The organism is Streptomyces sp. NPDC039423 (genome assembly GCF_055598725.1).
The window spans coordinates 1-225,517 of sequence record NZ_JBVKAH010000004.1 but is presented as its reverse complement, the minus strand read 5'-3'; the positions used below and the strand labels follow the sequence as shown (position 1 = coordinate 225,517).

The 225,517-nt window shown below is 74.2% G+C and carries 196 protein-coding genes, 2 pseudogenes and 1 riboswitch (1 of these 199 cut by a window edge); of the genes and pseudogenes, 84 read left to right on the top strand and 114 right to left on the bottom strand.

Annotation, left to right across the window (positions count from 1 at the left end):
- The 11 genes from ACZ7LK_RS15215 to ACZ7LK_RS15165 all read right to left on the bottom strand — a co-directional run.
- A protein-coding gene (locus ACZ7LK_RS15215) for a SpoIIE family protein phosphatase (protein WP_469464420.1) crosses the window boundary here: on the bottom strand, positions 1-369 show its 5' portion. It extends 2,397 nt beyond the left edge of the window; only the first 369 of its 2,766 coding nucleotides appear in the window; the start codon lies at positions 367-369; its stop codon lies off the left edge, out of view.
- A gap of 355 nt (positions 370-724) precedes the next feature.
- A complete protein-coding gene (gene helR / locus ACZ7LK_RS15210; protein ID WP_471141562.1) occupies positions 725-2,872 on the bottom strand; it encodes an RNA polymerase recycling motor ATPase HelR in 2,148 nt (715 codons plus the stop codon).
- A 220-nt stretch (positions 2,873-3,092) separates the two neighbouring features.
- Positions 3,093-3,476, bottom strand: coding sequence for a helix-turn-helix transcriptional regulator (locus ACZ7LK_RS15205; RefSeq protein WP_392273667.1), 384 nt, complete (start codon positions 3,474-3,476; stop codon positions 3,093-3,095).
- Positions 3,477-3,544: 68 nt separating this feature from the next.
- Positions 3,545-3,955: a VOC family protein gene (locus ACZ7LK_RS15200; RefSeq protein WP_392273668.1), complete on the bottom strand. Its 411-nt coding sequence runs from the start codon at positions 3,953-3,955 to the stop codon at positions 3,545-3,547.
- 407 nt (positions 3,956-4,362) lie between these two features.
- Complete coding sequence (locus ACZ7LK_RS15195; protein ID WP_392273669.1) at positions 4,363-5,187, bottom strand: MBL fold metallo-hydrolase; 825 nt, start codon at positions 5,185-5,187, stop codon at positions 4,363-4,365.
- Entirely contained in the window at positions 5,180-6,052 is an 873-nt protein-coding gene (locus ACZ7LK_RS15190) for an NAD-dependent epimerase/dehydratase family protein (RefSeq protein WP_392273670.1), read from the bottom strand. The genes ACZ7LK_RS15195 and ACZ7LK_RS15190 overlap by 8 nt, the downstream gene beginning before the upstream one ends.
- Before the next feature lie 151 nt (positions 6,053-6,203).
- Positions 6,204-9,035: an ATP-binding protein gene (locus ACZ7LK_RS15185; protein WP_471140949.1), complete on the bottom strand. Its 2,832-nt coding sequence runs from the start codon at positions 9,033-9,035 to the stop codon at positions 6,204-6,206.
- Between the two features lie 66 nt (positions 9,036-9,101).
- Entirely contained in the window at positions 9,102-9,761 is a 660-nt protein-coding gene (locus ACZ7LK_RS15180) for a hemerythrin domain-containing protein (RefSeq protein WP_471140947.1), read from the bottom strand.
- Positions 9,762-10,136: 375 nt separating this feature from the next.
- Positions 10,137-11,024 carry a LysR family transcriptional regulator gene (locus tag ACZ7LK_RS15175; RefSeq protein ID WP_469464407.1) on the bottom strand — a complete coding sequence of 296 codons (888 nt, stop codon included), beginning with the start codon at positions 11,022-11,024 and terminating at the stop codon, positions 10,137-10,139.
- A 130-nt stretch (positions 11,025-11,154) separates the two neighbouring features.
- On the bottom strand, positions 11,155-12,438 hold the full coding sequence (locus tag ACZ7LK_RS15170; RefSeq protein ID WP_471140945.1) for an MFS transporter: 1,284 nt from the start codon (positions 12,436-12,438) through the stop codon (positions 11,155-11,157).
- A gap of 186 nt (positions 12,439-12,624) precedes the next feature.
- The gene (locus ACZ7LK_RS15165; protein ID WP_471140943.1) at positions 12,625-13,524 is read right to left on the bottom strand and encodes an SDR family NAD(P)-dependent oxidoreductase; all 900 of its coding nucleotides are present in this window, start codon (positions 13,522-13,524) and stop codon (positions 12,625-12,627) included.
- Positions 13,525-14,039: 515 nt separating this feature from the next.
- Here ACZ7LK_RS15165 and ACZ7LK_RS15160 point away from each other — a divergent pair.
- The gene (locus ACZ7LK_RS15160) at positions 14,040-14,849 is read left to right on the top strand and encodes a MerR family transcriptional regulator (protein WP_471140940.1); all 810 of its coding nucleotides are present in this window, start codon (positions 14,040-14,042) and stop codon (positions 14,847-14,849) included.
- Complete coding sequence (locus ACZ7LK_RS15155) at positions 14,837-16,051, top strand: glycosyltransferase (protein WP_471140937.1); 1,215 nt, start codon at positions 14,837-14,839, stop codon at positions 16,049-16,051. Before ACZ7LK_RS15160 ends, ACZ7LK_RS15155 begins: the two co-directional genes overlap by 13 nt.
- A 26-nt stretch (positions 16,052-16,077) precedes the next feature.
- Here ACZ7LK_RS15155 and ACZ7LK_RS15150 read toward each other — a convergent pair whose 3' ends face one another.
- The gene (locus ACZ7LK_RS15150) at positions 16,078-16,908 is read right to left on the bottom strand and encodes an alpha/beta fold hydrolase (protein WP_471140935.1); all 831 of its coding nucleotides are present in this window, start codon (positions 16,906-16,908) and stop codon (positions 16,078-16,080) included.
- A gap of 89 nt (positions 16,909-16,997) precedes the next feature.
- Here ACZ7LK_RS15150 and ACZ7LK_RS15145 point away from each other — a divergent pair, with 89 nt between their 5' ends.
- Positions 16,998-17,432, top strand: coding sequence for a MarR family transcriptional regulator (locus ACZ7LK_RS15145; RefSeq protein WP_471141560.1), 435 nt, complete (start codon positions 16,998-17,000; stop codon positions 17,430-17,432).
- 191 nt (positions 17,433-17,623) lie between these two features.
- Here ACZ7LK_RS15145 and ACZ7LK_RS15140 read toward each other — a convergent pair whose 3' ends face one another.
- Positions 17,624-19,114, bottom strand: a complete 1,491-nt coding sequence (locus ACZ7LK_RS15140; protein WP_471140933.1) for a SulP family inorganic anion transporter — start codon at positions 19,112-19,114, stop codon at positions 17,624-17,626.
- 417 nt (positions 19,115-19,531) lie between these two features.
- On the opposite strand from ACZ7LK_RS15140, the gene ACZ7LK_RS15135 reads away from it, so the two are divergent.
- The gene (locus tag ACZ7LK_RS15135) at positions 19,532-19,975 is read left to right on the top strand and encodes a MerR family transcriptional regulator (RefSeq protein WP_392273677.1); all 444 of its coding nucleotides are present in this window, start codon (positions 19,532-19,534) and stop codon (positions 19,973-19,975) included.
- Positions 19,976-20,098: 123 nt separating this feature from the next.
- On the opposite strand, the gene ACZ7LK_RS15130 is transcribed toward ACZ7LK_RS15135, so the two are convergent.
- The 5 genes from ACZ7LK_RS15130 to ACZ7LK_RS15110 all read right to left on the bottom strand — a co-directional run bounded on the left by ACZ7LK_RS15130 (position 20,099) and on the right by ACZ7LK_RS15110 (position 25,000).
- Complete coding sequence (locus tag ACZ7LK_RS15130; RefSeq protein ID WP_471140931.1) at positions 20,099-20,869, bottom strand: hypothetical protein; 771 nt, start codon at positions 20,867-20,869, stop codon at positions 20,099-20,101.
- A complete protein-coding gene (locus ACZ7LK_RS15125) occupies positions 20,869-22,152 on the bottom strand; it encodes a VWA domain-containing protein (protein WP_471140929.1) in 1,284 nt (427 codons plus the stop codon). The genes ACZ7LK_RS15130 and ACZ7LK_RS15125 overlap by 1 nt, the downstream gene beginning before the upstream one ends.
- A 113-nt stretch (positions 22,153-22,265) precedes the next feature.
- Positions 22,266-23,318: a tyrosinase family protein gene (locus ACZ7LK_RS15120; protein ID WP_392273680.1), complete on the bottom strand. Its 1,053-nt coding sequence runs from the start codon at positions 23,316-23,318 to the stop codon at positions 22,266-22,268.
- A complete protein-coding gene (locus tag ACZ7LK_RS15115; protein WP_471140926.1) occupies positions 23,305-23,949 on the bottom strand; it encodes a hypothetical protein in 645 nt (214 codons plus the stop codon). The genes ACZ7LK_RS15120 and ACZ7LK_RS15115 overlap by 14 nt, the downstream gene beginning before the upstream one ends.
- Positions 23,950-24,208: 259 nt before the next feature.
- Positions 24,209-25,000: an N-formylglutamate amidohydrolase gene (locus ACZ7LK_RS15110; protein ID WP_392273682.1), complete on the bottom strand. Its 792-nt coding sequence runs from the start codon at positions 24,998-25,000 to the stop codon at positions 24,209-24,211.
- Positions 25,001-25,052: 52 nt separating this feature from the next.
- On the opposite strand from ACZ7LK_RS15110, the gene ACZ7LK_RS15105 reads away from it, so the two are divergent.
- The 7 genes from ACZ7LK_RS15105 to ACZ7LK_RS15075 all read left to right on the top strand — a co-directional run bounded on the left by ACZ7LK_RS15105 (position 25,053) and on the right by ACZ7LK_RS15075 (position 32,455).
- Positions 25,053-25,928 carry a DUF72 domain-containing protein gene (locus tag ACZ7LK_RS15105; RefSeq protein ID WP_469464414.1) on the top strand — a complete coding sequence of 292 codons (876 nt, stop codon included), beginning with the start codon at positions 25,053-25,055 and terminating at the stop codon, positions 25,926-25,928.
- Between the two features lie 30 nt (positions 25,929-25,958).
- Positions 25,959-26,105 carry a hypothetical protein gene (locus tag ACZ7LK_RS15100; protein WP_392273684.1) on the top strand — a complete coding sequence of 49 codons (147 nt, stop codon included), beginning with the start codon at positions 25,959-25,961 and terminating at the stop codon, positions 26,103-26,105.
- Positions 26,106-26,132: 27 nt separating this feature from the next.
- Entirely contained in the window at positions 26,133-26,540 is a 408-nt protein-coding gene (locus ACZ7LK_RS15095; RefSeq protein ID WP_471140921.1) for a DUF3662 domain-containing protein, read from the top strand.
- Positions 26,541-26,680: 140 nt separating this feature from the next.
- Entirely contained in the window at positions 26,681-29,176 is a 2,496-nt protein-coding gene (locus tag ACZ7LK_RS15090; protein WP_471140918.1) for a SpoIIE family protein phosphatase, read from the top strand.
- Positions 29,177-29,268: 92 nt separating this feature from the next.
- Complete coding sequence (locus ACZ7LK_RS15085; protein WP_392273865.1) at positions 29,269-30,357, top strand: sugar ABC transporter substrate-binding protein; 1,089 nt, start codon at positions 29,269-29,271, stop codon at positions 30,355-30,357.
- A 53-nt stretch (positions 30,358-30,410) separates the two neighbouring features.
- The gene (locus ACZ7LK_RS15080) at positions 30,411-31,187 is read left to right on the top strand and encodes an ATP-binding cassette domain-containing protein (RefSeq protein WP_392273687.1); all 777 of its coding nucleotides are present in this window, start codon (positions 30,411-30,413) and stop codon (positions 31,185-31,187) included.
- Positions 31,187-32,455, top strand: a complete 1,269-nt coding sequence (locus ACZ7LK_RS15075) for a sugar ABC transporter permease (RefSeq protein ID WP_471140914.1) — start codon at positions 31,187-31,189, stop codon at positions 32,453-32,455. Before ACZ7LK_RS15080 ends, ACZ7LK_RS15075 begins: the two co-directional genes overlap by 1 nt.
- A 112-nt stretch (positions 32,456-32,567) precedes the next feature.
- Here ACZ7LK_RS15075 and ACZ7LK_RS15070 read toward each other — a convergent pair whose 3' ends face one another.
- The 4 genes from ACZ7LK_RS15070 to ACZ7LK_RS15055 form a co-directional block, all read right to left on the bottom strand.
- Positions 32,568-33,023: a DUF4383 domain-containing protein gene (locus ACZ7LK_RS15070; protein WP_392273689.1), complete on the bottom strand. Its 456-nt coding sequence runs from the start codon at positions 33,021-33,023 to the stop codon at positions 32,568-32,570.
- Positions 33,024-33,091: 68 nt separating this feature from the next.
- Positions 33,092-33,430 (bottom strand): DUF3140 domain-containing protein, encoded by a 339-nt coding sequence (locus tag ACZ7LK_RS15065; RefSeq protein ID WP_392273690.1) that lies wholly within the window; start codon positions 33,428-33,430, stop codon positions 33,092-33,094.
- Positions 33,427-33,654, bottom strand: coding sequence for a hypervirulence associated TUDOR domain-containing protein (locus ACZ7LK_RS15060; RefSeq protein WP_392273691.1), 228 nt, complete (start codon positions 33,652-33,654; stop codon positions 33,427-33,429). Before ACZ7LK_RS15060 ends, ACZ7LK_RS15065 begins: the two co-directional genes overlap by 4 nt.
- Before the next feature lie 173 nt (positions 33,655-33,827).
- On the bottom strand, positions 33,828-34,787 hold the full coding sequence (locus ACZ7LK_RS15055) for a MerR family transcriptional regulator (protein WP_392273866.1): 960 nt from the start codon (positions 34,785-34,787) through the stop codon (positions 33,828-33,830).
- A gap of 270 nt (positions 34,788-35,057) precedes the next feature.
- Between ACZ7LK_RS15055 and ACZ7LK_RS15050 the strand changes: the two genes are divergently transcribed.
- Positions 35,058-35,693, top strand: a complete 636-nt coding sequence (locus ACZ7LK_RS15050; RefSeq protein WP_471140909.1) for an RNA polymerase sigma factor — start codon at positions 35,058-35,060, stop codon at positions 35,691-35,693.
- A gap of 247 nt (positions 35,694-35,940) precedes the next feature.
- Positions 35,941-37,611 carry an amidohydrolase gene (locus tag ACZ7LK_RS15045; protein ID WP_471140906.1) on the top strand — a complete coding sequence of 557 codons (1,671 nt, stop codon included), beginning with the start codon at positions 35,941-35,943 and terminating at the stop codon, positions 37,609-37,611.
- Between the two features lie 43 nt (positions 37,612-37,654).
- Here ACZ7LK_RS15045 and ACZ7LK_RS15040 read toward each other — a convergent pair whose 3' ends face one another.
- The gene (locus tag ACZ7LK_RS15040) at positions 37,655-38,350 is read right to left on the bottom strand and encodes a type 1 glutamine amidotransferase domain-containing protein (RefSeq protein WP_471140903.1); all 696 of its coding nucleotides are present in this window, start codon (positions 38,348-38,350) and stop codon (positions 37,655-37,657) included.
- A 95-nt stretch (positions 38,351-38,445) separates the two neighbouring features.
- Positions 38,446-38,805, bottom strand: a complete 360-nt coding sequence (locus tag ACZ7LK_RS15035; protein WP_392273695.1) for a hypothetical protein — start codon at positions 38,803-38,805, stop codon at positions 38,446-38,448.
- 168 nt (positions 38,806-38,973) lie between these two features.
- Between ACZ7LK_RS15035 and ACZ7LK_RS15030 the strand changes: the two genes are divergently transcribed.
- From ACZ7LK_RS15030 to ACZ7LK_RS15015, 4 genes are all read left to right on the top strand, one after another.
- Positions 38,974-39,249 carry a DUF1876 domain-containing protein gene (locus ACZ7LK_RS15030; protein WP_392273696.1) on the top strand — a complete coding sequence of 92 codons (276 nt, stop codon included), beginning with the start codon at positions 38,974-38,976 and terminating at the stop codon, positions 39,247-39,249.
- Between the two features lie 209 nt (positions 39,250-39,458).
- Complete coding sequence (locus ACZ7LK_RS15025; RefSeq protein WP_392273697.1) at positions 39,459-39,908, top strand: SRPBCC family protein; 450 nt, start codon at positions 39,459-39,461, stop codon at positions 39,906-39,908.
- A 288-nt stretch (positions 39,909-40,196) separates the two neighbouring features.
- Positions 40,197-40,607 (top strand): DUF6153 family protein, encoded by a 411-nt coding sequence (locus ACZ7LK_RS15020; RefSeq protein WP_471140898.1) that lies wholly within the window; start codon positions 40,197-40,199, stop codon positions 40,605-40,607.
- A 107-nt stretch (positions 40,608-40,714) separates the two neighbouring features.
- A complete protein-coding gene (locus ACZ7LK_RS15015) occupies positions 40,715-41,407 on the top strand; it encodes a DUF305 domain-containing protein (RefSeq protein ID WP_392273699.1) in 693 nt (230 codons plus the stop codon).
- 33 nt (positions 41,408-41,440) lie between these two features.
- Here ACZ7LK_RS15015 and ACZ7LK_RS15010 read toward each other — a convergent pair whose 3' ends face one another.
- A complete protein-coding gene (locus tag ACZ7LK_RS15010) occupies positions 41,441-42,529 on the bottom strand; it encodes an ABC-2 transporter permease (RefSeq protein WP_392273700.1) in 1,089 nt (362 codons plus the stop codon).
- Between the two features lie 137 nt (positions 42,530-42,666).
- On the opposite strand from ACZ7LK_RS15010, the gene ACZ7LK_RS15005 reads away from it, so the two are divergent.
- From ACZ7LK_RS15005 to ACZ7LK_RS14995, 3 genes are all read left to right on the top strand, one after another.
- Positions 42,667-43,017, top strand: a complete 351-nt coding sequence (locus ACZ7LK_RS15005) for an STAS domain-containing protein (RefSeq protein ID WP_471140895.1) — start codon at positions 42,667-42,669, stop codon at positions 43,015-43,017.
- On the top strand, positions 43,014-43,952 hold the full coding sequence (locus ACZ7LK_RS15000) for an anti-sigma factor RsbA family regulatory protein (RefSeq protein ID WP_469464338.1): 939 nt from the start codon (positions 43,014-43,016) through the stop codon (positions 43,950-43,952). The genes ACZ7LK_RS15005 and ACZ7LK_RS15000 overlap by 4 nt, the downstream gene beginning before the upstream one ends.
- Positions 43,953-44,203: 251 nt before the next feature.
- On the top strand, positions 44,204-45,382 hold the full coding sequence (locus ACZ7LK_RS14995) for an alpha/beta hydrolase family protein (RefSeq protein ID WP_471140891.1): 1,179 nt from the start codon (positions 44,204-44,206) through the stop codon (positions 45,380-45,382).
- Positions 45,383-45,400: 18 nt separating this feature from the next.
- On the opposite strand, the gene ACZ7LK_RS14990 is transcribed toward ACZ7LK_RS14995, so the two are convergent.
- Positions 45,401-46,369, bottom strand: a complete 969-nt coding sequence (locus ACZ7LK_RS14990) for a DUF6777 domain-containing protein (RefSeq protein ID WP_392273704.1) — start codon at positions 46,367-46,369, stop codon at positions 45,401-45,403.
- A gap of 368 nt (positions 46,370-46,737) precedes the next feature.
- Between ACZ7LK_RS14990 and ACZ7LK_RS14985 the strand changes: the two genes are divergently transcribed.
- The gene (locus tag ACZ7LK_RS14985; RefSeq protein WP_392273705.1) at positions 46,738-47,973 is read left to right on the top strand and encodes a streptophobe family protein; all 1,236 of its coding nucleotides are present in this window, start codon (positions 46,738-46,740) and stop codon (positions 47,971-47,973) included.
- 9 nt (positions 47,974-47,982) lie between these two features.
- Here ACZ7LK_RS14985 and ACZ7LK_RS14980 read toward each other — a convergent pair whose 3' ends face one another.
- The 5 genes from ACZ7LK_RS14980 to ACZ7LK_RS14960 all read right to left on the bottom strand — a co-directional run bounded on the left by ACZ7LK_RS14980 (position 47,983) and on the right by ACZ7LK_RS14960 (position 54,274).
- Positions 47,983-48,936 (bottom strand): serine/threonine-protein kinase, encoded by a 954-nt coding sequence (locus ACZ7LK_RS14980; RefSeq protein WP_392273706.1) that lies wholly within the window; start codon positions 48,934-48,936, stop codon positions 47,983-47,985.
- Complete coding sequence (locus tag ACZ7LK_RS14975; RefSeq protein ID WP_471140886.1) at positions 48,936-49,988, bottom strand: hypothetical protein; 1,053 nt, start codon at positions 49,986-49,988, stop codon at positions 48,936-48,938. The genes ACZ7LK_RS14980 and ACZ7LK_RS14975 overlap by 1 nt, the downstream gene beginning before the upstream one ends.
- Before the next feature lie 10 nt (positions 49,989-49,998).
- Entirely contained in the window at positions 49,999-52,482 is a 2,484-nt protein-coding gene (locus tag ACZ7LK_RS14970; RefSeq protein ID WP_471140883.1) for an FHA domain-containing protein, read from the bottom strand.
- Positions 52,483-52,609: 127 nt separating this feature from the next.
- Positions 52,610-53,542: a zinc-dependent metalloprotease family protein gene (locus ACZ7LK_RS14965; RefSeq protein WP_469464343.1), complete on the bottom strand. Its 933-nt coding sequence runs from the start codon at positions 53,540-53,542 to the stop codon at positions 52,610-52,612.
- Between the two features lie 165 nt (positions 53,543-53,707).
- Positions 53,708-54,274, bottom strand: coding sequence for a TetR/AcrR family transcriptional regulator (locus tag ACZ7LK_RS14960; protein ID WP_392273710.1), 567 nt, complete (start codon positions 54,272-54,274; stop codon positions 53,708-53,710).
- A gap of 101 nt (positions 54,275-54,375) precedes the next feature.
- Here ACZ7LK_RS14960 and ACZ7LK_RS14955 point away from each other — a divergent pair, with 101 nt between their 5' ends.
- The 3 genes from ACZ7LK_RS14955 (at position 54,376) to ACZ7LK_RS14945 (ending at position 56,989) form a co-directional block, all read left to right on the top strand.
- On the top strand, positions 54,376-54,789 hold the full coding sequence (locus ACZ7LK_RS14955; protein ID WP_392273711.1) for a nuclear transport factor 2 family protein: 414 nt from the start codon (positions 54,376-54,378) through the stop codon (positions 54,787-54,789).
- 98 nt (positions 54,790-54,887) lie between these two features.
- Positions 54,888-55,775, top strand: a complete 888-nt coding sequence (locus ACZ7LK_RS14950; RefSeq protein WP_392273712.1) for an SDR family oxidoreductase — start codon at positions 54,888-54,890, stop codon at positions 55,773-55,775.
- A complete protein-coding gene (locus ACZ7LK_RS14945; protein WP_471140878.1) occupies positions 55,772-56,989 on the top strand; it encodes an FUSC family protein in 1,218 nt (405 codons plus the stop codon). Before ACZ7LK_RS14950 ends, ACZ7LK_RS14945 begins: the two co-directional genes overlap by 4 nt.
- A gap of 79 nt (positions 56,990-57,068) precedes the next feature.
- On the opposite strand, the gene ACZ7LK_RS14940 is transcribed toward ACZ7LK_RS14945, so the two are convergent.
- Entirely contained in the window at positions 57,069-58,088 is a 1,020-nt protein-coding gene (locus ACZ7LK_RS14940; RefSeq protein WP_392273714.1) for a YihY/virulence factor BrkB family protein, read from the bottom strand.
- Positions 58,089-58,210: 122 nt separating this feature from the next.
- Between ACZ7LK_RS14940 and ACZ7LK_RS14935 the strand changes: the two genes are divergently transcribed.
- Positions 58,211-59,614, top strand: a complete 1,404-nt coding sequence (locus tag ACZ7LK_RS14935; RefSeq protein WP_471140875.1) for an NADP-dependent succinic semialdehyde dehydrogenase — start codon at positions 58,211-58,213, stop codon at positions 59,612-59,614.
- 55 nt (positions 59,615-59,669) lie between these two features.
- On the opposite strand, the gene ACZ7LK_RS14930 is transcribed toward ACZ7LK_RS14935, so the two are convergent.
- The gene (locus ACZ7LK_RS14930) at positions 59,670-60,653 is read right to left on the bottom strand and encodes a glutathione S-transferase family protein (RefSeq protein ID WP_392273716.1); all 984 of its coding nucleotides are present in this window, start codon (positions 60,651-60,653) and stop codon (positions 59,670-59,672) included.
- A gap of 64 nt (positions 60,654-60,717) precedes the next feature.
- On the bottom strand, positions 60,718-61,569 hold the full coding sequence (locus ACZ7LK_RS14925) for an MmyB family transcriptional regulator (RefSeq protein ID WP_392273717.1): 852 nt from the start codon (positions 61,567-61,569) through the stop codon (positions 60,718-60,720).
- A 192-nt stretch (positions 61,570-61,761) separates the two neighbouring features.
- Here ACZ7LK_RS14925 and ACZ7LK_RS14920 point away from each other — a divergent pair, with 192 nt between their 5' ends.
- Positions 61,762-62,892: a hypothetical protein gene (locus ACZ7LK_RS14920; protein WP_471140871.1), complete on the top strand. Its 1,131-nt coding sequence runs from the start codon at positions 61,762-61,764 to the stop codon at positions 62,890-62,892.
- Between the two features lie 341 nt (positions 62,893-63,233).
- On the opposite strand, the gene ACZ7LK_RS14915 is transcribed toward ACZ7LK_RS14920, so the two are convergent.
- From ACZ7LK_RS14915 to ACZ7LK_RS14905, 3 genes are all read right to left on the bottom strand, one after another.
- Positions 63,234-63,617 (bottom strand): VOC family protein, encoded by a 384-nt coding sequence (locus tag ACZ7LK_RS14915; RefSeq protein ID WP_469464350.1) that lies wholly within the window; start codon positions 63,615-63,617, stop codon positions 63,234-63,236.
- 94 nt (positions 63,618-63,711) lie between these two features.
- On the bottom strand, positions 63,712-64,734 hold the full coding sequence (locus ACZ7LK_RS14910; protein WP_471140868.1) for a PHP domain-containing protein: 1,023 nt from the start codon (positions 64,732-64,734) through the stop codon (positions 63,712-63,714).
- A gap of 4 nt (positions 64,735-64,738) precedes the next feature.
- Positions 64,739-66,823, bottom strand: coding sequence for a SpoIIE family protein phosphatase (locus tag ACZ7LK_RS14905; protein ID WP_392273721.1), 2,085 nt, complete (start codon positions 66,821-66,823; stop codon positions 64,739-64,741).
- A gap of 231 nt (positions 66,824-67,054) precedes the next feature.
- On the opposite strand from ACZ7LK_RS14905, the gene ACZ7LK_RS14900 reads away from it, so the two are divergent.
- Positions 67,055-69,586, top strand: coding sequence for an alpha-L-arabinofuranosidase C-terminal domain-containing protein (locus ACZ7LK_RS14900; protein ID WP_471140863.1), 2,532 nt, complete (start codon positions 67,055-67,057; stop codon positions 69,584-69,586).
- 230 nt (positions 69,587-69,816) lie between these two features.
- Here the strand turns inward: ACZ7LK_RS14900 and ACZ7LK_RS14895 are convergent, their stop codons facing one another.
- Positions 69,817-70,746, bottom strand: coding sequence for a hypothetical protein (locus tag ACZ7LK_RS14895; protein ID WP_471140860.1), 930 nt, complete (start codon positions 70,744-70,746; stop codon positions 69,817-69,819).
- Complete coding sequence (locus ACZ7LK_RS14890; protein WP_392273724.1) at positions 70,743-71,171, bottom strand: hypothetical protein; 429 nt, start codon at positions 71,169-71,171, stop codon at positions 70,743-70,745. Before ACZ7LK_RS14890 ends, ACZ7LK_RS14895 begins: the two co-directional genes overlap by 4 nt.
- 145 nt (positions 71,172-71,316) lie before the next feature.
- On the opposite strand from ACZ7LK_RS14890, the gene ACZ7LK_RS14885 reads away from it, so the two are divergent.
- The 3 genes from ACZ7LK_RS14885 (at position 71,317) to ACZ7LK_RS14875 (ending at position 78,280) form a co-directional block, all read left to right on the top strand.
- On the top strand, positions 71,317-74,766 hold the full coding sequence (locus tag ACZ7LK_RS14885) for a CHAT domain-containing protein (RefSeq protein WP_471140857.1): 3,450 nt from the start codon (positions 71,317-71,319) through the stop codon (positions 74,764-74,766).
- A gap of 211 nt (positions 74,767-74,977) precedes the next feature.
- Complete coding sequence (locus ACZ7LK_RS14880) at positions 74,978-76,018, top strand: tetratricopeptide repeat protein (protein ID WP_471140854.1); 1,041 nt, start codon at positions 74,978-74,980, stop codon at positions 76,016-76,018.
- Between the two features lie 189 nt (positions 76,019-76,207).
- The gene (locus ACZ7LK_RS14875; RefSeq protein WP_469464375.1) at positions 76,208-78,280 is read left to right on the top strand and encodes a SpoIIE family protein phosphatase; all 2,073 of its coding nucleotides are present in this window, start codon (positions 76,208-76,210) and stop codon (positions 78,278-78,280) included.
- Positions 78,281-78,289: 9 nt separating this feature from the next.
- Here the strand turns inward: ACZ7LK_RS14875 and ACZ7LK_RS14870 are convergent, their stop codons facing one another.
- From ACZ7LK_RS14870 to ACZ7LK_RS14840, 7 genes are all read right to left on the bottom strand, one after another.
- Positions 78,290-79,438, bottom strand: coding sequence for an aldose epimerase family protein (locus ACZ7LK_RS14870; RefSeq protein WP_471140851.1), 1,149 nt, complete (start codon positions 79,436-79,438; stop codon positions 78,290-78,292).
- A 30-nt stretch (positions 79,439-79,468) separates the two neighbouring features.
- Positions 79,469-80,698, bottom strand: coding sequence for a multiple monosaccharide ABC transporter permease (gene mmsB, locus ACZ7LK_RS14865; protein WP_392273727.1), 1,230 nt, complete (start codon positions 80,696-80,698; stop codon positions 79,469-79,471).
- Positions 80,699-80,707: 9 nt separating this feature from the next.
- Positions 80,708-82,243 carry a multiple monosaccharide ABC transporter ATP-binding protein gene (gene mmsA, locus ACZ7LK_RS14860; protein WP_469464376.1) on the bottom strand — a complete coding sequence of 512 codons (1,536 nt, stop codon included), beginning with the start codon at positions 82,241-82,243 and terminating at the stop codon, positions 80,708-80,710.
- 32 nt (positions 82,244-82,275) lie between these two features.
- Positions 82,276-83,388: a multiple monosaccharide ABC transporter substrate-binding protein gene (chvE, locus tag ACZ7LK_RS14855; RefSeq protein WP_392273728.1), complete on the bottom strand. Its 1,113-nt coding sequence runs from the start codon at positions 83,386-83,388 to the stop codon at positions 82,276-82,278.
- A 3-nt stretch (positions 83,389-83,391) separates the two neighbouring features.
- On the bottom strand, positions 83,392-84,420 hold the full coding sequence (locus ACZ7LK_RS14850) for a hypothetical protein (RefSeq protein ID WP_471140848.1): 1,029 nt from the start codon (positions 84,418-84,420) through the stop codon (positions 83,392-83,394).
- Between the two features lie 124 nt (positions 84,421-84,544).
- Positions 84,545-85,591 (bottom strand): zinc-dependent alcohol dehydrogenase, encoded by a 1,047-nt coding sequence (locus ACZ7LK_RS14845; RefSeq protein ID WP_469464359.1) that lies wholly within the window; start codon positions 85,589-85,591, stop codon positions 84,545-84,547.
- Positions 85,588-86,742, bottom strand: coding sequence for a mandelate racemase/muconate lactonizing enzyme family protein (locus ACZ7LK_RS14840; protein ID WP_392273731.1), 1,155 nt, complete (start codon positions 86,740-86,742; stop codon positions 85,588-85,590). Before ACZ7LK_RS14840 ends, ACZ7LK_RS14845 begins: the two co-directional genes overlap by 4 nt.
- Positions 86,743-86,957: 215 nt before the next feature.
- On the opposite strand from ACZ7LK_RS14840, the gene ACZ7LK_RS14835 reads away from it, so the two are divergent.
- The 6 genes from ACZ7LK_RS14835 to ACZ7LK_RS14810 all read left to right on the top strand — a co-directional run bounded on the left by ACZ7LK_RS14835 (position 86,958) and on the right by ACZ7LK_RS14810 (position 93,812).
- Positions 86,958-87,731 carry an IclR family transcriptional regulator gene (locus ACZ7LK_RS14835; RefSeq protein ID WP_392273732.1) on the top strand — a complete coding sequence of 258 codons (774 nt, stop codon included), beginning with the start codon at positions 86,958-86,960 and terminating at the stop codon, positions 87,729-87,731.
- Positions 87,728-88,591 carry an SMP-30/gluconolactonase/LRE family protein gene (locus ACZ7LK_RS14830; RefSeq protein WP_471140844.1) on the top strand — a complete coding sequence of 288 codons (864 nt, stop codon included), beginning with the start codon at positions 87,728-87,730 and terminating at the stop codon, positions 88,589-88,591. The genes ACZ7LK_RS14835 and ACZ7LK_RS14830 overlap by 4 nt, the downstream gene beginning before the upstream one ends.
- A 134-nt stretch (positions 88,592-88,725) precedes the next feature.
- A complete protein-coding gene (locus tag ACZ7LK_RS14825; RefSeq protein WP_392273734.1) occupies positions 88,726-89,262 on the top strand; it encodes a SigE family RNA polymerase sigma factor in 537 nt (178 codons plus the stop codon).
- A complete protein-coding gene (locus ACZ7LK_RS14820) occupies positions 89,250-89,897 on the top strand; it encodes a hypothetical protein (protein WP_471140839.1) in 648 nt (215 codons plus the stop codon). Before ACZ7LK_RS14825 ends, ACZ7LK_RS14820 begins: the two co-directional genes overlap by 13 nt.
- Positions 89,898-90,057: 160 nt before the next feature.
- Positions 90,058-93,450, top strand: coding sequence for an ATP-binding protein (locus tag ACZ7LK_RS14815; protein WP_471140837.1), 3,393 nt, complete (start codon positions 90,058-90,060; stop codon positions 93,448-93,450).
- A gap of 161 nt (positions 93,451-93,611) precedes the next feature.
- The gene (locus ACZ7LK_RS14810) at positions 93,612-93,812 is read left to right on the top strand and encodes a hypothetical protein (protein WP_392273737.1); all 201 of its coding nucleotides are present in this window, start codon (positions 93,612-93,614) and stop codon (positions 93,810-93,812) included.
- A gap of 233 nt (positions 93,813-94,045) precedes the next feature.
- On the opposite strand, the gene ACZ7LK_RS14805 is transcribed toward ACZ7LK_RS14810, so the two are convergent.
- Complete coding sequence (locus tag ACZ7LK_RS14805) at positions 94,046-95,095, bottom strand: iron-containing redox enzyme family protein (RefSeq protein ID WP_469464364.1); 1,050 nt, start codon at positions 95,093-95,095, stop codon at positions 94,046-94,048.
- Positions 95,092-96,648 carry an FAD-dependent oxidoreductase gene (locus ACZ7LK_RS14800; RefSeq protein ID WP_392273739.1) on the bottom strand — a complete coding sequence of 519 codons (1,557 nt, stop codon included), beginning with the start codon at positions 96,646-96,648 and terminating at the stop codon, positions 95,092-95,094. The genes ACZ7LK_RS14805 and ACZ7LK_RS14800 overlap by 4 nt, the downstream gene beginning before the upstream one ends.
- A 63-nt stretch (positions 96,649-96,711) precedes the next feature.
- Here ACZ7LK_RS14800 and ACZ7LK_RS14795 point away from each other — a divergent pair, with 63 nt between their 5' ends.
- The 6 genes from ACZ7LK_RS14795 (at position 96,712) to ACZ7LK_RS14770 (ending at position 102,764) form a co-directional block, all read left to right on the top strand.
- A complete protein-coding gene (locus tag ACZ7LK_RS14795) occupies positions 96,712-97,368 on the top strand; it encodes a HemK2/MTQ2 family protein methyltransferase (protein WP_392273740.1) in 657 nt (218 codons plus the stop codon).
- Positions 97,352-97,573 carry a CDGSH iron-sulfur domain-containing protein gene (locus ACZ7LK_RS14790; protein ID WP_392273741.1) on the top strand — a complete coding sequence of 74 codons (222 nt, stop codon included), beginning with the start codon at positions 97,352-97,354 and terminating at the stop codon, positions 97,571-97,573. The genes ACZ7LK_RS14795 and ACZ7LK_RS14790 overlap by 17 nt, the downstream gene beginning before the upstream one ends.
- Before the next feature lie 28 nt (positions 97,574-97,601).
- Complete coding sequence (locus ACZ7LK_RS14785) at positions 97,602-97,853, top strand: DUF6480 family protein (RefSeq protein ID WP_392273742.1); 252 nt, start codon at positions 97,602-97,604, stop codon at positions 97,851-97,853.
- Between the two features lie 23 nt (positions 97,854-97,876).
- Positions 97,877-98,293: a CBS domain-containing protein gene (locus tag ACZ7LK_RS14780; RefSeq protein WP_469464366.1), complete on the top strand. Its 417-nt coding sequence runs from the start codon at positions 97,877-97,879 to the stop codon at positions 98,291-98,293.
- 485 nt (positions 98,294-98,778) lie between these two features.
- The gene (locus tag ACZ7LK_RS14775) at positions 98,779-101,187 is read left to right on the top strand and encodes a serine/threonine-protein kinase (RefSeq protein ID WP_471140831.1); all 2,409 of its coding nucleotides are present in this window, start codon (positions 98,779-98,781) and stop codon (positions 101,185-101,187) included.
- Positions 101,184-102,764 (top strand): phytoene desaturase family protein, encoded by a 1,581-nt coding sequence (locus ACZ7LK_RS14770; RefSeq protein WP_471140824.1) that lies wholly within the window; start codon positions 101,184-101,186, stop codon positions 102,762-102,764. The genes ACZ7LK_RS14775 and ACZ7LK_RS14770 overlap by 4 nt, the downstream gene beginning before the upstream one ends.
- 69 nt (positions 102,765-102,833) lie before the next feature.
- Here the strand turns inward: ACZ7LK_RS14770 and ACZ7LK_RS14765 are convergent, their stop codons facing one another.
- The 3 genes from ACZ7LK_RS14765 to ACZ7LK_RS14755 all read right to left on the bottom strand — a co-directional run bounded on the left by ACZ7LK_RS14765 (position 102,834) and on the right by ACZ7LK_RS14755 (position 105,374).
- Positions 102,834-103,010 (bottom strand): hypothetical protein, encoded by a 177-nt coding sequence (locus tag ACZ7LK_RS14765; protein ID WP_392273746.1) that lies wholly within the window; start codon positions 103,008-103,010, stop codon positions 102,834-102,836.
- A 221-nt stretch (positions 103,011-103,231) separates the two neighbouring features.
- The gene (locus ACZ7LK_RS14760) at positions 103,232-103,426 is read right to left on the bottom strand and encodes an antitoxin (RefSeq protein ID WP_392273747.1); all 195 of its coding nucleotides are present in this window, start codon (positions 103,424-103,426) and stop codon (positions 103,232-103,234) included.
- Positions 103,427-103,583: 157 nt separating this feature from the next.
- Positions 103,584-105,374, bottom strand: a complete 1,791-nt coding sequence (locus tag ACZ7LK_RS14755) for a serine hydrolase domain-containing protein (RefSeq protein ID WP_469464369.1) — start codon at positions 105,372-105,374, stop codon at positions 103,584-103,586.
- A 516-nt stretch (positions 105,375-105,890) separates the two neighbouring features.
- On the opposite strand from ACZ7LK_RS14755, the gene ACZ7LK_RS14750 reads away from it, so the two are divergent.
- Positions 105,891-107,036 carry a calcium:cation antiporter gene (locus ACZ7LK_RS14750; RefSeq protein WP_471140819.1) on the top strand — a complete coding sequence of 382 codons (1,146 nt, stop codon included), beginning with the start codon at positions 105,891-105,893 and terminating at the stop codon, positions 107,034-107,036.
- 84 nt (positions 107,037-107,120) lie between these two features.
- Here the strand turns inward: ACZ7LK_RS14750 and ACZ7LK_RS14745 are convergent, their stop codons facing one another.
- Positions 107,121-108,212 (bottom strand): glutamate--cysteine ligase 2, encoded by a 1,092-nt coding sequence (locus ACZ7LK_RS14745; RefSeq protein WP_392273870.1) that lies wholly within the window; start codon positions 108,210-108,212, stop codon positions 107,121-107,123.
- Between the two features lie 183 nt (positions 108,213-108,395).
- Between ACZ7LK_RS14745 and ACZ7LK_RS14740 the strand changes: the two genes are divergently transcribed.
- On the top strand, positions 108,396-109,097 hold the full coding sequence (locus ACZ7LK_RS14740; RefSeq protein WP_471140816.1) for a restriction endonuclease: 702 nt from the start codon (positions 108,396-108,398) through the stop codon (positions 109,095-109,097).
- A 52-nt stretch (positions 109,098-109,149) separates the two neighbouring features.
- Here ACZ7LK_RS14740 and paaK read toward each other — a convergent pair whose 3' ends face one another.
- Together paaK and ACZ7LK_RS14730 are read right to left on the bottom strand one after the other, a co-directional pair.
- Positions 109,150-110,439: a phenylacetate--CoA ligase PaaK gene (gene paaK / locus ACZ7LK_RS14735; RefSeq protein WP_392273751.1), complete on the bottom strand. Its 1,290-nt coding sequence runs from the start codon at positions 110,437-110,439 to the stop codon at positions 109,150-109,152.
- 188 nt (positions 110,440-110,627) lie between these two features.
- Positions 110,628-111,125, bottom strand: coding sequence for a GNAT family N-acetyltransferase (locus ACZ7LK_RS14730; RefSeq protein ID WP_471140812.1), 498 nt, complete (start codon positions 111,123-111,125; stop codon positions 110,628-110,630).
- Between the two features lie 186 nt (positions 111,126-111,311).
- On the opposite strand from ACZ7LK_RS14730, the gene ACZ7LK_RS14725 reads away from it, so the two are divergent.
- Entirely contained in the window at positions 111,312-111,554 is a 243-nt protein-coding gene (locus ACZ7LK_RS14725) for a DUF397 domain-containing protein (RefSeq protein WP_392273753.1), read from the top strand.
- On the opposite strand, the gene ACZ7LK_RS14720 is transcribed toward ACZ7LK_RS14725, so the two are convergent.
- Both ACZ7LK_RS14720 and ACZ7LK_RS14715 read right to left on the bottom strand, forming a co-directional pair.
- Positions 111,547-112,119, bottom strand: a complete 573-nt coding sequence (locus ACZ7LK_RS14720) for a hypothetical protein (RefSeq protein ID WP_392273754.1) — start codon at positions 112,117-112,119, stop codon at positions 111,547-111,549. The genes ACZ7LK_RS14725 and ACZ7LK_RS14720 overlap by 8 nt on opposite strands.
- Positions 112,116-112,508 (bottom strand): PadR family transcriptional regulator, encoded by a 393-nt coding sequence (locus ACZ7LK_RS14715; RefSeq protein WP_392273755.1) that lies wholly within the window; start codon positions 112,506-112,508, stop codon positions 112,116-112,118. Before ACZ7LK_RS14715 ends, ACZ7LK_RS14720 begins: the two co-directional genes overlap by 4 nt.
- Before the next feature lie 208 nt (positions 112,509-112,716).
- Here ACZ7LK_RS14715 and ACZ7LK_RS14710 point away from each other — a divergent pair, with 208 nt between their 5' ends.
- From ACZ7LK_RS14710 to ACZ7LK_RS14700, 3 genes are all read left to right on the top strand, one after another.
- Complete coding sequence (locus tag ACZ7LK_RS14710; protein ID WP_392273756.1) at positions 112,717-113,118, top strand: ACT domain-containing protein; 402 nt, start codon at positions 112,717-112,719, stop codon at positions 113,116-113,118.
- Positions 113,119-113,312: 194 nt separating this feature from the next.
- Entirely contained in the window at positions 113,313-113,813 is a 501-nt protein-coding gene (locus tag ACZ7LK_RS14705; RefSeq protein ID WP_064070633.1) for a hypothetical protein, read from the top strand.
- Positions 113,814-113,883: 70 nt separating this feature from the next.
- Complete coding sequence (locus ACZ7LK_RS14700) at positions 113,884-114,273, top strand: RNA-binding S4 domain-containing protein (RefSeq protein ID WP_392273757.1); 390 nt, start codon at positions 113,884-113,886, stop codon at positions 114,271-114,273.
- A gap of 14 nt (positions 114,274-114,287) precedes the next feature.
- Here the strand turns inward: ACZ7LK_RS14700 and ACZ7LK_RS14695 are convergent, their stop codons facing one another.
- The 5 genes from ACZ7LK_RS14695 to ACZ7LK_RS14675 form a co-directional block, all read right to left on the bottom strand.
- The gene (locus ACZ7LK_RS14695; protein ID WP_471140806.1) at positions 114,288-116,627 is read right to left on the bottom strand and encodes a terpene synthase family protein; all 2,340 of its coding nucleotides are present in this window, start codon (positions 116,625-116,627) and stop codon (positions 114,288-114,290) included.
- Positions 116,628-116,819: 192 nt separating this feature from the next.
- Complete coding sequence (locus tag ACZ7LK_RS14690; RefSeq protein ID WP_392273759.1) at positions 116,820-118,751, bottom strand: N-acetylmuramoyl-L-alanine amidase; 1,932 nt, start codon at positions 118,749-118,751, stop codon at positions 116,820-116,822.
- A gap of 259 nt (positions 118,752-119,010) precedes the next feature.
- The gene (locus ACZ7LK_RS14685) at positions 119,011-120,762 is read right to left on the bottom strand and encodes a PP2C family protein-serine/threonine phosphatase (protein WP_471140803.1); all 1,752 of its coding nucleotides are present in this window, start codon (positions 120,760-120,762) and stop codon (positions 119,011-119,013) included.
- Between the two features lie 136 nt (positions 120,763-120,898).
- Positions 120,899-121,183 carry a GlsB/YeaQ/YmgE family stress response membrane protein gene (locus ACZ7LK_RS14680; RefSeq protein WP_392273761.1) on the bottom strand — a complete coding sequence of 95 codons (285 nt, stop codon included), beginning with the start codon at positions 121,181-121,183 and terminating at the stop codon, positions 120,899-120,901.
- 264 nt (positions 121,184-121,447) lie between these two features.
- Positions 121,448-122,566, bottom strand: coding sequence for an aminoglycoside phosphotransferase family protein (locus tag ACZ7LK_RS14675; protein WP_392273762.1), 1,119 nt, complete (start codon positions 122,564-122,566; stop codon positions 121,448-121,450).
- Between the two features lie 234 nt (positions 122,567-122,800).
- Here ACZ7LK_RS14675 and ACZ7LK_RS14670 point away from each other — a divergent pair, with 234 nt between their 5' ends.
- Positions 122,801-124,294 (top strand): DNA-binding protein NsdB, encoded by a 1,494-nt coding sequence (locus ACZ7LK_RS14670; RefSeq protein ID WP_392273763.1) that lies wholly within the window; start codon positions 122,801-122,803, stop codon positions 124,292-124,294.
- 253 nt (positions 124,295-124,547) lie between these two features.
- On the opposite strand, the gene ACZ7LK_RS14665 is transcribed toward ACZ7LK_RS14670, so the two are convergent.
- Complete coding sequence (locus ACZ7LK_RS14665; protein ID WP_392273764.1) at positions 124,548-125,993, bottom strand: PP2C family protein-serine/threonine phosphatase; 1,446 nt, start codon at positions 125,991-125,993, stop codon at positions 124,548-124,550.
- Between the two features lie 162 nt (positions 125,994-126,155).
- Positions 126,156-126,482 (bottom strand): annotated as a pseudogene (locus tag ACZ7LK_RS14660) (SDR family oxidoreductase); the annotation flags it as partial.
- A 175-nt stretch (positions 126,483-126,657) separates the two neighbouring features.
- Between ACZ7LK_RS14660 and ACZ7LK_RS14655 the strand changes: the two are divergent.
- Entirely contained in the window at positions 126,658-127,677 is a 1,020-nt protein-coding gene (locus tag ACZ7LK_RS14655; RefSeq protein ID WP_392273765.1) for an NAD-dependent epimerase/dehydratase family protein, read from the top strand.
- 121 nt (positions 127,678-127,798) lie between these two features.
- A complete protein-coding gene (locus ACZ7LK_RS14650; RefSeq protein WP_392273766.1) occupies positions 127,799-128,677 on the top strand; it encodes a hypothetical protein in 879 nt (292 codons plus the stop codon).
- Between the two features lie 67 nt (positions 128,678-128,744).
- On the opposite strand, the gene ACZ7LK_RS14645 is transcribed toward ACZ7LK_RS14650, so the two are convergent.
- The 4 genes from ACZ7LK_RS14645 to ACZ7LK_RS14630 all read right to left on the bottom strand — a co-directional run bounded on the left by ACZ7LK_RS14645 (position 128,745) and on the right by ACZ7LK_RS14630 (position 132,654).
- Entirely contained in the window at positions 128,745-130,016 is a 1,272-nt protein-coding gene (locus ACZ7LK_RS14645) for a cation:proton antiporter (protein WP_392273767.1), read from the bottom strand.
- Positions 130,013-130,819, bottom strand: coding sequence for a VOC family protein (locus ACZ7LK_RS14640; RefSeq protein ID WP_392273768.1), 807 nt, complete (start codon positions 130,817-130,819; stop codon positions 130,013-130,015). Before ACZ7LK_RS14640 ends, ACZ7LK_RS14645 begins: the two co-directional genes overlap by 4 nt.
- Positions 130,820-130,945: 126 nt before the next feature.
- Positions 130,946-131,827, bottom strand: coding sequence for a ribonuclease BN (locus ACZ7LK_RS14635; protein ID WP_392273769.1), 882 nt, complete (start codon positions 131,825-131,827; stop codon positions 130,946-130,948).
- A gap of 140 nt (positions 131,828-131,967) precedes the next feature.
- A complete protein-coding gene (locus ACZ7LK_RS14630) occupies positions 131,968-132,654 on the bottom strand; it encodes an HAD family acid phosphatase (RefSeq protein WP_392273770.1) in 687 nt (228 codons plus the stop codon).
- A 175-nt stretch (positions 132,655-132,829) separates the two neighbouring features.
- On the opposite strand from ACZ7LK_RS14630, the gene ACZ7LK_RS14625 reads away from it, so the two are divergent.
- The gene (locus tag ACZ7LK_RS14625; RefSeq protein ID WP_392273771.1) at positions 132,830-133,786 is read left to right on the top strand and encodes a GNAT family N-acetyltransferase; all 957 of its coding nucleotides are present in this window, start codon (positions 132,830-132,832) and stop codon (positions 133,784-133,786) included.
- 10 nt (positions 133,787-133,796) lie between these two features.
- Complete coding sequence (locus ACZ7LK_RS14620) at positions 133,797-134,303, top strand: GNAT family N-acetyltransferase (RefSeq protein ID WP_392273772.1); 507 nt, start codon at positions 133,797-133,799, stop codon at positions 134,301-134,303.
- A gap of 132 nt (positions 134,304-134,435) precedes the next feature.
- Here the strand turns inward: ACZ7LK_RS14620 and ACZ7LK_RS14615 are convergent, their stop codons facing one another.
- Entirely contained in the window at positions 134,436-135,842 is a 1,407-nt protein-coding gene (locus tag ACZ7LK_RS14615) for a 3-hydroxybutyrate oligomer hydrolase family protein (RefSeq protein ID WP_471141553.1), read from the bottom strand.
- Positions 135,843-136,304: 462 nt separating this feature from the next.
- A pseudogene (locus ACZ7LK_RS14610) lies at positions 136,305-137,057 on the bottom strand (extracellular catalytic domain type 1 short-chain-length polyhydroxyalkanoate depolymerase); the annotation flags it as partial.
- A gap of 499 nt (positions 137,058-137,556) precedes the next feature.
- On the opposite strand from ACZ7LK_RS14610, the gene ACZ7LK_RS14605 reads away from it, so the two are divergent.
- Positions 137,557-137,748, top strand: a complete 192-nt coding sequence (locus tag ACZ7LK_RS14605; RefSeq protein WP_392273773.1) for a hypothetical protein — start codon at positions 137,557-137,559, stop codon at positions 137,746-137,748.
- 21 nt (positions 137,749-137,769) lie between these two features.
- Here ACZ7LK_RS14605 and ACZ7LK_RS14600 read toward each other — a convergent pair whose 3' ends face one another.
- Positions 137,770-138,120, bottom strand: coding sequence for a hypothetical protein (locus tag ACZ7LK_RS14600; RefSeq protein WP_392273774.1), 351 nt, complete (start codon positions 138,118-138,120; stop codon positions 137,770-137,772).
- Positions 138,121-138,317: 197 nt separating this feature from the next.
- Positions 138,318-139,235 (bottom strand): S1 family peptidase, encoded by a 918-nt coding sequence (locus tag ACZ7LK_RS14595; RefSeq protein ID WP_469464954.1) that lies wholly within the window; start codon positions 139,233-139,235, stop codon positions 138,318-138,320.
- A gap of 768 nt (positions 139,236-140,003) precedes the next feature.
- Here ACZ7LK_RS14595 and ACZ7LK_RS14590 point away from each other — a divergent pair.
- The gene (locus tag ACZ7LK_RS14590) at positions 140,004-140,201 is read left to right on the top strand and encodes a hypothetical protein (protein ID WP_392273776.1); all 198 of its coding nucleotides are present in this window, start codon (positions 140,004-140,006) and stop codon (positions 140,199-140,201) included.
- 121 nt (positions 140,202-140,322) lie between these two features.
- On the opposite strand, the gene ACZ7LK_RS14585 is transcribed toward ACZ7LK_RS14590, so the two are convergent.
- A complete protein-coding gene (locus ACZ7LK_RS14585) occupies positions 140,323-141,762 on the bottom strand; it encodes a glutamate decarboxylase (RefSeq protein ID WP_469464953.1) in 1,440 nt (479 codons plus the stop codon).
- A 327-nt stretch (positions 141,763-142,089) separates the two neighbouring features.
- Here ACZ7LK_RS14585 and ACZ7LK_RS14580 point away from each other — a divergent pair, with 327 nt between their 5' ends.
- Positions 142,090-142,644 carry a hypothetical protein gene (locus ACZ7LK_RS14580; RefSeq protein ID WP_392273778.1) on the top strand — a complete coding sequence of 185 codons (555 nt, stop codon included), beginning with the start codon at positions 142,090-142,092 and terminating at the stop codon, positions 142,642-142,644.
- A 51-nt stretch (positions 142,645-142,695) separates the two neighbouring features.
- Here ACZ7LK_RS14580 and crcB read toward each other — a convergent pair whose 3' ends face one another.
- From crcB to ACZ7LK_RS14545, 7 genes are all read right to left on the bottom strand, one after another.
- The gene (crcB, locus tag ACZ7LK_RS14575; RefSeq protein WP_392273779.1) at positions 142,696-143,070 is read right to left on the bottom strand and encodes a fluoride efflux transporter CrcB; all 375 of its coding nucleotides are present in this window, start codon (positions 143,068-143,070) and stop codon (positions 142,696-142,698) included.
- Positions 143,067-143,420 carry a DUF190 domain-containing protein gene (locus ACZ7LK_RS14570; RefSeq protein WP_392273780.1) on the bottom strand — a complete coding sequence of 118 codons (354 nt, stop codon included), beginning with the start codon at positions 143,418-143,420 and terminating at the stop codon, positions 143,067-143,069. Before ACZ7LK_RS14570 ends, crcB begins: the two co-directional genes overlap by 4 nt.
- Positions 143,417-143,827 carry a fluoride efflux transporter FluC gene (locus ACZ7LK_RS14565; RefSeq protein ID WP_471140788.1) on the bottom strand — a complete coding sequence of 137 codons (411 nt, stop codon included), beginning with the start codon at positions 143,825-143,827 and terminating at the stop codon, positions 143,417-143,419. Before ACZ7LK_RS14565 ends, ACZ7LK_RS14570 begins: the two co-directional genes overlap by 4 nt.
- A 123-nt stretch (positions 143,828-143,950) precedes the next feature.
- A complete protein-coding gene (locus ACZ7LK_RS14560) occupies positions 143,951-144,166 on the bottom strand; it encodes a hypothetical protein (RefSeq protein ID WP_392273782.1) in 216 nt (71 codons plus the stop codon).
- Between the two features lie 126 nt (positions 144,167-144,292).
- Positions 144,293-145,588 carry a vanadium-dependent haloperoxidase gene (locus tag ACZ7LK_RS14555; RefSeq protein ID WP_392273783.1) on the bottom strand — a complete coding sequence of 432 codons (1,296 nt, stop codon included), beginning with the start codon at positions 145,586-145,588 and terminating at the stop codon, positions 144,293-144,295.
- Between the two features lie 123 nt (positions 145,589-145,711).
- A complete protein-coding gene (locus ACZ7LK_RS14550; protein ID WP_471140783.1) occupies positions 145,712-147,028 on the bottom strand; it encodes a phytase in 1,317 nt (438 codons plus the stop codon).
- Positions 147,029-147,152: 124 nt separating this feature from the next.
- Positions 147,153-148,025: an MBL fold metallo-hydrolase gene (locus ACZ7LK_RS14545; RefSeq protein ID WP_471140780.1), complete on the bottom strand. Its 873-nt coding sequence runs from the start codon at positions 148,023-148,025 to the stop codon at positions 147,153-147,155.
- Positions 148,026-148,258: 233 nt separating this feature from the next.
- Between ACZ7LK_RS14545 and ACZ7LK_RS14540 the strand changes: the two genes are divergently transcribed.
- The 3 genes from ACZ7LK_RS14540 to ACZ7LK_RS14530 all read left to right on the top strand — a co-directional run bounded on the left by ACZ7LK_RS14540 (position 148,259) and on the right by ACZ7LK_RS14530 (position 151,760).
- On the top strand, positions 148,259-150,355 hold the full coding sequence (locus tag ACZ7LK_RS14540; RefSeq protein WP_392273786.1) for a SpoIIE family protein phosphatase: 2,097 nt from the start codon (positions 148,259-148,261) through the stop codon (positions 150,353-150,355).
- 308 nt (positions 150,356-150,663) lie between these two features.
- Positions 150,664-151,443 (top strand): class I SAM-dependent methyltransferase, encoded by a 780-nt coding sequence (locus tag ACZ7LK_RS14535; protein WP_469464948.1) that lies wholly within the window; start codon positions 150,664-150,666, stop codon positions 151,441-151,443.
- A 26-nt stretch (positions 151,444-151,469) separates the two neighbouring features.
- Positions 151,470-151,760: a hypothetical protein gene (locus tag ACZ7LK_RS14530; protein ID WP_392273788.1), complete on the top strand. Its 291-nt coding sequence runs from the start codon at positions 151,470-151,472 to the stop codon at positions 151,758-151,760.
- A 36-nt stretch (positions 151,761-151,796) separates the two neighbouring features.
- Here the strand turns inward: ACZ7LK_RS14530 and ACZ7LK_RS14525 are convergent, their stop codons facing one another.
- From ACZ7LK_RS14525 to ACZ7LK_RS14510, 4 genes are all read right to left on the bottom strand, one after another.
- Positions 151,797-152,417: an L-threonylcarbamoyladenylate synthase gene (locus ACZ7LK_RS14525; protein ID WP_392273789.1), complete on the bottom strand. Its 621-nt coding sequence runs from the start codon at positions 152,415-152,417 to the stop codon at positions 151,797-151,799.
- Positions 152,418-152,520: 103 nt separating this feature from the next.
- The gene (locus ACZ7LK_RS14520) at positions 152,521-155,670 is read right to left on the bottom strand and encodes a patatin-like protein (RefSeq protein ID WP_471140774.1); all 3,150 of its coding nucleotides are present in this window, start codon (positions 155,668-155,670) and stop codon (positions 152,521-152,523) included.
- A gap of 215 nt (positions 155,671-155,885) precedes the next feature.
- On the bottom strand, positions 155,886-156,689 hold the full coding sequence (locus ACZ7LK_RS14515; RefSeq protein WP_392273792.1) for an SGNH/GDSL hydrolase family protein: 804 nt from the start codon (positions 156,687-156,689) through the stop codon (positions 155,886-155,888).
- The gene (locus tag ACZ7LK_RS14510; protein WP_392273793.1) at positions 156,676-157,248 is read right to left on the bottom strand and encodes a PadR family transcriptional regulator; all 573 of its coding nucleotides are present in this window, start codon (positions 157,246-157,248) and stop codon (positions 156,676-156,678) included. Before ACZ7LK_RS14510 ends, ACZ7LK_RS14515 begins: the two co-directional genes overlap by 14 nt.
- A gap of 91 nt (positions 157,249-157,339) precedes the next feature.
- On the opposite strand from ACZ7LK_RS14510, the gene ACZ7LK_RS14505 reads away from it, so the two are divergent.
- Positions 157,340-157,780, top strand: coding sequence for a nuclear transport factor 2 family protein (locus ACZ7LK_RS14505; protein WP_392273794.1), 441 nt, complete (start codon positions 157,340-157,342; stop codon positions 157,778-157,780).
- A 130-nt stretch (positions 157,781-157,910) separates the two neighbouring features.
- On the opposite strand, the gene ACZ7LK_RS14500 is transcribed toward ACZ7LK_RS14505, so the two are convergent.
- The 5 genes from ACZ7LK_RS14500 to ACZ7LK_RS14480 all read right to left on the bottom strand — a co-directional run bounded on the left by ACZ7LK_RS14500 (position 157,911) and on the right by ACZ7LK_RS14480 (position 163,362).
- Positions 157,911-158,993: a hypothetical protein gene (locus tag ACZ7LK_RS14500; RefSeq protein ID WP_471140770.1), complete on the bottom strand. Its 1,083-nt coding sequence runs from the start codon at positions 158,991-158,993 to the stop codon at positions 157,911-157,913.
- Positions 158,994-159,115: 122 nt separating this feature from the next.
- Positions 159,116-160,003 (bottom strand): ABC transporter ATP-binding protein, encoded by an 888-nt coding sequence (locus ACZ7LK_RS14495; protein WP_471140767.1) that lies wholly within the window; start codon positions 160,001-160,003, stop codon positions 159,116-159,118.
- Positions 160,000-161,073 carry a FecCD family ABC transporter permease gene (locus tag ACZ7LK_RS14490; protein WP_469465240.1) on the bottom strand — a complete coding sequence of 358 codons (1,074 nt, stop codon included), beginning with the start codon at positions 161,071-161,073 and terminating at the stop codon, positions 160,000-160,002. Before ACZ7LK_RS14490 ends, ACZ7LK_RS14495 begins: the two co-directional genes overlap by 4 nt.
- A 23-nt stretch (positions 161,074-161,096) precedes the next feature.
- Positions 161,097-162,194, bottom strand: a complete 1,098-nt coding sequence (locus ACZ7LK_RS14485) for an ABC transporter substrate-binding protein (RefSeq protein WP_471140765.1) — start codon at positions 162,192-162,194, stop codon at positions 161,097-161,099.
- Between the two features lie 42 nt (positions 162,195-162,236).
- A riboswitch (cobalamin riboswitch) is annotated at positions 162,237-162,397 on the bottom strand.
- Between the two features lie 2 nt (positions 162,398-162,399).
- On the bottom strand, positions 162,400-163,362 hold the full coding sequence (locus ACZ7LK_RS14480; RefSeq protein ID WP_471141550.1) for a GlxA family transcriptional regulator: 963 nt from the start codon (positions 163,360-163,362) through the stop codon (positions 162,400-162,402).
- Positions 163,363-163,532: 170 nt separating this feature from the next.
- Between ACZ7LK_RS14480 and ACZ7LK_RS14475 the strand changes: the two genes are divergently transcribed.
- Positions 163,533-164,078, top strand: coding sequence for a hypothetical protein (locus ACZ7LK_RS14475; RefSeq protein WP_392273799.1), 546 nt, complete (start codon positions 163,533-163,535; stop codon positions 164,076-164,078).
- A gap of 51 nt (positions 164,079-164,129) precedes the next feature.
- Here ACZ7LK_RS14475 and ACZ7LK_RS14470 read toward each other — a convergent pair whose 3' ends face one another.
- Entirely contained in the window at positions 164,130-165,332 is a 1,203-nt protein-coding gene (locus ACZ7LK_RS14470; protein ID WP_471140760.1) for an erythromycin esterase family protein, read from the bottom strand.
- Positions 165,333-165,401: 69 nt separating this feature from the next.
- On the opposite strand from ACZ7LK_RS14470, the gene ACZ7LK_RS14465 reads away from it, so the two are divergent.
- A complete protein-coding gene (locus tag ACZ7LK_RS14465) occupies positions 165,402-166,148 on the top strand; it encodes a TioE family transcriptional regulator (protein WP_471141547.1) in 747 nt (248 codons plus the stop codon).
- Between the two features lie 11 nt (positions 166,149-166,159).
- Here the strand turns inward: ACZ7LK_RS14465 and ACZ7LK_RS14460 are convergent, their stop codons facing one another.
- The 6 genes from ACZ7LK_RS14460 to ACZ7LK_RS14435 form a co-directional block, all read right to left on the bottom strand.
- Positions 166,160-166,849 carry a hypothetical protein gene (locus ACZ7LK_RS14460; protein WP_392273802.1) on the bottom strand — a complete coding sequence of 230 codons (690 nt, stop codon included), beginning with the start codon at positions 166,847-166,849 and terminating at the stop codon, positions 166,160-166,162.
- 443 nt (positions 166,850-167,292) lie between these two features.
- Positions 167,293-168,666: a diacylglycerol/lipid kinase family protein gene (locus ACZ7LK_RS14455; protein ID WP_392273803.1), complete on the bottom strand. Its 1,374-nt coding sequence runs from the start codon at positions 168,664-168,666 to the stop codon at positions 167,293-167,295.
- A 69-nt stretch (positions 168,667-168,735) separates the two neighbouring features.
- Positions 168,736-170,040 carry a polysaccharide deacetylase family protein gene (locus ACZ7LK_RS14450; protein WP_471140756.1) on the bottom strand — a complete coding sequence of 435 codons (1,305 nt, stop codon included), beginning with the start codon at positions 170,038-170,040 and terminating at the stop codon, positions 168,736-168,738.
- Positions 170,037-172,127 carry a transglycosylase domain-containing protein gene (locus tag ACZ7LK_RS14445; protein ID WP_471140753.1) on the bottom strand — a complete coding sequence of 697 codons (2,091 nt, stop codon included), beginning with the start codon at positions 172,125-172,127 and terminating at the stop codon, positions 170,037-170,039. Before ACZ7LK_RS14445 ends, ACZ7LK_RS14450 begins: the two co-directional genes overlap by 4 nt.
- A gap of 277 nt (positions 172,128-172,404) precedes the next feature.
- A complete protein-coding gene (locus ACZ7LK_RS14440; protein WP_471140750.1) occupies positions 172,405-173,715 on the bottom strand; it encodes an LmeA family phospholipid-binding protein in 1,311 nt (436 codons plus the stop codon).
- Between the two features lie 126 nt (positions 173,716-173,841).
- Entirely contained in the window at positions 173,842-174,828 is a 987-nt protein-coding gene (locus ACZ7LK_RS14435) for a Rossmann-fold NAD(P)-binding domain-containing protein (RefSeq protein WP_392273807.1), read from the bottom strand.
- A gap of 202 nt (positions 174,829-175,030) precedes the next feature.
- Between ACZ7LK_RS14435 and ACZ7LK_RS14430 the strand changes: the two genes are divergently transcribed.
- Positions 175,031-175,861: an SDR family NAD(P)-dependent oxidoreductase gene (locus ACZ7LK_RS14430; RefSeq protein WP_392273808.1), complete on the top strand. Its 831-nt coding sequence runs from the start codon at positions 175,031-175,033 to the stop codon at positions 175,859-175,861.
- 39 nt (positions 175,862-175,900) lie between these two features.
- On the opposite strand, the gene ACZ7LK_RS14425 is transcribed toward ACZ7LK_RS14430, so the two are convergent.
- Positions 175,901-176,254, bottom strand: a complete 354-nt coding sequence (locus ACZ7LK_RS14425) for a hypothetical protein (protein ID WP_392273809.1) — start codon at positions 176,252-176,254, stop codon at positions 175,901-175,903.
- Positions 176,255-176,363: 109 nt separating this feature from the next.
- Positions 176,364-176,927 (bottom strand): hypothetical protein, encoded by a 564-nt coding sequence (locus ACZ7LK_RS14420; protein WP_469464793.1) that lies wholly within the window; start codon positions 176,925-176,927, stop codon positions 176,364-176,366.
- Positions 176,928-177,224: 297 nt separating this feature from the next.
- Here ACZ7LK_RS14420 and tpg point away from each other — a divergent pair, with 297 nt between their 5' ends.
- Entirely contained in the window at positions 177,225-177,779 is a 555-nt protein-coding gene (gene tpg / locus ACZ7LK_RS14415; protein ID WP_392273811.1) for a telomere-protecting terminal protein Tpg, read from the top strand.
- A gap of 21 nt (positions 177,780-177,800) precedes the next feature.
- On the opposite strand, the gene ACZ7LK_RS14410 is transcribed toward tpg, so the two are convergent.
- Both ACZ7LK_RS14410 and bla read right to left on the bottom strand, forming a co-directional pair.
- The gene (locus ACZ7LK_RS14410) at positions 177,801-178,643 is read right to left on the bottom strand and encodes an ATP-grasp domain-containing protein (RefSeq protein WP_469464792.1); all 843 of its coding nucleotides are present in this window, start codon (positions 178,641-178,643) and stop codon (positions 177,801-177,803) included.
- Between the two features lie 154 nt (positions 178,644-178,797).
- Entirely contained in the window at positions 178,798-179,733 is a 936-nt protein-coding gene (gene bla, locus ACZ7LK_RS14405; protein WP_392273813.1) for a class A beta-lactamase, read from the bottom strand.
- A gap of 221 nt (positions 179,734-179,954) precedes the next feature.
- On the opposite strand from bla, the gene ACZ7LK_RS14400 reads away from it, so the two are divergent.
- On the top strand, positions 179,955-181,520 hold the full coding sequence (locus tag ACZ7LK_RS14400; RefSeq protein WP_471140742.1) for an FAD-dependent monooxygenase: 1,566 nt from the start codon (positions 179,955-179,957) through the stop codon (positions 181,518-181,520).
- Here the strand turns inward: ACZ7LK_RS14400 and ACZ7LK_RS14395 are convergent.
- The 3 genes from ACZ7LK_RS14395 to ACZ7LK_RS14385 form a co-directional block, all read right to left on the bottom strand.
- Complete coding sequence (locus tag ACZ7LK_RS14395) at positions 181,505-182,215, bottom strand: ScbR family autoregulator-binding transcription factor (protein ID WP_392273815.1); 711 nt, start codon at positions 182,213-182,215, stop codon at positions 181,505-181,507. The two genes, ACZ7LK_RS14400 and ACZ7LK_RS14395, sit on opposite strands and share 16 nt — an antisense overlap.
- A 341-nt stretch (positions 182,216-182,556) precedes the next feature.
- Positions 182,557-183,558, bottom strand: a complete 1,002-nt coding sequence (locus ACZ7LK_RS14390; RefSeq protein WP_392273816.1) for a ScbA/BarX family gamma-butyrolactone biosynthesis protein — start codon at positions 183,556-183,558, stop codon at positions 182,557-182,559.
- Positions 183,559-183,811: 253 nt separating this feature from the next.
- Positions 183,812-184,696: a LysR family transcriptional regulator gene (locus ACZ7LK_RS14385; protein WP_392273817.1), complete on the bottom strand. Its 885-nt coding sequence runs from the start codon at positions 184,694-184,696 to the stop codon at positions 183,812-183,814.
- Between the two features lie 126 nt (positions 184,697-184,822).
- Here ACZ7LK_RS14385 and ACZ7LK_RS14380 point away from each other — a divergent pair, with 126 nt between their 5' ends.
- Positions 184,823-185,884 carry a YncE family protein gene (locus ACZ7LK_RS14380; protein WP_471140737.1) on the top strand — a complete coding sequence of 354 codons (1,062 nt, stop codon included), beginning with the start codon at positions 184,823-184,825 and terminating at the stop codon, positions 185,882-185,884.
- 64 nt (positions 185,885-185,948) lie between these two features.
- On the opposite strand, the gene ACZ7LK_RS14375 is transcribed toward ACZ7LK_RS14380, so the two are convergent.
- Together ACZ7LK_RS14375 and ACZ7LK_RS14370 are read right to left on the bottom strand one after the other, a co-directional pair.
- Positions 185,949-187,064: a GNAT family N-acetyltransferase gene (locus tag ACZ7LK_RS14375; protein ID WP_392273819.1), complete on the bottom strand. Its 1,116-nt coding sequence runs from the start codon at positions 187,062-187,064 to the stop codon at positions 185,949-185,951.
- The gene (locus ACZ7LK_RS14370; protein WP_471140734.1) at positions 187,057-188,349 is read right to left on the bottom strand and encodes an ATP-grasp domain-containing protein; all 1,293 of its coding nucleotides are present in this window, start codon (positions 188,347-188,349) and stop codon (positions 187,057-187,059) included. Before ACZ7LK_RS14370 ends, ACZ7LK_RS14375 begins: the two co-directional genes overlap by 8 nt.
- A 260-nt stretch (positions 188,350-188,609) precedes the next feature.
- Here ACZ7LK_RS14370 and ACZ7LK_RS14365 point away from each other — a divergent pair, with 260 nt between their 5' ends.
- The 9 genes from ACZ7LK_RS14365 to ACZ7LK_RS14325 all read left to right on the top strand — a co-directional run bounded on the left by ACZ7LK_RS14365 (position 188,610) and on the right by ACZ7LK_RS14325 (position 199,920).
- Positions 188,610-189,893 carry an MFS transporter gene (locus ACZ7LK_RS14365; RefSeq protein WP_471140731.1) on the top strand — a complete coding sequence of 428 codons (1,284 nt, stop codon included), beginning with the start codon at positions 188,610-188,612 and terminating at the stop codon, positions 189,891-189,893.
- Positions 189,893-190,753 (top strand): alpha/beta fold hydrolase, encoded by an 861-nt coding sequence (locus tag ACZ7LK_RS14360; RefSeq protein ID WP_392273822.1) that lies wholly within the window; start codon positions 189,893-189,895, stop codon positions 190,751-190,753. Before ACZ7LK_RS14365 ends, ACZ7LK_RS14360 begins: the two co-directional genes overlap by 1 nt.
- A 318-nt stretch (positions 190,754-191,071) precedes the next feature.
- Positions 191,072-191,794, top strand: a complete 723-nt coding sequence (locus tag ACZ7LK_RS14355) for a class I SAM-dependent methyltransferase (protein ID WP_392273873.1) — start codon at positions 191,072-191,074, stop codon at positions 191,792-191,794.
- Positions 191,791-193,092 carry a preATP grasp domain-containing protein gene (locus tag ACZ7LK_RS14350; protein ID WP_471140727.1) on the top strand — a complete coding sequence of 434 codons (1,302 nt, stop codon included), beginning with the start codon at positions 191,791-191,793 and terminating at the stop codon, positions 193,090-193,092. The genes ACZ7LK_RS14355 and ACZ7LK_RS14350 overlap by 4 nt, the downstream gene beginning before the upstream one ends.
- A gap of 4 nt (positions 193,093-193,096) precedes the next feature.
- Positions 193,097-193,708 carry an SET domain-containing protein gene (locus ACZ7LK_RS14345; protein ID WP_392273824.1) on the top strand — a complete coding sequence of 204 codons (612 nt, stop codon included), beginning with the start codon at positions 193,097-193,099 and terminating at the stop codon, positions 193,706-193,708.
- A gap of 212 nt (positions 193,709-193,920) precedes the next feature.
- On the top strand, positions 193,921-195,354 hold the full coding sequence (locus tag ACZ7LK_RS14340; protein ID WP_392273825.1) for a KamA family radical SAM protein: 1,434 nt from the start codon (positions 193,921-193,923) through the stop codon (positions 195,352-195,354).
- Between the two features lie 89 nt (positions 195,355-195,443).
- Complete coding sequence (locus ACZ7LK_RS14335) at positions 195,444-196,766, top strand: lysine N(6)-hydroxylase/L-ornithine N(5)-oxygenase family protein (protein WP_471140724.1); 1,323 nt, start codon at positions 195,444-195,446, stop codon at positions 196,764-196,766.
- A 107-nt stretch (positions 196,767-196,873) separates the two neighbouring features.
- Complete coding sequence (locus ACZ7LK_RS14330) at positions 196,874-197,926, top strand: NAD(P)/FAD-dependent oxidoreductase (protein ID WP_471141543.1); 1,053 nt, start codon at positions 196,874-196,876, stop codon at positions 197,924-197,926.
- The gene (locus ACZ7LK_RS14325) at positions 197,923-199,920 is read left to right on the top strand and encodes a class I tRNA ligase family protein (RefSeq protein WP_471140721.1); all 1,998 of its coding nucleotides are present in this window, start codon (positions 197,923-197,925) and stop codon (positions 199,918-199,920) included. The genes ACZ7LK_RS14330 and ACZ7LK_RS14325 overlap by 4 nt, the downstream gene beginning before the upstream one ends.
- A 91-nt stretch (positions 199,921-200,011) precedes the next feature.
- Here the strand turns inward: ACZ7LK_RS14325 and ACZ7LK_RS14320 are convergent, their stop codons facing one another.
- Positions 200,012-200,749, bottom strand: a complete 738-nt coding sequence (locus ACZ7LK_RS14320) for a hypothetical protein (RefSeq protein WP_471140719.1) — start codon at positions 200,747-200,749, stop codon at positions 200,012-200,014.
- A gap of 144 nt (positions 200,750-200,893) precedes the next feature.
- On the opposite strand from ACZ7LK_RS14320, the gene ACZ7LK_RS14315 reads away from it, so the two are divergent.
- Positions 200,894-201,868: a hypothetical protein gene (locus ACZ7LK_RS14315; protein ID WP_471140716.1), complete on the top strand. Its 975-nt coding sequence runs from the start codon at positions 200,894-200,896 to the stop codon at positions 201,866-201,868.
- A gap of 106 nt (positions 201,869-201,974) precedes the next feature.
- Positions 201,975-203,183 carry a glycosyltransferase gene (locus tag ACZ7LK_RS14310; protein ID WP_471140713.1) on the top strand — a complete coding sequence of 403 codons (1,209 nt, stop codon included), beginning with the start codon at positions 201,975-201,977 and terminating at the stop codon, positions 203,181-203,183.
- Between the two features lie 94 nt (positions 203,184-203,277).
- Here the strand turns inward: ACZ7LK_RS14310 and ACZ7LK_RS14305 are convergent, their stop codons facing one another.
- Positions 203,278-203,949 (bottom strand): LysE family translocator, encoded by a 672-nt coding sequence (locus tag ACZ7LK_RS14305; RefSeq protein WP_392273831.1) that lies wholly within the window; start codon positions 203,947-203,949, stop codon positions 203,278-203,280.
- Between the two features lie 757 nt (positions 203,950-204,706).
- Between ACZ7LK_RS14305 and ACZ7LK_RS14300 the strand changes: the two genes are divergently transcribed.
- From ACZ7LK_RS14300 to ACZ7LK_RS14290, 3 genes are all read left to right on the top strand, one after another.
- Positions 204,707-205,039 carry an STAS domain-containing protein gene (locus tag ACZ7LK_RS14300; RefSeq protein WP_392273832.1) on the top strand — a complete coding sequence of 111 codons (333 nt, stop codon included), beginning with the start codon at positions 204,707-204,709 and terminating at the stop codon, positions 205,037-205,039.
- Between the two features lie 121 nt (positions 205,040-205,160).
- The gene (locus ACZ7LK_RS14295; protein ID WP_392273833.1) at positions 205,161-206,057 is read left to right on the top strand and encodes a YihY/virulence factor BrkB family protein; all 897 of its coding nucleotides are present in this window, start codon (positions 205,161-205,163) and stop codon (positions 206,055-206,057) included.
- A 207-nt stretch (positions 206,058-206,264) separates the two neighbouring features.
- Complete coding sequence (locus ACZ7LK_RS14290; RefSeq protein ID WP_392273875.1) at positions 206,265-207,125, top strand: D-alanyl-D-alanine carboxypeptidase family protein; 861 nt, start codon at positions 206,265-206,267, stop codon at positions 207,123-207,125.
- Positions 207,126-207,269: 144 nt separating this feature from the next.
- On the opposite strand, the gene ACZ7LK_RS14285 is transcribed toward ACZ7LK_RS14290, so the two are convergent.
- A complete protein-coding gene (locus ACZ7LK_RS14285; protein WP_392273834.1) occupies positions 207,270-207,854 on the bottom strand; it encodes a TetR/AcrR family transcriptional regulator in 585 nt (194 codons plus the stop codon).
- A 101-nt stretch (positions 207,855-207,955) separates the two neighbouring features.
- Here ACZ7LK_RS14285 and ACZ7LK_RS14280 point away from each other — a divergent pair, with 101 nt between their 5' ends.
- Together ACZ7LK_RS14280 and ACZ7LK_RS14275 are read left to right on the top strand one after the other, a co-directional pair.
- Positions 207,956-208,939, top strand: coding sequence for an aldo/keto reductase (locus ACZ7LK_RS14280; protein WP_469464784.1), 984 nt, complete (start codon positions 207,956-207,958; stop codon positions 208,937-208,939).
- A 200-nt stretch (positions 208,940-209,139) separates the two neighbouring features.
- Positions 209,140-209,802 carry a lysophospholipid acyltransferase family protein gene (locus ACZ7LK_RS14275; RefSeq protein WP_471140708.1) on the top strand — a complete coding sequence of 221 codons (663 nt, stop codon included), beginning with the start codon at positions 209,140-209,142 and terminating at the stop codon, positions 209,800-209,802.
- Between the two features lie 8 nt (positions 209,803-209,810).
- Here ACZ7LK_RS14275 and ACZ7LK_RS14270 read toward each other — a convergent pair whose 3' ends face one another.
- Both ACZ7LK_RS14270 and ACZ7LK_RS14265 read right to left on the bottom strand, forming a co-directional pair.
- Positions 209,811-211,097, bottom strand: a complete 1,287-nt coding sequence (locus ACZ7LK_RS14270) for a hypothetical protein (protein WP_471140705.1) — start codon at positions 211,095-211,097, stop codon at positions 209,811-209,813.
- A 65-nt stretch (positions 211,098-211,162) separates the two neighbouring features.
- Positions 211,163-216,109 carry an RICIN domain-containing protein gene (locus ACZ7LK_RS14265; protein WP_471140702.1) on the bottom strand — a complete coding sequence of 1,649 codons (4,947 nt, stop codon included), beginning with the start codon at positions 216,107-216,109 and terminating at the stop codon, positions 211,163-211,165.
- 522 nt (positions 216,110-216,631) lie between these two features.
- On the opposite strand from ACZ7LK_RS14265, the gene ACZ7LK_RS14260 reads away from it, so the two are divergent.
- Both ACZ7LK_RS14260 and ACZ7LK_RS14255 read left to right on the top strand, forming a co-directional pair.
- Positions 216,632-216,985: a tetratricopeptide repeat protein gene (locus tag ACZ7LK_RS14260; RefSeq protein ID WP_469464781.1), complete on the top strand. Its 354-nt coding sequence runs from the start codon at positions 216,632-216,634 to the stop codon at positions 216,983-216,985.
- A 293-nt stretch (positions 216,986-217,278) separates the two neighbouring features.
- Positions 217,279-217,872 carry a TIGR03086 family metal-binding protein gene (locus ACZ7LK_RS14255; protein WP_471140699.1) on the top strand — a complete coding sequence of 198 codons (594 nt, stop codon included), beginning with the start codon at positions 217,279-217,281 and terminating at the stop codon, positions 217,870-217,872.
- 82 nt (positions 217,873-217,954) lie between these two features.
- Here ACZ7LK_RS14255 and ACZ7LK_RS14250 read toward each other — a convergent pair whose 3' ends face one another.
- The 5 genes from ACZ7LK_RS14250 to ACZ7LK_RS14230 all read right to left on the bottom strand — a co-directional run bounded on the left by ACZ7LK_RS14250 (position 217,955) and on the right by ACZ7LK_RS14230 (position 225,374).
- The gene (locus tag ACZ7LK_RS14250; protein ID WP_471140696.1) at positions 217,955-218,245 is read right to left on the bottom strand and encodes a barstar family protein; all 291 of its coding nucleotides are present in this window, start codon (positions 218,243-218,245) and stop codon (positions 217,955-217,957) included.
- Positions 218,246-218,250: 5 nt separating this feature from the next.
- Entirely contained in the window at positions 218,251-222,582 is a 4,332-nt protein-coding gene (locus ACZ7LK_RS14245) for a polymorphic toxin-type HINT domain-containing protein (protein WP_471140693.1), read from the bottom strand.
- 154 nt (positions 222,583-222,736) lie between these two features.
- Positions 222,737-223,849, bottom strand: a complete 1,113-nt coding sequence (locus tag ACZ7LK_RS14240; protein WP_469465305.1) for a hypothetical protein — start codon at positions 223,847-223,849, stop codon at positions 222,737-222,739.
- A gap of 149 nt (positions 223,850-223,998) precedes the next feature.
- Positions 223,999-224,667 carry an RICIN domain-containing protein gene (locus tag ACZ7LK_RS14235; RefSeq protein ID WP_471140691.1) on the bottom strand — a complete coding sequence of 223 codons (669 nt, stop codon included), beginning with the start codon at positions 224,665-224,667 and terminating at the stop codon, positions 223,999-224,001.
- A gap of 35 nt (positions 224,668-224,702) precedes the next feature.
- On the bottom strand, positions 224,703-225,374 hold the full coding sequence (locus ACZ7LK_RS14230) for an RICIN domain-containing protein (protein ID WP_392273845.1): 672 nt from the start codon (positions 225,372-225,374) through the stop codon (positions 224,703-224,705).
- Between the last annotated feature and the right edge of the window lie 143 nt (positions 225,375-225,517).

Genomic DNA, 225,517 nt, shown 5'->3' with positions numbered 1-225,517 from the left:
GGGCAGCGGCGGCCCGCCGGCCTGCTCGACGACGGTGCGGCCCTCCAGGGCCGGCTGGATCGTGCCGACGAACTTCTTGCCGATCTGGTTCGGGTCCGGGTACGTGAGGCGGGTGCCGGCGGTGTTCAGGACGACGATGAAGTCCACGCCCGCCGCCACGCGGGCCGCCTCGGCCCGCGGCTGGAGCAGGAGCGTCGGGTTCCGCGAGACCAGCGCGGCGGCCGTGCCGGGGGCGTTCGCGAACGTCTGCGCCGCCGTCACCGACAGCCGCTCGGCCTCCCGCTCGCCCGCCCGGTTCGCCTGGACGACCACGGCCGTCATCGCCGCCGCGACCAGCAGCAGCACGATCACGACCTGCAAGAGGAACACCTGGCCGGCGGCGGTGCGCGGCACCGGCAGGGAGCGCCCCCGCGCACCCGGTCCCGGGCGCCCGCCGCCGGACCGGCGCCGGTCGTCGCGGTCCGGCGACCACCGGTCCGAGCGGGAACGCCCGCCGCCCTTTCTGGCCAAAGTCCACATCTCTTTCCGCGCCGGAGGAGACAAGCCCGCGGGCCGGAGCCACGGGCAGAAGCCCGCACTGCTCCATTGTCGGTGACCTCGGGGCCGGACGCGCGGGTACGGCACCCGGCGGTGGCCGGATCCGAGCGGCCCCGGCACCGGCCCGGTCCGTCCCCGGCCGGCCCGGTGCCCGGCACCGGGCCGGTGCCGGGCATCGGTGAGGATGTCAGGAGCCGGTGAGGACGACGAGCCGCTGGGTGGCCCGGGTCATCGCGACGTAGCGGTCGACCGCCCCCTCCACGCCCGTGCCGAACGCCTCCGGGTCGACGAGAACGACCAGATCGAACTCCAGGCCCTTGGACAGCTCGGGGGTCAGCGACCGGACCCGCGGCGTGTCCCGGAAGGTGGGGTCGCCGATCACGCAGGCGATCCCGTCGGGGTGCGCGGCGAGCCAGCCGTCGAGGACCGCGTCCCGCTCCTCCACGGACCCGTGGACCACGGGGACGCCACTGCTGCGGACCGAGACGGGCACGTTGGCGTCGGGCAGCACCGACCGGATGACCGGCTCCGCCTCCGTCATGACCTCCTCCGGCGTCCGGTAGTTCACGCCCAGCGAGGCCACGGTGATCCGGTCGAGCCCGACCCGCTCCAGCCGCTCCTCCCACGACTCGGTGAAACCGTGCCGGGCCTGCGCCCGGTCCCCGACGACGGTGAAGCTCCGGGACGGGCACCGCAGCAGCAGCATCTGCCACTCCGCGTCGGTCAGCTCCTGCGCCTCGTCCACCACGACGTGCGCGAAGGGTCCCGCGTACGGATCCTGATCCCCGGCGGGCGGCGCGCTCCCGTCGACCAGGGTGTCCCGCAGGTCCTGGCCGCGCAGCATCGTCACCGCGCCCTCGCCGTCGTCGTCGGCCGCCAGCACGTTGTCGATGACGCCGGCCATCCGCTCCCGCTCCGCGGCGACGGAGGCCTCGTGCCGGCGCTTGCGCACGGACGCCTCCGGGTCGCCGAGCCGCTGCCGGGCCGCGTCCAGCAGCGGCAGGTCGGACACCGTCCAGGCCTGGGGGTCCGCCCGCCGCAACGCGCGCACCTCGTCGGGCGTGAGCCAGGGAGCGCACATCCGCAGATAGGCGGGTACCGACCACAGGTCCCCGACGAGGTCGGCCGCCTCGATCAGCGGCCAGGCACGGTTGAGCGTCCCGACCAGCTCCCCGTCGTTCAGCAGCGCCCTCCGGAACAGGTCGTGCGGCACGTCGGCGTCGTGCTTGTCCAGCAGGATCGTCACCAGCTCGTCCCGGATCTGGTCGCGCGCCTCGTTGTGCGGGGTGCCGGGTGCCGGCGCGGCGAACGCCTCGGCCCAGTCGTCGGCGGTCAGCCGGACCTCGGACCAGGGCGTGGTCACGGTCATCGACTCGGTGGGCGGCGCCTCGTAGAACCGGACGGCCTTCTCGATCGCCCGCACCATGTCCGCGGACGACTTCAGCCGGGCCACCTCCGGGTCGGTCTCGGGCACCGCGGCCGCCCCCTCGGCGACCAGGTCCCGCAACGTGCAGGTCCGGACGCCCTCCTCGCCCAGACTCGGCAGGACGTCCGAGACGTAGGCCAGGTACGGGCGGTGCGGGCCGACGAACAGCACGCCGCCGCGCCGGTGGCCGAGGCGCGGGTCCGCGTACAGCAGGTAGGCGGAGCGGTGCAGGGCGACCACGGTCTTGCCCGTACCCGGACCGCCGTCGACGACGAGGGCGCCGCGCGACCCCGCCCGGATGACGGCGTCCTGGTCGGCCTGGATGGTGGCGAGGACGTCCCGCATCCGGGGCGAACGGTGGCCGGCCAGGCCGGCGATGAAGGCGGACTGGTCGTCGAGCGCGGCGTGCCCCTCCAGCCCGTCGGCGGTGAACACCTCGTCCCAGTAGTCACTGATCCGCCCGTCGGTCCAGCGGTAGCGGCGGCGGCCGGCCAGACCCATCGGGTTGGCGTGGGTCGCCCCGAAGAACGGCTCGGCGGCGGGGGAGCGCCAGTCGACCAGCAGCCGGCGCCCGTCCCCGTCGGTGAGGCCGAGCCGCCCGACGTACACGGGTTCCGGGTCGTCCGCGCCGGCCATGCGGCCGAGGCACAGGTCCAGGCCGTAGCGCCGCAGAGTACGCAGCCGAGCGGTGAGCCGGTGCACCTCCAGGTCCCGCTCCATGGCCTCACGGCCGACGCCCCCCGGCGCCCGCCGCGCGGCGGCGAGGCGGTCGGAGAGCTCGGCGATCGCCTGCTCCAGGCTCTCCGCGATCGCCGCGAAGTGCCGCTCGTCACCGGCGATCAGCGCCGGATCGGCCTTGGCGGCCAGGCGGTCGGGAAGGCCGAACGCACGGGTGGTCACGGGGTTCATGTCCTCAGCCCCGATCCGCGGCTCGACCGGGTCCCACCGGATCGACCTCATCGCACCACTCATGAACAACCAACAGCGCACGCACGTCGTGGATCTCCCGTTTCCGCAGTTTCTGGCCTCGGCGGGCGATTCTGCGGTACGACGGGGGCCTTGCCGCAAGCCCCCCGGTGCGCTATAAGTTGAGAGTGGCCGGAGGTGGGGCCCATTTTTTTTGCCCTGGCTACACCGTGGCGGTGGCCGTGGCGCGGAGGCAGGCACCGGGCGGCACGCCGACCCGCTCGGTGAAACGGGCGCCGAACGTGCCTGGGGACGCGCAGCCGACCGCCGGCCGGACCTCGGCGACCGTGAGGCCGCCACGCCGCGGCAGCGCCGCCGCCCGGTCCATACGACGGGCCGTCAGGTACGCGTACGGCGACATCCCGTAGGCCAGCCGGAACTGACGGCTCAACAGCCCGGCCGGCAGGTTCTCACCACGGGCGAGCGCCAACAGATCCAGCGGCCGCGCGTACTCCCGGTCGATCCGGTCCCGCACACGGCGCAGCCGGGCGAGGTCGCTGCGGCGCCGTGCCGCCGTGAGGGCGGGGCCCCACGAGGGGTGACACATGGAGGACTCCCTTCCGTCGGTGTCCGCGAGCATCCGGTGGCCCGCCCGGAGGCGGGTGACCGGATGGCTCAGCGGACCTCCTGGATGCGGACCAGGTTGCCCGCGGGATCGCGGAAGGCGCAGTCGCGGACGCCGTACGGCTGGTCGGTCGGCTCCTGGACCACCTCGGCGTCGCCCGCCTGGAGCTTCTCGAAGGTGCCGTCGAGGTCCGGGGTGGCCAGCAGGATCCAGCCGTAGGTGCCCTTGGCCATCATCTCGGTGATGGTGCGCCGCTCGTCCTCGGTGATCCCCGGGTCCGCGGCCGGCGGCGCCAGCAGGATGGACGTGCCGGGCTGGCCGACGGGGCCGACGGTGATCCAGCGCATCGTGCCCTGCCCGACGTCGCTGCGGACCTCGAAACCGAGGGTGTCGCGGTAGAAGGCGAGGGAGGCGTCCGGGTCGTCGTGCGGGAGGACGCTGGTGTGGATGGTGATGTTCATGACGATCATGCTAGGCACGACCCGGCGGCCCGCGCTTCTCGATTCGTGACCGATCCACGCCCCCTCCGGACCACCCCGTGGCCCCGTCCGCCCCGGCGCCCCTACCCGCCCGGCCCCGGCCCCGGCGTTGACCCGGCACCCGCACCCGTCCGCCCCGGCGCCCGCACCCGCCCGGCCCCGGCCCCGGCGCTGACCCGGCCCCCGGCACCCCGCACCCGTCCGGCCCCGGCTGCCGAGCCGGGCGCCCGGCCCTCCGCACCCGTCCGGACCCGGCGGCCGGCGGTCAGTGCCACCTACGCCGCGCCGTGGGCCGGCACCCGTGTCAGCCGCCCAGGGCCGTGCCCTGTTCGAAGCGGAGGTAGCGGCGGTCAGTGCCACCTACGCCGCGCCGTGGGCCGGCACCCGTGTCAGCCGCCCAGGGCCGTGCCCTGTTCGAAGCGGAGGTAGCGTTCGACGGATCGGGCCAGCACCTCGTTGCCGTGAGAGGTGACGACCCGGTGCCACCAGGCGCCGTAGATGCGCTCGAAGCGGTAGCCGGCGAGCAGGTCCGCGGCAGCGCGGACCGCGTGGGGGCGCTCCGGAATGTGGTTGGCGTAGCTGTACATGAGGGTGACCCAGCGGTTGTCCGGACAGACGTTGACCACGTCGCCGGTGAACAGGGCCCCGTCGCCCGCGCTCCAGTGCAGGACCGCGCTGCCGGGGAAGTGCACGCCCGGGTTGATCAGAGTGAGCTCGTCGGTGAGTTGGAGTGTGCGGCCCTTCCAGAAGCGCACCGCCGGGTCCGGGCGGCCTACCCACTGGCGGTCGGCTTCGTGGAGGTGGACCGGGGCGTCGAAGGCGTGGGCCCACTCCACCATCGAGGAGTAGAAATGGGGGTGGCTGATGGCGATGTGGTCGATGCCGCCGAGTTCCTCGACGGCCCGGACCATGGTGTCGTCGAGGTAGGGAGTGCAGTCCCAGAGGACGTTGCCGGCGGCGGTGCGAAGGAGCAGTGCTCGCTGGCCGATGGCGAACTGGGGGGTGACGCCGACGCCCAGCACGCCGGGGCCCTGCTCCTCGAAGAGGCCGGTGTGGCCCTCTTCGCGCAACTCGGCCAGGGTCGTCCACCGTTGGCCGGCCGTGTTCACGTACTGCCGCTCGTCCAGGCAGACCGGGCAGTCCGGGCGCGGGGCGGCGTACTGGGTGCCGCAGGTGCGGCAGATCGGAGGGGCCGGGATGGCGGTGTCAGCCACGGCCGCCTCCGGCGAGCTCGGTGAGGACGTACGGGCGGCTCGGCCGCCAGCCCAGCTCCTCGACGGCGCGCCGTCCCGACACCACCTGGTCGAGCGCGAGTGCCTCGGCGAACGGCGCCCCGAGCGTCTCGGTGGCCTCCGCGAGCGGCCACGACTCGGCCCGGCCGGCGCCGCCCGCGGCGATGTCGGCGGCCGCCGCGATCGCGGCCGCCGGGACGGACTCCCACGCCACGCCGTGCAGGAGGTCACCCGACTGGCCCTTGGTCAGTGCGAGGACGTACAGCTCGGCGAGGTCATCGACGTGCACCATCGGCCAGCGGGTCGCGACCGGACCCACGTAGCGACCCGTGCCGTGCTCCCGGGCCCAGCCGGTCATCAGGGCGGGGATGCCACCGTCCCTGCCGTACACGATGCCCGGCCGTATCACCAGGGCCCGGACGTCGTCCCCGGCGGCGGCCAGCACCCGCTGCTCGATCCGCGGCCGGTAGCCGACGATCGCGATCGGGTCGGTTTCGGCGTCCTCGGTCAGCGGGGCGTCCCCGGTGGAGCCGAGCACCCATACGCCGCTGGTGTAGACGAATGCCCGGCCCGTGCCGCGCAGCGGCGCGAGCAGCGCCTCCAGGGCGGCGGTGTCCACCGCCTCATCACCGGTCGGCGTGGCCAGGTTCACCACCGCGTCCAGGTCGTCCGTCACAGCCGCGCGCAGCGACGCCGGGTCGGCCAGATCGCCGACCCGCACCGGCATGTCCGGCTCCAGCGCGGCCGCGTCCTTGACCAGGGGCACTACGTCGTGGCCCTCCCGTGTCAGGCGCGACACCACGGCGGAGCCGATGTAACCGGTGGCACCGAGTACCAGAACCTTCATGAACCCTCCCATGGGGACGTTTCTCGAACAGGAGAACCGTAGGAACCGCGTCCGACGCCCGGATCCGTCGAACGACCGGGTGTCGTACCGGCGTTCGTTTGTGCGGGTGGACGGGGTGACCGGGTCGACGGGGGCGGCGGGCTGCGGGACCTCAGCCCAGGTCGAGCGCTCCCAGGGCGGACCGCGATGTCACACCGAGCTTCGGGTAGGCGTTGGACAGGTGGTAGCCGACCGTGCGGGGGCTGAGGAACAGGCGGGCGCCGATGTCCCGGTTGCTCAGGCCCGTCGCCGCGAGCCGGGCGACCCGCAGTTCCTGCTCGGTCAGCCGGCCCACGACATCCGCGCCCGCCGCCGGTGCGGCCGGAGCGGCACCGGCGGCCCGCAGCTCCGTGCGGGCCCGCTCCGCCCACGCGCCCGCCGGCATCCGCTCGAACGACTCCAGCGCCACGGTGAGCGCCTCCCGGGCGTCGGCCCGGCGTTTCGCCCGGCGCAGCCACTCCCCGTACAGCAGCCGAGTGCGCGCCTCCTCGAACGGGCGGCCGTCCCCCTCGTGGGCGGCGAGCGCCCGCTGGTAGAACTCCTCCGCCCCAGCGTCGTCGGCGGTGAGCAGGGCACGGCAGCGCAGCTCCACCGCCCCCGCCCACGCGGTTCCGGTGGCCCCGGCCCAGCGCGCGAAACGCTCGGCGGCCGGCACCGCGATGGCGGCCCGCTCGATCCGCACGGCGGCCTCCACCTGGTCGGGCAGGCTGTGCACGGAGACCATGAGGTTCCGGTGCGGGCCCACGGTCAGGGCGGCGAAGCGTTGCAGCGCCCGGTCGTAGCGGCCGAGCCCGAGGTCGAGCATGCCCTGCGCCCTGGTCAGCCAGGTCGGGATCGGCGCGACCCCGGGGCACAGGTCACGCCCCGCCCGCCGGGCGGAACCCTGCCGGTCCCCGCCGCCCGGACCGTCGGTCCCTCCTGCTCCCTCCGTGCCGCCCGGCTCCTCCCCGTCGAGCGCGGCCAACACCGCCAGGACGCCGCTGAGCATCGTGGCGAGATGACGCTGACCGGTGTCGCAAGCGATCTCCAGGCCCTCGACCGCCGTCGCGTACGCGTCCCGGTGCCGGCCCAGGAACAGCCGCAGCCGCGCCAGCCGCAGCAGCACCCGCGCCAGCACACCGACGGCACCCTCCGCACGGCACTCCCACTCCAGGGCCACGGCCTCGTCGTGCACCTTGGGGTAGTCGCCGAGGAGCATGTCCCAGCCGTGGAGTCGCACCTGGTCGGTCAGGCTGCGCTCCTGCCGGGTCCGCGTGACGTATGCGGCGAACTCCCGTATCGCCCCCGCTCCGCCCGCCGGATCACCCGCCATCGTGTCGAGCACCCCAGCCGCGCCCCGGTGCACGGGATGCTCGCCGAAGTCCAGACCGGCTACCCGAGCCCGGGTGTCCCGGGCCGCCGCCACCGGGTCCGGTGCGTCCCAGGCCATCGCGGCCGACTCGAACAGCAGCCACGCCCCCATCGCCGGATGGTGCGCCGTCACCTCGGCCGTCGCTTCGACGAGCAGCAGCCGCGCCGACTCCGCGCGGCCCTGCCCGTGTTCGAGCGCCGCCCGGACACTGGCCAGCCGGGCGACCGCCGGCAGACTGCTCACCGGCTCCGCCTCGTCGGCGAGCGCCCTGGCGAGCTCCACCTGTCCGGCCTCGGCAGCGGCGGCCGACGCGGCGGCCAGCCGCAGCGACCGGGACTCCTTGTCCTCGGTCAACCGAGCGGCGCGCCGATAGGCAGCGGCGACCGCTGCCCGGCCACCACGCGAGCGGAACAGCTCGGCGCTGCGCTCCAGTTCGGCGGCGACCACCTCGTCGTAGCCGACGGTTGCCGCGGCCAGGTGCCAGGCCCGGCGGCCCACGTCCCCGGCGGCCGGCGCCGCTTCGGCGAGCGCCCGGTGCGCGGCCGTCCGCTCGACCAGCACGGTCCCCTGGTACGCGGCGGCCCGCACCAGCGGATGCCGGAACACCAGCCGACGCCCGGACACCCTCACCAGGTCCGCCGCCTCCGCCGGCCCGAGGTCCCCGGCGGTCACGCCCACCAGTTCTCCCGCCGCCACCACCAACGCCACGTCACCGGTGTCGTCCGCCGCGGCGACCGTCAGCAGCAGACGGGTCGGCTCGGGCAGCGCCCGGATCCGCTCGTCGAAGATCCGCCGCACTCGCCACGACACGGGCAACACGGCGATTTCCCGCGCGTCCAGCGGCTCGCTCCCGTCCCGCTGGGCCGCCGTCAGAGCCCCCACGAGCTCGACCAGGGCGAGCGGATTACCCTGCCCGAGCCCGAGGATCCGGCTGCTCACGGCAGCATGCAGATCGGGCGCCCGGCCGGCCAGCAGCGCCGACCCCTCCTCGTCGGTCAGCGGCCCGAGGTGCAGCATCGGCAAGCCCGGCGCACCGTCGAAGGCCGCCGAATCATCACGCGCGGCGAACACCATGGCCACCCGCCCCATGCCGAGCCGGCGGGCCGCGAACAGCAGCGCGTCCATGGTCTCCAGGTCCAGCCAATGCGCGTCGTCGACCAGGACCACGATCGGCCGTTCCTCGGCCAGTTCGTCGAGCAGGCCCAGCGTCGCGGCTCCGATCAGGAAGCGGTCCCCGGCGGGCGCGTCGTCCAGCGCGATCGCCCCGCGCAGCGCCCGCGACTGACGCTCCGGCAGGCTCCTGACCCGGTCCAGGTCTCCCCGGAGGAGCACCTGCAGACCGGCGTACGGCAGCGCCGCCTCCGACTGGACACCGGTGCACCGCAGCAGGCGGGCTCCCCCTGCCGCCGCCGAGGCACACCAGTCGAGCAGCGCTGTCTTGCCCGACCCCGCCTCACCGAGGAGCACCACGGCCCCGCCCCGGCTCTCCCGGGCTCCCGTCACGAGCCTGTCGAGGACTTCTCGTTCGTGGTCCCGGCCGCTGAGACCGACGGGCCCCCGGTCGGAGGCACCTGCCAGGACCGCGTCGGTCATCGGTGACTCTCCCTCTCTTTCAGGCGCCGCACCCTCAAGGTGAGCGCGGCTGACGATGTACGGGCTTCAGGACCGGGTGATGTGCAGAGCGTCCCGGGTACCCCACCGGTCGAGCACGGCGTAGGCGGGCCGCCACCGGTGGGCGTACGTGTGGTGCGCGGACTCGGGCAGGAGCCGCATCAGGATGGCGGCCGCGGTCCGCTCGGCGACGCCGTCCAGGAGCCATGGCAGGAGCCGTGCCGCGTCGGATCCGATCCGCTGGGCGTGAACGCGCCCGAAGTGCTCCCACTGCTCCCTGCTCAGGGTGGTCTGCACCAGCGGGAGCATGGATTCCTCCTCGTGGCGGAGGTGTCCGCGCAGACCGGTGACCAGCGAGCCGGTGAGGTCGAGGAAGAGGCCGAGCCCCGTATCGGGGCCGGCCAGCGTCCGGTCGATCGCCTCGAGCAGCAGAGCGAGCGCGGCGCGCTCGGCCTCGATGACCTCCAGCCGCGCCAGGGAGAAGGGGTGGCCGTTCAGGGCCTGGCGCAGAGAGGGCCACAGCGCGTCGTTCTCGGCGCCGTGGTGGGCATGCAATGCCCGCCGGAACAGCTCCCAGCCCGCGGTGGTGAGCAGGACGTTCCGGGGATCGGGACGGGTGCGGATGGTGGCTCGGGCAAGGCAGTGCAACTCCCTGCGTAATGCGTTGTGCATCGCGTACGTCACGGTCATGTCGAACCTGTCTTGCACGTCTGTCTGACTCCTGGGACCGGTGGCCGGGTGAGCCCGTGTCAGGCAGTGGTGCCATGACTGGTTCCTCCAGGAACAAAGCAGCGAAAGCCACGCCTGACGGAGCGGGGCATCAGGGAAAGGGCGGTTCTGCGAGCGATGGCCGGGGGACCTGGGCCCTCGACGCGTGCCCGGATGTCACAAGCCTCCCGTGAGAGCCCTGTCCGGATCAACGCAGGTTTCGTGGGCCGATCGATAACTCGACGGTTATCGCCTTGGAGGAGCGCTCGTGGCACGACGCGACGGGCGGATGTCCTCGGTCCTGGCGGAGACGCGGTACCGCGGCCGCTTCGCCCTGCATGCGGCGATCAGTGGACTCCGCGACGGGGCGGCGCGTCAGCACTTCACGGCGCCGAGTTCGCGAACCGTGTCGGCGAGAGCGCTGATCAGCTCGTTCTCCGCCTCGGTCCGCCAGACCAGGGCGTAGGACAAGGCCGACAGGTCCGTGACGGGTATCCAGCGGACGTTCGGCATGCCCCAGTGCCGCGTGACATGACTGGGAAAGCAGTGGATGATCTCGCCCATGCCGACCTGGTTGATCAGCTCCTCCGCGTTGGTCACCGGGCGCCCACGCTCGATCGGCCGGCCCTGGAACGTGTGGAAGGGCAGGTAGCTGTCCTCCCAGTAGTCCGGCATGACGGGGGCGACGGCGTGCTGGAAGTCGGCGAACATCTCCAGCCGCACCGACGTTCGCTGTGCGAGCTCATGGTCGGCGGCCACGGCGAGGATCCGGGAGTTCTCACACAGGACCGGTCCGACGGTGAGGTCCGGCTCCTCCACGGGCAGCCAGGTGACGAGGACGTCCATGTCGTCGTCACGGAGCCGGCCGAACGGATCCACGTACGGCAGTTGGCGAATCTCCAGCTCCCATTGGGGATACCGCGAGCGGAAGGTCTTCCAGTAGGGGTGCATGTCGACGATGTTGAACGGCAGCATGCCGACGCGGATCCGGCCGGTGACACCGCGGGCCGCCAGCCGGGCGCGTTCCAGGGACTCGTGCAGGCCCGCATAGACCGGCTGCAGGTCGTCGCGCAGTTGGCGTCCGACGCTGGTCAGGCGCACGGTACGGCTGGTGCGCTCGAACAGCGCGGCGCCGATGCGCCGTTCCTGTTTTCTGATGGCCTGGCTGACCCGTGCCTGGGAGACCAGGAGCCGCTCGGCGCTCCGGCCGAAGTGCAACTCCTCGGCCAGCACCAGGAAAATCTCGATGTCCCGCAGCTCCATGACGCCCCCGTGTCCTTCTTCGCCGACAACCCGAGGCCGTCGAACCGCAGAAGTATACGATCACCGAACTTCCGCGCACAGGAGCAGTGATGGGGGCGCTACCGGACCCCGCACGGAGCGCAGGACGTGGTCATCGAGTTCTCGATCCGAGCCTCTCCGGCTCGGCGGCCTCACCGCGCGTGGGCGGCAGGGCTGCGACCGTCGTGGTGTACACCGCCTCGGCCGGCAGACGCCGCTCCAGGGCGATCAGCATGATGGCCCCCGCCGTCGAACTCGCCGCCAGCACGAGCCAGGGCAGCCTGCCGTCGACCGTCAGCAGCCCGGTGAACAGTGACGGCGCCAGGGTCTGGGACAACGCCCAGGACAGTTGGTAGGTGGCCAGGTAGCGGCCGCGTGCCTCAGCGGGAGCGGCGCTCACGGAGAGTGCGCCCGCGCTCGGGCTGTGTACCAGTTCGCCGATCGTGTACAGGACCAGAAGCCCGACCATGCCCGCCATCACGCCCTGGCGGGGCGCGCCGACCAGCAGGGCGTAGCCGAGGAACGCGGCGGCGAAGATCAGGGCGCCGACCGCGGCCACCCGGGTGCGTCGGGCGAAGCGCCGGCCGAGCGTGCCGACCGGCACGCCGGCGAAGGCGCAGAGCGCGGTGTTCACCGCGAACAACGGTCCCGCCACCGAGGCGGGCAGGTCGAACTGGCTCACGGCGTACACCGGCAGCAGCACGCTGAGCGCCGAATACCCCAAGGCGATGAGGAAGTTGGCCAGGGTGAGGCCGGCGTACGGGCGGTCGCGCAGCACTGCGCGGTAGCCGGACCGCTGCCGGCCGGTCGCGGCGCGGACCGGTCGGGGTGTTCTGATCCACAGCGCGAACAGTGCCGCGACGAAGAAGGTGGCCGCATTCAGCCAGGCGACCGCCAGGAAGCCACGGTCACCGCCCAGTTGGACCAGTCCGGCGGCGAGCAGGCCGCCGGCGCCGAGGCCGGCGTTGTTCACACTCCGTCCGAGCGCCATCAGCCGGTCCCGGTGTTCCCCCTGGGCGAGCTCGCCGATCAGGGCCTGCTGGGTCGCGGGGAACGCTTGGGCGCCGGCCGCGGCGAGGGTGGCGACCAGGGCGAAGACCGGCAGGGTGGTGCCGAGCGGGAAGGCCAGGAAGCCGAGGCCGCGGATCAGGTAGAGAGCCAGTCGCACCCGTCGGGCACCGAACCGGTCGACGGCCCAGCCGCCGACCGGCATGGCGCCCATCGCCAGCAGCCCCGCTACCGTCAGGACGGTGCCGATCGTCGGCAGTGGCAGCCCGGTGATGCGCTGGAAGAACACCAGGCTGAATGGCACGTACATGCCGGTACCCACCGCGTCCACCAGCATCCCGGCGATCAGGTTCCGCTCGCCGGGCACTCGGCGGTCGTTCGCCTTCATACCCTCTCCTCAAGTCGATGTGTTTCCGTGAATTCCGGCCACTCCAGGCGTCGGGGCGGCATCATGGCGGGCCCTTCGGGGCCGGCGCTTTCGCTTGCCTCACGCGGCCGTCGGCGATCAGGCCGGCGAGTGACGCCCTCGGTGGCCCGCTGGGCTTGGCCCGGCCGGGGCCTCAGGGCCGTCGGGTCACCGTGTTTCCTGTGGAGCGCCAGTCCCCTCTTCCTCGACCGCGGTGGCGGGAGCGGGGATCGCGTGTTCCGCCGCGCGACTGACGTGCTCCCACGCCGCCCAGGTGTCCATGCGGGTGCGGGTGATGTCGAACGCGAGGTCGTAGATCATGCCCCCCAGGAGGAGACGCAGTGGTGGCTCGTCACTGTCGACCAGCTTGAGCAGCGCGGTTGCGGCGAGCTTCGGGTCGCTGTCGACCGAGCCTTCGGCGAACTGCTTGGCCAACTCCTCCCGCAGCGCCGCGTATGCCTCCAAGGGGCTCGTGCTGCGCATGGCGGTGTAAAGGTCCGTCCAATAGCCGCCCGGCTGGACGATGCTCACCTTGACCCCGAAGCCGGCTGCCTCCGCGGCGAGGGCTTCGCTGAGCCCTTCCAGGGCGAACTTGCTGGCGCTGTAGAGGCCGGTGCTGGGAAAGCCGCCCAGGGCGGCGATGCTGGAGACCTGCACCAGGTGCCCGGAGCCCTGCTTGCGCAGGGCGGGCATCACGGCCTGGCTGACCCAGAGCGTGCCGAAGAAGTTGATGTCCATCTGGGCCCGGGCCTCGGCCTCGGTGAACTCCTCGACCATGCCCATCGACAGCATGCCGGCGTTGTTGACGACGATGTCGAGCCGGCCGAAGTGGCCGACCGCCTCGGCGACGGCCGCGAACACAGCGGCGCGGTCGGTCACGTCCACCCCGAGGGGCAGCACCCGCCCGGGATGGGCGGCCGCGAGCTCCTCCAGCGGGGCCATGGTGCGCGCGGCGACCGCGACGCGGTCGCCGGCCGTCAGTGCCGCTTCGGTGAAGGCACGGCCGAGGCCCCGGCTGGCGCCTGTGATGAACCAGACGCGGCTCGTGGTGTCGGTTGAGACGTGCATGGGCGGTACTCCTGTCCGAGAACGAGGCGCCCGGGGACGGTTGCGTGGGCATGCCGGGCCCGCCGGTCGACTCGGTCTTCTTCGTGGGTGTGTGGGCGTGCTGACGCTCCGGGAGAACGGCTTGTCTGCCGTCGGCACGCTCCGGCGGCCGCAGGCGGCCCGCCACGCGGAACGTTGTCAGCGATACGGGCACCGCACCGCTCACGGGTCACCGAGCAGCGGTCCCGGCGCGCTTTCGATCTTCCAGCTCCCGGCCGTGCCCATCAACATCGAAGATCAGCAGGATTCGATAACTCACGCTTATCGATCGCTTCAGGATCCCTTCCGGAGTCGGCGGAGGGAGTCCGGGCGCTCGCTCTCCTGCTGCGGGTACACCGCCGCTTCGGGAGTACGGGCCGGGTGCACGCCGGCGTTCAGCTCCGCTGACGCGGCCCGCGCCAGGTACTCCTTCGAGCGCGAGTTGACCCTCCCCCTACGTCAGGCTCGAGGCTCTGTGTCGACGAAAGGGCAGTTGGATGAGCTACTCCGTGGGTCAGGTCGCGGCCTTCGCCGGGGTGACGGTGCGGACACTGCACCACTACGACAAGGCGGGACTGCTCGCGCCCAGTGACCGCAGCCATGCCGGATACCGGCTCTACTGTGAGGCCGACCTGGTACGTCTCCAGCAGATCCTCTTCTACCGTGAGCTCGGCTTCCCGCTCGACGAGATCGCCGCGATCCTTGAGGACCCCCAGGCCAGTCCGGTGGAGCGGCTCCGAGCCCGACAGCGGCGGCTGAGCGAGGAGATCACCAGGCTGCAGCGGCTGGTCGAGGTGGCGGAACGGGCGATAGAAGTCCAGAGGACCGGGGTGCGCCTGACTCCTCAGGAACGCTTCGAAGTCTTCGGTGAGGTCATCTTCGACCTGAGTTACGCCACCGAGGCGGAGGTGAAGTGGGCGCACTCGGAGGGACGGCGCGAGGCGATGGCACGGGCTGCCGCCCACACCAAGGAGGACTGGCGCCGGCTCATGGGCGAAGCCACCTCCTGGCGCGCGGAACTGCTCGCGGCCTTCGACGAAGGCGAGCCGAGCGACGGCGAACGGGCCATGGACCTCGCCGAGGAACACCGCCTGCACATCGCACGCTGGTTCACCTCCTGCCCGCTCGACATGCACCAGCGCATCGCGGACGACTTCGTCGCCGACCCGCGCGCCTTCGCCCTGGTCGTACCGCCGTCGCAGCAGCGCCCGGGCCTGCCCGCCTACATGCGCAAGGCGGTCCACGCCAACGCGGCCCGCCACGCGGGCGGTCGCACCGAACCTGAGGAGAACCCATGCGGATCCTGATCGCCGCGGCCGGATCGCGCGGTGACATCGCGCCCTACACGGGCCTGGGCGCCGAACTGCGCCGGGCCGGGTACGACGTCGCCCTTGCCGCCCCGGGTGCCTTCGCTCCCCTCGTACGCGACGCAGGGCTGGAATTCCGCTGCCTGCCCGCCGACACACGGGTGCGTGGCGGTGGTACGGGCACCCGTGAATTGATGCGTACCGCCGCTGGTTTCCTCACCGAACTGGGGCAGGGCTTCGCCGGCGCGGTGGACGCCGGCACGGATCTGCTGCTGCTGTCGGCCACCACGGCCCCGCTCGGCTGGCACCTCACCGAGGCCACGGGCACACCGAGCCTCGGCGTGTACCTCCAGCCCACCGCACCGACCGGTGACTTCCCGCCCGTCGTGACAGGCTCCCGCTCACTGGGGCGTCTCGCCAACCGGGCATCCGGGCGCTTGGCACTGCGGATGGCCGACCGCGTCTACGCACAGGCGGTCGCGCCGCTGCGCCGCCGCCTCGATCTCCCCCCAGCCTCCCCTTCCGCGATACGACGACGACAGGAACGGGCGAACTGGCCCGTCCTGCACGGCTTCAGCACAGCCTTGGTGCCCCGGCCCTCCGACTGGCGCCCCGGGCTGGAGGTCGTAGGCAACTGGTGGCCCCATCACGACGCGGCCGAACGGCTGCCTGCCGAGCTTGAGGACTTCCTGGATGCCGGCCCCCGGCCCGTTCTCATCGGCTTCGGGAGCATGGCCTCCGGCGACGGGGAGCGGCTCAGCGAGATCGCTGTGCGAGCCCTGCGCCGTGCCGGGCTACGAGGGATCCTCCAAGCCGGCAGCGCCGGGCTTGCCGCCGGCGGGGACGACGTGCTCACCGTCGGGGACGTGCCGCATGCACTGCTGTTCCCACGGGTGGCCGCGGTGGTCCACCACGGAGGGGCCGGCACCTCGGCCGCCGCGTTGCGCGCCGGAGTGCCCGCGGTCACTGTGCCGGTGACCGCGGATCAGCCGTTCTGGGCGGGGCGACTCGCCGCCCTCGGCGCGGCCACCGCCCCGATCCCCTTCCGGCTCCTCACCGTCGAACGGCTTGCCGACTCACTCGACCAGGCGGTGAAGCAGCCGGCATACGGTCGAGCCGCCGCGGAAGCGGCGAATCATCTGGTGACCGAAGACGGAGCAGGCCGGACGCTCAAGGTCATCCAACGACTCATCGATGGATGACCCGAATCCGTTCCGGGGCTGCGGTATCAGCCGAGGAAGGCGGTCAGGTGGTCGTTCAGCCGCTGCGGCGCGGTGAGAGGCAGCGAGTGGTGGGTGGCTCCGGGCAGTACCACCACCTTGCCCTGCGGGAGCTTCCGGCAGGCTCGGTCGGCGACCTTCCCTGGGTGGTGGGCGCGGCTGTGTTCCGCGAGCAGGACCAGGACGGGCATACGGAGGTCGGCCACCCGGGGGCGGGGCCCTGCGATCAGCTTGCGGCCGGGGACGGTGGCGGCCAGGGCGTACAGGCGCTGCCAGGTGTCGTCCGGGTGGGTCCCCGCCGTCTCCCATGCCAGGAAAGCGGCGGCGCGGGCCTGACTGGGCCGGATGAGAAGGGGTAGCGCGCGCAGCAGGTACCCGGGCCGGAAGCCGGCGAAGACCTGGGTGGGGTCGAGGAGGGCGACGCGGTTGACCCGCTGGGGTGCGTGGAGTGCGTATCTGACGGCCAGCCAGGCGCCGTAGGAGTGGCCGCACAGATGTGTACGGGTGAGGCCGAGCCCTTCCAGCAGGGCGTCCAGCCAGGTGGTCAGATCGTCGGCGGTCTGCAGGGGTGTGCCGCCGCTTCGGTCGGTGCGGCCGGCATCTCCCAGGATGTCCACGGCATGGATCCGGTGACGCCGGCCCAGAGCCGGTGCGTTGGCGAACCAGACCAGACCGGTGGCGGAGCCGCCGTGCAGCAGTACCAGCGGGGTGCCGTCGGCCGGGCCGTACACATGGACCCGGGTGCGCCCGTAGGGGGTGTCGATGTCGCGTTCCTCGGTGGAGTCCGGCCAGCGGGCGCGGAGTTCGTCGTAGGCGAGGTCGAAAGCGGTCCGGGACACTGGGCTTTCCTCTCGTTCAGCGATAATCTCGTTGAGCGAGATACTAGGCATGAGTTCAGGGAGCGTGGGTGAACGACCAAAACCCGGTGATGAAGCTGGTCCACGTGCTGCGTGCGGTGACCGTGGAGTTCGACCTGCTCGGCGCCGAGTTCGCCGCACGTCACGGGCTGCACCCCACCGATGTACGCGCGTTGATCCACCTGCTGGACGCGGCGCGGGATGACACCCCCGCCACGCCGGGATGGCTCGGTCGTCAGATGGGTCTGAACTCGGCCGGTACGACCGCCCTGGTCGACCGGCTGGAGCGGCTGGAGCTGGTCCGGCGCACCAGGGACACCGTCGATCGGCGACGCGTGCTGCTGGAGGTGGAGGAGAAGGCCACGGCACTGGGATGGTCGTTCTTCGGGCCGCTGATCGCCGAGGTGGTGGCGGTCGCGGACGGCTTCGACACGGGCGAACTGGAGACGGTGCGTCGCTTCCTGGGCGCGGTGCTGCGGTCCGCTCAGCAGGCCCGATCGACCTGACCAGGGGCCGACACCCCTGGAGGCGGCCACCTCTCGCTTGTCTCGCACCGGCCCGGTCAGCCGTGCGGCCTGGAGCCGCGAGATGACCGTCGCAGCTCGTTCCGGGAGCAGCTACGGCGTACGGGCATGCAGTGCGAACGGCGAGAGGACCCCGGCCGGGTGCCGGGGTCCTCTCGCCGTTCGGAACTGTGTCAGTGGCTGCCGGCGAGTTCGCCGGAGAGCTTGCGGTGAAGGCCGGCGCTGGTGTCGTTGAGGCCGGTGATCTCGACGGTCTTGCCGCGCTGCTCGTACTTGGTCTCGATCGCGTCCAGGGCGGCGACGGAGGAGGCGTCCCAGATGTGGGCGGCGGAGAGGTCGACGATGACCTTGTCGGGGTCGGCGGCGTAGTGGAACCGGCCGACGAGGTCGTTGGAGGAGGCGAAGAACAGCTCGCCGGTCACCGTGTACAGGACGCTCGTGCCGCTCGGGGCGACGAGCCGGGTGACCTCCGCGAGGTGGGCGACGCGCTTGGCGAAGATGACCATGGCGGTGACGGAGCCGACGACGACGCCGATGGCGAGGTTGTGGGTGGCGACGACCGCGGCGACGGTGATCACCATGACGCCGATCTCGCCCGCGGGCATCCGCTGGAGCGTCCTGGGCGCGATGGAGTGCCAGTCGAAGGTCGCGAACGACACCATGACCATCACCGCGACCAGGGCGGCCATGGGGATGTCGGAGACGACCGGGCCGAAGGCGATGCACAGCACCATCAGGAACGCGCCGGCGAGGAAGGTGGACAGGCGGGTGCGGGCGCCGGAGACCTTCACGTTGATCATCGTCTGCCCGATCATGGCGCAGCCGCCCATGCCGCCGAAGAACCCGGTGACGATGTTGGCGACGCCCTGGCCGATGGACTCACGGGTCTTGTTCGAGGGGGTGTCGGTGATGTCGTCGACCAGCTTGGCGGTCATCAGCGACTCCATCAGGCCGACCAGCGCCATGGCGAAGGCGTACGGAGCGATCGTCGTCAGCGTGTCGAGGGTGAACGGCACATCCGGCAGGCCCGGCACCGGAAGGGAGGACGGCAGCGCGCCCTTGTCGCCCACGGTGGGCACGGCGATCCCGGCCGCCACGGTGATGGCGGTCAGGATGGCGATCGACACCAGCGGGGCGGGGATCATGGTGGTGATCTTCGGGAGGAACACCATCAGCGCCAGCCCGCCGATGATCAGCGGATACACGGCCCACGGGACATCGCGCATCTCGGGAACCTGGGCCATGAAGACGAGGATCGCGAGCGCGTTGACGAAGCCGACCATCACGCTGCGCGGGACGAACCGCAGCAACCTCGCCACGCCGACCGCGCCCAGGATCACCTGGAAGACGCCGGCCAGGATGACGGCGGCGATCAGGTGGCCCAGGCCGTGCTCGCGGTTCAGGGGTGCGGTGACGAGGGCGACGGCGCCGGTGGCGGCCGAGATCATCGCCCGCCGGCCGCCCACGACCGAGATGACCACGGCCATGGTGAAGCAGGTGAACAGGCCGACCGCGGGGTCGACACCGGCGATGATCGAGAACGAGATCGCCTCGGGGATCAGAGCCAGCGCGACGACCAGGCCCGCGAGGACCTCGGTGCGCCAGACCTTCGGGCTGTTCAGCCAGTCGGGCTTGAGGCCGCGCAGCCACGCGGCGGGAGTCACAGCGGCAGAAGACAAGGAGACGCGTACCTGTCGTGCTCGGGCACACCCCTACGGCAGGCGGGGCGCGCGGGAAGGGCGCGCGGGGAACCGGGACGGCACCCCGCGCACAGCCCGCAGAACGGGGCCGGACGTGCGGGAAGGCAGACGCGAGACGGCGGCGCGCGCGGGCGCCTCGCGGCTCACGTCGGAGGGCGAAGGGTCACGGCGGGCAGGCGGCGGCGATCGGCGTCATGGGCTCGCGCACGCTCTCTCCCGCAAGAATCGGATCTTCGCCGGGGGCGCCATCGGCCCCGGAAACGGCAGCAGCGGGGCGGCCGAGCCACCCCTCACCAGCAACTCTACCCTAACGTTAGAGTTAAGGTTGGTGGTGTCGTACGGGACGCGGCCCACCACGACGGGAAGGCCAGGGGTACGGGCGTGGACGGCAAGCACATGCAGATCGGCGAGGTCGCCGCGCGAACGGACCTGTCCCTGCGCACCATCCGGCACTACGAGGAGACCGGCCTGGTCATCCCCTCCGCCCGCTCCCAGGGCGGCTTCCGCCTCTACACCGAGGCCGACGTCGCCCGCCTCATGGTCATCCGCCGCATGAAGCCGCTCGGCTTCACCCTGGACCAGATGCGCGACCTCCTGGACGCCACCGACCGCCTTGATGACGGCGCGGATCTCGGCGCCGACGAGCGCGAGGCGCTGCTGGAGCGCGTGCGGACCTACCGGCAGGCCGCCGCCGAGCAGGTCGAGAAGCTCCGCGTTCAGCTCTCCCGCGCCGAGGACTTCGCCGGCACTCTGGGCGCCCGCCTGGAACAGACCGCTCCAGCCGGCCGCATGGCGAACCGGGCCGTTTCGCGCCCGGGGGAGTGATCCCCGGATCCCATGGGGCGAGGCGCTCGCGGCCCGGTGACGGCCCGGTCCCTGGCCCCCGCCCCGCGCGCCCGGGCCGGCTGCGGGGCCGGGGCCGGGGCGGCGGGGCGGGGGGCCGGGGCGTCAGCCGCGGGCGGCCGGGTGGCCGGCGCCGCGGGTGAGGCGGTAGCCCCCGATGCCGGCCATGGCCGCGAGCACCGCGCCCCCGGCGGTCCACAGCCAGCGGGTGGACCACAGGCCGGACGACCAGCCGTCCTCCGGCTCCACCGTGGCGGACGAGCCCTGCATCAGCGGGGCGGCCAGGCTGCCGTCGACGGCCGCCGCACCGCCCGCGTCGTCGAGGGTGACGTCCAGCGCCGCGTCGAGGGGCTGACCGATGTCGCCGGCGGCCAGCCGCACCGCCGTCAGACGCACGTAGTACGCGCCCGGCAGCGGGTCGTTCGCCCACGGTTCGGCGAAGGCGCGCACCGTGCGGAGGTGGCAGGCGAGCTCGACCGACGTCGTGCCCGCCGCCACGGCCTTCGTCTGGCTGCCGAAGCGGCAGGCCTGGCGGCGCCGGAGGCCGTCGTAGACGTCGATCTGCCAGGTCGATCCCGCCCGGAGCGCGGCGCTCTCCGACAGCTTCACGGTGGCGCGGACGGTGGCCCGCGCGCCCGCGTCGGCCGCGAACTGCCAGTACAGGTAGTCACCGGTCGACGCCGGGGCGGTCGCGCGCTGTCCGGGGCGCACGGCGGTGGCCGTCCGGAAGGACGTGCCCGCCTCCGTCGGAGCCGCGGCGCCGCCGTCCTCACCGGCCGGGCTCGGCGACGGGGCCGCCGCCGCCGCGCCCGGCAGGCCCAGCAGCGCGGAACCGGCCAGAACCGCGGCCGCCGTCAGGATCCGTACCGTACCCATCAGTTGGTCCTCCACACCGAGATGCGCCAGCGTGACAGCCAGCCCCACACCACACCGGCCACGAAGCCGGTGAGGACCAGCACGCCCAGCAGCCACCAGCCGTGACCGAGGCCCAGGAAGGCGGCGTCCGTGCCCTCGTCGGGGCCGTCCACGAGGGCGACGCTCAGCTCCACGGGAAGACCGGGCTCGGTCTTCACCCCGGCGCCGGCGGAGAAGGAGTTGCTGACCCGCAGGCACACCGTCTCGGCCGCCGGCTTGCCGGAGCCGTCATCGTCGTCGGCGTCGCTCTCCGGCCGGGGGTAGCGCAGACCGGTCGACACCACGTCCGTACGGCCGTCCCCGGCGGCCTCACCGCGCACGATCTCCCGGCCGCGCAGGGTCGACGCCCGCAGCAGTACGCCGTAGTCGCGGTTGACCGCCCGGTCGGCGGCGACGCTCACCGAGGCGCGCAGCTCCTGGCCCGGCAGCACCTCCACGCGGTACCAGCGGTGCTCACCGAACGCCTCCCGGTCGGTGTACAGCCCCGGCTTCAGCGCCGGCGCCTTCTCGCACGCGTCCGCGCCCCGGGCGGCGACCGGTGTGAGCGTGGGTTCGGCCGCCCGGTCCACCAGTTGGCTGACCCGGTCCGACAACTCCTCCGTGTGCCGGACCGACGTGTACGTCCCGCCGGTGGCCTCCGCGATGCAGACGAGCTGCGCGCGGGTCCTGGCGTCCGGCACCAGGCCGAGCGTGTCGATGGTGAGGTGGATGCCCTTGGCCGCGATCTCGCGTGCCACCTCGCACGGGTCGAGCGGGGCACAGGTGTCTTCGCCGTCGGTGATGAGGACGATCCGCCGGGTGGCGTCACCGCCCTCCAGGTCGTCGGCCGCACCGAGGAGCGCCGGTCCGATCGGGGTCCAGCCGGTCGGCGCCAGGGTGGCCACCGCCGTCTTGGCCTCGGTCCGGTCCAGCGGGCCGACCGGATAGAGCTGCCGGGTGTCCTTGCAGCCGGTCTTGCGGTCCTTGCCGGGGTAGTCGGCGCCGAGCGTGCGGATGCCGAGCTGCACCTCCGGCGGCACGGCGTCCAGCACCTCGTTGAACGCCTGCTTCGCCGCCGCCATGCGGGACTTGCCGTCGATGTCGGTCGCCCGCATGGAGCCGCTGACGTCCAGCACCAGTTCGACCTTGGGTGCCTGCTCGCCGGCAGGCGCGGTATCCGCGTGGGCGGCCGCCGGGAACAGTGCGCCCGTCCATGTGACCAGCAGGCCGCACACCCCGGCCGCCAGTCGCCTTCTTGTGATCATCGCCGGATCATATTGATCCGGGGCGGCGCTCCCCAACTCGGCCTGGTCCGCGCCCGTCGGCGGTGCTCACCGGGCGGCCCGGCCGGCCCGTTCCCGGCAAGGGCGCCGCCGGGTCAGGGTGTTCCGGCTGCGGCGTAGCGGTATCCCGTGGCGTCGAGCGTCGTGGTGTCCAGCACGTCCTTGACGGTCGTGGGCGGGGCGCCGGTGAAGTCCGGCAGCAGCGGCCTGATGTCCGGCTCGATGACCACGTCGTAGCCGGGAGCGGTCCCGACCCACGGCCACATCACGTCGTCCGGGCGGTGACCCGGGGGGATCTCCTCGCCGGTGAAGGGGGAGAGGGCGTCGGCCGGCGGGTAGTGGTCCTCCGGCTTGGACCCGGGGACGTCGTCCAGCCGCCGCCGTTGCCAGTCGGCCCACAGCCGGTCGACGTTGGCGTGGTGGAGCCAGAAGACGGGGTCGTTGGGGGAGTAGGCCTGGGACATGTGACCACCGATGAAGTTGTGGCCGCCGTTGTGGGTGGGGGTGGTGAGGGAACCCTGTTCCAGCACGAGCCAGAACGCCCAGAAGGGGTGGTCGTCGGGCAGTTCGTCCACCACGAGCTGAACGAGGTTCTGGATGCCGCTCAGGGTGGGCGGCCAGCCGAGCCCGGTGCTGCCGCGCGCCAGGCCGGTGCCGAACCCCTCCTCCAGGAGCGGGTGGACCGGGAAGCCGCCGGCACCGGGCGGCCACCAGGCGGGGCGGTCCGCCGGGGGGACGGGGTCGCGCAGCACGCTGTCGGCCAGCGGCACGGGTGCCCCGTCGTGCAGCGAGCCCAGGAAGTCGGGGGTGAACAGGCGGGCGAGGGCGGCCGGGTGGTCGGTCCAGTCCCAGTAGGGGATCGTCACACCGGGCACCTCCGCCTGGAGGGCCTTCTCGAACTCCCTGAGGTACTTGCGGTGCCAGGGGCAGAAGCCGATGTTCCAGTGGCCGAAGTTGACGGTCGTGTCCGGTGGCAGCCCGGGGCTGACGACGGCCATGACGGCCTTGTGCAGGGCCACGAACCGGTCGTAGACGCCGGCTCCGGCGGGCGCGCCGGGGGCGGGCCGGTGCTTGAGGCGGACCAGCGCCTCCAGGAACCGGTCGCGTTCCTGCGTCGTGAGGTCGACCGCGCTCTTACGGACGTCCATGGTTCCCGCCTCCCGGGTGGCCGCCGTGCCGGCCCGCGTGCGGGTCGTGGCCGTGGTCGTGCTGGTGGTCGTGGTCCTGGCGGCTGCCCGGGTCGCGGTCGTCGCCCCGGCCGTGGTCGTTGCCGTGACCGTGACCGGGGCCGTGCGGGTGGTCCGGGGGGTGGCCGCCGGACGCCGGGCCGTGCTCCATGTGGCCGGTCGCGGGCACCGCGTGCAGACCGGCGAAGAACGGGCGGTCCGGAGCACGGGTGAGCAGCCGCCGGGCCAGCGCGCGGAGCGTCTCGCCCGTCGTGGTGCGCAGCACCAGCTCGCTCTGGTACATGTTCGCGGGCCCGAGACCGATCCGGAGCGTCCCCCCGGCGCGGTCCGTCACGACCTCGACCGGCACCCGCTCGGTGCCGACCAGGCCGCAGAGGACGGTCCCCTCCAGATGACCGGCGAACTCCCGGAGCCCCTGGACGGTGCAGCCGTCGAACGGGGACAGCGTGGTGAGCAGGTCCAGGTGCTGGAACAGCATCCCCGGCCCGGTGACCGTGATCCGCAGGTCCGTGTCGTCGACGAGCAGGTCGATCAGGCTCGGTCCGCCCTTGAAGAGCATGGCCGCCGCCCTGCTCGGTACCTCGGTGGTCATGGGCCGCCTTCCCCGTGCCGTCCGTCGTGCCTTCCCGTGTCGGGCCGTGACGTCCGGCCCTCCTCCAGCGTCACGGTGGCGGACGCGCCCGGCGACCCCGGTCGCCCGTGCGGGTGGCCCGGCCGGCCCCGGACCGCGCGCCCCATCGGCCGCATCCGTCCCCTCGCCCCCATCGGCCGCATCCGCCCCCCTCGGCCCCGGCAGCCCCGACCGGCCCCGGGCCCCACACCCCCCAGCCCCGCCGGCCCGGTAGGCCCCGTCAGGCGACGTCGACGAGGGCGGCGAGGGCGCCCGCCAGCGCGTCCAGGCCCTCGGCGCGGGGCGCCCCCCGCCCGTCGAGGTACAGATCGCGCCGGATCTCCACCATCAGCGCCCCCACCCTGGCGTCCCGCCCGTAGTACCGCAGCGGTACGTACGTCCCGGCGAACGGGGTGTCCAGCGCCGTGCCGCCGAGGCCCGCGAACGCCCGCCGGGCCGCGTCCACCAGCGGCGCCGGCGTGTGGAACGGATCGGTGCCCAGGCAGACCGGCGGACGCGGCCCGTCACCGTGGAGCTCGTACGGCAACGCCTCGGCCGGGTACGAGTGGACGTCCAGGACCACGGCACGTCCGGCCGCCGCCAGCCGCCCGGCCACGGCCGCCGTCATCGCCTCGGCGTACGGGTGGAAATAGCGCTCGACCAGCGGCCGGGGGTCGGCGCCCTCGGGACGCAGCTCCTCCCGGTGCGTGGTGCGCGTGTAGACCGCGCCCATGCCCACCGCCGCCATCTCCTCGCGCTCGTCGGGAAACCGCTCCGGGTCGACGACCAGCCGGGACAGCCGGTTGACGAACCGCCAGGGCGTCAGGGCCGCGGCCCCGGCCGCGGCGGCGGCGATCTCCGCCGTGTACGCGTCCGTGATGTGGTCCAACTCCGCCTCCAGCGCCGCGTCGTCGAGGACGATCCCGGCGCGGACGTCGGCGGGGACCGCCCGGGCGGAGTGGGGGACGTGCAGGATCACGGGCGAATCCGGGTCGCCCGGGTGGAGTTCGAAGGAGGTGGGACTGTCGGTCATCGGGTTCCTCGCAGTGCGTCGTCACACCCGTCCCCGCGGGTAGGCGGGGGGCATGGGCGAGATCCTCATCGGTACATGTTCCTGGACGGACAAGGCACTTGTGGCGAGCGGGTGGTACCCGCCGGGCCGGCGCGACGCGGAGGGGCGGCTGCGGCACTACGCCGAACACTTCCCCGTGGTCGAGGTCGACGCCACCTACTACGCGCTCCCCAGCGCCCGGAACAGCCTGCTGTGGGCCCAACGCACCCCCGAGGGCTTCCGGTTCGACGTCAAGGCGTTCTCCCTGCTGACCGGTCATCCCACCCGGCAGGCCGCCCTCCCCGCCGACCTGCGCGGCCACCCCACCGGCGACCCCGGCCTCCTCGACGAGGTGTGGCACCGCTTCGGCGAAGCGCTGCGCCCGCTGCGGGAGGCGGACCGCCTCGGCACCCTCCTGTTCCAGTTCCCGCCCTGGTTCGGCCCCGGGGCCCGCTCGGAGACCGTGCTCCGCCGCACCCGCGCACGCGCCGACGGCTGGCCCGTGGCCGTCGAGTTCCGGCACCCCGGCTGGTGGCGGGAGGACCGACGGGCGGACACCACCGCCCTGTTGCGGGACCTGGACACCGCGGCCGTGGCCGTGGACATGGCCCAGGGCCTGCCCACCTCCCTGCCGCCGCTCGCCCCCGTCACCTCCGACGACCTCGCGGTGGTCCGCTTCCACGGCCGCAGCGCCGCCTGGGGCACCGGCACCAAGGAGGACCGCTTCCGGCACCGCTACACGGACGCCGAACTGGCGGAGTGGCTGCCCCGCCTCCGCGCCCTCGCCGACCGGGCCGCCCACGTCCACGTGCTGTTCAACAACTGCTGCGCCGACGCCGCCGTGCGGGCCGCCGAGGCCGCGCGCGACCTGATGGTCCCTGCCACACATCCTCGCCGGAGCACCGGGTAGACGCGCCGTACACCCACTGGAGGAGGTTCCATGTCCGGACTGATGACCCGTATCAAGCAGTTCACCCGCAGTCCCCAGGGGCAGCGGGCGATCGCGTCCGCCCGGCGCGCCGCCGCCGACCCGCGCAAGCGCGCCCAGGCCCGCCAACTGCTCGGCCGGCTGCGCGGCCGCCGGTGACCGGTACCGAGGAGGGCGAGCGGGCACATGGCCAAGGGAACACTGACGCGATGGGAACGAGCGCTGGAGCGCTGGCAGAGCGCCCTGGTCGCCAAGGCCCTCGGACACGATCCGGTCGAACTGCTCGACGCGCTGCGCCGTGAGTGCGACGCCCACGCCGTGGTGTGCAGCGAGAGCAGAGTGGTCGTCCCCAACGCGTACGAGGTGGAACTCGACGCACGGGTCTACCAGGAGCTGCTCCGCCGGGGCGGCGGCGAGGTCGGCCAGGAGCTGACGGACGCCCTCGCCCGCCACGGGGAGCGCCACGGCTACGAGTGGGCCGGACCCCTCACCGTACGCATCACCCCGGCCACCCGGCCGCCGGACGACCCCTACCGGGTGGTCGGCAGCCCCATGCCGCACGTCCGCGCCGACGCGTTCCCGGCGGCCGGCTGACCACGGCCGACCCGACGCGGACGGCCCCCCCGACCGCCGTTCCGACTGGCTGCCGGAGCCCGGAAGGGCGCAGCATGGGGTGGAGGCGACGGCCAGCGGCGCACGCCGGCGGCTTCCCGGGTACGGAGGCGGTGCACGCGTTGAGCGGGCAGATCTTTGCGACCTGCGGGGTGGAGCTGGCCGCTGTCTACGTGCCCTCCGAGAACATCGACGAGCTGCGTCTCGCCGAGGTGGCCGGGGACGCGGCCGGGCCGTACGAGATGCCGCCCTCGTACGCCCTGTCCGGCCGCTCGGCGGTGGCCGACGCCTGCCGCGCCGGACGGCCCCTGTGGCTGACGTCCCGCGCCCCGGACCCGGCCGGCGGCACCGGCGGCCTCGTACCACCGCCCGACGGCACCCGGCCGCCGGCCGACGGGCCGGTGCCGCCGCGGGACGGGCGGCTGCCGCCCGCCGACGGCCCGGTGTCGCTGGGCGCCCTGCCCCTGGGCGGGGACCCCCGGCTCCTGGGCTGCCTGCTGGTGCTCCGCAAGGACGGGCGCGGCTTCGACGCCGACCAGCGCGCCTTCCTGGAGCTGTACGCCGACCAGGCGGCGGCCGGGCTGGAGGCGGCCGCGGCCCGGGTCGTCCCGCCCGTCGAGACCGGCAAGCCCCCGGGCCCGGCGCTGCTGCCGCTGCGCGGCGGCACCTTCGTCCTGTCCCTCCGGACCGGCCGCATGGACGTGGACGCCCAGGTACTGCGCCTGCTCGGCGTGGCCCGGGCCGACTACGACGGGCACGTGTCCACGCTGCTGGAGTGCGCCGTCCCCGACGACGTCCCGGCCCTGATGTCGATCGTCGAACCGGACCGGGGGGCCGCCGCCCACCAGCAGCTCGCGTTCCGCGTGCGCCGCCCCGGCGGGGAACTGCGCTGGCTGGGGCTGCGCTGCCGCGTCCTGACCGCCCCGGACGGCAGACCCGAACGCATCCTCGGCGTCGTCGGCGACGCCTCCTACCTGCGGCCCACGCCCGACGAGGTGTCCCTGGTGCAGCGGCTGTCCGCCGCCCTGGCCGGCGCCACCACCATCCGGGACGTCAGCCGCGTGGTCGTCGAATCGCTGCGCACCCCGCTGGCCGCCGACCGTGTCGCCGTCGGCGAGCTGGAGGGCGACCGGCTGGTGGTCACCCTGCTCCACCCGCCGGAACCCGACGCCTGGCCGGAGGTGTGGCGCTCCGAGTGGCGCTCGGAATGGCCGGACGCCTCCTGCCAGTCCCTGCCCACCCTGGAGAGCGCCCTCCGGGAGGGCCATGTGGCGCTGTGGCCGCCGGGCGCCCCCCTGGAACCGGGCCTCGCGGGCATCGGTCCCGGCGGGCTCGCCGTGCTGCCCCTGCCGGCCGAGGGCCGGATGGTCGGGGTGTGCCTGGTCGGGTGGGAGGGCGAGCACCGCTTCGGACCGGAGGAACGGTCCCTGCTGACGGCGACGGCCGGTCTGGTCGGCCAGGCCCTCACCCGGGCCCACGCCCTCAACGCCGGGCACGAACTCGCCACGATGCTCCAGCGGAGCCTGCTGCCCCGCAAGCTCCCGGCCCTGCCGGGCGGGGAGGCCGTCGCCCGGTACCTGCCCGCGACGGTCGGCCTCGAAGTGGGCGGCGACTGGTACGACGTCATCCCGCTCGCCGACGGGCACGTGGCCCTGGTCATCGGCGACGTACAGGGCCACAGCGCCGGCGCGGCCACCATCATGGGGCAGATGCGGACCGCGATCAGGGCCTACGCGGTGGAGGGACACCCGCCCGACGTGGTGGTGGCCCACGCCAACCGGCTCCTCGTCGGCATGGAGACCGACCTGTTCGCCACCTGCGCCTACGTCGACCTCGACATGGAGGAGGGCCTCGCCTGGATCGTCCGGGCCGGGCACCTGCAGCCGCTGCTGCGCCTGCCCGACGGCACCTCCGAGGCGCTGGAGGTCGAGGGCGGCCCACCCCTGGGCGTCATGGTGGAGGCCGACTTCCCGCTGACCGAGGTCGGCCTCGCGCCCGGCACCCTGATCGCCCTGCTCACCGACGGCCTGGTGGAGTCGGCGACCCTCCGCCTGGAGGACGGACTGCGCGCGGTGTGCGAGGCGCTGCGGACCGCCGATCCGGCCGACCCCGGGCGGGTCGCCGACGAACTGGTCGCAGGCACCCGCCGGCGCGACGACGACGTGGCGCTCCTGCTGCTGCGCTACGACGGTATGCGGGTCCGTCCCATCCGCGCCCGGTGGGCGGTGTGGCGGCTGCCCGACGCCGTGATGCACGCCCGCCGTTTCGCGGCCCGCACTCTGCGCGGCTGGGGTGTCGCCGAGGAGGTCGACATGGCCCTGCTGGTGGTGTCCGAGCTGGTGACGAACGCCATCGCGCACACCCAGGGGGAGGTACGGCTCGATCTGACGCTGGCGGGGGACCGGCTGCGCATCGCGGTGAACGACGCCTCGCCCCGGACCCCCGTCAAGTCCCCCAGCGTGGACTGGGAGGCCACCGGCGGCCGGGGGCTCATGCTCGTCGAAGCGCTGTCCACCTCCTGGGGTTCGGTGCCGCTGAGCGGCGGCAAGCAGGTGTGGTGCGAGGTCGCCCTGTCCCCGCGCGAGCCGGTCGCCGGCGACGGGGACCGGCGGAGGTGACCGGGATGAGCGGGTGGTCGCGCGGGACGCGCGGGAACGGGACGGCCGGGACGCACGGGCCCCACGAGCCGGGGACGGCGCGCCGCCGCCGGCTGGTGCCCGCGGCCCTGCTGGCCGCCGCGCTGGCCCTCACCTCCGGCCTGACGGCCTGCGGCAAGGCCGCCGAGGTACGCGACCCGGGCGAGCGGGTCGACCGCGACGGCCGCACGATCGGGCTGCTGCTGCCCGACAACACCAACCGCTTCGACGCCTTCGACCGGCCCCTGATCATGGAGCGGATCGCCCGGACGTGCCCCGAGTGCGACGTCGAGTTCGCCAGCGCGCAGGCCGACGTGGCGACCCAGCAGCAGCAGGTCGACGCGATGATCACCAAGGGGGTCCGGGTGCTGGTCCTCGACGCCGTCGACTCCAAGTCGCTCCGCTCCTCGGTCGAGCGGGCGCGGGAGGCGGGCATCGACGTCGTCGCCTACGACCGGCTGGTGGAGGGCCCGGTCTCCGCGTACGTCTCCTTCGACGGCGAACGCGTGGGGCGGCTCCAGGGCGAGGCGCTCCTGAGGGCCCTCGGGGACGACGCGCGCGGCGGCCAGATCGTGATGATGAACGGCGCCGCCACCGACCCCAACTCGGCCTGGTTCAAGAGGGGCGCGCTCGCGGCCCTGGAGGGGAAGGTCACGATCGGGAAGGCGTACGACACCACCGAGTGGCGGCCGCTGTACGCCCACATCAACATGTCGGGGGCCATCGCCTCCCTGGGCGCCGACCGCATCGACGGCGTGTACTCGGCCAACGACGGCCTCGCCTCCGGGATCATCTCCGCCCTCAAGTCGGCCAAGATCCGGCCGCTGCCCCCGGTGACCGGGCAGGACGCGGAGCTCGCCGCGATCCAGCGGATCGTCGCGGGGGAGCAGTTCATGACCGTCTACAAGCCCTTCCGGCTGGAGGCGTACGCGGCCGCCGACATGGCCGTCGCACTGGCCCGCGGGCAGCGGCCGGACCGTGTGGCGACCGGGAAGGTCGACAGCCCCACCACGCGCGGCATTCCGTCCGTTCTGCTCATGCCGGTCTCCGTGACTGCCGACAACATCAGGGAGACCGTGATCAAGGACGGCATGTACACGGTCGACCAGATCTGCACCCCGAAGTACGCGGCCGGCTGCGAGCGGGCCGGACTGACCCCGTAGGGGCCCGGGAGGACGCCGGGAGGGGTGCCGCACGGCGAGGAAGTGGGTCACCGATGGCAGCACCGCCCCTGCTGGCGCTGAAGGGCGTCTCCAAACGGTTCGGCGCCGTGCGGGCGCTCGCGGACATCGACCTGGAAATCCGCGCGGGCGAGGTCGTCGCCCTGGTGGGTGACAACGGGGCCGGCAAGTCCACGCTGGTGAAGGTCATCGCCGGGGTGGACGCAGCCGACCGGGGGACCATCGAATGGGAGGGCCGGCCGGTCCACCTCACCCGGCCGCACGACGCGCAGGCGCTGGGCATCGCGACCGTGCACCAGGACCTGGCGCTCTGCGACAACCTCGACGTCGTCGGCAACCTGTTCCTGGGCCGGGAGATCCACCGGGTGGGCGTCCTGGACGAGGTGGAGATGGAGCGCCGCACCCTCGGTCTCCTCGACAGCTTCGCCATCCGGATGCCGAGCGTGCGGGTCCCCGTCGCCTCCCTGTCCGGCGGCCAGCGGCAGACCGTCGCCATCTCCCGGTCGCTGCTGGGCGAACCCCGGCTCGTGCTGCTGGACGAGCCGACCGCCGCGCTGGGCATCGAACAGACGGCCAGGGTCCTCGACCTCGTGGACCGGCTGCGCGAACGGGGGCTCGGTGTCCTCCTCATCAGCCACAACATGGGGGACGTCAAGGCCGTCGCGGACTGGATCGCCGTGCTCCGCCTCGGCCGGAACAACGGCTTCTTCGACGTGACCACGACCTCCCACGAACAGATCATCTCCTCCATCACCGGGGCCACGGACAACGCCGTCACCCGCCGCGCGTCGCGCGACTGGGAGGCCGGCTGATGAGCGGTACGGGCGGTGGGGGTGGCGTGAGCGGTACGGGCGGGGGCGCGGGCGGTACGGGCGGTGGCGCGGCAGGGGGCGCCACCCCGACGGCGTACTCCGTAGCCGGGCTCAGGCAGAGCCTCCGCAGCGGGGAACTCGGCTCCCTCCCCGTCCTGCTGAGCCTGGCGGCGATCTGGCTGATCTTCGTGATCCTCGACGAGAAGTTCCTCTCGCCGCGCAACCTGTCCAACCTGAGCGTGGACATCGTGGGCACCGGGATGATCGCCGTGGGTGTCGTCTTCGTCCTGCTGCTGGGGGAGATCGACCTGTCCGTCGCCTCCGTGAGCGGTCTCGCGGCGGCCGTGTTCGCCGTGCTGAACGTGCAGCACGGCATGGCGGAGGGGCCCGCCGTCGTGGTCGCGGTGGTCCTCGGGGCGGCGATCGGGGCGGCGCAGGGGTTCTTCTTCGCGCGGGTCGGGGTGCCCGCGTTCGTCGTCACCCTGGCCGGCCTGCTGGGCTGGAACGGGCTGATGCTCTACATCCTCGGGTCGAGCGGCACCGTCAACCTCGACGACGAGGGCCTGGTCGCCCAGCTCACCGGCCACTACTTCACTGACGTGGCCGTCGCGTACGGGGTGGCGGCGCTCGGCACGGCGGGCTACTTCCTGGTCTCCTTCCGGGACGCACGGCGCCGCGTGGCCGCCGGGGTGCCGTCCCGGCCCCTGCCCGCCATCGCCGTACGCACCGGGGCGCTGGCCCTGGTCGCCTTCGCCGCCGCGTTCGTGCTCAACCGCTTCCAGGGGCTGCCGCTGGCCCTGCTGGTCTTCCTCGTGGTCCTCGTCGGCCTGGACCACGTCCTGCGCCGCACCGTCTACGGGCGCATGGTCTTCGCGATCGGCGGGAACGTGGAGGCCGCCCGGCGGGCCGGGCTCGGAGTGGTGTGGGTCCGGATCTCGGTGTTCGCCGTCTCGGGCACCATGGCCGCGGTCGGCGGGCTCTTCCTGGCCTCCCGGGTCACCTCGGCCAGCCAGGCCTCGGGCGGCGGCAACCTGCTGATGAACGTGATCGCCGCGGCCGTCATCGGGGGCACCAGCCTCTTCGGCGGGCGCGGCAGGGTCTGGTCGGCGCTGCTGGGCGTGCTGGTCATCCAGTCGATCGCCTCGGGCGTGGCCCTGCTGGGCATCCAGGCGGCCGTCCAGTTCATGATCACGGGCGGGGTGCTGCTGGTGGCCGTGGTCATCGACTCCCTGTCGCGGCGGGCCCAGAAGGCCCACGGCCGGGTCTGACCGTACGGCCGCATCCGGCCGTACCAGCCGCGTCGGCCCCTGCGGGCACCGCGCTCCGGTCCCGGCGGCCGGTCACCGGACCGGCCGCCGGGGCGGCGGGATCAGCGGGTCATCACCGGGCCACGCGACGGCGGCCCAGGAGGACGCCCAGAGCGATCATGCCCACGCCCAGCGCGAAGTGCAGCCAGTCGTCGGCCCTGTTGACCGGGACGAAGTTGGCTCCGCTGTCGTGGTCGATGAGGAGCCCGTACAGCCACAGCGCCAGGTAGACCACGCCACCGCCGACGAGGAACGACCGGGCGGTCGAGGCCGCGCGCGACATGGAGAGCCCGGCGAGGCCGAAGAGCAGGTGGACGAGGTTGTGCAGGATCGACACCTGGAACACGCCCAGCAGCTTGGCCTCCGAGTCGTGCCCGGCGAAGGTGAGCGTGTCGTAGTCGGTGGTGATCCCGGGGATGAAGCCCAGGACGCCCACCAGCAGGAACACGGCGCCCACCAGCAGGGCCGCCTGCTGTACGCGGGTCCGGGGATACGCGGCGGCGTCACTGGCGTCACGGAAAGCGTTCATGGTCCGCTCCTTGTCGTGGTGACGGACGGGGAGTACCCCCGTCCGCGCTGTTCATCCCGTCCCCGGTCTCACTTGGTCGGATCATGACCCCAGTTCATCAAGGAGTGCCGCCACCGGGTGTCCGCGACGTCCCCGTCGGGGCGCTGGGACACGTGCCGGTGCACGTACCCCACGACCTTGCGCATGTGCGCGACGTCGTCCTCGGTCAGATCCGCCTTCCTGGTGCGCAGGAGGTCCACGATGCGCCGGCCCGAGGCGTGGCCGACGCTCTCCCCGGAGCCGTCGGACTGCCCGACGGCCCGGGACTCGTCGGTCTCCAGCCACTTCTCCATCTCGCCCGCGGTCATGTTCACCGCCTCGTCGAAGCGCCGCAGGGTCTCCTCCCGGTCCTGTGTCCCGCCGCTCACGAGCGTTCGCCCTTCTTGCGCAGCGACTCCGGCTTGTGGACCGCGCGACCGCCGGACTTCTCGCTCTCGACCTCGTACTGCGGCTCGTCCTTCGACGCGGCGACCGTCCGTCCGGCCGCCTCCGTGCGGCTGGTGATCTTCTTCTTCACCTTGCCGCGGACGGACTTCCCGTGGCTGCTCCAGGTGACCTCGTCACCCTTGCTCAGCTTCTTGTCCTTGCTCATGGGACGCCTTTCCCTCGGATCCCCGCGTGCACCGGGGGGTGCACGGGCTCGGGCCTCCGGTGTCTGTTCCCGTCACGGCACGCCGGTGGATGCGCCGGGGCGCCTTCGGGGGAGAAGTCCACTCCATCGCCGTAGTGCCGGCGCGCCCCCGGCCGCCGGGGATGGTGTACGGGTCAGGGCCGCAGCGCCGCTTCCAGGGTGTCCAGCGCCTCGGCGAGCCCCGGCGGCCGGAGCAGCCCCGGCGCGGTCCGCCCGGCCCAGCCCGGGCCCAGGGCCAGGACGACGGGCCGCCGGCGGGCGCCCCGGACACCCCACTCCATGCCCGCCACGTGCTGCGCGAGCGGCCGGCTGGCGGTCGTCCGGGACTGGGCCCACAGGCCCACCGCGGCCGGTCCGGTCCGGCGCACCGCCTCGACGAGCGCCTCCACCGGCAGGGCCGCGCCGAACATGCGCACCAGGAACCCCCGCTCGGCGAGGGCGGTGGTCAGTGCCTCCAGCGCCAGCGTGTGGTTCTCGCCGGGCACGCAGGCCAGCACCACGGTGGCGCCCCGCGGGCCGGCCGGAGCCGGGGGCGCGGCCCGCCGCAGGGCGCCGGACACGTGCCAGGACAGGAAGTGCTCGACCTCGACGTACCGCTCGCCGGACGTCTCCCACTTGCGGCCGACGGCCTGGAGCGTTGGCATGATCACCTCGTTCCAGGCCGTGACCGGCCCGTACGCGGTGATCACCTCCGACAGCAGCCCCTCCAGGGCCGGGGCGTCCAGGCGCAGCGCGGCCCGGGCGAGCCCCTTGCACTCCTGGCGTACGTCCCCGAGTTGCAGTCCGGTGCGGGCCCGGCCGGGGACGCTGCCGCGCGGGACGGGCCGCGTCCCGCCGGGGCGGCCGCCGGGTCCCGCAGCCCCGGGGGCGCCCGTCCCCGCGACCCCGTCGCGGACCATGCGGGCCGCCTCGGCGGGCGGCACTCCCGTGGACGTCAGGGCGCACATGCGCTCCAGCCGGGCGATGTCCCCGGGGGTCCAGCGCCGGTGCTTGCCGCCCGAGTGGGCGGCGGGCCCCATGCCGTAGCGACGGTCCCAGGAACGCAGGGTCGTCGCGGCGACGCCCAGACGCCTCGCGACCTCACCGGTCGTCAGCCCGCCGTGCTCGGGCGGGGCGCCGGGCTCGGGGGGCCGTCCGTGGTCGGGGAGTCGGCCGGGGGAACGCTCTCCGTCAGTAGCCACCCGGCCAGCCTACGACGCACAAACGATGCATGTTGCTTGCGTCGTTCGTGCGTCCAAGACTGGAGCCACACGGTGCCCGAAGGCGCCCGGACCGCCACGGTTCCGCCCCCCTTCCGCCTCTTCCCCGCCATCGGCGCACCGCGCGGCAGGCCCCGGCAGAAGGCCCGGCAGGAGGACGTAACCATGAGCCCGACCACCCACCGCGCGCCTTCCCGGCCCGCCGCCCCGGGCGCGGCGTTCGAACAGGCGCTCCAGACGGGCTTGCTGGCCTCCGACGAGAGCGCGTTCGCCGCGATCTACCGGCGGTGGAGCCCCCTCGTCCACACCATGGCCGCCCGCTCGCTCGGCGACGCCCGGGAGGCCGAGGACGTCACCCAGCAGGTCTTCCTCGCGGCCTGGCGCGGACGGGCCGGCTTCCACCCCGAGCGCGGGCCGCTCGGCGCGTGGCTCGTCGGCATCGCCCGCCGCAAGACCGTGGACGCGCTGGCCGCCCGGACGCGCCGCCTCACCCTCGTCGACGCGGCGGTCCGCGCGGCGGAGGCCGCCGGCGTACCGCACCCCGCCGCCCCGGCGGCCGACCGGGTGCTGGACCGGGTGCTCCTGACCGAGGAACTGGCGCGGCTTCCCCGGCAGCAGCGTGAGGTGCTGTGCCTGGCCTTCTACGAGGACCTGACCCAGACCCAGATCGCCGAGCGCACCGGCATCCCGCTCGGCACCGTCAAGAGCCACACCCGGCGGGGACTGCACCGGCTGCGGCACCGCATCTCGACCGGCCCCGCCCGGACCGCCCCGCCGTCCGGACGGGCACCCTCCGCCTGACGCACCGACAGCCATGCCGGCCCCGGCGGCCGCACGAGGCCGACCCACCGTACGCGGCCCGGCGGCCGCACGAGGCCGATCCACCGTGCCCGGCCCGGCGGCCGTACGGGGCCTGGTGGCCACGGTCCGGCCGGCCCGGTGGCACCGGAAGCCCGGTGGCACCGGAACGGCGGCGCCCTGGACGGGGCGGCCCCGCCTTGTGCCAACGCCATTGACCCGCCGGCGGCCGCCCCGCTTCGATACCCCCATGCAGACCCCTCGCCACGCCGACCTCGTCTTCACCGGTGGCCCCGTCCTCACCCCCGACAACGCGCCCGGCCCCGACGGGGCACTCGCGACCGCGACCGCGGTCGCCGTCACCGGCGGCCGGATCAGCGCCGTCGGCGACCCGGACCACGTGCATGAGCTGATCGGCCCCAGGACGGAGGTCGTCGACCTCGCGGGACGGCTGCTGCTCCCCGGGTTCCAGGACGCGCACGTCCACCCGGTCCCCGCCGGGCTGGAGTCCGCCCGGTGCGACCTGACGGCGGCGGACACCGCCGCCGACACCCTCGCGGCCGTACGCGCCTACGCGGCCGCCCATCCCGACCGGGAGTGGATCACCGGCGGAGGCTGGGCCATGGAGGCGTTCGACGGCGGCACGCCCACCAAGGACCTCCTCGACCCGGTGGTCCCCGACCGCCCGGTCTACCTGCCCAACCGGGACCACCACGGGGCCTGGGTCAACAGCCGCGCCCTGGCCCTCGCCGGCATCACCCGTGACACCCCCGACCCGTCCGACGGACGCATCGAGCGCGACGCTGCCGGCGAACCCACCGGCATGCTCCAGGAAGGGGCCATGGAACTCGTGGGGCGGCTCACCCCGCCCTCCACCGCCGCCGAACGGCTGGCCGCCCTGCTGCACGCCCAGCGCACCCTGCACGCCCTGGGCGTGACCGCCTGGCAGGACGCCCTCCTCGGTGGCTTCCTCGGCATGGACGACCCGTCGGACGCCTATCAGACCGCCGCCCGCGACGGCACGCTGACCGCCCGCGTCGTGGGCGCCCTGTGGTGGGACCGCGAACGCGGCGCCGAACAGATCCCCGAACTGGTCGCACGGCGGGCCGCCCTCGGCCACGGCCGGTTCCGCGCCGGCACCGTCAAGATCATGCTGGACGGCGTCGCCGAGAACGGCACCGCCGCCCTGCTCGCCCCCTACCTGGACCGCTGCGGCTGCGCCACCGCCAACAGCGGCACCAGCTTCATCGACCGCGACCGCCTCCCCGGCTACGTCACCGCGCTGGACGCCCTCGGGTTCCAGACGCACTTCCACGCCCTCGGCGACCGCGCCGTGCGCGACGCCCTGGACGCCGTCGAGGCGGCCCGCGCGGCCAACGGCCCCCGCGACACCCGCCCGCACCTCGCGCACCTCCAGGTCGTCCACCCCGACGACGTCCCGCGCTTCGCACGGCTCGGCGCCACCGCCACCGTCCAGCCCCTGTGGGCCGCGCACGAACCGCAGATGGACGACCTGACGATCCCCTTCCTCGGCCCCGAACGGACCGCCCGGCAGTACCCGTTCGCCGCGCTGCTCCACGCGGGCGCGACCCTCGCCGCGGGCAGCGACTGGCCGGTCAGCAGCCCCGACCCCCTTCAGGGGGTGCACGTCGCCGTCAACCGCGTCCTGCCCGGCGGGAGCGGGCCCGTCTTCCTGCCCGGCCAGCGCATCGGCCTGACCGCCGCGCTCACGGCGTACACCGCCGGCTCCGCGTACGTGAACCACCTCGACGACACCGGCAGCGTACGGACCGGGGCCCTGGCCGACCTGGTCGTCCTGGACCGCGACCCGTACGCCGGACCGCCGGAGGCCATCGGTGCGACCCGGGTCGCGCTCACCTACGTGGAGGGCGAGCGCGTCCACGCGGCCGACGACGCGTGACGGCGCGCGACGGCGTGCCGGCGGGCGGGCCCATCGGGCCGGGTCAGCCCAGCTTCTTGAGCAGTTCGGCGGCGAGCGGGGCCGAGGAGGCCGGGTTCTGGCCGGTCACCAGATTGCGGTCGACGACCACGTGCGGCGCCCACGGCTCACCCTCCCGGAAGTCGGCGCCGATGCCCTCCAGCCGGTCCTGGAGCAGCCACGGCGCCTTCGCCGCGAGACCGGCCTGGGTCTCCTCGGCGTTGGTGAACCCGGTCAGCCGGTAGCCCGCGAAGGCGTTGGAGCCGTCCTCCCGGCGGGCGGCGAGCAGCGCGGCCGGGCCGTGGCAGACCACGCCGAGCGGCGTCCCCGACTCCAGCACGCCGGTCAGCAGGCGGCCCGACTCCGCGTCCACCGCCAGGTCCTCCATGGGGCCGTGCCCGCCCGGGACGAACACCGCGGCGTACTCGGCGGGGTCCACGTCCGCGAGGGCCACCGGACGGTGCAGTTCGGTGAGGGACGCGAGGGTGCGCTCGACCCGGTCGGCGCCGTCCTGGCCGCCGTTGACCTCGGCGGCCAGGCTCGCCCGGTCGACGGTGGGCACGACGCCGCCCGGGGTCGCGACCACGACCTCGTGGCCGACCGCCGTGAACGCCTCGTACGGGGCCACGACCTCCTCGGCCCAGAAGCCGCTGGGGTGCTTGGTGCCGTCCGCCAGCGTCCAGTGGTCGGCGCCGGTCATCACGAAAAGGATCTTCGACATGGTGTGTCTCCCAGGTGTGCGGTCGATGTCCTCGACCGTACGGCCGGGCACCTGGAGCGAACCAATGGGTGAGCCTATCGGCGGTATCGGTTTTCCTATGCCGGGCGGGCCGGGTGCGCCGTGATGGAGGCCACCGGGGCCGTCTCGCTCAGGTGTCCCACCTGGTGCCGGCCCCGGTCACCGCCGGCCGGCGTGCCGGATATCGCCGCCGTGGCCGGAGCGGCGGCCGGGGCCGCCTTGCTGCGCTCCTCGGGCGCGTGTGCCACCGAGGACCAGGTACGCAGCCGGTGGCTGACCGCGTCGTCCAGGCTCACCGGCGCGCCCCGCTGCTCGGCCAGCCGGCCGGCCTCCCGGCCGAGCGCCGCGATGTCGTCCCACCGCAGTCGCAGGACCACCGACACCTCCGCGCTGCCGTCCGGAAGCCCTCGCATCGTCGCCTCGTCACGCTCGCTCATCGCCGCTCCTGTCTGTCGCAGAGACGTTTCACCGCACCAGTACGGACCACCCCCGCGTTCCGTTCAGCACCCGCCGCCGACCGGTCCCCGCCCCATGGGCCGAACGGGCGAGCGGGCATCCACGGGTGCACGCTGGAGGGGTGACGGAGTGACCTGGAGGTGTGAGTGATGAAGACGATCGTCGGATGGCACGTGGAACTCGAGTTCACCGAGGACGAGGACACCGGCAGGACCCGCGCGGCCTGCATGGTCAGGCTCCCGGACGGCACCGAACTGCGCGCTCACGGCCATGCCAAGCGGCACCCGGACGACAGCGAGCAGCAGCGCGTCGGCGAGGAGATCGCCGCGGCCCGCTGCCTCAACGAGCTCTCCCGGAACCTGATGAAGAAGGCCGGGGGCGAGATCGAGGAGGTGACGCACATACCGGCCCACCTGGCCATGTGACGCGCCCGCCGCACCGCCCGCCGAGCCTCCGCCCGGCCCCGCCCGCCGGGTCCCGCCGTGGCGCCCCCGCCCGGTCCCGGACACGCCTGTGCCGAAAACGGGGTCATGATCGCGGAGGGAGGGGGCACACGAGGGCCCGAGGGAACCGATGCGGTCGACACCCGGCGTACGGCCGGGGCTGTCGGGTCCCGGGAAGGACGCAACAGCACATGTCGCAGGTCGAGGAATCCATCGAGGTCCGCGTGCCGGTGCGCACCGCCTACAACCAGTGGACCCAGTTCGAGAGCTTCCCGGAGTTCATGGAGGGCGTGGAGCGGATCGAGCAGCGCACCGACACCCTCACCCACTGGGTGACCCAGGTGAACGGCGCCGCGCGCGAGTTCGACGCCACCATCACCGAGCAGATCCCGGACGAGCGGGTCGCCTGGACCACCGTCGGCGGCGAGGCGCGGCAGGCCGGTGTGGTGACGTTCCACCGCATCGACGAGACCACCACGAAGGTCATGCTCCAGATGGACTTCGAGCCCGACGGCTTCACCGAGACCGTCGGCGACAAGCTGGGCTTCGTCAAGCGGCAGGTCACCGGAGACCTCAAGCGGTTCAAGTCCTTCATCGAGTCGCGCGGCGCGGAGACCGGTGGGTGGCGGGGCCAGGTCTGACGCCCCCGCGCCCGTGGCGCCGGGCCGGACGGGTGACACGGCACCGTGTCCCGGTCGTGTCCGCCCGGGCGGACCGGACCGCGCTGGCAGGGTGGGCACCGTTAACTCCAAGCGCTCCGCCACAGGGGTTGCTGGGCCAGGCCCCCGGACGGGTGACCGTCCGGGGGCCTCGGCTTGTCCACCGGCGCCTTTCCGCCGTCGAGTCTTCCCGCTGCTTGCCTTCGCGGCTCGTCCACCGGTGGCTCCTCCGTCACGGCGGGATCCGGTCCGCCCCCTACGATGGGGCTCATGAGCTCCCGTCAGCCGCGCGTCCCGGCCCGCCCCCGGGCGTACCGCACGGCGCTGCTGGTCCTGGCGGTGCTCGCCGGGGTGCTCGCCATGCACGGACTGGCCCCCGGCACCGCAGCCCCCGCCCATGCCCGGGCTCACGCCCATGGCCAGGCCCATGCCCACGGCGCCGCCCATGTGAGGGGCGACGCCTGCGCGCACCTGGACGAGGGCGGCGGCTCCGGACACGCCGCGCACGCGGACTCCACGTGCGCGGCCGGTGGTGTCCCCACCGCGCCCGGCCAGGCGCCCCTGCTCACGGGCGGCGCCGAGCGGGACGCCGACGACCGCCTCCGCGCCCGGCCCGGTGCCGCGACGGCGACCGACCGCGCTCCGCCGGACCTGGCCCGGCTGCAACTCCTCCGCATATAGGGACGCCCCGCGCGGCGCACCGCCCGCCCACCGAGGGCGGCCGGCGCCGTGCCGCGCACACGTCCCACCAGAGCGCATGCCTGTGCACACGAGGAGTGGCACCACCCATGACCGCACGAAAGACCGCACGACGTCTCTTCCCCGGCCCTTTCCCCCGGCGCGCGCGCGGCGCCGCCGTCACCACCACCGCCGTCGCGGCCTGCGCCCTGCTGCTGGCCGGCTGCGGCGGCACCGGCGCCGGAACCTCCCCGGGCCACACCGGGCACGGCGACGGGCCCGCCGCCGCCTCGGCCTCGGCCTCCGCCTCCGCCGAGCGGGGCGGTCACAACGCGGCGGACGTCGCCTTCGCGCGGGGCATGGTCCCGCACCACCGGCAGGCCGTCGACATGGCCGGCATGGCCGCGAGCCGGGCCTCCGCCCAGGAGGTACGGGACCTCGCGGCGGCGATCAGGAAGGCCCAGGACCCCGAGATCCGGACGCTGTCCGGGTGGCTCGCCTCCTGGGGCGAGCCGGTGCCCGCCGCCGACGCCTCCGGCCACGCGGGCCACTCCGGTCACGGTGACGGAGCGGCCGGGATGATGACCCCGCAGCAGATGGACCGGCTGGCCAGGTCCTCCGGCAAGGCCTTCGACACCGCCTTCCTGGAACTGATGGTCGAGCACCACCGGGGCGCCGTGGCGATGGCGCGGACCGAGCGGGCCCAGGGCTCCCACCCGCCCGCCAAGGCCCTGGCCGGCGAGATCATCGCCTCGCAGTCCGCCGAGATCACCGAGATGAATCGGCTGCGCGGCCGGGGCTGATCGGCGCACCGGCCCCGGCGCCCGCGCCGCCGCTCAGGCGGCCGCGTGCGCCGGGGTCCGGTCGCGGCCGCCCGGGTGGCGGTGCCGCCAGAACCAGAAGACGCCACTGGACACCAGCGCCCACGCACCCAGTACCGCGAACGGGAACAGGTGCTGGTGGCCGCTGAAGTACACGGCCGTGTGCTGGGCGTTCACGGACGCCCCGGGCGGCAGCCACCGCCCGATGTGACCGAGGACGGACGGCAGCAGCGGCCACGACACGGCGCCGCCCGACGACGGGTTGCCCAGCAGCACCATGAGCCCCCAGGTCGGCAGCATCGCCCACCGCCCGATCAGGGTGTTGAACATGGTGAACACCATTCCGGACGCGAACATGGTCAAAGCGAGGATCAGCCACGACTCCCCGAACGGCAGGTCGAGGGCGCCCAGCAGCCAGTCGACCGTCGCGGCGATGGCGAAACCGCCGAGCAGCGCGTACACCACCGTGAAGGCGATCCGCTCGGCCGGGTCGAGCGCCCGGGCGTGCACGCTGAGCTGGATCGCCCCCACGAAGCCGATGATCACCGCGGCGAGCGAGATGTAGAACAGCGCCAGCCCGCGCGGGTCGCCCTTCTGGAGCGGCTTGACGTCCCGCACGGCCACCGGCACGCCCGTCGCCCTGCCCACCGCCACGCCCGCCTCCGCCAGTAGCTGCGCCACCGACGCCCCCGATGCCCCCACCACGTCCAGCCGGACGCCGGAGCGGCCGGGGAGGACGGTGAGGACGGCGAAGACCTCCTGCTCGTCGACCGCGCGCCGCGCCTCCGCCTCGCCCGCGTACCGGCGCAGCTCCAGCGACGCGTCGAGCGCCCGCTCCATGCCGTCGACGAAGCGCTGCCCCTGCGCCGTGCCCATGGCCCCGACGACCGCCGTCGGGATGTGACGCGGTGTCGGGTTCGCCATGGTGTACGTGTACGAGCCGGCGAACAGCGCCGCCGCCGCGGCCAGGATCAGCACCAGCACGGAGGCCGGCAGGAAGGGCGACCTCTTGAACGCCGCCCAGGTGTCGGCCCGGGTCGGGGGACGGCCGTGGACCCCGTGCGAAGGGCCCCCGGCCGTCTTGGCATCATGTGAATCGGACATGGCGTCAGGCTAGAGCGAACATAACGGACGAAACGTGGGAACGCGCTCGGGTCCAAGGGGCTCCACCCGGAACCGGCTTCGCGTACGGCCGCGGCGGAGGTACGGTCGGGGGGCCGGACGGAGATCACGGAGGGACCATGGCGGTGCTGCACACCGAGGACGGTTCCGCGTCCGGTCGCCCATGGCGCCCCCTGGTGTGGGACGAGTGCGGACAGGGAGGCTGCGTCCACGTGTCCGGACAGGTCTTCCTCGACACGCTCACGGACTGGGAGCGGATCCTCGGCGGCCTGCTCCAGCGCGAGGGTGACATCCGCATGGACCTGTCGGGTCTCACGTTCGTCGACGTAGCGGGTGCGACATCGCTCGCACGCGCCGCGCAGGGCCTGCCCGGGGGACGGCGGATCGTGGTCCGCAAGCCGCCGGCCTCGCTGCGGCGTGTGCTGGACCTTTTCTGGCCGGAACACCCGGCGATCGAGGTGGTGGAATGAACGACGTGGCGCTGACGGCCGAGCCGTTCACCCATCCGGCCCTGTTCTACGCGGACGAGGCCGGCTACCTGGCGGGCACCGTGCCGTTCGTCCTGGCGGGACTCGCCGCCGGGGACCCGGTCGCGGTGGCCGTACCCGGTGAGAACCTCGCCCTGCTGCGCAAGGTGCTCGGCGGCGACGCCGACCGCGTGCGCATGCTCGACATGGAGCAGGCGGGACGCAACCCCGGGCGGATCATCCCGCGCGTGCTGCGCGGATTCGCCGACGCCCATCCCGGCCGTCGCGCCCGCATCATCGGAGAACCGATCTGGCGGGGCCGCAGCGCCGACGAGTACCCGGCCTGCGCCCAGCACGAGGCGCTGATCAACCACGCCTTCACCGGGCGCGAGGTCACCATCCTGTGCCCGTACGACACCTCCGCGCTCGACCCGGTGGTCCTCGCCGACGCCCGGGCCACCCACCCGGTGCTGGTCGAGGACGGCATCGAGCGGGCCAGCGACGCGTACGCGCCCGACCGCGTCGTGGCCGGCTACAACCTGCCCCTGGCCCGGCCGGCCGGCGTCGACGACCTGGTCTACGACGCCGATCTGCTGCCCGACGCGCGGGGCTTCGCCCTGGACCGCGCGGACCGGCTCGGCCTGCCCGGCGACCGGCACGACGACGTGGCCCTGGCCGTGTCCGAGCTGACCACCAACAGCGTCATCCACGGCGGCGGCACCGGAACGCTGCGGGTGTGGGCCGAGGGCGGCCACGTGGTGTTCGAGGTCCAGGACCGGGGCACGCTCGCCGACCCCCTCGCCGGCCGCCGCCCGGCCGCGCCGGGTCAGATCGGCGGCCGGGGGCTGCTGTTGGTCAACTACCTCGCGGACCTGGTGCGCGTCCACACGACGGACGGCGGGACCACCATCCGCTGCTACTTCCGCCTCCACGCCTGACGCCCCCCGGCGGGCGTCGCCTTGTCGCCCCGGTGCGCCCGTTGTGGGCATGCGTTCCGCCGGGGCGGAACGGGTGGGCACAACGGAACCGGGGCGGCGCCCTCTCCCGTGCCCCCCGGGCGGTGCGCCTGGGGCGGCCCAGGTCGTACGCCGAGCGGATCGTGGGGCGCGGGACCGTACCTCTCAGGTCGTACCCGGTCGCGACCCCGGGCGGACGTAGGCCGCACCACCGCCCCCATAGCGTTCCGTCCATGAAGACGTTACGCATACCGCGCCTCGCGGCACTCGCCGCCCTCGCCGTCGCTCTCCTCGCCCCCGCCGCACACGCACGGACCGGGACCGCGGCCGCCGTGCAGGAGGAGGTGCCGGGCATCGTGCTGCCGGCGCCGGGCGGACCGGCGCCGGTGGGCCGGTCCGCGCTTCACCTGGTCGACCCGTCCCGGCAGGACCTGTGGATGCCCGAGCGGCCGCGCGAGCTCATGGCCGACCTGTTCTACCCGGCGCGGACCGGCGCCGGCGCCCCGGCCCCGTACGCCGACCCGCGTGAGGCCCGGCTGCTGGTCGAGGCGGCGGGAGGGAAGGACGGCACCGCCGCGGCGCGGCTGGGCGCCACCCGCACCCATGCCGTCGCGGGCGCCCGGCCCGGGCGTGGCCGCCATCCGCTGGTGCTGCTGTCGCCCGGGTTCGGCGCCCCGCGCTTCACCCTGACCACCCTCGCCGAGGACCTCGCCGGCAAGGGGTACGTCGTCGCCCTGGTGGACCACGCCTACGAGTCGTCGGGGACGGTGTTCCCGGGCGGGCGGGTCCTCACGTGTGTGGCCTGCGAGAAGGCGCAGACGGCGGAGGACATGCGGAAGGCCACCGTCAACCGCGCCCAGGACCTGTCGTTCCTTCTCGACCGGCTGACCGGGCCGCGCCCGGCCTGGCGGTACGCGTCGCTGATCGACCGGCACCGGATCGGTGCCGCCGGCCATTCGCTGGGCGGTGCCGCGGCGGCCTCGGTGATGGCGCGGGACGACCGCGTGATCGCCGGCGTCAACATGGACGGGGCGTTCGGCGACCCCGTCCCCGCGTCCGGACTCGGGAAGCGGCCGTTCCTGATGCTCGGCACCGACGACGCGGTGCACCGGCCGGGCGGCGAGGACGCCACCTGGGGGGACGCGTGGCGCAACCTGGACGGCTGGAAGCGCTGGCTGGCGGTGGCGGGCACCCACCACTTCACCTTCTCGGACATGCCCGTGGTGTTCGACCAGCTCGACCTGCCGTACCCGGGGACGCGGCCGACGATCCCCGCCGGACGGGCCGTCGACATCACGCGCGCCTACACGGGGGCCTTCTTCGACCTCCACCTCGGTCACCGGCACCAGCCGCTCCTGGACGGGCCGACAGCGCGCTTCCCGGAGGTGCGCTTCCACGCGCCCGGGCAGTGAGCCCGGGCGCGCGGTGGGTCAGCCCGCCGGGGAGACCGGGGGCGAGCCGGAGTCGGGCGACTGCTGCTCGGCGGTCGTCTCGCCCGAGGGCGGCTCGGTCGTCGTTCCGGTGTCCGGCGGCGGCGGCGGAGTCACGGGGCTCACCGGCGACTCGGGGCTCTGCGGCGCGGGGGAGGAGGGCGGCTCGGGCTTGGGCGAGGACGGGGGCGGGGAGGTCGCCGTCCTGGTGGGGCTGGCCGTCGGCGCCTTGGTCTCCTTGTCGCGGTCGGCGTTGGAGTCGCCCCCGCGCCGGGCGATGTACTCGCCGGTGTCGATGTCGACGATCACGAAGACCTTGATCACCTGCGGGGCCGGCTTGACGACCACCGTGTTCGACAGGCTGTAGCCCGGCCAGGGGGTGCCGACGGGGCGCGGGGCCTGCCGGGGGACGACCGGGTCGCCGAGCGGGTTGCCGCACGCGCACCGCACGCGCGGCGCCCCGTGGTCGTCCACCATCACGGCCGTTCCCGCCTGCAGGACGGCCTGGTACGCCCTCGCGGCCCCGTCCCGGTAGCCGTGGTTGGTGACCCAGGTGTCCGCGCGCAGCCGCAGCGGGGTCAGCGACCGCAGGTAGTCGGGCACGGTGGAGGGCTGGATGCGCAGCGCCGAGGCGAAGGCCCGGTTCTTGGCCGGCTCCTTCGACAGGTACTCGATCTGGCGCTCGACGTCGCAGCTCGCGACGTTCTTGGTGCCGCCGTACAGCCCGCGCTGCGAACCCTGGTACTGCCGGACGGCGTTGTCGCCGGCCGGCGGCGCGGTGGTGGGCACCTGGACGCTGGGGGAGGCCGCATCGGCCGGCTCGCGGGCCGTGGAGTCGGTGAACGGGTCCGGGCCGCTGGCCGCGGCGTTCTGGAGGGAGATCGTGCCGCCCCCGCCGGCGGTCGTCCCGCCCTCTTTCTTCTTGTCACCGCCGCCGTCGGGGCGGGTCAGGACGACGGCCACCACCACGGCCGCGACGATCGCGGCCGTGGCGATCGCGATCCGGGGGGCCGACCGCCACCACGGCCGGTCACCGCCGCCCCCCGGGGCGCCCGCGGAGCTGCTGCCCCCGGGGCCGCCGGTACCACCGCCACCGCCCCCGGGGGAGGAGGGGGGCGGCGGGCCCTGGGGATGCGAGGAGGGTCCCGAGACGGGTCCCCGGGGAGGGCCGGTCGGACGCTCGGAGGGCGGTTGGGAAGTCACGTTTTTCCCTTTCTTCCGTTCCGCGCCCATTGTGAGTCCGACAGGGGTGCCGACCGCAAGCGGACCGCGTCCGCCCGGTGGCACACGGTCGCCGTCCGCAGGCGCGCCCGCCCTTGCCCGCCTACCGTGGCAGCGTGAACCCCACCTTGCGTCCCTGGGGCGACGCCCTGGTCACCGTCCTCGCCGCGCTGGTCGCCATGGCCGTGGTGGCCGCCCTGGGCCTGTGGGCGGCGGGCGCCACCGACCTGCCGGGCGGCGCCTTCCCGCACGTCGTCGCTGCCGTCGTCCTCATCGCCGCCGGCGGCGACGTGGGCGTCTCCGGCCAGGCGGGTGAGCTCGCCGGAACCCAGGCCGAACTCACCCTCATGCCGCTGTCCGTCGCCCTCACCGGAGCACTGGTGGCCGGCTACTGCTTCCTGCGGCCGCTGCGGCACCGCGCCGTCACCGGCACCGGCGAGCTCCTCGCCCGGGTCGCCCGGACGGCCGTCCTGTGGCTGGCCGCACTCGCCGCGCTGACCGCACTGGCCCGGCACACCTTCACCCTCGCGCAGCCCGGCTCGCCCGTCGACGTCATCGGCGGGCTGCTGGACGCGACGCCCACCGTCGGCTTCAGCGCCGATGTGGGGCTGACGCTCCTGTTCGGCCTGGTCTGGTTGCTCGGCGTCCTCCTGATCGCCCTGCTCGTCTCCCGCCGGGCCCCGCTCCCCGCCCGGCTGCTGCGGTACCAGGCACCAGTACGGCCGGCCGCCTCCGCCATGCTGCTCCTGCTGCTGGCCTACGTCGTCATCGGCCTGGTCACCGGCCTGATCGTGGCGGCCACGCGGGGGCACGCCGCCCAGACGTTCGCCGTGATCCTGCTGGGCCTGCCCAACGTGGTCTGGCTCGCCCTGGGGCTGGGCATCGGAGCCTCCTGGGAAGGCCGGGTGGAGGGACCCTTCGGGCTGCCCATGCCCCACGTCCTGGACCAGGCGCTGCGCGGCTCCGAGGACACCACCCTGAACGTCGCCGCCCTCGCCCAGCACGACGGACGGGCCTGGCTGCTCATCCCGCTCGCCGCCGTGCTGCTGCTGGCCGCCGCCTTCGTGGCGGCGGTGCGCTCACCGGCCGGCACCAGGCTGTGGCAGCACGCCCTCCACCTGGGCATCGCCTTCGCGTTGACCATGCTCGTGATCACTCCGCTCACCCGGGTGGTCGCCCGGCTGGGCCTGTCGGTGCTGGGCATCGTGGAGGTCGACGACCTGGGCGGCCGGGTGGCGCTGCACCCGCACGTGTGGCTGGCCGCCGGCCTCGCCCTTCTGTGGGGCCTGGTCGCCGGACTGCTCGGCGGTCTGCTGGCCTCGCGTGTACGCCGCCGGGGCGAGACGGCCTGACCCGCACGCTCACAGCTCGCGGAACACCGGCAGGGCCCAGGCGGGCAGGGCGGGCGGCGGCCGCACGGTGCCGTCGTCGCCCGCCAGCGCCGCCCGCAGCTCGGCCACGAACTGGAGACAGGTCTCGTACCGCTCGTCCGGCGTCTTGGCCAGCGCCTTCCCCAGCACGGCGTCCACCGCGGCCGGCAGCCCCCGCCGCTCACCGGTCAGGGGCGGCGCGGGATCGTACTGGTGGGCCCAGAGCAGTGCCATGTCGTCGTCGCGCCGGAACGGCGGCACCCCCGCCAGCGTCTCGAACACCACGCAGCCCAGGCTGTACACATCGCACCGGCCGTCCACCGGACGCCCCGAGATCTGCTCGGGCGCCACGTAGTCGAGGGTGCCGACGAACTGACCCACGCTGGTGAACCCGGTCAGGGACAGGGACTTCTTCGTCAGACCGAAGTCCGTGAGGTACGCGTGCTCGGGGTGCTCGCTGTCGGTGCCCGGCGCCACCAGGATGTTGCCGGGCTTGACGTCCCGGTGCACCAGGTCGTGCGCGTGCGCCGCGTCCAGCGCCGACGCCACCTGCGCGGCGATCCGGCCCGCCTTGTCGGGCGGCAGCGGTCCCTCCCGGTCCAGCAGCGCCCGGAGGTCCTGCCCCGCCACGTACCGCATGGCGATGTAGAGCACGCCCTCGGCCTCCCCGGCCTCGAACACCGGCACGATGTGCGGGTGGTCGATTGCGGCGGCCACCCGGGACTCGTGCGCGAACCGCTTGCGGAACGTGTCGTTGCGGGCCAGCTCCGGGGCGAGGAGCTTCAGCGCCACCGAGCGGTCCAGCCGCAGGTCCCGGGCCCGGTACACCACGGCCATCCCGCCGCGCCCGATCTCGTCCTCCACCCGATAGTCCGCGATCTGCTTGCCGACCAGCCCCGACGGCCGGCCGCCGGGCAGGTCCTCGCGGGTGACGCGGTCCGCCATCAGCCGTCACCCGTCCGGTCCGGCGGACCGTCCGGGTCCTCGTCCTCGCCCCCCGCGTCCCCGAGATCCACCAGCCGGGTCGGCTCGTGACCCGCGTCGGGCACCGGCGCGTGCTCCACCACCCGGGTCGGCTCGGCGCCCGTGTCGGGCGGCGGCGGGTGCTCCACCATCCGGGTCGGCTCGTGGCCCGTGTCGGGCGGCGGCGGGTGCTCGACCACCCGGGTGGGTTCGGGGCCCGGGTTGGGCGGCGGCGGGTGCTCGGCCACCCGGGTGGGTTCGGGGCCCGTGTCGGGCGGCGGCGGGTGCTCGACGACCCGGGTCGGCTCGTACCCCGGCGGTCCGGGGGGCTCCCCGGCCGTCGCGGGGGCCGGTTGCGGGGTCGGGACGACGGCCGTCTCCGCGGCGGGCAGGACGGCCGTCTCGGCGGCCGGCGGGGCGGATGGGGCGGCGGGCCCCGCGCCGGCGGGGGGCGGTGGCCCCGCGCCGGCCGGGGGTGGCGGCTCCGCACCGGCGTCCGCACCGGTGCCCGCGGTCGACGGGCCCGACGAGGCGGCGTACGTGACGAGCCGCGCCCCGTCGCAGTACAGCCACCGCTCCCGCCGCGCGTCGTACATCCACAGCGCCTCGCCGTCCACGACCAGGCCGATCCGCAGCCCCTGGGTCCTGCGCCGGAACACCTCGCCGTCCACGCGCCCCGCCGCCAGGTCCTCGGCGGCCAGCCGGTAGCGGCTCACCGCCTCCTCGGCGCGGGCGAGCAGCGGCCGCGGATCGGCGGCCCGGCCCATCGGCTGCCCCGCGGCCGGGGGCTCCGGCGGTACGGACACGAGCAGCCGTCCGTCGACCCACGCCGACCACCCGTTGGAACACAGCACCCGTCCCCAGTCGCCGATCCGCTCCAGCAGTTGCACGGGCAGGAACGGGTCCAGCGGTACCGTGGGGCGGCCCGGGTCCGGCGCGTCCCAGGCGGGCAGCCCCTCGGCGGGCACGACATGGCTCGGCCGGAAATCGTCGTCCGGGGAACGGGAGGCTCCCGGGGAGCCGGGGAAGACCATCAGCCGCTGCCTACTTTCGCATGATCACCGGTTCGTGCCGGCGCAGCATTCTCGCCACCAGGAACCCCAGCAGCAGGGACAGCACCACCAGCATCCCCATGTCGAGCAGCCATGTCGCCGCCGTGTGGTCGAACAGCGGGTCCGCGGTCTTGTCGGTCGGTGACAGCCTCTGGATGTCGACCGTGGCGCCCATGGCCCCGAAGGCCCAGCGGGACGGGATGAGCCACGCGAGCTGCTCCAGGACCAGAGCCCCGTGGATCTTCAGCAGGCCGCCGCAGAACACCACCTGGACGATCGCGAGGAGCACCAGGAGCGGCATGGTGACCTCCTCCTTGCGCACCACGGCGGACACGAACAGGCCGAGCATCATCGCCGTGAACGACAGCAGCGCCACGGCCAGGGTGATCTCCACCAGCGGCGGCATCAGCACGCCCTTGCCACCCGGCGCGTTCAGTGGGACGCCGACCAGCGCGACCAGCGTGAGGACGACGGCCTGCACGACCGTGATCACACCGAGCACCACGACCTTGGACATCAGGTACGCCGATCTGGACAGGCCGACGGCTCTCTCCCGGCGGTAGATGGTCCGCTCCTTCACCAGCTCCCGCACCGCGTTGGCGGCGCCGGTCAGCACTCCGCCGACGCACAGGATGAGCAGCACGTTCATCGTCGACTCACGGCCGAACTTGCCCTCCGAGAGGGCCCGGGCCATCGCGCCCATCACGAACGGCAGCGCGATCATGATGGCGATGAAGGTGCGGTCGGCGCTGAGCGCGGCCGTGTACCGCCGCACGAGCGTCCGGAGCTGGGCGGCCCAGCTCTGTGCCTTCGGCGGTGGCACGGGCGGCAGGGCGGCCACCTCGCCGTCGGGCGGCGCGGGCCGCTCCATGACGCCCGCGATGTACTGGTGGTGCAGCCGGGACGCGCGGTAGTCCCCCGCCCAGTCACGGCTCCGGTCGTTCTCGAAGGCCTCGAACGCCTCGGGCCACTCGGTGAAGCCGAAGAAGCCCAGCGACTCCTCGGGCGGCCCGTAGTAGGCGATCCGTCCGCCCGGTGCGAGGACCAGCAGCCGGTCGCAGACGTCCAGGCTGAGCACGCTGTGGGTGACCACGATGACCGTACGGCCGTCGTCGGCGAGCCCGCGCAGCATGTTCATCACCGACCGGTCCATGCCCGGGTCGAGACCGGAGGTCGGCTCGTCCAGGAACAGCAGGGACGGCTTCGTGAGCAGCTCCAGGGCCACGCTGACCCGCTTGCGCTGCCCGCCGGACAGACTGTGGATCGGCTGGTCGACGCGCTGCTGGAGGCCCAGCTCCTCGATCACCTCGTCCACCCGGGCCTGCCGCTCGGAGCGGGCGGTGTCCTCGGGGAAGCGCAGCTCCGCCGCGTACGACAGGGCGCGGCGCACGGTGAGCTGGAGGTGCAGGATGTCGTCCTGCGGTACGAGGCCGATGCGGCGGCGCAGCTCCGCGTAGTCCCGGTAGAGGTCACGGCCGTCGTAGAGCACCGTGCCCCGGTCGGCGGGGCGCAGCCCGGTCAGCGCGTTGAGCAGGGTCGACTTGCCGGAACCACTGGGGCCGACGACGCCGAGCAGGCACTTCTCGCCCACCGGGAAGGACACGTCGTCGATGAGGGTCTTGCGGCCCTTGTCCACCATGACCGCCAGGTCCTGGACGTCCAGCGACACCTCACCGGTGTCGGTGAACTCCACCAGTTGGGTGCCGACGAGGCAGAACGCCGAGTGTCCGATGCCCACGATGTCGTCGGGCGTCACCCGGGCGCGTCCGACCGGCTGGCCGTTGAGGAACGTGCCGTTGTGACTGTCCAGGTCCTGGATCCAGTACGTGCCGTCCGGCTGGGCCAGCAGCTCGGCGTGCCGCCGGGAGACGGTCAGGTCGTCGACGACCAGGTCGTTGTCGGGGGCACGTCCGATGCGCACGGTCCGGGTGGGCAGCGGCCGTACGGAGGTCGGCTGCCGGAACGTCCCGGTGGCGCCGGGCAGCGACACCGAGGACGGCCGGGGCACGTGCGGCGTGTGGGCCGCGGGTGGCACGTGCGACCCGGATGGTGCGTGCGACGCCGGCGGTGCGTGCGACCCGGGTGGGGCGTGGGACGCCGGCGGTGCGTGCGACCAGGACGGTGCCGGGGCGGGCCGCTCGGGCGGCCCCGGTGGTTCGGGCGCCGACAGCAGGGCGCACGGCCCGTCGGCGGGATGCCCGAAGTGCAGGACGCTCCCCGGCCCGATGGTCCAGGCCTGGACGCGCGTGCCTTCGGCGAAGGTTCCGTTCGTACTGCCCTCGTCCTGAACGGTCCACCGTCCCCCCTCGGGACGCAACACCGCGTGGTGCCAGGAGATCCGGGCGTCGGCGAGCACGATGTCGCTCGCCGGATCACGCCCGATGCGGTACTCCCGGCTCGGACTCATCACGGTGGAGTCCCCGTCGATGTCGAGGACCAGCTCGGGCGCTGTGGGCACATATGGCCGCTCTCCCATAGGGCAATTTTATCTTTCCGGGCCGATATGTGCCTGGGGAGTCCGGAATTACGGACTTCCAGGGCCCCCCGGACGCCCCGGGGGAGCCCTCTCCGGCGCGTCATCGGTGGTGACGGGCGGGCCCCGGTCACCGGCCGGGGCGGCGGCGGTAGTCGGCCACGATGCGGACGACAGCGTTGAAGGCGCGGACGCTGTCGGCGGGCCGTGGCCGGCCCAGCGGACTGCCCAGCGCTTCGCCGCGGTGGGTCTGGCGGGGGTTGGAGAAGCGGTTGATGCGCCGGCAGGGGCCGCCCGTCGCCCGGCGGCAACTCGACTCGTACGCCTCCAGCGTCGACCATCTGCCCGAGGGCGGGAAGTAGCCGCGGGCGCTGTTCGCCCCGCGGGGCGCGGTCACGTAATCGTGCATGGCGCCCAGGTTGTGGGCGATCTCGTGGGCGAGCGAGTGGTGGGCGAGGGCCCGCTGGGCGACGAGGCTGTACCCGTGGGCGCTGGTCCGGGACGTCACCCGGCGCGGCCGGTTGGCGAGCCCGGCGGCGCCCTCGCTGCCCGTCACCACCGTGACCAGATCGGCCCCCACCCGGTCGCGGAGGCGGGGCAGGTCGTCGGCGACCCCGTCACCACGCCGGGCGACGGCCTTCAACAGGGCGTCACCGGAGCGGTCCAGCCGGCCGGGTACCCGGGCGCGGACGATGCCGGTGAGCCGGAGGCGGGCGTGGACGGCGCTCGCGGCGAACGCCTGGGAGGTGGAGGTGACCGCCTGCCGGATCCTCGCCCGGAGGGTTCGCTCCCCGCCCGCCTCGCCGGCCGCGCGGGGAGTGAACCCGGCCAGGATGTCGATGGTGACGACCCGCCGGCCGAGATGGGGGCGGGGCACTCGCGTGCAGTGACGTTTCTTCTCCGTGGCCGGACGGCAGCCGCCCGCCTCTGTGCGCGGGTGCGCCGGGGCGGCGGCGGCCAGGAGGGAGAGCGCGGACGACCGTTCCGGCGCGGGTGTGCAGCCGGTCGTGCTCAGCACGAGGGCCAGTGCGGCGGCACCCAGTGAGGAAGGGGCAAGGCGCATCTCCATCCTTTCGCAGATCGGATTCCCCAGGGGGTTCCTTGCGAGAAGGTCGGCGCCCCATGCGTGGGGTGACGCCGATTCACCGGTTCGGCGGTGCGGGTCGGGCGGGTGCGGGCGGGAGGGGCGCGCCGGGCGGGGGCGGGCCCGCCCGGCGGTCGGGGCCCGTCAGGCGCGGGCCGCCGTCGCGTCCAGCAGCAGGGCCGCCGCATCGCGGGCCTCGGCCGCGGGGGCGGACGTGCCGCCGAGGGCGGCGGCGGTCATGGCGCCCTCCGCCAGCAGCGTCACCTGGGCGCCGGTCGCGGCCGGGGAGCCCGCCCGGGTCACCAGGCCGGTGACGTACCGCCGGAACTCCTCCTTGTGCCGGCGCGCCGCCCCGGCCACCTCCGGCGACGTGGCGCCCAGCTCCCCGAAGGAGTTGACGAACGCGCAGCCGCGGAAGCCGGGTTCGGTGAACCAGTCGCGCAACCAGTCGAAGACCGCCAGCACCCGTTCGCGCGGCGGGCCGTCCACGGCGTCCACGTGGGCGGCCAGCCGGGCGCGCCAGCGGGCGTCGCGCCGCAGCAGGTAGGCCTCGACCAGCGCGCCCTTGGAGGGGTAGAGCTGGTACAGGCGCCGCAGAGTGACCCCGGATGCGGCGCGCACGGCGTCCATGCCGACGGCCTGCACGCCCCGCCCGTAGAACAGCTCCTCGGCCGCGTCGAGGACCCGGGCCCTGGCCTCCTCGGTGCCCATGTCGCCACTCCCTTGCGCCCCTTGCGTGAGAACCGTCGTTCTCGTACCGTACACGACCGGGTGAGAACGATCGTTCTCGCCCGGTCCGAGAGGAGAGCGCCATGCGTCCACCCCTGCCCCCGTTCACCGAGGAGACGGCCCGACTGAAGGTGCGTCTGGCCGAGGAGGCGTGGAACACCCGCGATCCGGAGAAGGTCGCCCTCGCCTACACCGAGGACTCCGAGTGGCGCAATCGCGACGTGTTCCTCCGCGGCCGGGACGAGATCGTCGCCTTCCTCACCGCCAAGTGGCGGCGCGAGCACGGCTACCGGCTCCGCAAGGACCTGTGGGCCTTCACCGGCCATCGCATCGCCGTGCGGTTCGCGTACGAGTACCACGACGACGCCGGGCAGTGGTTCCGCGCGTACGGCAACGAGAACTGGGAGTTCGACGAGCACGGGCTGATGCGCGAGCGCTGGGCGAGCATCAACGACGTGCCCATCACCGCCGCCGAACGGCGCATCGCCGTGCCCTGACGCCCGGTGCCGCCTGATTCGCGGCGAATGGTTCGGTCCATGAGTCTGGGGAACGCGAGTAGTCCATCCCCCCTGACAGAGGACCAGAAAGGCGGACCATGACAGACCCCCGCGAACCCCAGGACCCGGTCACGCGCCACCCGCGGCCGGACTTCCCGGACCAGGACCAGCCCCACCCGGGACTGACCGCCCCGATGGACCCGCCGCCGGACCACGGCGAGGAGTCCTACCGGGGCACCGGCCTGCTGCGGGACCGCGTCGCGATCGTCACCGGCGGCGACTCCGGCATCGGGCGCGCGGTGAGCCTGGCGTACGCGCGCGAAGGCGCCGACGTCGTCCTCACCCACCTCCCGGAGGAGGAGGACGAGGCGCGGGAGACGGCCCGGCTCGTCGAGGAGGCCGGCCGCAAGGCCATCGCGCTGGCCGCCGACAACCGGGACGAGGAACAGTGCGGTGCCCTGGTCCGGCGCGTCGCCGACGAGTTCGGCCGGATCGACGTCCTGGTGAACAACGCCGCTTACCAGATGGCACAGCCGGACGGCATCGAGGCGATCACGACCGAGCAGTTCGACCGGGTGATGAAGACCAACCTGTACGGCATGTTCTGGCTCACCCGGGCGGCGCTCCCGCACATCCCCAAGGGCGGCTCGGTCATCAACACGACCTCCGTGCAGGCGTACAAACCCAGCCCGCCGCTGCTCGACTACGCCATGACCAAGGGCGCCATCGTCACCTTCACCCAGGGGCTGGCGCAGATGCTCGCCCCGCGCGGCATCCGGGTGAACGCGGTCGCCCCCGGGCCGGTGTGGACGCCGCTCATCCCGGCCACCATGCCCGACACGTCCGAGTTCGGCAAGCAGTCGCCGCTGGGGCGCCCCGCACAGCCCGCCGAGATGGCACCCGCGTACGTCTTCCTCGCCTCGTCCGGGGCGAGTTACATCACCGGGGAGATCGTCAACGCCACCGGCGGCACCCCGCTCCCGTGAGCCCGGCCGCACGCGCGCGTGACCTGTGGTACCGGGCCGGCTGGGAGGCCGCGGCGGTCGGCCGGTCCGTCCGCCGGGCCCTCACCGGCCCCGGTCCGGAGCGGGACCTGGCCGTGCAGGCCGTCAAGGCCGCCGGGGCCGCCATCCTCGCCTGGGCGGTCGCCGGCTGGTGGTGGCAGGCCCCGCTGGCGCTGATGGCCCCCTGGACGGCGGTCGCCCTCGTCCAGAGCACCGTCTACCGCTCCGTACGGACGGGCGTCCAGCAGGTCGTGCTCATCGCCGCCGGCACCGTCCTCGCCGCGGCCGCCGCAGGACTGACCGGCGACACCATGGCGGCGATGGCCCTCGTACTGCCCGTCACCGCGCTGCTCGGCAACTACTCCCGCTTCGAGGACCAGGGCGTGTACGCCTCCACCACGGCGCTGTTCGTCCTGGTCTACGGCTCGTACAGCGGGTTCGACATCCTGCACCGGCTGCTGGAGACGCTCCTCGGCGCGGTCATCGGCATCGCCGTCAACGCGCTCGTCCTGCCACCCGTCCACCTGCGGCACGCCCACGAGTCCCTGTGCCGGGTGCCGCGCGACGGCGCGGAACTGCTGCGGACGATGGCCGGTGAGATGGAGCGTGGTCACGCCCGCCACCAGGCGCAGGAGTGGCACAACCGGGCGCGGACGCTGCCGCAGCGGCTCGCGGACCTCCGCAACGCGCGGATGTGGACCCGGGAGAGCCTCCGGCTCAACCCGGCGGGGCGCATCCGCCGTCCGGGACCCGCACTGCCGTCCACGCAGTGGGACGCCGCCTGGGAGCGGATCGCCGACCATCTCACCGCGCTCACCCGGACCCTCGTGGAGGCGGCGGGCGAGAGCCCCCGGCTGCGGCCCCCGCCGGACACGGTCCTGGCGGAGGTCCCGCCGCTGCTGTACGCCCTCGCGGACGTGTGCGAGGCCGACAGTGCCGCCCTCCGCGCACCGGGAGGCGTCCGCGGCCCGGACGGCGCCCCCGGCCGGTGCGGAGACGCCGGAGACGCCGGCGACGGCCGCGAGGAGGCCCTGGGGCGGGCCTGGGAGGCCCACCGGCGCCTGAAGGCGCGGCTGGTCGACCAGGACGGCGAGACCGCCACCTCGGTGGGCGGTCTGGTGGCGGAGCTCCAGCAGCTCCTGCACGACCTGGACGACGCCCGGGCCACCATGGCCCCGGCCGGAAACACCCGCTGAAACACCCGGGGCGGTCCGGGGGCACGCTCCGTGCGCCCGGACCGCCCCCGCCCGCCCCCGGGGGAGCGGGCCGGCGCCCTCAGTGGGGACGGGAGTCGCCGCCGGTCCCCTCGGTCCCCTCGGTCTCCTCGCGGAGCTCCGCCGGCCACTTGCGGGTGTCACGCGGCTCCACGTACGGCTCCTCCGACTCCGGCATCCCGCTGCTGATCGCCCGCTGCCGGGCCAGCTCCGCGTCCAGCTCCAGCCCCAGCAGGATGGACAGGTTCGACAGCCACAGCCAGATCAGGAAGGTGATGACACCGGCCAAGGTCCCGTAGGTCTTGTTGTACGAGCCGAAGTTCGCCACGTACAGCGCGAAACCGCCCGAGGCGATCAGCCACAGCAGCACCGCCAGGACGCTGCCCGGGCTCAGCCAGCGGAAGCCCTGCCCGTGCACGTTCGGCGCCCGCCAGAACAGCAGCGCGATCATCACGATCACCAGGACGATCAGCACCGGCCACTTGGCGATGTTCCACACGGTGACCGCCTCGTCGCCCAGCCCGATCGCCTCTCCCGCGCGGGCCGCCAGCGGGCCGGTGAACACCACGATCATCGCGCTCACCGCGAGCAGCACCATCAGCACCAGCGTCAGCCCGACCCGCAGCGGGGTCAGCTTCCACACCGGGCGGCCCTCCGGGAGGTCGTACACGGCGTTGGCGGTGCGGATGAAGCCGCCCACGTACCCCGAGGCCGACCAGATCGCACCGAGCAGGCTGATGACCGCCACCACGCCGCTGGCCCCCGGGCTGTCCTGAAGCTGTTTGACGGCGTCGCCGAGGATGTCCCGCACCGGCCCCGGCGCCAGCTTCTGGAGGTTGTCCAGCACCGCGCGGGTCGCCGATTCGCCGATCACACCCAGGACCGACACCAGGACCAGCAGGGCGGGGAAGATCGACAGGACGCTGTAGTACGTCAGGGCCGCGGCCCGGTCGGGGAGCTCGTCGTCCATGAACTCCTTGCCGGTGCGCTTGAGGACCGCCCGCCAGGAGCCGGCCGACAGGTCGGTGGGTTCCTCCGGCGCCCCGGCGCCTCTTTCCTTGTCATCACCTGTGTGTGCCATACCGCCACGGGTTACCCGAGAGACCCGTCATAACCCGCCGCCCGGGCGCCGCGGACGTTCGCGTTGCGGCGCCGCGACCTGGGCGGCAGGGTCGAGGCAGCCACTGCGAGGAGGACCCGCCCATGCCCATCGCGACCGTGAACCCCGCCACCGGCGAGACGCTCAAGACCTTCGACGAGCTCACGCCCGACGGGATCGAACGGTGCCTGGCCGCCGCCGACGCGGCCTTCCGCGCGTACCGCACGACCACGTTCGCCGAGCGGGCCCGCCTGCTGGAACGCGCCGCCGACCTGCTGGAGGCCGACCGGGACGACATCGCCCGCACGATGACCACCGAGATGGGCAAGCCCCTCGGCGCCGCCCGGGCGGAGGCGGCCAAATGCGTGAAGGCGATGCGCTGGTACGCGGCCAACGCCGAGCGGCTCCTCGCCGACGAGCACCCGCCCGAGGCCGACGTCCGGGACTCCGGCGCGGTCCACGCGCGCGTGCACTACCGCCCGCTCGGCCCCGTCCTGGCCGTCATGCCGTGGAACTTCCCGCTCTGGCAGGTGGTGCGGTTCGCCGCCCCCGCTCTCATGGCGGGCAACGTGGGGCTGCTCAAGCACGCCTCCAACGTCCCGCAGACCGCGCTCTACCTGGAGGACCTCTTCCGCCGGGCGGGCTACCCCGACGGCTGCTTCCGCACGCTGCTGGTCGGCTCACGTGCCGTCGAGGGCATCCTGCGCGACGACCGGGTGGCCGCCGCCACCCTCACCGGCAGCGAACCCGCCGGCCGCTCCGTGGCCGCCGTCGCCGGTGACGAGATCAAGAAGACCGTCCTGGAACTCGGCGGCAGCGACCCGTACGTGGTGATGCCCTCGGCGGACATCGAGGAGGCCGCCCGGGTGGCCGTCACCGCCCGCGCCCAGAACAACGGCCAGTCCTGCATCGCCGCCAAGCGCTTCATCGTCCACACGGACGTCTTCGAGGCGTTCCGCGAGCGCTTCACGGCGGGCATGGCCGCGCTGACCGTCGGCGACCCGATGGACGAGTCCACCGACGTCGGGCCGCTGGCCAGCGAGTCCGGCCGGGACGGGCTCCAGGAGCTCGTCGAGGACGCGGTCAGCCGGGGTGCGACGGTCCTGTGCGGCGGCGGCCGGCCGCGCCACCTGCCGGAGGGCCTGGAACGCGGCTGGTTCTACGAGCCGACCGTGCTGACCGGCATCACGCCCGCCATGCGGATCCACCAGGAGGAGACCTTCGGCCCGGTCGCCACGCTCTACCGGGTCGCGGACGCCGAGGAGGCGGTGGCGGTCGCCAACGACACGTACTTCGGCCTCAGCTCCAACGTCTGGACGCGGGACGAGGAGGACGTCCGGAGGTTCGTCCGGGACCTGGAGGCGGGCGGAGTGTTCGTCAACGGCATGACGGCCTCCCACCCCGCGCTGCCGTTCGGCGGCGTCAAGCGGTCGGGGTACGGGCGGGAACTGTCCGGGCACGGCATCAAGGAGTTCTGCAACGCCACCACCGTCTGGCAGGCGTCCTAGCCGCACTCCCCGTACTGCCCCGGGCTCCCGGGCGCCCGGGCAGTACGGGGAGGGGTCACAGCGGAGGGACGACCTCGCCGGGCGGGGGAGGGGGCGGCGGCGTGCCGTCGCCGAACGGGCGCCCGCCCAGCTCCTCCCGGTGGTGCGGCGCCCGCCAGCCCCGCAGGTCCGGGCCGCGCGGCACGATCCGCGTCGGGTTGATGTCCTCGTGGACCACGTAGTAGTGCCGCTTGATGTGGTCGAAGTCCACCGTGTCACCGAAGCCGGGCGTCTGGAACAGGTCCCGCGCGTACGCCCACAGGACCCGGTCCTCGGTGAGCTTGTTGCGGTTGCACTTGAAGTGGCCGTGGTAGACGGCGTCGAACCGCACCAGCGTGGTGAACAGCCGTACATCCGCCTCGGTGATCGTGTCCCCGACCAGGTAGCGCTGCCCGGCCAGGTGCTCCGACAACTGGTCCAGCCGGGCGAACAGCCGCGCGTAGGCCGCGTCGTACGCCTCCTGGCCCTTGGCGAACCCGGCGCGGTACACGCCGTTGTTCACGTCCTGGTAGATGCCTTCCATCCGCTCGTCGATCTCGTCGCGCAGTGCCTCCGGGTAGAGGTCGGGCGCGCCCTCGCGGTGCAGGGCCCGCCACTCGGTGGACAGGTCCAGGGTGATCCGCTGGTAGTCGTTGGACACCAGTCGCCCGCTCGGCACGTCGACGAGCGCCGGCACGCTCACCGGGCCGTCGTACCCCTTCTCCCTGGCCTCGTACGCCTCGCCGAGGAAGCGGATGCCCAGGACCGGGTCCCGTTCGTCGGGGTCGAGGGTGAAGCGCCAGCTCCGCTCGTCCTGCACCGGGTCGGCGACGGCGAGGGACAGGGCCTCCTCCAGTCCCAGCAGCCGCCGCACCACCAGGGAGCGGCTCGCCCAGGGGCAGGCCCGGCTGACGACCAGCCGGTACCGCCCGGCCTCCACCGGCCGGCCGTCACGGCCGTCGGCGGTGATCCGGTCCGTGAAACGGCTCGCGGACCGCGTGAACTCGGCGGAATCGCGCACGATGCTGCCCTTCCCGGTGGACGGTGACGGACGTCCGCCCCGGGTACCCCTTCCGGGCGGTGCCTCACCCGCCCGTCCCGGCCCGGTCCACCGGGTCGTCCGGCCGGGCGCGCAGCGACGGGGTGCGGAGGCGGCGCGGGCCGGGGTGGAAGACCAGGACGATCAGCCGTGACCCCGGGGCCGCCATGGGCTGGGCCGCGCACATGGTCACCCAGCCGCGCCCCAGGACCGGGTGGCACAGCGGCCGCTGGTCGCCGTCGAGGTGGCTGTAGGAGCTCGCCTCCTCGTAGAGCGGGGCCGCCACCGGGTCGGCCAGGACGTCCTGCTCGATCGCGCACAGCGTCTTGTCGGACGGGTCGGCGGCCAGCGCCACCCGAAGCTGGGGGAGGACCAGCGGGGCCCAGGCGGTCTCCCAGTCCGCGAGGACGTCCCGGGCTCCCGGTTCGACGGTCATCCACCGCATGGCGTTGGCGGGCACCCGGCGGTGCGGGAACAGCGCCGCGAAGGGGGCGTTGTGCGCCAGGACGTTCCATGAGCGGTCGTTGATGTACGCGGGGTGGGAGACGCCGCGGAGGATCTCCTGCCAGACGCCGGGGAGCTCCTCCCCGGAGCGGAAGTCGAGCGGGCGGGGCGGGTCCTGGCCCAGCGCGTACCGCCACAGCGCGATCCACTCCTGCTCGTTCATGCGGAACAGCCGCGCCACGTCCTGGAGGAGGTCCACCGGCGGATTGGGGTAACGGCCCGACTCCAGACGGCCGTAGGTGTCCGGGGCGCGGTGCAGGATCTGGTCGATCTGCGCCTGGGACAGCCCGCGCGCACGCCTGCCCTGCCGTGTGGGGCGTGTCAGTCCCTGGCTCTCCGGCGTGATCGACGCCCGGCGCTCGCTGAGCAGGAGACGCAGTGCAAGCTTGTCCATGACGCTTTCTTCCCCAAGGGGGCGGCCGCCGGTGGTGCCGTGGCCGCCGTGGTGTGCCGCGGCTCCTCGCGGGAACAGAGCGCGGAAGGGCCACACGGGTACGCTGGCCCGTCGCACGTCAGCGATCAAGCGTTCGCGTGGTGCGTACATGCGCACGGCGCACACACGCAGGCGTAAACGGGGGCAAGAGCGATGGAAGAGGACAGTTCCGTGCGCGGCGGTTCCGCCGCCCACGCCCGGGAAGGGGACCGGGGACGGGCGCCCGCGCCCGGGTGGGCCGAGGAGCGGGCCGGTGCGCCGGCCGGCGGCCCCGACGCCCTGTCCCCGGCCGCCAGGGCCCTGTACGCGTCGATCACCCGGGGCGAGCCCGCCGGCCCGGCGGACGGCGCGGCGCTCCGGGAGCTGCTGGCCTGGCACCTGGTCACCGTCGACCCCGACCGGCCCGGGGCGCCGATCGCGCTGGACCCCCAGGAGGCGGGCCGGCGGCGGCTCGACGAGGGGCTGCGGGAGCTGGCCGCCCGGGCCGCCGGCATGGCGGCCGTCCCCGCCGTCGCCGACGAACTGGCCCTGCACTTCGAGCGCGCCAAGTGGCGTTCCGGGGCGGGCAGCGAGTTCCTCGCCGAGCCCGAGCAGGTCGGCGCCCGGATCGGCGAGGCCGTGGGCCAGGCCGAGACCGAGCTGCTGACCGCGCAGCCGCTCGGCCCCGCCGGCGCCGACGCCCTGGAGGCCGCGTTCGCCCGGGACATCCGCGCCCTGGCCCGCGGGGTGCGGATGCGCACCCTGTACCGCGACGGCGAGCGGGACGACGCGGCGACCCGCGACCGGGTGACCCGGCTCACCGCGCGGGGCGCCCAGTTCCGCACGCTGGCCGCCCCGTACCAGAGCTGTGTCGTCGTCGACCGGCGCCAGGCCTTCATCCCCGACCACGTGGTCAACTCCACGCCCACGCACGCCGCCTGGCACGTGATGGACCGGGCGCTGGTCGCGTTCATCGCCGAGGGGTTCGAGGACGCCTGGCGGCGCGCCGACATCTGGCACGGCGACCCCCGGCGGGCCGCCCCCGACGACGGCGGCGGACTGACCCACCGTCAGCGGGAGATCCTCATCGACACGGCGGCCGGCGTCGACCAGCGCATCACCGCCCGGCGGCTGAGCATCGGGCTGCGCACCCTGACCAAGGAACTCGGCGTGCTGCGCGCCCGCTGGGGCGCCCCCACCCTCGCGGCGCTCTCCTACCGCTGGGCCCTGTCCGCCGAGCGCCGGCGGATGGCGGAGGAGGTGGCCGGAGCGGAGGAACAGCGGGGTGGGGGGCCCGGAGCGTGACGATCCGGCCTCCGGGGCCCGTCCGTTGGCCGAAGGTTTTTCACGGAAGAAGCATCAGAAGAAATCCCGTGGGGATTGCTGCATCCTGGACGGGTTGATCGGCTCGTCCACCGGGCGCCGCCGGTCCGCGAAACCGCTATTACGGGGGGCGTTGTCCGCGCCTCATGCCAGAAACGGGCAACGCAGGGCACGGGCAGCGTGCCCTGCCGGGCATCGCGTGGATACCGCAAGGTCGAGCCAGGGCCTTACGGGCCGCCACACCGAATCATCGGTACGTCCCCCGTGATAGGCGGCGGACCCCGACCCGCCCGCATGCGGCGCGAGTCCACCCCGGCCCGTGGTCAGACGGGCTCGATCCGGCCGCGCAGGAGGCAGAACTCGTTGCCTTCCGGGTCGGCCAGCACGTGCCAGTCCTCCGTGCCGGTCTGGCCGACGTCGACGCGCCGGGCGCCGAGCCCCAGCAGCCGCTCCAGCTCCGCGTCCTGGTCGCGGTCGGTGGCGCTGACGTCGATGTGCAGCCGGAGCTTCCCGGTCCGCGGATCGTCGCTGGGGCTGAGCACGAGGACGGGCTGCGGCCCGCCGAAGCCGGTGCCGGCCGGCCCGATCGCGATGCTCCCGTCGTCCTCCCGCTCCAGCTCGACGTACCCGAGGACCCCGGCCCAGAACGCGGCGAGCCGCTCGGGATCGGCGCAGTCGACGACCAGCTCACTGATACGGCATGCCATGCGCGCCAGTGTACGAAGGGCACGCGGGCGACGGCATTCTTCCGCAGCCCCCATGGGCCCGCGCCTCGGCCGCCCCCCCGGCGGGCGCCTCGCCTCAACCGGCCCCGGGGGCCCGGCGCGTACGGGTCCAGGTGAGCAGGTCCTCGGCGGACCAGGTGTTGACGACGCGGTCGGCCGGGACGCCGCACTCCTCGGCGCGGGCGCAGCCGAGGACCTGCCAGTCGAGCTGCCCCGGGGCGTGGGCGTCGGTGTCCACCGCGAAGAACACCCCGGCGTCCACGGCCTGCCGCAGCAGCCGCCGGGGCGGGTCCAGGCGCTCCGGCCGGCTGTTGATCTCCACCGCGGTGCCCGCCTCGGCGCACGCCGCGAACACCCGCTCCGCGTCGAACTCCGACTCCGGCCGCTTCCCGCCGACCAGCCGGCCCGTGCAGTGGCCCAGGACGTCCACCAGGGGGTTGCTCACGGCCCTCACCATCCGCCGGGTCATCGGCGCGGCGTCCATCCGCAGCTTGGAGTGGACCGAGGCGACCACCACGTCCAGTTGGTCCAGGAGTTCGTCCTCCTGGTCGAGAGAACCGTCCAGCAGGATGTCGCACTCGATGCCCGTCAGCAGCCGGAAGGGCGCCCAGCCCTCGTTCAGTTCCGCCACCACGTCGAGCTGCTCCCGCAGCCGGTCCGCCGTCAGGCCGCGGGCCACCGTCAGCCGGGGCGAGTGGTCGGTGAGCACCGCCCACTCGTGGCCGAGCGCCGCCGCGGCCCGACCCATGGCCTCGATGGGGCTCCCGCCGTCCGACCAGTCGGAGTGCAGGTGGCAGTCGCCGCGCAGCGCCGCCCGCAGCTCCGCCCCCGGCCCCGGCGCGGCCTCCGCCTCGCCCTCCAGCTTCCGCAGGTACGCCGGCACCTCCCCGGCCAGCGCCTCCCGCACCACCTGCGCGGTCTTCGGGCCGATGCCCTTCAGCCGCTCCAGGGTCCCGGCCGCCGCCCGCTCGGCCGCCTCGCCCTCGCCGAGCGCCGAGAGCGCCGCCGACGCGGTGCGGAAGGCCCGCACCCGGTACGTCGGCGCCAGTGACCGCTCCAGCAGATAGGCGATCCGGTCCAGTGCCTCGACGGGGTCCATGGCCTCAGGCCTCCTCCGGTCGTCCGCCCGTTCGTCCGCCCCGTGACGACGGGCCGATCTCGCACCACACCGCCTTGCCCTCGCCGCGCGGTTCCACGCCCCACCGCAGGGCCAGCGCGTCCAGCAGCAGCAGTCCCCGCCCCGAGGTGGCCGCCTCGCCCGGTGTACGGCGCCGGGGCCAGGCGCTGGAACGGTCCTGCACCGTCAGCCGCACCCGCCGCACCGGTTCCGGCAGCACCTCCAGGGTGAGCACCGCGCCGCCCTCGGTGTGCAGCAGCACGTTCCCGAGCAGTTCCCCGGTCACCAGCTCGGCGTCGTCCGCGAACGCCCGCATGTCCCAGTCCCGCAGCGCCCGCCGGACCACCGCCCGCGCCTCCGAGAGCCCCTGCGGGTCGGCCTGGTGGATGTACTGGTGGATGCGCGGCGCCCGCGGGGTGCCCGGGTCCGGGCTGCGCCGCAGCACCAGCAGAGCCACGTCGTCACCGGCGCCCCACCGCTCCCAGAACCGCTGCGACAGGTGGTCGGCCAGCGCCTCCGCGCCGGGCGGCCCGCTGCTCACCGCCGCCTCCAGGGCGTCCATGCCCTCCCCGATGTCCGCCCCCGGCTGTTCGACCAGCCCGTCGGTGCACATCACCAGCGTCTCGCCGGGCACCAGGTCCAGCCGCGTCTCGGGGAACTCCTCGTCCCCGAACACCGACGCCACCCCCAGTGGGAGGCCCCCCGGCAGCTTGGGCCGCCCGACGCGCCCGTCCGTGTGCCGGATCAGCGGCCCCAGGTGGCCCGCCCGCACCGCCCGTACCGTGCCCGAATCCAGGTCCACCTGGGCGTACGTACATGTGGCGAACCGCTCCGTGTCCAGCTCCGCGAGGAACCGGGACGCCCGGGCGAGCACCGTGGAGGGGGCGTGGCCCTCGCCCGCGTACGCCCGCAGCGCGATCCGGAGCTGGCCCATGATGGCGGCGGCGTGCGTGTCGTGACCCTGGACGTCACCGACCACGATGCCGACCCGCCCCCGGGGCAGCGGGACCACGTCGTACCAGTCGCCGCCGACCTGCCGGCCGCTCCACGCCGAGTGGTACCGCACGGCGATCTCCCCGCCCTCGACCGCCGGGATGCGGCGGGGGAGCATGGTGGCCTGGAGGCCCGTGGCGAGTTCGCGCTCCTCGTCGAACAGGATCGCCCGCTGGAGCGACTGGGCGACGATGGCGGCCAGCCCCAGCGAGAGGTTCCGCTCGTCGGCGCTGAAGGCGGTGCGCCCCCGGTAGAACAGCGCCATCCCGCCCAGCGTGCGCGCCTGGGCGACCAGCGGCAGGTAGGCGGCCGCCCGGAACCGCATCCTCCCGGCGAAGGGGGCCAGCACCGGGTAGTCCTTGATCAGCTCCTGGAACGAGCTGCTGAACAGCGGGCGCCCGCTCAGCACGGTCTCCGCCAGCGGCATCCCGGGCTCCAGCCGCCGCATCCGCAAGTGCTCCAGGACGTCCAGGGACTCACCGCTGAGGGCGATGATGTTCAGCGAGCCGTTCTCGACCAGGCCCAGCGCGAAGCCGTCGGCCCCCAGCCGGGCCAGGCCCCCGGGGCCGGTGAGCGCGGCGGTGACGTCGTCCACCGTCACCGCGCGCGACAGCGCCTGGGTGGTGCGCTCCACCATGTTGGTCTGCCGTTTCCGGCGCTTCTCCAGCTCCAGCACGAAGGCGGAGTGGGTGATCTCGGAGGTGGCGTCCCGGACGATCCCGACGATCCGGTGGGCCCGGCCGTCCCGGTCGCGCAGGATGCGGGCCTGGACGTGCGTCCACTGCACGGAACCGTCGTCCAGGGGGATCTGGAAGCGCGCGGCGTACGAGGACCGGCCGCTGGACAGCGCCTCCCTGATCACGGCGTCCAGCCGGGCGCGCTCCTCGGTCTCCAGCCGGTGCACCAGGGAGGCGGGCCGGGCGTCGAACGTACCGGGCGCCAGGCCGAACACGAGGAGCCCCGCCTCGTCGATGTCGATCGTGCCCGCGTCGAGGTCCCAGTCGAAGCTGCCCGTACGGTTCATGGCGAGCCGCTCGGTGGGCCCGATCTCGCCGCTGTGTGCCCGGTTGTCCGTCATCCCCCTCATTGTCGAGCCGGTCGGGCGGGAACGCCAAGGCATCGGCGCCGCCCGGCGGGCCGGACGGGCACCGGCGGCGGTCGACGTTCGGTGAGACGGCCCTACCGCTGGGTAATCGGAAGCGGGCGGCCGGGAGGGTTGACGCCCCAACTGCCCCTCCCTATCTTCCTGTTCGAAGTTCTGGTCAACGTCCGGTATTTCGAACAACTGAAGACATCCAGGAGCACACACATGGCACCCATACGGCCGAGGCTCGTCCTCGCGCTGGCGGCCCTCATGGTGGGCACGGCCATGGCCGCCCCCACCCGGGCCGACGCCCCACCCCCGGCCGACCACACGATCACGGTCACCCCCGACCGGGCCGGCCCGGCGATCGGTCCGACCATGTACGGCGTCTTCTTCGAGGACATCAACAACGCCGCCGACGGCGGCCTGTACGCCGAGCTCGTCCGGAACCGCTCCTTCGAGTTCGGCCCCGCCGACAACCGGTCCTTCACCCCCCTCACCGCCTGGCAGCAGACCGCGACCGGCGGCGCCACCGGCACCCTCCAGGTCGTCGACGACGCCGAGCGCCTGAACGAGCGCAACCGCCACCACCTCCGCCTCGCCCTCACCGGCGCCGGCGGCGAGGGCGCCCGCTTCGGCATCGTCAACAGCGGCCACGGGGCCGGCATGGCGCTCAGGGAAGGCGCCCGCCACGACTTCTCCGTCTGGGCGCGCACCGACAGCGCCGCGGGCACCCGCCTCACCGCCGAGCTGCGCACCGCCGACGGCACCCCCGTGTCCACACCGCTGGGCATCACCGTGCGCGGCGACCGCTGGACCAAGTACACCGGCACGCTCACCCCCGAGGTGACGACCACCGGAGGGCGCCTCGCCGTCACCGCGGCGGGCGGCGGCACCCTGCGTCTCGACATGGTCTCGCTCTTCCCGCGCGACACCTACAAGGGCCGGGCCAACGGGCTCCGCAAGGACCTCGCCGAGAAGATCGCCGCCCTGGAGCCCGGATTCCTCCGCTTCCCCGGCGGCTGCCTGGTCAACACCGGCAGCCACCGGGCGTACGAGGCGCCGGACTGGGAACGCCGCCGCTCCTACCAGTGGAAGGACACCATCGGCCCGGTCGAGCAGCGGGCCGTCAACGCCAACTTCTGGGGTTACCACCAGAGTTACGGCCTCGGCTACTACGAGTACTTCCAGTTCGCCGAGGACATCGGCGCGATGCCGCTCCCCGTGGTGCCCGCCCTGGTCACCGGCTGCGGCGAGAACCGGGCCACCGACGACCCGGCGCTGCTGGAGCGGCACATCCGGGACACGCTCGACCTGATCGAGTTCGCCAACGGCCCCGCCACCTCCGCATGGGGCCGCAAGCGTGCCGCCATGGGCCACCCGAAGCCCTTCGGCCTGACCCACCTCGCCGTCGGCAACGAGGAGACCCTGCCCGACCAGTTCCTCAGCCGCTTCACCGCGTTCCGCGAGGCCATCGCGGCCAGGTACCCGGACATCACGGTGATCAGCAACTCCGGGCCCGACGACGCCGGGAGCGTCTTCGACCGCGCCTGGCAGCTCAACCGGGAAGCCCGCGTCGACATGGTCGACGAGCACTACTACAACAGCCCGCAGTGGTTCCTGCGGCACAACGACCGCTACGACGCCTACGACCGGAAGGGCCCCAAGGTCTTCCTCGGCGAGTACGCCTCGCGCGACGACCGGTTCCGCAACGCGCTGGCGGAAGCCGCCTTCATGACCGGCCTGGAGCGCAACGCCGACGTCGTCAGGCTCGCCTCCTACGCCCCGCTGCTCGCCAACACGGACACCACGCAGTGGCGCCCCGACATGATCTGGTTCGACAACCACCGCTCCTGGGGCTCGACCAGCTACGAGGTGCAGAGGCTGTTCATGACCAACACCGGCGACCGGGTCGTACCCAGCCGGGCCACCACCACCCCCGCCGTCTCCGGCCCGATCACCGGGGCCGTCGGCCTGTCCACGTGGGCCACCAGCGCCGCGTACGACGACGTGGAGGTCATCGCCGCGGACGGGACCACGCTCCTGGAGGACGACTTCTCGGCCGGCGACACCCGCTGGACACGGGGCACCGGGCGGGGCGACTGGACGGTCCGGGACGGCGCGTTCCTCCAGACCGACGCGACCGCCGAGGACACCCTGGTGACGGCGGGCGACAAGGGCTGGCACGACTACGACCTGCGGCTGAAGGCCACCAAGAAGTCCGGCAGGGAGGGCTTCCTGATCGCCTTCGGCGTCCGGGACACCGGCAACCACTACTGGTGGAACCTGGGCGGCTGGAACAACACCCGCTCCGCCGTCGAGGCGGCCGTGGACGGCGGCAAGGAGACGCTGACCGAGAACGCCACCACCATCGAGACCGGACGCACCTACGACATCCACGTCAAGGTCCGCGGGCGCCAGGTCACCCTCTACCTCGACGGACGGGAATGGGGGAGCTTCACCGACGACAAGCCCGCCGAACCCTTCCGGCAGGTCGTCACCCGGGACAAGGGTGACCTCGTGGTCAAGGTCGTCAACGCCGGGGCCGCACCCGCCCGCACCCGCGTCGACCTCGGTACGGCGAAGGTCGCCCCCACGGCCCGGCTCATCACCCTCACCGGGGCACCGGACGCGGTGAACACCGCCGACGCCCGGCCGGTCCGGCCCCGGACGTCCACCCTGCGCGGGATCGGCGAGGAGTTCACGTACACCTTCCCGGCCCACTCCGTCACCTTCATGCGGATCAAGGCGGGATAGAAGCGCGGAAAGGCCCGGCCGGACACCCGGCCGACCCCGCCCCCCGGGCCCCCGGCCGACCCGGGCCCCCGGGCCCCCGGCCGACCCGGGCCCCCGGGCCCCCGGCCGACCCGGGCACCCGGCCGGACACCCGGCCGAGCCGGCCGGGAAGGACCCCCTTCCCGGCCGCACCGCTCCCCGCGCCCCGGCACCCGGCGGGCCGTGCGGCGCTCGCCCGGGCGCACCCGGGATCAGCCGCCCTGCCCGGGCTCCGGCTCCTTGCGCAGCGCCCGGGAGAGGCGCTCACCGACGACCCGGTCGACGCTCCCGTCGCACTCGACGCCCAGCGCCGCCGCCACGTCCCGCAGGTGCAGGTCGGCGAGCGCCTCGGTGAGCTCGCCGAACGCCTCCGCCGCGGCCCGCCCGCGCCGTACCCCCGCGACGACCGCGACCCCACCCGCCAGCCCCGCCGGCCACCACCAGAACGCCAGCACCAGGTACCCCGCGCCCCAGGCGTACAGCCGTGCCGACGCACTCAGCCGCACGCGGGCGGCGTGCAGTTCGGCCCGTGTGCCGTCGGAGGCCAGGAGCCACAGGTGCGGCCAGGCGGCTGCCAGGTCCACCCGGTGGGCGCGCCAGAGCCGCTGCCCCGGCGCGGCGAGCCGGTCACCCGTCCCGAAGGGATGACGGGGCGGCGCCGCGGCGATGCGGCCACGGTCGGCGTAGCGGCGCTCCGCGACGGCGGCGAGCCGGTCGGCCTCCGGCGCCCCCTCGATGCGTGCCCGGCCGGCCGTGACCAGCGCGGTGCGGAAGGCCGCGTCGGCGGCGCGCCAGCGGCGCAGCCGGCGGTCGGCGAGCCGCCGCAGCAGCGGCCCGCGCGGCTCCGCGCACCACAGCAGCTCCACCCCCGCGCCCAGGCTCTGGGCCGCCGCACCCGTCACCGCGGCACCGGCCAGCACCCCCAGAGCCACCAGGACGACCGTTCCGGTGCTCCCGGAGGCGGGGGAGGAGGCGAGGGCGTCGAGCCAGGACCGCAGCCGCCCGACATCGGCCCATCGCTCGTGCCCCAGCACCATGGCCGTGGTCAGCGTGGCGAGGAAGAGCAGCCCCGGCAGGGCCAGCAGCGTCAGCCACCGCTCGGCGATCCGGCCGCCCAGCGCGCTGAGGAAGGCACTGGTCACCGCAGGGGCACCGCGCGCAGCGGCCGGTCGAACACCCGGCAGCCCGGGTGCGGGGCCTCCTCGGCGGGTGCCTCCACCCGCCCGCAGTGACCGAGCGGGCAGGCCAGCACGTGCAACGCCGGGTGCCCCGGCCCCGCGACGGGGAGACTTTGGTAACCGGGCGGGGGCGGCGGAGTCGTGCGGTAGGAGCCCAGGCCGGCACTGTGCCCGGCCACGAGCAGCTCCTCCTCCAACTCGTCGAAGACGTCCTCCAGTTCCTCGGGGGCCCGGCCGGCCCGCAGGCCGGAGACGATGGACTCGACGAGCCCCAGGCCCCGTTCACCGAGCTCCAGCGGTCCGGAGTCGTCCGTCAGCCGCCGGCACAGCTCTCCCAGCCTGGCGTGTCCGGCTCGCGGCCCCCTTCGCCCCCCGGTCTCGATCTCCACCGTTCCCCCTCGGACGCCGGATGTCGGTCGCCGTGATTGTACGTCCACCGAACGACCGCGGTCCGGCGGTCCGTTCGCTATCGTGAGCACGGGCCGACGGTACCGAGGGGCCGCGGTCACGGCCGCGTGACACCGGGGGGTGGGCGTGTTCCGCACGAACCGAGCGCGAGCGGCGGAGGACCCCGACGCGGGACGGGAGGCCGATCGGCTGCTGGCCCACCACCTCCGGACGGGCGACCGGCAGGCCCTCGACACGGCGATCGACCTCTACCGGCGGTACCTCGCGTCCCCGGCGGTGGACGCCGCGCACGCCGCCACCCGGGCGGGCAACCTCATGGTCGCCCTCCACAGCCGGTACCAGTTGGTGCGGCACCCGGACGACCTGGACGCCCTGGTGGAGCTGGGGCGCCGGCAGGCGGCCCGTGAGCCGGCGAACCCCCAGGACGTACGGCTCCTGGGCATCGCCCACCAGCAGAGGTTCGCCGTCCGGGAGCGACCCGAGGACCTCGACCGGGCGGCGGAGGCGTTCGAGCGGGCGGCCCTCCTGCCCCAGGAGGCCGAGACCGCGGCGCAGTCCCTGGGCGGACTCGTCGAGGTGCTCCGTCTGCGGCACGGGCTGGCCGCACGGACGCCCGGCCGGCCGGGCGCCCGGGACCCCGCGGCGGACCTCCTCCGCGCCACGGACGCCGGACGGCGCGCGCTCCGGGTGTTGCCGGCCGGATCGCCCGCCCGGCGCGTTCACCTGAGCAACCTCGCCGGGCTGCGCCACGACGCGTACCTCGTCGACGGGGACCTCGATGCCCTGCGTGAGGCCCTCGACCTGTGGCGCGCCGCCGTGGAGGCCGTCCCGCCCGGCGACCCCGACCGCCCGCTCGTCCTCGGGAACCTCGGGCACGGCCTGCGCCAGTGGCACGAGCACGCCTCCGACGACACCCACCTCCCGGAGATGCTGCGGACCCACCGCATGGCCCTGGCAGAGTGCCCGCACGGTTCCCCGGCCCGTGCCGAGCGGCTCGCCGGGCTCGGCATCGCGCTGCGCCTGGCCGCCGAGGCCACCGACGAGCCGGCCCTGCTGGAGGAGTCGGCGGCCCTGCTGCGCGAGGCCCTGACCCTGTTCCGCCCCGGCACCCCGGAGCACGCCAACAGGCTGAAAAGCCTCGGGAACACCTTGCACAGGCTGGCGCAGCGGACCGGTGACGCGGCGCTGCTCGACGAGGCCGTCGCCACCTTGCGCGCCGCCCTCGCCGAGCAGGAACCGGGCACGGAGGAGTACGCCGGGACCCTGGCCAACCTCGCCGTCACCCTGCGGCAGCGCGCCCTCCAGACCGACGACCTGACCTCCCTGTGGGAAGCCGCCCGACTGGCCAGGGAAGCGCTCCACGCGTCCCAGGCACCGCCCGCCGCCCAGGTCGTGCGTCTCGGCAACCTGGGGGTGGTGCTGCAGAGCTGGCACGGAGCTACCGGGGACACCGCGGCCGCCGGCGAGGCGATCGACGCGGCCCGTCGGGCGCTCGCCCTGGCACCCGCGGCCGGATTACCGCGCGCCGACCGGCTGAACCACCTGGCCAACGCGCTGCGGGCCCGGTTCGACGACACCGGCGACGTGGCGGACCTCGACGAAGCCGTCGCACTGCTGGAGGAAGCAGCCCGGCAGGCCCCCTACGGCGACCCGGCGCTCGCCATGGTCCTCTCCAACCTCGGCTCCGCCCGGCTCACCAAGCACCATGTCACCGGCGCGCCGGGCGAGTTGGAGCAGGCCGTCAGCGAACTGGGCCGCGCCGTATGGGCCGTCACCGAGCACACCTCGACCCACGGCGGCCATCTGAAGGCGTACGGGGACGCGCTGCGTGCCCTGTACGAGCGGGACGGCGACCGGGGAGTGCTCCGTGCCGCCGAGGACGCCTACCGGCAGGCCGCCGAAACCACCGCCCTGCCCGCCCACGAGCGGGTTCTCGCGGCCTGGGAGTGGGGCGCCGCCGCCGCCGACGACGGCCAGCGCTGGGCCGAGGCCCTGCCGGGCTACCGGCTGGCACTGGACCTGCTGCCGTTCGCCGCGTCCGGCCGGCTGGTCCGCAGTGACCAGGAGCGCGGCCTGTCCCGGGTGCGGGGCCTGGCCGCCGAGGCCGCCGCGTGCGCGGTCAACGCCGGCCGGCCGGAGCAGGCGGTGCTCCTGCTGGAGCAGGGCCGGGGTGTCCTGCTGGGCCGGGCCATGGCCACCCGCGACGGGCTCGGACGCCTGCGCGGCGCCCACCCCGCACTCGCCGAACGCTTCGCACGGCTGAGGGAACGGCTCGACGCCCTGGAGGCCGCCGGCGTCGCGGACACCGCGCAGGGCCCGCCGCCGGCCGACACCACCGACCGGCGGCACGCCCTCGCCGCCGAACTGGAGAACCTGGTCGCCGAGATCCGCTCCCGGCCCGGCTTCTCCGACTTCCTTGCCGCGCCCTCCCCCCGGGCCCTGGCGGCGTGCGCCGACCGGGGCCCGGTGGTGCTCGCCTACTGCAGCGCGTACCGCAGTGACGCACTGGTGCTGCGGGACGGCGAGGTCGTTCTCGTGCCGCTGCCCGACGCCACCCCGGAGGCCGTCGGCGAGCAGGCCGACCGCCTCGCACGCGCACTCGCCGACGCGGCCGATCCCGCCCGCGACCGGGCGGCCCAGCAGGCGGTCGACGAGGTGCTCCGCTGGACCTGGGACCACGTCACCGGCCCCGTGCTCGACCGGCTCGGCCTGCACGGGCCCCCGCCGGGTCACGAGTGGCCGCGCCTCTGGTGGTCGCCGGGGGGCGCCCTCGCCTCCCTGCCGCTGCACGCGGCCGGTCACCACGGCGAGGGCCCCGGCACGGTGCCCGGCGACGGAGCCGCCCCCGCGCCGTACCCGGCGGGGCCAGGGCCCCGGACCGTGCTGGACCGGGTGGTCTCCTCGTACACCCCGACGGTCGGAGCCCTCCGGTACGCCAGGGCCCGGGCCGCCGCGCCGCGACCGCACGGCCGGCTGCTCGCCGTGGCCCTCCCGCAGACCCCGGGCGCCCGGCCGCTCGGCGGCGCGCGGCGGGAGGTGGAGGTGCTGCGGGGCCTCGTCCCCACCGACGTACTGCACGGGCAGGACGCCACCTTCGAGCAGGTGATGGAAGCCCTGCCCCACCACCCCTACGTGCACTTCGCCTGCCACGGGGTCAGCGAACCGGACGACCCCTCGAACGGCCGGCTCCTGGTGCACGACCACCCGACCCGTCCGCTGACCGTCCGCGCGATCTCCCGGCTGGACCTGCCCGCCGCGCGGCTCGCGGTGCTCTCCGCCTGCGAGACCGCGCGGGGCGGCGGCGAACTGGCCGACGAGGCGATCCACATCACCTCGGCGTTCCAGCTCGCGGGATACCCGAGTGCCGTCGGAACGCTCTGGCCGGTGCACGACGTGGTGGCCGTCCGCGTCACGCGCCTCCTCTACCAGGGCCTGTGTGCCGGCGCGGCAGGCGACGGCCCGGAACTCGACGACACGAGGGCGGCCACCGCCCTGCACCAGGCGGTCCTGCGCTGCCGCGCCGCCTTCGCGGCCAGTCCCAGCCTGTGGGCGGCACACGTGCACGCGGGCGCCTGACGACACCCGGAGCGACGAGGAGGCTGTCACGATGAGCCGATGGTGGCGGCGGCGAGCCGCGGAGGACGGCCGGGAGGCAGGCGCCCAGCCGCTGCCTCACCGGACGCACGAGAACCCACCAGGAACAGGCGAGCCGCCCACGGCGGAGTCCGGAGGCACGAGGCGTCCCGGCGGGGGACACATCACCCTCTCAGAGGTGATGGAGGGAGGGGTGGAGCAGGAGGTCTTCCGCATCGACATCTCCCCCGAGCAGGCCGCCGCCATGCGGGCGCAGTCCGCCATCGACCGGCTGGGCCCCGAGCACCCGGAAGCCCTCACCGCCATGCGCGCCCTCGCCCGCGTCCTCGCGTCCGCTCCCGGGCGGGGCGGGGAGGCCGTCGAGCTCTACCAGCACGTCGTACGCACCCAGTGGACCGTCCTCGGCGACCGCGACGAGGAGACCCTGCGCACCTCCGCCGAACTCGCCGGCCTCCTCCACGAGACCGGTGACCTGCGCCTCGCCGAGGAGGCGTGGCGCGACACCTTCCGCCGCCGCGCCGAGACGCTCGGCCGTGACCACCCCGGCGCACTGGCCTGCGCGACCGGCCTCGCGGCGGTCCTTCAGGACCTGGACCGCGCCCCTGAGGCCGAGCCGCTGCTGCGGGACGTCCTGGAACGCCGTGTCCGGCTGCTCGGCCCCGACCACCCCGACGTCCTGACCTCCGCGAACACCCACGCCGCCGCGCTGATCAGGTGCGGCCGCCACGAGGAGGCCGAGCGCGCCCTGCGCGGCCTCGTGCCCCGGCTGGAGGACCGGTACGGGAGCGCGCACGAGCGCACGATCGCCGCCCGGACCAACCTGGGCGCCGTCCTGTGCCGGCTGGACCGCTACGCCGAGGCGGAACAGCACCTCCGTACCGTCGTGCAGGTGTCCGACGCGACCTTGGGCCCGCACCACGAGTCCACGCTGTCGGCGCGCAACAATCTCGCCGCCGTCCTGCACGGCATGGAACGCTACGAGGACGCCGTCCCCATCCTGCGCGCGATCCTCGACAGCAGCGAGACCCTGCACGGCGACGACCACCCCGCCACCGTCGCCGTCCGGGACAACCTCGCCAACGTACTGATCGACGTGGGCCGGCACGCCGAGGCCGCCGAACTGCTCGACCGCTGCGTACGCGACTACCGGCGGATCCACGGCCCCGGACACCCCCGGCTGCGGGCGGCCGAGGAGAGGCTGGCCTGGCTGCGGGAAGGACCGGCCGCTCACTGACCCCGTGCGCCGGGCACCCGGCGAACCGGCCGGCCCGTCCACCGCCGAACCGCTCCCGGCCACTGCCGAACCGCTCCCCGCCATCGCCGAACTGCGCCCGGCGGTCCGCCGGGGCACGCTTGAAGCGTGAAGAACCCCGAGGAGGCCGGCTCGGGCCTGCGGTCGCTGGGCACCGCCCTGTCCGACGCCATGCGGCGGACGGGCGCGGCCATCGGCATGGTCTACCTGCGCCCGCCCGGGGAGAGCGCCCTCCGCCTGGCGGTGCTGAGCGGCGTCTCGCTGGAGTTCGCCGCCCCGTGGATGCGGGTCATGCCGCGCGACCCCGTGCCCCTGGCGGACGCCGTGGCCGAAGGACGGCTGGTGTGGATCGGGGACCGGGAGGAGATGGCCCGCCGCTACCCCCGGCCGGGGCTCGTCCTGCCGTACGCGTTCTCCCTGGCCGCCGCCCCGATCTCCGGTGCGGGCACCACAGGGGGCGGCCTGGTGCTGCTGTGGCCCGGGGGGCACGCACCGCGGCTCGCCGCGCCGGAGGAGGACGCCGTCCACAGCGGCTGCGACCGCATGGCGCAGATCCTGGCCCGCGCGGACGACGAGGGCCGGCCCGTGGTCCCGGGGCGGACCCCCCGGATCGTCCGTCCCACCCGGCGCACCCCCGGGCCCATCGAGGCCACGGCGGCGGTGGAGTTCGTCCACCGCCTGCCCGGCGGGAGCTGCGCACTGGACCTGAACGGCCGTGTCACCTTCTTCACCGAGGAGGCGGCCGACCTCCTCGGGGTCGCCGCCGAGGAACTGACCGGCGCCCTGCCGTGGGAAGTGCTCCCCTGGATGGACAACCCGGCGGTCGAGGACCGGTACCGCGCGGCGGTCATCAGCCGCCGGACCACGTCGTTCACCACGCTGCGCCCACCCGACCACTGGCTCCGCTTCGAGCTGCACCCGGACGCCACCGGCATCAGCGTCCGCATCACCCCGGCCGACCCGGAAGGAGGCGCCGCCGGTACGGGCAGCACCCGCCAGGAAGAGGAGGAGCACACGCCGCAGTCCGCCCTGCCGAGCCGGGCGACCAGCCTCTACCACCTGATGCACCTGGCCGCCACGCTGACCGAGGCCGCCGGGGTGCAGGAGGTGATCGACCAGGCCGCCGACCAGATCACCCCTGCCCTCGGCGTCCACGCCCTCGCCCTGCTGACCGCCGAGGACGGCCGCCTGCGGGTCGTCGGCCACCGCGGTTACGCCGAGGCCGTGGCCCGGTTCGACTCCGCCCCGCTGGCCTCCGACACCCCGGCGGCCCGCGTCCTGGTCACCCGGGCCCCGCTGTTCTTCGGCAGCCGGGCGGAACTGGAGCGTGACTTCCCCGACGCGGTCGTCCTGGGCAGCGCCGGCGCCGCCTGGGCCTTCCTGCCGCTGATCGCCTCGGGCCGCCCGGTCGGCTCGCTGGTCCTCGGCTACGACCGGCCGCGGAACTTCCACCCGGGCGAGCGGGCCATCCTCACCTCGCTGGCCGGTCTCCTCGCCCAGGCCCTGGACCGGGCGAGGCTCTACGACAGCAAGCACGAACTCGCCCGGCGCCTCCAGGCGGGCCTGCTGCCGCACACCCTTCCGCACGTCCCCGGACTGGAGGTCGCCGCCCGCTACCTGCCCGCCGGCCACGGCACGGGCGTCGGCGGTGACTTCTACGACCTGATCAGGCTCAGCGGCACGACCGCCGCCGCGACCATCGGCGACGTCCAGGGCCACAACGTCGAGGCCGCGGCCCTCATGGGGCAGGTGAGGGCCGCCGTCCACGCGAGCGCCGGCGCGCCGCCCGGCGAGGTCCTCGCCCGTACCAACCGCCTGCTGACCGACCTCGACCCGGGCCTGTTCACGAGCTGCCTGTACGCGCACATCGACCTGAAGCACCACCGGGCCCTGCTCGCCACCGCGGGCCACCCGCCGCCCCTGGTGCGCCACCCGGACGGGCACACCGAGGCGCTCGACATGCCGCCCGGCCTGCTCCTGGGCATCGACCCGGCCGCCGACTACCCCACGGCCGGGCTCGCCCTGCCCCTGGGCACCGTGCTGGCCTTCTTCACCGACGGCCTCGTCGAGTCACCCGGTGTCGACATCGACGACGCGACCGCCGAGCTGGCCGGGCAGCTCGCCTGGAGCGGGGACGAGAGCATGGACGACCTGGCCGACGCGCTCATCGGCCACGCCCGTGAGTCGGCTCCCCGCCACGACGACATCGCCCTGCTCCTCCTCCGCACGGTCGCGCCCGTCTGAGGCGCCGGCTCAGCGCGCCGAGAAGCCGTGCACCGTGGTCGACCGGTACGTCCGGCCCGGCCGCAGCACCGTCGACGGGAACGCCGGCCGGTTCGGCGAGTCGGGGAAGTGCTGCGTCTCCAGGCACAGCCCGTCGCCCTGCCGGTACGTGCGCCCGGACGGCCCGGCCAGCGTGCCGTCCAGGAAGTTGCCCGAGTAGAACTGCACGCCCGGCTCGGTCGTCGCGATCGTCATCGTGCGCCCCGAGCCGGGGTCGCGCAGCGTCGCGAAGGGCAGGGGGCGGGCCGTGACGCCTTTGTCCAGCACCCAGTTGTGGTCGTACCCCTGGGCGAGGACCAGTTGCGGATGCGCCGTGCGGATGTCCTCGCCGATCGTCTTCGCGTGCCGGAAGTCGAACGGTGTGCCCGCCACCGGCGCCAGTTCGCCGGTCGGGATGAGGGCCGCGTCGGTCGGGGTGTAGCGGGAGGCCGCCAGCCGCAGCTCGTGGCCCAGGACGTCACCGCTGCCCTCGCCCGCCAGGTTGTAGTAAGTGTGGTTCGTCAGGTTCACCACCGTGGCCCGGTCGGTGGTCGCCGCGTAGTCGACGCGCCAGTCCCCGCGCGGGGTGAGGGTGTACGTCACCGTCACCCTCAGCGTGCCCGGGTAGCCCATCTCGCCGTCCGCGCTCACGTACCGCAGCACCAGGCCGACGCCCGTGCGGTCGGAGAACGGCTCCACGTCCCACACCCGTTTGTCGAACCCCTGGGCGCCGCCGTGCAGGCTGTTCGGCCCGTCGTTGACGGACAGCCGGTACTCCGTGCCGTCCAGGGTGAAGCGGCCGCCCCCGATCCGGTTGCCGTACCGGCCGATCAGCGCCCCGAAGAACGGCGACGACGACACGTACGCGTCGAGGTCGTCGAAGCCCAGCGACACGTTGGCGTACCGGCCGCGGCGGTCCGGTGTCTCCAGGGACTGCACGATGCCGCCGTACGACAGCACCTTCAGCCGCGTGCCGCCGTTCTCCAGCGTCCAGCGGTGCACCTTCGTGCCGTCGGCGAGCCTGCCGAAGAGTTCCCTCACCGGTCTCCCGCCTCCCGACGCGTACGCGGTGGCCGGGGCCGCCGCCGTGAGTCCCGCGGCGGCCGCGGCCGCCAGCACCGTCCGTCTGCTCGTCTCCATCAGAACTCCCGAAGTTCTCGAAGGGGTGGACTACTTGCCGGCCCTGCGCTTGTTCCAGACGTCGAACCCGACCGCGGCGAGCAGCACGAGCCCCTTGATGACCTGCTGGTAGTCGGTGCCGACACCGACCAGCGACATGCCGTTGTTCAGCACGCCCAGCACCAGGCCGCCGATCACGGCGCCCATCACCGTGCCGACGCCGCCGCTCATCGAGGCACCGCCGATGAACGACGCGGCGATCGCCTCCAGTTCGAAGTTCAGGCCCGCCTGCGGGGTGCCCGCGTTGAGCCGGGCCGCGTACACGCAGCCCGCCAGGGCCGCCAGCACGCCCATGGTGACGAAGACCAGGAAGGTGACCCGCTTGTCCTTGACGCCCGACAGCTTCGCCGCCGCCTTGTTGCCGCCCAGCGCGTACACATGGCGTCCGATCACCGCGTTGCGCATCACGTAGCCGAGAGTGATCAGCAGCGCGCACATGATGAGCATGACCACCGGCACGCCGTGGAAGCTGGCCAGCGTCAGTGTGAACGCGACAACGGCGGCCGTGACGGCGGTGCACTTCAGCGCCCACAGGGCGAACGGCGGCACGTCCAGCTCGTGGGCGAGCTGCCGCCGCCGGTCCCGCCACTCGCGCAGCAGCAGGAACACCACCGCGACCAGCCCCAGCAGGAGGGTGGGGTTGTGGTACTGCGTGTAGGGACCCATCTCGGGGATGAACCCCTTGGCGATGTTCTGGAAGCCGTCGGGGAACGGGGCGATCGACTGCCCCTCCAGCACGATCTGCGTGAGCCCGCGGAAGAGCAGCATGCCGGCCAGCGTCACGATGAACGACGGGATGCCCACGTACGCGATGAAGAAGCCCTGCCAGGCGCCCGAGACCGCGCCGATCAGCAGGGACAGCACCAGCGCGAGCACCCACGGCATGTCGTGCTTGACCATCATCACCGCCGACATGGCCCCGACGAAGGCGACGACCGAGCCGACGGACAGGTCGATGTGGCCGGCGATGATGACGATCATCATGCCCATGGCCAGGATGAGGATGTAGCCGTTCTGCTGGATCAGGTTGGAGACGTTGTTCGGCAGGAGCAGCGTGCCGTCGGTCCAGATCTGGAACAGCACGACGATGAACGCGAGCGCGATCAGCATGCCGTACTGGCGCATGTTGCCGCGCACGCCGTCGAGCAGCAGCGCGAGCGCCGACGGCCGCGGCGGGGCGTCCTGCGGCCGGGGGCGTGGGGGAGTGGTCGTGGTGGTCATGGCGGGGCCTCAGCTTCTGTTCGTGGTCATCCGGCGCATCAGGACTTCCTGGGTGGCGTCGGCGCGGGCGACCTCACCGGTCAGCCGGCCCTCGGCCATCGTGTAGATCCGGTCGCACATCCCGAGCAGCTCCGGCAGTTCGGAGGAGATGAACAGCACGGCCTTGCCCTGCGCCGCGAGCCGGTCGATGACGGTGTAGATCTCGTACTTGGCGCCCACGTCGATCCCGCGCGTCGGCTCGTCGAGGATCAGCACCTCGGGGTCGGCGTGGATCCACTTGCTGAGGACGACCTTCTGCTGGTTGCCGCCCGACAACCGTCCCACCTGCTCGAAGACGGTCGGCGCCTTGATGTTCATCGTGGTGCGGTACCGCTCGGCGACGCGGCGCTCGTGGTGCCCGTCGACGAAGCCCCGGCGCCGCATCCCCGGCAGCGAGGCCAGGGAGATGTTGCGGTTGATGTCGTCGATCAGGTTCAGGCCGTACGTCTTGCGGTCCTCGGTGACGTACGCGAGGCCTGCCTCGATCGCCGCCGGCACGGTCCTCGTCGCCACCTCCCGCCCGCCCACCTCGACCGTTCCGGCCGCGTGGATGCCGTACGAGCGGCCGAAGACGGACATGGCCAGCTCGGTACGGCCCGCGCCCATGAGCCCCGCGATGCCGACGATCTCGCCGCGCCGCACGGTCAGGGACACGTCGTCGACGACCGTGCGCTGGTGGTCGACCGGGTGCCGGACGGTCCAGCCGCGTACGGCCAGCGCGACCTGGCCGGCGTCGTCGCCCTCGTACGGCGTGCGGTCCGGGAACCGCTGGTCGAGGTCGCGGCCGACCATGCCCCGGATGATCCGGTCCTCCGACAGTCGCGGTTCGGCGTCCGGGGTCTCCCGGACCGTCAGGGTCTCGATGGTCCGCCCGTCGCGGAGGATCGTCACGGAGTCGGTGATCCGCCGGATCTCGTTCAGCTTGTGCGAGATGATGATGCTGGCGATGCCCTGGTCGCGCAGCCCTAGGATCAGGTCGAGGAGCTTGGCGCTGTCCTCGTCGTTGAGCGCGGCCGTCGGCTCGTCGAGGATGAGCAGCTTCACCTCCTTGGCCAGCGCCTTGGCGATCTCCACCAGTTGCTGCTTGCCCACGCCGAGGTCGGCGACCGGCGTCTGCGGCTTCTCCCGCAGCCCCACGCGCTTGAGCAGCGCGCCCGCCCGCCGGAGCGTCTCGTTCCAGTCGATCAGCCCGCGCGTCGCCCGCTCGTTGCCCAGGAAGATGTTCTCGGCGATCGACAGGTACGGGACGAGCGCCAGCTCCTGGTGGATGATCACGATGCCGTGCCGCTCGCTGGCCCGGATGTCCTTGAAGGCCACCGGCTCGCCCTCGAAGCGGATCTCGCCCTCGTACGAGCCGTGCGGGTGGACCCCGCTGAGCACCTTCACCAGGGTCGACTTGCCCGCGCCGTTCTCGCCGCAGACAGCGTGGACCTCCCCGGGCCGAACCGTGAGGTTCACCTCGGAGAGCGCCGTGACGCCGGGGAACGTCTTGGTGATCCCGCGCATCTCCAGTACGGGCCTGTCCGCCACGGGCCGCGTCACTTGAGCTGCCCGGCGGTGAAGTAGCCCTCGTCGACGAGGAGCGTGGTGTTGGTCTTGTCGATGCTGACCGGGTCCAGCAGGAACGACGGCACGGTCTTCTTGCCGTTGTGGTAGTCCTTCGTGTTGTTGACCTCGGGCTTCTTCCCGTTGAGCACGGCGTCGCCCATCTCCACCGCCCGCGCGGCCAGCTTGCGCGTGTCCTTGAAGACGGTCTGCGTCTGCTCGCCACGGATGATCGACTTCACCGACGCCAGCTCGGCGTCCTGCCCGGTGACCACCGGCAGCGGCCGGCTCTTCGTGCCGTAACCGGCGCTCTTCAGGGCGGAGATGATGCCGATGGAGATCCCGTCGTAGGGGGAGAGGACCGCGTCGACGCGCTCCTCGCCGTAGTTCTTGCTGAGGAGGTCGTCCATCCGCTTCTGCGCGGTGCCGCCGTCCCAGCGCAGTGTGGTCGCCTGGCTCATCCGCGTCTGCTTGCTGCGCACCACGAGCCGGCCGCTCGTGAGGTACGGCTGGAGGACCTTCAGGGCGCCGTTCCAGAAGTACTTCGTGTTGTTGTCGTCGGGCGAGCCCGCGAACAGCTCGATGTTGTAGGACGCGCCCCGGGCGGTCGCCGGTCCCAGCCTCAGCGCGTCGACGATGTACTGCGCCTGGAGCCGGCCGACCCGTTCGTTGTCGAACGACGCGTAGTAGTCGACGTGTTCGGTGCCCATGATGAGACGGTCGTAGGAGATCACCGGGATGCCCGCGTCCTCCGCCCGCTGGAGCACCTCGGTGAGGGCGGAGCCGTCGATCGCGGCGACCACCAGCAGCGTGCGCCCCTTGGTGATCATGTTCTCGATCTGGGCGATCTGGTTCTCGACCTTGTCGTCGCCGTACTGGAGGTCGGTGTCGTACCCCGCCTTCCGGAACTGCTCCGCCATGTTCTCGCCGTCGGCTATCCAGCGCTCCGAGGCCTTGGTCGGCATGGCGAGGCCGATGGTGCCTCCCTTGCCGCCCGCGGGCTTGTAGCGGCTGCCGCCCCTGGCCTCCTGGCCGCAGGCGGTGAGTGAGACGGTGAGCAGCGCGGCGAGCGACGCCGCCACCGCGGTTCTGCGGGAGATGCGCATGGATCAGTCGCCTTCCGGGACGGTTGCCGGGACGTTGGTCGGGACGTTGGCCGGGACGTTTGTCGGGACGGGGAAGCGCGGGAGCTCGCCCGGCAGTCGCGAGCCGAGCGGGGACATCCCGCCGTCCGCGCCGTGCCGGGCCAGCAGGTCCAGCACGAGCCGTCCCCGGCGGACCCGCTCCCGGGCGGTGGCGAGCGCGGTGTCGCGCAGATGCGCGCCGAACGGGTAGATGCCGGGCGCGCGGCTGAGGCCGAACTTCAGGTACAGCGGGGCGCCGCGCCGGATCAGCTCGGCCACCTCGTACATCCGGACGTAACCGCCGAGGTCGTCGGGCGCCTCGACGTACATGTCCATCGGTGCCCGGGCGGCCAGCCGGATCTCGGTGAGGTGGTCCAGTGTCAGGTCGGAGGGCACGTTGACGGAGTCGGCGCCGAGCCGCTCGTACACCGCGTACGAGGCCGGGTTGACCGGGCCGGTGAGCGCGGACAGCTTGAACGTGGTGTCGGCGGGGAGGTGGCCGGCCGCGCGCAGCCGGTGCAGCGTCCACAGCACGCCCTCGTCGGCGACGAGCAGGCAGCGCACGCCGAGCGCCGCGGCGCGGCAGGCGTCCTCCACGCAGCCGGCCAGCGCGTCGTGGCCGCGGGCGCGCAGCCCCGCGCCGCCCGAGTCGGTGCGGGTTCCCGCGCCGATGTCCCAGGTGCCGCGCGGGCCGGTGAACAGGCAGAGCTCGATGTCGCGTTCCGCGCAGGCCTTCACCATCCCGGTGATCTCGGCGTCGGTGAGCATCCAGACGCCGCTGCCCTGGCTGACCCGGTGGACCGGTACGTCGAGCCGGGCGCTCTCCTCGAGGACGACGGCCAGCGCCTCCGGGCCCTCCACGGACGGGATCTCGGTGCGCCAGGTCCCGCCGTCGGGGAAGGCGTGCGGTGAGGCGTCGGCGGGGTCGGCGACGGGCGCCGGATGGCCGATGACGGCCAGGGCCTCGGCGCCGGGACGGCGAGGCGCCGGTGCTGGTGCGGACGGGACGGTCACAGGGCTCCTTGGTGTTCGGTTCGGTATTCCGGACGTCGTTCGCGCTGTTGGGCGTACGGCGGTACGGGGGCGAGCAGGGCGCCCCGTACCGCCGTACGGCTCGGGGAGGCGCGGCGGGCGGGCCTCAGGGCCGCAGCAGCACCTTGCCGGTCTTCGGGTCGCCGCCGCCCACCAGGGCGACCGCGTCCGTGAACCGCTCCAGCGGGAACTCGTGCGTGATCAGCGGCGCCGGGTCGAGCAGCCCGAGCCCGAAGGCCCGTACCGCGTCCGACCAGGCCGACGAGGGGGCACCGAAGACGCTGCGGATCTCGAGCTGGCTCAGCGACAGGTGGACGGGGTCGATGCCGGCCGCGCCGGGCGTGAACATCCCGGTCAGCACCACCCGGCCGCCCCGGCGCGCCAGCCGGCACGAGGACGCGGCCGTGGTCGGTGCCCCCGCCGTCTCGACCACCAGGTCGAACCGGCCCTCCAGCCGGACCGCCTCGGCCGGGTCGAGCGACTCGCTCGCGCCGAACCGCAGTGCCTGGTCGCCCCGCGCCGTCCTCGGGTCGATCACCGTAAGCTCGGCCGGGGACGAGGCGCCCAGCAACTGCACGGCCAGCAGTCCCAGGGTCCCCGCGCCCACCACCGCGACCCGCTCACCGGGGCGCGGCCGCCCCGCCCGTACCGCCGCGGCGATCACGGCGGCGGGCTCCAGCAGGGCCGCGGCCCGCAGGTCGGCGTCGTCCCGCAGGAGGTGCAGCAGCCGCGCCGGCACGGTGACGTGGTCGGCGAAGGCACCGGGCTCGGTGAACCCCGTCTCCGCGTACCCGCCCGCGCACAGGCTGGTCTCGCCGCACCGGCAGCGCTCGCACGCCCCGCACGCGCGGAACCCCTCCGCGACCGTCTTCCGGCCGGCCAGCGCCGGGTCGACGCCCTCGCCCACGGCCTCGACCGTCCCGGACCACTCGTGGCCCGGGACCACCGGGTACCTGACGTACCCAGGGTCCCGGTGTCCGTCGTACACCTCGCGGTCGCTCATGCAGATCCCGGCCGCGGCCACCCGCACCAGGACCTCGCCGGGGCCGGGGGCGGGCACGTCCCGCTCGACGAGCCGGTGCGCGCCGGGGCGCTCGACGAGCAGCGCGCGGCTGGGCCGGGTCCCGGGCGCGCCGCTCGGGGGGCGGCTCACTTCGGCGCCCTCATCTCCCAGCCCTCGGCCCACAGGTCGAACCGTGCCCGCTGCTGGGGGAACTCCGCCGCCGCGTCCACGTCGAGTTCGACGCCGAGACCCGGCGCGTGCGACACCTCGAAGCAGCCGGTGGCCGGGTCCACCAGCGGAGCGCCCTTGACGACCTTCTTGATGTCCGCGTCCGCGAAGTCGTTGAAGTGTTCGAGGATCTTGAAGTTGGGCGTGCACGCGGCCAGTTGGAGGGACGCCGCGGTGAGTACCGAGCCGCCCACGTTGTGCGGGGCGACCAGCGTGTAGTGCGTCTCGGCGGTCGCCGCCAGCTTTCGGGTCTCCAGGATGCCGCCGATGTGCCCCAGGTCCGGCTGGATGATGTCGGCCGCCTGGGACTCGAACAGCTCCCGGAACTCGATCCGGTCGTGGATGCGCTCACCGGTGGCCACCGGGATGTCCACCTTCCCGGCGACCTTGGCCAGTGCCTTGAGGTTCTCCGGCGGCACCGGTTCCTCCAGCCAGGCCGGGGCGAACGGCGCCATCTCCTTCGCCAGCCGTACCGCCGTCGCGGGGCTGAACCGCCCGTGCATCTCCAGCATCAGCTCGGCGTCCGGCCCGATCGCGTCCCGTACCGCCTCGATCAGCGACACCGCGTACCGGGTCCGCTCCGCGTCCAGCTCGAAATGGCCGGTGCCGAACGGATCGATCTTCAGCGCCCGGTAGCCGCGCGCCATGACGCCCTTGGCCGCCCGGTGGTAGGCCTCGGGGGTCCGCTCGGTGGTGTACCAGCCGTTGGCGTACGCCTTGACCCTGTCGGTCACCTTGCCGCCGAGGAGCTGCCAGACGGGCACCCCCAGCGCCTTGCCCTTGATGTCCCAGCACGCCATCTCGACGACCGCGATGCCCGACATGACGATCTCGCCCGCCCGGCCGTAGTCGCCGTACTTCATCCGGCGCACGAGGTCCTCCACCGCGAACGGGTCGGAGCCGGCGATGTGGTTGGTCTCGGCCTCCTTGAGGTAGCCGACCAGGGCGTCGGTGTGCCCCAGCATGCGGGTCTCTCCGACGCCGGTGAGCCCTTCGTCGGTGTGGACGCGTACGTAGGTCAGATTGCGCCAGGGGGTCCCGACGACATGAGTGCTGATTCCCGTGATGCGCACGGCGGTTGCCCTCTCGTGCTTGTTCGATATTTCGTCACTCGTTCGAAATCTTGGCGTGACCGTAATCAGCGGTCCGGAAGGTGTCAATGGTTCGCGCGTCTCCGCCCGAACGGGATCCGTCCCCGGCCATTGCCCGGTGAAGTCGCCTGTGGTTAGCCTGTGTTCGTCATACCGATCAAAGGTCGAAGTTTCGAACGAAGGGGTGGGTGGACGGCATGGGGCGTCTCGTTCCCGCGGTGACCAGGGCGCTCGACATCCTGGAGCTGTTCCTCCAGGGCGACGGGACCCTCTCGGCGCCGGAGGTCACCCGCCGGCTCCGACTGCCCCGCACCACCGTCCACGAGCTGCTCACCACGCTCGCCGCCCGCTCCTACCTGGTGCCCGTCCCCGAGCAGCCCGGCCGCTACCGCCTGGGTGTCCGCACCTACCAGCTCGGCAGCCGGTACGCCGAACAGCTCGACCTGGCCGCCGAAGGCCGGCAGGTCGCCCAGGAGGTGGCCGAGACGTGCGACGAGACCGTCCACCTCGCCATCCTGGAGGACACCGACGTCATCTACATCGCCAAGGTCGACTCCACGCACGCGGTGCGGATGGTCTCCGCGACCGGCCGCCGGCTCCCCGCGCACTGCACCTCCGTCGGCAAGATGCTCCTCGCCTCCCTGCCGCACGCCGAGCTGGAGGCCCGCCTCGACGGGCGCGACCTGGTGGCGATGACCCCCGCCAGTGTGACCGACCCCGACGCCCTGCGCGCCGAACTCGCCGCCGTCCGCGAGCGCGGCATGGCCACCGAGCACCGCGAGTCCAACCCGGACGTGAGCTGTGTGGCCGCCCCGGTCCGCGACGGCAGCGGCCGGGTCGTCGCCGCCCTGTCCATCTCGGTGCCCGTGATCCGGTGGACCGAGCAGCGCGAGGCGGAGCTCGCCGCCCTCGCCGCCAAGGGCGCCGAGGACCTCTCCCTGCGTCTCGGCCACCGCGGTGGCGCCCGGTGACGGCGCACCCGGCCGTGCGGGTCGCCGTCCGGGAGCACGCCGAGCTGGGCGAGGGCCCCACCTGGGACCCCGCCGCGCGGCGGCTGATATGGGTCGACATCCTCGGCGCCCGCGTCCACACGTACGACCCGGCGACCGGCCGCCGGACGGTCATGGCCACCGGCCAGCACGTCGGCGCCGCCAAACCCCGCTCGACGGGCGGACTGGTCGTCAGCCTGCGGGACGGCATCGGGCTGTACGGCGAGGGCGGTGCCCCCTTCCGCTGGCTGGTGCACGACCCCGTCCCCGGGCGGCGCGGCAACGACGCCGTGGTCGCACCCGACGGGTCCCTGTGGGCCGGCACCATGCGGTACGACGAGGCCGACGGCGGCGGTGCCCTCACCCGGATCGCCGCCGACGGGACCGCCACCGCCCTCCTGCCCCGCGTCACCGTCAGCAACGGCACCGGCTTCAGCCCCGACGGCACGCTGGTGTACTACGTCGACAGCCCCACCCGGCGCGTGGACGTGTGCCGGCTCTCCGACGACGGCCGCCGCCTCACCGACCGCCGCCCCCTGGTGACGATCGAACCGGGCGCCGGCTTCCCCGACGGCCTCACCGTCGACGCCGACGGCTGCGTCTGGGTGGCCCTCTGGGACGGCGCCGCGATCCGCCGCTACACCCCCGGCGGCACCCTCGACAAGGTCGTCCCACTGCCCGCGCACCGGCCCACCGCGTGCGCCTTCGGCGGGCCCGGGCTGCGGGACCTCTACGTCACCACCGCCCGCACGGGCCTGTCCCGCCCCCGCCACCCGGACGGCTCGCTGCTGGTGCTCCCGGACGCCGGACAGGGCCTGCCGGGCGTCCCCTTCGGCGGCTGACACACCCTGGGCGAACGCTTGTTAGGATCACGGCCTCGCATCGTGGCGGAGGGGGCCCTGCGAGCACACATCAGCACACACCGGCGACGGCCGGGTTACGCAGTGCGCGACGCGACGCGCGGGGAGGGGCCACCGTGGGGACACCGGCCGATGACGCCGCCACGGAGTTCCACGACTTCTTCGAGCGCCACTACGCCGAACTGGCCCGCCTCGCCCACCTGCTGACGGGCGAGCCGGACGCGGCCGACGACATCGCCGCCGACGCCCTGCTCGCGCTCTGGCACCGCTGGGACCGGGTCCGCGCCGCCGACCACCCCGCCGCGTACGCCCGCGGCGTCGTCGCCAACCTCGCCCGCAGCCGCATCCGCGGCGCCGTGCGCGAGCGCCGCCGCATCGCCCTGTTCTGGTCCCAGCACTCCCCGTACACCGACGGCCCCGACGTACCGGCCGTCGTCGACGTCCAGGGCGCGCTGCGCACCCTGCCGTTCCGCAAACGCGCCTGCGTCGTCCTGCGCCACGCCTTCGACCTCTCCGAACGGGACACCGCCCTCGCCCTCGGAATCTCGGTCGGTACGGTGAAGAGCCAGACGTCCAAGGCGATGGCGCAGCTCCAACGGCTGCTCGGCGACCGGGCGGCGACGCACCTGGTGGGGAAGACATGGACCAGCTGAAGCAGCGGCTGCGGGAAGCGGCCCGCGCCCACGAGCCCGACCGCGCCCGCATCCTCGCCCGGGTCGAACGCGGCATGGCGGCACCGGCCGCCGCCGCGCGCCACCACCGCCCCCCGTCGCGCACCTCCTGGGCCCGGGTCGCCGCCGCCACCGCCGCCGTCGCCGCGGTGCTGGTCGCGGGCGGCTACACCGCGACCAGCGTCCTCGACACCGACCGGCCGGACCGCGGCACCAGCGCCGCGCCCGCCGCACCCCTGCGCGCCGAGGGGGTCGTGGACCCGCACAGCAACCGCTTCTGGGCACAGAGCGACATCACCCTCACCGCACCCCGACCGCTCACCGCCCTCACCGTCGAGCTGCGGGTCGCCCAGACCGGCGGCGTGGCCAGCACCGGCCACTGGCGCACGCTGCCCGAGGAGGACTTCACCGTCTCCGTCCGCGAGGACCGCGACGGCGCCCTCCGCTACACCTGGACGCTCAAGCCCGGCCGCGGCGCCCCGGCCGGCCGGCACGTCTTCGCGGCCCAGTACAACCACGCCGAGGGCACCCGCGCCGCCACCGGCGACCGCTACACCATCACCGCCACCGGACAGGACGGCGAACGGACCACCGTGAGCGGCGACTTCGCCAAGTGACCCCGCCGCGCCCCGGCCGCCGGCCCGCCGACCGCCGTGAGGGCCGCCCCGGTCGGGCGACCGGCCGCCCCTCCGCCCCGTACGGCGGCGTGGACGCGCACCGGCCGAGGTACCGGAAATCCGTGGCGACGCGGGCGCCCGCCAGGGTCACAATGAGCCGGTGACACACGGTTCGGCATCGGCAGACGGCTCGGCAGACGGTTCGGCACACGGCCCCGCGGGCGGCCCGCCCGCGCACGCCCCGGCGGCGGACGGCCGCCCCCTCGGGGAAGGGGACGGCCCGTGCCGCTACCGGGTGCTCGGCGCCACCCGCGCGGTGCGCCCCGACGGGACGGAGGCGCCGGTCGCCGGGGCGCGGCTGCGGGCGCTGCTCACCGCGCTGGCGGCGGCCGGCGGGCGGGCCGTCCCGGTCGGCCGGCTGGCCGGCCAGGTGTGGACCGGTACCCCTCCGGCGGACGAACCGGCCGCGCTACAGGCGCTGGTGGGGCGGCTGCGCCGGGCCCTGGGGCGGGACGCCGTCGTGTCCGTCCCGGGCGGGTACCGGCTCGACGCCCGCCCCGACGACGTCGACCTGTTCCGCTTCGAGCGGCTCGCGGTCGCCGGCACCGCCGCGCTCGGCACCGGCGACCCGGCCGCCGCCGCCCGGCTGCTCGACCGGGCACTGGCCCTCTGGCAGGGTCCCGCCCTGGCCGACCTGCCCGACCGGGACGACGACCCCCTCGCCGTACGGGCCGCACGCCGCCGCACCGCGGCGCGCCGTGACCGGCTCGCCGCCGAGGTCGCGCTCGGCCGCCCGGAGGCCGCCCTGGCGGGGCTCGCCGAGCTCACCGCCGAGCACCCCCTGGACGAGCCCCTGGCCGCGCTGCACATCCGGGCGCTGCGCTCCGCCGGCCGCCCCGCCGAAGCACTGGCCGCCTACGAGGACGTCCGCACCCGGCTCGCCGACCGGCTCGGCACCGATCCCGGCCCCGACCTCACCTCGCTGTACGCCGAGTTGCTGGCGGGCGACGCGCGGACCGGACGCCCGCCTGCCGCACCCCCCGCGCCCGGCGCCCCGCGCGCCCGGCTCACCTCCTTCGTCGGGCGGGCCGGCGAACTGGCCGCCCTGACCGAGGAGGTGCGCGCCCGGCGGCTGGTCACCCTGCTCGGGCCCGGCGGGGTCGGCAAGACCCGGCTGGCCCTGGAGGCGGCCGACGCCGTCACGCGGGCCGAGAACGCCTGGCCCGACGGCACCTGCGTCGCCGAACTCGCCCCCGTACGCCACGGGGTCGACGTCCCGGAGGCCGTGCTGCACGCCCTCGGCGTGCGCGAGCCCCCGCGCTGGGGTGCCGCCGACGGCCCCCCGCGCGAACCGCTCGCCCAGCTCGTGGACCACTGCGCCGGGCGCAGGCTCCTGATCGTCCTCGACAACTGCGAGCACCTCGTCGACGCGGCCGCCACCCTCGCCGACACCCTCCTCACCCGCTGCCCCGGCGTCACCGTCCTCGCCACCAGCCGCGAACCGCTCGGTGTCCCGGGCGAAGCCGTACGCCCCGTCGAACCACTGCGCCAGGACGCGGCGCTCCGGCTGCTCGCCGACCGCGGTGCCTCCGCCCGCCCCGGCTTCCGCACGGACGACGACCCGGAGGCGTGCGCCGAGCTCTGCCGCCGCCTCGACGGGCTGCCGCTCGGCATCGAACTGGCCGCGGCACGGCTGCGCGCCCTGACGCCGCGCCAGATCGCCGACCGGCTCGACGACCGCTTCCGCCTCCTCGACCGGGGGAGCCGCACCGCCCTGCCGCGCCAGCAGACCCTCCGCGCGGTCGTCGACTGGTCCTGGGACCTGCTCGACACGACCGAGCGGGTCGTCCTGCGGCGGCTGGCCGTCTTCTCCGGCGGCTGCTCCCTCGCCCTGGCCGAGGAGGTCTGCGCCGAACCCGGCACCCTGGAGGCCCTCACCTCCCTGGTCGACAAGTCCCTCGTCGTCGCCGTGCCCCGGCCGGGCGGGGACGGGATGCGCTACCGGCTCCTGGAGACCGTCGCCGACTACGCCGCCGAACGGCTCGCCGAGGCGGGGGAGCGGGAGAGCACCGCCCGCCGGCACCTCACGGCGGTGCGCGAGTTCGTCCGTACCGCCGGCCGGCAGCTCCACGGCCCGCGGCAGACCGCGTGGCTGGAGACGCTCGACACCGAGCACGACAACGTCCGCGCGGCCCTGCGGACCGCCGTCGATCTGCGCGAGGAGCAGGAGGGGCTGTGCATGGTCCTGTCCCTGGGCTGGTTCTGGCAGCTACGCGGCCACCTGGGCGACGTCCGCGCCTGGTCGGCGGAGGTGGCCGCCCTCGGTCCCGACCCGTTCCTTCCGGACGGGGACCACGGCGTGCGCCGCGCCGTGCCGCTGGCCCGGCCGTGCACCGACCTGCCGCCGCCGTGGCAGGAGGAACAGCTCTGGGAGGCCCGGCGCGGGGTACGGCTGATGGCGCTGGCCTCGGACGGCAGCGAGGGCGCCGCCACGATGGAGAAGCCCGGCAACCGGGCCCACCTGACGGCGGTCGCCGACGCCTACCGGCCCGGAATGCCGCAGAACAGCCGCCAGCCCGGCACGATGTGGTTCTTCGTCCGGCTGCTGCTGGGCGAGTTCCCCGACCTGGCCCGGACGATGGACGCCTTCGTGGCCTGCTGCCGGGCGTACGGCGACGACACGGACCTCGGGTTCGCCCTGCTGATGCGGGCCAAGGTGATGCCCGGCGCCGGCGACGACGCGGAGGAGGCCCTGGCCCGCTTCGAGGCCGCCGGTGACCCGTGGGGCATCGCCGAGGCCCACAGCGCCCGGGGCGAGCACCACGAGCGGGAGGGCGACCACGCCGGGGCCGCCCGGGATTTCGAGCGGGCCGCCGAGGCGGCCGAGCGCTCCGGCGCGCGCGGCCTCGGACCGCTCTTCCGGGCCCGGCTGGCGCACCTCCGCCTCCAGGGCGACGCCGGACCGGAGCAGCGCGAGACCGCCGAGCGGATGCTGCGGGAGGCGGCCGAGGACCCGGCGGAACCCGCCGTCGAGCAGGTCGGCACCGCCCGGCTGCTGCTCGCCCAGCACTACGGCCGCACCGGTCGCGTCGCCCTCGCCCGGCAGCAGCTGGACGTCATCGAGGCCGGGTTGCCGGCCGGCACGGCGGACCTGTTCACCGGCATGCTGCTGGGGCTGCGGGGCTGGCTCGACTGCCTCGACGGCGACCACGCGGGCGCCCGGGAACGCCTCGCCGCGGCCGTGCGCCGGATGGAGACGCTGGCGTACATGGTGGCTCCACGTCTGATCATCGGCCAGTTCCCCACCGCCGCCTGGGCCTTCGCCGAGCAGGGCGACCCCCGGGACGGGGCCCGGCTCCTCGGCGCGTACGACCGGCACGCCGACGGCCCCGGCGGTACGGGCTTCCGCCAGTTCTCCGCCGAGGCGGCACAGGAGATCCGGCTCCGCGCCGAACGGGAGCTGCGTGCCGTCCTGGACGGCGACACGTACGCCCGCGCACACGCGGAGGGCGGCGGGCTCACGGTGCGGGAGGCCGCCGCCCTGGTCCGCTGACGGCGGCCGGCGCCGGCCGCCGGCACCGCACGTGACCTCCAGGGGGCACGCGGTGACGCGCCGGGCGGCGGCATCCGATCGTTCGCGGTCGCGCCTGGTGCAGGGGATGCGATCGGGGTACCCGGCGACGACAATGTCTTCAGGACGAGCAAGGAGGCGGCATGAACGCTGAGCCCGATTCGACCTCCCGGCGAGAGGGCGTCACGCCCGACAGGCTTCTGCACAGCGGCGCCGAAGGCGATTTCAACGCGGAAGACCTGGTCCTCGCGTCAGGACGTGACGTCAATCCCAAGAACCTGGCCTGGGCCGAGCGCAGGCTGGCCGAGAAGGGCAAGGCCGCCCTGGACGAGCTCCTCCCCTGACCGGACGGCCCCGGGCCACGCGACCACCCGGCCGCGTGGCCCGAAGGCCTGCCCGCCCCCCGCCGCCCCTCGGCCTCCGGCCCCCTCGGTCGTCGGCCGCCGGCGGCCCGGCGTCTCCGCCGCACCGGCCGCCCGTTCCCGCCGCCCGCCCCTCCGCGGCGGTCGGCCCCGGGTCCACGCCGTGCGTTCCGGCGCGCCCCGGGGCCCTCGCGCTCCCGCCGCTCCCGCGCCCGCTAAGCCGTTCGTACCGGCTCCGACGGGTCCGCCGCCGTCCCCGGTGCCGACGGTGACGCCGCCACCGGCCCCCGGAGGGACGACCGGCCCCGGTCCCAGGCGGCGAGCACCCGCTCCTCCCAGCGCTCGTCCAGCCAGACCGTCGCCCGGACGCCGAACGCCACGTCGGCGGCGAGGCCCGGCTCGCGTGCCAGCAGGTCGCCCAGGACGTCACGGCGCATGACCTGCTCGTGGACCGCGTCCGCCTCGATGTGCTCGGTGAAGAACCGGACGCACCGCTCCTCGGCGTCCAGCCGCTCCAGGGCCTTCGCCATCCGGCGGGCCCCCGGCGGCGAGGTGATCTCCAGGACCGCGAAGTTGCCCGCCGCGGCGCCCCGCAGCGAGCGGCGCAGGCCGAACAGCGACATCACGTTCACCGTCGCCAGCGTCGTCGCCGGGGCGAGGTCCAGATAGCGGCCGTACGAGGAGTCCAGCCCGGCGCCCTCCATCAGCTCGGCGAACAGCCGCGCGTGCACCCGCTCGCCGCGCCCCCCGCCGAACTCGTCGAACGCCACCGCCACCAGGGAGGCCTTCGCCTGTCCCTCCAGGCGCGGGATCAGCCAGGCCTGCGGATCGGACTCCTTGAGCTGGTAGAGCGAGCGGTGCACCAGGTACTCCCGCATCCGCTCCCAGGTGCCGTCCGCCATCAGCCGGTGGGAGACACCGTGCCCGTCGACCGGCTCCACCAGCAGCGGCTCCAGTGCCGCGGTCACGTCGCCGTCCCCGGGCACCGCCTCGCGCAGGGCTCCGAGGAACGCCTCCTCCATGGGCCGCCGCAGGGCCAGCAGTGCCGGGTCCCACTCGCGGTCGTCCGCGACGCCCTCCAGGGCCCGGTAGTGCGGCTCGTACGACAGGTACAGCGCGAGCTGGAGGTCCTCGCCGAGCGGGTCGGCACCGGCCACGGTCGCCTCCGGCGCCGCCCCGCCGGCGTCCGCGTCCCGCAGCACGCGCAGCACGGCCGCCGACAGGGGGCCCCGTTCCTCGGGCAGGGGAGCGCCGGGCTCCGTCATGCGCCCTCCTCGGTGTCCTCGACGTCCATCTGCTCCAGCGGCTGTACCGCCGGCCCCTGCACCACCTTGCCGTCCACGTCGAACCGCGAGCCGTGGCACGGGCACTCCCACGCGCACTCCTCGTCGTTGAAGTGGACGACGCACCCCAGGTGGGTGCAGCGCGCCGACAGCGCGTGCAGCGTCCCGGCCGCGTCCCGGTGCACCGCCATCCGCCGTCCGCCGATCCGGACGACCGCTCCGCCGCCCCGGGGGATGTCGGCCGTCGAGTCGGCGTGCGCCCCCGGGACCCGGTCACCGATGAAGTGCTTCGCCACCTGGGCCTGGAGCCGCAGCATCGCGGGCGCCTCCTTCACCGGGTGCAGCCGCACCGGGTCGTACAGGCTCGTCCAGGCGGGCTCACGGCCGCGGATGCGGGACGCCAGCAGATCGCCCGCCATCACCCCGTTGCTCATGCCCCAGCCGGCGAACCCGGTGGCAACGTAGGCGTGCCGCGCCCCGGCGTGCAGCCGCCCGACGTACGGCACCCGGTCCGTCGTGACGTTGTCCTGGGTGGCCCAGCGATGGGTGAACCGCACCCCCGGGAAACGTTCCCGCGCCCATGCGGCGAGCTTCTCGAACCGTTCCCCGACCTCGCCCTCGGCCACCGTGCCGGGCAGGAACTTCTCGCCCGTGACGATCAGCATCCGCCGCCCGTCCTCGTCCATCGGGGCGGTCCGCACCGACCGGGTGTTGTCCTCCCACGTCAGGAACATGCCGCCCGGGTCCTCCGCGGCCGGGAGCGGTCCCGCCACCACCAGCTCCCGCTTGGGTTCCAGCCGCGTGAACAGCAGCGACCGGTCGAACACCGGGTAGTGCGTGGCGATCACGACGTCCCGCGCCCGGATGGTGTGCCCGGTGCTCGTGGTGAGCTCGCACGGCGAGCCCTCCTGGAGGCGCGTGACCCGCGTCCGCTCGAAGATCCGCCCGCCCAGCACCTCCAGGTCGGCGGCGAGCGCCAGCAGGTACTTGCGGGGGTGGAACTGCGCCTGGTCCTCGACCTTGACCGCGCCCGCCACCGGGAACGGCAGCGGTACGTCCGTCTCGTACGTGGCGGGCAGCCCGGCCACCCGGGCCGCCTCCGCCTCCGCGCGCAACGTGTCCGTCTGCGCCGGGTCCTGGGTATAGGTGTAGGCGGGCAGCCGCTCCAGGTCGCAGTCGACGCCCAGCTCCTCGCTGACCTCCCGCACCCGTTCGATGGCGATCTGCTGCGAATGGGCGTACAGCCGCGCCGCCCGGGCGCCGTGGATCCTGGCGATGTCGGCGTACACCATGCCGTGCAGGGCCGACAGCTTCGCCGTGGTGTGGCCGGTCACCCCGGACGCGATGCGGTCGGCCTCCAGCAGCACCACCGGATGCCCCGCCCGGGCGAGTTCCCAGGCCGTGCAGAGCCCGGCGATCCCGCCGCCCACCACGGCGACCTCCGTCTCGACGGGGCCGTCCACGGCCGGACGGGCGGGGCCGGGGGCGTACTCCATCCACAGGGACCCCGAACCGGAACCGGACTCAAAGCTCATCGCTCACTCCTCACACACCGCTCACCAGCGTTTCGCCGGGGATCTCCGAGGTACCCGCTGTGCATGCGTCTACTCAGACCGCGCGGCGTGTACGCGCCCCAGGAGGACACGGAACTGCTCGCCCAGGCGGCGCGCGCCGAACTGCGCGCGCTGTGCGAGCAACCGGGCGTCGAGGTGCTCGACGTGGGGACCGGAACCGGTGCCCTGGCCCTGATGGCCGCCGAGTGCCCGGGCGCCCGGGTGACCGCCGTGGACATCTCCTGGCGCGCCGTGCTCGTCGCGCGCTACAACGCCTGGCGCCTCGGCCTGCCGGTCGACGTCCACCGCGGCGACCTGACGGAACCCGTCGAGGGCCGGCGTTTCGACCTGATCCTGTCGAACCCGCCGTACGTCCTGTCCCCGCGCCCCTCGCGCGGGTCGGACCGCACCTGGAACGCGGGCGAGAACGGGCGGCAGGTCATCGACCGGCTCTGCGCCCGGGCGCCGGGCCTGCTGCGGGACACAGGGGTGCTGCTCCTGGTGCAGTCGGCGCTGTCCGGCGTCGACGAGACGCTGGACCGGCTCCAGGCGGGGGGCCTGGAGGCACGTGTCGAACTGCGCACCACGATCCCCTTCGGTCCGGTCATGGCCGAGCACGCCGGATGGCTGGAGGAGCGCGGGCTGATCGCGCCCGAGGAGCGCAAGGAGGACCTGGTGGTGATCCGTGCGCAACGAACCTGAACGATCCGCCGAACGGGTGGTGATCGACCCGGAGGGGCCGCTCCTGATGGAGGGGCCCGTGGAGATCCGGCTGCCGGACGGGACGACGGCGGCCTCGGACCGCTTCATGGTCGCGGTCTGCACCTGCCGCCGCAGCCGCCGCTACCCGTGGTGCGACACCAGCCACCGGCGCCGGACCCGGGCGGAGCCGCGCGGGGAGGATTGAAAGACCCCGGCCTGCGCACTCGTACCGCATGACCCACCCCAACCCGAACCCGAACCCCAACCCGGATCCCGATCCGGACAGCACCCCGGGTCTCGACGCCGGTGGCGGCGTCCCGCCCGGCGAGACGCCGCCCGCGGAGTCGAGCATGCCCGGGGCGGGGCCGAGGGAGACGCACAACCCCACGACCGGCTGGGCGAAGGCACCGATGGTGCTGATCCTGCTCGTCGTCGTCCTGGTGGCGGCGCTCTTCGGCGTCATGGCCCTGGTGATCGCACTCTGAAGCGGCAGGAAGGAGCGTCCGGCATGGCCACCGCACGCCAGCTCATGACCAGGGGTGTCGACTGCGTCGGTGAGGGGGACACCCTCCTCCAGGCCGCCGAGATGATGAGGCAGCTCGGCGTCGGCGCGATGCCGATCTGCGGTGCCGACGACAGGCTCAAGGGCATGCTCACCGACCGCGACATCGTGGTGAAGGCGCTGGGCGCGGGCAAGGACCCGGCGCGCACGACCGCCGGCGACCTCGCCCAGGGCGACGTGGTGTACGTGGACGCGGACGACGACGCGCAACTGGTGCTGCGGAAGATGTCCGAGCACAAGGTGCGCCGGCTGCCGGTGATCGAGGACCACCGTCTGGTGGGAATGATCGCCCAGGCCGATGTCGCCCGGGGGCTCCCCGACCCCCAGGTCGGCGACCTCCTCCAGGCGCTCTCCAGCGACTGACACGCTCCGCCGGCCGGCGCCCGCCCCCACCTCCGCGCCCCTACCCGTATCCGACACCCGCCCCGCGCGCCCGCGTGCGGGGCGGTTCCGTCGCCACCCGGGCCCGTCGGCACCCGGTTCCGTCGCCACCTGGGCCCGTCGGCACCCGGGCCCGTCGGCACCCGGGCCCGTCGCCACCCGGGCCCGTCGGCACCCGGGCCCGTCGCCCCCCGGGCCCCGGCCGGCCGGTGCGCGTCCGGCGGATCCACCGGCTGCCTCGGCGCCGACGACCCCGAGCTGGCAACCTGCTGCGCTGCGTCCCCTCCCGTATCCGCCGGCAACTCCCGCCGCAGCACATCCTGAAAGCCGTGACCGGACTGGGTCCCGACACCCGCCCGGCCCCGTGCGAACTCGGCGGACGGGCCGCCATACTGGACGGGCCGGGGAGGGCCTAGCGACGCGGATCGACGGGCAGTACGGGGACTCGACGGGGGCGATGGCACGCGATGGGGGAGACCAGGCTGCTCCAGGGCCGCTACCGGCTCGAGGAGATGATCGGGCGCGGCGGCATGGGCGAGGTGTGGCGCGCCACCGACGAGGCGCTCGGCCGCCGGGTGGCGGTCAAGTGCCTCAAACCGCTGGGACCCGGGCAGGACCGGAACGTCGTCACCGTGCTCCGCGAGCGCTTCCGCCGCGAGGCGCGCGTCGCGGCCGCGCTCCAGCACCGCGGCGTCACCGTCGTCCATGACTTCGGGGAGTCCGACGGTCTGCTCTACCTGGTCATGGAACTCCTGGAAGGGCGCAACCTCAGCCAGCTCCTGGAGGACAACCAGCAGCACCCGCTGCCCGTCGGCGACGTCGTCGACATCGCCGAACAGGTCGCCGACGCCCTCGCCTACACCCACCGGCAGGGCATCGTGCACCGGGACCTCAAGCCCGCCAACATCATGCGGCTCGGCGACGGCACGGTGAAGATCTGCGACTTCGGCATCGCCCGCCCGGGCGCCGACGTCGGGTTCAGCGCCCGGCTCACCGGCACCGGCATCGCCATGGGCACCCCGCACTACATGTCGCCCGAGCAGATCAGCGGCGGCCAGGTGGACCACCGCAGCGACCTGTACTCACTGGGCTGCGTCCTGTACGAGATCGCCACCGGCGTACCGCCCTTCGACCTGGACGACGCCTGGGCCGTACTCGTGGGCCACCGCGACACCCAGCCCGAGCCGCCCCGCAACCTCCGGGCGGAGCTCCCCGAGCTCTTCGAGCGGGCCGTCCTGGACCTGCTCGCCAAGACCCCGGAGGGACGTCCTCCCGACGCGGCCGACCTCCGCCGCCGTATCGCGGCCGCCCGTCCCGCCCCGGCGGGCCTCGCGCCCGCGTTCCCCGACCAGGCCCTCCGCCCCCCGCCGGCGCCGCCGCGCGCCCCGCACCACCCGCCGTCCTGGACCCGGGGCATGACCACCGGCCCCAAGGCGGTCGGCGCCACCCTGCCGCACTCCATCGCACCGCACGACCCGCCGGCCGGCCTCACCGGCGCGTGGACCACCCCCGCCGGCCCCACCCCGGTCGGCCCCACCACCCCCGCCGGCCCCACCACCCCCGCCGGCGCGGGCGCCCGCGCCGTTCCCGTGCCCCCGCCGTACCGCCCCCGGCACCCGACCCCCTCCGTCCCGCCCGCGCCCACCGCGCCCACCCGGCCGGTGACGGACCCGCACGGCGGGGCGCCGGGAGCGCCGCCGCCCGGGGTGCTCGCCCGGATGGCCGGCCGGCACGGCGCGGGCCTCCGCCTGGGGCGGCTCGGCCGCTGGGAGGAGGCGGGCGAGGAGCACCGGGCCGTCGCCGCCGAGCGGGAGCGGGTCCTGGGCCCGGACCACCCCGACACCCTCACCAGCCGGTACGAGGCCGGGTACGCGCTCGCCAGGACCGGCCGCGACGCCGAGGCGCTGCGCGAGTTCGGCCGCGTCGCCGAGGCCCGGGCCCGGGTGCTCGGCCCCGACCACCCCGACACCCTCACGGCCCGTCAGGAGATGGCGTACGTCCTGGGCCGGCTGGGGCGCCACGACGAGGCCCACCAGGTGTACGCCTCCGTGCTCGACGCACGCACCCGCACCATGGGCGCCGACCACCCCGACACCCTGCGCTGCCGCCACAACCTGGCCTCCAACCTCGGCCGGCTCGGGCGGCTGGAGGAGGCGCACCGGACGGCCCGCGAGGTCGCCGACGCCCGCGCCCGCCTGCTGGGCCCCGAGCACCCCGACACCCTGGTCACCCGGTACGAGGTGGCGTACGCGCTGGGGCAGCTCGGCCGCTGGGCCGAGGCGCTGGGCACCTACCGGGACGTCGCGGCGGCCCGCGCCCACGTCCTCGGCCCCGACCACCCCGACACGCTCGCCGCCCGCTACGAGGCGGGCATAAGCCTCGGCCGGCTCGGGCGCAGCCACGAGGCGCTGGAGCTGTACCGCGACCTCGTCGGCGCCCGCGCCCGGGCGCACGGCCCCGGACATCCCGAGACCCTGCGCGCCCGCCACGCCCTGGGCGTCAACCTCGGCCGGCTCGGGCGCTGGCGGGAGGCGCTCGCCGAGGCGCGGGAGGTGTGCGCCGGCCGTGAGCGGGTGCTGGGGCCCGATCACCCCGACACCCTGGTCAGCGGCCGGGAGATCGCCGTGGGACTCGGCTGGCTGGGCCGCTGGGCGGAGGCGCTGGCCGTGTACGCGCGGGTCGCCGAGGCCCGCGACCGGGTGCTGGGCCCCGCCCACCCGGACGCCCTGACCAGCCGCCACGACCAGGCGTACTGCCTCCGGCAGCTCGGCCGGGAGGCCGAGGCCGCGGAGCTGTACCGGCGGGTCGCCGCGCTGCGCGGGGCGGGCGGCGCCCACTGGAGCGCCGGCCCGGGCGCGTGCTACGAAGGGCCATGACCGTACAGCGCTCGTACGACGCCGTCATCGTCGGCGGCGGCCACAACGCACTGGTCGCCGCCGCCTACCTCGCCCGCGCCGGACGTTCCGTCCTCGTCCTGGAGCGGCTGCCCGGCACGGGTGGGGCCGCCGTCTCCACCCGTCCCTTCGCCGGGGTGGACGCCCGCCTGTCGCGCTACTCCTACCTGGTGTCCCTGCTGCCGCCGAAGATCGTGCGCGACCTGGGCCTGCGGTTCGCCGTCGCCCGGCGCACCATCTCCTCGTACACCCCGGCCGAGCGCCGGGGGAGGCCCACGGGGCTGCTGGTGGGCGGGGAGCGCACCCGCGAATCGTTCGCCGCGCTCACCGGGTCGGACGCCGAGTACGAGGCGTGGCAGCGGTTCTACGCCATGACGGGCCGGGTCGCCGAGCGGGTGTTCCCCACCCTCACCGAGCCGCTGCCCGCCCGGGAGGAGCTGCGCGCCCGGGTCGCGGACGACACCGCCTGGCGGACCCTCTTCGAGGAACCGATCGGCGTCGCCGTCGAGGAGCACTTCGCCGACGACCTGGTGCGCGGGGTGGTCCTCACCGATGCGCTGATCGGCACGTTCGCCGACGCCCACGACCCGTCCCTGATCCAGAACCGGTGCTTCCTGTACCACGTGATCGGCGGCGGGACGGGGGAGTGGAACGTGCCCGTGGGCGGCATGGGCGCCCTCACCGGCGCCCTCGCGGACGCCGCGCGCGCGGCCGGGGCCGAGATCCGCACGGGCCACGAGGTGCTCCGGATCCACACGGACGGCCGCGACGCCGAGGTCGTCCACCGCGGTCCGGACGGCGAGGGCGTGGTCGCCGCCCGGCACGTCCTGGTCGGTGCCTCGCCGCACGTCCTGGCCGCGCTGCTGGGCGAGGAGCCCCCGCCGCCCGCCGAGGGTGCCCAGCTCAAGGTGAACATGCTCCTGGAGAGGCTGCCCCGGCTGCGCGACCGGTCGGTCGATCCGCGCGAGGCGTTCGCCGGCACCTTCCACATCGCGGAGGGGTACGGGCAGTTGGCGGCCGCGTACCGGGAGGCGGCGGCCGGCCGGCTGCCGGGCGCCCCGCCCTCGGAGATCTACTGCCACTCGCTGAGCGACCCGTCGATCCTCGGCCCCGAGCTCGCCGCCCGGGGCTACCAGACGCTGACGCTCTTCGGTCTGCACGCCCCGGCGCGGCTGTTCGCCGCCGGCCACGACGCCACGCGCGCCGCCCTGCTCAAGGCCACCCTCGCCGAACTCGACGCGCACCTGGACGAACCGCTCGCCGACTGCCTCGCCACCGACGCCGAGGGCCGCCCGTGCATCGAGGTGAAGACGCCGCTCGACCTGGAGCGGGACCTGCTGCTGCCGGGCGGCCACATCTTCCACGGCGACCTGGCCTTCCCGTACGCCGGCGGGGCCACCGGCGCCACCGCGGCCACCGACCCGGGCGGGGCCGCCGGCCGGTGGGGCGTGGCGACCGCCCACCCCAATGTGCTGCTCTGCGGGGCGGGGGCCGTGCGGGGCGGCGGCGTCAGCGGCATCCCGGGTCACAACGCGGCCATGGCGGTGCTGGGCGTCTGACGGCCGGTTCCCGCCCCCGGACACACGGATGGGCGCCACCACGGGCGCCCATCCGTGTATCGCTCGTGATCAGCCGACGTCCCAGCAGGTGGCGTCGAAGTGCTTGACCTTGACGTCGCCGGCCTTGACGTGACCGCCCGAACCCCAGCAGCCTTCCACGTCCGAGCCGTGGGCGGCGGCGGGAGCCGCGGCCAGGAAGCCGATCGCCATCAGACCGGCCAGAACGAGCGAGATGCGCCGAAGCATGAGTTTCTCCTTCGAGTTGGGGGACTCGACACGACTGTTCACCAGCCGCCGCCGGACCGCACGCCGAGTCGCGCGGGCGGGTGGTGGACCCGCCGTCACCCCACCCCGGTGGGCCGGCCCCCGGCGGACCCCGCGGTGCCCGGCGCGGGACGCCCCGGCAGCACCGCGTCCCCGGTGGCCGTGGGACGGCGGCCACCGGGGACGGGAAGGTTCGTGACGCGTCAGGTGCGGGTCGGCGGGTCCTGGTTCGGGTCGCGGCCGAACTCGTCCTTCAGCCGGTCCTGTGCGGTGTCGACCTGGCCGCTGTACTTGCCCCGGGTCTTCCTGTCGACGTGGTCACCGCCCTTGTCGACGCCTCTGCCGGCCTGCTGTTCGTGCCCCTTGAGCATCTGCTTGAGCTTGTCCATCACGGACATAGGGTCATCCTCCTCGCCGAGTGACCCCCCGCCCCTCAGTTTCGCCCGCCTGTGCGAAACCCGCATCCGGGCCCGCGTCCGGCCCCGGACGCGGGCCCGCACGGGCTTCCCGCACGGCCCTCCCGGGCCGGCCCCCGGCCCGCCCTCCGGCTCCGGATCAGTCCGCCGAGGCCGACCAGCCGTGCGCCTCGACCCGGGCCGCGTCCGTGGGCCGCGCCTCGTCGAACAGGGTCCGGGCGCCGTCCTGGACCCTGATGTCGTCCACGTACACCCCGCGGCCCACGTACAGCCGGTCCGTCGTGTACCGCCAGCGCAGCCGTACGGGCGTGCCCCGCCAGGCCGCCAGGTCGGCCTCCAGCCGGTGCCAGGTCCGCCCGGACCAGCCGCTGAGCGACCCCGCCGGGTGCGGCCGGGGCTCCTGTCCGTGGCCCGCGGTCGTCACGAAGGGCAGCGGCCGCCAGGTGGCGCCCGCGTCGCCGGACGCCTCCAGGTACGCGCCGTCCGTGCCCGGCTCGGTGTCCCACCAGACCCGGCAGCGCAGCCGGGGGCGCGGCGAGGCGGGCGTCAGGTCCGGCAGGGTGAGGGTGGCCGCGGTGCCCGGGGCCATGCCGGAGTACCAGGCGGTACGGCCCCGTGCCGGGCGTACGGGGACGGCGCGCGCCATGCTGTTCGCGGTGGCCACGCGGGGCGCGGACCCCGACCGCCAACCGCGCACCGGGTGCACCGAGTTGCCGAGCAGCACCAGGAACGAGTCGGTGGTGGGGTCGAGGACGAGGCTGGTGCCGGTGAAGCCGGTGTGGCCCGCGGTGCGCGGGGTGGCCATGGCGCCCATGTACCAGTGCTGGTAGAGCTCGAAGCCGAGACCGTGCTCGTCCCCGGGGAAGGCGGTGTTGAAGTCGGTGAACATCAGCTCCACCGACTTCGGCTCCAGGATCCGGGCGTGCCCGTAGGCGCCGCCGTTCAGCAGCGTCCGGGCGAGGACCGCCAAATCCCAGGCGCAGGAGAAGACCCCGGCGTGGCCGGCGACGCCCCCGAGGCCGTAGGCGTTCTCGTCGTGCACCTCGCCCCACACCATGCCGCGGTCGAGCCCCGACCAGGGGGCGCGGGCGTCCTCGGTGGCGGCGATCTTCGGTCTCCAGGACGCGGGCGGGTTGAAGCGGGTGCGGTGCATCCCCAGGGGAGCGGTGATCTCGTTGCGGAGCAGGGCGTCCAGCGAGTGGCCGGTGAGCTCCTCCAGAACGAGCTGGAGCGAGATCAGGTTGAGGTCGGAGTAGAGGTAGCGCGTCCCGGGCGGCGAGGCCGGCACCTCCTGCCACAGCAGTCGCAGCTTCCCCTCCCGTGTGGGCTCCTTGTAGAGCGGGATCCAGGCCCGGAAGCCGGAGGTGTGCGTGAGTAGCTGACGGACCGTGACGTCCTGCTTGCCGCCGCCGCCGAACTCCGGCAGATAGGCCGTGACCCTCTCCTCCAGCTCCAGCGCCCCGCGCTCGATCTGCTGCACGGCCAGGACGGAGGTGAACAGCTTCGAGACCGACGCCAGATCGAACACCGTGTCGTCGGCCATCGGGATCCGCCGCTCCGGAGGCAGCTCGACGCCCGTGTCCGTCTTCTCGTCGTACGCCGCGTACCGCACCGCGTGCCCGATCGCCTTGTGCAGCGCCACCGTCGCCCCGCGCCCCGCGAGGAGCACCGCCCCCGCGTACCACGGGTGCTTGGGGGAGGGGTCCAGGAAGCGCTCGGCCTCGGCGACCAGCCGGTCGAGGTGCTCGGGCAGCAGCCCGGCCCGCTCGGCCGAGCCCAGCCGCAGGGTCGCCCGGCCGCCGCCCGAGCCCGCACCGGAACCGGCGTCCGCCGCCGCGGCCCCCGGAATCGAACCGATCATCAGCCCACCTCCCAGGGCCAGCATCCCGCCACCGAACCGGCGGCGGCTCATCCCCTCCGTCGTGCCCATCACGCCTCCCCCTCCCCGTCGCCCTTCCCACCCGGAACCGTCGTCGAACCGTTCCGGAGCCGCCCCGCCGCCGCCCCGGCGCCCGGGGGCGTCCGCCGGGCTCGGCGGTGTGCCGCGGGCTCGCGCGGACATCCGGGCGCGGGTGGTCATCGCCGGGTCGCTGAAAGAATCCTTCGTCACCATCCGCACCACGTGAAACTTTCTTACCGGGCCCCGGCCCCGTCAAGAACCGGCCGCACAGAAAGAATCTGACGATAAATCAGAAGCGGCTTCCCTCGCCCGTCCCCCTGCGGCATCCATGCCGCCCATGGAGACGGAACCGGCCGGGAGACCGGGTGTCGAGCACGTCGTCTTCGGCTTCGCGCCCTTCCCCGCCGTGGCGGCCGCCATCACCGGAGCGGGCGGCGGGGAGCCCCGGCAGCATGATCGACATGATCATCTCGGACGGCGTGAACACTTCCCTCGTTCCGGCGCCCTCACCGCGCGGGGGCGCGCCCGCTCTGGCAGCGTGGCGGCATGAGTACCGGCACGGGCGCGGGCACCGACACCGACGACGGCACGGGCGGCCGGAGCAGCCGGCAGGGCGGGGGGCGGCTCACCCGTCAGTGGACGACGTGGGTGCCCGTGCTCGGCGTGCTCGTCCTGGCCCTGGGCTGGGGGCGCGACCTGTCCGGGCCGGTCGTCGCCGTGGCCGGGCTCTGCCTGCTCGGTTCCGTCCTGTCCGCCGTGCACCACGCCGAGGTCGTCGCCCATCGCGTCGGCGAACCGTTCGGGTCACTGGTCCTCGCCGTCGCCGTGACGGTCATCGAGGTCGGGCTCATCGTCATGCTGATGGCCGGCGGCGGCGACAACGCGTCCACCTACGCCCGGGACACCGTCTTCGCCGCCGTCATGATCACCTGCAACGGCATCGTCGGCCTCTCGCTCCTGGTGGCCGCCCTCCGCAGGCGGGTCGCGGTCTTCAACGCCGAGGGGTCCGGCGGAGCGCTCGCCACCGTCATCACGCTCGCCGCCATGACGCTGGTGCTGCCCAGCTTCACCACCAGTCATCCCGGCCCCGAGTTCACCGGCGCCCAACTGGTCTTCGCCGCCACGGCGTCCCTCTGCCTGTACGGCATCTTCGTGGCCGTGCAGACCGTGCGTCACCGCGAGTACTTCCTGCCCGTCGCCCGGGAGAGCGACGGGCAGGAAGCCGCGCCGCCCGGCCCGCGGGAGACCTGGTGGAGCCTGGGACTCCTGCTGCTCGCCCTCGTCGCCGTCGTCGGGAACGCCAAACTCGTCTCACCGACCATCGAGGACGGCGTCGCGTCCGCGGGTCTGCCCAAGGCGGTCGTCGGTGTCGTCATCGCCCTGATGGTGCTGCTGCCCGAAACCCTGGCGGCCGTCCGGGCCGCCCGCCGCGACCGCGTGCAGACCAGCCTCAACCTCGCCTACGGCTCCGCCATCGCCAGCATCGGCCTCACCATCCCGGCGATCGCGCTCGCCTCGGTCTGGCTGTCCGGGCCCCTGGTCCTGGGACTGGGGCCGCTCCACCTGGCCCTCCTGGCGCTCACCGCGGCGGTGAGCGCCCTGACCGTGGTGCCCGGGCGGGCCACCCTGCTCCAGGGCGGCGTGCACCTGGTGCTGTTCGCCGCCTTCGTCTTCCTGTCGTTCAGTCCCTGACGCGCACGACCCGCGGCCGCGGACCGGACGGGGCGGCCGCCCGCCCCGCACCCCCCGCGCGGCGCCCGCCCCGGCCGTGCGGTCTCAGCCCCGGGTGAGGCGCACGCACTCCGCGACCACCTCGCGCAGGCTCCCGGTCCGCCGCAGCAGATCCCGCTGGATCCGGGCGCCGTTGCCCGTCTTCAGCAGACCGGCCAGGGCGTCCTGGGCGGGCAGCAGGTCACCGCTGTCCTCCAGCGCGTCCCGGACGTGGTCGAACAGCGCCCGTACCACCGCCTCCGCGGGGGCGGGCCGCATCGTCACCGGGTGGATCAGCTCGCCCTCCAGCCCCGAGCGGGCGGCCCGCCAGGCGGCCAGCCGCAGCAGCGCCACGCCCTGCCGGGCCGGCGGCTCACCGTCCCGCCACTGCCGCGCCGCCGTCTCCACCAGGCCGCGCACCAGCGTGGCCACCAGGACGGTGGTGGACGCGTCGAGGCAGACGTCCGCCACCCGGATCTCCACGGTCGGGTAGGAGTGGGACAGCCGGGCGTCGAAGTAGACCATGCCCTCGTCCCGCAGCACCCCGCTCGCCACCATGTCGGCCACCTGCTCGTGGTACCGGTCGGCGGAACCGAAGATCTCCACCGGGCCGGCCGACGGCCAGCGCCCCCACACCCGGTTGCGGTAACTGGCGTACCCGCTCTCCTCGCCCTGCCAGAACGGCGAGTTGGTACTCATCGCCAGCAGCACCGGCAGCCACGGCCGGATGCGGTCCAGGACGGCCACGCCCTCCTCGTCCGACTCCACCGACACGTGCACATGGCAGCCGGACGTGAGCTGCTCCTGGGCGGTGAGGCCGAAGTGCTCCTTCAGCCACTGGTGGCGCTCGCCCGTCCCGATGGTGGGGCTCACCGGGAGCGGCGAGGTCGCCAGCGCGGCGACCGAGGCGTCCAGCCCCTCGGCGAGCCGCGCCGCCTCCGCCCGGCAGCGCCGGATCTCGTCCCCCAGTTCGCCCATCACCGTCTGCGGGCTCGTGGCGAACTCGAGCTGCTGCCGCTGGAGTTCGCTCTCGAACACCTCTTCGTCGCTCCGGGGGTCCCGCGCCGCGGCCGCCAGTACGGCCGTCGACAAGGCCCTCGGTTCTCCCGTCCGGCTGTCCACCAGGAGAAGTTCCTCTTCGACACCCACACTGCGCACCATCGTCCTGCCTCTCTTGCGGAATGTCGGTCGCTTGCCCCCGATCCGGTCCCGCACGCCTCGCCCGCCGCCACCCCGGCCCGCCGCCGCGCCGGGGACCGGACGGGTGTGCGAAAGCGTGGCGACGGGGCATACGGGCAGCACAAGATCGTCCGCGTCCGATCACCCGAGGGGAGCCCGCAGATGGCGATACCCGTCCGCAGGCCAGGCACGGCCCGCCCCACCCGCCGGGGCGTACGCCGCCCGGGCTTCAGCCTGCGCGACACCGTCCTCGGGTTCGGGCTGGTGGCCATCCTGCTCTTCGGCGGCGGGGCCATGGCGCGGGCGGCCGTCGGTGACGCCGCCGACGTGCCCGCCGCCGCCCTGGCCGTGGTGGGTACGTTCGCCGTGGCCTGGTCCCTGGTGCGGGCCGCCCGCCGGCGCGGTGCCCCGGTCGTCGCGCTCGTGGAGCCCGACGACCCCGTCGAGCCGGCCGTGTACGTGGACTACTCCGCCCTGGACGCGGACGCCTTCGAACAGGCCGTCGCCGACCTCTGCGTACGGGACGGCTGCCTGGACGTCGAGGTCGTCGGCGGGGCGGGCGACCTGGGCGCGGACGTGGTGGCCACCGCGCCCGACGGCCGCCGCGTGGTCGTGCAGTGCAAGGCCTACGGACCGGACCACAAGGTCGGCTCCCAGGACGTCCAGCGGTTCGGCGGAACCTGCTTCGCCGTCCACGACGCCCATGTCGCCGTCGTCGTCACCACCAGCGAGTTCACCGAGCCGGCCGCGGAGTACGCCGCCCAGTGCGGCATCCTCTGCGTGGACCGGCAGGGGCTCGACGCCTGGACGGACGGCACCGGCCCGGCGCCCTGGCTCCAGGTCCCGCTCCAGGAAGCGCGCTGAGCACCCCGGCGCGCACGGCCGGGCGGCCGAGCCCCGCACCGGGGGCGGCCGCTCACGCCGTCCGCAGGTCCACGATCCGCTTGATCTTGCCCACCGACCGCTCCAGCGTCCCCGGATCGACCACCTCCACACCGACCGACACCCCGATGCCGTCCTTCACCGCCGCCACCAGCGCGCGGCCCGCCTCGTCGCGCACCGCACCGGTGGCGTCCGCCCGCGCCTCCACCCGTACGGTGAGTGCGTCCAGGCGCCCTTCCCGGGTGAGCCGGAGCTGGAAGTGCGGGGCGAGTCCCGGCGTACGGAGCACGATCTCCTCCACCTGGGTGGGGAACAGGTTCACGCCCCGGAGGATCACCATGTCGTCACTGCGCCCGGTGACCTTCTCCATCCGCCGGAACGCCGGCCGGGCCGTGCCCGGCAGCAGCCGCGTCAGGTCGCGGGTGCGGTAGCGGACGACCGGCATGGCCTCCTTGGTGAGCGAGGTGAACACCAGCTCGCCCCGTTCCCCGTCCGGCAGCACCTCACCCGTGAAGGGGTCCACGACCTCGGGATAGAAGTGGTCCTCCCAGATGTGCAGCCCGTCCTTGGTCTCCACGCACTCCTGTGCCACCCCCGGGCCGATCACCTCCGACAGGCCGTAGATGTCCACGGCGTCGATCGCGAACCGCTCCTCGATCTCCCGCCGCATCTCCTCCGTCCACGGCTCGGCACCGAAGATGCCCACCCGGAGGGACGTGGCGCGCGGATCGACGCCCTGCCGTTCGAACTCGTCGAGCAGCGTGAGCATGTACGACGGGGTCACCATGATGATCTCGGGCCGGAAGTCCTGGATGAGCCGCACCTGGCGCGCCGTCATCCCGCCGGAGGCCGGGACCACCGTGCAGCCGAGCCGTTCGGCGCCGTAGTGCGCCCCGAGCCCGCCGGTGAACAGTCCGTACCCGTACGCCACGTGGACCGTGTGGCCCGGCCGGCCCCCGGCGGCCCGGATCGACCGCGCCACCACGTCCGCCCAGGTGTCCAGGTCGCGGTCGGTGTACCCGACGACGGTGGGCCGGCCGGTCGTGCCGCTGGAGGCGTGGACCCGCCGTACCCGCGACCGGTCGACCGCGAACATCCCGAAGGGGTAGTGGTCGCGCAGATCGGCCTTGACGGTGAACGGGAAGCGGGCCAGGTCGGCGAGCGTACGGCAGTCCTCCGGGCGCAGCCCCGCCTTGTCGAAGGACTGCCGGTAGAAGTCCACGTTCTCGTACGCGTGCCGCAGGGTGGCCCGCAGCCGCTCCAACTGGAGCGTCTCGAGTTCCGCGCGGCCCAGTCGCTCCCCGTCGTCCAGCCAGTCCGTCATCCGCCGCACTCCCGTTCTCCGGCCGTCCTCATCCGTCCGGTGGTCGACCGACCATTCGGTCGACCACCGGGTGGGATCAGTAATCCAAGCGCGCGCGCCGAAGGCAAGGGGTGGACCCGCACTTTTTCCCGGCGCCCGGCGCCCGGCGCCGATTCCGTCGGCGGAGCCGGGGCTACCGGGCCACGGACCTACGGAGCGACCGGGATGACCAGATCGGGGCGGTCCCACATCACGGCGGGCGGGTTGGCGGCCACGGTGCCGACCCGCCGGGCGCCCACGCCGAGGTAGAAGTCCTCGGCGGGCGGGTGGGACACGACCCGGACCGCCGTCGCCCCCGCCGCCCGGGCCCGCTCGGTCATGTGGGCGACGAGCGCGCGGCCCATCCCGAGGCCCTGGGCGGAGTCGGCGACGAACAGCAGATCCAGCTCCGGAGGGGACAGCACGAGGGCGTAGAAACCGAGCACCCGGTCGTCCGGGCCGGTGGCGACGTGGACCTCGTGGGCGTCGATGTAGTCCGGTCCCACCCGGTAGCCCGCCACCATCGGCGCGTAGGGACCCTCGTAGGCGCGTGACTTCCGTACCAGCGAGGTCAGCCGCTTCGCGTCCCGGGCCGTCGCCCGTCTGATCGGCACCGGCCGGACGCCCGCCCGTGCGGCGCGGCCGGTCCCTGTCATACGCGAAGTCATGCTGTGAGTATTACCCCTCCCTGCTCCCGCGGGGAAACGGCACCCTCGGGAGGACCGGCGCCCGCCCGCGGCCCGGCGCCGCGGACCGGGCCCGGCGCCACGCGACCGGCCGCGCGCCGCGCCCTGTCCGTGACCGACCCCGATGGCTAGTCTGAGCGCGGACGACGAACCGGGAGGAGCGGGCACGTGACGGAGACCATCACCACCCAGCAGCAGCGCGCGGGCTGGGAGAAGCCGGACCTCGACCTCAGCAACGCGGACTGGCGGTCCGGAAGTCAGGGAGCGGGCGACGTCCAGATCGCCTTCGTCGAGGGATTCATCGCGATGCGCAACGGCGGCCGTCCGGAGAGCCCGTCGCTGATCTTCACCCCCGCCGAGTGGCGCGCCTTCGTGCTCAACGCCAGGGACGGGGAGTTCGACCTCACCTGACGGCGGGGCCCCGCTCCGCGCGCTTGCGGGACCGGGCGTCGGCGACGGCGCACACCGCACCCGGCAGGATGAGCAGGAGCGTGACCCACAGGGGCAGGGAGAACAGCGGTCCGTCGCCGGCCAGCCGGTCGGCCACCCACGCGACCGGCAGGCCGACGACGGCCCCCACCAGCCAGCTCTTCGCCGGCCCCAGCCGCCCCTTGCGCAGTTCCACCGCCACCGTGACCGCGGCGATGGCGGCGATCAGCGCGAGACGGCCGGCGGTGACGGGCAGCGTGGTGGTCCGCCACAGCGCGTGGGAGAACAGCATCAGCATCCCCACCGCGGACGGCACCACGGCCGCGAGCCGCGCCGCCCTCCGGTGCAGTGGCTGCCGCGCCCGGGCCCAGGTGGCGGCGAACCCCCGGACGTCGTCGCCGACCACGTCCTCCGGCCCGCGCCCCGCCGCGGCGGCGTCCTCCAGGTGTGCGGCGAGCTCGGCGAGCATCTCCCGCACGGTGGTGTCGTCGATGCCGCGGTACTCCCAGTTGGCGCGGCACACCGCCAGTACGCGCTCATTGGTCATGGTGCTGTGTCCCCCGTCGTGTCCCTGCCGGTCTTCTCCGGCTCGTCGAGAACCCGGCCGGCCTGGGCGGTGAAGTCCCGCCAGACGGCCCGGCCGCGGGTCAGTTCGGCGCGGCCGGCCGCGGTCAGCCGGTAGTACTTACGCGGTGCCCCGCCGCTGGACGACGGTGCGCGGTACGACTCGACCAGCTCCGCCCGCTCCATCCGCGCGAGCAGCGGATAGATGCTGCCCTCGCTCACCAGCTCCAGCCCGCTCTCCTCGAGTGCTTCCACGAACTCGTAGCCATAGCGGGGCCGTTCGGCGATCAATGACAGCAGGCAGAGGTCGAGCACCCCCCGCAGGAGCTGACTGCGCCGCTGGTCACCGGTCGCCGGCAGCTCTTTTGTCATGCGGTACATGATAGTCGCGCGGTGTCATGCGACGCAAGAGTCATGTCCCGCATGACACTGCTCCGCCGCCCGCCGCCCGCCGCCCGCCGCCCGCCGCCCGCCGCCCGCCGCCCGCCGCCCGCCGCCCGCCGTATGGCCGGCGCACGTCCCGGGGCACGTCGCGGCGTTGGGGGAGAGGGGCCGGCCGCCACGGGCCTACGCTGGACGCATGAGTGGAGAGCGTGACCTCGGCCGGCTGGTCACCGGCATGCGGCCCGAGCTCAACCCCGGGCACTTCGTCTTCGTGACCGTCGACGGCCCCGCCGTCCCGCCCGGACTGCACCCCGTCGCCACCGTCACCGAATCGGAGGGCCTCACCCTCGTCGTGTCCCAGGACGAGGCCGACGCCGCCTCGCTGCCCTACCACTACGTGGCCGGCTGGATCACCCTCCGCGTCCATTCCGCGCTCGACGCCGTCGGCCTGACCGCCGCCGTGTCCCGGGAGCTCGCCGACGCCGGTCTGAGCTGCAACGTCATCGCCGGTTTCCACCACGACCACCTGTTCGTCGAACACGCACGGGCCGGCGAGGCCCTCACCGTGCTGCGCCGTCTGGCGGAACGGTCCGCCTGACCGGCCCGCCGCCCCGCCCGTCCGTCCGGAGCCCACCCGGACCGCCCCCGCGCGCCCCGTCCGCCGAGGCCCCGCCCATCGCCCGAACCGGTGAATCCCGGACGTCTCCCCGCCCCCGCGACACGGCCGTCCCGAGGCCCGGGGCGCGCGGGCCCGGGCGCCGGTCGCGGAGCCCGGGCACGTACCATGGCCGCATGTCCTTCCTCCGCCGCCGCAGCGCCGCCACACCCGCGGGCCCGGACTTCGACGTCCTGGCCATGGACCCGGGGGACTGGCCCGGCAATCTCGGCGCCGGTCTCCTCCCCGCCCCCGACGGCACCTGCCAGGGCGTCTTCCTCCGTTACGACCTGTTCGGCGGCCGCGGCCCCGCGATGATCATCGGCAACCTCCCCGAGGGATCCCCGGCCCGGGAACTCGCCGAGGGCCAGATCCCCTTCGAGGTGGCGCAGCTCCTCGCGGCGCTGGAGAACGACGAGCCGGTCGAGGTCGTCGAGACCGAGGACGTGCCGGTCATGCAGGGCGACAACCTGCTGATCGTCCGCCGCCTCAAGCTCTCCGAGAGCCGCATCTCCTGCGTGCAGTTCGACCGCAGTGACAACGTGCTCGTCACCATCGCCAGCTGGGACCGCCCCATCACCGACGACCTGTACGCGCTGCTCAAGCCGCTGCCCGCGGAGCTCTTCCAGCAGGGCTGAACCCGGCCCCGCCCGCCGGCTCCGGCCGGTCACCGGCGGGCCCCCGCCGGTGCGGACTACAGTCGGGTGCATGGCAGCACACGAAGGGAACCCCACCGCGCGCGTCGACAGCTGGATCTGGGCGGTGCGGCTCACGAAGACCCGCTCGCAGGCCGCCACCGCCTGCCGGGCCGGGCACGTACGGGTCAACGGCGAGCGCGCCAAGCCGGCGCAGCCCGTCAAGGCGGGCGACGAGGTACGGCTGTTCCACGCCGGCCGCGAGCGGATCGTCGAGGTGAAGCAGGTGCTCACCAAGCGCGTCGGCCCGCCCGTGGCGGCGGAGGCGTACGTGGACAACAGCCCGCCCCCGCCGCCCCGCGAGCACGTCGCCCTGGCGGGGGTCCGGGACCGGGGAGCCGGCCGCCCCACCAAGCGGGAACGCCGCGAACTGGACCAGCTCCGCGGCGTCCGCCCGTCCTGACCCGCGCCCGGCGGCTACGCGGAGGGCCGCCCCACCGGCCGGGCCGCCGAGGTCCCCAGCCCCGTCGGCCCGCCGGGGAAGCCCGCTGCCGAGAAGCCCGCCGCCGGGAAGCCCCCGGCCCGCGGCCCCGCCGCGCGGAACCCCCCGGCCGCCGGCCCCCCGACGGGCGGCCCTCCCGCCGGGAACCCGCCGGCCGGCGTTGCCGCACCGTCCCGGCCCCTCCGCAGCAGGGGCGTTCCGGCGCCGGAGCGGATGTCCTCGTCCCGGTACCGGCGCACGTTCCGGTGCCAGTGGAGGATCCCGGCAAGCCAGTCCTCCAGCTCGCGCACGTACGCGGCGAGTGCCGCCCTCCCCGTGCCGTCCAGCCCCAACCGCTCGCCCAGCAGCGGCAGTTCGATCGACTTGATGTGCTCGAACTGGCGCAGCCGGCCACGCATCAGGTCGTCGACGATCCGTACGCCCGCCGGGTAGTCGCAGTCGAAGAAGGACTGCACCACCAGCACCCCGTTGTGCACCTCGCCCTCGACCTCGATCTCCTTCCGGTACGAGAAGAGGTCGTTGAGCAGGGCGGCGTAGTCCGCCACGGCGTTCTCCATGGCACGCACGGTCCCGCTCCGCAACAGCTCCCGCGGCAGGTCGTGCTCGTGGCGCAGCCGCGCCAGGCTCATCGTCAGGTCCGAGCCGAAGGTCAGCCGCCGCATCTCCACGTAGTCCACCGGGTCGGGCACCCGGTGCTGGGCCTGGTTGTGCAGCTCCCACAGCCAGCTCTCCAGCATGCCGCCCACCGCCGCGCGCAAGGACGCCCGCGCCCCGGGGTCCATCGGCCCGGCGGTCCGGCCCCACAGATCGGCCAGCGCCCGCTCCATCGGGCTGACCGCCCCCGCCGTGCCCGCTTCGGGGGCGTCGACGGTCAGGCACGCCATCAGGCGCTCGTTGTACAGCTTCGCCCCGGCGAGGTCCCGCGGCCGCCCGAAGGCGCTCGGGTAGTAGTCGTCGCCGTACGTGCCCCAGGTGAGCCACTCGGCGCTGAGCTCCAGCTCCTCCACCGTGGCGTCCGGGTCCAGCCCGGCCGAGCACAGGGCCAGGTCGAACCCGGCCATCAGCTCCTCGTCCCAGATGTCGTCGAGCAGACCCATCCGGCCGGCCCACTCCAGGGACTTGGCGCGCGCGTCGTCCAGGTGGGGGCTGAGCGTCAGGGGATACGGCAGGTCGAAGTCCGGCAGCAGCGAGGACCCGGTGTGCTGGTGCGGCACATGGGTGAGAGACCGCGCCCGCGCGGCGGCGGGCCGGCCGAACAGCGTGGTGACGTCCAGCGCCGAGGTGCCCAGCATCCCGTCGAAGAGGGACGGCGACCCGCTCCCGGCTCCTTCGTTCATGTACCGGCCGGAGCGCATGTGCCATTCGTGGCCGCCTGCCTGCCAGTCCTGGAGGCCCTTGGTGTACGCGGCGATCGCGGCGCACTCCTCGGGGCCCAGCCCCTCGTCCAGGCAAAGCTGCGGGACCTCGGTCAGCGCGGTGTTCTCGAACTGCTGGAGCCGTGAGGTCAGCAGGTCGTTGACGGTCTCGGCGGCCTCCTGGGTGGTGCACTCCAGGAAGGTCTCCAGCACCAGGACGCCGTTGCTGTTCTCGCCCTCGTCCTCCACCTCGCGCTGGTACGAGAACAGGTCGTTGCGCAGGTGCACGGAGTCGGAGAACGCGTCCCGCAGCACCCGCAGCGGCCGGGACCCGGCCACCGACTCCGGCACCTCGGCCCCCGCCACGAACTCCACCAGTCCCGCCGACCACGGAGCGCCGCCCACCTTGCGGCGCATCTCGATGTACTCGACGGGGTTGGCGATCCGCCCCTCGTTGATGTTCGCCAGCTCCCACAGCGACTCGTTGAGCAGGTGCTCGGTCGCCTCGGCGAACCGGGACCGCCACGCGGGCGACATGCCCGGCACGGTCCGCGTCCACAGGTCGGCCAGCCCCGCCTCCACCTGGTTCATGGGCTCGGGCATCCCCGTCGAGAGGTCGCTCGGCATGAAGGCGGGCATCCGCTCCAGGTACGCCGTACCACCGACGAGGTCCTGGGTGCGCTTGAAGACCTCCAGGAAGTGGTCGTCGAAGAAGAACACCCAGACGTACCAGTCGGTCACCAGGGAGAGGGCGTCGGCGTCACAGTCGGGGTGGGTGTAGGCGCACAGCAGCGCGTAGTCGTGGGAGTCCAGGTCGCGTTCGTCCCAGATCCCCGACCCCTCCAGCATCCCCATCCGGCGCGCCCACTCCTTGGTGTGGGAACGCGCCGCCTCCACGTGGGGATTGAGGCGTGCCGGATACGGCAGGTAGAAATCCGGCAGGACGAAGGGCTGAGCCATGCGCGCGGCGCCTTTCCTCGGGGGTGGACGTACCGCGCCACCCCCTACCCTTCGCGCCACCGCCCCACGCCGCGGGCCGGATTAGTCGTACCGACGACACCGCGCCCCCGCCGCGTCCCCCCGCCCGCGCCCCCGCGCCACCGCCTTCCCGCCCGCGCCGCCGCCCGCCGTACGCCCCCGCCGCCCCACGCGTCAGGCGCGCGAGACGGTCACGTCCGACGCCTTCACGAAGGCCACCCGGTGCCCGAACTGGATCTGGTAGTACTCCTCCGCGCCCCGCACCACCCGGTGCCCCGAGGTGTCGAAGGCCGGCGCATAGTAGTACTCGCCCGGCACCCGGTCGCCCACCACGTACCGCTGGCCCGCCGGGAGCGTGTACGGCAGGGGCGTGACCGCCTGCACCGGCACCCCGGCCGGGTAGGCGGACGCCTCCGGGTAGGCCCGCCCGTAGACGGGCACCTCCGCCAGGCCGGCCCGGGGCGTCAGCACCCAGCCGTGCGCGCCCACCGAGGCCGGCCGGGTCCGGGGGTCGTGGAACCAGGCCTTCTGGCCCAGGTACCAGATCGCCGTCCACTCCCCGCGCCGCTCCGCCACCGCGTACCGCTGGCCCGTCGAGGCCCGCGCCCCGGTGTCGTTGACGCCCGTGGTCGAGTCCTCGCCGCCCGGCCGCAGCCCGGCGTCCCTGACCAGCGGGGCGTCCTCGGCGGGTCCGGTGTGCAGCCGGACCGCACCGCTGCCGTGCGGGGGGCAGGCCGCGCCGGGCCCGGCGCAGTCCGTGTAGAGCGGCCGGTGCGCCTCGTACCGGGGCCGGATCGTCACCAGCGCGGCGTGCGGGCCCGCCGTCGGGGTGAACGGCCGGCCCAGCAGCTCGAAGTAGTGCGCCCAGTCCCAGTAGGGGCCCGGGTCCGTGTGCATGCCGCGCACCGCCGCCGTCGTCGGGCCGGGCACGTTGTCGTGGCCCAGGATGTGCTGCCGGTCCAGCGGGATGTCGTACCTCTTCGCCAGGTACCGCACCAGCCGCGCGGACGAGCGGTACATCGCCTCCGTGTACCAGGCGTCCGGCGCCACCAGGAAGCCCTCGTGCTCCAGGCCCACCGACTTGGCGTTCACGTACCAGTTGCCCGCGTGCCAGGCGACGTCCTGGAGCGGCACGTGCTGCGCGACGTGCCCGTCCGACGAGCGCAGCGAGTACTGCCACGACACGTACGCCGGGTCCTGCACCAGCTTGAGCGTCACGTCCCAGGTCGCCTCGGTGTCGTGCACGACGATGTGGTCGATCGACTGGGAGACCGGACGCCGGGCCTTGTCGTGGTTGCCGTAGTCGCCGGCACCGAACTCCTCGTACGGGGCCGGCACCCACTCGCACGCCACCGTCCTCGGACACTCGGTGCGGTCCGTCCGGGGGGCCCGCAGACCCAGCCGCGCGAGTTGAGAGGTCTCCGGGGCGACGTCCGGGTCGGCGGGCAGGGCCACCTCCTGCCCGCTGTCCGTCGTCCGCCGCTCACCCGAACGGATGACGTCGTACACGTCGTCGGCGTACGTTCTCGCGGTCGCCGCGTCGTCGGCGCCCGAGTAGCGCGCCACCGCGCCGTACCAGTCGCCGGGATCGGCGCTCGCCGGATGCCCCAGCTCCCGCTGGGCGGCCGCCAGGAGCGCCGCGCCGCCCCGGATGTTCGCGGCCGGGCTGGTGCGCAGTCGCTCGGGGGCGATCCCGGACGCCTCGGCGGCCCGTTCCAGGGTCCGCAGCCGGGGCGGCAGCGCGGCCGGACCGGGCACCGCCGCCTCCACCACGTCCTTGGCGGTGCGGGAGGTGTCGCCGCGCGCGTCCTCCGTGCCGTGCGAGTGGTGCGGCGCCGAGGCGAGCGCGGTGCGCGCGTCGGTGAGGTGCATGGGCCCGTAGCCGCCGGTGACGCTGGGCGCGCCGCCATGCCCGTCCCAGCGGGACTGGAGGTACGAGACGGCCAGCAGCACGCTGCGCGGCACCCCGTACTCGGCGGCGGCCGCCGCGAAGTCGCCCTGGAGCGATCCGGGGCCGGGCGGAGCCCCGGCCGTCGCGGACGGGGCGGCGGAGGCCAGGGGCAGCAGCAGCGCGACGGACGCCACCGCCGCGCCCGCCGTCCTCATGTGCCGTACGTGCCGTGGGTGTCGTCGAGCCGGAGCGGGCAAGGCGGCCTCCTGGGACGGGTGGTGAGCGGCCAACCCGTACAGGGGTATCGGCTGCCGGACCGCCCGTCAATCGGGCCTGCCGACAGGGTTGTTCACGCGTGGGGAGATGTTCCGGGGGGCTTCCGGCCCGGCGCCGCGGCGGCCTGCGGGACGTCACCGGACTGCACCAATGGCGCCGCCCCGCCCGCCCGGTTCCGCGGAACGGCCCCCGGCCGGTTCAGTCGACGCGGACGGCGAGCAGACAGGCGTCGTCGTCGTGGACGCCGCGCTCGTACTCCTCGGTGAGCCGGTCGACGATCCGCCGGGGCGACAGCCCGGCGCTCGCGGCGAGGAGCCCGGTCAGCGCGTTGATGCCCTCGGAGATGTCCTGGCCGCGCCGCTCGACGACCCCGTCCGTGTACAGCAGCAGGACGTCGCCCTGCTGGAGCGGGAAGTCCGCCGTCTCGTACGTGTGGCCCGGCAGCACGCCCAGCAGCGGCCCCCGGTGCCGCGTCGGCAGCGCGTAGGCGTGCCCCTCGCGCAGCAGCAGCGGGGCGGGATGCCCCGCGCACGTCCACCGCAGCATCCGCCCCGGGCCGATGTCCCCGACCACCATCGTGGCCGTGGCCGACGAGGGATCGCTGCACACCAGCTCGTTCAGCCAGGTGGTGATGTCCCCGCCGCACGCCCCCGTCTGGGCGAGCCCCGCCACCGCGTGGCGCTGCTGCGCCATCCGGGCGACCGCCTCCAGGCCGTGCCCGCTGGCGTCCCCGATGGCGATCAGCGCCCGGCCGTCCGCCAGCGGCCGGCACTTGTACCAGTCGCCACCCACCGCGGCGTCCGGCTCGGCCGGCAGGTAGGCGGCCGCCACCGACAGCCCCAGCTCCGCCAGCCCCTCCGAGTACGTCGGCAGCAGCGCCTCCCGCAGCGCCGACGCCACGTGCCGCTCGGCCGCGGCCTGTTGCCGGAGCTGCTCCGTCTCGACCTGCTTCTCCACCAGCCTGCGGCGGCTGCGCATCTGCGGGGTGAGGTCCCGCGCCACGATCTGGAGCGCCCAGGGCCTGCCGTCCGTGCCCGCCACCGGGCGGCCCAGCAGGTCGACCGTGCGGACCTCGCCCAGCACCAGGAACCGGATACGGGTCCAGGCGGGCTCCTCGCCGGCCAGCACGGACGCGATGAACTCCCCGAACGGCCCCACGTCGGCCGGTACCAGCGCGTCGCACAGCTCCAGCAGCGACCAGGGCAGCGCCGGGTCCGTGCGGAAGATCCGCTGCAACCCCTCCGACCACGTCACCGATCCGGACAGCAGGTCCCAACGGCCCCACCCCATGGACGCCAGGTGCTGCGCGTCGATGGTGAGCAGCTCCGCCTGGCTGCGCACCGGTCGCCAGGTCGTCAGCACCTGGTCGCCGCACGCCGACGCGTAATGCACGAGCCGGACGCGCCGGAGCCGGCCGTAGCGCTCCTCGGTGTAGTCCACGACCAGGCCGTTCAGAGCGTGGCCCGTCGCCACGACGTCCTTGAGGGCGGCCGGCAGCCCGCCGGCCGCGGCACCCGGGCGGGCCTCGGAGAAAAAAAGCTGCCCCGCCTGCTGGTCCGGCGAGACCAGCCATTCGGCGGAGCGGATGTGGTTCCCGGCGCGGATCACGAAGTCCGTGATCCCACCGGAGTCGTCGCGCACCGGGGCCAGCAGCGCGGCCGACACGGGGATCGCCGGGAGGGCGGCGCACGGACAAGTGCGGGGGTCGTGCCCCTCGTGCGCGTCCACGCACAGGTGCGGAGCGCCGTGGCCCTGGCCGCAGGGGCACTGGGCCGATCGGGTACCGGCGGTGCCCGGTGCGGCCGCGGTCCGCCCGGGAGCCCGGCCGGCCGTGGGCTCCGCGACCCCGGCCGTCTCCGCCTTGCGGCGGACCTCCGACCGCAGGGTCGTGATCTCCCGCTCGATGTAGGTCTTCAGCGACGCCGTGTCGGTGGTGTGTCCCCGGATCATGAGGCCGCCGGCGCCCCGGCCGGGGCAACGCTCCCGGCAGCCGTGCCCACGGTCGGTGCGACGGGCGGCACGGGTCTTCTGCCGGGAGCGTTCATGATGCGGCCTTCCTCTTGTACTCCTCGTAATCCGCGCGGGGTCAGGCGTGCACCCCGTGACCCCGGTGGCCCCGGCCGGCGATGAGCCGGTAGAGGGCCAGAACGATCACCGAGCCGACGATCGCGGCTATCCACGTCGACAGGTCGAAGAACCCGTCGATCGAGTCCACACCGAAGATGACCTTGCCCAGCCAGCCACCCAGCAGACCGCCCACGATGCCGATCAGCATGGTCACCAGAATGCCGCCCGGGTCACGACCCGGCATCAGCGCCTTGGCGATCGCACCGGCCAGCAGCCCGATGAGGATCCACGCGATGATTCCCATTCTCGACCTCCCGTAGCTTTCCGCACGTCCCGCCACGCGGCGGGACACAACACCGCGTTGCCGCCCCTGAGGCCGATAAACGCCGGTGGCCCCCGCGGCCCTGACACGGGGACCGAAGACCCGACGTGGCGTGCGGCCCGCCGCCGCCGATCCGCCACCCCGCCCCGTCGCGGGCGCCCTCGCGTACGCCCGGGCACGCGACAGCGCGCCGCGCGACCGGTGTGTCGGCACCGGGCGCGCGGCGCGCTCCCCCCTCGTCGCCGGTCAGCGCGTGCCGACCGCGGCGCGCACGGCCCGCCGTGCCAGCGCGCAGTCGTCGTGCAGCCGCCGCAGCAGCAGCCGCTGTTCCTCGCCGGTCGACACCGCGCCCGGCGCGGCCGGGACCGAACCGACGGGTGGCGCCTCGCGTATCGTGCGCTGCACGGCCGTCTCGTACGTCCGGATCTCCCGCGTCAGCACCAGCATCAGGTTCACCAGGAACGCGTCCCGTTCCGCCGGGCCCCCGCGCTGCGCGAGCTGGCTGATGTGACGGCGGGCGGCGGGCGCGTCACCCACCACCGCCCACAGGGTCGCCAGGTCGTACCCCGGCAGGTACCAGCCGGCGTGCTCCCAGTCGACCAGCACGGGACCGGCCGGCGACAGCAGGATGTTGGAGAGCAGCGCGTCACCGTGGCAGAACTGGCCCATGCCCTGGCGTCCGCCCGCGTGCGCCAGGCCGTGCAGCAGCTTCTGGAGGTCGTCCCGGTCCCGGTCGGTGAACAGCCCCAGCTCGTGATAGCGCGAGATCCGCGAACCGTAGTCGAGCGGGGCGTCGAACGTCCCCGCGGGCGGCCGCCACGCGTTGAGCCGGGTGATCGCGCCGAGCGCGGCGCGCAGGTCCGCCCGGGGCGGCGCCTCCACCGGGTGCCGCGTCAGCGCCGCGGCCCGTCCCGGCATGCGTTCGATCACCAGAGTGCAGTCGTCGGGGTCGGCGGCGATCAGCCGGGGCGCCCGCACCGGGGGGCGGTGGCGCACGAAGGCCCGGTAGGCGGCGATCTCGTGGCGGAACCGCTCGACCCACGCGGGGGAGTGGTCCAGTAAACACTTGGCGACCGCGGTGGCGCGTCCGGTGGTCCCGACGAGCAGGACCGAGCGGCCGCTGCGCCGCATCACCTGCACCGGGTTGAACTCCGGGCAGATCCGGTGCACCGACGCGATCACCTTCCGCAACTGGGCGCCCTGGGTGCCGGACAAGTCGATTCTCCCGCTGAGCGGTCCGGCCACCGTCCCCGCCCAGCGCCGGGTCCGGCCCGCCTGGGTGGGATCCAGGTACGGGCCGCTGCCGGCCGGGACGGTGCGCTGCGGCCGGGGCGGGGCGGACACGGAGGACGATGCTGTGTACATGGGAGAGACAGATCCCTTCGTGTGCCGACGATGTGCGTACGCTGCCCCGTCCCGGCAACCGGCCGACACCCTGGGGAATGAGGGCCGATTGCCGGAGCGGGGTGGCGCTTTCCTACCTGACACCCGGGCGCGGGTGGCACACCATCTGGCGCACCCTGGCGAACCCTGGCGAATCATCGCCACCCCTATGCCGGCGGGTTAGTGTCAACTCAGCCGAGAACCTGGGGGCTTGACGTGACCGGAGAACCCAACACCCGCCTTGCAGACCTGTTCGGCCTGGCCGGCTGGTCGAAAGGGGAACTCGCGAGACTCGTGAACCGGCAGGCGGCGGCCATGGGCCACCCCCAGCTGGCGACCGACACCTCGCGGGTCCGGCGCTGGATCGACATGGGGGAGACCCCGCGCGATCCCGTCCCCCGGGTGCTGGCGTCCCTGTTCACCGAGCGACTCGGCCGTGTCGTGACCATCGAGGACCTCGGGTTCGTACGACACGGGCGCGCCGGGAAACGGCGGGACGTCAGGAACACCGACAACCCTGACGGGCTGCCCTGGGCGCCCGAACGTACGGCTGCGGTCCTCACCGAATTCACGGGAATGGACCTCATGCTCAACCGACGCGGCTTGGTGGGCGCGGGCGCCGCGCTCGCCGCAGGCTCCGCACTCACCAGCGCCATGCACGACTGGCTCCACACCGATCCCGCTCTCGCCGCCGACGCCCCGCGGCTCGACAATCCCCTGCACGCCGACCCCGCCGGGTTCGACCGCTACGAGGCCGCTCCCATCGGGTCGCAGGAGATCGAGGCGCTGGAGCGCTCGGTCGAGGTGTTCCGCGCCTGGGACGCCGCCCGCGGCGGCGGGCTCCAGCGCAAGGCCGTCGTCGGCCAGTTGAACGAGGTCGGCGGCATGCTGGCCTACCGCCACCCCGACCACCTCCAGCGCCGCCTCTGGGGGGTCGCCGCCAACCTGGCGGTGCTGGCCGGGTGGATGTCCCACGACGTGGGCCTGGAACCCACCGCCCAGAAGTACTTCGTCATCGCCGCCCACGCGGCGCGCGAGGGCGGCGACCGGCCCCGGGCCGGCGAGGCGCTGTCCCGCGCCGCCCGCCAGATGGTCCACCTGGGCCGTCCCGACGAGGCCCTGGACCTGATGAAGCTGGCCAGGTCCGGCTCCGGCGACGAGATCCTGCCCCGTACCCAGGCCATGCTGCACACCATCGAGGCCTGGGCGCAGGCGTCGATGGGCCGGGGGCAGGCGATGCGCCGCACCCTGGGTGAGGCCGAGGAACTGTTCGTCTCGGACAAGTCCGACGTGCCCCTGCCGAGCTGGATGCAGACCTTCCGCAGCGAGGACCTGTACGGGATGCAGGCCCTCGCCTACCGGACGCTGGCCGAGCACGAGCCCGCCGCTGCCAAGCAGGCGCAGTACTTCGCGCAGAAGGCGCTGGCGCTGCGCAACGACGGCCGGCAGCGGTCGAAGATCTTCGACTACCTGTCCATGGCGTCGGCGTGCTTCATCGCGGACGACCCCGAGCAGGCCGACCGGTACGCCCGGCTCGCGCTGATGTCCATGGGTGAGACCTCGTCCCAGCGGACCTGGGACCGGCTGCGGGAGATGTACCGGCTCACCGGGCAGTACGCGGGCTACTCGAAGATCGAGGACCTCCGCGAGGAGATCCAGCTCGCCATGCCGAAGGGTTCGGTGAAGCGGCCGAGGCGGGACCGGGCCTGACAGGGGCCTGCCGGCGGCACCACCGGAACGGCGCACGACGGGACGCGCGGCCCCGGCCGGTGTGCACGGGAAGGCGCCGTCATCACGCCCGGCGCGTGAGCGCTGCCGGAACTCCCGGCCACGACCCGAACCCGCACGCGACACGACCCCCACCACTGCCCTTGCCCGGCCAGCGCGCCACGACCGTCACGACCGTAGGGCCCACGACCGCGGAAACACCACGTCCGTGGGCCGGATGACGCACGGACCGGACTCACGCCCGGTCGCCGACCCTGGCGATCAGCACACAGGCGTCGCCCTCACGCGGTGAGCGGCCGAACTCCTCCACCACCGACCGCACGCACTCCTGCGCATCGCGCGCCACGGCGAACCGCGGTGCCATCTCCAGCAGCCTGTCCCTGCCCGGACCGCGCGTCAGCCCGTCCGTGTGCAGCACCAGCAGGTCCCCGGGCAGCAGCCGGACTTCGGCCTGCTCGTACGTCGCCCCGGCGGTCGCCCCGAGCAGGGCGCCCTCCGGGCGGGTGAGCGCGCGCCCCGTCCCGCCGCGGAACAGCAGCGGGGCGGGGTGGCCCGCCTGCGCCCAGGTGAGCGTCCGCGTCCGCGGCTCGTAGCGGCAGCACACGGCACTGCCCAGGGCGGGCTGCGACGAGGAGTCCAGCACCTGGTTGAGGTGGCCCATCAGCGGGCCGGGCCGGATGCCGGCGACGGCCATGCCCCGCAGGGCGCCCAGCAGCATCGCCATGGTGGACGTGGCGGACACGCCGTGCCCGGTCAGGTCGCCCGCAGTCAACAGGGCTTCACCGTCCGGCAGTTCGAGCGCGTCGTACCAGTCGCCGCCGATCGTGGCGCTGGTCCCGGACGGCAGGTACTGCCCCGCCAGGTCCAGCCCGGCCGGCCCGCCGTGCGGGAAGCCGGCGGAGCCGCGCCACGGCGGGAGGACGGCCTCCTGCAATTCCACGGCCATCCGGTGCTCGGTCTGCTCGATGTGCTGGCGGCGCTGCAACGAGTCCCGTGATTCGCGCACGGCCCGCTCGCTCCGGCGCAGCTCGCTGACGTCCCGTAACACCGCCCACATCGACGCGGTGCACCCGTCGACGTCCAGGACGGGCTCGCCCATCATGTGAAGCGTGCGCACCCGGCCGTCCGCGCGGACGATCCGGAACTCGCCGTCGATGGGCTTGCCGTCGATCAGACAGCCCGTCACCATCGCGGTCAGCAGCGCCTGGTCCTCGGCGAACACCATGGAGGGCAGCTCGTCCAGGGTCAGGGGGCCGGCCTCGGGGGAGCGGCCGAAGATGTCGTACAGCTCGTCGGACCAGCTCACCTCGTCGGTGAGGAGGTTCCACTCCGCGCTGCCGACCCGGCTGAGCAGTGAGCCGGTGGGCGGCGGGTCGGACGGCGCCGGGTCCGCCGGGCCGGTGTCCTCGGTCCCCGGCCGGTCGTCCGGGCCGGCGAGGCCGTCCGGGACCCCTTCCTTCAGCTGGCCCAACTGGGCGCCCAGATCGTCGAGCTGGTGGACGGCGAGGTCGCACAGCGCGCGCTGCCAGCGCCCCTGCGGGTCGTCCTCGTCCGCCACGGAGTCCCGGCGCACGGCATCGACGTCTCCGCGCAGCCTGCGGGTCTGCGAGATCAGGGCGTCCAGCGTGCCGCGCTCGGGCGGCTGGGGGGCGGGACGGTCCGCGAACAGATGGGACGGCATGTCGTACTCCGATACGGGCGCGGCGGCCAGGGTCTCTGAAACGAAGGACCGTTACGACTGTTGCACAGGCGGAGAGGGCCTGTAAGGGGTTTGGCAACACTCGATACGGTGGTGCTTCTGGCATATGCCAACGGCCCGGTGGAACCGGGCCGGGCGCGGTCGCGGCAGGAACGAGTCCACGTGACCGCCGTCGACCCGCACCGCCGCGCCCGTCGTCGCCGAAGCCTGTGGGGAGCTCAGGTATACCACCATGTGGGCGATCTCCTCCGGCTCGATCAGCCGCTGGAGCAGGGACGGGGGCCGGTGTTCACGCATGAGCACGCGTTGTGCGTCCTTCCGTGCCAGGTCCCGGTCGACGGGCTCGTAGCCGACGTCCTCCACGTCGCCCGTTCGGGTGGGTCCCGCGATTATCGGGTTGACGGTGACGCCGGTTCCGGCGGCCCCCTCGGCGAAACCCCGGCCCACCGCCAGGAGGGCCGTCTTCGTCATGTCGTTCTCGTGTGCCGTCCCCCGCGTCCCAGGCTTCCCCTGCCGGTCGCCCGCCACGCCCGCGCCCCGGATGACGTGGAGAGTGCCGGACAGGGGGTACCCGGAGGATCCCGCGCGCCCGTCCGGGGCGCCGGCGGGGCAGTGCCGTCGCCGTAGGAGGACAGGAGCCGTGAACATGAACGCCGGTAAGCGGGTCGTCGTCACCGGAGCCACGGGGAACGTCGGTACCAGTGTGGTGGCGGCCCTCTCCGAGGACCCCCGGATCTCGTCCGTACTGGGCCTGGCCCGCCGGCTGCCCGGCTGGTCACCGCCCAGGACCGACTGGGCGGCCGTGGACCTCCGCGAGGAGACCGACCTGGTCAGGTACTTCGAGGGCGCCGACGCGGTGATCCACCTGGCCTGGGCGTTCCAGCCCACGCACGACCCGGTGGCCACCTGGCGCACGAACGTCCTCGGCAGCCTCCAGGTGTTCCGGGACGTCTCCTCGGCGGGTGTGCCCGTCCTCGTCCACGCCTCGTCGGTCGGCGCGTACTCGCCCGGACCGAAGGACCGGACGGTCGACGAGTCCTGGCCCACGCACGGCTGGCCCGGAGCCGCCTACACCCGGGAGAAGGCCTACCTGGAACGTGTCCTGGACTCCTTCGAGGCCCGCAACCCCGGAGTCCGGGTGGTACGGATGCGGCCGGCGTTCCTGTTCAAGGAGGAGTCGGGGAGCGAACAGCGGCGGATCTTCGCCGGCCGGTTCGCGCCGGGACCGCTCGCCGGGCCCCGGACCATCCCGGTCGTGCCGGACGTCCCCGGCCTGCGCTTCCAGGCCCTGCACACCGACGACGCGGCCCAGGCCTACCGGCTCGCCGTCGTCAAGGAGGTGAGCGGCGCCTTCAACCTGGCGGCCGAGCCGGTCCTCGACGCCCGCCGGCTGGCCGACCTCCTCGACGCCCGGGTCGTACGCCTGCCCCGCCCTGCCATCCGGGCCGCGTTGGCGGCCGGGTGGAGCATGCGCCTGATCCCCGCCTCCCCGCACCTCTTCGACGCCGTGCTGCGCGTGCCGCTCCTGGACTGCACGCGCGCCCACGAGGAACTGGGCTGGCGGCCCCGGCGTACCGCCCTGGAGGCCGTCGAGGAGATGCTGGACGGCATGCGGAACGGCGCGGGCATGGACACCGCCCCCCTCGCGGGACGCAAGGCGAGCTGACCCGCACCCGCCCCCGCCCGGAGGTGACTCGGGCGCCCGTAGTGGGCAGACCGAGAACAGGGAACGGGACGCCCGGGCGTCCCGGCCCGCCATACGCACCCGGCCGGGGAAGGGGGCAACGGTGCCCGACAGGCGTCCTCGGGGCTACCAGCCCGACTGGCAGCCCCGCCCCGCCACCCAGGAACTGCTGGCCGCCGTCGAACTCATCCTCGGAAGGTACGCCGCGCAGTTACCCCTGACCATCCGCCAGATCTGGTACGCGGCCGTGTCCGACGGCGTCCTCGTCCGCCAGGAACGCACCTACAAGCGCCTCGTCGACCTCCTCGGCATGGCCCGCCGCTCCGGCCGCATCTCCTGGCTCGCCATCGGCGACGGCACCGACGCGGTGGTGGAACCCGTCGCGTACGACGGCCCGGAGGGCTTCCGCCGGGCGCAACTGGAGGCGGTCCGGGGCTTCCGGCTCGACCGCCAGGCCGGCCAGGAGGCCCGGCTGGAGGTCTGGTGCGACACGGCCGGCCTGGTGCCGCAGCTCGCCTCGGTCACCGACCCGTGGGGCGTGCCCGTGTACGCGTCCGCCGCCGGGCTCTCCGGCAAGCGCGCCGCCGCCCGGCGGGCCGCCCTGGGCGGCCACGCTGCGGTACGGATCATGGTCGTCGGGGACTGGGACCCCAACGGGGTGCACCTGTTCACCGCGCTCGCCGAGGACGTCACGGCCTTCGCCGCGCTGGACGCCCCCGACGTGCGGATGCACTTCGACCGGCTGGCCGTCACCGAGCACCAGATCGCCGAGTTCCGCCTGCCCACCGCACCGGTGAAGGCCAGCGAACGGCGCTCCTTCCCCGGCACCTCCACCACCCAGGCCGAGGCGCTGCCCCCCGACGCCCTGGCCGCCCTGGTACGGGATGCGATCAGCGGCAACCGGGACACCGACGTCCTGGCGGAGGTCCTGGAGCGCGAGGACGCCCAGCGGAGCGCCCTCCTGGAGCGCTTCCCGGCCTAGGCGCGGGTGCCGACGTTCGTCCGGCCGCGTCCGGCCGGGCGGGGTCCTCCGGCACCCGCTCGCGGGGTCACGGCGGGGGAGCGCCCGGCGCGGCCCGCTCGCGTATCCGGTCGAGACGGGTGATCACCGGGCCGGCCGTCACCCCGTGCAGGACCACCGAGGCGAGGACGGTGAAGACCACGGCCGCCCAGAGCTGCCGGTCCAGGCCGCCGAAATCGTCCTCCCCGAGGGCGTACGCCAGGTAGTACAGCGACCCGATGCCCCGCAGCCCGAACACCGCCGTGACGATTCGCTCCCGCGGCCCGGCGGCCGAGCCCAGCTGCGCCACCCAGCCGGTGACCGGCCGGACGACCAGCACCAGGAGCAGTGAGACGGCCGCCGCCTGCCAGGTCAGAGCCGCGAGGCCGCCGCCCGCGACGAAGCCGCCGAGCAGGAACAGCAGGAGCGCGGTGAGCAGCCGCTCCGTCTGCTCGGTGAACTCGTGCAGCACCTTGTGGTAGCCGTGGCTGCGCTCGGCGGCGCGCAGGGTGCAGGCGGCGACGAACACCGCCAGGAAGCCGTAGCCGTGCAGCAGCTCCGTGACCCCGTACGACAGGAAGGTGGCGCCCAGGCCGACGAAGCCCTCCATGTGCTCCGACAGCCGCAGCGCGGACGTCCTGGCGCGGAAGAACATCCACCCCAGCAGCCGGCCCACCGCCAGCCCCGCGAGGACCCCGATCGCGACCCGGCCGAGCGCGTCGGTCCCCACCCAGCCGCCGACCCAGTCGGCCGACCAGCCGGTCCCGGCCGACGCGGCCAGCGCGACGGCGGCCATCACGAAGGGGAAGGCGAGCCCGTCGTTGAGTCCGGCCTCCCCGGTGAGCGTGAAGCGGACCTCGTCCTCGTCCTCCTCCGCGTCGGTCGGCTCCCCCACCCGTACCTCCGCCGCCAGCACCGGGTCGGTGGGCGCGAGCACGGCGCCCAGCAGCAGGGCGACGGCGGGCGGCCAGTCCAGCAGCGCCCACGCGAGCACGGCGGTCACCAGGATCGTCAGAGGCATGGTGATGCCCAGCAGCCGCCAGCTCCCCGCCCAGGAGCGGAGGCCGGGTGGCCGGTTGATGGCCAGCCCGGCGCCCATCAGCGACACGATGACGCAGACCTCGGTGAGGTGCTCCACCCACAGCCGGTTGCCCACCGGGTCGGCCACGGGCACGGGCAGGGGCAGTAGCTGGACGGCGGCGCCCACCGCGAGGAACACCATCGGCATCGAGAAGGGGCGGCTGAACGCCACCCGGGGCAGGACGGCCGCCGCCAGCGCGCCGACGCCCAGACCGGCGTACACGAGATCGGAAAAGGTCATTCAGCAGTTGTGCGCGTGGTGACCGTGAACAAACCCCCGTCCGGGTCCCGCAGTGTCGCCTGGACGCCCGGCGTGTGGTCGAGCATGGTGCCGCCGTGCCGCAGCGCGGACGCCACGCAGCCGTCGACGTCGCGCACCGGGAAGTGCACCTCCCACCGGGGGCGGATCGCGGGGTCGGGCGCGGCCTCCAGCGCGCCGGAGCTGAGCCGGGCCACCACGTGGCCGGCGCTGCGCAGCACGACCTCTTCCGCCTCGTACTCCACGTCGCAGCAGCCCGGCCGGCCGCACGCCCAGTCGAAGACCTCCCCGTAGAAGATCGCGGCCTCGAAGGCGTCCCGGGTCCGCAGCCGCAGCCAGGCGGGCGCGGCGGCGCGCCAGGTCTCCCAGCCGGACAGGAGCTGGCCCTCCCAGATGCCGAAGACCGCCCCGTCCCGGTCGGCGGCGAGGGCGCCCCGCCCGACGACGAACCCGACCGGCCCGACGGCGACCGTGCCGCTGCGCTCGCGGATGCGGCCGGCCGTCTGGTCGGCGTCCTGGACGGCGAAGTACGGGGTCCAGGCGACGGCCACCTGGAAGGCGGAGGCCAGTGCTCCTATGCCGGCGACCGGCTTCCCGTCCTCCAGGGCGACGCTGAACTCCTCGCCGAGCCGTGCCGGGCGGAATTCCCACCCCATGACCGCGCCGTAGAAGTCCTGCGCGGCACGCAGATCGCGGGTCATCAGACTGACCCAGCACGGGGCACCGAACACGGAGCTGCTGGACGTCACCCCCGACGTCGTGGTGGCTGTCGGCTTCCTGTTCATGTGCAGACCGTCCCGGTGTCACCAGTGGTGCGGATGTGCCGCAGGTGTCCCTGCTTCCTCTTCTGCCTCTGCCGGTGTCCATCCTTGCACTCTTCGCGGGGGATGGCCTTCCCCGTGCGTCCGGCCTCAGCGGCGCCGTCGCGGCCGGCGCAGCAGGCGGCGCCCGCGTTCCAGGCCGCGGGCGAGGTGCCAGCGCTCCTCGTAGAGCAGCCGGCCGACCAGGGCACCGCCGAAGACCACGAAGCCCACGCCGACGAGCCACGACTGGACGACCAGCATGGTGCCGACCGGCCCGTAGGTCACCGCGTTGGAGGCGATCAGCGGGGAGAAGACCAGCCGGGAGAAGACCCGCAGTCCGGCGAGGCCGACCACGGTGCACACCGCCCCCGGCAGCAGGGCCCGCCACGGCAGCCGGCCGCCCAGCAGGAACCGCTGGGACCACCAGAAGAACAGCACCCCGCTGCCGAAGGCGAGCACCACGCGCCAGGCGAGGTCCACGCCGGACGCCGGCCGGGAGGACACGTCCGCCGACAGCAGCAGGTAGCCGATGAGCACGGCCAGCCAGACCGCGTGCCGCCACATGGTGTGCCAGCGGGCGGCGCTGAGCTCCCACACCTTCTCGTAACCGGTCTGCACCACGCCGCCGAACGTCAGACCGAACACGGCCAGTGCCGCGATGCCGAACCCGGTGGTCGACTCCAGGGCGGCGCCCGGGGGCGCGAACAGCCGCTCGACCTCGTCGGTGGAGGCCACGGCGACCCCGAGGCCGTCCGAGAGCCACTGCGCGAATCCCGTGCCGCCCGCCGGGTCCGCGGCCGCCACGACGATCAGCAGCGGGACGAGCGTGAGCAGCCCGAGGGCGGCGAAGCCCATCGAGCGGTGCATCAGCTCCAGGTCGGTACCCGTCCGCCAGCCACGCCCGGCGGCCGAGCGGTGGAAGGCGTCGTGCAGCCGCCCGAACCACCGGGTGTGGGCGCCGCCCCCGGCCTCGGGAGACTTCTCGGACATGCACCTCGCATACCCGGTGGCGGCCCGGCGGGTACGGGTGGGGACGGGGGAGGCCCCGAATGGACGCCTCCGCCGCCCCTCCCGGCACCGGCGGACGCGCGCTAGGGGGTGTCTCGCCGATCGTGCCGGGCTCGCGATCCCTAGGACAGCTTGCCGTCGTAGTCCGGCAGCTTGAAGGTGCGCTCGGCGTGGCCGCCGGCCAGGTCGGTGGGCCGGTTGCCGATGTTGGCGATGATCGTGTACCCCTTGGCCTCGATCTCGGCGCGCTTGGCCGTCTTGTACGCGCTCACCTCCTCGAACAGGTCGGGCAGGTCGCGCACGTACAGGCCGTCGACGGGGTAGCCGACCGCCCTGAGGTTGCAGGCGGTGGGGGCGTGCAGGATGCCGGGCCGGGCGGTGACGAAGAAGACGTCCACGCCCCGCGAATCCGCGTACCGGACCAGGTCCAGCACGGGCCGCACCGCGGGCGTCGGATACTCCCAGAAGTAGTGGAAGTCCGTCTCCAGCGAGGTGTTGTCGATGTCGAGGACCACGGCGAGCCGCCGGTCGGAGGGGGGCGCGGTGCGCTGCTCGATGTAGGAGTGGGCCTGGCCCAGGGCGGCGGAGACATCGCGCTGCCAGGTCGCGTAGTCGACCCCGGCGAGCCGGGCGCCGGTGGCGGTGGTGGTCGCGGTGGTGGTGGCGGTGACGCGGGTGACCGGCGAGGGGGCGGTGGCGGCGGCGCCGGCCGGAGCGGCGGTGGCCGTGGTGGCGGTAGCGGTGGCCGTGGTGACGGTGAAGGCGGCCAGGGTGAGCGCCACCCGTGTTCTCCATCGGGCTGCATGCATGGGGCTTCAACTCCTGTGGGGGTAGGGGCGGGTGAAGGCATTGGCATGCTCGCGCTCAATGATGGACGGAATGAGGCCTTCCTTCTACTGGTCGGTAGCGATTTCGTGCGGCGAACCCGACGGCGGGCCGGAAATCCGTTTGCCCCCGGGTCCGCCGGGCGCCGACAGTGGCCCGATGCAGACGGGACCCACCTTGACCGTCCGGGCCGCCCGGACCGAGGACGCGCCGCAGATATGCGAGCTGCTCAACACCATCGACACGATCGAGATCGGCGCCCCCGAGACCGATCTGCACACGGTCGAGGCCGACCTCACCCACCCGGAAGTGGACCTCGCCCACGACTCCTGGCTCGCCCTCGACGACGCGGGGCGGCTCCTCGCGTACGCGCTGACGTGGGACGACTCGGGCGGCGAACGCATCGACATGGACCATTACGTGCTCCCCGACCAGCAGGCCGCCGGGGAGACGCTGCTGGCGGCGGCCGAGGAGAGGGCCCGCGCCAAGGCACGGGCCAACGGCGCCGCGCGGGCGGTGGTCCACCTCCACCTCAACCAGCGCCCCACCACCGACACCGGCATCCTCACCCGGCGCGGCTGGCACACCGTACGGCGCTATCAGGTGATGGTCCGCGACCTGACCCCCCACCAGGACCCGCTGCCCGAGCCGCCGGCCGGGGTCACCCTGCGCCCCTGCACCGACGAGGCCGACCGGCGGCGCGCCCACGCCCTCGTCGAGGAGACCTTCGCCGAGCACTTCGACCACCAGCCGCGCCCCTACGAGCGGTGGCTGGACGACATCGACGCCGAGCACCTGGACTGGTCCCTGGTCTGGATCGCCGCCGTCGAGGGCCTCGGTGACGCCGCCGTGCTGCTGTCCCGCAACGACCGTGCCGGCATGGGCTGGGTGCGCAACCTCGGCGTCCGCGAGGCCGCCCGCGGCCGCGGCCTCGGCGGCCACCTGCTGCGCCACGCGTTCGGCGTCTACGCCGCACTCGGCCGTGACACCCTCGGGCTCGGCGTCGACACCCTCAACAAGAGCGGAGCCCTCCGGCTCTACGAGGCCCACGGCATGCGGCTGCACTACGCCGTGGACACCTGGGAAGTCACGCTCCCCGTCGCGGGCGACCGCTGAGGCGGCCCGGATGCGCATCCGGGCGGCACGCCCGGAGGACCTTCCCGTCCTCCGGGACGTCGAGCGGGCGGCGGGACGCTGCTTCCGTGACGTGGGCATGGCCGCCGTCGCGGACGACGAGCCGCTGCCGTACGCCGAACTCGCCCGCTACCAGGAAGCCGGCCTGGCCTGGGTCGCACAGGACGGGGGACGGACACCGGTCGCCTACCTGCTGGCCGCGCCCCTGGACGGCGACCTGCACGTCGAGCAGGTGTCGGTGGACCCGGGCAGCGCCCGCCGCGGGATCGGGCGGGCGCTGCTGGAACACCTGGCGGAGCGGGCCGTCGCCGACGGGATCCCCGCCCTGACGCTCACCACGTTCGCCGAGGTCCCGTGGAACGCCCCGTACTACGCCCGCTGCGGCTTCCGCGTCATGGCGGACCGGGAGATCGGGCCCGGTCTGCGCCGCGTCCGGCGACGCGAGGCGGCGCACGGTCTGGACCGCTGGCCCCGGGTCTGCATGCGCCGGCTCCTCTGACGCCCCGGCGCGCGGGCCGTGTGCCGGCACCGCACGCCGTGGGCCGGTGCGCCGGCCCCGTGCGCGTGCGCCGTCCCCGGTCCCGTGCGCGTCCGCCCTCCGCCGTCAGAGCCGGCAGAGCCGTGAGAGCCGTCAGAGCCGGCAACCGGCCAGCAGGGCGGCCGGATCGGCGCCGGGCGGCAGAGGCACCGTCCGGCCGGGCGGCGGGCGGTGGCCCCGGCCGACCCAGTCCTCCAGGGCGGTGAACGCCGAGCGGTGGCACGGCACCAGCGGCCGCAGGCGGCCGGGGAAGGCGTCGACCAGGGAATCGGTGTGCGTGCCGCCCTCGATCCGGTAGTAGCGGTGCAGACCGCCCCGCCCCGCTTCCCGCACCATGCGGGCGTACACGTCCGAGTCCTGACCGATCGGCAGCAGCACGTCGAGCGTGCCGTGCACGGTGATCAGCGGCTTGCCGATACGGCCCGTCAGGGCGATGCGGCCGACCGCCTCGCGCACGCCGGCGGGCCGGGCGGCGTAATCGTAGTCCGCGTCCGCCCCGGCGTACGCCGGGTCCAGCTCCTCGCGGTAGAGGCGCTGGGTCAGGCCCCAGTAGTACGCGTGGTGGTAGGGCCACAGGAACTCCGACCCGGCCGGGTAGCCGGCGGCGTGCATCGCGTCGCGCGCCGCCCCGGCGTCCGGGCCGCCTGCCGCGTACACCGGGTAGTGACGCAGCGCGGGGGGCAGGAACGTGAACAGGTTCGGCCCGTCGGCGCGCCACAGGGTGCCCTCCCAGTCCACCCCGCCGTCGTACAGCTCCGGTCGGTTCTCCAGCTGCCAGCGCACGAGGTAACCGCCGTTGGACATGCCGGTCGCGAGGGTGCGGGCCGGCGGCCGGTGGTAGCGCTGTGCCACGACCGCCCGGGCCGCGCGCGTGAGCTGGGTCAGACGGGTGTTCCACTCGGCGACGGCGTCGCCCGGAACGCGCCCGTCCTGCTGGAAGGACGTGCCCGTGTTGCCCTTGTCGGTGGCGGCGAACGCGTACCCCCGGGAGAGCACCCAGTCGCCGATGGCCCGGTCGTTGGCGTACTGCTCGCGGTTGCCGGGGGTGCCGGAGACGACGAGTCCGCCGTTCCAGCGGTCGGGCAGCCGGATCACGAACTGGGCGTCATGGTTCCAGCCGTGGTTGGTGTTGGTGGTGGAGGTGTCGGGGAAGTACCCGTCGATCTGGAGGCCGGGCACACCCCTGGGCGTGGGCAGGTCCTTGGGCGTGAGCCCGGCCCAGTCGGCCGGGTCGGTGTGCCCGGAGGCCACGGTCCCCGCGGTGGTGAGCTCGCCCAGGCAGGCCACCCGCTGGTGCTCGGCCCCGGGCACCCGGAGCGGGACGGAACAAGAGGCCCTCCGCGTCCCGGTCCCCACTCCCGTCCCAGTCTGCGCTCCCGTCCGGGTCGCCGCTGCCGTCCGGGCAGCCGCCGTCGGGGAGCAGCCGTCGTCGGCGAGCGTGTAGTGGCCCGCCGGGGACTCCCTCAGCGTGTGGGTGACGAACGTGTTGTACAGCCCCATGGCCTGGTCCGAGCCCTTGGCGTAGGTGAGGCCGCCACGGGTCGTCGCCCGCCCCGCCCCCACGTGCGCGTAATTGCTTGACGTCCAGCAGCCGGCCGGGGCGCCGCCTTCGGTCCGCGCGGTGACGGGTGCGGACAGGGCACCCGCCCGGCCGTCCCGGTCCCGGGCGGCCACCGCGTACGTGTGCGCGGAGCCGGCCGCCAGGCCCGTGTCGGTGAACGGCGGTGCGGCGGGCTCCGCGACCGGCGTGCCGTCCCGGTGGACCGTGTAGCCCGCGGCCCCGGCGACCGGCGACCAGTCGAGGATGACCGCGCTCTCCGTGGCCCCGGTGACGGACAGGCCACCCGGCGCGGGCAGCCCGCCGGGCGGTTCGCCGGCGCGGTCGAGGCCGAAGAACCCGGTGATCCAGTGGCTGGAACAGATCGTGTCCAGGAAGTACGCGGCCGCGGCCCCGCACTGCTCGGGGCCCGTCCCCGGATCCACCGGGGTGCCGTGGCCCATGCCCGGCACCCGGTCCACCTCCACGGCGACCGTCCCGTCCGCGGCCGCGTACTGCTCCCGCCGGGTGGAGTTGGGGCCGATGGCGGCCGTACGGGTGGGCGTGGGCGACAGGCCGTGCAGCGCGGTCCACTGGTCGCGCAGTTCGTCGGCGTTGCGCGGAACGACGGTGGTGTCCCGGTCGCCGTGCCAGATCGCCACCCTCGGCCAGGGTCCGGTCCAGGACGGGTGGGCGTCCCGCACCCGCTGCGCCCACTGGGCGGGCGTCAGGTCCACGCCCGGGCTCATGCAGGAGTACGCGGAGGCGGTGTCGCGCGCGCAGCCGTAGGGGAGTCCCGCGACGACCGCGCCGGAGGCGAAGACGTCGGGATACGCGGCCAGCAGCACCGACGTCATGGCGCCCCCGGCGGACAGGCCGGTCACGTGCACCCGCCGCGCGTCCGCTCCGTGGGCGGACAGGGCGTACGCCACCATCTGGCGGATCGACGCGGCCTCGCCCTGCCCCCGGCGGTTGTCGGAGGGCTGGAACCAGTTGAAGCACCTGTTGGGGTTGTTCGCCGCCGTCTGCTCGGCCAGGACCAGCAGGAAGCCGTGGCGGTCGGCGTACTGCGCGAGCCCGGAGGCGTCGGCGTAGGTCTGCGCGTTCTGCGTGCACCCGTGCAGGGCGACCACCACCGGCGCGGCGGCGGGCAGGGACGCGGGGCGGTAGACGTACATGCCGAGCGCCCCGGGATTGCTCCCGAACGCGGTGACCCGGGTCAGGCCCACGGCCGCCCGGGCGCCGGGGACGGGACCGGTGAGCACCGCCATGGCCGCCAGGGCCAGGACGGTCAGCGTGGCGAGCAGGCGCCGCAGCCGGGCAGCGGGACGCCCGGCCGCCCCGCGGCGGGGGAGCGGGGGCGGAAGCGGGCGTGGGAGGGGGCGGGAGGACGAGGGGGGCATGGCGGCTCCTCGGGACGTGCCGGGGCGGGTCCCCGCACCGTAGGACCCGGGGATACCGCCCGGTATGGCAGGCCGCACCACACTCGGGGCGCCTCCGCGCGGAGCCGGGGGGATTGCGCCGTGCGCCCGGGCGTGCTAAGGGGCCGGGCGTGCCCCGTGCGGGTGTACGGGACGGGTTGCGCGCACCGGGCCCCCTCGCGCCCCGTACACTCGTCCACCGCTGCCCGCAGCGGCGGTGAGGGATCAACAGACTTCTTCGGAAAGGTATTTCGACATGGACTCCGCCGTGCGAGGCGACGCGCCGATCTACGACCGCCTCATAGAGGAGCGCGGCGACGTTCCCGCCGATGTGCGCCGGGTGGCAGAGGACACGATCCGGCAGCTCACCCGGGCGCTGGACTTCAGCGCCGTGGGCCGTTCATCGGGGTATCCAGGCATGGGCTTCCCGCCGCCGGCATCCCTATGACCGGGGCGGGGAGCGGTCCGCTCACGGCTGCTCGTCGACCAGCCCGCAGACCCATGCCAGCAGGTCGTGCACCCCGCGGACGTAGGCCGCGCGCTCGGCGCTCTCCGTCGGGTCCGCGAGCTGCACCACGGCCGCGTCCAGCTCGGCCGTGAGCAGGTGGCTGGACGGGGTGCGGCCGGCACCGGCCGCCCCGGTCACCGGAGCCGCGTCGGCCCGCCCGAGCGCCCACTCGCAGGCCGCCAGGGCGCCCAGCGAGAAGGGCGTCCGCAGACCGGGCGCCGCCGCCTTGTGCTCCAGCCGCCGGCGGGCCGCCTCGACCTCGGCACGTGCCTTGGTGCCGATGAGCACGTCCTGGTTACGTTCGGAATCCACTGCCATAGGTATACGTCTGACCCCAGCGGCCGATGCGATGCCCCGAAATGCGAAATTTCCGGGGCGGCGTATCCTCCGGGTGCGGTGGTGCCGCGGCCGGGCGACGGCCGGCGGCCCGCCGGGAGGGCGGGCCGCCGGGTGGGACGGGGCTGTGCGGTCCAGGACCGGGTGGTGCGGCCCGGACGGGGCCGTGCGGTCTAGAAGACGCTCACGCCGTACGCGCTGAGCGCCTCCGTGACGGGCTGGAAGAACGTGGTGCCCCCGCTGGAGCAGTTGCCGCTGCCGCCGGAGGTCAGGCCGAGCGCGGTGCCGCCCGAGAACATCGCGCCGCCGCTGTCGCCGGGCTCGGCGCAGACGTTGGTCTGGATGAGGCCGTAGACGACGTCGCCGTTGCCGTAGTTGACGGTCGCGTTGAGGCCCGTGACCGTGCCGCCCCGGAGCCCCGTGGTGCTGCCGCTGCGCTGGACGGACTGGCCCACGTAGGCGTTGCCGGCCGCGGTGATGTCGCGGTAGCTGCCGTTGTAGAGGTACACGCGGCCGTCCGCCGCCGAGGCGTTGGAGTGCCGGATGATGCCGTAGTCGTTGCCGGGGAAGCTGGACCCGGTGCGGGTGCCGAGCAGGGTGGTGTTGCCCGAGTTGGTGTACCAGGTGCTGCCGATGTTGGTGCAGTGGCCGGCCGTCAGCGCGTAGTAGGTGCTTCCGCTGCGGACGTTGAAGCCGAGGGAGCAGCGGCCGCCGCCGGCGTAGATCGCCTGGCCGCCCGCGATGAGCTTGTTGAAGGTACCCGGGGTGCGCTTGATCTCCAGGGTGTTCGCGCGGCTGCCGGCGGCTTCCTTGATGCGGGCCAGCTCGGCCGCCGAGACGGTGGAGTCCGCCGTGACGACGAGCTTGCCGGACTTGGCGTCCGTGTACCAGGCGGTCCCGGGTACGTCGGCGCCCAGTACGGCGTCGCTCGCCTGGGCGAGCTGTGCGGCGGTGGCCCGCGCGCCGTCGAGCGGCGCGGCGCCCGCGCTGGGGGCGGCAAGCGCGGAGGCGGCCAGGAGCGCGGCCGCGACGGCGGTCAGCCGCGCGCCTCTCGCGATGCCGCCGAGGGGGGTGAAGCGCTTGAGGTTCACTGCATCCTCCGGTGGGGGATCCGTGGCCCGCTGGGTGGGCGGGCCCTACAGGGCGCCGGTGTGCCGGGCCACGACGGAGGGTTGCCGTCATGTGCCTGTCAAGCGGCGCGATAGGAATCCTGGGCTCCGGCCGGGGGTGCGGGCAAGATCGCCTTTTGGCCGCTCTACGCGCGTCCGTCGGTATGACGGGCCGGACGGGCCCGCCGGGTGCGGGTGGCTCGCCGCCGGGCCGATGGGCGCGCATGGGCGGAGGGGCATGGAGCAAAGGCCGGTGAGCGTTTGCTGACCATCCATCAGCTCGTCCGGTGGGCCGGATGCCGTCCGGGGGGCCGGCGGGAAAAGGGGCGGGCGCCCGTGACCGCCGTGGGGCCCGTCGGTGCTGTTCAGCGTTCAACGGACGGGGGTGGCGGTGCGCCCGCAGGCGGACCGGTGGCGTCCGTTTCGGTGGGCGCCACCGCCGGCCGGCCGGGGGCCGCCGTTGCAGTGGCGCCCGCAACCGGAAGGGTCGGCGGGTGGCCGGGAGCGCGGGGGCCCGACGGTACGCGGCGCCGCCGCGCCGGCGGAACCGGAACCGCCGCGCGCGCACCCCGTCGGCGCCTCCGTCACTCCCTTATGCGTCGATCACGCCCGTTCGCCCGGCGCCCGGCCGTGTCCGGATCCCGCCCCCGGGCGGACAGCGGCTCGTCGACGCCCGGAGTACCGGGGGGTGTAAAGACCCGGGACGCGAGGAAGTCGGGAGTCACGAGCGAAGCCGGGTGAAGGAGAGACATGAAGCACCACGACCACAAGCCCGAAACCGCGGCTGAAGAGGTCCTCGACGAGTTCGAGGAAGCGGAGCTGCGGCTCGACGACGGCGGTCCGGACGAGCACGACGGCGAGGCGGCGGACTCCCTCACGCCCAGCGAGACCGGCCAGGAATCGGTACGCGACGACAAGCCCCGCCCCGGCGGATCCCCCACCCCCTGAACCACCGCCCCGCGCCGGGACCGCCCGCCCTGCCGGCCGCCGCCCGCCCCGGGTCGCGGCCCCGCGCCACGGACGGCCCCGCCGGGGCCCGACCGGGGCCGGCGCGGGCGTGGGGGCGTGCCTAGGGCGTCACGGGCCGCCGGAGGGTCTTGGTCTCGGTGCCGTGGGCGAAGCCACCCGCGTCGTCGGCGCCGCGCTGCGGAGCCGGCTGGCGCTCCAGCCGTGACAGGACCCGGCGAAGGTCCTCGACGAGCAGGTCCGCGAGATCGTGCCCGAAGCCGTTGCGCACGACGACGCGCAGCACCGCGAGATCGGAGCGGTTCGCCGGGAAGGTGTACGCGGGCACCAGCCAGCCACGCTCCCGCAGCGCCGCCGACACGTCGTAGACGGTGTACGCGTGGACGTCCTCCCGGAGGGTGAAGGCGAAGACGGGGGTCTCGCCGCCGTCGGTGACGAGGACGAACGGCCCCAGCCCGGCGATCTGCTCCGCCAGCCGCATCGCGACGTCCCGGCTGGTCTGCTGCACCCGGCGGTAGCCGTCGAAGCCCAGCCGCAGGAAGGTGTAGTACTGGGCGACCACCTGCGCCCCGGGCCGGGAGAAGTTCAGCGCGAACGTCGGCATGTCCCCGCCCAGGTAGTTGACGTGGAAGACCAGGTCGTCGGGCAGGGCGTCGGCGTCCCGCCACAGCGCCCAGCCGACCCCGGGCATGACGAGCCCGTATTTGTGCCCGGAGGTGTTGATGGACGCCACCCGCGGCACCCGGAAGTCCCACTCCAGGCCGGGATCGAGGAACGGCGCGATCATGGCACCGGACGCGCCGTCCACATGGACCGGCACGTCGATCCCCGTGCGGGCCTCCAGGTCGTCCAGCGCGGCCGCGATGGCGGCGACGGGCTCGTAACTCCCGTCGAACGTGGACCCCAGGACGGCCACCACACCGATGGTGTTCTCGTCGCACAGCTCGACGGCGGTCTCGGGCGTCAGATGGAACCGGTCGCCGTCCATCGGCACGTACCGCGGCTCGACCTCGAAGTAGTCGGCGAACTTCTCCCAGCAGATCTGCACGTTGACGCCCATCACCAGATTGGGCCGTTCCGCCGGCCGGCCCGCCGCGCGGCGCCGGTGCTGCCACCGCCGCTTGAGGGCCAGCCCGGCCAGCATCGCCGCCTCGCTCGAACCGGTGGTCGAGCAGCCGGTCACCTTCCGGGGGTCCTCGGCGTGCCACAGGCCCGCCAGCATGTGCACGCACCGCGTCTCCAGCTCGGCGGTCTGCGGGTACTCGTCCTTGTCGATCATGTTCTTGTCGGCGCACTCGGCCATCAGGCGCTGTGCCTGGGGCTCCGCCCACGTACTGACGAACGTCGCCAGGTTCAGCCGGGCGTTGCCGTCCAGCATCAGCTCGTCGTGCACGAGCTGGTACGCGGTGTCGGGGTCCATCGGCCCCTCGGGCAGGGCGTAGCGCGGAACCGTGACGGGCTCCCGGCTGAACAGCGGGTTGACCTGGAGGTCGCGGCTGCGGCGCACGCCGTGCCGGGACCGGCTCGCATGGTTCAGGGGTATCGCTCGACGTCCTTCCGCACGGATCGGGGCCCGTGTCACCCTGCGCCCTTCCCGTCCTTCGGCGCCGGGTCCGCGGGCGGCGCCCATTCCCCCCGGAATGGCCCAACCCGGCCCCGCCCTTCCGGCGGTACGGCGCCGGGACGGGTCGTCATGCACACGGCGTGAGCGCGGGTTTCACCGAAACCCGCCGGACCCTGGGCCAAAACGTTCTGTTCCGTACCCGGATGGACACCCAAAGCGACGGAGGGGGCGGTGAACAGCCACCGTATGTAACGGGTTTCGCCAGGACCGGTGCGCCGCCCCCGGCCCTGCCGATACGGTCCGCCCATGGACGACTGCGAGTTGACCTCGGGCATCGACGCGTGCACGCCGCCCGACCACTTCGTGCGACTCCGGCTCGCCGCCTACGACGCGGCCGCCGACGCCGGCATCTCCTGGGTCCTGCGGGCACCCCGACCGCGCACGGCCGAGATACGCATCGCACGGGAACTGCACCAGGACATCCAGGCGGCACGGGCCGCCTGGAGCGCACCCGAATCCCCGGACGACCACTGGCCGCAGCTCGTGCGCCGGCTGCACAGCCTGCTCCACATCAGCCACCTCATCCCCGCGCTGCTGGAGACCAGCGAGAGCCAGGACCTGGACGCGGACCTGGTCGAGGCACTCCGCACGGCCGCCGTGATGTGCGGCGGCTTCGACCGGCCGCTCACCGCGCTGGAAGAGGCCCTGCGCGACACCCCGAACCACGAGCACGACCGGGACGGCGGACGCGCGCCCGACTCCGGTCTCCTGGCCGCCGCCTCCCGGCACGCCCTCACCGCGCTGCTCCTGCTGGACAAACAGTTGCTCACCAGGATCACCGCCGGGGGGAGTACGACCTAGCGTCTCGCCGATCGTGCCGGCCTCGCGTCGCCCGGCACCGCACCTCGCCGTTCACGCCCACAGTGCCCCGGCCACCGACACGCCCGCGAAGACCGCCCCCAGGCCGACGCCCGTGCTCAGGGCCACGTTCAGGACCGCGTAGAGGACCGCCCCGCCCTCCGCCAGCCGCAGCGTCTCGTAGGAGAACGTCGAGTAGGTGGTGAGCGCGCCGCACAGCCCCGTGCCGAGCAGCAGCCGCAGCGACGACCCGGCTGCCCCGGCCGTGACCGCCCCGGTCACCACGCCCAGGACCAGGCAGCCCACCACGTTGACCGCGAACGTCCCCCACGGGAACACCGAGTCGTGCCGCGCCTGCACCGCCCGGTCGGTCAGGTACCGCAACGGCGCCCCGACCGCCGCGCCCGCGGCCACCAGCAGCCAGTTCACCGCACGGCCTCCCCGCCGGCGTACCGGACAACCTCGCACGGGTCGAGGACCACCAGCCCGTCGCCGATCAGGCCGTCCAGCCGCGGCAGGAACGCCCGTACGCGCTCCTCGGTGTCCACGACCACGACCGCCACCGGCAGGTCCTCGCCCAGGGAGAGCAGCCGCGCCGTGTGGATCAGGGACGACCTGCCGAAACCCTCCACGCCCCGGAACACCGAGGCCCCGGCCAGCCCGGCGTCATGGGCCCGGTGCACGATCTCGCTGTACACGGGCCGGTGGCGCCAGACGTCGTTCTCCCCGACGAGAACCGTCATCCGCAGCGCCGGTGCGCCGCCCGCCGGTCCGGTCATGCCCGCCTCCTCACCAGGGCGCGGCGCGTCAGCCACGCCGTCGTCGCCACCGCCGCCAGGGCCACCACGGGCGTCAGGCCCAGATACACGAGACCGGCCCCCGCCCGGCCGCCTTCGACCAGGTCGTGGACGTCCACCGCGTACGTCGAGAACGTGGTGAAGCCGCCCAGCACGCCCGTGCCGAGGAAGGGCCGGACCAGCCGGTGCGCCGCCCGGGCCTCGCCGACCACGGCCATCAGCACGCCGATCAGCGCGCAGCCGACGACGTTGATACCGAAGGTCGTCCACGGGAACCCGCCCACCGGGACCGGCCACAACAGCATCGCGCCGTAGCGGGCCGAGGCGCCCAGCACCCCGCCCAGCGACACGACCGCCACCACCGGCGCCTGTGCCCGCCACGCTGTCATGAACGTCCTTCTCCTACCCGCGGGCCGAGGGCGCGGTCCAAGCGTCGGGCGGACGGGCGCGCACCAGCACGGGCGGGGACCGCCGGCGGGCGCCACCGCCGCGGCCCTCAGCGTAACGGGCGGCTATCGCCGCAGGCCGTCCAGGGGGCGGAGGTCGCTGTCGGTCAGGGCGCGCCCGGCTCCCTGCGGCTCCGGGGCCCCGGTGTTGCCGTACGACTGCGTCGAGAAGTTGCCGTTCTGCGTGTGCAGTTCGCGGTCCCCGACCGCACCGGCCGCGGTGGCGGAGGCGCCGAGGACGGCTGCGGCGACACCGGCGGTGGCCAGCACCTTCTTGATCATGGGTTCGTTCCTTCTCGTCGATGCGGTCGTGGATGCGGTCCGAACGGTCGCCGGAGCGACCGGAACCCGGACTGCACAACGGCCCCGCGCCGACGGACGTATGCCGCATTCACCCGTTTGCCGGGGTCAGCGGCGGACCGGCCGGAAGTACCTCTCCAGAGCCCAGGCCGCCAGCCGCCGCCCGACGGCGTTGCCCGCGGTGTCGGCCGTCCGGGTGTGGATACCGGCCCAGACGCGGGCGTCGACCACATCCCGGTCGTAGTCGCGGGCGTGCCGGTAGTGCCGGGTCGTGCCGGTGCCCCGCGACCTGATCCGGAGGTCGACGTCGGGGGTGCCGAACAGGCCGGTCAGGGTGCGCATCAGGGCGCCGCCGGACGCGGCGTGACCGCTCAGGTAGTCGGGGTGCGGGGGCGTCGTCAGCAGCGGCTCCCAGTCCGGGTCGGCCCGGGTCGCCGGGTTGCCGTCCCGGTCGGCCTCGCGGACGGCGGTGATGGGCCGCCAGGTGCCGTAGTGCAGCTTGGCGTCCCAGGCGGCGACGACCGCGTCCAGCATGGCGGTGTTGGCGGCCGCGTACGTACGGGCCGTCTCGACGATGTCGAAACCGTGCCGGTCCGCGTGGTCGCCCAGCGCCTTCTGCACCTCCAGGTCGGTGAAGAACAGGGCGTTCTCCGTCTGCCGGGGGGTGCGCACCGAACCCTTCCCGGCGCCGAACGCCCGCACCTCGGCCAGGTCCCTGGCGTACCGGACGGAGCCGAGCCGCGGCGGGGGGCCGGGACGGAACCGGTCGGGGGAGCCGGTCAGCATCGGGCGCAGCCGCGCCAGCCAGGCGCTGTCGAACGGCCGGCCGCCCGGGGGCGTGGGTCGCCACACACCCGGCGCGGGGCGCGCGGGGAACGGCACGGCCGCCCCGCGGCCGTCCCCGGCGCGCAGGGCCAGCAGGTGGTCGGCGGCCCGCTCGCCGAACGCGACGCCCTCGTCCTCGGCCCGGCCGTCCGGGACACGGGCCAGGCTCGCCGCGTAGAGCGCGCCCAGCCGGGGTGCGGCCGCCGGGAACGAGAGCCGCAGCAGCCGGTGGGCCGCCGCCGCGGCGGCCGCCTCCGAGGACGCCGTACGGGGTCCGCGCGCGGCCCAGCGGTAGGGCTCGTACCGCCCCTCGATGCCGACCACCGCGTTGTACATGGCCGTGGCGGTGAACGCGTGCCACACCAGCTCCTCCGGAGTGGTCAGCCCGCCCTCCGGATCGACCGTCCCGGTGACGGCGCCCATCCACTCGGCGACCACCGCCCCGGACGCCGGGGCGCCGGCCCGTGCCGGCCCCGCGGCGGCGTGCGGGACGGCCTGTGCCAGGGCCGCCAGCCCGGTGGCGGCGGCGACCGCCACGGCCGTACGGGGCGCCGACCATCCCGCTCTCCTGCGTCGCACAACGAACTCCTCGCGCCGGTTGCCTTTCCCAGAGCTGTAGACCCCGGGGCGGGCGGCCAACCGCTCCGCCCCGAGGCCTGCGCCGTACGGTGCAGGCACACCACCCGCACGGAGTCGGCCGCGTCAGTCGTCGACGCGCTCCAGAACGTCCCCGAGGTCGACGAACGCGAAGTTCGTGGCCTCCCGGTCGCCGTCCACCGGCGTGTCGTGACCGTCCTGGACGACCAGCAGGCCGTGCGGGTACTTCGCCCCGAGCGGGGCGTTCAGGACGGCGGCACCGTCGCACTCCTCGGACCCGTCGACGGAGCCGTCGGCCGTGGCGGTGACGCGGAACCCGCCCTCGTACTCGTTGGCGTCCGCCACCTCGCGGTCGTACAGGGCGAAGGTGTCGTCACCCTGGCTGGAGGCCAGCAGGTAGCCGTCCCCGCCGGCCTCGGTGAGCAGTGCCAGGCCCTCCACGTCGGCCGCCAGACGGGTGCCGCCGAAGCCCGGGTCGGCACCGGCGGAGCACTCCTCGGTCTCCTCGTCGTACACGCCCGGCACGCCGTACTCGCGGACGCGGTCGACCAGCTTCGGGGCGGCGCCCGTCAGATCCGCGCGCACGCGCCAGATGCCGACGTCCTCCTGGCCCGCGTACAGCGTCCCGTCGGCCGGGTCGACGACCATGCCCTCGACCTGCGGCAGCTCGCCCGGCTCGCCGCACGGCGTCCAGGACGTGCCGTCGGGCAGCCGGAAGGACGACGGCAGGTCCAGACTGCGGACCTTCCGGTAGGTGACCGTGCCGGTGGCGGTGGGCGTGAGCTCCAGCAGGGCGATCGTGGTGCGGTTGCGCCGGCTGACCAGGGCGTAGGAGCGGCCGGTCGTGCGGTCCGTCCAGGTGGCGAGCCCGTAGGCGGTCTGCTGGTCGTTGACCTCGTCCTGACCGGCGGAGAAGACCGGCGGCGCGGCCGGGTCCGTGACGTCGACGAGCGGCCCGCCGGCGCGGCCGGGCGCGATGCGGTGGACGCGGAGGCGGTCGTGGCCGCGGTCGGTCGTCACGGTGACGTCCGCCCGGCCGGTGGAGAGGCGGAGGCCGTGCACCAGGTCCACGTTGTTGAAGCGGCCGGGGGCGTCACCGGGCCGGGCGGCCGGGGGAGCGGGGACCGCCTGCACCTGGCGGGCGTCCAGGTCGTAGACGCGCAGCCCGCCCTCCTTGGCGGTGGCGATCACCAGGCTCCGGTCCGGACTGGCGGCGTTGCGCCAGATCGCCGGGTCGTCGGCGTTGGCGTTGCCGCCCGCCTCGTCGTCGTACAGCGTGGCGGTTTCCGTGCGGGGCGCGACGCCGGGCAGGGCCGGGGCGGACCGGGCCGGCTGCGCGCCGGCGGGGCCGGAGGCGGCGAGCGCCGCCAGGGCCGTACCCAGGACGAGAGCGGCCGACCGGACGGGACGGTGCCTGAACACGAGAGGGAACCCCTTGCTGTCGGGAGCATGGCAAACCGGTGCCGATCATGGAGGGGATCGGTGACCGGCTCCCCTACGCGGGGTGTGCCTCTCGTGAACTCGACGGGTCGACGGCGCCCGCCGCTCAGGTGGGCACGCCAGGGGCGGGCGTCTCAGCGGGCATGTCCTCGGGCACCCGCACCGGCCCGGGCTCCGGACCGCCCGGCTCGAACCCCGCCAGCATGCGTTCCAGTTGCTGCTGGTCCGGGCCGACGAACGGGTCGGACCCCGGCGCGGAGCTGATCGAGTCGACCATCCGGGGCGTGAGGCCGGACGCCGGCGGCAGATGGGTGCACAGGACGGTCTCCGGGTCCATCTCCCGCAGCGGCCGTACCGTGGCGAGGAACTTGTCGGCGTCCACCGTGTGCACCCACGGGCTGTCGACGGTCGCCCACAGCAGTTGCGCCGCCCGCAACTGCTCCGGCACCAGCGCGCCCGCGTCGTCGCACTCGGCCAGGTCCGCGCTCGGCATGGGCGCCCCGAAGCAGTCCGAGCTGAAGCAGGCACCGGCCCGGTCGTCGTAGAAGCCCACCGTCGCCGGATTGTCGAAGAGCGGCGGCCGGAACGCCGTCAGCGTCCGGTCGCCCACGTCCAGGGACTGCCCCGGGTTCAGCAGGAACACCCGGTCCAGGGGCAGCGGCCGCTCGGTGGACATGATCCCCGCCCCGAGGAAGGTGGTGATCACCCGCGCCCGCGGCGCCTCCTCCAGCAGCGAAAACAGTCCGCCCGTGTGGTCCCGGTCGGGATGCGTGAGCCATATCCACCGCACGTCGGCGGGGTCGACCGCCGAGCCGAGCGTCTCCAGGAAGTTCCGGTCCGGAAGGCTGACGCCGGTGTCCACGACCACCGGCTCGGCGGCGTGCAGCACGAAGGCGTTGATGGGGAGGAAGCCGATGCCCGGCACCTCCAGCGAGTCCGCGAGGACGGTGATGTCGCGACCGAGTCTGTGCATGGTCATGTGGTGCTCCGATGCCCCCCGGGCGGTGGAGAAGGCTCGCGGCCGCGGCGGGAGCCGGACCTGGCCCACCCGTCCGGGCTCCCCACGTCCCATGGTGGTCCCCTCCGCACCCGTCCGCACTCCGGCGGCGTTCGAGCGCGGGAGCCGGTGGTACCCGCGTAGCAGCCGTTCCGCCCACCGGCGTGCGTGCGCGCCGGTATGGAGGCACGGTGGCAGGACGGAGAGGAGCGGTCATGGGCGGCGCAGAGGGGTCCCCGGCCGGCCGTGGCACGGCGGGCGGACCCGGGGCGGGACCCGGGGCGGCGCAGCCGTCGTCGGCGGAGGGGCTGCTCGACGTCCTGGGAGTGGCGGCCGTGGTGCTCGACGCGGAGGGGCGCATCGTGCTGTGGAGCCCGCAGGCCGAGTCGCTGCTCGGGTACTCGGCCGAGGAGGCCCTGGGCCGGTACGCCGCGCAGCTCCTGGTGCCGCAGGAGCACTTCGACCGGGTCCTCCACCTCTTCGAACGGGTGATGAGCAGCGGGGACACCTGGTCGGGGGACTTCATCGTCCGGTGCAAGGACGGGACCACCCGGGTGCTGGAATTCCGCAACATGCGGCTCCTGGACGACCGGGGCGACTACTACGCCCTGGGCCTGGCCACCGACCGGGCCGTGCTGCGGAAGGTGGAGCGCGACCTGGCGCTGTCGGTGCGGCTGGTGGACCAGTCGCCCATCGGCCTGGCCGTCGTCGGCACCGACCTGCGCTACGTGGGCGTCAACGCCGCCCTGGAGCGGATCGACGGCCTGAGCGCCGGCAGCCACATCGGGCGCCGGGTCGCCGAGGTGCTCCCGTTCGTCGACGCCGCCGCGGTCGAGGAGGCGATGCGGACCGTACTGGCGAGCGGGCAGCCGCTGCTCGACCGTCAGATGGTGGGCCGCACCCCGGCGGACCCGGACACCGACCGCGCCTGGTCGGTCTCGCTGTACCGGCTGGACGACGTGGCGGGCCGGGTCCTGGGCCTGGCCATCTCGGTGATCGACGTGACCGACCGGTACCGGGCGGCCACGGAGGCCGAGCGGGCACGCCACCGCCTGGCCATGGTCGCCGACGCCTCGGTACGCGTCGGCACCACGCTCGACCTCGAACAGACCGCCCGCGAGCTGGCCGCCATCGCCGTCCCCGAACTCGCGGACGTCGCCGCCGTCGACCTCCTGGACACCGTGCTGGAAGGGCGCCCCGCCCGCATCGCCGACGACGGGCCGGCCGTCATCCGCGCCCTGGCCGTCGCCGCCGCCTACCCCACCGTCGCCGTCGAGGCCGCCGACCGCCCGGGCGAACCGGCCCACTACGGCGCCGACCGGCTCGTCACCCGCTGCGTACGCACCGCCCGGCCGGTCATGGTGTCCGAGGTCCACGCCGACGACCTGTCCTGCATCGCCCGGGACCACCAGGCGGCGGACCTCCTGTCCCGCGCGGGCGTCCATTCCTACCTGGCCGTGCCGCTGATCGCCCGCGGCGAGGTGCTGGGCGCACTCGACCTCAAACGCGCCCGCAACCCGCTCCCGTTCACCGAGGACGACGCCCTCCTCGCGAGCGAGCTGGCCGCCCGGGCGGCGGTGTGCATCGACAACGCCCGCCTCTTCCGCCGCCAGCGGGAGACCGCGCTGACCCTCCAGCGCAGCCTGCTGCCGACACCGCCGCGCCACCTCGTCGGACTGGAGGTGGCCTCCCGCTACCAGCCGGCCGGCGCGGGCAGCGAGGTCGGCGGCGACTGGTTCGACATCATCCCGATGGACGGGGAGCGGACCGCCCTCGTGGTGGGCGACGTCATGGGAAGCGGCATCAACGCCGCCACCACCATGGGCCGTTTGCGCACCGCCACCCAGACCCTGTCCCGCCTCGCCCTCGGACCCGCCGAGGTCCTCCGGCACCTCGACGAGATCACCGCCGGCCTGCAACCCTCCCTCGCCACGTGCGTGTACGCCGTCTACGACCCCCACCGGTCCCAGTGCCGCGTGTGCACCGCCGGCCACCCCCCGCCCGTCCTGGTCCGCGCCGACGGCGGCCCCCGGCTGCTCGACCTCCCCACCGGCGCGCCCCTGGGCGTCGGCGGCGTCCCCTTCCACGACGTCACGGCCGAACTCGCCCCGGGCGACCGCCTGGTGCTCTACACCGACGGCCTGGTCGAAACCCGCGGCCAGGACATCGACACCCGCCTGGACCGGCTGCTCGACCTGCTCCGCACGCCCGACCCCACCCTGGAGGCCACCTGCGACCGCCTCCTCCGCGAGCTGCTCCGCGGCGGCAACCAGGACGACGTCGCCCTCCTGGTCGCCCGCGTCCGCGAGTGACCGGCGTCCGCGCCCCACCCGCCCCCGCGCCCACCCGCCTCCCCGACCGGCCCGCCTCCGCGCCCGCCGTCTCTCCGACCGGCCCGCCACCGACCCGCCGGAAAACCCCTCCCGGCGCCGCCCGGAAAGGGCCCCGTACGCCCTTCGGGGCGGGCGCGCAACAACGTGCCGCCGCCCGCCGGGGCCGCGGCCCCGGCCGTGCCGCGCCGGGGGCTCCCGGAGCCGTGCGCGGCGTCGGCGCACCTCCGCCGAGCTGGGCTTCCGCCCCGCCGCGCCCTACCGTGCGGGGAGCGAGAGAGGGGACGCGGATGGACCGCACGATACGAACCGTCGACGACGTGCTGGGGCTGCTGGACGGGCTGTTCGCACGGGAGGCCGACCGCTGGACCGCCGACGGCGCCGCCTGGTGGGACGGCTTCTACACCGACCGGACCAAGCCGGTCCCGTTCTTCGCCGACAAACCCGACGAGAACCTGGTCGCCTACCTGGAGCGGGGCCTGCTCACCCCCGGCCGGGCCCTCGACCTCGGCTGCGGTCCGGGCCGCAACGCCCTCCACCTGTCCTCGCTGGGGTTCGAGGTGGACGCCGTGGACCTGTCCCCGGTGGCGATCGAATGGGCCGAGGAGCGCACCCGGGCAGCGGGCGCCGGCGTACGGTTCCACCGCGGGGACGCCTTCGCCCTCGTGGGCACCGAGCTCACCGGCACCTACGACCTCGTCTACGACTCGGGCTGCTTCCACCACCTGCCGCCCCACCGGCGCGTCAGCTACCTTGCGCTCCTCGACCGGGCCCTGGCCCCCGGCGGCCACTTCGCCCTCACCTGCTTCGCCTCCGGCGCGATGGGGTCGGAGGAGCCGGACGCCGCCTTCTACACACAGTCGGCCCTCCACGGCGGCCTGGCCTACACGCCCGAGGCGCTGCGCCACATCTTCTCGGACCTGACGGAAGTGGAACTGCGCCGGATGCGTGACGAGCCACCGGAGTCGGCCCTGTTCGGCGAGGCCTTCCTCTGGACCGCCCTGTTCAGGGCGCCGGAGGGCGCACCCACCGGGGAACGCCGGGCTCCCGGCGGTACGGGGCGTGACTGATGGGGAAGTGAGGCGTTGGTCTGGCTATGACCAAGTCTCAGCGTATTCTCGCCGCCCTCGCCGTGGCCGCCGGCGCCTCCGTGCTGTCGGCCCCCACGGCGGGGGCGGTCATCGTGCCCGCCCCGGGCCCCCAGGGCCCGTCGCTCCTCAACCGGGTCGACGGCCTGGCCTCGATCGCCGTCGCCCCCGAGCACCGTCACGAGGTGCCCACCATCACCGAGCAGTTCGGCGGGCTCGACGGGCTCCAGCGCCTCGGCGAGGCGCGGCAGCTCATCGCACCGGTGGCCCCGGTGCTGGGGCTGCTGCCCGCGGGCTGACACCCGCGGGCGCGCCTCCGGGGGCGTAGGGCGGGGCTACTCGAAGCGCGACGGGTCGCCCGCCCCGCGGCGTACGATCTCCGCCTCGCCGCCGGAGAAGTCGACGACCGTGGTCGGCTCGGTGCCGCAGTCGCCCGAGTCGACCACGGCGTCCACGACGTGGTCGAGGCGCTCCTTGATCTCCCAGCCCTGGGTCAGCGGCTCCTCCTCGTCCGGCAGGAGCAGGGTGCTGGAGAGCAGCGGCTCACCGAGCTCGGCCAGCAGGGCCTGGGTGACCCCGTGGTCGGGGATCCGCACCCCGACCGTCTTCTTCTTCGGATGCATCAACTGGCGCGGCACCTCCTTCGTCGCGGGGAGGATGAAGGTGTAACTGCCGGGCGTCGCCGCCTTGATGGCCCGGAACACATCGTTGTCGACGTGCACGAACTGCCCCAGCTGCGCGAAGTTCTCGCACACCAGGGTGAAGTGGTGCCGGTCGTCGAGGTTCCGGATCGACCGGATCCGGCCGATGCCGTCACGGTTGCCGAGCTGGCACCCCAGGGCGAAACACGAGTCCGTCGGGTACGCGACGAGCGCGCCGGCACGGACGAGGTCGACCACACTGCTGATCGTGCGCCGCTGGGGATTCTCGGGGTGCACGTCGAAATACTTCGCCATCCGCCGAGCCTACGCGATCAGACCCCGGGCGGCCGTCCCCCGCCGCCGTCCGGGCCGCTCACGCCCCGCCGTTCCCGCACCCCGCCGTTCCCGCACCCGCCGTTCACGCACCCCGGGAGCGACCGCGCCGCCGGCCCGCCCGCCGGGCACCGGCGACCCACCAGCCCAGCAGCACGACCAGCAGCCCGACGAGCACCTTGGCCGCGAGGCCCCACAACACCTTCCCGGGGTCCTCGTGCCGGGACAGCTCCCACCAGGCGTACCCGGCGACCGCCAGGGCGGCGAGCACCGCCGCGCCGGCGAGCCTCCGGCCGACGCCCCGGGCCTCCCCGGTGCGCAACGCGGCGGCGGACGCACCCGCGAGCAGGACCAGCACACCCACGAGGGTGAACACCACCGGCATGCCCGGGACGAACAGCGACACGGCGAGCAGCACCCCACCGGTGGCCAGGGCGAGCTGCACCATCCGGTGGCCGAAGACACCGGGACGGGTGAGGAAGTGCACCATGGCCCACACCGTCAGCGTGTAGCCGCGCAGCGCGCCGGCCACCGTGGCCAGCGCCTTCACCCGTGACAGCCGCCCGAGGGAACCCACCGTGACGGCCGCGGTGTGGGCCGCCGTGTCGGCGAGCAGGTCGCCGCCCACCTCGTCGGCGATCCGCTGACCGCCGATCACCCGGGCGCCCTCCCACAGCTCCCACAGGGTCTCCGGCGGCAGATTCCCGCGCGCCGCCCTGATGGCCCGGGCGTCGTACTCGGCCAGCCACCGCGTACTGCCCACGGGCCGGCCCTCGCCCTCCGACCGCACCGCGTCCGCGAGCCGGTGCAGATCCTGCCGGAGCACCTGCGTCTGCGCCGCCCGAGTGACGGCCTCGACGCACAGCCGGAACCCCGGGTCGTCCTCCGGCCGGCCGGCCCCGGGCGACGGGGCGACGATCCGCTCCCTCACGAAGGCCGCGCACGGGGCGGCGTACCGCTCCTCCCAGATGCCCTCCAGCCACGCCCGGTCCGCCGCGTCGCGGGCGTCCACGGCGCAGGCACGGACCATCCCGGTGACCGCCTCCGCGGCGCTCTCCACGGTGGAGGCCCCCACCGCCCGACCGGTCGCCGCCCACACCTGCCGCAGCCGCTCGCCCGACAGCAGCGTCCGTACCAGATGGGCGGCGCCGTCCAGGCGCCCGTGGATCCAGTCGTTGACCCGCCACGACGCACGGTAGAAGGCACCGAAGTGGTGGAGCTGCTTGCCCGTCAACAGGTCGGGGCTGTGCGAGGAGAACTGGACCAGTTCGACCTCCTGCTCCACCTCGCGGTGCGCCCCCGCGTACGCGAGCTGGACGACGTCCAGGCGGAGCATCCGGGACAGGACCGCGTCCGGGTCGTCCCCCGCGAGCAGGTAGCCGGTCATGGCGCCGAGCCGTTCCCGTTCCGTGCCGTCGGGGTCGACCACCGGATTGTCCGTCGCGGCGATCCACCGGAGCGCCTCGGCGCAGCGGTGCAGACAGTCCGCCAGGCCCCGCGCCTGCGCGTAGCGCCGGGCGGGCCGGGAGACGGCGGCCGGCGACGGGGCGGCCGGACCGGGCGGTGCGTTCCAGGCGACGAGCGCGTCCCGCACGGCGGCCTCCAGACGCTGGACGGCGGCGGCGGTCGCCATGCCGTGACCGTCGTCCTCCCGGAGCGGGAGGGTCGTGGCGGACCAGTGGGCCCCGAGGTCGTCCCACTCCTCCTGGATCGTCTCGAACAGCCGGCCCGCCCGCTCCCGGCTCCGGACCACCGCCAGCCGCTCCGGCGAGCCCAGCGGTGCCAGCCACACGGCCCGCTTGAGGACGTCGACGGTCAGGTCACGCAGTCTGCGCACGGTCGACTGGCCCCAGTCCCAGGCGTCACCGGTGCGGGCCGCGGCCTCGCCGGGCGAGTCCCCGCGCGGGATGAACGAGTCCGGCCGTCCGCGCAGCTCCCACAGCACGGCGCGCAGGCATCCGACGACCTCCGTCTCGCTCCACCCGGACCGGGCGTCCGACCGCTGCCCCGCGGCCATCCAGCGGCCGATGGTCTCCGCCGCGTGCTGCACCCGCACTTCGAGATAGCCCTGCCAGGCCGCCTGGGAGAGCGGTTCGGCCGTCGTCGCCAGCGCGGCCGCGAACCTGTCCCGGGCCCGGCGCCGGAGGCGCACGTCCTCGTTGCGGGTCCGGATCTCCCGCAGCTCGCGCGAGACCGAGTCGGTGGACCTCAGCCGGCTGAGGACGCCCAGCAGGACCTCCGGGGCCGGTGGCAGCGGCTCCGGGGCGCCGTCCGGGCGCGCGGCGGCGGGGGCCTCCGGCTCCGCCTCGCCCGGGTCGGGGACCACGTAGGTGAGCAGCCGCCGTACCTGGAGCCGGGCGGGTTGGCGGTAGACCGCGTCCAGGGCCGGGCGGATCGGCTTGTTGAGGAGGACCCCGCCGTCCACGACGTACTGCGGCGTCCGGAAGTTGGCCCGTCCGGCCGAGGAGGGCCACGGGCCGTCCCCTGGACCGGGGTCCGCGGGCACGTCCACCCACTGCGGTTCGAATGCCGCCGGGAACGAGGACGAGCAGCGCGCCGCCACCGCGAGCCGGTCGACCACCGCGTCGTCGTCGAGGTCGCCCGTCCCGCCGGGCCGGCCGCCGTCCCCCGAGCCGAACAGGAACCGGGCGTCGTGGTCGACCTCCGTCAGCCGGACGCCCATGTCGTCACTGAAGGACGTCTCCCGCCCGCGCCACAGGGTGCCGGTGAGGACGAGTTCCACCGGCCGGTCCCGGCCCGGGCCCCCGGCGACGGCCGCACCACCGGTGCCGGCCGTCGCCGGCCGGGCGGTCTCCAGCACGTGCCGCAATGCCTTGCGGAGCTCGTCCAGGAAGTAGTCGCCCTTCAGCAGCGACGGCGGATCGCGGTGGAGCGGGTGCCGGAGCAGCGCCCCCAGCGCGCCCTTGTCCCGCCAAAGGTCGCCGATGGACGCGATGTCCCGCTCACGGGCGAGTCCGAGCGCCAGGAACGCCCCGTTGAGGCCGCCCGCCGACGTGCCGGCGATGACATCCACGCGGGCGTCGGCGTGCAGCAGGTCCAGCAACGGCCGGTAGACGGGCTCCGCCCAGCGGCGGGCCATGGCCAGGTGGTGCAGTTCGACGGCGACCCCGCCGATCCACACCGCCAGGCTCACCCCGCCGTTCATGACCACGGCGAGCCGGATGTCCTGGCGGTCGATGTCCTCGTCGCCGTCCGTCATGCCCTCATCCGTCATCCCCGTCATCCCGTCATCCCCGTTGTCCCGTTCTCCGGGTACGCGTGCGTCCGGTGGCCCTCCCAGCTCACCACGCGGGAGCGGGGGGACCACCGACCGCCGTCGGGGCAGCCGGGTGAACCTTCCCCGGTCGCAGCGGCGGGCCGGGAGGGTCGTGGCCGGCCGGGTGCCGGGTACGGGGCCGTGCCGGTTGGGCCGGTGGGCCGGGGGCCGTCTCAGGGCCGGGGCGTGTGCGGGTGCCCGGCGGGTTCCAGCGGCAGCAGCTCCGGCCGTTTGGCGGCGCGGCCGTCGCCGGACGAGCGCCCGCGCAGCCGCCGTCCGAGCCAGGGCCCCAGGAACTCGGCCGCCCAGCGCAGTTCGGCGCCCACGGCGTGCCAGGGTCCGGGCAGCGCGCGTGGGGGCAGCGGCCGCGCCCAGCCGTCGTCGCTCCCGGGCAGGCGCAGGGCGTGGGCGACGGCCGCCGCGATGCGTTCGTGGCCGAGCGGGCTCGCGTGGAGACGGTCCCCGGTCCAGAACCGTGGGTCGGTGCACACCGGCTGCCCACCGGTGTCGGCGACCGTGACGCCGTGCCGGGCGGCCGCGACGCGGACACGGGCGTTGAGGTCGAGGATCCGGGACCGCAACGGCCGGGCGATCGGCGCGATGCGGCCCAGGTCGGGGAAGGTCAGGGTCGCCACGCGGGCCCCGGTGGCGGACAGCGCGGCGAACACGTCCTCCAGGGTGCCGGCCACCTCCTGCGCGTCGAACCGCGGGCGCAGCAGGTCGTTGGCCCCGGCCACGACGGTGACCAGGTCGGGGCGGAGGGCCAGGGCGGGCGCCAGTTGCTCGTCGCGGACCTGGCCGGCGAGGCGTCCCCGTACCGCCAGGTTGGCGTACCGGAGCGCGGGGTCGACGGCCGTGAGCCGTTCGGCGAGCCGGTCGGCCCAGCCGCGCAGGCCCACCGTGTCGTCCCCGTCGCCCACCCCCTCCGTCATGCTGTCGCCCAGGGCGACGTACCGCAGGTACTCACCGTTCGGCATGAGCCGTGCTCCGCCTCTCCCGCAGGACGGCCGCGATCCGCAGGCACCAGTCCCGGTGCTCCCGCTCGAAGGCGAGACCGCGCAGACAGGTGAGGTACGGCCCGATCCGTTCGCCCCGGAGCAGGAACTCGTCCTCGTCGGCGTCGCCGCGCATCCGGCGCAGCAGCCCGTCCAGGAGATCGATCTTGGCCTCGGCCGCGGCGGCCCTCTCCTCGAGCTGCCCGATCACCGGCGCGGTGCCGATGCGGTCGGCGGCCTGGACCTTGACGAGCAGATCGTCGCGGATGAACGAGGGCTTCGACGCGGCGGCGGCGAACCGTTCCAGCTCGGCGCGGCCCGCGTCGGTCACCCGGAAGACGCGCTTGTTGGGCCGGGATTCCTGGACCACCTGCCGGCCGGCGACGAAGCCCTCCTTCTCCAGCCGGGCCAGTTCGGCGTAGAGCTGCTGGGGCAGGGCGTGCCAGAAGTTGGCCACACCGATGTCGAACGCCTTCGCGAGCTGGTAGCCGCTGAACTCGCCGTCCAGCAGCGCCGCCAGTACGGCGTGTCGCAAGGCCATGGCGGGCGTACCCCCTTCCCCTTCGTCGTCCGTCCCGGCATCATACTCAAAAAAGTGACTAGTCACATTGTTGAGTACGAAGGAGAGGTCCATGGACAAGACCGCCGACGACTTCCGCACCGCGGTGGAGGAGCGCGACCTCGACGCGCTGGGAGAGCTGTTCACCGACGACATCCGCCTCAACAGCCCGGTCAAGTTCACCCCCTTCGAGGGCAAGCCCATGGTCCTGGGACTCTTCGGCGTCCTGGTGCGCACCTTCGAGGACTTCCGTTACGTCGGGCACTTCGAGGGGGCGGCATCCGGCACCGACGGTGACGAGGATCCCGCGGTGGTGATGCCGTTCCGCGCCACGGTGCGGGGCAGGGAGATCCACGGCATCGACCTGCTGCACCTCGACGGTGCGGGCCGGATCAAGGAGTTCACGGTGATGGTCCGCCCGCAGTCCGCCGTGCAGGCGCTGGGGGAGGCGGTGCTGGACGGGCTGGTCGCCGACGGCCTCGTACCGCCGGCGGGCCGGCCCGGAGGCGCATGACCGTGTGGTCGTGTGACCGTTGAGTCCAGGGGCGGGATGACGGGACCCGGGGGGCGAGAGTGGGGGAGCGGGCGTCCCGGCGGCAGGTGGGGGCCGCCGGGACGGGGCCACATGGTGCGGGTACCGACGGTCAGTTGGCCGGTGCCTGGTACAGGCCGCGACCGGCGCGACGGGCGCGGGAGGTCGCGACGAGCCGGTCGAGGGTGCTGCGCACGGTGTTGATGGCACCGGTGCTGACGTCGCGGCCGAGCTCCTTCGCGACGTCACGGGCACGGAGGGGCTTGTCGCTGTTGCGGGCGAGGACGGCGGCGACCTGTTCGGTCAGACCGCTCCCGTCGGTGGCGGGGGACTCCTTGGCCGCCGCGGGCTTCGCGGCCGCGGCCGGCTTGGTGGCCGTCGCCGGCTTCGTGGCCTTCGTGGTCTTCGGCGCCTTGGCGGTCCTGGCGGCCTTGGCGGTCTTCGCCGGGGCGGCGGTCTTGGCCGTGGTGGCCTTCTCCGCGGTCGACTTGGCCGTGGTGGTCTTGGCGGTGGTGGTCTTCTCGGCGGTCGGCTTGGCGGTGGAGGCCTTCTCCGTGGCGGCCTTCTTCGCCGGAGCGGAACGCTTGGCCGTGGCGGCCTTCCTGGCCGGGCGGGACGCGGCGGAGGGCTTGGCCGGCTTCTTGGCCGGGCTCTTGCGTCCGGCGGCGGAGGTGCGCGGCGTGCGCTGTGCCGGAACGGTCTCCGCCGCGACCGCCACCGGCTCGGGAGCGGGCTCCCGCGCCGGCGCCTCCTCCGCGGTCTCCGGTGCCTCATTCTCCTGCGCCTCGGGCGCCGGTGCGCCGGTTTCGGGTGCGCCGGCCTCCTCCGCCTCCGCCTGCTGCGGCTCCTGAACCCGCTCCGGCTCCGGAGCCTGCTCCGGCTCCTGAACCCGCTCCTCGTCGGACTCCTGCTCCGTTGCGGTGGCCGCCGGGGTCTCCTCGGCCGCCGGGGTGGCCTCGGTGGTGGCTGCCTCCTCCTCCGTACCGGCCGGTGCTTCGGTGCGCGGTGCCGGGACCGCCGCGGTGGACAGTGCCTCCAGCGCGGTCAGCGCGCTGCGCACGGACTCCAGCCGCTCGGTGACGGCGGCGAGGTCCTTCTCCAGTGCCTGCTGGTGCTGCTCCAACTGGGGGAGTTCATCCCTCAGCAGGGCGGTGGTCGCTTCGATGCTGTCCGATGCGGTGGCCGGAATGGGCACGTGTCCTCCTGCTGGTTCATGGCGTTTGCGAAGAGTGGGGACTGTGCCGAAGGGTACGGCCGTCGCGTTGTGTCAAGCAAACAAGCGCGGTTTCCCGGGCCGGCCCTCCAACCGCCATGCCGTCACCCCTCTTTCGGGCTTGCCGGAGCAACTGTTGTGTCCGGCGGTTCCGTTGGGATGAGGACACCGCTCGCGGCCGGCTCGCCCGCCGGTGGTTCGCCCGCCGCCGGTGGTACGTCCCCGGGCAGGAAGGTGACGTGCGGGGCCCCCGTCCGGGGATGCACGACCACCTCACCCGTCACTCCGTACACCTCGGCGAGCAGGCGCGGTGTGAGCACCTCGCCCGGCGGACCCCAGGCCACCACCTCGCCGTCCCGCAGCACATGGAGGCGGTCGCAGTAGTAGGCGGCCAGGTTGAGGTCGTGCAGGGCGACCAGGACCGTGGCCGGCAGCCGGCGCAGCACCCCCAGTACGTCGAGCTGGTGACGCACGTCGAGGTGGTTGGTCGGCTCGTCCAGGACGATCAGGGACGGCTGTTGTGCCAGCGCCCGGGCGATCAGCACGCGCTGCCGCTCGCCGCCGGAGAGCCGGTCGAAGGGGCGGTCCGCGAGCTCCGCCGCGTCGACCGACGCCAGCGACGACGCGACCAGCAGTGCGTCCTCCGCCGTGTCTCCGTCGAACAGCCGCTTGTGGGGGGTGCGGCCCATGGCCACCACCTCGCGCACCGTCAGGTCGAAGTCGGCGCCCGGTTCCTGCATCACCACGGCCATGGTGCGGGCCAGCCGCCGCGCGGACAGGGACCGGACGTCGGTCCCGTCCACACGCACGCTGCCGGTGCCGGGCCGCAGCACCCGGTACACCGCGCGCAACAGGCTGGACTTCCCACTGCCGTTGGGACCCACGAGCCCGATCACCTCACCGGGCCCGGCGCTCAGCGTGACGTCCCGCACCAGCCGGCGGGCGCCGGCGGTCAGCGTGAGGCCCTCCACGGAAAGACGGTCGGTGCTCATGCCACTCCTCGATCGGTGGTCCGCCGGGCGTCCCGGCGCATCAGCCACAGGAAGAACGGTCCACCGCACAGTGCGGTCAGGACGCCGACGGGGATCTCCATGGGCGCGGCGACCGTCCGGGCCGCGACGTCGGCCCAGACGAGGAACACCGCTCCCGCCAGCGCCGCGGTCGGCAGCACCCGCCGGTGGTCGCCCCCGACGAACAGACGCACCACGTGCGGCAGCATCAGCCCCACGAAACCGATCGGTCCGGTCGCCGCGACCAGGACACCGGTGACGAGGGACAACAGGACGAACATCCGGACCCGGAAACGCGGCACGTCCAGCCCCATGGTGGTGGCGGCCTCCTCGCCCGCCAGCAGCAGGTTCAGCGAACGCGCCTGCACCAGCAGCACCCCGATACCCAGCAGCAACGCCGCCGCCGGCAACCACAACGTCGCCCAGCGGACCCCACCGAGCCCCCCGAGCGTCCAGGCGAGGACCTCCCGCGCCTGGTTGCCCCGGTCGGCGGTCAGCAGCAGCAGATCCGTCACCGCGGTGAGGACCGAGGCGACCGCCACGCCCGCCAGCACCAGCCGGACCGATGTGATCCGCCCCCCGGCGCGGGCCGTGGTGTACACGAGCAGCAGGGTCACCAGGGCCCCGGCGAACGCCGACACCGACAGCGACACCGCCCCGAAGAGACCGGCGCCCGACACGATCACGGCCACCGCGCCGAGGGACGCCCCGGAGGACACGCCCAGCAGGTACGGCTCCGCCAGCGGATTGCGCACCAGGGCCTGCATGGCCGTGCCCACCACCGCCAGCCCGGAGCCGGTCACCGCCCCGAGGAGGACGCGGGGTGCCCGTACGTCCAGCACGATCGTCTCGCGCGCACGGGACCACGCCGGCTCCTCGGGTCCGGCCCCCAGGGCGTGCGCCACGATGCCCCACACCTCCCCGGGCGGTACGCGCACCGAACCGATGGCCAGCCCCGCCGTCACCGACAGCAGCAGGAGCACACCGAGCACCACCAGCGAACTCGCGAACGCCCTCCGCCCCCTCGGCGCGCGGGCCGGCGCGCCCGTCACGGCACGGGCCGGCGCGGCGGCCGTCACCGGAAGCGCTCGGGGTGCAGGGCGCGGGCCAGGTCCTCGACGGCGTACGGAGGACGCACACCGACGAGGGTCGCGGTGAGCGGCAGGACCACGAACCGCCGGTTCTTGACGGCGGGCACATCGGCCAGCGCCGGCTGCGAGAGCAGGTACCGCTTCTTCTGCTCCACGCTCCCCGAGCCGCGGTAGTCGTAGATCGCGATCACCTCGGGCCGGCGGGCGACCACCTGCTCCCAGGACACGTCACCGAACACGGCGTCCAGATCCGCGAACACGTTGCGTCCGCCGGCCAGGCGGATGATCTCGCTGCCCAGGCCCTTGCCGCCCGCGGTGAACGCGGACTTGTCCCCGCTGTCGTAGACGAACACCGGCACCGCCGGCGCGCCCTCGACCGCCTCGCCGGTGGCACGGATGCGCCGCTTCAGCCCCGCGATCAGGGCGTCGGCCCGTTCCGGCACTCCGAAGATGGTGCCGATGGTGCGGATCTCGTCGTAGGTGTCGTCCATCGACACCCGGTCCTTGCCGCAGTACTCGCGGTTGAGGTACGTGTCGATGCCGGCGTCGGCGAACGCCTTGCGGGACCGCCCCTCGTTCTCGGCGAACGCGCTGCCGTAGCCGCCGTACACGAAGTCGGGCTCGGCCTCCAGGACGGTCTCGAAGGACGGCTCCTTGTCGGCCAGTCGCGGGACGGCCTCGAAGTCCTTCCGGTACGCGGGCAGGACGGCCGAGTCGGGGAAGGCGGTGCCGGCCATCCGGTCCTTCAGCCCGAGGGCGAGCATCAGTTCGGCGGGGTGCTGGTGGATGGTGACCACCCGGGAGGGTGGTTCGTCGTACGTGGTGCTGACGCCGCAGTTGTCGACCGTGACGGGGAAGCCCCGCACGGAGGTGGCCGTGGTGCGCCGGCCGCCGTCGCCGCCCTGTGCGCCGGCGCCGCACCCGCTCAGCAGGGCGGCGGTCAGGACGGTGGAGAGGGCCACGGCCGCCGCCCGCCACCGCGGGGCGCGGCGGGGCTCCGGGACGCGGGGCCGCGGCACGGGCCGACGGGTGGGCGGCAGGGACGGGAAGGGACAAAAGGGACGGTGCGTGCCGTCGTCCACGTGAAGCCTCCTGAGGAGTCCGCGCTCCTTTGGATCGGGCCCGCGACAGGCCAGTGTCCTGACTCCCGGATCGACGTTCCCCCGGCCTTCCCGCGCGGTGTGCGCAGTGGCCTCCTCGAGGGGTCCACTCCCCGGTCACAGTGGCGGGACCGTGCCGGATTCGCACCGGCTTCCTGTCTCCCGTCGCGGTGATGACCGGACGATCCTACGGGGCGGACGAGCGCGGGTTCCGGGTGGCCCGGTAGCGCGAGGGCGAGATCCCGTACCGGCCGGTGAACGCCTGGCGGAGCGCTTCGGCGGTGCCGAAGCCGCACCGGGCCGCCACGCCCGCCATCGGCAGGGTGGTCGACGCCAGCAGATGGGCGGCGGCCTCGACGCGGGCCAGCCGGACGTACCGCCCTGGTGCCTGCCCGAGGTGGTCCGTGAACAGCCGCGTGAGGTGACGTGGCGTCACCCCGGCGCGGCGGGCCAGTGTCACCGTGCGCAGGTCGCCGTCCGGGTGGGCGGTGACGTACTCGACGAGGGTGCGCACCAGCGCGTTGCGGGGCGGGGGAGCGGCGGTGAACAGGCTCATCTGCGCCTGGTTGCCGGGCCGTTGCAGATACACCACCAGATCGCGGGCGACCTGGCGGGCCAGTTCGGGGCCGTGGTCCTCCTCGATGAAGGCCAGCGTCAGGTCCAGCGCGCTGGTGACGCCCGCCGCGGTGTACACGTTCCCGTCGCGTACGTAGATGGGCGTGGGGTCCACCGTGACCTCGGGGTGCCGGGCGGCGATCCGGGACGCGAACCGCCAGTGGGTGGTGGCGCGCCGGCCGTCCAGCAGCCCGGCCGCGGCCAGGACGCCCGCTCCGGTGCACACCGACGCCACCCGCCGGCTCACCTCCGCCAGCCGGCGGACGTGCCCCACGAGCCGGGGATCGGCGGCCGCCCGCTCGAAACCCGAACCGCCCGACACGATCAGGGTGTCCAGCGGTCCCACGAGCCGTTCGAGCGACTCCTGGCAACTGAGGCTCAGCCCCGAGTCGCAGACGACCGGCCCGCCGCCCGGGCCGGCCACCCGCACCCGGTACGGCGGGTCCGGCGCACCGACCCGGTTGGCCATGGCCAGCCCGGTGGTCACGCACGCGATGTCCAGCAGCTCGGTCGCCTCGTAGCCGACGACCACCATCAGCCGTTCCGTCGCGGGGCGGCGCCCCGTGAGCCGTTCCCCCATGGGCCGACCCTATGCCGGAAGGACCGGTACCCCAAGGCCACGGACATCGGTGCCGCCGCGCGGTGCGATCCGGCCGGAGCGTGCCGGACAGTGGACGGACCGCCCCTTCGCTCCCGGGAGACGCCATGACGATCCGCTCCACGCGGCCCGGCCGTGACCACGGCACGGGCCCCACGCCGGCCGGGCGCGCCGGCCCGGCGCCGATCTCCCGGCGCGCCACGGACACGCCGGGCACGACGGGCGTCCGGCGTGGGGGCGGTGCGTCCGGTGCGCTGCGGGCCCTCGGCCACCGGTGGCCCACCCTCCTGGCGGTCGCCGTGGTGGTGGCCACCTTCGGCGACGGTGTACCGCCCCGGGAAGTGCTGGCGGGCCTCCTCGCCGTCATGGTCCCGTGCTACCTGGTCTTCGGCGTGGTGCGTGGGGAGTTGCGCCGGCCGTCGGGCGTCCTGGCCCTCCAGCTCACCGGCCTGGCCGGCTTCACGGCCGTGAGCGCGGCCGCGCTCGCCGTCGACGGCACCCTCGGTCTGTACGTCGTCGCCGCCGGCTGGCTGGCCCACGGCGTCTGGGACTTCGCGCACCACCGGACCGGCCGGGTCGTCCCCCGCGCCTGGTCGGAATGGTGCTGTGTGGTCGACGTGCTGGGCGCGGTGGCGATCGTCCTGCTGGCCTAGGTCGTGTCCGGCCGATCATGCCGGGCTCACGACGCGTGCGCGGTGCACGTCCTACCTCCGTGCCATGTCCTTCACGAACACGAGCGCGTCCGGGTCGGACACGTGTGCCGGGTCGAGGGGGGCGTAACCGAACCACGGTGACACCCGGGGCGCGGGAGGCGTGTCCCCGAGGGCGGTGGTTAGTTGTGCGGTGTCGACGACGCAACGGTCACCCGGCAGCCCGTACAGCAGTCCCTCGACGGTGTCCGGCGGCGGAGCGTCCACACCCTGGTGCCGGATCGTGCCGAGGGCCGTTGCCACGAAGGCGTACTCCGCGCCGAGCCGCGCGTCGGCCAGGGCGCCGGCGCCCCACCACTCCAGGGGCGCGCCGCCCATCCGCATCGAGCTCTTCCGGCGCTGGAGGTGGGAGTTGTGGGCGTGCACCAGGGTGGGCCCGCGTTCCGCGAGGGCGAGGAGATTGTGGGCCATCATCCGGTCCCGCTGGGCGACCAGCCGGGTCAGACGGCTCGGCGAGGGGTCGGCCATCCAGTGGTGGTAGCCCAGCAGCCCGGTGGCGGTGCGACCGTGCAGACGTGCCCGGTCCCAGTCGTCCCGCGAGGTCGCCGCGATCAGGTGCGGCGTCTGCGCGTCGAGCAGCGCCACCAGGTCGTCGGCGAGGAGGCGCAGTTCCCCGGCCTCGGCCGACCGTCCCACCGACCGGGCCGGGTCCCTCATCGCGGCCGGCTCGGTCCACCGGTCGTCGGGGCCGAGCAGCCGGTCCAGCGTCGGCATGGTGCAGGGCAGCAGGTCCGGCTCCACCCATGCCGCCAGATAGTGGTGCAGCGCGGTGAGCGCGCGGCGGGGGCCGGCGGCGGCGGCGATCTCCAGGGGGCCGTCGAAGCCGGCGAAGCGGACCCGCTCGGACGGGGGCCGGCCCTCGTTGTGGGCCCGCAGGCGGCGTACCAGCTCGCGGTTGCCCGCGTAGGCGCCCCAGCCGTGGCTGAATCCGTGCTCCATGACGTCGTCGAGGGTGCCCGTGCCCCGGGTGAGGTGGTCGTCCACGACCAGCCCCCGCAGACAGTCGGTCTCGATCGCGACGGTCCGGTAGCCCTCCTCCTCGACCAGTTGCAGGAAGAGTTCGTTGCGCACCTCCAGCAGGGTCTCCTCTCCGTGGGTGGGTTCTCCCAAGGCCAGCAGCCGTGGCCGGGCGGGGAGCAGCTTCATGACGGACGCGGCGTCGACGGCATGGACGGCGTTCGTGAGGTCGGTAGCCATGCCTTCAACGGTATCGTTGAACCTTCGGTGGAAACTTTGGCCGTACGAGGGCGGAAAAGCGGGGCGGGCATGGGGGAAAAGTCTCAAACAGAGGGTCGGCTCAGGCCGGTAGACCTGGCACGCCGGCACGGTCTGTCCACCCAGGCGGTGCGCAACTACGAGGAGGCCGGCATCCTTCCGCCCGCCGACCGGACCCCGAACGGCTACCGCACCTACACCGCGCTGCACGCGCGGGCCCTGCGCGCGTTCCTCACCCTGGTGCCCGGCCACGGCCACCGGACGGCGGCGGCCGTCATGCGGGCGGTCAACGAGGGCGCCGACGAGGAGGCGTTGCGCCTGATCGACGAGAGCCACGCGCTGCTGCTGGAGGACCGGCGCACCCTCCAGGCCGTGGAGCAGGCCCTCCGTGACCTGGCGTCCCCCGGGACGCCCGCGCCCCGCCCGGTGGCGCGGGTGCCGGGTGGCACCTTCATCGGCCCGCTGGCCGCCGAGCTCGGCATCCGCCCGGCGACGCTGCGGAAATGGGAGCGGGCGGGGCTGGTGCGCCCGCGCCGCGACCCCGTGACCGGCTACCGCGTCTACGACGAGGCGGACGTACGGGACGCCCGGCTGGCCCACCAGCTCCGGCGGGGCGGTCACCCGCTGGAGCGGATCGCCCCCTTGATCGCCCAGGTGCGGACGGCCGGCGGACTGGAGCCGCTGGAGGCCGCGCTGGGCGAATGGCGCGCCCGGCTGTCCGCCCGTGGGCGCGCCATGCTGGCGGGGGCCGCCGCACTGCACGCGTACCTCGGCGAACACGACATGGGGGAAAGGTGACGCGCGGGGCGTCAGTTGGCGGTGTTCAGATGCAGCCAGGCGCTGAGCGCCGCGTGCAGTTCCACCACGTCCTGGCGGGGAAGGCTCTCGCCGGCCCGGCCCACGTGCAGTCGGACGTGGTCGGCGGTGACGGTGTAGCCGACGGCCAGGCGGGGCGAGGAGCTGACGGCCGAGCCGCCGGCCAGGACGCGCCGCAGGGCCGCCACCCGCAGCGGCAGCCGCGCCGCGGGGCGGGCGATGGCCGGGCGGTCGGGGCGCCGGGGCAGGAACGGCGCGCCGATGGTGGTGTAGAAGTCGTCGATGGCCCGCTCCAGGCCGTCGCGCGACGCGGCGGGCGCGGCGCCGTCGAACGCCCGGAACAGCGCCGGCCAGGGAGGTTCCCGGTCGTGGCGCTTGCCGGGGGCGGGCTGCGACGCCGGTTCCTCCAGATCGAGCCGTACGCACGCGCCGGGGACCAGCTCGTGTACGTACCCCCTGGCCATGTAGCGGGTGCGCAGGCTCCGTAGCTGGCCCATCTGCCGGTGGACGGCGTTCTGGCCGACCGGCCGGTCCGGGCGGGAGGCCCGGCCGACGGCGCCGTACGGGCCGTGGGCCCGGTGCAGCCGCCCCGACTCCGTCACCACCACCGTCGCGTGCCGGGTGCCGTTCCCCAGCCGAAAACCCACCACCGTGAGCATCTCCGCCCCTTCCCGCGTCCGCACGCCACCGACGCTACCGGCAGCGCCCGCTCCGCGTGGCCCGATACGGGGGACCCCGCCCGCGCGGGACCAGAGGAACCGATTCACCACCGGCACCACCCCGCCCGGCGCCTCCCTCGCCAGAAACCCGTGCCCGGACCGGGGCCCGTGCCCGGACCGGGGCCCGCGCCCGGACCGGGGCCCGTGCCCGGACCGGGGCCCGTGCCCGGACCGGGACCCGCGCCCCGGACCGGGACCCGCGCCCCGGACCCACGCCCGGGACCCGCGCCCGGGACCCACGCCTGGGACCCCCGCCCCGGACCCACGCCTGGGACCCACGCCCGGGACCCACGCCTGGGACCCACGCCCGGGACCCGCGCCCCGGACCCACGCCTGGGACCCGCGCCCCGGACCGTCGCCCGGGGCCCGCTGCCAGAGCCCCGCGGTGGGAGGGCTAGGCGGGGCGGCTAGGCGGGGCGGCCGGGTCCGGCGGTGGGGCGGCGGGTGACCGCGGTGCGGCCCACCGCGGCGGCCAGCTTGCGCAGCCTGCGCCAGTCGAGCGGGGGCGGGGCCTGCGGCACACCGGGCCGCACCCGCGGTACCCGGACCCGCAGTGCCCTGGGCGCGACGCGGCAGTGGACCGGGGCGGGCAGGACGAAGGCCTCCCCGTCGATGCCCGCGTCGACGGCCGGGTGGTCGGCGTCGACGACCACCTCACGGGCTGTCAGCACCGTCAGCCCGCTCGCCTCCGGGTCGAGCAGCAGACCGGCGGCCTCCGCCGCGCTGTCCACCCGGAGGCCCAGGACGCCGAGGACACCGGAGTCCAGCCGCTCACGGCGGCCCAGCCCGGTCGCATCGCCCCGCCGGTAGGGGTTGTTGCTCACCAGCACCGCCTGCGGGTCGGTGAGCGTGGTGTCCCCGGCGCGGGCGGTGAGCCTCGGACCGCTCTGCCGGGTCAGCAGATCGGGCAGCAGCTCCAGCGCCGTGCCGACCTTGTCGTCCCGGTAGGCGGGGCTCTGCACGACCGTCCCGTAGACACCGAAGGACACGTTGTTCACGAAGGGGTGGCCGCCGGCGAAGCCCAGGTCCACACGCACCTCGACGCCGTCGGTGAGCGCGTCCAGACAGGCGGCCGGGTCGTCCCGGTCGAGCCCCAGGTCCATCGCGAAGTGGTTGCGGGTGCCGGCGGACACGACCAGGAACGGCAGGCCGTGCTCGGCGGCGACCGCGGCCACCAGTGCCTGCGTGCCGTCGCCGCCGGCCACACCCAGCAGGTCGGCACCGTCGGCGACCGCCCGCCGGGCCAGCTCCGAGACGTCCTGGGGCCGCTCCGGGTCGAGCAGCACCACCCGCGCCCCCAGCCGTTCGGCCTTCTCCACCAGGCCGAACCGTGCCACCTTGGCACCGCCGGAGCGCGGGTTCATCACGAGGAACGGCCGCCGCGGCGGCGGGGTGCGGTACTCCTTGATCCGTACCGGCCGCAGCCCCGTGCTGCGCAGCGCGTACCGTCCGGTCCAGACGGCCAGCCCCCACAGCAGCAGGGAGAGGCCGACCACCCACAGCAGATTGGCCGCCGCGAACATCGCCACGACCGCGACCGGCGCGGCGGCCGTCAGCACGGTGGCCGCCACGCGGGCGGGACCGCGCCGCGTCAGCGTCCACCACAGGCCGGACACCGTCACGGCCGCGCCCGCCGCCCCCACCAGGAGCAGCAGGACGCCGCCGATGCCCCCGTACAGCAGCGGCAGCAGCGCGGCCAGCGTCACCGACGTCAGCGACGCCCTGGCCGACCACCGCTGCTTCCGATGGGCCCGCTCGCTCGCGTGCCACCCGACCGCCATGGGTCCTCCCCTCGTCCGCGGACATCGTAGGAGGCCGGGGCCGCCGGGCGGCGGCGCGGTGCGGCCGGGTCACTCGCCCGGCGACGACCACCCGGGGGGCTGGGCCGGGTCGAGCGTGCGCCACTGGGCCAGGACGGCGGGGTCCTGGGCGTCGAGCCAGTCCGTGAGCTCGCGGAAGGAGACGCAGCGGACCTCCTTGCGCGGGCAGACGCTCCGCATGACGTCCTCCACCGCGTCCATGTAGATGCCGCCGTTCCACTCCTCGAAGTGGTTGCCCACGAACATGGGCGCGCGGCTGCCGTGGAAGACGCGCTCGAAGCCGGCGAGGTAGGAGTCACGCGTCTGGGCCCGCCAGGTGGCGTGCATCGCCGGGTCCCCGTCCGTACGTCCCCGGGACTGGTTGTAGAGGTAGTTGAAGTCCATGGACAGGACTTGGAAGTCCTTGCCGGGGAACGGCAGCATCTGGAGCGGCAGGTCCCACACGCCGTTCTTCTTCGACGGCCAGATCTGGAAGTCGCCGGACGAACTGGCGTCGTACCGCCATCCGAAGGGCTTGGACGCCGGTATGAGGGTCTTCTGCCCCTCCAGGCAGGGCGCGCGTCCGCCGACGACCTCGCGGGTGGGGTCGAACGGCAGCGGATCGAGGTCGTCGAAGCCCGTGTTGGTCTTCCAGTTCTGCACGAAGGAGTAGAACTGGTCGATCTCGCTGGTCCACTCCTTCGCGCTCCAGTCGGCGCCGCCCTTGGCCCCGCAGAAGTGGCCGTTGAAGTGCGAGCCGATCTCGTGGCCCTCCTTCCACGCCTTGCCGAGCTGGTCGAGGGTGGTGCGGATGTGTTCGCGGGTGGGGTACGAGATGGCCGCGGCTCCCGGGCCGTGCTGGGGCGGCCGGTAGAGCCCCTTCTTCTCCTCCGGCAGCAGGTATATGCCGGTGAGGAAGAACGTCATGTGGGCGCCGCTGTCCTTCGCCACACGGCGGAAGCGGGAGAAGAGCCGGTCGTCGCCCTCCAGGGCGCCGTCCCAGGAGAAGACCACGAACTGGGGCGGCCGCTGCCCCGGTTTGAGCCGTTGCGGCTTCAACTGACCGGGCTGCGGGCCGGTGTAGGAGGTCGAGCCGTCGCCCAGGACGCGCACCCGGCCGTCCCACGTCTCGTCGGTGCCCTTGCCGCCGGTGGCCCGCTGCCCGGCCGGGGGGCGGGGCGCCGGTGCGGAGGTGCGGTCGGCGGCCGCCGTGGGGTCGCCGTCCGGTCCGCCGTCCGTCAGCAGGGGGAGCAGGCTCGCGCCGGTGGCGAGGAGGACGGCGGCGCCGCCGAGGGCGACACCGCGCCTGGTGGTGCGCTCCCGCAGGCGCCGTAGGGCCGGGTTGTTCCGGATCATCGTGTCTTTTCCCGATCGTTCGCGGCGCGGCCGGCTGCGTCCCGCACCGCGTCCGTGTACTGGTTCCAGATCCCGGCCGGGCGGTCGGACCAGGCCGCGGAGTCGCCGCCGAGACCCTTGAGGGGCAGCGGGGCCAGGCTCTTGGTGAGGTCCATGCGGTAGACCACGACGGCCGTGGCCTCCGTGGCCGTGTACCCGGCGTACCAGCGTGCCGTGTCGTCCCGGGTGGCCCCGGCCTTGCCCGCGTGTCCGTCCGGGGCCGTGCCGGTCGTGCCGGCCGCGCCGTCGGCGGCGCGGGTGAGGGCGTCGGTGACCTGTCCGGCCACGGTGGGGCTCACAGCGCGCTTCTTGCGCGGTGCGGTGAGCGGGACGGGCTCTCCCTTGTGGGTGAGGCGGAGCACCGAGTACGGCTCGGTGTGCGTGCCGCGGCCCGGGAACATGCTGTAGGCGCTGGCCATGCGGATGGCGCTCGGCGTGGAGTTGCCGAGGGAGAACTCGGGCACCGGGGGACCGAGGCTGGAGGCGAGCAGCCCGGCGGACTGCGCGGTACGGCGCACGTACTCCAAGCCGACGTCCATGCCGAGCTGGAGGAAGGGCGCGTCGGCCGACTCCGTCATGGCCTGCCCCAGGCCGATGCGGCCGTGGGAGCGGCCGTCGAGGTTGGTGGCCCTGGCCATCTTGCCGGCGCGGTCCCAGTACGGGCCTTCGGGCGTCCTCAGGGGGACGCCGTCGTTCGCGTCGTACACGGTCGACGGCGTGACCGGGGTGCGGGGACCGCCGCGCTCGCGCTGCACTCCGTGCTCCAGCGCGGCGGCGTAGACGAAGGGCGTGAAGACGGTGCCGGCCGGGACGGTGGCGGCGTTGGACTCGTTGAAGGCCTGCTTCTGGTAGTCGGGTCCGCCGTGGACGGCGAGTATCCGCCCGTCGGGGGCGACCGAGGCGGCTCCGAACCGGGCGTACCGGTCCGCCGGGCGCCCCTGGGGGTCCAGGCCGGCGCGGGCGTCGTCGACGGCCTTGGTGAGCGCGGTCGTGCGGGGCTTCTCGAAGGTCGTGTACACCTGGTAGCCGCCCAGGTCGAACTTCGCGTCGGTGATGCGTCCCGCCCGCTTGGCGTACGTCTCCGCCAGTTCCACCAGGTAGCCGTTCTGGCCGCCGACGGTGCTGGGCGTGGTCGGTGCCTTGGGCTCGGGGAACGTGGTGTAGCGGGCACGTTCGGCGGCGGAGAGCCTGCCGATCTCGACCATGCGGTCCAGCGTCCACGACCACCGCTCCACGGCGCGGTCGTGGTTGGCGCGGGACAGGGCCGGGTCGTACAGCGAGGCGCCCTTGAGCAGGGCCGCGAGGAACGCCCCCTCGCTGGCGTTGAGCTGGGTGACGTCCTTGCCGTAGTACGCCTGGGCGGCGCGCTGGAGACCGTACGTGCCGCGCCCGAACCAACTGGTGTTGAGGTAGTCCTCGAGTATCTGGTCCTTGGTGTGCGAACGGTCCAGTTTGACGGCGAGGAGCACCTCGGTGAACTTGCGCGAGAACGACTGGTCCTGGCTGAGGTAGACGTTCTTGACGTACTGCTGCGTGATGGTCGACCCGCCCTGGGTGTCGCCGTCGCCGACCGTCCGCCACAGCGCGCGGGTCACGCCGCTGGGGGAGACGCCGGGGTCGGTGTAGAAGCCGGCGTTCTCGGCGGCGAGTACGGCCCACCGGACGTGCTCCGGGATCTTCTCCAGGGGCATCTCCTGGCGTCTGACCCAGCCCGTGCGGGCCATCGGCGAACCGTCGGCCCAGTAGTAGACGTTGTCCTGCTGGGTGGCGAAGCCGTTCAGGTCGTCCGGTATCTCGGTGCGGGCGTAGGCGATGGCCACGACTCCCACGAGGGTCCCCACCGCCAGCAGTATCGAGGACAGCGTCTGCCGCCAGGACGGCACCCAGCGGCGCCAGCCGCTCCTGCCGGACCGCGGGTAGTCGGGCCGCCGGAATCCGCGCCGCGTACGGGACTTCGCCTTCCTCCGCCTGCCCCGGGCCCTGGTCAGGGACCTCGCCGCGGTACGCAGGGCGTCCGCCACTCGTGTGTCGTCGGTGTGCTCGGTCATCCCCGTCCAGCCGTGATTCGTGGCCCGGCCCCCACGGCGAGCCGTGGGGGCCGGGCCGGCATCCGATTACCGGCGCGATGAAGCAGTGCGCGAGTGCACGCCAGAACCTGACGGAGCGTGACTCCCGCGATGTCACGTAAAGATAACAGGCCGGTAGGACAGCGCCACGGAGCCCGGTGCCTCACCTCCCGGCGGTACGGGCGGGCCCCTCGGCGCCCGGGGGAGGGCCGCGGACCGGGCGTCAGGCGCCGCGACGGGCCGGGCGGTGGGGCGGGCGTCAGGCGCCGGGACGGGGGCCGGCGCCGGTCGCGGGACCGGCCGCGCGCGGGACGGCGGAGGTGGGCCGGAGGACGGGGAACGCCGACGCCTTCCCGGCCCCGCCCAGGGCGATGCCGGTCCCCGTCAGGCCGATCCGGATGCCCGACCCGTCCACGGCGACATGACGGAGCCGTACGTCCCCGGCCGCGTCGGGCAGGGCGAAGGAGAGCGAGAAGCGGTCGGTGAGCTGAGGGGGTCGCAGCGCCAGCAGGGCGCCGATCAGACCGGGATCGATGCCCGCCTTCTCCAGCAACCAGGGGTTCTCGGCCACCAGATCGACCAGATTGACGCGGGTCAGCCGCTGGAGGAACAGGGGTGAACCGGTCAGCCGGCGAAGTTCCCGCTCACCGCGCAGGGCGTCGTCGATCCGCGACCGGGGCAGCCCCAGCCGCTGGACGACGGCCGGCACGGCGAGCAGTGCCTTGAGGTCGGCCGCCTCACGGCCGAGCCGCCGGGCCGCCTCGGGGTGCAGCCGCAGGCCGGAGACGCCCGGCTCGTCCCCCGGCCGGTAGGTGAACAGGCCGGGCACGTCCAGACGCATGTCCTCGACGGTCGTCGACACCGCCCGGTCACCGTTCTGCCGGACGTGCGCCTCGGCCCGCAGGGTCACCTCACGGCCGGCGACCGGGAGCGCGCCCACGACGTGGATGCCGTCACGCCCGGCACTGCTGAACCGGACGTGCGAGGCGCCGAGTTCGCGGTTCAGGTCGTCGAAGGTGAGCAGGACGTCCCCGTCCATCCGGCCGACGACCGCGCCCTCCACCGACGAGGGCAGGTCGCCGACGATACGGATGTCGCCGGCCGTCGCGTGCACCTCGGCCAGCGACACCTTGTCGGCGGCGACGTCCGGCACGGTGACGTCCACCGAGCCGATCCGCTTGTCCACGACCTGGGTGAGGAAGGGGAAGCCGCCGATCTCGACCTGTGGCCGGGTGGCGAGCCCCAGGGACCGCTGGATCCTGTCCTCCGCCTTCTCCTCCGCGTACGCCACCGCCACCCGGTCACCGGTGGCGAACAGCAGGGCGCCGACGACGGCGGTCACCGTCAGCTTCACCACGACGGGGACGGCCGCGAAACGGCTTTTGCCCCGGTGGTCGGGCGGCGACCAGTCCTCCTCGTCGTCGTCCGAGGGGATGCCGAGACCACGCGGTCCGGTCGTCGCGCGTACCGCCGCCGGCGCCTGCCCGGGGGCCGGTTCCGGGTCGGCGAGCAGGGCCAACTCCTCGTAGGGATTGTGGGGATGCGTCGTTATGCGTGTGGGGGGTCGCATCACCTCATCCCATCACGGCCCCCACCGGTGCACGCAAGCCGGACCGGCCCCGGCGGGACGAGACGTGCGCCACGCCCGGCGGCGCCCCGGCGGGCCGGAACGGGCGCACCGGACGGGCCCGGCCCCTCAGCCGAGCGCGTCCAGCAACGCCCGCTCGCGCGCCGCGCTGAGGCCGGCGCGGCGGGGGCGGTCCAGCCCCTGCTCCCGTTCCCAGCGCAGTGTGTCGGCCAGCAGTCCGGCCCGCGGCCGGTGGCCGAGCCCCGCGCGGCGCGCCGCCGCCCCGCTCCGGGCCGACCAGCCTTCCCAGCCCGGCACGGGCACCCACAACGGCAGCGACTCGTCCCCCATGTACGGGGCCACGCCCTTCGCCGTCAGCCACGCCGAGCCGGCCGCGACCACCGGCCCGGTGTGCTCCCCGGCGGCGCGGGACAGGTCGATCCACTCCCGGAACGGAACGACCGGCCCCACCGCGTCGTACGTACCGACGCCCCCGGCCACGGCCGAGTCGAGCAACCAGGCGCTCAGGTCGCGGACGTCCACCACCTGCGTCGGCATGCCGGGCTCGTCGGGCACCAGCAGGGGCTCCCGCGGCGCACGCGCGGCCCGCGCGACCCAGTAGCCGGAACGGCCGCTGAGGTCGCCCGGACCGCCGATGAGTCCGGCGCGCGCGACCAGGAGGCGGTCGCCCACGGCGGCGGCCGAGGCCTGCTCGCACGCGACCTTCGCCTCCCCGTACACCGAGCGGTCCGCCTCGTCCTCCCCGATCGGCGCCAGGAGGCCCGCCGACTCGTCGGCGCCCGGCGTGGCGTGCGACGCGTAGACGCTGACCGACGAGACGTACGTCCAGTGCCGGGCCCGGTCCCCGAGGGCACGCAACGCGCCCCGGACGAAACCCGGCTGCCACGACACCTCGAACACCGCGTCCCAGGCGCGGTCCAGCAGCGGACCGTACGCCGCCGGGTCCTGCCGGTCGGCGGCCACCAGCCGTGCCCCGTCCGCCACCTGACCGCTCTCCCCGCGTGCCAGGCACGTCACCCGGTGGCCACGCGCGACCGCCTGCCGCGACAGCTCGCGGCCCAGCCACGCCGTACCGCCCAGAACCAGAATCTCCATCCGCCCACCCAACCACCGTGCTCCGGCGGAACCCAGAGGGATCTGCCGACAGCAGACCCGGCGGGGGGAGGACCCACGGTGGCGGGTGCGGCCGCCGGCAGGGGGAGGACCCACGGTGGGGCGGCCGCCGAGCCTGGTGGTGCTGACACCAGGTGCGCCGCACTCTCCCGTACCGGCGTCCGGCCCCAGCAGGGTTGCCCGCATGAGCCGACGTACCGTACTGATCACCGGAGCGACCCAGGGCCTGGGCCGTGGCATCGCACTCGACCTCGCCGCGCGGGGGCACACCGTCCTGCTGCACGGCCGCGACCGCGGCCGGCTCGACGCGGTGGCCGCCGAGGTCACGCGCGCCGCCCCGGGCGCCGTGGCGCGCACCTACCTCGCCGATCTGGCCGACCTCGACCAGGTGAGGGCCCTGGCCGAGCACGTCCGGGCCGCCGAACCCCGGCTCGACGCCCTGGTGAACAACGCCGTCGCCGGCGGCGGCGCCGAGCCGCTGCGGCGGGAGTTCAGCGCCCAGGGGCACGAGCTGCGCTTCGCCGTGAACCACCTGGCCCCCTACGCCCTCGTCCGCGGCCTGCTGCCGCTGCTCACCGCCTCCGCGCCCGCCCGGGTGGTCAACGTCGCCTCGATCGGCCAGGAGACCATCGACTTCGACGACGTGATGCTGGAGCGCGACTACGAGGGCCTGCGTGCCTACTGCCGCAGCAAACTGGCGATGATCATGGCGACCTTCGAGCTGGCCGACGAGCTCCGGGACACCGGCGTCACGGTCAACACCCTGCACCCGGCCCATCTGATGGACACCAACGGGGTGCGGGAGTACGGCCTGACCCCGGCCGTCGGCATCGACGAGGGCGTGCGCCCCACCGTACGGCTGGTGCTCGACCCGGACCTGGCGTCCACCACGGGCCGCTACTTCGACCGGTTCACCGACACCCGGGCCCACGACCAGGCCTACGACCCCGACGCCCGCCGGCGCCTGATGGCACTGACCCACCGCCTGCTGGGCGAGGGGCCGTCCCGTCCCTGACACCACGCTCCACCGCCCCACGGCCGGCGGGGCCCGTCGTCAGCGGAACTCGTGGACCAGCTCGATCCGGCCGACGATATGGGCGTTGAACGCGTCGAGCTCCTCGGCCGGGACCCACAACTCCAGGATCGTCCTGCCACCGGCCTGCTGGACGGGGTAACGGCGGAGGAATACGGAGTCCACCTCGAAGCGCGTGACGAAGCCCGCGCCACTGTGCGGGACGTTCCAGTCGCGCGCGATACGCACCGCGTAGTCCTCGTTCAGGACCGGGTAGAAGATCGGCTGCTCGGGCAGCCGGGGCGGCCAGGCCCGCCACCCCGACGCGCGGACCAGATCGAGTTCCTCGGGGCCGGTCGGGCGCCACAGGGTCGTCGTCTCCGGTCGGCCGGTCATGGGAATCGCTCTCCGTACGTGGTGGGCCACCGGCGTGTCCGGCCGGGGGAGCAGACGGTACGGCACCGGCGACGCGGGGGCCACGGAATTGATCCCGGCCGCCGGGGGCTCAGCCGTACGCCCGATGGCAGAGGCTCACGATGGAGGGGTCCGCGACGCCGTGGGACGCCCGGCACAGGTCCCGCATCCCGACCGAACGGCGGGGGAGGGGCGCCTTGCGGGCGGGCTCGGGGCGGGTCTTCCGGGGCGCCTCGACGGGCCGTTCGGCGCGGGCGGCCGGGCGGTGCGCGCGGGGCGCGGGCCGCCGGTTCGTCGGGGGCGCGCCGCCCGGCCGGTGCTCCGCCCACCGCTGCGACGCCCGGCCCCGGGGCGCTGTCCCGTCCGGCGCCCCGGCTCCGGCTCCGGCCCCGGCCCTGGCGCTGTCCGCCGGCCCGCCCGGTGCCCGGTGCGCGGGCGGCCCGGACGCCGGCCCGACGACGGCCAGTTCCTCGCGGGCGGGCGCCGGGAGCGGCGGCGGTGCCTCCGGTACGGGGGCGGTGCGGCGCTCACCGGCGGGCGCGAGGCCCGGGCGCGCGGCCGACGGCGAGCTCGACACGGTCGTGCAGCCGGACAGGGGCAATGGCACGGACAGGAGCGCGGCGAGGGCGAGCGGGGTGATCCGGCGAAGACGCATCCCTCCACGGTGCCCGGGGCACGGGGTGGCGCACACGGGGCGCGCGAGGCAACCACCGTCACGGGTGACGGCGCGCGAGCCGCGCCCGGGGCACGTGCACGGCGTACCCGGCCCCCGCGCGGCCCTCCCGCCCCCTGGGACCCCCGCGTCCCCCGCACGTCGTGCCCACGGCCGCCGGACCGTCGCCGCGCTGGCCTATCCTGCTGGTCGGGGACGGTGTGGCACCAGCCGGCCCGAACGCCGTCCGCGGCGGCGGGCGGACGCCGCCCGGGACGGACGGGGAGGGAGAGAAGGACGATGGACAGGTTCGGCGAGAGCCTCGACAGGGCGGTGGAGGCGGCGTTCACCCGTCCCGTCCCCCGGTCCGCCGGGGCGCAGGTGCGCTACCTCGTCCGGCAGCTCAAGGGCACCAGGGCCGTCGCCGACCTCCTGGGGGTCTCGCAGCGCACCGTCGAGCGGTACGTCAGGAACCAGATCAAACGCCCCCGCCAGGACCTCGCCGTACGCCTGGAACGCGAGGTGCGGCGGCGGTGGCAGCCGCAGGTCCGCGCCAGGGCGAAGAGGCGGGCCGCCACCACCGACGGCATCGTCATCGACACCCGCGCCCGCTTCGGCTACACCGCGGCGCCCGGCTCCACCGACGACGCCCGGCTGCGCCACCTCACCCAGCCCCTGCCCCCGCGGTACGCCGCCCGCCTCTTCGAGGCCACGGAGCGGGGCGCCTCCGAGCGGGAGCTCCGCGACATCGCGGCGGAGGGACTCCAGGAGGTCTACTTCACGGACCACGGGCGCCGCGCGCCCGGGCTGCTCGTGGAGTTCACCGACATCGACCACGTCGACTTCGAGCTGTAGGCCACGGCCCGCTCCGCCACCTCAGGACCGCCGCTGCCGCCCCGCCGCCAGGAACCGGTGCAGTGAGGCCGTCATCGCGGCGACGAAGGCGTCGCGGGTCCGGTCGTCGACCAGGTCGAGCGAGAGGTACGGATTGAGGTCCTCCAGCTCGACCAGCAGGAGGTCCCCCTCCCGGGTGCGGCAGGCGTCCACCCGCTGGATGCCGTGCGCCAGGCCGTTCCACTCGACGAAGCGCCGGGCGAAGGCGAGGTCGGCCTCCGTGGGGGCGTACGGTTCCAGCACCCAGCGACGGGCCGGGTCGGGGGCGTGCAGGGCGTACTGGAAGGCGTCGTCGACGTAGTAGAACGACACCTCGTAGCGGAAGTCCACGCGCGGCTGGACCAGGATCCCGTCGAAGGCGAGGCCGTCCAGCTCCTCCCGGGACACGAAGGCGAGGCCGATGGAGTCCGCCCCGGCCTTCGGCTTGACCGCGTACGGGCCGCTGCCGGGCAGGCGGCCGAGATCCTCGGGCCGGTCGACGGTCGGGATGACCGGGTACCCGGCGCCGGTCAGGTCCAGCAGGTACTGCTTGCCGGCCATGTCGGCCCGGCCGGTGAGCGGGTTGTAGACCAGGGCGCGCTGCTCCAGGGCGCGGGCCCGGAAGGCGTCGTACGCGTCGCGGTAGTGCAGCACGGGGCCGCTGTTGCGGACCACGACGGCGTCGAAGCGGTCCATCAGCGCCGTCGCGTCGAGCGGATGACACAACGCGATGTCGAAGTCCGCGCGCAGCCGGGAGGACAGGAGGATGTCCTCGTCGCAGTAGCGCCGCCCGCGGGCCGGGTAGGCCAGGTCGGTCACGTACAGGAGGCTCGGGCGGGCGGGCATGGTCGTGCTCCTCGATCGGGGCCCACCATCCTGCCAGCCGGGCGGGGCGGACCCGCCCCGGGGCCGGGGCCCCTGCCCGCGCCGGGGCCGCCGCCCGACGGCACGGGACGGGGCCGCCGCAGGGCGGGACGGGAGCACCCGGCGCGGTCGCCGGTCAGACGTTCTCGACCAGCGCCCCGGAGACGAGGCGGGCCACGGCGGCGACGAGCGCGTCGTCGGCGGGCGCCTCGCGGTCCCGCTTGGTCGTCAGGACGGACAGCACGACGGGCGTCCCGTCGGGCGTCCAGGCGGTCCCGGCGTCGTTGGCGGTCCCGTAGGAACCGGTACCGGTCTTGTCCGCGACGGTCCACCCGTCGGGCAGGCCCGCCCGGAAGCGGTGGGTGCTGGTGCTGGTGGCCAGCATCCAGCGCGTGAGCCTTCGCCGGTCCCCGGGGTCGAGTGCGTCACCGAGGGTCAGCCGGGAGTAGGTCCGGGCGATGGCGAGGGGGGTGGTGGTGTCGGTCCGCCGGTGCGGCTCGGCGGAGTTGAGGTGCGGTTCCCACCGGTCGAGGCGGGTGGTGCGGTCACCGGTGGAGCGGCAGAACCGGGTGATGGCGGTGGGACCGCCGAGTTCCTCCAGGAGCAGGTTGGCGGCCGCGTTGTCGCTGTGGGACACGGCGGCGGAGCACAGTTCCTCGACGGTCATGCCCCGGGCCACGTTCTCCGGCTTTCCGGTGATCGCGTCGTAGCCGGAGTCCTTCGCGTACCGGGCGGTGTAGTGGACGCGCTTGGCCAGGAACGCGCCGTCGTGGTCGAGGTCGCGCAGCACCGCGGCGGCGGCGAGCGTCTTGAACAGCGAGCACAGGGGGAAGCGCTCGGCGGCCCGGTACGCGACCGTCGAACCGGTCCGGACGTTGCCGGCGAACACGCCGATCCGCGCGGAGTGCAGCCGTTCGAGCTCGCGCAGCCGCCGGGAGACGTGGTGCCCCATGGGTAAGGCGGTGGCGTGGGCGGTGCCGCCGGTGGCCACGGACACCGCCGTGGCGGCGGCGATCCCGGCTCCCAGGCCGAGGGCCGTACGGCGTGTGCGGTGTGCGGGGGAGTCGTGCAAGGTCACTTCCCTCTCCGGGTGATCGTCATGACGTCGGTCATCACGCTCCGGGCCGGCGTGACGGTTCCGCAGGGCGCGGGGCGGACGGCGGAACCGGCCACTCACCGAGAGGGGGCCGCCGGGCATCGAGAACCGACCGGTCGCTATATTCCTCACGCGAACGGGCGTATGCGGGGGCGCTGCGGCGGCCCCGCCGGGAAGCGGGAAGAGAGAGCTCCACGATGGCCCCTCAGACGAAGGCGCGGGTACTGGTGGCCGGAGGCGGCCCGGTCGGCATGCTGGTCGCCGCCGAACTGGCCCTCCGGGGAACCGATGTCGTCCTTCTCGAACAGCGCACGACCGTGTCCGAGCGGCCCAAGGCGACCACGCTCCACGCCCGGACCGTGCAGTGCCTGGCCCGACGGGGCTACCTGCCGGCAGGGGGAACTCCCCACGCCGGACGGCCCGGTGACGACGGCGGCGAGACCGGCGGACCGAACGCCATGCCCTTCCACTTCGCCGGCATCCACGGCCTCACCATCACCGCGCCACCCACCGAACCCGTCCCCGTCCTCAAGACGCCGCAGGCCGAACTGGAGCGCCTCTTCGAGTCCCGGGCGCGCGCCGCCGGCGCCCGCGTGCTGCGCGGCCACGAGGTGGTGGGCCTCGAGCGCACCCCGGAGGGTGTGCGGATCGACGCCCGGGGGCCGCGCGGGGACGTGGTCCTCCACGGGCGGTACGCGGTGGGCGCGGACGGCGCGCGCAGCACCGTACGGCGCCTGGCGGGGTTCGAGGCCGACACATGGCCGGCGACCGTCACCGCACTCATGGGACAGGTCCGGCTGGCCGACCCGGAGGCGCTGGCCCCGGGCTGGCAGCGCACCCCGCGCGGCTGGCTCGTCTCCAAGACGATGCCCGACGGCACCACCCACCTGCGCACCCTCAGCGGCGCCGGTCCCCTCGCCGACCGGGGACGGCCGCCGTCCCTGGAGGAGCTGGGCCGGGAGGCGTCGCGCATCGCCGGCCGGGAGATCCTCATGACCGAGGGCCGGTGGTTCAGCAGCTTCAGCGACTTCACCCGGCTGGTCCGCGCCTACCGGTCCGGTCCGGTGTTCCTCGCCGGTGACGCGGCGCACGTGCACTTCCCCGTCGGCGGCCAGGGATTGAGCACCGGGCTCCTCGACGCCCTCACCCTCGGGTGGATGCTCGCCCTCGCGGCCGCCGGCGACGCCGGGGACGACCTGCTCGACGGCTACGACGCGGAGCGCCGTCCCGCCGCCCGGCGCGTCATCGACAACACCCGCGCGCAGGTGGCCCTGATGCGCACCGACCCGGCACTCGACCCGCTGCGGGACTTGTTCACCGGCATGTTCGCGGCCGGCGGGGGCGACGACTGCTTCGGTGCGATGATCAGCGCCCAGGACACCGTGCTCCCGGCGCGATCGCGCTCCGCCCGGGAGGGCACCTTCCTCCGTAACACCGCCCTGGACACGGCGGACGGCCCGACGGACGTGATCCGCCTGCTGCGCGGCGGCGAGCCACTGTTGCTGCTCTTCGGCGAGGCGGGCGAGCGGCACGCCGGTCCGGCGCGTCCCTACGAGGACCGGCTCCGCGTGGTCCGCTGCGCGCCGGTACGGGACCTGGCGGACGAGGCCCTGCTCGTACGCCCCGACGGGTACGTCGGGTGGGCGCCGGACGGTGGCCCGCTCGGGGAGGTGCTCGCCCGGTACTTCGGCGGCGGGGCGGGGCGGACCGCCCGGGCGGACGCCCCGGCGGCGCGGGCCGGGCGGGGTCAGCCGACGGGCTGACGCTCCAGCACCCCGGAGGACGGGCCCGGGCCGGAGGAGGCGCCGGGAGCGGCCTCGGGGGAGGCGTCCAGCTCGCCCAGGACCACGGCCCCCCGGGTCCGCGTGATGTCGATCGAGGCGAGCACCGAGGAGAGCACCACCGTGGGCAGCAGGTGCCGCAGCAGCGCGCAGACCCGGTCCGGCAGGTCCTGGTAGTCGCTGATGGCCTGGGACATCGCCTGGATGCCGGCGAAGCTGCCGACCAGCACCTCGGCGGTCTCGGTCGGGACGACGTGGGGGAGCAGCTCGCCCTGGTCCCGTGCGTCGTGGAGCAGTTGGTCCATCACGCGGACCCAGCGCAGGAACGGCCCCGAGCGGTCCAGTTCGTGCGCCTGCTGGTCCAGCGAGAGGCGGACCCCGGCGCGGACCATGGGATCGGTCTGGAGTCGGTGGGCGTGCAGCATGACCACGTCCACCAACTCCTGCGTCCGGCAGGCCCGCCGGGGGGCCACCAGCCGCTGGTCCTGCTCCGCCAGCACCCCCTGGGCCAGATCGTCCTTGGACTGGAAGTGGAAGTACAGGGCACCCTTGGTGACCCCGGCCTCGGTGAGGATCTCGGAGATCGTGGCCGCTTGGTAACCACGCTGCTCGAACACCTTGGCCGCCGCGGACAGAATCGTCTGACGCGTACGGATGGCACGGTCCTGCTTCGCCACTCTCGCCTCCTCCACCAGCTCATCGCCTGGGGCTCTTCCCCAATAACAAACCGCTGGGTCTGTATATTACAGGTTTCTTCGCACCGCGATCACGATCACGGTGTCCCCCGGTGACCGGGGGCGTCCCGCGACGGCCGCGGGCGAAGGGGCGGCCGGCGCTGATCGTTCCCGCGCTCACCGAGTGACCGGCACGGTACCGCCGAGCCGCACGGCGCGCAGCCCCCTTCGGGCGGTACGTCCCCGTGAGGGGGTCGCCGCCGGGGGGCGTCGGAGTGGCCGGACGGGTGGGGCGGGCGGGTGCCGGGCGCGCCGGGGGCGGTGGGGACGCGGCGCCCACGGGGTCAGAGCGGTCGGGAGGCCGCCGTCACCGTGGCGGAGAAGACGTCCTCGCCCTCCTGGTGGCCGGTCACCCGCACCAGCCGGTGCCCCGCCGCGGTGGGCTCCGGCAGGACCTCCGCCCCGACCATGCAGGGCGTGTCCAGCTCGGCGTACCGGGTGAAACGGCCGGTCATGGCCAGCGGGAACGTACCGCCGTCGCCGAGCGCCGCGGCCGCCGCCTGCCTGGCCGCCTCCAGCAGGACCATCCCTGGGACGTGGTCGACCGGGTGGTCGAACAGCACATGGTGACGGCTGTCCGCGCGCAACTGCCAGCGGCTCTCCTCGCCGATGGGGGAGAGGACCACGTCCATGGGTGACGTCCGGCCGACGCTCTGCGGCGACGCGGGAGCGGTCAGGGGGATCGGCGGCCGCCCGTCGGCCGCCCCGCGGCCGGCCCGCAGCCGTCGGTAGACCGCCGGGGAGGTGCAGGTGTACGACGCGCTCCCGGTCACGGCCACCTGGCCGCCCCGCCTGATCACCGCCGTGTAGCGCAGACCGGTCAGGTTGTCGCCGCGCCGCTTGACCTCCGTGCACACCACGTCGATGTCCAGCGCGGCCGGGGCGTCACCGACCAGCACGTGCTCCGGGACGACGGTGTATTCCAGGTCCCACATCAGGAAATGGTGGCCGAACGGGACGCCGAACTCCGCGTGGGCGAGGAGCGATCCGATCTGACGGATCGTTTCCGCCGCCAGCAGCGGGTCGTGGTGACCGTCTATCGCGCTGAAGAAACTGTGCCCCCTCGGCCACTGGCCGGTCACATGGAAATGGGTGTCGTCCAGGCGCCGCCAGTCGGTGAGCATGACCTCGGCGACGGCGGCCCGGTGCACGAACTCCTTGGGCACGGTGGTGGTCAGGGAGGGGAAGCGGAAGGCCGGCGGGCAGTGGGCCGGGCCCGCCCCCCGGTCCTCCGCGAGCGGCGGGGCGCTCGGGGAGTGCTCCGTCCGGAACGTGCTCGTAGTCATGTTTCCCCCCAGGACGCACTCGGTGTACAGCGGGCCGAGACGTCCGCTGCTCTCCAGCCCCGAAGATACATACCAACCGGTTTAATTTCCACCTGCGTTTTCGCAACTGGCATGTGCGCCAAGCACGTTGGTCGCCCAAGACGGCCGAAAGACCGGCTGCATTTGTCTCGATCCCCATGCCGGGGCTCCGTCGGAGGTACGGAACGACAGGAGCACCGGACCACGAGGCCGCGGTCCGGCGCCCGGGCGGCCGTCATGTCCGCCAGGCCGTGAGCACCCTGTCGCGCAGCCACGCGTGCGCCGGATCGGCGTCGTTGCGCGGGTGCCAGGCCATCTCGAGCGTCAGTGGGGGCAGGTCCAGCGGCACCTCGAAGCCGTACAGCCCGAATGCCCGGGCGACCGGCTCGGTGGCGAGGCAGACGAAGTCGGCCTGACGGCACAGATGCAGCGCGGCGGACCAGCTCGGGACGACGGCGGCGACCCGGCGTCGCAGACCGAGGGCGGCGAGCGCCTCGTCCACCGGGCCCCGCACCCGGCCCCGCCGGGACACCCCGATGTGCTCGGCGGCGGCGAAACCGCGCACCGTGACCCGTTTCCGGGCGGCCAGGGGATGTTCGGGCCGGACGACCCCGAGCAGCCGTGCCTCGCCCAGGAGTTCGGTGCGGGTCTCGGGGTCCGGGTGCCCGATGACGCCGACCTCGAGGTCGACCCGCCCCTCGCGCAGCGCGGGGGTGCCCTCCAGGCTCTCCGGCAGGAACCGGAGCGTGACGCCCGGGGCCTCCCGTGCGACGGCACGGATGAGCCGGGCCGCGAACCCCGCGAGGAGCAGGTCGTTCGCCTGGACGGTGAACTCGCGCACGAGGGCCGCGGGATCGCTGACCGGCTCGGGCGCGAGCAGCCCGCGCGCCTGGCGCACGACCGCGCGCACCCGGGGCCGCAGCGCGACGGCACGGGGCGTGGGCACCAGATGACGTCCGGCCCGTACGAGGACGGGGTCGCCGAGCGCGGTACGGATGCGGCCCAGCGTGCGGCTCATCGCGGGAGCCGACACATGCAGCCGGGCGGCGGCGCCGGTGACGCTCTCCTCCTCCAACAGGGCGTCCAGGGCGACCAGAAGGTTCAGGTCGAGCGACTCCAACGGTGTGACTCCCCCCACACGGACGACCGCGCCCGTCCGGCCCGGCCACCCCGATTGATCCGCACGCACATACTCATTGACATCATTGCACTGGAGTCAATCCGCGACCCGCCGGAAGCTGGGCGCATGAACCCGACACACAACGACGTCCTGGCCGTGGTGAGCCAGAGCGGCCCCACGGTGACCTTCTTCGACACCCTGACGTACGACCGGCTGGGCGAGGTCGCCGTCCCCGCCGAACCGCACGAACTGTGCTTCGACACCGCCCGGCGGCGGTTGTACTGCACGATCACCTACCGCTCCGGCTACTACCACGCCAACAGCGGGCCGGCGCGCGAGATCGTCGTCATCGACCCCGATGAACGGCGGGTGACCGGAGTCGTCGGCCTCGCGCCGGAATGGGCGCCGCACGGCATCGCCCTCGACCCGGCCGGCGCCCTGCTGTGGGTGAGCGTCGAGGCGCACGGGGACGAGGAGGGGGCGCTCGTGGCACTGGACGCGGACACACTGCGCCCGGTGCGGCGCGTGGCGGTGGGCGCGCCCGGTCCCCACTGGTTCACCCTCACGCCCGACGGGAGCCACGCCTACACGGCGAACAAGGAGGCGCCGTTCGTGTCCGTCGTCGACGTACGGCGGGGAACGCTCGCCGGCCGGGTGGACATGCCGGGCGGCACCGAGGGCATCACGGTCTCCGGGGACGGGCGGCACGTGTACGCGGCCTCGCCCAAGGGGTCGCTCGACGGCGTCCCGGTCCGCGACGCGGGGGTGCGGGTCATCGACACGGCGACCGGCGAGGTCGTGCGGACCCTGCCCACGGACGGCGTCGTCTTCCCGGTGCACATGACCTCCACCGGGCTGCTGCTGGCCGGCGAACTGCGCATGGCGCCGGGCGGGTCGGAACCGGGTGGGGCGGCGCTGGGCGCGCAGGCCCCCGGCGTGCTGCACGTGCACGGTGACGCGGGCCGGCACGCCCGGATCCCCGTCGGTGCCTTCCCGCTGACGATCACGTCCTCACCGGACGGGCGGTACGCGTACGTCTCCGCCGTGGTGTCCAGCACCGTGACCGTGGTGGACCTGGTCGCGGAGTCCGTCGTGACGACGCTGACCGTGGCCAGGACCGGTGAACCGGGCGCCCACGGGCTGGCGTACGTGCCCGCCGCGCCCGCCCGCGCCGCCGCCTCCACCTGAGACCGGAGCGGTGGAGGACGGCCGGCGGGCGGCCGCGACGGCGGCCGGAGCGGTGCGCGGGCGCTCACCCGGCGGGCCAGGCCGCCAGCGCGTCGAGCACGGCCTCGGCCCGTGGCGTCAGCGGCTTCACGGCGAGGACCTGCGGCATGGCGCGCGTACCCCTGATCAGCTTGGCGTGGTCCGCGCTGGTGCCGTACTCCAGCACCTTGACGTCCGGGTCGGAGCAGGCGTGGGCGATCGGCAGGTGGTAACCGACCACCGAGTACATGGGCAGCCCGCGGCCGATCTCATAGTCGAACCCGGCGTGGAAGCCGTACAGCCGGTCCTCGTGGTGGAGCCACAGCGTCATGGCGAACAGCCGGCCCTCCAGTTCCGCGGTGAACACCGAGGCGGGCACGTGCTTCGCGATGGCCGCGAACCAGTCGGTCATCTGGTCGAGCGTGGACGACTGCTCGTACTTCCGCTCCAGGTTGTGCGCGAGCGCGGCGATCCGCTCGACGTTGGAGCCGTCCAGGGCGGTGTGGCCGGTGACGACGCCCGCCTCGGCGAACAGCCGCAGTTCCTTGCGGATCCGGACGCGCCGGCGGGACGGGAGCGCGGCGAGGTACGCCCCGTGGTCCCGGTGGTCGGAGTCGAGGACGTGCCGTGCGGGCGCGGGCAGTTCGCGGAAGCCCGCCCGTTCCAGGTCGGCGCGCAGAGCGGTGTCGCCGGCGTCGAGGAAGGGGAAGAAGACCGCCCGGCCGCCCCATCGCCGGCCGGTGGCCACGGCCTCGTCGATCAGGCCGCGGCGGGCCGTGGCGGCCTCCCGGGCGGTGGCACCGGGGCGGGTGAGGACGGTGGAGTTGAACCATCCGCCGCACATCAGGGAGGGCAGGAGGGCGTCCTCGAGCTCGCCGGCCGGCAGGTGACGGGCGCCGGGCAGTTCCCGCACCATCTTGTCCAGGCGGCAGGTGTCGTCGTCGACCGCGCGGTCGAACGCCAGCACCGTGAGGCCCGCGGTGAGGTCGTCGTCCTCGCCGGCGACGAGGCACCCGTGGGCGGCGGGCACCCAGGGCCCCACCCGGTCCTGTTCCACCGCCAGCCACCGGGGCGTGCAGAACAGGTCGGCCGGGCCGCACAGGGCCGCCCAGGAAGGCAGGGCAGCGGCCCGCGCGAGGTCCAGGATCCGGGGCTCACGCATCGCCGCGCCCCTGGTCCGCACCGCGCAGGGTGTCGGTGAACCAGGACGCCACCTCGACGAGGCGGGCCCGGGCGGCCTCCTCGGTGGGCGCGTGGACGAGGGCCTTGGCGGCCAGGAGGTGGGAGGCCTGGCGCATGTCGTCGACCACGTCACCCTCCTTCGCCCACAACTGCGCCTCCACCACCCCGGGCCTGGCCTGGATGTCCCCCCGGGTGGGGAGGTTGCGGAGGGGCCCCGGCGGCGCGGTGAGGTTCGCCCAGCCGAAGGAGCCGGGACGCGGCTCCCCCGGGCCGGCCGGGGCGGGGGAGGGGACGTCCAGGACGGCCGCGGCCCACTCGTCGTACAGGTCGGTGCCGTACTTGCCGCGTACGGCCTCCAGGATCATCCCCCCGCCGATACGGCCCGCGCACTCGCTGAAGGTGAGGACGCCGTCGTCGTGGAAGGCCTCCAGGTGGAAGACCCCGTCGGTGTGGTCCAGCGCGGTCAGGGCCCGCTCGGTCAGACGGGTGGCGGCGTCGGTCAGCCCGCGCTCCGCGACGTCGTCCAGCGTGGCGGAGGCGACGAGACGGCCGTGGTGGACCTCGACGACGTTGTGCAGGTACCGGCTGACCGAGGCCAGGACGAGCTTCCCGTCGCGCACCGCCCCGTCGACGTGCAGTTCCTCGCCGGGCACGAACGCCTCGACCAGCCACGGGCCGACGGCACCGCCGGCCTGTTCGGCCAGGGTGTCCAGCGTGGCGGCCATCTCCTGCCGGACCCGCACCACATGGGTGTGCTGGGAGCCGGCGCCGGCGGGCGGTTTGACGACGAACGGCAGGCCGATGCCGTGCGAGGAGACGGCCCGTTCCACCGCCGCCAGGTCCGGCACGCGCACGCACGCGGCGACCGGCAGGCCGGCCCGGCGCACCAGCCTCTTCTGGGCGGCCTTGTCGCGCAAGGACAGCGCACCGGCGACGGGGACCGCACGCCGGCAGCCGAGGTTGCCGAGGACGGCCGCGGTGACGATCGCGAACTCGTCCTCGGAGCACACGGTCCAGAACCGGTCGGGCGCCAGACCCAGTTCGTCCAGCGCGCCGAGCACGCTCTCGGGACTCGTGTGGTCGCCGGCCACGGCCAGCGGGCCGTCGAAGCCCTCCTCGGTCGGCTTGAACCGATCGGACGACGACACGACACAGGCCACCCGCGCGCCGAGACGCCTCAGCGCCTCGACGGCCTCCCGCTGCCACCCCAGATAGAGAATGTCGTGCTCCGCGCCGGTCGGGCGCGGTGAGAACTCGTTCGCCACCCTGCTCGTCCCCCCTCGGAATTTCGCCAAGCAGTCCGCATTACGCGCTGGCCGGAAAGATACGACCCCCCTGGCCGACGTACAGCGAGGCTTCCATAGGTGCTTTGCCTGTGGCAACATCACTCTCGCTCGAACGCATGCGTACCACTGGTATCTTCACGACACGGGGGACTTCGCGTGATGTGTTTCCGTGCGCGGCACACCGCGGACACGGCCGGCTTACGAGTGAGCGCGTCAGCATGACGCCACCGCAGGGTTCAGTGGATTCTCCGAATCCGGTCGTCACGTACCGACAGGTCCTCGCAAGCCGTAACGTTCCACAACTCCTGCTCGCGGCATCCCTGTCCCGACTGGCGCACGGGATGCTGCTGTTCGTCATCGTGCTGTACGCGCTCGCCGAATTCGACTCGGCCTCGGTCGCCGGAATGAGCGGCTTCTTCCTCACCCTCCCGGGGTTCCTCATCAGCCCCGTGGCCGGCGCCGTTCTCGACCGGTTCGGCGCGCTGCGGGCGGTGGCCCTGGACACCGCGGCCAGCGGACTGATCATCGGCGCCATCGCGGTGTTCTCCCTGGCCGACCGGCTGACGCCGGTCATCCTCTACGTCCTGCTGACGCTGTTCTCCCTGACCAGCCCGCTGACCGACGGGGGCATCCGGACGCTGTTCCCGCAGTTCGTCCCGGATTCCGCGTACGACCGGGCCAACGCGCTGGACCTGAGCACCTATTCGGTGATCGAGGTGGGCGGGCCGCTGGTCGCCGGCACCCTCTTCGCCGGACTCGGGGCCAACCCGACGCTGATCACCGTGGCCGCCATGTACGGGCTCGCCGGGCTCAGCCTGGCCCTGCTGCGCGCGGGCACGTCGGCCGGGGCGGGGACCGCCGCCAAGGCCGCGTCCCCGGGCGCCGCGTCCGGCGCGGCCGACACGACCGGACCACGGCCGCACCTGCTGCGCTCGGCCTGGGAGGGCGTCGTCTACCTCCTGCGCAACGCCACCCTGCGCGGACTCGCGGTCTCCTACTCCCTGTTCCAGGTGTCGTACGGGATGCTGGTCCTCATCGTCCCGGTCGCCATCGCGCGGTGGGGCGCCGAGGGGGACGCGTCGAGCCGCTGGGTGGGCGTGGTGTGGGCCGTCGCCGGGCTGTGCGGCGGCATGGGCGCGCTCGTGGCCGGCAAACTCGTCCGCGCCGGGGTCGAACGCCGCTACCTGGTGGGCGCGACCGCGCTCGCGGCCGTCGCGATCTTCCCCCTCAGCGCGCTGGGCTCGCTCGTCGCCCTCACCGCCGGACTGGCCGCGTTCGGCCTGATGGAGGGGACGGTCAACGTCAGCCTGCTCTCCCTGCGGCAACGGCGCACCGACCCGGGCTGGCTGGGCCGCATCATGACCGTCTCCATCAGCGTCAACCTGATCGGGTTCCCCATCGGCACCGCGGCGGGCGGCTTCCTGGTGGGCGCCACCTCGCCGCAGAACGCCCTGGCCGTCGCGGCGGTGCTCACGGTGGCTTCCGCGCTCTGCGCCCGGCTGCTCGTACCGAAGGAGGCGTGATGGCGCTGAGGCCGGCCGCCACCCGGTACGGCAGCGGCCCCCTGCTGGTGTGCCACCCCGGCGGGCCGGGCATGCACCCGCACTACCTGGACCCCCTGGCCGCCCTCGCCGCCCCGGGCGGCCGGACGGTGGCCGTGGTCCACCCGCGCGGTACGGGGGACAGCCCGCGCCCCGGGGGTCCGGACGCCTACCGGCCGGAGCGGTACGCGGAGGACCTGGTGGCCTGGATCGAGCGGGAGGCGGGCGGACGGCCCGTCGACCTGCTGGGCCATTCGCACGGCGGGGTGGTCGCCACCCTGGTCGCCGCGGACCGCCCCGACCTCGTCCGCAGCCTGGTGCTGCTGGCGACACCCGCGTACGGCGGCGACGAGGCCGAGGCCGTGGCGGAGGCGTTCCAGCAGGCCCGGCGCGCGGAGCCGGCGGTGGCCGGGGCGCTGGAGGTGCTCGCCGCGCAGGGGGACGAGTACCCCCCGGACGACGCCGCCCTCGGCCGGCTCATCGCCGACGTCATCCCGCTGTGGGTGGGGCCCATGACACCGGCGGTACGCGCCTGGCAGGCACGGCTCGCCGGGTGGCCGGCGAACACCGACGCGCTGCGCCACTTCAACGAAGCCGTGTTCCCCCGCCTGGACGCGGTGATGGAGCGGGCCGCCGACGTGGTCCGTCCCACCCTCGTCATCGCGGGGGACCTGGACGGCTGGGCCGGCCCCGACCATGTCGCACGCCTCGCCCGGTCCGTCGCCCGCGGCACGCCCGAAGTCGTCGCCGGCGCCGGGCACATGTGCCACGCCGATGCCACCGAAGCCGTCACGACGGCGATCCGGCAATTCCTGGACCGCAAGTCCGCAATTCACGTATGATAGGAAAGAACGGGGGAAAGGCCGCGGACCGGCGGCGGGGGAAATAATCAGCATCATTGCTTTTCATTCACCGACCTTCACATGAACGAGTCTTGCCCGCTCCCTTTTTCCTGCCCATTGACGGGCGGCCGGGAGTTTGTTCCGGAAATTCCGACGGTATTTCGACGGTAGTCCGCCGGTGGCAAGGCTGCGCTTTTCCTGTCGCCATGCGGGCATGCCCGGTTCTCCTTCCGGGAGGCATGGCACGCCCGTCCGCGCCCGGCCGTGGCGACGATGTTCCGACCATCGCGAGAAAGCGAAAGGAAGCATCCCTTGAGCGTGCAACAGGACTGGGAAGAAGACGACTCGGGCGAGTTCATCGAGCTGGGCGAGTACTTCGTCCCGGAACGCGACGTGCAGATGGACGTCGTCACCTCGCTCGTCCCGGAGCCCGAGGGCCCGGCGCAGATCCTGGACCTGTGCTGTGGCCAGGGCCGGCTGAGCGGGGCGCTCCTCGCCGCCTTCCCGCAGGCCACCGTGGTGGGACTGGACCTGAGCCCCACCATGCTGGGCACCGCGCAGCGGGAACTGTCCTCCTACGGCCCCCGCTTCGTCACCGAGAAGTTCGACCTCGCCGCCAAGGACTGGCGCACCCGGGAACAGGCACCGGCCGCGGTCGTGTCCTCGCTGGCCGTCCACCACCTGGACGGTGACGGCAAACGCGAGCTGTTCACCGATGTGTTCGCCATGCTGCGCCCCGGCGGAGCCCTCGTCATCGCCGACCTCGTCCAGCCCGTCGCCGAGCGAGGCCTCGCCCTCGCCCGCCGGATGTGGAACGAGTCGGTCCAGGCGCAGAGCCTGGCCGGGACGGGCGGTCTCGAACCGTACGAGCGGTTCCACGCGCTGGAGTGGAGCTGCTACGAGTACCCCGACGAACTCGACAAGCCCTCCCCGCTCTTCGACCAGCTCGGCTGGCTCCGCGACGCCGGGTTCACCGACGTCGACGTCCACTGGATGAAGGCCGGCCACGCCATCTACGGCGGCGTGAAGCCCCGGAAGTGAGGACAACCACCGTGCACCGCGAGCACCCCCTGCTGGTCTTCGGCAACTTCGTCAACGAGCTGATGGTCACCGTCCCCGTGCACCGCCACGCCGACGCGCTCGTCGCCGTCTCGCCGCGCAAGATCTGGCTCACCCAGCCCGGCGACGTCCTCGTCACCCCCCGGCCCATGTCGGAACCGCTGCGCGACTACGCCTGCGACCTGCTCGGCTTCTCCCCCTCGGACGTCACGCTGCTGGACGCCCCCACGGACGGCCTGGCGACACTGACCGCCGCAGTCCGCCGCAACGGCCTGGTGGAGCGGCTGCGTTCGGAGGTACGGCAGCGGCCCGGCATCCGGATGCAGGCCTTCGCCCAGGACCGCCCCGCCGTCGAGTTCGCGGCGGAGATCGGCGTACCCGTGGAGGGGTACGGGCCGGACGGCGTGCCCGCGAGCGCCGTGGAAGCCGCGTACCGGATCAACACCAAGCCCGGCTTCCGGCAGCTCGCCGGCGACCTCGGCATCAGGGTCGCCGACGGGCTCACCTGCGACACCCCCGAGGAACTGGCCGCCGGCCTGCGTAAGGTCCTGGCCGAGAAGGGCGCGGCGGTCGTGAAGCCCGCACGCGGCTCCAACGGCTACGGCGTCGGCTTCTGGGACGCGGCGGACCTGCCCGAGCTGGACGCCAAGCTCGCCGCCTACCTCCCGACGGTCGCCGAGCAGCCCCCCGGATGGGTGGTCGAGGAACGGCTCGACTTCGCCCGGGTGGTGACGGTCGAGATGGAGGTGTACGAGGACGGCCCCCGCGTCATGCACGTCGGGGAGATGCGCACCCCCAACGGCAGCTTCAGCGGGCAGGTCACACCGCTGGTGGCGAGCAGCTCGGCGGTGGAGGAACTGGTCGAGGGCGGGCTGGCGCTGGGCCGCCACCTCCACGCGGAGGGCTACCGAGGCCCCTTCGACATCGACGGCGGCATCACCGCGGACGATGTGCTCTACTCCACCGAGAGCAACGTCCGGAAGACCGGCTGCACCTACCTGGACCTGCTCGTCCGGCGGCTGCTCGGCACGGAGCGGGCGGCCAGGGCCGTATGGGCGGCCGACTCCCGGCCCGGCGGGGTCGAGCGGGACTTCGCCGCCGGCCTCGCGCGGGTCCGCCGGGCGGGCCTCGACTTCACCGCCGGCGCGCGGGAAGGCGTGGTCCTCACCTCCGACACGCTCGCCTTCGACGGCAAGTGGCGCTACCTGGTCCTGGCCGAGAGCCACAGCCGGGTGGACGAACTGGAGTCCGGTCTCGCCGACGTGCTGAAGCTGTCGTGATCCCGTGCTGACCAAGGGGATCGACGTACGCGCCAGCCGCACCCACAACGTGGGACTGTTCGCCACCGAGCCCATCCCGGCCGGGACCGCCGTCTGGGCACCCTGCACCAAATGCTCCCGCTGGTCGAAGGAGGAGGTCGCGGCCCTGCCCGAGGCGCGCTTCACGGCGCTCGACACCTACGGGCACCTGCTGCGGGACGGCAGCCTGCTCCTGCCCTGCCTCGGCGCCTACCTGATGAACCACTCCTGCGACGCCAACGTCCTCGACCTCGGTCTGGACTTCGGCATCGCCGTACGGGACATCGCCCCCGGCGAAGAGGTCACGTGCGACTACGCGACCTTCGTCGAGGACGCCGGCTGGAGCATGCGGTGCCTGTGCCGCGGCCCGGACTGCCGGGGAACGGTCACGACGGACCAGGGCACCGACCCCGCCGTCACCGGACGCTGGAAGGACCGGGTGGAGGCGGCCCTGCGGCAGCTCCCCGAGGTGGACCAGCCGCTGCACGACGTGCTCACCACCCTGAGCGAACCCTACGGCCGGGCGCTGCGCGGAATGAGCACCCTGGACCAGGTGTCCAGCGGCGCGAGCGTGTGCGCGCCCTCCTTCGTGCGCTGACCGCCCGGCCGGCCGGCTCCGGACGCACGGCCACCCGTGCCGGCGCCCGGGGCCACGGCCCGGCTCCCGCACGCCCCGCGGCACCGGCGGCCGCGGGGCGTGGGGCGGCAGCGGAGCGGCAGCGCCGGTACGGGGTGGCGAGGGCCCGCCAGGGCCCGTACCCCCACCGTCCCGCCCCCGGCACCGACGTGGAACCGACCGAGAGGATTGGCATGTCCGACGGCCTGCTACAGCCGTACTCCTACCGCCGCACGGAGGCCGAGGAACCCGACTGGCGGCGCTTACCCGGGTGGCGCGAGGCCACCGAGGAGGAATGGAACTCGCCCCAGTGGCAGCGAGCCCACTGCGTGAAGAACCTCCGCCAACTGCGCGCCGTCACCGGCGACCTGCTGGACGACACCTTCTTCGCCGACCTGGAGCGCGACCAGCGCGAGCGTGCGACCATGTCGCTGCTCATCACCCCGCACATGATCAACACCATCGCGCCGCACGCACCGTCCGGGCGGCCGGGGTCACTGACCGACGCCTACTACGCCGACCCGGTCCGCCGCTACATGCTGCCGGTGTTCTCCGACCGCCGGACCGACTTCCCCTCCCACCCCTACGCCGACCGCGACTCGCTGCACGAGCGGGACATGTGGGTCACCGAGGGGCTGACACACCGCTACCCCACCAAGGTGCTGGCGGAACTGGTGACGACCTGCCCGCAGTACTGCGGGCACTGCACCCGCATGGACCTCGTGGGCAACTCCACCCCCCAGGTCGGCAAGACCCGCTTCGTGCTCAAGCCCGAGGCACGGCTCCAAGCCATGATCGACTACCTGCGGAAGACCCCGAGCGTGCGGGACGTGGTGGTCTCCGGGGGCGACATCGCCAACGTGCCGTGGCCCCGGGTCGAGGCGTTCGTCGACGCGCTGCTGGAGATCGAGTCCGTACGGGACGTACGGCTGGCCAGCAAGGGCCTGATCGGGCTCCCGCAGTACTGGACCGACGCAGCCGTCCTGGCCGGTGTGGCACGGCTGTCGGAGACGGCCCGCGCGCGGGGCGTACAGATCGCGCTGCACACCCACGCCAACGCCGAGCAGCAGATCACCCGCAGCGTCGCCCACGCCTCACGGCTGCTCCTGGACGCCGGCCTGCGCGACGTCCGCAATCAGGCCGTCCTGCTGCGGACCGTCAACGACACCCCGAGGGCCCTGCTGGACCTGTGCTTCGCCCTGCTCGACCGCGCCGGGATCATGCCCTACTACTTCTACATGTGCGACATGATCCCGTACAGCGAGCACTGGCGGACGTCGGTCGCCGAGGCGCAGGAACTCCAGCACGCCATCATGGGCTACCTCCCCGGCTTCGCGACCCCGCGCATCGTCTGTGACGTGCCCTTCGTGGGGAAGCGCTGGGTCCACCAGCTCACCGACTACGACCGGGTGCACGGCATCTCCTACTGGTCGAAGAACTACCGCACCCACCTCGACCCGGGCGAGGCCGACGACCTGTCACGGCTCTACGAGTACTACGACCCGGTGTACACCCTGCCGGACGAGGGCCGCGAGTGGTGGCGGTCGCACGCCCTCGACAGCTCCGCCCCCGGCGCGCCCGCCCCCCGCGTCGCCACCCCGGGGCCCCGCTTCTCCGCCGTGCGATGAGGCCCTCCGCCCCGCGCGCCGCGACCCCCCACCGGTGGACCGGCGCAGTCACTGATCCCTTCATCGTCACCCGAAAGAGAGGCCCGGACATGGGACACAACCGTCCCGACCGCCCCGTGGCGCACTACCGGTGCATCGGGGTCGGAGTGGGGCCGGCGAACCTGAGCCTGGCATCCCTCCTGCACACGCCCGCCGAGGTGTCCAACCTCTTCCTCGACCGGAAACCGGCCTTCGGCTGGCACGACGGACAGCAGATCGCCGGCACGACCCTGCAAGTGTCGCTGTTCAAGGACCTGGTCAGCCTCGCCGACCCGACCAACCCCTTCTCGTTCCTCGCCTATCTGCACGACCAGGGCCGCGCCTACCACTTCATCAACGCGCAGTTCACCGCCGTGCCCCGGCAGGAGTTCCGCGACTACCTGGCCTGGGCCAGCGCCCGCAACGACAACATCGTCTTCGGCGAGGAGGTGCGGGAGGTCGGCTTCGACGACGGCGTGTTCCGCGTACGCACCGACCGGCGCACCCTGACCGCCGACAACGTCGTGCTCGGCGTCGGCAGCCGCCCCTACGTACCGCCCCAGGCGTCACCCCGACCGGAACCCACCCAGTTCCACGTCAGCGAGTTCACCACCCGGGCACGCGACATGGGCGGCAAGCGGATCGTGGTCGTCGGCGGCGGGCAGTCCGGCGCGGAGGCCTTCCTGGACCTCATCTCCCGGCCCGGCGACGCGCTGCCCCGGCGGGTGTCCTGGATCTCCCGCCGCCGCAACTACTTCCCGATCGACGACTCGCCCTTCACCAACGACTTCTACATGCCCTGCCACTCCGACTACTTCTACGGCCTGCCCGTGGACGCGCGGAAGGCCTTCAACGCCGAGCAGGTGCTGAGCAGCGACGGGATCTCCCCCCACACCCTGCGGGCCATCTACCAGCAGATGTACGTCCACCGCTTCGTCGACGGACTGCCCGACCTGGTGCGGCTCCACCCCAACCGCGAGGTCGTCGAGGTCGGCCGGGGCATCGGAGACACCTGGGACATCGCGACACGGCACAACGAGCAGCCCGGGGAACTGGAGCGGCACGAAGCGGACGTGGTCGTCTGGGCGACCGGCTTCCGGCCCGCCCCCACCGACTTCCTCGCACCGATCGCCGACCGGCTGGAGCGCGAGGACGGCGAACTGCGCGTCGACCAGGACTTCGCCGTACGGTGGGACGGCCCGCCGGACCGCAACATCTTCGTCCAGAACGCGGTCCGTCAGCAGCGCGGACTGGCCGACCCCAACCTGAGCCTCAACGCCTGGCGCAGCCGGCGCATCGCGGACCGGCTGCGCGGGGTGCGCAGCGACGACCCGCTGGCCTCGTTCATCGAGTGGTCGACGAAGACCGGCCCCAAGAACGCGTGGCTCCCGTGACGGCGCCCACCGGCCCGGTGCTCCCGGCCGTGGGCGGGGACGCGGACGCGGTCGTGGACAGCGGCCCGGACGCGGTCGTGGACAGGGGCGTGGACACGGACGTGGACGTGGTGGTCGTCGGGGCCGGGGTCATCGGCTGCATGACCGCCCACGAGGTCGTGACCCGCCGCCCCGGCACCTCCGTCGTGGTCCTGGACCAGGACACCATCGGCTCCGGCGCCAGCCACCGCTCGGCCGGCCTGCACTTCCCCCGCGGCGCCACCGAACGGGTGCGCCGCATGGCCGCCCGCAGCCAGGACGCCTACGCCGCGCTGCTGAACCGCTACCCCGACCTGCCCGTCCGCCCCCTGCCCATGACCGTCGTCGCCTCCGCGGACCGCGCGGCGGAACTGCACGCGGCCTACCTCCCGAGCGCCCGCCTCCGGCCCGTGGCCGGCCCGCCCGACGACCGGGTCCTCCTCCCGCCCGGCACCGCGGCCTGGCAGGGCGACGGCTGCCAGTACGCCGACGTCCCCGCGCTGACCCAGCTCCTCGCCCGGCGGCTGCGCGGCCGGGCCGCCTTCCACGAGGGCGTGCGCGTGACCGGCGTACACCCCGGCGAGAAGGCCGTCGAGATCGACCTGAGCACCGGCCGGACCCTCACGGCGCAGCGGGTGCTCCTCGCCCCCGGCCCCTGGCTCGACGCCCCCGCCTGGCAGGGGCTCGTGGCACCGCTGGGCGCCCGGGTGAAGAAGATCGTGGCGATGCACGTCGACGTCCCGCCGCGCGACGGCGACCACGCGATCGTCTTCCACGACGAGGACGCGTTCCTGCTGCCCCTGCACCACCGCGGACACTGGCTGTTCAGCTACACCTGCCCCGAGTGGGACGTCGACCCCGGATCGGTGACGCAGGGCGTCTCGGCGCGGAACCTCGCCGAGGCCCGGGCCGTACTGGGCCGCTACGCGCCCGCCCTGGTCGGCGACTGCGTCTCGGGGCGGGTCTTCTGCGACGCGTACGGCCCCGCCCGTGAGCCGCTCGTGACCGCGCTCGACCCGCACGGGCGCCTGGTGTTCGCGGGCGCGGCGGGCGGCTCGGGCTACCGGCTCGCACCCGCCATCGCCGAAGAGGCCGCCGATCTGCTCGATCCCGCGCATCCAGCACAGGAGGACCAGAGGTGATCATCAACAGGTACGACCCGGACGCGCTGCACGAGGCGTTCGGCATCGACATGAGCTCCGTCGAGGGCCTGGGCGTGGGAGCCGGCTGGGGGCGGGTCGCCCCGGGCCGCAGCTCCGACAGCCACCACCACGACGAGACCGAGCTGTTCGTCGTCGTCGCCGGCAGCGGCGAGTTCGTGGCCGGCACCGAGCGGTACGCCGCCGAGCCCGGCACGGTGGCGCTGTTCGAACCCTTCGAGTCCCACGTCCTGCACAACACCGGCACCACCGACCTGGTCTTCCTCACCCAGTACTGGCGGGACGCCGAGCGCGCGATGGCCTCCGCCCGCTCCACCGCCCGCAAGGGCTTCGGCGACCGGCCGGTCTTCGTCTTCTCCACCCCGCCCACCCCCAACGGCGATCTGCACCTCGGGCACCTGTCCGGGCCGTACCTGGGGGCCGACGCCTTCGTGCGCTTCCAGCGGATGAACGGCACCCGGGCCTGGCACCTGACCGGCAGCGACGACTACCAGAGCTACGTCCTGGGCGCCGCCCGCAAGGAGGGCGGGGACCCCGCCGGCACGGCGGCCCACTACAGCGCCGAGATCGCCGAGACGCTGCGGCTCATGGACATCGAGCCGGACCAGTACACGGTGACGAGCACCGACCCGCGCTACCCGGACGGCCTGCGGGAGTACTTCTCCCGGCTCGTCGCCTCGGGACCGGTCACCCCCACGGCCGGAGAGGGGCTCTTCGACGCGGAAGGCGGCCAGTACCTCTACGAGGTGGACGTCACCGGCACCTGCCCCCACTGCGCGGCCGCCACCGGTGGCAACCTGTGCGAGGAGTGCGGTGAGCCCAACGTGGTCAGCGACCTGAAGGACCCCCGGTCCTCGCTGTCACCGGCCGCCCCCCGCCGCGAGCCGGTCACCCGTCTGTCCCTGCCCCTCCACGAGTTCGCCGACGTGGTCCGCGAACACCACGGCCAGGGACGCGTCCCGGCCCGGCTGGCCGAACTCGCCCACCGCCTGTTCACCCGCCCCGCCCTCGACATCCCGCTGACCCACCCCTCCACCTGGGGCGTCACCCCCGCCGAGGACACCACCGACGGCCAGGTCATCTGGGTGTGGCCCGAGATGGCGTACGGCTTCCTCCACGGCATCCAGGCCCTGGGGGCCCGCAACGGCGAGGACTGGCGGGCGCTGGACCCCCGGGCGGACTGGAAGATCGTCCACTTCTTCGGTTACGACAACAGCTTCTACCACTCGGTGCTCTACCCGGTCCTCTACAAGCTCGCCTTCCCGGAGTGGGCCCCCGACATCGACTACCACGTCAACGAGTTCTACCTGCTGGAGGGTGACAAGTTCTCCACCAGCCGCCGCCACGCCATCTGGGGCAAGGAGATCCTCGGGCCCGACAGCGTGGACGCGGTCCGGTACTTCCTCGCCCGCACCCGCCCCGAGGGCGAACGCACCGACTTCCGGCGCGCCGCCTACGACTCCGTACTCCGGGACACCCTCATCGGCACCTGGCAGGAGTGGCTCAACGACCTGGGGCGCCGCGTCGACGCCCACCATCAGGGCACCGCCCCGGACGCCGGCAACTGGACCCCCGAGCACTCGGCCTTCCTCGGCAGGCTCGGCAACCGCCTGGCGGCCCTCACCGCCGCGCTCGGCCCCGACGGGTTCTCCCTCCGGCAGGCCGCCGCCGCACTGGACGGCATCGTCCAGGACGCGGCCACCTTCGGGCGCCACCAGGCACTCCTCGCGGGCAACCGGGAGTGGCAGGACGAGAACCGCACCGCGGTCGCCCTCGAACTGGCCGCCGCCCGCCTGCTCGCCACCGCGGCCACCCCGCTGATGCCCCGCTTCGCCTCCCGGCTCGCCACGGCCCTGGGCCTGCCGCGGCCCGAGGCGTGGCCGGACACCGTCGAACTCCTCCCACCCGGAAGCGCCGTCGGCCTCGCGTCCGCCGTCTTCTTCCGGCCCACCCCGGAGACACCCGCCACGGTGTAGCCCCGCCGCCCCGCGAGCCCGGAGCCCCGCCTCCCCCCGCCGGCACACCACCGGCGACACGGGGGCGCGGGGCTCCACCACGACCGTGCAGTCAGAAGCGGTCGGTGCCGAACACGTTCCGCGCCGCCGCCACGAGTTCCCGGCGGGCCGCGATGTGGTTCTCCTTACGTGTCTCCCGGTCGCGGGCGGCGGCCTCCCACTGATGTCGCGTCATGTCGAGGAGGAGAGCCGTGTGGTCGTCGTCGAACCCGGGCAGGCCGCCGAGAGCCTGCTCCGCTTCCACGTACGAGGAAGACGCCGCCCGCTGCGCGGGAGCGACCTGCGGGTCCACCTCCCAGAGGGTCTCGACCGCCTCCCGCGCCCGGACCGCTGCCGCTTCCCCCTGCTTCGCGCGCCTCTGGAGCTCCTTCCAGGCGCGCCTCGCGGGTGCGGCGCGCTGAGCCGTCCAGTACATGCGCCCCACGGCCTTGCGGACGTCGTCGATGGGAACGAGAAGCGCCGCCGGCGCCGCCAGTTCGGCCTCCGCGTGGGCGAGCGTGAACGCGTGCCAGCGCCGCCGGGTCTCGGGTACGGAGTCGGTGCTGTAAAGCTGGTCCGCGGCCTCCATGCATTCGCTGGCGGCTCGCAGGTAGGCCGCCAGCAGCGACCAGCGACGGTCGTAGAGGGCTTGGTGGTGGGTGGCCTCCGCCGCTATCTGCGCGGCCTGCTGGGCGGCCTTGGCCTGGGCCTGACCACCACGTGCCTGGACCCATCCGCCGAGCACCGTACCCAGAGCCGTGCCGCCCACGGCGATGGCGCCGATCAACGCCGAAGTGATACTGGCGTCCATGCCAAACCCCCCTGAAACCCGTCGTCCGTGTAGGTGGCCGTCCACGTGCCGCCACCCGGTATCCGGCGAACGACCCTAGCCGGGCCCCGCGCCCACGCCGACGCGCGTCACCCGACCGCTGGACCGCGTTCTACGGTGTCGCGTGTGACAACAGTGAACCCGAGCGTCGACGCGCTCCTCGCCGACATACCCGCCCTCACGCCCTACGCCCGCAAGGCCACCCTGCTCCGCCCGCGGGCGGGCCGGCCCACCGTGCTCGACAGCCACGTGGGCGGCCCGCTGCTGTGGCCGGCCGAGGAGGAATGGCCGGTGTGCCGGGGCCCGCACATGGTCGAGGTACGGGAGAAGCTCTCCGAGCAGGAGCGCGAAGCCTGGGAGCGGACGGACCGCGCCATGCGCGACCGACGGGCGGGCAAGCCGAACGCCGCGTACGAACTCACCCACGAGGAGGCCGCGCTCCAGTCCCGCATCATGGACGGCGCCGGCGCGCTCGACATGCGCACCTGGGAGCGGATCCGCCGGGTGCCGGCCCCCGCCGTGCCGGGAGTGCCGATGGTCGCGGTGCTCCAGCTCCGCGCGCAGGACGCCCCCACCCTCGACTGGCCGGAGGGCATGGACGTGCTGCAGGTCCTGTGGTGCCCGCAGGAGCACTCCGCCCTGCCCGGGCAGTCGCACTACTGGGGACCCGCCGTCGAGATGCGCCACCGCGCGGCGGCGCGGGCCGCCACCCTGGCGCAGCCCCCCGCGCCGGGCGACGCCGTGGCGGGGTACGTGCCGCGGCCCTGCCTCCTCGACCCGGTCGAGGTGACCGACCTGCCCGACCAGGACGAACTCCCGGACGAGCTGGTGGCCGAGGCCGAGGCCTGGGCGGAGGACCGCGACGCCGAGTACCACCGCGTCCTCTCCTGCCAGGAGGGGTGGAAGGCCGGTGGCTGGCCGAGCTGGCACCTGACGGACCTGATGCGGGTCGACTGCCCGGCCTGCGGCGCACGGAGCCGGCTGTTCCTGACCTTCGACAGCGGCCACGACCCGGACCTCAACGTCGGGCGGTTCGGTGAACTGCGCGTCTTCACCTGCCCGGTGGACGCCGGTCACCCGTTCCGCCTGAACATCCAGTAGCGTCCGGTCGCCGGATCGAGCCCTCGGCCCCGGACGTACGGCGGTCGCCGCGAGGCCCGTGAGGACGACGGCCGAAAGGCAGGCCGGTGCGGAGGAGAATCGCTCCATGCGCATTCTGATCATCACCGCCGGGTCACGGGGAGACGTCGCACCCTTCACCGGTCTGGGGCGGCGCCTGCTGGACGCGGGGCATCAGGTCGCCGTGGCCGCCCACACCGAGTTCGCCGCGCTGCTCGGCGGATGCGGCCTCGACCACCGGCCCGTGCCGGGAGACCCGCGGGAGCTGATCCGGTCCTGGTCCCGGGCCGCCTCACGGGACGAGGTCCGGGCGCTCACGAGGGCGTACGCGGACGGGCTCGCCGACGGTGTGGCGGATGCCGTGGCGGGCGGAGCCGACCTCCTGCTCACCGCTTTCGGGCCGGCACCGCTCAGCCTGGCGGCCGGCGAAGCGTTCGGCATCCCGGTCATCGGCACCTACCTCACACCGGCGTTCGCCACCCGGCACTTCCCGCTGCCCGGCGCGCACCGCACCGGCGACCCGGGGCCGGAGGGCAACCTCGCCGCAGGCCGCGACGTGCTGAAGCGCGCCGAAGGGGTCTTCGCGGGCGCCGTGACCCGCCTGCGCGCCCGCCTCGGGCTGCCCCCCGGCGCGCCCTCGGCCGTGGGGGACCTCCGGCCGGTCTTCCACGGCTTCAGCCCGCTGGTGGTGCCCCGCCCCGACGACTGGCCGTCCCGGGTCGACGTGTCGGGCTACTGGTGGCCCGCGCGGCCGGCCGGCCGCCAGCCCCCGGGCGAACTGGCCGACTTCCTCCAGGCGGGTCCGCCCCCGGTGTTCATCGGGTTCGGCAGCATGGCCCCGGGGGAGGGCGAACGGCTCAGTGAGCTGGTGGGCACGGCCGTGAAGCGGGCGCGGGTGCGCGCCGTGGTGCAGGCGGGGTGGGCCGGACTGAGCGGCCGCGGCGACGACGTCCTGGCCGTCGGCGACGTCCCGCACGACTGGCTGTTCCCCCGTACCGCGGCCGTCGTCCACCACGCCGGAGCCGGTACCACTGCCGCGGGGCTGCGGGCCGGAGTACCCGCCGTGCCCGTACCCGTCATGGCCGACCAGCCGTTCTGGGCCTCCCGGCTCCATCGGCTGGGAGTCGCCCCCCGGTCCGTGCCGTTCCAGGACCTCACCGCCGAAGCCCTCGGCGACGCCGTCACCGCCTGTCTGGCCGAGCCGGCCCTTCGCCGGCGCGCGGCCGAACTCGCCGACGGGATCGCCGCGGAGGACGGCGCCGCTCCGCTGCTCGCCCGGATCGCCGCCATGGAGTGAGCCCGATGAGCGGCTCAGCGGCACAGCGCCATGATCGGGACGCCCGGCGGCCCGGGACGCCGGCGCCCCGGGGCGTGACGCCCGGCGATCACGGTCAGGCGAGGGTGGCGACGCCGATGCCGATGGCGATGAACAGCCATCCGGTGGTCAGCTCCCAGCGGTGGCGGATCGTGGGCCGGGCGAGCAGGGAGCGCAGGCGGGCGGCGACGAGGACCAGGCCGAACCAGTAGACGACGCCGATGACGACGTCCAGGATCCCGAGGAAGAAGATCTGCCGGGTCAGGGAACCGCCGCCGTTGACGAACTGCGGCAGGATGCTGAGGAAGAACAGGGCCGCCTTGGGGTTGAGGACGTTGGTCAGGAAGCCCTGGGTGAAGCCCGACCGCCGACGGCTCCGGGTTGCCCCCTCCTCCTCGGCCGGGGGCGCGGGCTCCGCCGGAGTGCCCGGCACCGGCCCGTCCCCGTGCCGCCGTTCGCGCGCGGCCCGGTGCGCGGCGAGCACCGCCCGTACGCCCAGGCAGACCAGGTAGGCCGCCCCCAGCAGCTTGATGGCGTCGTACACCGCGGGAGAACGGGCGGCGACCACCGACAGCCCGACGGCGGCCGCCAGCATGTGCACGCACAGGCCGGCCTGGGCGCCCAGCGCCGCGGCCCGCCCCTTCGAGGGGTGTTCGGCGGCCGATCGCACCACCACCAGGAAGTCCGGGCCGGGGACCACGTAGGCCACCACCACGACGCCGAGGAAGCCGGCGAGGTCGACCGACATGCGCTCTCCTCCCTCCGCCCCAGGGCGTGTCCGCCGCCGGGGCCGGTTGCCTCCGGGGGCCCCGGCGCGCGCTGCGCCGCGGGCACGGTCAGATGGCCAGGCCCCGTGTGCCGGCCCTTCCGGAGGTCGTACGGGGGCGGATCAGCGTCAGGGCCTTGGGCGTCCCGTACCCGCTGAGGGACGGGACAGGCAGACGATGTCGGCACGGTCCCCGCGTCCTCGAAGGAGAAGAACGGCCCCGTGCGCTCGTGTGCTGGTGGCGCGGAAGGCGCGGAAGGCGCGGAATGCGCGGGTGGCGCACCGGTGCGCCGGTGCGCACGGGGCATGAGATCCGACTTGTGGCGTCATCCCGTCATGCCCGCTTGGGCGGAGACCGTAGCGGTGACACTGCTGAGGAGGGTGTTGTTCACGCCCCGGTGGGGGCGGCGACGACCGCCCGCCGGGCTTCGGCCGGCGACGGCCGTTCGGGCACCCCCAGGCGCTGCTCGGCCCGCCCGCCCCCCGTCGGCGGGGAAGCGGCCGGCGTCTCCCCGGCCCCCCCACGCCGCCCCACCGCCCGCGGAGTGCGTCGTCGAACCGGACGTACGCCGCCCCGCACGGTGTGCCGTACGCGCCGCAGAATCCGTTCGGGAACCGGAAGGGTGAGAAGGCGCATGCGCGACCGTGCCCCCAGGAAGCCATGGAAGAAAGGGTTCCGCTCATCGCGCCGCACGGCCGGCGGCGCGGGCGGGGCCGACGGGGAAGCGGGAGGCGGCACGTGAGAACGCACGTCCAGGCACTGCCTGACGACGACGGCACCAGAATCATCCTGTGCACCGGCGAGTTCGACGTCGTCACCTCCGTCCAGCTCGACTCGGCGCTCGCGGCCGCCGCCGAGGCCCCCGGCGTGTCGCGTACGGTCGTCGACCTCAGCCAGGTGTCCTTCGCGGACTCGACCCTGCTCAACACCCTGGTACGCGGACACCGCACCCAGCACATGATCGTCGCCGGCCCGCTGTGCCCCCAGCTCCGGCGCATCCTGAGGCTCAGCGGCCTGGACACCGCGCTGCGCATCGCCCCCGACCTGCGTTCCACCGCGCCCGCCGACTGACCGCGGCGGCCCCGCCCCGGCGTGAAGGCGCGGCGGCGGGGCAGCAGGGAGGAAAAGCCGTCGGCCGCCCGGCATGGGGGCGGCCGGCGGACCGGGCGGGCCGGAACGGAACGGTGGTTACATGGCGATCGGTGTCCCCGCGAGCGGATCGGCGCCCCGCCGCCCACGCGCCCGGTACGCACGGGCGCTGGCCCGTACGCCGGTCGCCGTCTGGGAGGACGACCTCACCGACTGGGCCGCCGCGCTGACCTACTACGCCGTCCTGGCGGTGTTCCCCGCCCTGCTGGTGCTCGTCTTCGTCATCGCCCTGCTCGGCACCGGGACGCCCCACGAGCTCATCGCGCAGTTCGGCCCGTTCGTACCGAAGGCGGCCCGCCCGGTGCTCGAACAGGTCCTGGCGGGCCGGCAGGAGGGGGCCTCCGTTCCCTGGTTGCTGGTGGTGCTCACCGCCGGTGCCGCGCTGTGGTCGGCCTCCAGCTACCTGGCCGTGTTCCGGCGCGCGCTGCACGCGATGTACGGCGTCCCCGACTGCCGCCCCGCCTGGCGGACGTTCCCCGCCATCGTGCTCCGGGCCGTGACGGTCCTCGCGCTCCTGGTGTGCGGGGTGCTGACGCTGACCGCCGCGGAGCGGGTCGCCCTCGCCATCGGCCGGGGAACCGGGACGGACCGTCAGGTGGCGCTGGTCTGGGCGGGGCTGAAGTGGCCGCTGCTGTTCGTGGTCGTCGTGGCCCTCGTCCTCCTGCTGTTCCGCTCCGGCCCGGCCGAGGCACGCGGACTGCGCGAGACGGTGCCCGGCGGGGCGCTGGCGGTCGCGCTGTGGCTCCTCGCCTCGGTGGGCTTCGCCTACTACACGGCGCACATGGCGACGTACAACCGCCTCTACGGATCACTGGCCGGTGTGGTGGCGTTCCTCGTCTGGCTCTGGGTCTCCCACGTCGTCCTGCTGGCCGGCGCGCAGTTCAACGCCGAACTCTCCTCGGCGGGACGGCCGAAGAGGCCCGACCCCTGCTCCCCCTGAGCACCGGCCGGCCCGTGGACCCGCCGCCTGACGCGTCACTCGTTCGGTGGGTTCCGGCGGTCGGGGTGCATCCCCGGGACCGGTCGGTGTGTCTTCCCGGTAGCGGTCTTTTCGAGCAGCACCACCGCGGCTGCATGTGTGGGAGCGTTGGCTTTGAACAGTAGGAACACCAGTAGGTTCGCGGCTGCGGGCGTCACCGTCTCCGTCGTGCTCACGGCCGCGGCGGGCGCCGTCCCGGCACAGGCGGCGGCAGCGCCAGAGGGACCGGTGCGGGCGGCCCCGGCGCGGCAGCCGTCGATCACCGCCAAGGGCGGCTTCGTGATGAACGCCGGTACCGGCGCCGCCGTGTACGCGAAGGGCGCCGACGGCCGGCTCCCCACCGGTTCCACCGCCAAGATCATGACGGCCGAGGTGGTGCTCGCGCGCAAGGGCCTCGACCTAGACGAGAAGGTCACCGTCCAGATGGCGTACAGCGACTACATCGTCGCCAAGACCGCCTCTTCGGCCAGGCTGATCGTGGGCGACAAGGTCACCGTCCGGCAGCTTCTGTACGGGCTGCTGCTGCCCTCCGGGTGCGACGCCGCGTACGCCCTGGCCGACCACTTCGGCACCGGCAGGACCCGGCAGGACCGGGTGCGGTCGTTCGTCGGCAGGATGAACTCCACGGCCAAGGGCCTCGGCCTGAAGAACACCCACTTCGACTCCTTCGACGGCATCGGCAACGGGAAGAACTACTCGACCCCGCGCGACCTCGCCACGCTCGCCGCCAAGGCGATGAAGAACCCGACGTTCCGCGCCATCGTGAAGACCCGTTCGACGAAACAGCGGGTCACCACCAAGAACGGCGGCCACCGCGACATGGCGTGGACCAACACCAACAAGCTGCTCGGCACCTACCGGGGCGCCGTCGGGGTCAAGACCGGCTCCGGCCCGGAGGCCAAGTACTGCCTGGTCTTCGCCGCCACGCGGGGCGGCAGGACCCTCATCGGCACCGTCCTCGCCTCGTCCTCGGAGGCCAACCGCAACACGGACGCCACCAAGCTGCTGGACCACGGCTTCCGCAACTGACACCGACCGGGGCCCGCCCCGCCCCGGCCGGTCCGTTCCGTCGTGGCACGGTCCGCCGGTCCGGGTGCGTCCCGCCGGGCGCGCCGGCCGGCCCCGGTCCGCACAGGGCCGGCGGGCCGGGCCGGGCGCGTCAGCCCTGGCGGGTCAGTCCGGGCGTACGGGAGTGACGAGGCGCCTGACCGCCTCCACCACGGCCGCCCGGTGCGCCGCCCGCCGCCGCTCGCTCCACGCGGAGCCGTCCGGCTCGGTGGCCGGGCCGCCCGCCGCCGCGAACCACGCCTGGGAGAGGGCCAGCACCAGGGTCAGGATGTCGGCGGGCCGGAAGGCGGGGTCGATCCGCCCCGCGCGCTGGGCGGCGGCGACCGCGTCGATCTTGACGGCGTAGGCCTCGCCCTGCGCGGCCGTGGCCGTGGGGCGCTCGAGCTGCTTCCAGACGACCAGCCGCATCAGCTCCGGCCGGTCGGCCAGGTGGTCGAAGATCGCGCCGGCGTACCCGGGGAGGTCCGTCACGTCGAACGGCACCGATTCGGCGCCTGCCTCCAGGGCCCGCTGCATGACGTGGTCGAAGAGCTCTTCCTTGTTGCCGAAGTAGACGTAGATGAGCCGCTTGTTCGCGCCGGCCGCCTCGGCGATGCGGTCGACGCGGGCGCCCGCGACCCCATGGGCGGCGAACTCGGTGAGCGCCGCGTCGAGGAGCCGGGCCTTGGTCGCGCTGGAGTCCCGTGCCATGACGCTCACCCTAGCAAGTAACTATCTGGTTATTGACAAGCCGGGCGGCGTCGTCCATGCTCGAACTATCCAGTTAGTTACTTAGGAATGGAGCGACCGTCATGCAGGAGCGCGCACTGGGCACCCAGGGTCTGAAGGTCGGAGCCGAAGGGCTCGGCTGCATGGGCATGAGCGCCTACTACGGCGCCACCGACGAGACCGAGGCCCTCGCCACCATCGACCGGGCCCTGGAGCTCGGCATCACCATGCTGGACACCGCCGAGAGCTACGGCCCCTTCCTCAACGAGCGGCTCGTCGGCAAGGCGCTGGCCGGCCGCCGGGAGAAGGCGGTCATCGCCACCAAGACCGGCATCGAGTTCACCGACGGCGGCGACATGCTCGGCCACAACGGCACCCCGGAGTACATCCGCCGGTCCGCGGAGCGCTCGCTGCGCCACCTCGGCACCGACCACATCGACCTCTACTACCTGCACCGCGTCGACCCGAACGTACCCATCGAGGAGAGCATCGGCGCGATGGCGGAGCTCGTCACCGCGGGCAAGGTCCGTTACCTCGGCATCAGCGAGGCCGCCGCGACGACGATCCGGCGGGCCCACGCCGTGCACCCGCTCACCGCCGTGCAGACCGAGTACTCCCTGTTCGAGCGGGGGCTCGAGGGCGACGGCGTGCGCGCCACCCTCGACGAGCTCGGCATCGGCCTCGTCGCGTACTCACCGCTGGGCCGGGGCTTCCTCTCGGGCGCCATCACCATGCCCGACGACTTCGCCGAGGACGACTTCCGCCGTACCGACCCGCGCTTCCAGGGCGAGAACTTCGCCCGCAACCTGGCCGTGGTGGAACAGGTGCGCCGCATCGCCGAGGAGAAGTCCGTCACCCCGTCGCAGCTCGCCCTGGCCTGGGTGCTGCACCAGGGCGCGCTGCCGATCCCCGGCACCAAGCGCCGCCGGCTCCTGGAGGAGAACGCGGCCGCCACGGCCGTGACGATCACCGCCGCCGACATCGCCGCCATCGAGGCCGTCGCCCCCCGGGGCATCGCCGCCGGTGACCGGTACGCGCCCGAGCTGATGTCGTCGCTGAACGGCTGACGCACACCGGGCGGAGACACACCGGGCGGAGGCACACCGCCGGGTGGTGGGCCCCCGGAACGAATGAGTACGAGCGCTCAGGTCCCGGCCCGCCGCCGGCGCGATGATGACGATCACCGACCGCCGGTCGCCCACCGGCGTCGGCGATCGGCCGGGCCCCGGGCCCGGCCGCCTCGTACGCCCGTACCGACAGGAGTCCCGTGCTCAGCCGCATCGCCGCCGCCGTCGTCCCCCGTTTCGGCCGTCTGACGACCTCCGGCGACCCGGGAGCCGTCCCGGGTCCGGCCGTCTTCGTCGCCAACCACACCTCCCTGGCGGACCCGGCCGTCGTGCTGGCGGCGCTCCACCGGATGGGCGTCGAACCGGTCGTCCTCGCCACCGCGGGGCTGTGGCGGGTCCCCGTGCTGCGGCGGCTCCTGGAGCGCGGGGGGCACGTGCCCGTCCACCGCCGTACGGCCCGGGCGGCCGACGCCCTGGACGGCGCCGCCGCCGCCCTCGCGGCCGGCCGTCACGTGCTCGTCTACGGCGAGGGGCGGCTCCCGCACCGCGTGGACCCGGCGGAGGCGCCCCCCGAGGCCTTCCGCAGCGGGCCCGCCCGTCTGGCCGCCGCCTCCGGCGCCCCGATCGTCCCGGTCGGCCAGGCGGGTGCCCGCCGGGTCGCCTCGGGCGGCCGGGGCAAGCAACTGGCCGGCATCCTCACGGCACCCGCCCGGCGCCCCCGGCTGCACGTCCACGTCGGCGCCGCCTTCCACCCCTCCGGCGACGTGCCCGACGCGACGGCGGCCGCCCACCGGGCCGTCACCGCCGCCTGGCGCACCGCGGTGGAGCACCTGGGCGAAGCACCGGCCCCGGCCGCCCGCTGATCGACCGGTCAGCCGGCCGGGCGGGGGAGCCGGTCGTCGAGGTGGTCCGCGTCGTAGCCGAGCCGCTCGGCGAGGGCCCGGTAGCGGTCCCGCCGGGCGCCGGGGACGTGGAGGTCGTACGTGGAGAGGATCTGGAGCAGGAAACGGAAACCCAGATCCGGGTCCACACCGGTGACCACCTCCTCCAGCACCCCCGCCACGTCCCGCACCTCGGCGGCGTCGGTCGCGGCCTCCCGCACCTCCGACAGCACATCGTCCGTCAGGGCGGACCGGGCGGGGGACAGGGAGGGCCGGTAGACGGGGTCCACCTCCGACAGGTACTCCCGGCACATTTCGGCGACCCGCTCCAGCCACGCCCGGCCGTCGGAGTCGAACTCGTCCCCGCCGGTGTAGGCCGATCGCGCGGCGGCGGCGCGCCACAGGGCGGTGACGGCCTCGCCGGACAGCCCGGAGGCCAGCAGCCGCCGCACGTCCTCCAGCAGCACCGCCGCCTGCGTGCCCGGGGTCTCCCCGGCGTCGGCGCGGACGAGGCGCTCGACGTTCTCCCGCACCGTGCCCTCGTACCGCCAGTCCGACCCGTGGAGCACGGCCGCGAGGAACGGCAGGCCGAACCGGCCGGCCGCGAAGTCGCGCCGGCCGGGGGCGAGCGGGGGCCACCGCACGCGCAGTTCCTCGTGAACGGCGACCCCCGGGTAGGCCAGCAGCTCGCCGATCGCCACCAGCCGCCCGTACTGCTCCTCGGCGACCGGTACGGAGTACGCCTTGGCCGCCCGGAGGAAGAGCCGGAACCCCAGATCGGCGTCGGCCTCGCGCACGACCCGCAGCAGCGCGGGGACGATCCCCGGTATGGCCACGCCGCGTCCGAGCGCGGCCGCGGCCGCCTCGACCTCCGCCGCGACGGTCGTGCGCAACTCCTCCTCCGGCACCGTGGGCCGCACCTCGTCCAGAGCCTTCACCTCGTGCGGGCCGCGCTCCGGCGGGCGCGGTGGGCACACCTCCGCGACACGGCGCAGCCATTCCCGAGGGGCGGTGCCCTCGTCGGCCGGGTCGAAGCAGCGCCGTACGGCCGCGAGCCACACGGCACCGAGCACCTCGTCCGGCAGGTGCGAGTCCAGCAGCAGCCGTACGTCCCGGCCGAGCTGGTCGTCCTCGTCCTCGCTCCGTGCCCCGGCGAGGGCGAGCACCACCGGCCCGTCGAGGCGCAGGGCGGCACGGGCGCACAGCGCGCCGGCGAGGCCGCTCAGCCCGAAGTCCTCCGCGTGGTCGTAGTAATGGACCTCGCGCGGATGAGCCATGATCAACCTCCTGTGCGGAACGGGCGCCCCCCGGTGCGGGGGCGCCCGTTCCCATGATCACCGTGTTACGGCTTGTTCGGCAGCGGGAAGGACGTGTAGACGACGTACTTGCCGGTGTGCTGGCCCTGGCCCTTCACCTTCGGCGCGTACCTCAGCACGACCCGGACACTGTTGCTCGCCGCCTCCCCGGCGCGGTCACCGTTCTTGAACCACACCTGCCCGAGCGATCCCTGGCCCTTGAGCTGCCAGTCGAACGACAGGTTGTGGTCCTTCGCGACGTACGGCCTCTTCTTGCCGATCCGCTGCGCCTCCTTCGTCATCCAGTCCGCGAGCCGCTGGGCGTTGTCACCGTTCTTGACCCACTCCTCGACGGCCTGCTTGACGGCACTGGCGGCCGTGGCCTCGTTGGTCCACCGTCCGGCGACGCCGGCGGTCTGGGCCTTCTCCCACATCTCGGCGGCGGACTTGTTGACGTGCTGCGACAGCGTGTGCGCTTCGAGGAGGCCCTCGTCCCGGACGATGTCGGTGCAGTTGTGGACCAGCACGCCACGCGCCCGCTCGCCCTCGGGGCGGACGTAGAACGTGTGCGGACCGTCGACCGTGAGGTCGAACACGGCGCGCGGCGCCAGGCCGGACCGGTCGCGCAGCGCGGTCACGGTCTGCTCCAGGCCCTCCGGGGTGCGCAGCCGGTCACCGACGCGCAGGCCGGCGGCCGTGGTCCAGCCGCGGCCGAGGACGAGGAGGCGGTGCCCGGCGGTGGTCGTGAGCCGTCCGCCGGCAGTGTCGACGTCCACCAGGCGCTCGGTGTCGTGCCGGAAGGTGTCCGTCACGTCCTGGGCGCGCAGGCGACCGGTCGCCGGGTCGGTCGCCAGCACCCGGTCGCCGACGCGCACGTCGCGGATCGGGCGGTGCGAACCGTCCGCCATGAGGACCCGTGTGCCGCCGGGGAAGCTGTTCCGTTCGCAGGCGACGAACACGTCCTCGTAGACGTCGACCGTGTGCTCGAGGCGGGCGACCGTGGCGGGGTCCATGCCCTCCAGGGACTTCAGGGTCTTGAACGCCTCGCGGACGCCGACGCCGGTGTGCAGCGAGGCGTTGACCGCGTGGAGCGCGTCCCCTATCGCCTTGAACGCCTTGCCGGGGATGAACCAGGTCGCGGCCCAGGCGCACCCGGCCCAGCTTCCCGACTCGCCACCCGGGGCGATCTTCTTGGCGCACTCGATGAAGTCACCGAAAATGATCTCCGTCGGGTTGATGCCCGAGTTGAACTCGGCCATCGTCAGGGTGTGCGTGACCTCCTGTTTCTGGTCCTTCAGCACGGCGGGGCCGAGGTAGACCGTGGACGAGGACGGGCAGCCGTACTGCGTGGCCGGCAGGTCCTCGGCCGTGCACAGGTAGAGGTCGATGTAGGCGGTGAAGTGGAGGACGGCCGTGATCACGCAGTCACCGGTGTGGATGATCGCGTCGCAGTTCTTCTTCTGCTTGATCTCCGGCTCGCCGGTCGGCTCCATGCGGTCGACGACGTAGAAGACGTTGCCCTCTCCGGTCGTCGCACCGCTGGTGATCCGGTCGTTCTTGCTCTTGGCCTCGGCCCTGTCGGCCGCTTCCTGGGCCTCCTCGGCGTACTTGAGGGCGTCCTTGGCGGCCTGCTCGGCCTCGGTGGCGGCGGCGTCGGCGCGGGTGGCGGCGGCGCGTGCCTCCTTGGCGGCCTGTTCGGCCCGGGTCGCCGCCTGGCGGGCTCCCTCGGCGTCGAGGGCGGCCTGGTCGGCCGAGGCTCGGGCGTCCTTGGCGTACCCCTCGGCGCGTCCGGCGGCCTTGTCGGCGGCGGCCGCGTCCTCCGCGGCCTTCCTGTCGTACTCGACGGTCCGGGCCAGGGAGGCGGTGGCCGCCGAGGCGGCGGCCGCGGCGTCGGCGGCGTGGCCCAGGGCCTCCTTGGCGTAGCCACGGGCGTCCGCCGCGTGGGCGGCGGCGTTGGCGGCGTGCACGTATGCCTGCTTGGCGTCCCCGGTGGCCGCGTCCGCGAGGGCCTTGGCGGCGGCCGCCTCGTCCTTCGCGTTCTTGGCGTGGGCGTCGGCGACGGCCTTCTGCTGTTCGGCGATCGTCTTCGACGCCTGACCCGTCAGGACCACCAGCCCCGCCGTGGCGTCGGTGGTGACGTACGGCGAGCCGAGCTGGATCGCGTCGTTCGCGGGCTTGGCGACCTGTGCGGCCGCGGTGCCGGCGTCCACGGCCGCCTGGGCGGTGACGTGGGCGAAGCCGGCGGCCTTGGCCGCCGCGGCCCGGGCGTTGGCGGCCTCCTTGAACGCCGCGTCGGCCTGGGTCCTGGCGGTCTTCGCCTGGCGCCCGGCCTCGTCGGCCAGGGCGACGGCCGTCTTCGCCTCGGCGGCGGCGTGGTCGCTCGCCGCGATGGCGTCGGCCGCGGCGCTGGTCGCGGTCCGTACCGCCGCGTCCGCCTTCAGCTTCGCCGCCTGGGCGTCGTCGGCGTTCGCGCGGGCCCGCCCGGCGGCCGCCTCGGCGCGGGTCGCCGCGGCGTCCGCGTCCGCGGCCGCGCGGGTCGCCAGGTCGGCCTCCCCGCGTGCGGCGCGTGCCGCCGCCTCGGCGTCGTCGGCGTGCGCCGCGGCGGCGTCGGCCGCGGCCCTGGACTCCTGGGCGTTGCCGTCGGACTCGTGGGCCTGGGCGTACGCCTCCTTGGCGGCGGCCTTGGCGGCGGCGGCGTCGGCGCGCTGCTCGGCCTCCCACGCGTCGTCGCGCTTGGCCTTGGCGTTGTCACGGGCCTTGACGGCGGCGTTCTTCTTCTGGACCGCGGTGGCCTCGGAGGACTCGGCCGCCTTCTTGGCGTCCTCGGCCTTGACGGCCTGTGCCTCGGCGTTCCGCCTGTGCTGGTCGGCCTCGGCCTGCTTGGCCGCCGCGGTCTCCTTCTCCGCCTTCGCCGTGGCCTCCTCGGCCTCGGCGGCGAGCCGCTTGGCGTGCGCCTCCGCGGCGGCGGCCTTGGCGCTGCTCTCGGCCTTCAGCGCCTCGGCCAGCTTCGCCTGGGCGGTCTCCTTGTCCTTCTTCGCGTTGTCGCGGTGCACCTTGGCCGCGTCCGCGGCGGCCTTGGCCTGCAACTCGGCCGTGTGCGCGGCCTCCTTGCGGAACTCCGCCTTCGACTGGGCGGCCTGGGCAAGCGCGCGCTGGGTGATGGTCTGGCTGTCCCCGGCGGCGGCCCGGGTGGCGGCCTCGGCGGTCTCGCCGGCCTTCACCATCGCGTCGAGCGCGGCGGCGACGCCCTTGGTGACCTGCGCCTTCTGCAACCCCACCAGGAGGCCGCGGCCGCGCGGCGCGCCGTTCTTGTCGGCGATGGCGTACGCGGCCTGAACGGCGGCGTCGGAGGCTGCGGCGGCGGCCTTGGCGGCGGTGGCCTGCTGCTTGAGGAGGGCGAGCTGCTTCTTGACGCCCGCCTGGGCGTCCGCGATGCCCTTCGCCGCCTGGTCGAAGTGGGCCTTGGGCTGGACCTCGCCCTTGTGACCGGACGGCTTGATGGTGAGCTTCTGCGGGCCGGTGGCGTTGCAGGTGGCCAGCAGCGCGTCCTTGCCGGGGTCGTACGAGGGGAAGTTCAGGCACTTGCCCGAGCCGGCGTGCTTCAGCGCCGTGGTGGCACGCGGGGTGTACGCCCAGGTCTGTGCCGGCGAGCTGTTGCACGTGGCGATCTGGATCTTCGTGCCGTCCGCCTTGCCGTTTCCGGCCACGTCCAGGCACTTGAAGGACTTGGTGTTGCGCAGGTGCAGACCGTGGTCGTCACCCTCCAGCGTCCACCCTTGCGCGGCGCCGCCGTTGCAGGTGTAGACCTGGACCGGGGTGCCGTCGGCCGTTCCGCCGCCCTGGACGTCCAGGCACTTGCCCTTCGCCGCCTGGAGTTCGATCGTGGCCGGGGCGTCGCCGATCCAGCCGACGCCGCCCGCCGACCAGTAGTCCTGCCAGCGGGTGAGGTGGTCGGCGACCCATGAGTGGCCCAGCATCTGGCCCAGGGACTCGGCACCGGTGGCCAGTGCCTTGGTGGCGTCCTTGCCGGCGTTCACCACCTGGTCGCGCTGGGTGGCCTGGGACGCGATCTCCTGCTGCCACTCGGTGGCCGCCGTCGCGGAGATCTCGCCGAGGACGCTGTTCGGGTCGAGCGCGTCACGCCAGGCACAGGTCGAGTACCGGGTCTTCATGTCCTCGACCGCGACCCGGAACTCCGCGGTGCCCGGCGCGGGGGCGGTGCGGGGGAAGCCGCCGGCGGAGAGGAACAGCCGCGCGTTGTCGGCGCCGGTGGGCTCGAAGGCGGCGTCCTTCAGCCACGTGAAGCCCTCGTGCTCGGCGACGTCGCGGTACCAGTCGGTGCTCGTCGTGGAGTCGGGGTCCTTGCCGTAGAGAGGGGTGCCCACATCGATGACGGCCTTGCGGGTCTTCTGGTCGGCCCTCGGGGTGGGGTCCTCGTAGAAGTCGCTCTCGTTCTTCCAGAACCGGTCCGCGATCCACGAGGTGAGTCCGGTCTGGCTGTGGAAGTCCTGCCCCTCGCGGATGCCGGGGGGCCAGTGGAAGGTCGCGTCGTTGACGCCGGCCGGAGTCGTCAGCCCGGCGAGGGGCTTCTTCCAGCCCTCCCGGAGGGCGAAGATGCCCTCCAGTTCCTTGTCGGCGGCGGCCTTGTCCTTCGCGTACGCCTGGGAGAGCGGCGTTTCCTGCCAGTGCTTGCGGTCCGCCAGCACGTGCAGCTTGTCGGCAGGCTGGTTGAGTCCGTCCTGGGCGGTGGCGGCCATGGCCGGGCCGCCCAGACGCAGGACGTCGGCCATCAGGCACTGGTCCTGCCGCAGTTGTTCGGCGGCGGTGTCCTCGTACCAGTCGTAGGAGTTGCCGGCCGGTTCGGCCCGGTCGAGGAGACCGGGCTGCGCGGCGGGGCCGCCGACGACGGCCATGGCCACGACGGCGGTGACGGCCGGGGTGAGGAAGCGGGATCCTCTGGTGCCGGGTCTGGACGACCCTGATCTGGGACGCAAAGCGGGTCCCTTTCTCCGTTCGGGGAAGAGGCGGGCCGGAGGGCCGTCGGAGGAGCGGAACGGTGTGGACCGGAGTGGCGTCAGGCCCGCGCGGGCACGGCGCGGGCCCGCCCGGAGTGCGCGGGCAGCGCGTATGAAGGCATGACGGCGAACCCCTCCCCGTACCGGCGACGGTGTTCCCCCGGCCGCCGAAATGACAAGCGTCCGCCGCCGACTGGTCAAGATCGGCCGAACGCGGCGCCCACCTTAGGCACAGGCCTGACACAGGAGGAACGTGGAGTGACGCAGATCACAAATGAGTGAGGGTCTGCCGCCGGGCTCCCGTCTGCCGTGCCGCGACGGCGTCGTGCGCTTCCGCACCACCCGGGCGGCCGGCGTGACGGCCGCTCCGTCTCCCGGGGGCGGTGGACACCGCCCCGCGTCGGGGTGCCCAGGCCCTGTCGCCACGGTGAGCGGCGATCCCCCCGTGTAGTGGAATATTCAACGACTGTGGTGGGTTGACGGCCTCGAAGGAGGTCGCACGTGGACACGACGTACTACGACCACGGAACACCGGCCGACCGCTGGGAGCGGGCGCTGATGTTCTTCGAGGCCAAGGAATACGCCACCGCCGCACACGTCCTGCGCGGACTGGCGGACGAGGTCCCGGAGCAGACGGCCCCCCGGCTGCTGCTGGCGCGCGCCTACTACCACTCCGCCCAGCTGCGCCGCGCGGAGACCGAGCTGCGCGCACTGGTCGAGCGCGACCCGGTGGAGCATTACGCCCGGCTCCTGCTCGGCCGCACGCTCGAACGGCAGGGGCGCCACGCGGACGCCGCGCCCCACCTCCGCCTCGCCTCGGCGCTCGCGGGCGACTTCGACGAGCCCCGGCCGTAGGGGCGTGTTCCGAAAGTCCCGTCCGGCCTGCCCCGTCCTCCGGGCGGACGACACCACTCTCGGCACGCGTCCTGGCTCGCCACACCGGGCGCCCGTGACCGACTCCCTGACGAGCCGTTGACACGGCAGGACGCCCAGCCGCCCCCGGGCCGTGCCCAGGGGGCGGCCGGTGAGGGTGGTGAGGGGCATCTCCGCAGCTCGTCTGCGGTGCGGCCCACCATTGAGGACACAACCTGTCCGCAAGGAACCCTAGAGTCCTCTTATCAGCCGCGAGACGGGCAAAGGGAGCGGATATGACCGACATCCGGAACATCGGGATCCTCACGGGCGCGCACGACTACCTGCGAGAGGCGGTCGCGGCGGTCCCGCAGCGGGCGTGGGGCGCGCCGACGCCGTGCAGCCGGTGGACCGTGCGGCAGGTGCTCAACCACGCGCGCATCGACCAGGAGGCGTACGGACTCGTCCTCACCGGCGGCAGCCCGGACCAGGACCCCTTCCAGCCGGCTGACGCCCTCGACGGGGACCCACTGGGCGAACTGGACAAGACCCTGCGCACGGTGGCCGACGCCTACACCCGACTGCCCGACGGCACCGAGCAGGTGCCCACCCCGCTCGGGCCGCTGCCGCTGCCCCTCGCGCTGTCGGCGGCCGCGATGGACGCGGCCGTGCACGCCTGGGACATCGCGGTCGCCGTCGGCCACGGGCGGGCCCTGGACGCCGAACTCGCCGAGGGCATCCGGCCGGCCGCCCGGCAGCTCGTCGACCACCTCCGCGACGCCTACCACGTCTTCGCCCCGGCCCTCCCCGTACCGGCCGCGCACGACCCGTCCGAGGCGCTCCTCGCCTTCCTGGGCCGCGACCCCCACTGGACCCCGCCGGCCCGCTGAGCCGCCGCATGCCGGCGGTGAACGCGGAAAGCCCCGCCGGAGTCTCCGGCGGGGCTTTCCGTCGCGGACGTACCGCGGGGTGCTACTCGAACGTCACCGAGAAGCGCTTGGACTCCTCGCGTGGCCGGTCCCGCTCCTGCACTTCGAGCAGAAGGTCACGGATCCGGTCGAACGCCTCCTCGCCCAGCGCGGCCCGGCTGCGGTCCGCGTCCTTCCAGACGAGTTCCACCGGCCGTTCGACGTCCGTCGTCAGCCGGTCCCACAAGGCGCTCAGGTTCCCCCCGTAATAGGGACCGAAATCCAGAGCCCGGGACAGCAACCCGTGGACGTCGGACACGGTGCGGACGGCCGCACCCTCGATGACGACCCTCATGACCCTCACTTCCAGTTGGGGAGCAGGACGAAGCTCTTGTAGTGGTCGAACGTCACGTAGGCCAGTCCGTCGTCCGAGAACACCAGCCGGGTACCCGGCTGCTTGGACCGCTTCATCGTATTGGTGAGTCCGATGTCGGCTTCGTACCACGTCCTGCCCGGGTAGTCGGGCAGCAGCCCGTCCTTGTTCTCGAAGATGTCGCCGCCGATCTGGCCGTCCTTCAGGTGGTTGCCCAGGGCCTTGCCCTCTTCCCAGCCGGCCGCCCTGGCCTGGTCCTTCGTCACGTAGTGGCTGGGCAGCTTGCCGGTCTTCTTCAGGCTCTCGATCAGCTCGTTCGCCATCTCGGCGGTCTTGAGCGCGGCGCCGTAGAGCTTGCAGGTGGAGTTGTGCGCCAGGACAGGAGCGGTCCCCGCCAGCACGTAGTACGTGTGCAGGTCGTCGACCGTCAGGTTGTGCACCCGCTGCGTCCCGCTCCAGGCACGGACGGAGACGAGTTCCCTCGTCGTGCCGTCGGGCGTGCGCAGCAGGTCACCGGCCTCGAGGTCGTCGGCGTCCACCCACGCGTGGCGGTCGGCCACCCAGAAGGGGTGCCCGTCCGTGGCCGTGAGGGTGCCGGTGGCGTTCCCGGCCGCACCGTCGGTGTCGACCGTGAGCTCGCGGAGGGACTTATGCCCCTCGCCGGTGATCAGACGCGTGACGACGCGCCCACCGGTCTCACCCGAGGCGGGGTCGGTCGCCAGGACCCGGTCCCCGGCGCGTACGTCCTTGATCCGCTTGTACGTGCCGTCGGCCATCAGCACCCGGGTCGTCGGCGTGAAGCTGTTGCCGGGGTCCGGGCACGGGGGGTTCTTGCGCAGCTTGTCGATCAGCTCCTGGCTCTTGGAGATCATCTTCTTCGCCGCGGCCGAGTTCTCGAGGAAGTCGTCGAGCCCGCCCACGATCTTGACGAGGGCCTTGGTGATCGCCGGGGTCTCCTTGATGACCTTCAGGGCCTTGCCCCAGGGAAGGGCACCGACCACGGCCCAGAAGCAGCTCTCGAAGTTGCCCTCGCTGAAGCACTTCTTGATGTCCTCGAAGAGCAGGTCGACGATGATCTGCCCGCCGTTCTCGATGAGGAAGTCGAGAATGTCCTTGTCCGCGAGGGCACGGGCCTTCTCGTAGTCCTCCGGGGAGATCCCGGCGGCCTTGAGCGCCTCGAGTTCCCAAGGCGTCAGCTTCGAGGTGCTGCCCTTCTGCTCGGCCGCCTTCGCCGCCGCCTCGCGGGCCTTGCGGTCCTGTTCGCGCTGGTACTCCTCGGCCTTCTTCGCGGCCTCGTCGGCCTCGCGGGCGTAGGTGTTGGCGTTCTTCGCCGCCGCTTCGGCCGATTTGGCGTGGCCCTCGGCGGACTCGGCGAACTTGTTCGCGTCGGCGGCGTCCTTCTCCGCCTGGGCGGCGGCGCCCTGGGCGACGCTGGCCTCGTGCTCGGCCATGCTGGCCGCGCTGTTGGCGGCCACCGCGTGGTTGTCGGCCTCCGCCGCGGCGCCCCGGGCTCGGGCCGCCTCCGCCTCGGCCTGGTTGGCGGCGTTACGGGCGGCCGTGGCGTCCGCGTAGGCCTGGGTGGCGGCCGAGCGGGCGAGCTTCGCGTCGGCCTGGGCCTGGGCGTCCGCCTGGTTGGCGCGTGCGGCGGCCGCCCGGGCCTTGGCGCTCTCCTCGGCCGCCTGCGCGGCCGACTTCATGGCGGCCGCGGCGGAGCGCGCGGCGTTCGCGGACGAACGCGCCGCGTCGGCGGCGGCCTTGAACGCCGGGGCGACCTGGGCGTTGGCCCGCTTGGCCGCGGCCTCGGCGGCCTCGGCGGCCTTGACGGCCTCCGCGGCCTTGGCCTCGGCGGAGGCGACCTGCTCCGCGCCCATCTCCTCCGCCGCCGCGGCGACCGCCGCGGCGAAGTCGGCGTCGACGTCCTTGCCGGCGAACGGCGCGGTCATCGTGATGGCCGTGTTGGCCGGCTCGGCGATACCGGCGGCCGTGCTGCGGGCCGCGGCCGACGCGGTGACGGCGACGGTCGCCTGGACGCGTGCCATGGCCGCCTCGCGGACGGCGCCCTGCGCCTCCTCCTTGGTGCGGTTCGCGGCCTGGAGGGAGTTGTTCGCCTCCATGGCGGCCAGCCCCGCGAGCCGGGCGGACTCGTGCGCGGCGATACCGGCGCGGGCCTCCTGGGCCGTGGCCTCGGCGGCCTTCTGGTTGGCGCGCTGAGCGGCCGCGTGGGTCAGGGCCGCCTCGGCCTCCGCCTTGTTGGCGGCGGCGTTCGCGGCGGCTGCGGCGGCCTCGGCCTTGTTCGCCGCGGCGTTGGCGCGTGCGGCGTGCGCGGTGGCCTCGGCGGCGGCGGCCCGGGCCCGGGCGGCCGCGCCCGCGGCCTCCGTGGCGGCCGAACGCGCCCGTACGGCCGCACCGCCGGCGGTGTCGGCGGCGCTGCGGGCCTGACCGGCCGCGGCGCCCGCGGTGTCGGCGTCGGCGCGGGCCGCGTCGGCGGCCGCCCTGGCCACACCGGCGTCCACCGTGCCACGGCCGGAAGCGGCGATCGCCTCGGTGGCCTTGGCGCGGGCCTCCTTCGCCTGGTGGTTCTGCTCCGCCTTGAACGCGGCGTTGCGGGCGTTTCGGGCGTTGGTCTCCTCCGCCTGCGCCTTGCGGTCCGCCTCCGCGGCGATACCGTCCTGACGGGCGGCGTCCGCCCGCGCCGACGCCGCCGTCGCGGCGGCGGCCTGCGCCTGGGCCCGGGCGGCGGCGGCCGTACGGGCCTCGGCCTCGGCACGCGCGCGTGCCGCCGCGGCGATGTCCCGCTCCCGCTCCGCGCGGGCCCGGGCGGCAGCCGCCAGATCCCGCTCACGCTCGGCGATCACGCGCTGCTCGGCGGCGATCCTGGCCTGGCGCTCGGCCTCGATGCGCGCCTCGCGGGTCTTGCGGGCGTGCTCCCAGGCCTCCTTCTCGGCCTGCTCGGCCGCCAGCCGGGCGTCCTTGGCGCGGGCGGCGGCGGTCGCGGCGATCTTCGCCTGCTTGTCGGCGGCCTCGGCCAGCCGGGCCGCGGCCTTGGCGTGCTCCTCGGCGTTCGCCCGCCACTTGGCGGCCTGCTGCGCGTGCAGCTCGGCCTGGTTCTTGGCGTTCAGCCCCGCCGCGTCGGCGGCGGTGGCGTCCACCGCGTGCTTCGCGGTGGCGGCGGCCTTCGCGGCGGCGTCCGCCGCGCCGGCGATGCCCGTGGCCACCTCGGACCACTGGACGCCGTGCTCCAGGCCGGTCTCCACCAGAACGTCGGCCTGCACCTTGGCCTGGGCCGCGGCGACCTGGGCCGCCTTGGCCGCGTCCTCGGCGTACCCGACCTGACGGGCGACCTCGGTCTTGACGGGGTCGTAGTTCGACAGGCGCTTGCCGGCCCGGTCGGCCGCCAGCAGCCGGTCCGCCTCGCGCGCGGCCGAGGCCGCCGACGACATGGCGTTGGACGCGGTCTTCAGGGCCTTGACCGCGTCACCGTGGGCCGCGATCAGCTTGGTGCGGGCCTCGGCGGCCACGGCCGCCTTCCGGGCCAGCTCACGCAGCTTCTCGGCGGCCTCCTGGGCCTCCTTCTGCGCCTTCTCGTGCGCGGCCCGGTCATCGGCGTCCTGCTGCGCCGCCGCCTGGTAGCCCTTCTCCAGGAACTCGGCGATGACCTTGTCGTCCTTGGACTCCAGCGCCGCCAGCGCGGCCCGCTTCACCGCGGGGCCGCCCACCGACGCCAGCATCTCGACGCGCTTGCGGTTCTCCTCCGCGCGCTTGGCCGCGTTCTGCTTCTCCGCCTCGTCCCGCTGCTTGGCGATGTCCGCGCCGAAGGCGAGGAAGTCGGCGCGGTCCTGCGCCGTGCCCTTCAGGACGCGCTCGACCTCGGCGTTGAAGAACGGGCCGCCGGTGCCCCGCAGCGCCTCGATCCGGCGACGGTTCGTCCCGTCGACGTCGGCCCGCTTGTCCTTGGCGCGCTTGCGCGCCTCGGCCTCCCCGTGCTCCAGGAACTCGCGGATGGCGTTCGGGTCGGTGCTGGCCAGCGCCGCCTTGGCGGCCTCGCGGACCTCCTCCTCCTCGTCGAACTCCGCGAAGTCCTCGACCAGTTGACGGTCCCGCTCGTCACTGATCCGGTCCAGCTCGGACGTGGCGGCGGGCGCCGTGCCACCGGGCTTCGGTGCCAGTGCCGCAGCGAGCCGGTCCATCGACTCCAGCGTCCGCGTCAGCGACGCGTTCTCCTCGCGTACGGAGGTCGCTGCCGCGGCCTCGCCGGTGACGGTGCCCAGCACCGCCACGGCGATCGCCGCGGACACGGCCTTCCGTACGTGCGCGGCCACGCGTACGCGTGACCCTCCGGCCCTCGGCCGGAACCTTCCCCTCACGGGAAACCCCCCTGAAAAAGTGGAAAAAGAAACCCCCGCCCCGGTCAACGGGCGGGGTGGCCGGATGCGGTTCGGCCGGCCCGGTCACGGGCCGGCCGAACCGTCCGGGTCAGCCCCGGGTGCGGCTCTCGCCGTCCTGGGCGCGGTCGAACATCGCCTTCCAGAAGGCCGCGGCGCTCTCGGCACCGGCCTGCTCGCCGGCCCAGGCGTCCTGGTTGCTCTCGGCGGTGCCGGACATCACCTTCCAGAGCTGCTCGGCCGACTCGCGGGACAGCGTGGCGATGGCCCGCCAGTTCTCCGCCTGGGCGGCCGCGGCCGCCTGCTCGGCCTGCCAGGCCCGCTGCGCCGCGCCGGCGTGCTCGGACACGGCCTTCCAGGCCCGCTCGGCCTCGGCGCGGGCCGCCGCCGCGTCGGCGGCGTCCTTGACCGCCGCCTCGGCCGCCGTGGCCTCCCTGATCAGCAGGGTCAGCGTGTGATGGCGCGCCGCCTCCGCGTCGGCCACCCGGGTCCGGTACGCCTCCAGGTCCAGCGCCGCGCCGGTCGCCCAGCCGTAGCCGAAGAACTCCGCCACGTCCGCGTCCGAGGAACCCGGCCGCAGCGCCCACTGCGCCGCGACCCGCACCTGCTCGCCGGGATCGCGCTCAGCGAGGCCGCCCACGAAGTCGCGGTCCTTGGCCGCGACCTCCAGCCGCTGCTGCTCCCCGGCCTCGCGCGCCGCCCGGTCGCGCCGCTGGGCCTCTGCGTACCCGGTCCGCACGAACGCCGCCTGCTCGGCGACGCTCCCCTTCAGCGCCCGCTGGGCGGCGGCCCGCACCTCGGGGGAGAACCCCACCGTGTGCGTGGCGACCACCCGCTCGCAGAACGCCTTGTTCCGGGCACGGGTGTCCCGCGCCCGCTGCTTCGCGTAGTCGAAGCCGCCGCCGGGCGCGAGCCACTCCAGGAGCGCCTCGTCCCCGCGGGTGCTCCGCAGCGCGTTCCACGCCGACGTCCGCACCTCGGCGGCCGGGTGCGTCTTCGCCATCGACGTCACCCGCCTGCGGGCCTCTTCGACGGCCGCGGCCAGTTCCGGCGACAGCGTCCGCTCCGCACGGCCGTCCGACGGACCGACGGACGCGGGCGCCCCCGCCGAGGGCGGTGCGGCACCCACCACGGGTGCCTCCGCCCACGCCGGCGCCACGGCCCCGGCCACGATCCCGCCGGCCAGCAGGCCGGCCGTCACCACACGCGCACCCCACCACTGACGACTCAACTCAAACCCCCTTGGAAGAACATCACTTGTGTCCGCAGCCGCGGAGGGGCAGGGCCGTACGGCCGGCCCTGCCCCTCCGCGACGCTCGACGGGGCACGCCCCGCGCGCCCCTCACGGCAGGCTCACTTGGCCTGCTGGACCTGCCACAACTGGGCGTCGCTCCGGTTGCAGGTGTAGAGCTGGGTGTTGACGCCGTTGTCCTTCTTGGCGCTCGGTACGTCCACGCACATGCCGTCGGCGTGCATCGGCTGGAGCTCGTACAGCTTGCGCACGGGGTCGACGAGCAGGATCCGCCAGCGCTGGTGCTCGCCCTGTCCGCACGCGAACTGCTGGACGACGGCACCGGGCTTGTCGCTCTTGCCCTGCACCTCCAGGCACTTGCCGCTGAGGACGGAGCGCAGCTCGAAGCTGCCGCCCGTCATGGCGACGGCGTTCCACTTCTGGCCGTTCGCGCCGTTGCAGGTCCACTGCTGGACGTCGATGCCGTCGGTGGTCTTGGCGCCCTCGACGTCCAGGCACTTGCCGCTGTGGGCGGCCGCGAACTGCACGGTGGTCTGCGGCTGCCGGGCGCGGGCCACGGCCTCGGCGGCTCGCGCGGCGGCGGTGAGGGCGGCTTCGCGTGCCGCTTCGTCGTCGCCGGCGGCCTGGCGAGCCCTCTCGGCGGCGGCTCGGGCGGCGGCCGCCGCAGCGGCGGCCTCGGTGCTCTCGTCGGCCTGTACGGCGGTCGCGGTGCCGGCCAGCACGGCGACGGTGGCGCCCACGGCCAGGGCGGTCCGGATGATCCGGGACATGATGGGCTCCGTTTCCTTTCGCGGGTTCAGGGGGATCACGCGGCCGTGACCGGCTCGAGGCGCCACTTCTGGGCGGCCGAGCCGTTGCAGGCCCAGAGCTGTGCGGCGGCGCCGTCGTCCTTGCTCGCGGAGGCGATGTTCAGGCAGCGGCGGGAGTCGGCCGGCGTGTGGGCGGGCCGCAGCTCGTACAGCTCCTTGGTGATGTCGACCATGGCCAGGCCCCAGCGCTGGTGCTGGCCCTGACCGCACCAGAACTGCTGGACGATCGCACCGGTCTTGGTCCCCGCGGCCTGCACCTCGAGGCACTTTCCGGAGTGCTTGGGCTTCAGCTCGAAGGTGCCCGCCCCGGTGGCCACCATGTCGAACTGCTGGTTCTCGGCGTCGGCGACGCACGCCGACTGGACGGCGTCGGCACCGTTGCGCAGGCTGGCCTTGCCGATGGTGAGGCACTGGCCGCTGTGCTCAGCCTTGAGCCGTACGGTCATGGGCGCGGGGACCGTCACGGCGGCCGCCGCGGCGGCGGCGGCCGCGGCGTTGGCGGCGGCCGCGGCCGCGGCGGCGCGGGCGGCCGCGGCGGCGCTGGTCGCGGTGTCCGCCGGAGACGTGGCGGCGGCGGTGGGCTCGTCGGCGACGGCGGCGGGCACACTGCCCGCGAGCGCGACGGCGGTGGCGCCGACGGCCAGGACGGATCGAATGATCCGGGACATGAGGTGGGTTCCGTTCTTCTCAGATCTGAGGAAAAGGACTCGGCGGGACGGTCAGCGCGCGAGGGGGGTGACGATCTTCCAGGTGGCGTCCTGGGCGAAGTCCTTCTCGACGTCGAAGCGGTTCTTGGCGGACTTGTTGGCGA

Excerpts from the sequence above, each read along its gene's own strand:
- ACZ7LK_RS14520 (WP_471140774.1), bottom strand. The coding sequence starts at position 155,670 with ATGACGGATGAGGGCATGACGGACGGCGACGAGGACATCGACCGCCAG.
- ACZ7LK_RS14545 (WP_471140780.1), bottom strand. The coding sequence starts at position 148,025 with ATGACCATGCACAGACTCGGTCGCGACATCACCGTCCTCGCGGACTCG.
- ACZ7LK_RS14680 (WP_392273761.1), bottom strand. The coding sequence starts at position 121,183 with ATGGGAATCATCGCGTGGATCCTCATCGGGCTGCTGGCCGGTGCGATC.
- ACZ7LK_RS14935 (WP_471140875.1), top strand. The coding sequence starts at position 58,211 with ATGCCCATCGCGACCGTGAACCCCGCCACCGGCGAGACGCTCAAGACC.
- ACZ7LK_RS14695 (WP_471140806.1), bottom strand. The coding sequence starts at position 116,627 with ATGGCTCAGCCCTTCGTCCTGCCGGATTTCTACCTGCCGTATCCGGCA.
- ACZ7LK_RS15175 (WP_469464407.1), bottom strand. The coding sequence starts at position 11,024 with ATGGAGCTGCGGGACATCGAGATTTTCCTGGTGCTGGCCGAGGAGTTG.
- paaK (WP_392273751.1), bottom strand. The coding sequence starts at position 110,439 with ATGACGGACTGGCTGGACGACGGGGAGCGACTGGGCCGCGCGGAACTC.
- ACZ7LK_RS14970 (WP_471140883.1), bottom strand. The coding sequence starts at position 52,482 with ATGGGAGAGCGGCCATATGTGCCCACAGCGCCCGAGCTGGTCCTCGAC.
- ACZ7LK_RS14340 (WP_392273825.1), top strand. The coding sequence starts at position 193,921 with ATGTCCGACGGCCTGCTACAGCCGTACTCCTACCGCCGCACGGAGGCC.
- ACZ7LK_RS14450 (WP_471140756.1), bottom strand. The coding sequence starts at position 170,040 with ATGATCCGGAACAACCCGGCCCTACGGCGCCTGCGGGAGCGCACCACC.
- ACZ7LK_RS14230 (WP_392273845.1), bottom strand. The coding sequence starts at position 225,374 with ATGTCCCGGATCATTCGATCCGTCCTGGCCGTCGGCGCCACCGCCGTC.
- ACZ7LK_RS15075 (WP_471140914.1), top strand. The coding sequence starts at position 31,187 with ATGAGCGGTACGGGCGGTGGGGGTGGCGTGAGCGGTACGGGCGGGGGC.
- ACZ7LK_RS14480 (WP_471141550.1), bottom strand. The coding sequence starts at position 163,362 with ATGGTGGTCGTCGGCTACGAGGCGACCGAGCTGCTGGACATCGCGTGC.
- ACZ7LK_RS14540 (WP_392273786.1), top strand. The coding sequence starts at position 148,259 with ATGGGCGGCGCAGAGGGGTCCCCGGCCGGCCGTGGCACGGCGGGCGGA.
- ACZ7LK_RS14495 (WP_471140767.1), bottom strand. The coding sequence starts at position 160,003 with ATGAGCACCGACCGTCTTTCCGTGGAGGGCCTCACGCTGACCGCCGGC.
- ACZ7LK_RS15030 (WP_392273696.1), top strand. The coding sequence starts at position 38,974 with ATGAAGACGATCGTCGGATGGCACGTGGAACTCGAGTTCACCGAGGAC.
- ACZ7LK_RS14425 (WP_392273809.1), bottom strand. The coding sequence starts at position 176,254 with ATGACCGGCCGACCGGAGACGACGACCCTGTGGCGCCCGACCGGCCCC.
- ACZ7LK_RS15205 (WP_392273667.1), bottom strand. The coding sequence starts at position 3,476 with ATGTGTCACCCCTCGTGGGGCCCCGCCCTCACGGCGGCACGGCGCCGC.
- ACZ7LK_RS14390 (WP_392273816.1), bottom strand. The coding sequence starts at position 183,558 with ATGACTACGAGCACGTTCCGGACGGAGCACTCCCCGAGCGCCCCGCCG.
- ACZ7LK_RS14310 (WP_471140713.1), top strand. The coding sequence starts at position 201,975 with ATGCGCATTCTGATCATCACCGCCGGGTCACGGGGAGACGTCGCACCC.
- ACZ7LK_RS15100 (WP_392273684.1), top strand. The coding sequence starts at position 25,959 with ATGTCCGGACTGATGACCCGTATCAAGCAGTTCACCCGCAGTCCCCAG.
- ACZ7LK_RS14765 (WP_392273746.1), bottom strand. The coding sequence starts at position 103,010 with ATGCTTCGGCGCATCTCGCTCGTTCTGGCCGGTCTGATGGCGATCGGC.
- ACZ7LK_RS14835 (WP_392273732.1), top strand. The coding sequence starts at position 86,958 with ATGGGGCGTCTCGTTCCCGCGGTGACCAGGGCGCTCGACATCCTGGAG.
- ACZ7LK_RS14715 (WP_392273755.1), bottom strand. The coding sequence starts at position 112,508 with ATGACAAAAGAGCTGCCGGCGACCGGTGACCAGCGGCGCAGTCAGCTC.
- ACZ7LK_RS15010 (WP_392273700.1), bottom strand. The coding sequence starts at position 42,529 with ATGTCCGATTCACATGATGCCAAGACGGCCGGGGGCCCTTCGCACGGG.
- helR (WP_471141562.1), bottom strand. The coding sequence starts at position 2,872 with ATGAACCCCGTGACCACCCGTGCGTTCGGCCTTCCCGACCGCCTGGCC.
- ACZ7LK_RS14295 (WP_392273833.1), top strand. The coding sequence starts at position 205,161 with ATGGCGATCGGTGTCCCCGCGAGCGGATCGGCGCCCCGCCGCCCACGC.
- ACZ7LK_RS14785 (WP_392273742.1), top strand. The coding sequence starts at position 97,602 with ATGACCCACCCCAACCCGAACCCGAACCCCAACCCGGATCCCGATCCG.
- ACZ7LK_RS14380 (WP_471140737.1), top strand. The coding sequence starts at position 184,823 with ATGAACCCGACACACAACGACGTCCTGGCCGTGGTGAGCCAGAGCGGC.
- chvE (WP_392273728.1), bottom strand. The coding sequence starts at position 83,388 with ATGCGCATCTCCCGCAGAACCGCGGTGGCGGCGTCGCTCGCCGCGCTG.
- ACZ7LK_RS14430 (WP_392273808.1), top strand. The coding sequence starts at position 175,031 with ATGAGCCGACGTACCGTACTGATCACCGGAGCGACCCAGGGCCTGGGC.
- ACZ7LK_RS15105 (WP_469464414.1), top strand. The coding sequence starts at position 25,053 with ATGGGCGAGATCCTCATCGGTACATGTTCCTGGACGGACAAGGCACTT.
- ACZ7LK_RS14440 (WP_471140750.1), bottom strand. The coding sequence starts at position 173,715 with ATGCGACCCCCCACACGCATAACGACGCATCCCCACAATCCCTACGAG.
- ACZ7LK_RS15020 (WP_471140898.1), top strand. The coding sequence starts at position 40,197 with ATGAGCTCCCGTCAGCCGCGCGTCCCGGCCCGCCCCCGGGCGTACCGC.
- ACZ7LK_RS14235 (WP_471140691.1), bottom strand. The coding sequence starts at position 224,667 with ATGTCCCGGATCATCCGGACCGCCCTGGCCGTGGGCGCCACCGTCGCC.
- ACZ7LK_RS14920 (WP_471140871.1), top strand. The coding sequence starts at position 61,762 with ATGGAAGAGGACAGTTCCGTGCGCGGCGGTTCCGCCGCCCACGCCCGG.
- ACZ7LK_RS14510 (WP_392273793.1), bottom strand. The coding sequence starts at position 157,248 with ATGGCCTTGCGACACGCCGTACTGGCGGCGCTGCTGGACGGCGAGTTC.
- ACZ7LK_RS14870 (WP_471140851.1), bottom strand. The coding sequence starts at position 79,438 with ATGGAGACGAGCAGACGGACGGTGCTGGCGGCCGCGGCCGCCGCGGGA.
- ACZ7LK_RS14305 (WP_392273831.1), bottom strand. The coding sequence starts at position 203,949 with ATGTCGGTCGACCTCGCCGGCTTCCTCGGCGTCGTGGTGGTGGCCTAC.
- ACZ7LK_RS14980 (WP_392273706.1), bottom strand. The coding sequence starts at position 48,936 with ATGGCGGACCGCGTCACCCGCGAGGACCTGCCCGGCGGCCGGCCGTCG.
- ACZ7LK_RS14530 (WP_392273788.1), top strand. The coding sequence starts at position 151,470 with ATGACCAAGTCTCAGCGTATTCTCGCCGCCCTCGCCGTGGCCGCCGGC.
- ACZ7LK_RS14630 (WP_392273770.1), bottom strand. The coding sequence starts at position 132,654 with ATGCATGCAGCCCGATGGAGAACACGGGTGGCGCTCACCCTGGCCGCC.
- ACZ7LK_RS14685 (WP_471140803.1), bottom strand. The coding sequence starts at position 120,762 with ATGATCCGGGGACACACCACCGACACGGCGTCGCTGAAGACCTACATC.
- ACZ7LK_RS14975 (WP_471140886.1), bottom strand. The coding sequence starts at position 49,988 with ATGGTCTTCCCCGGCTCCCCGGGAGCCTCCCGTTCCCCGGACGACGAT.
- ACZ7LK_RS15165 (WP_471140943.1), bottom strand. The coding sequence starts at position 13,524 with ATGCACGTCTCAACCGACACCACGAGCCGCGTCTGGTTCATCACAGGC.
- ACZ7LK_RS15160 (WP_471140940.1), top strand. The coding sequence starts at position 14,040 with ATGAGCTACTCCGTGGGTCAGGTCGCGGCCTTCGCCGGGGTGACGGTG.
- ACZ7LK_RS14605 (WP_392273773.1), top strand. The coding sequence starts at position 137,557 with ATGGACTCCGCCGTGCGAGGCGACGCGCCGATCTACGACCGCCTCATA.
- ACZ7LK_RS14655 (WP_392273765.1), top strand. The coding sequence starts at position 126,658 with ATGAACGCCGGTAAGCGGGTCGTCGTCACCGGAGCCACGGGGAACGTC.
- ACZ7LK_RS14750 (WP_471140819.1), top strand. The coding sequence starts at position 105,891 with ATGAGTACCGGCACGGGCGCGGGCACCGACACCGACGACGGCACGGGC.
- ACZ7LK_RS14755 (WP_469464369.1), bottom strand. The coding sequence starts at position 105,374 with ATGGGCACGACGGAGGGGATGAGCCGCCGCCGGTTCGGTGGCGGGATG.
- mmsB (WP_392273727.1), bottom strand. The coding sequence starts at position 80,698 with ATGACCACCACGACCACTCCCCCACGCCCCCGGCCGCAGGACGCCCCG.
- ACZ7LK_RS14470 (WP_471140760.1), bottom strand. The coding sequence starts at position 165,332 with ATGGCTACCGACCTCACGAACGCCGTCCATGCCGTCGACGCCGCGTCC.
- ACZ7LK_RS14560 (WP_392273782.1), bottom strand. The coding sequence starts at position 144,166 with ATGATCAAGAAGGTGCTGGCCACCGCCGGTGTCGCCGCAGCCGTCCTC.
- ACZ7LK_RS15060 (WP_392273691.1), bottom strand. The coding sequence starts at position 33,654 with ATGAGCAAGGACAAGAAGCTGAGCAAGGGTGACGAGGTCACCTGGAGC.
- ACZ7LK_RS14805 (WP_469464364.1), bottom strand. The coding sequence starts at position 95,095 with ATGACGGAGCCCGGCGCTCCCCTGCCCGAGGAACGGGGCCCCCTGTCG.
- ACZ7LK_RS14615 (WP_471141553.1), bottom strand. The coding sequence starts at position 135,842 with ATGGGGCTGTACAACACGTTCGTCACCCACACGCTGAGGGAGTCCCCG.
- ACZ7LK_RS14620 (WP_392273772.1), top strand. The coding sequence starts at position 133,797 with ATGCGCATCCGGGCGGCACGCCCGGAGGACCTTCCCGTCCTCCGGGAC.
- ACZ7LK_RS14580 (WP_392273778.1), top strand. The coding sequence starts at position 142,090 with ATGGACGACTGCGAGTTGACCTCGGGCATCGACGCGTGCACGCCGCCC.
- ACZ7LK_RS14590 (WP_392273776.1), top strand. The coding sequence starts at position 140,004 with ATGAAGCACCACGACCACAAGCCCGAAACCGCGGCTGAAGAGGTCCTC.
- ACZ7LK_RS14900 (WP_471140863.1), top strand. The coding sequence starts at position 67,055 with ATGGCACCCATACGGCCGAGGCTCGTCCTCGCGCTGGCGGCCCTCATG.
- ACZ7LK_RS14665 (WP_392273764.1), bottom strand. The coding sequence starts at position 125,993 with ATGCCGTCCCATCTGTTCGCGGACCGTCCCGCCCCCCAGCCGCCCGAG.
- ACZ7LK_RS14950 (WP_392273712.1), top strand. The coding sequence starts at position 54,888 with ATGACAGACCCCCGCGAACCCCAGGACCCGGTCACGCGCCACCCGCGG.
- ACZ7LK_RS14810 (WP_392273737.1), top strand. The coding sequence starts at position 93,612 with ATGAACGCTGAGCCCGATTCGACCTCCCGGCGAGAGGGCGTCACGCCC.
- ACZ7LK_RS14535 (WP_469464948.1), top strand. The coding sequence starts at position 150,664 with ATGGACCGCACGATACGAACCGTCGACGACGTGCTGGGGCTGCTGGAC.
- ACZ7LK_RS14690 (WP_392273759.1), bottom strand. The coding sequence starts at position 118,751 with ATGAGGACGGCGGGCGCGGCGGTGGCGTCCGTCGCGCTGCTGCTGCCC.
- ACZ7LK_RS14475 (WP_392273799.1), top strand. The coding sequence starts at position 163,533 with ATGACGATCCGCTCCACGCGGCCCGGCCGTGACCACGGCACGGGCCCC.
- ACZ7LK_RS15050 (WP_471140909.1), top strand. The coding sequence starts at position 35,058 with ATGAGCCCGACCACCCACCGCGCGCCTTCCCGGCCCGCCGCCCCGGGC.
- ACZ7LK_RS15200 (WP_392273668.1), bottom strand. The coding sequence starts at position 3,955 with ATGAACATCACCATCCACACCAGCGTCCTCCCGCACGACGACCCGGAC.
- ACZ7LK_RS14455 (WP_392273803.1), bottom strand. The coding sequence starts at position 168,666 with ATGGCGGTCGGGTGGCACGCGAGCGAGCGGGCCCATCGGAAGCAGCGG.
- ACZ7LK_RS15045 (WP_471140906.1), top strand. The coding sequence starts at position 35,941 with ATGCAGACCCCTCGCCACGCCGACCTCGTCTTCACCGGTGGCCCCGTC.
- ACZ7LK_RS14505 (WP_392273794.1), top strand. The coding sequence starts at position 157,340 with ATGGACAAGACCGCCGACGACTTCCGCACCGCGGTGGAGGAGCGCGAC.
- tpg (WP_392273811.1), top strand. The coding sequence starts at position 177,225 with ATGGACAGGTTCGGCGAGAGCCTCGACAGGGCGGTGGAGGCGGCGTTC.
- ACZ7LK_RS15125 (WP_471140929.1), bottom strand. The coding sequence starts at position 22,152 with ATGATCACAAGAAGGCGACTGGCGGCCGGGGTGTGCGGCCTGCTGGTC.
- ACZ7LK_RS15040 (WP_471140903.1), bottom strand. The coding sequence starts at position 38,350 with ATGTCGAAGATCCTTTTCGTGATGACCGGCGCCGACCACTGGACGCTG.
- ACZ7LK_RS14710 (WP_392273756.1), top strand. The coding sequence starts at position 112,717 with ATGAGTGGAGAGCGTGACCTCGGCCGGCTGGTCACCGGCATGCGGCCC.
- ACZ7LK_RS14760 (WP_392273747.1), bottom strand. The coding sequence starts at position 103,426 with ATGTCCGTGATGGACAAGCTCAAGCAGATGCTCAAGGGGCACGAACAG.
- ACZ7LK_RS14525 (WP_392273789.1), bottom strand. The coding sequence starts at position 152,417 with ATGGCGAAGTATTTCGACGTGCACCCCGAGAATCCCCAGCGGCGCACG.
- ACZ7LK_RS14960 (WP_392273710.1), bottom strand. The coding sequence starts at position 54,274 with ATGGGCACCGAGGAGGCCAGGGCCCGGGTCCTCGACGCGGCCGAGGAG.
- ACZ7LK_RS14740 (WP_471140816.1), top strand. The coding sequence starts at position 108,396 with ATGGCGATACCCGTCCGCAGGCCAGGCACGGCCCGCCCCACCCGCCGG.
- ACZ7LK_RS14445 (WP_471140753.1), bottom strand. The coding sequence starts at position 172,127 with ATGACCGAGCACACCGACGACACACGAGTGGCGGACGCCCTGCGTACC.
- ACZ7LK_RS14420 (WP_469464793.1), bottom strand. The coding sequence starts at position 176,927 with ATGCGTCTTCGCCGGATCACCCCGCTCGCCCTCGCCGCGCTCCTGTCC.
- ACZ7LK_RS14400 (WP_471140742.1), top strand. The coding sequence starts at position 179,955 with ATGGCCCCTCAGACGAAGGCGCGGGTACTGGTGGCCGGAGGCGGCCCG.
- ACZ7LK_RS14700 (WP_392273757.1), top strand. The coding sequence starts at position 113,884 with ATGGCAGCACACGAAGGGAACCCCACCGCGCGCGTCGACAGCTGGATC.
- ACZ7LK_RS15080 (WP_392273687.1), top strand. The coding sequence starts at position 30,411 with ATGGCAGCACCGCCCCTGCTGGCGCTGAAGGGCGTCTCCAAACGGTTC.
- ACZ7LK_RS14705 (WP_064070633.1), top strand. The coding sequence starts at position 113,313 with ATGTCCTTCCTCCGCCGCCGCAGCGCCGCCACACCCGCGGGCCCGGAC.
- ACZ7LK_RS14635 (WP_392273769.1), bottom strand. The coding sequence starts at position 131,827 with ATGTCCGAGAAGTCTCCCGAGGCCGGGGGCGGCGCCCACACCCGGTGG.
- ACZ7LK_RS14675 (WP_392273762.1), bottom strand. The coding sequence starts at position 122,566 with ATGTACACAGCATCGTCCTCCGTGTCCGCCCCGCCCCGGCCGCAGCGC.
- ACZ7LK_RS14465 (WP_471141547.1), top strand. The coding sequence starts at position 165,402 with ATGGGGGAAAAGTCTCAAACAGAGGGTCGGCTCAGGCCGGTAGACCTG.
- ACZ7LK_RS14730 (WP_471140812.1), bottom strand. The coding sequence starts at position 111,125 with ATGACTTCGCGTATGACAGGGACCGGCCGCGCCGCACGGGCGGGCGTC.
- ACZ7LK_RS14910 (WP_471140868.1), bottom strand. The coding sequence starts at position 64,734 with ATGGACCCCGTCGAGGCACTGGACCGGATCGCCTATCTGCTGGAGCGG.
- ACZ7LK_RS15000 (WP_469464338.1), top strand. The coding sequence starts at position 43,014 with ATGAACGACGTGGCGCTGACGGCCGAGCCGTTCACCCATCCGGCCCTG.
- ACZ7LK_RS14770 (WP_471140824.1), top strand. The coding sequence starts at position 101,184 with ATGACCGTACAGCGCTCGTACGACGCCGTCATCGTCGGCGGCGGCCAC.
- ACZ7LK_RS14905 (WP_392273721.1), bottom strand. The coding sequence starts at position 66,823 with ATGACGGACAACCGGGCACACAGCGGCGAGATCGGGCCCACCGAGCGG.
- ACZ7LK_RS15120 (WP_392273680.1), bottom strand. The coding sequence starts at position 23,318 with ATGGACGTCCGTAAGAGCGCGGTCGACCTCACGACGCAGGAACGCGAC.
- ACZ7LK_RS14565 (WP_471140788.1), bottom strand. The coding sequence starts at position 143,827 with ATGACAGCGTGGCGGGCACAGGCGCCGGTGGTGGCGGTCGTGTCGCTG.
- ACZ7LK_RS14360 (WP_392273822.1), top strand. The coding sequence starts at position 189,893 with ATGGCGCTGAGGCCGGCCGCCACCCGGTACGGCAGCGGCCCCCTGCTG.
- ACZ7LK_RS15095 (WP_471140921.1), top strand. The coding sequence starts at position 26,133 with ATGGCCAAGGGAACACTGACGCGATGGGAACGAGCGCTGGAGCGCTGG.
- ACZ7LK_RS14285 (WP_392273834.1), bottom strand. The coding sequence starts at position 207,854 with ATGGCACGGGACTCCAGCGCGACCAAGGCCCGGCTCCTCGACGCGGCG.
- ACZ7LK_RS14965 (WP_469464343.1), bottom strand. The coding sequence starts at position 53,542 with ATGCGCCTTGCCCCTTCCTCACTGGGTGCCGCCGCACTGGCCCTCGTG.
- ACZ7LK_RS14255 (WP_471140699.1), top strand. The coding sequence starts at position 217,279 with ATGACCGACATCCGGAACATCGGGATCCTCACGGGCGCGCACGACTAC.
- ACZ7LK_RS14320 (WP_471140719.1), bottom strand. The coding sequence starts at position 200,749 with ATGGACGCCAGTATCACTTCGGCGTTGATCGGCGCCATCGCCGTGGGC.
- ACZ7LK_RS14925 (WP_392273717.1), bottom strand. The coding sequence starts at position 61,569 with ATGGACAAGCTTGCACTGCGTCTCCTGCTCAGCGAGCGCCGGGCGTCG.
- mmsA (WP_469464376.1), bottom strand. The coding sequence starts at position 82,243 with ATGCGCGGGATCACCAAGACGTTCCCCGGCGTCACGGCGCTCTCCGAG.
- ACZ7LK_RS15005 (WP_471140895.1), top strand. The coding sequence starts at position 42,667 with ATGGCGGTGCTGCACACCGAGGACGGTTCCGCGTCCGGTCGCCCATGG.
- ACZ7LK_RS14280 (WP_469464784.1), top strand. The coding sequence starts at position 207,956 with ATGCAGGAGCGCGCACTGGGCACCCAGGGTCTGAAGGTCGGAGCCGAA.
- ACZ7LK_RS14625 (WP_392273771.1), top strand. The coding sequence starts at position 132,830 with ATGCAGACGGGACCCACCTTGACCGTCCGGGCCGCCCGGACCGAGGAC.
- ACZ7LK_RS14270 (WP_471140705.1), bottom strand. The coding sequence starts at position 211,097 with ATGGCTCATCCGCGCGAGGTCCATTACTACGACCACGCGGAGGACTTC.
- ACZ7LK_RS14640 (WP_392273768.1), bottom strand. The coding sequence starts at position 130,819 with ATGAACAGGAAGCCGACAGCCACCACGACGTCGGGGGTGACGTCCAGC.
- ACZ7LK_RS14780 (WP_469464366.1), top strand. The coding sequence starts at position 97,877 with ATGGCCACCGCACGCCAGCTCATGACCAGGGGTGTCGACTGCGTCGGT.
- ACZ7LK_RS14435 (WP_392273807.1), bottom strand. The coding sequence starts at position 174,828 with ATGGAGATTCTGGTTCTGGGCGGTACGGCGTGGCTGGGCCGCGAGCTG.
- ACZ7LK_RS15155 (WP_471140937.1), top strand. The coding sequence starts at position 14,837 with ATGCGGATCCTGATCGCCGCGGCCGGATCGCGCGGTGACATCGCGCCC.
- ACZ7LK_RS15190 (WP_392273670.1), bottom strand. The coding sequence starts at position 6,052 with ATGAAGGTTCTGGTACTCGGTGCCACCGGTTACATCGGCTCCGCCGTG.
- ACZ7LK_RS14995 (WP_471140891.1), top strand. The coding sequence starts at position 44,204 with ATGAAGACGTTACGCATACCGCGCCTCGCGGCACTCGCCGCCCTCGCC.
- ACZ7LK_RS15185 (WP_471140949.1), bottom strand. The coding sequence starts at position 9,035 with ATGACCGACGCGGTCCTGGCAGGTGCCTCCGACCGGGGGCCCGTCGGT.
- ACZ7LK_RS14410 (WP_469464792.1), bottom strand. The coding sequence starts at position 178,643 with ATGCCCGCCCGCCCGAGCCTCCTGTACGTGACCGACCTGGCCTACCCG.
- ACZ7LK_RS14375 (WP_392273819.1), bottom strand. The coding sequence starts at position 187,064 with ATGCGTGAGCCCCGGATCCTGGACCTCGCGCGGGCCGCTGCCCTGCCT.
- ACZ7LK_RS14335 (WP_471140724.1), top strand. The coding sequence starts at position 195,444 with ATGGGACACAACCGTCCCGACCGCCCCGTGGCGCACTACCGGTGCATC.
- ACZ7LK_RS15110 (WP_392273682.1), bottom strand. The coding sequence starts at position 25,000 with ATGACCGACAGTCCCACCTCCTTCGAACTCCACCCGGGCGACCCGGAT.
- ACZ7LK_RS14795 (WP_392273740.1), top strand. The coding sequence starts at position 96,712 with ATGCGTCTACTCAGACCGCGCGGCGTGTACGCGCCCCAGGAGGACACG.
- ACZ7LK_RS14250 (WP_471140696.1), bottom strand. The coding sequence starts at position 218,245 with ATGAGGGTCGTCATCGAGGGTGCGGCCGTCCGCACCGTGTCCGACGTC.
- ACZ7LK_RS15130 (WP_471140931.1), bottom strand. The coding sequence starts at position 20,869 with ATGGGTACGGTACGGATCCTGACGGCGGCCGCGGTTCTGGCCGGTTCC.
- ACZ7LK_RS15115 (WP_471140926.1), bottom strand. The coding sequence starts at position 23,949 with ATGACCACCGAGGTACCGAGCAGGGCGGCGGCCATGCTCTTCAAGGGC.
- ACZ7LK_RS14645 (WP_392273767.1), bottom strand. The coding sequence starts at position 130,016 with ATGACCTTTTCCGATCTCGTGTACGCCGGTCTGGGCGTCGGCGCGCTG.
- ACZ7LK_RS14570 (WP_392273780.1), bottom strand. The coding sequence starts at position 143,420 with ATGACCGGACCGGCGGGCGGCGCACCGGCGCTGCGGATGACGGTTCTC.
- ACZ7LK_RS14720 (WP_392273754.1), bottom strand. The coding sequence starts at position 112,119 with ATGACCAATGAGCGCGTACTGGCGGTGTGCCGCGCCAACTGGGAGTAC.
- ACZ7LK_RS15070 (WP_392273689.1), bottom strand. The coding sequence starts at position 33,023 with ATGAACGCTTTCCGTGACGCCAGTGACGCCGCCGCGTATCCCCGGACC.
- ACZ7LK_RS14915 (WP_469464350.1), bottom strand. The coding sequence starts at position 63,617 with ATGGCATGCCGTATCAGTGAGCTGGTCGTCGACTGCGCCGATCCCGAG.
- ACZ7LK_RS14775 (WP_471140831.1), top strand. The coding sequence starts at position 98,779 with ATGGGGGAGACCAGGCTGCTCCAGGGCCGCTACCGGCTCGAGGAGATG.
- ACZ7LK_RS14875 (WP_469464375.1), top strand. The coding sequence starts at position 76,208 with ATGCGGCGGACGGGCGCGGCCATCGGCATGGTCTACCTGCGCCCGCCC.
- ACZ7LK_RS14515 (WP_392273792.1), bottom strand. The coding sequence starts at position 156,689 with ATGCCGAACGGTGAGTACCTGCGGTACGTCGCCCTGGGCGACAGCATG.
- ACZ7LK_RS15025 (WP_392273697.1), top strand. The coding sequence starts at position 39,459 with ATGTCGCAGGTCGAGGAATCCATCGAGGTCCGCGTGCCGGTGCGCACC.
- ACZ7LK_RS14940 (WP_392273714.1), bottom strand. The coding sequence starts at position 58,088 with ATGGCACACACAGGTGATGACAAGGAAAGAGGCGCCGGGGCGCCGGAG.
- ACZ7LK_RS14955 (WP_392273711.1), top strand. The coding sequence starts at position 54,376 with ATGCGTCCACCCCTGCCCCCGTTCACCGAGGAGACGGCCCGACTGAAG.
- ACZ7LK_RS15170 (WP_471140945.1), bottom strand. The coding sequence starts at position 12,438 with ATGAAGGCGAACGACCGCCGAGTGCCCGGCGAGCGGAACCTGATCGCC.
- ACZ7LK_RS14820 (WP_471140839.1), top strand. The coding sequence starts at position 89,250 with ATGGACCAGCTGAAGCAGCGGCTGCGGGAAGCGGCCCGCGCCCACGAG.
- ACZ7LK_RS15035 (WP_392273695.1), bottom strand. The coding sequence starts at position 38,805 with ATGAGCGAGCGTGACGAGGCGACGATGCGAGGGCTTCCGGACGGCAGC.
- ACZ7LK_RS15015 (WP_392273699.1), top strand. The coding sequence starts at position 40,715 with ATGACCGCACGAAAGACCGCACGACGTCTCTTCCCCGGCCCTTTCCCC.
- ACZ7LK_RS14800 (WP_392273739.1), bottom strand. The coding sequence starts at position 96,648 with ATGAGCTTTGAGTCCGGTTCCGGTTCGGGGTCCCTGTGGATGGAGTAC.
- ACZ7LK_RS15145 (WP_471141560.1), top strand. The coding sequence starts at position 16,998 with ATGAAGCTGGTCCACGTGCTGCGTGCGGTGACCGTGGAGTTCGACCTG.